The organism is Sphingomonas trueperi, assembly GCF_040545665.1.
GTDB classification, from domain to species: Bacteria; Pseudomonadota; Alphaproteobacteria; order Sphingomonadales; family Sphingomonadaceae; genus Sphingomonas; species Sphingomonas trueperi_B.
Genome location: NZ_JBEPMH010000004.1, coordinates 223,585 through 452,119 on the forward strand (window position 1 = coordinate 223,585; position 228,535 = coordinate 452,119).

General features: G+C 66.7%; 198 protein-coding genes, 2 tRNA genes and 3 pseudogenes (1 of these 203 cut by a window edge). 97 read left to right on the forward strand and 106 right to left on the reverse strand.

The features are described 5' to 3' along the window. The 5 genes from ABIC65_RS14485 to ABIC65_RS14505 form a co-directional block, all read right to left on the reverse strand. A protein-coding gene (locus ABIC65_RS14485) for an S-methyl-5'-thioadenosine phosphorylase (protein WP_354309675.1) crosses the window boundary here: on the reverse strand, positions 1–682 show its 5' portion. 185 nt of this gene lie to the left of the window's left edge; only the first 682 of its 867 coding nucleotides appear in the window; the start codon lies at positions 680–682; its stop codon lies off the left edge, out of view. Continuing rightward, entirely contained in the window at positions 679–2,097 is a 1,419-nt protein-coding gene (locus ABIC65_RS14490; RefSeq protein ID WP_354309676.1) for an amino acid permease, read from the reverse strand. The genes ABIC65_RS14485 and ABIC65_RS14490 overlap by 4 nt, the downstream gene beginning before the upstream one ends. Positions 2,098–2,490: 393 nt before the next feature. Further along, the gene (locus tag ABIC65_RS14495; protein ID WP_354309677.1) at positions 2,491–3,288 is read right to left on the reverse strand and encodes a hypothetical protein; all 798 of its coding nucleotides are present in this window, start codon (positions 3,286–3,288) and stop codon (positions 2,491–2,493) included. A 470-nt stretch (positions 3,289–3,758) separates the two neighbouring features. Further along, positions 3,759–4,583, reverse strand: coding sequence for a glutaminyl-peptide cyclotransferase (locus ABIC65_RS14500; protein ID WP_354309679.1), 825 nt, complete (start codon positions 4,581–4,583; stop codon positions 3,759–3,761). Positions 4,584–4,645: 62 nt separating this feature from the next. After that, positions 4,646–6,136 carry an ArnT family glycosyltransferase gene (locus ABIC65_RS14505; protein WP_354309680.1) on the reverse strand — a complete coding sequence of 497 codons (1,491 nt, stop codon included), beginning with the start codon at positions 6,134–6,136 and terminating at the stop codon, positions 4,646–4,648. A 281-nt stretch (positions 6,137–6,417) separates the two neighbouring features. Here ABIC65_RS14505 and ABIC65_RS14510 point away from each other — a divergent pair, with 281 nt between their 5' ends. Genes ABIC65_RS14510 through ABIC65_RS14530 form a run of 5 tightly spaced genes read left to right on the forward strand, consistent with a single transcriptional unit; the run spans position 6,418 to position 11,925 of the window. After that, entirely contained in the window at positions 6,418–7,281 is an 864-nt protein-coding gene (locus tag ABIC65_RS14510; protein ID WP_354309681.1) for a glycosyltransferase family 2 protein, read from the forward strand. Continuing rightward, complete coding sequence (locus ABIC65_RS14515) at positions 7,256–8,059, forward strand: ChbG/HpnK family deacetylase (RefSeq protein WP_354309682.1); 804 nt, start codon at positions 7,256–7,258, stop codon at positions 8,057–8,059. The genes ABIC65_RS14510 and ABIC65_RS14515 overlap by 26 nt, the downstream gene beginning before the upstream one ends. 24 nt (positions 8,060–8,083) lie before the next feature. Next, entirely contained in the window at positions 8,084–8,641 is a 558-nt protein-coding gene (locus ABIC65_RS14520) for an RNA polymerase sigma factor (protein WP_354309683.1), read from the forward strand. Then, positions 8,631–9,578 (forward strand): FecR family protein, encoded by a 948-nt coding sequence (locus tag ABIC65_RS14525; protein ID WP_354309684.1) that lies wholly within the window; start codon positions 8,631–8,633, stop codon positions 9,576–9,578. The genes ABIC65_RS14520 and ABIC65_RS14525 overlap by 11 nt, the downstream gene beginning before the upstream one ends. Next, a complete protein-coding gene (locus tag ABIC65_RS14530; protein WP_354309686.1) occupies positions 9,529–11,925 on the forward strand; it encodes a TonB-dependent receptor in 2,397 nt (798 codons plus the stop codon). The genes ABIC65_RS14525 and ABIC65_RS14530 overlap by 50 nt, the downstream gene beginning before the upstream one ends. On the opposite strand, the gene ABIC65_RS14535 is transcribed toward ABIC65_RS14530, so the two are convergent. Continuing rightward, positions 11,909–13,276, reverse strand: coding sequence for a sensor histidine kinase (locus ABIC65_RS14535; protein WP_354309688.1), 1,368 nt, complete (start codon positions 13,274–13,276; stop codon positions 11,909–11,911). The two genes, ABIC65_RS14530 and ABIC65_RS14535, sit on opposite strands and share 17 nt — an antisense overlap. Before the next feature lie 35 nt (positions 13,277–13,311). Next, complete coding sequence (locus ABIC65_RS14540; RefSeq protein WP_354309689.1) at positions 13,312–13,977, reverse strand: response regulator transcription factor; 666 nt, start codon at positions 13,975–13,977, stop codon at positions 13,312–13,314. A 112-nt stretch (positions 13,978–14,089) separates the two neighbouring features. Between ABIC65_RS14540 and ABIC65_RS14545 the strand changes: the two genes are divergently transcribed. Genes ABIC65_RS14545 through ABIC65_RS14555 form a run of 3 tightly spaced genes read left to right on the forward strand, consistent with a single transcriptional unit; the run spans position 14,090 to position 19,937 of the window. Next, a complete protein-coding gene (locus ABIC65_RS14545) occupies positions 14,090–15,334 on the forward strand; it encodes an efflux RND transporter periplasmic adaptor subunit (protein WP_354309691.1) in 1,245 nt (414 codons plus the stop codon). Beyond that, the gene (locus ABIC65_RS14550) at positions 15,331–18,501 is read left to right on the forward strand and encodes an efflux RND transporter permease subunit (protein WP_354309692.1); all 3,171 of its coding nucleotides are present in this window, start codon (positions 15,331–15,333) and stop codon (positions 18,499–18,501) included. Before ABIC65_RS14545 ends, ABIC65_RS14550 begins: the two co-directional genes overlap by 4 nt. Next, positions 18,501–19,937 (forward strand): efflux transporter outer membrane subunit, encoded by a 1,437-nt coding sequence (locus ABIC65_RS14555; RefSeq protein ID WP_354309693.1) that lies wholly within the window; start codon positions 18,501–18,503, stop codon positions 19,935–19,937. The genes ABIC65_RS14550 and ABIC65_RS14555 overlap by 1 nt, the downstream gene beginning before the upstream one ends. Positions 19,938–20,070: 133 nt before the next feature. On the opposite strand, the gene ABIC65_RS14560 is transcribed toward ABIC65_RS14555, so the two are convergent. Beyond that, positions 20,071–23,493: a glycosyl hydrolase 2 galactose-binding domain-containing protein gene (locus tag ABIC65_RS14560; RefSeq protein ID WP_354309695.1), complete on the reverse strand. Its 3,423-nt coding sequence runs from the start codon at positions 23,491–23,493 to the stop codon at positions 20,071–20,073. Between the two features lie 137 nt (positions 23,494–23,630). Here ABIC65_RS14560 and ABIC65_RS14565 point away from each other — a divergent pair, with 137 nt between their 5' ends. The 5 genes from ABIC65_RS14565 (at position 23,631) to ABIC65_RS14585 (ending at position 30,001) form a co-directional block, all read left to right on the forward strand. After that, the gene (locus ABIC65_RS14565) at positions 23,631–24,845 is read left to right on the forward strand and encodes an ROK family transcriptional regulator (RefSeq protein WP_354309696.1); all 1,215 of its coding nucleotides are present in this window, start codon (positions 23,631–23,633) and stop codon (positions 24,843–24,845) included. A gap of 183 nt (positions 24,846–25,028) precedes the next feature. Continuing rightward, a complete protein-coding gene (locus ABIC65_RS14570; protein ID WP_354309698.1) occupies positions 25,029–25,922 on the forward strand; it encodes an ROK family protein in 894 nt (297 codons plus the stop codon). An 83-nt stretch (positions 25,923–26,005) separates the two neighbouring features. Then, entirely contained in the window at positions 26,006–28,459 is a 2,454-nt protein-coding gene (locus ABIC65_RS14575; protein WP_354309699.1) for a glycoside hydrolase family 3 protein, read from the forward strand. Beyond that, positions 28,456–29,493, forward strand: coding sequence for an aldose epimerase family protein (locus ABIC65_RS14580; RefSeq protein ID WP_354309700.1), 1,038 nt, complete (start codon positions 28,456–28,458; stop codon positions 29,491–29,493). The genes ABIC65_RS14575 and ABIC65_RS14580 overlap by 4 nt, the downstream gene beginning before the upstream one ends. Before the next feature lie 154 nt (positions 29,494–29,647). Beyond that, positions 29,648–30,001 carry a hypothetical protein gene (locus ABIC65_RS14585; protein WP_354309701.1) on the forward strand — a complete coding sequence of 118 codons (354 nt, stop codon included), beginning with the start codon at positions 29,648–29,650 and terminating at the stop codon, positions 29,999–30,001. Between the two features lie 10 nt (positions 30,002–30,011). Here the strand turns inward: ABIC65_RS14585 and ABIC65_RS14590 are convergent, their stop codons facing one another. The 4 genes from ABIC65_RS14590 to ABIC65_RS14605 form a co-directional block, all read right to left on the reverse strand. Next, a complete protein-coding gene (locus ABIC65_RS14590; protein ID WP_185743012.1) occupies positions 30,012–30,167 on the reverse strand; it encodes a hypothetical protein in 156 nt (51 codons plus the stop codon). A gap of 160 nt (positions 30,168–30,327) precedes the next feature. Further along, positions 30,328–31,140 (reverse strand): hypothetical protein, encoded by an 813-nt coding sequence (locus ABIC65_RS14595; RefSeq protein ID WP_354309702.1) that lies wholly within the window; start codon positions 31,138–31,140, stop codon positions 30,328–30,330. Positions 31,141–31,289: 149 nt separating this feature from the next. Then, positions 31,290–32,108 (reverse strand): 2,3,4,5-tetrahydropyridine-2,6-dicarboxylate N-succinyltransferase, encoded by an 819-nt coding sequence (gene dapD / locus ABIC65_RS14600; protein ID WP_354309704.1) that lies wholly within the window; start codon positions 32,106–32,108, stop codon positions 31,290–31,292. A gap of 1 nt (position 32,109) precedes the next feature. Beyond that, entirely contained in the window at positions 32,110–32,772 is a 663-nt protein-coding gene (locus ABIC65_RS14605) for a pyrimidine 5'-nucleotidase (protein ID WP_354309705.1), read from the reverse strand. A 171-nt stretch (positions 32,773–32,943) separates the two neighbouring features. On the opposite strand from ABIC65_RS14605, the gene ABIC65_RS14610 reads away from it, so the two are divergent. The 3 genes from ABIC65_RS14610 (at position 32,944) to ABIC65_RS14620 (ending at position 37,853) form a co-directional block, all read left to right on the forward strand. Next, the gene (locus ABIC65_RS14610) at positions 32,944–35,274 is read left to right on the forward strand and encodes a S8 family peptidase (protein ID WP_354309706.1); all 2,331 of its coding nucleotides are present in this window, start codon (positions 32,944–32,946) and stop codon (positions 35,272–35,274) included. Positions 35,275–35,333: 59 nt separating this feature from the next. Then, positions 35,334–36,197 carry an aldose 1-epimerase family protein gene (locus ABIC65_RS14615; protein WP_354310024.1) on the forward strand — a complete coding sequence of 288 codons (864 nt, stop codon included), beginning with the start codon at positions 35,334–35,336 and terminating at the stop codon, positions 36,195–36,197. Positions 36,198–36,284: 87 nt separating this feature from the next. Further along, on the forward strand, positions 36,285–37,853 hold the full coding sequence (locus ABIC65_RS14620; RefSeq protein ID WP_354309708.1) for a peptide chain release factor 3: 1,569 nt from the start codon (positions 36,285–36,287) through the stop codon (positions 37,851–37,853). Between the two features lie 120 nt (positions 37,854–37,973). Here the strand turns inward: ABIC65_RS14620 and ABIC65_RS14625 are convergent, their stop codons facing one another. From ABIC65_RS14625 to ABIC65_RS14635, 3 genes are all read right to left on the reverse strand, one after another. Then, complete coding sequence (locus tag ABIC65_RS14625; protein WP_125975437.1) at positions 37,974–38,210, reverse strand: hypothetical protein; 237 nt, start codon at positions 38,208–38,210, stop codon at positions 37,974–37,976. 44 nt (positions 38,211–38,254) lie between these two features. Continuing rightward, complete coding sequence (locus tag ABIC65_RS14630) at positions 38,255–39,508, reverse strand: spinster family MFS transporter (protein WP_354309710.1); 1,254 nt, start codon at positions 39,506–39,508, stop codon at positions 38,255–38,257. Positions 39,509–39,704: 196 nt separating this feature from the next. Next, positions 39,705–42,038, reverse strand: coding sequence for a TonB-dependent receptor (locus ABIC65_RS14635; protein WP_354309711.1), 2,334 nt, complete (start codon positions 42,036–42,038; stop codon positions 39,705–39,707). Positions 42,039–42,151: 113 nt separating this feature from the next. Here ABIC65_RS14635 and ABIC65_RS14640 point away from each other — a divergent pair, with 113 nt between their 5' ends. Further along, a complete protein-coding gene (locus ABIC65_RS14640) occupies positions 42,152–42,820 on the forward strand; it encodes a TetR/AcrR family transcriptional regulator (RefSeq protein WP_354309712.1) in 669 nt (222 codons plus the stop codon). On the opposite strand, the gene ABIC65_RS14645 is transcribed toward ABIC65_RS14640, so the two are convergent. Together ABIC65_RS14645 and ABIC65_RS14650 are read right to left on the reverse strand one after the other, a co-directional pair. Further along, positions 42,795–43,322, reverse strand: coding sequence for a YceD family protein (locus tag ABIC65_RS14645; RefSeq protein ID WP_354309713.1), 528 nt, complete (start codon positions 43,320–43,322; stop codon positions 42,795–42,797). The genes ABIC65_RS14640 and ABIC65_RS14645 overlap by 26 nt on opposite strands. Continuing rightward, positions 43,319–43,831, reverse strand: a complete 513-nt coding sequence (locus tag ABIC65_RS14650) for a ubiquinol-cytochrome C chaperone family protein (protein WP_354309714.1) — start codon at positions 43,829–43,831, stop codon at positions 43,319–43,321. The genes ABIC65_RS14645 and ABIC65_RS14650 overlap by 4 nt, the downstream gene beginning before the upstream one ends. A 116-nt stretch (positions 43,832–43,947) precedes the next feature. Between ABIC65_RS14650 and ABIC65_RS14655 the strand changes: the two genes are divergently transcribed. The 7 genes from ABIC65_RS14655 (at position 43,948) to ABIC65_RS14685 (ending at position 51,228) form a co-directional block, all read left to right on the forward strand. Further along, positions 43,948–44,430: an outer membrane protein assembly factor BamE gene (locus ABIC65_RS14655; RefSeq protein WP_354309716.1), complete on the forward strand. Its 483-nt coding sequence runs from the start codon at positions 43,948–43,950 to the stop codon at positions 44,428–44,430. Between the two features lie 112 nt (positions 44,431–44,542). Next, complete coding sequence (locus ABIC65_RS14660) at positions 44,543–45,064, forward strand: RcnB family protein (RefSeq protein ID WP_354309717.1); 522 nt, start codon at positions 44,543–44,545, stop codon at positions 45,062–45,064. 274 nt (positions 45,065–45,338) lie between these two features. Then, a complete protein-coding gene (locus tag ABIC65_RS14665) occupies positions 45,339–46,724 on the forward strand; it encodes a glycosyl transferase family protein (RefSeq protein ID WP_354309718.1) in 1,386 nt (461 codons plus the stop codon). Next, entirely contained in the window at positions 46,721–47,740 is a 1,020-nt protein-coding gene (locus ABIC65_RS14670) for a hypothetical protein (RefSeq protein WP_354309719.1), read from the forward strand. Before ABIC65_RS14665 ends, ABIC65_RS14670 begins: the two co-directional genes overlap by 4 nt. A gap of 71 nt (positions 47,741–47,811) precedes the next feature. Next, on the forward strand, positions 47,812–48,726 hold the full coding sequence (locus ABIC65_RS14675; RefSeq protein ID WP_354309720.1) for a sulfite exporter TauE/SafE family protein: 915 nt from the start codon (positions 47,812–47,814) through the stop codon (positions 48,724–48,726). 38 nt (positions 48,727–48,764) lie between these two features. Further along, positions 48,765–49,487, forward strand: a complete 723-nt coding sequence (locus tag ABIC65_RS14680; RefSeq protein WP_354310026.1) for a TIGR02186 family protein — start codon at positions 48,765–48,767, stop codon at positions 49,485–49,487. A 64-nt stretch (positions 49,488–49,551) separates the two neighbouring features. Continuing rightward, positions 49,552–51,228, forward strand: coding sequence for an ATP-binding protein (locus ABIC65_RS14685; protein ID WP_354309721.1), 1,677 nt, complete (start codon positions 49,552–49,554; stop codon positions 51,226–51,228). A gap of 3 nt (positions 51,229–51,231) precedes the next feature. Here the strand turns inward: ABIC65_RS14685 and ABIC65_RS14690 are convergent, their stop codons facing one another. Next, positions 51,232–52,710 (reverse strand): M23 family metallopeptidase, encoded by a 1,479-nt coding sequence (locus tag ABIC65_RS14690; RefSeq protein WP_354309722.1) that lies wholly within the window; start codon positions 52,708–52,710, stop codon positions 51,232–51,234. Between the two features lie 236 nt (positions 52,711–52,946). Here ABIC65_RS14690 and ABIC65_RS14695 point away from each other — a divergent pair, with 236 nt between their 5' ends. The 5 genes from ABIC65_RS14695 to ABIC65_RS14715 all read left to right on the forward strand — a co-directional run bounded on the left by ABIC65_RS14695 (position 52,947) and on the right by ABIC65_RS14715 (position 57,768). After that, positions 52,947–55,424, forward strand: a complete 2,478-nt coding sequence (locus ABIC65_RS14695) for a helicase-related protein (RefSeq protein WP_354309723.1) — start codon at positions 52,947–52,949, stop codon at positions 55,422–55,424. Continuing rightward, positions 55,417–55,728: an RNA-binding S4 domain-containing protein gene (locus tag ABIC65_RS14700; RefSeq protein ID WP_354309725.1), complete on the forward strand. Its 312-nt coding sequence runs from the start codon at positions 55,417–55,419 to the stop codon at positions 55,726–55,728. The genes ABIC65_RS14695 and ABIC65_RS14700 overlap by 8 nt, the downstream gene beginning before the upstream one ends. Positions 55,729–55,795: 67 nt before the next feature. Then, positions 55,796–56,134, forward strand: a complete 339-nt coding sequence (gene fdxA / locus ABIC65_RS14705; RefSeq protein ID WP_354309727.1) for a ferredoxin FdxA — start codon at positions 55,796–55,798, stop codon at positions 56,132–56,134. Between the two features lie 259 nt (positions 56,135–56,393). Then, the gene (locus tag ABIC65_RS14710; RefSeq protein ID WP_066722729.1) at positions 56,394–56,927 is read left to right on the forward strand and encodes a CarD family transcriptional regulator; all 534 of its coding nucleotides are present in this window, start codon (positions 56,394–56,396) and stop codon (positions 56,925–56,927) included. A gap of 115 nt (positions 56,928–57,042) precedes the next feature. Continuing rightward, positions 57,043–57,768, forward strand: a complete 726-nt coding sequence (locus tag ABIC65_RS14715) for a head GIN domain-containing protein (RefSeq protein ID WP_354309729.1) — start codon at positions 57,043–57,045, stop codon at positions 57,766–57,768. Between the two features lie 69 nt (positions 57,769–57,837). Here the strand turns inward: ABIC65_RS14715 and pdeM are convergent, their stop codons facing one another. Together pdeM and ABIC65_RS14725 are read right to left on the reverse strand one after the other, a co-directional pair. After that, complete coding sequence (pdeM, locus tag ABIC65_RS14720; protein ID WP_354309731.1) at positions 57,838–58,500, reverse strand: ligase-associated DNA damage response endonuclease PdeM; 663 nt, start codon at positions 58,498–58,500, stop codon at positions 57,838–57,840. Between the two features lie 41 nt (positions 58,501–58,541). Further along, entirely contained in the window at positions 58,542–59,948 is a 1,407-nt protein-coding gene (locus ABIC65_RS14725; protein WP_354309733.1) for a M20/M25/M40 family metallo-hydrolase, read from the reverse strand. 127 nt (positions 59,949–60,075) lie between these two features. Between ABIC65_RS14725 and ABIC65_RS14730 the strand changes: the two are divergent. From ABIC65_RS14730 to ABIC65_RS14750, 6 genes and pseudogenes are all read left to right on the forward strand, one after another. Further along, positions 60,076–61,335 (forward strand): annotated as a pseudogene (locus ABIC65_RS14730) (esterase-like activity of phytase family protein); the annotation flags it as partial. Between the two features lie 90 nt (positions 61,336–61,425). Then, positions 61,426–61,530: pseudogene (locus ABIC65_RS22330) on the forward strand (PEPxxWA-CTERM sorting domain-containing protein); the annotation flags it as partial. 155 nt (positions 61,531–61,685) lie between these two features. Beyond that, entirely contained in the window at positions 61,686–61,976 is a 291-nt protein-coding gene (locus ABIC65_RS14735) for a hypothetical protein (RefSeq protein WP_354309736.1), read from the forward strand. A gap of 118 nt (positions 61,977–62,094) precedes the next feature. Further along, positions 62,095–63,681, forward strand: a complete 1,587-nt coding sequence (locus tag ABIC65_RS14740; protein ID WP_354309738.1) for a toll/interleukin-1 receptor domain-containing protein — start codon at positions 62,095–62,097, stop codon at positions 63,679–63,681. Between the two features lie 92 nt (positions 63,682–63,773). Beyond that, a complete protein-coding gene (locus tag ABIC65_RS14745; protein WP_354309740.1) occupies positions 63,774–64,259 on the forward strand; it encodes a nucleotide synthetase in 486 nt (161 codons plus the stop codon). A gap of 63 nt (positions 64,260–64,322) precedes the next feature. After that, on the forward strand, positions 64,323–65,909 hold the full coding sequence (locus ABIC65_RS14750; protein ID WP_354309741.1) for a TRAFs-binding domain-containing protein: 1,587 nt from the start codon (positions 64,323–64,325) through the stop codon (positions 65,907–65,909). Here the strand turns inward: ABIC65_RS14750 and ABIC65_RS14755 are convergent. Beyond that, positions 65,899–66,597, reverse strand: coding sequence for a Crp/Fnr family transcriptional regulator (locus ABIC65_RS14755; RefSeq protein WP_354309743.1), 699 nt, complete (start codon positions 66,595–66,597; stop codon positions 65,899–65,901). The genes ABIC65_RS14750 and ABIC65_RS14755 overlap by 11 nt on opposite strands. Before the next feature lie 87 nt (positions 66,598–66,684). Next, entirely contained in the window at positions 66,685–69,303 is a 2,619-nt protein-coding gene (locus ABIC65_RS14760; RefSeq protein WP_354309745.1) for a sensor histidine kinase KdpD, read from the reverse strand. 251 nt (positions 69,304–69,554) lie between these two features. On the opposite strand from ABIC65_RS14760, the gene kdpF reads away from it, so the two are divergent. From kdpF to ABIC65_RS14830, 14 genes are all read left to right on the forward strand, one after another. Beyond that, positions 69,555–69,644 carry a K(+)-transporting ATPase subunit F gene (kdpF, locus tag ABIC65_RS14765; protein ID WP_093295902.1) on the forward strand — a complete coding sequence of 30 codons (90 nt, stop codon included), beginning with the start codon at positions 69,555–69,557 and terminating at the stop codon, positions 69,642–69,644. Positions 69,645–69,654: 10 nt separating this feature from the next. After that, positions 69,655–71,358: a potassium-transporting ATPase subunit KdpA gene (kdpA, locus tag ABIC65_RS14770; protein ID WP_354309747.1), complete on the forward strand. Its 1,704-nt coding sequence runs from the start codon at positions 69,655–69,657 to the stop codon at positions 71,356–71,358. Positions 71,359–71,368: 10 nt separating this feature from the next. Then, on the forward strand, positions 71,369–73,387 hold the full coding sequence (gene kdpB, locus ABIC65_RS14775) for a potassium-transporting ATPase subunit KdpB (RefSeq protein WP_354309749.1): 2,019 nt from the start codon (positions 71,369–71,371) through the stop codon (positions 73,385–73,387). Between the two features lie 14 nt (positions 73,388–73,401). Beyond that, entirely contained in the window at positions 73,402–74,226 is an 825-nt protein-coding gene (locus ABIC65_RS14780) for a transporter (protein ID WP_354309751.1), read from the forward strand. 13 nt (positions 74,227–74,239) lie between these two features. After that, positions 74,240–74,812 (forward strand): potassium-transporting ATPase subunit KdpC, encoded by a 573-nt coding sequence (gene kdpC, locus ABIC65_RS14785; RefSeq protein ID WP_354309753.1) that lies wholly within the window; start codon positions 74,240–74,242, stop codon positions 74,810–74,812. A gap of 8 nt (positions 74,813–74,820) precedes the next feature. Next, positions 74,821–75,507: a response regulator gene (locus ABIC65_RS14790; protein ID WP_354309754.1), complete on the forward strand. Its 687-nt coding sequence runs from the start codon at positions 74,821–74,823 to the stop codon at positions 75,505–75,507. A gap of 418 nt (positions 75,508–75,925) precedes the next feature. After that, on the forward strand, positions 75,926–78,895 hold the full coding sequence (locus ABIC65_RS14795) for a TonB-dependent receptor (RefSeq protein WP_354309755.1): 2,970 nt from the start codon (positions 75,926–75,928) through the stop codon (positions 78,893–78,895). An 88-nt stretch (positions 78,896–78,983) separates the two neighbouring features. Continuing rightward, positions 78,984–80,042, forward strand: a complete 1,059-nt coding sequence (locus ABIC65_RS14800; RefSeq protein WP_354309756.1) for a glycoside hydrolase family 43 protein — start codon at positions 78,984–78,986, stop codon at positions 80,040–80,042. A 26-nt stretch (positions 80,043–80,068) separates the two neighbouring features. Next, positions 80,069–82,405 (forward strand): GH92 family glycosyl hydrolase, encoded by a 2,337-nt coding sequence (locus ABIC65_RS14805; RefSeq protein WP_354309757.1) that lies wholly within the window; start codon positions 80,069–80,071, stop codon positions 82,403–82,405. Further along, positions 82,402–83,859, forward strand: coding sequence for a glycoside hydrolase family 125 protein (locus tag ABIC65_RS14810; RefSeq protein WP_354309758.1), 1,458 nt, complete (start codon positions 82,402–82,404; stop codon positions 83,857–83,859). The genes ABIC65_RS14805 and ABIC65_RS14810 overlap by 4 nt, the downstream gene beginning before the upstream one ends. A 190-nt stretch (positions 83,860–84,049) precedes the next feature. Continuing rightward, positions 84,050–86,371, forward strand: coding sequence for a GH92 family glycosyl hydrolase (locus ABIC65_RS14815; RefSeq protein ID WP_354309759.1), 2,322 nt, complete (start codon positions 84,050–84,052; stop codon positions 86,369–86,371). Between the two features lie 316 nt (positions 86,372–86,687). Beyond that, positions 86,688–89,696, forward strand: a complete 3,009-nt coding sequence (locus ABIC65_RS14820) for a TonB-dependent receptor domain-containing protein (RefSeq protein WP_354309760.1) — start codon at positions 86,688–86,690, stop codon at positions 89,694–89,696. A gap of 505 nt (positions 89,697–90,201) precedes the next feature. Beyond that, positions 90,202–90,864, forward strand: a complete 663-nt coding sequence (locus ABIC65_RS14825; RefSeq protein ID WP_354309761.1) for a hypothetical protein — start codon at positions 90,202–90,204, stop codon at positions 90,862–90,864. 496 nt (positions 90,865–91,360) lie between these two features. After that, positions 91,361–92,650, forward strand: a complete 1,290-nt coding sequence (locus tag ABIC65_RS14830; protein ID WP_354309762.1) for a lipase family protein — start codon at positions 91,361–91,363, stop codon at positions 92,648–92,650. Positions 92,651–93,085: 435 nt separating this feature from the next. On the opposite strand, the gene ABIC65_RS14835 is transcribed toward ABIC65_RS14830, so the two are convergent. From ABIC65_RS14835 to ABIC65_RS14845, 3 genes are all read right to left on the reverse strand, one after another. Further along, positions 93,086–93,772: a glutathione S-transferase family protein gene (locus ABIC65_RS14835; protein ID WP_354309763.1), complete on the reverse strand. Its 687-nt coding sequence runs from the start codon at positions 93,770–93,772 to the stop codon at positions 93,086–93,088. Further along, a complete protein-coding gene (locus tag ABIC65_RS14840) occupies positions 93,769–94,437 on the reverse strand; it encodes a glutathione S-transferase family protein (protein WP_354309764.1) in 669 nt (222 codons plus the stop codon). Before ABIC65_RS14840 ends, ABIC65_RS14835 begins: the two co-directional genes overlap by 4 nt. An 89-nt stretch (positions 94,438–94,526) precedes the next feature. Next, positions 94,527–95,204 carry a peroxiredoxin-like family protein gene (locus ABIC65_RS14845; RefSeq protein ID WP_354309765.1) on the reverse strand — a complete coding sequence of 226 codons (678 nt, stop codon included), beginning with the start codon at positions 95,202–95,204 and terminating at the stop codon, positions 94,527–94,529. 104 nt (positions 95,205–95,308) lie between these two features. Between ABIC65_RS14845 and ABIC65_RS14850 the strand changes: the two genes are divergently transcribed. Then, entirely contained in the window at positions 95,309–96,205 is an 897-nt protein-coding gene (locus ABIC65_RS14850; protein ID WP_354309766.1) for a LysR family transcriptional regulator, read from the forward strand. Positions 96,206–96,552: 347 nt separating this feature from the next. On the opposite strand, the gene ABIC65_RS14855 is transcribed toward ABIC65_RS14850, so the two are convergent. Then, complete coding sequence (locus ABIC65_RS14855; protein WP_354309767.1) at positions 96,553–97,446, reverse strand: alpha/beta fold hydrolase; 894 nt, start codon at positions 97,444–97,446, stop codon at positions 96,553–96,555. Further along, on the reverse strand, positions 97,443–98,273 hold the full coding sequence (locus tag ABIC65_RS14860; protein ID WP_354309768.1) for an SDR family NAD(P)-dependent oxidoreductase: 831 nt from the start codon (positions 98,271–98,273) through the stop codon (positions 97,443–97,445). Before ABIC65_RS14860 ends, ABIC65_RS14855 begins: the two co-directional genes overlap by 4 nt. Before the next feature lie 156 nt (positions 98,274–98,429). Here ABIC65_RS14860 and ABIC65_RS14865 point away from each other — a divergent pair, with 156 nt between their 5' ends. Then, positions 98,430–98,699, forward strand: coding sequence for a winged helix-turn-helix transcriptional regulator (locus ABIC65_RS14865; RefSeq protein ID WP_354309769.1), 270 nt, complete (start codon positions 98,430–98,432; stop codon positions 98,697–98,699). A gap of 314 nt (positions 98,700–99,013) precedes the next feature. On the opposite strand, the gene ABIC65_RS14870 is transcribed toward ABIC65_RS14865, so the two are convergent. The 4 genes from ABIC65_RS14870 to ABIC65_RS14885 are packed head-to-tail and all read right to left on the reverse strand — an operon-like array spanning position 99,014 to position 101,759. Further along, positions 99,014–99,418 (reverse strand): VOC family protein, encoded by a 405-nt coding sequence (locus ABIC65_RS14870; protein WP_354309770.1) that lies wholly within the window; start codon positions 99,416–99,418, stop codon positions 99,014–99,016. Continuing rightward, the gene (locus ABIC65_RS14875) at positions 99,396–99,788 is read right to left on the reverse strand and encodes a gamma-glutamylcyclotransferase family protein (RefSeq protein ID WP_354309771.1); all 393 of its coding nucleotides are present in this window, start codon (positions 99,786–99,788) and stop codon (positions 99,396–99,398) included. The genes ABIC65_RS14870 and ABIC65_RS14875 overlap by 23 nt, the downstream gene beginning before the upstream one ends. After that, positions 99,785–100,498, reverse strand: a complete 714-nt coding sequence (locus ABIC65_RS14880) for an alpha/beta fold hydrolase (RefSeq protein ID WP_354309772.1) — start codon at positions 100,496–100,498, stop codon at positions 99,785–99,787. The genes ABIC65_RS14875 and ABIC65_RS14880 overlap by 4 nt, the downstream gene beginning before the upstream one ends. Further along, positions 100,491–101,759 carry an MFS transporter gene (locus tag ABIC65_RS14885; protein ID WP_354309773.1) on the reverse strand — a complete coding sequence of 423 codons (1,269 nt, stop codon included), beginning with the start codon at positions 101,757–101,759 and terminating at the stop codon, positions 100,491–100,493. The genes ABIC65_RS14880 and ABIC65_RS14885 overlap by 8 nt, the downstream gene beginning before the upstream one ends. Before the next feature lie 75 nt (positions 101,760–101,834). Between ABIC65_RS14885 and ABIC65_RS14890 the strand changes: the two genes are divergently transcribed. After that, complete coding sequence (locus ABIC65_RS14890; protein ID WP_354309774.1) at positions 101,835–102,734, forward strand: LysR substrate-binding domain-containing protein; 900 nt, start codon at positions 101,835–101,837, stop codon at positions 102,732–102,734. 264 nt (positions 102,735–102,998) lie between these two features. Here ABIC65_RS14890 and ABIC65_RS14895 read toward each other — a convergent pair whose 3' ends face one another. Beyond that, positions 102,999–103,664 carry an alpha/beta hydrolase gene (locus ABIC65_RS14895; RefSeq protein WP_354309775.1) on the reverse strand — a complete coding sequence of 222 codons (666 nt, stop codon included), beginning with the start codon at positions 103,662–103,664 and terminating at the stop codon, positions 102,999–103,001. Positions 103,665–103,831: 167 nt separating this feature from the next. On the opposite strand from ABIC65_RS14895, the gene ABIC65_RS14900 reads away from it, so the two are divergent. Next, positions 103,832–104,491: a hypothetical protein gene (locus ABIC65_RS14900; protein WP_354309776.1), complete on the forward strand. Its 660-nt coding sequence runs from the start codon at positions 103,832–103,834 to the stop codon at positions 104,489–104,491. A gap of 756 nt (positions 104,492–105,247) precedes the next feature. On the opposite strand, the gene ABIC65_RS14905 is transcribed toward ABIC65_RS14900, so the two are convergent. Further along, positions 105,248–106,366 (reverse strand): alkene reductase, encoded by a 1,119-nt coding sequence (locus tag ABIC65_RS14905; RefSeq protein WP_354309777.1) that lies wholly within the window; start codon positions 106,364–106,366, stop codon positions 105,248–105,250. A 90-nt stretch (positions 106,367–106,456) separates the two neighbouring features. Continuing rightward, complete coding sequence (locus ABIC65_RS14910) at positions 106,457–107,644, reverse strand: MFS transporter (RefSeq protein WP_354309778.1); 1,188 nt, start codon at positions 107,642–107,644, stop codon at positions 106,457–106,459. Between the two features lie 151 nt (positions 107,645–107,795). Here ABIC65_RS14910 and ABIC65_RS14915 point away from each other — a divergent pair, with 151 nt between their 5' ends. Next, entirely contained in the window at positions 107,796–108,713 is a 918-nt protein-coding gene (locus ABIC65_RS14915) for a LysR family transcriptional regulator (protein WP_354309779.1), read from the forward strand. A gap of 156 nt (positions 108,714–108,869) precedes the next feature. Here ABIC65_RS14915 and ABIC65_RS14920 read toward each other — a convergent pair whose 3' ends face one another. Genes ABIC65_RS14920 through ABIC65_RS14930 form a run of 3 tightly spaced genes read right to left on the reverse strand, consistent with a single transcriptional unit; the run spans position 108,870 to position 112,887 of the window. Then, entirely contained in the window at positions 108,870–111,113 is a 2,244-nt protein-coding gene (locus ABIC65_RS14920) for a xanthine dehydrogenase family protein molybdopterin-binding subunit (RefSeq protein ID WP_354309780.1), read from the reverse strand. Further along, on the reverse strand, positions 111,110–111,586 hold the full coding sequence (locus ABIC65_RS14925; RefSeq protein ID WP_354309781.1) for a (2Fe-2S)-binding protein: 477 nt from the start codon (positions 111,584–111,586) through the stop codon (positions 111,110–111,112). Before ABIC65_RS14925 ends, ABIC65_RS14920 begins: the two co-directional genes overlap by 4 nt. Next, entirely contained in the window at positions 111,583–112,887 is a 1,305-nt protein-coding gene (locus tag ABIC65_RS14930) for a cytochrome c (RefSeq protein WP_354309782.1), read from the reverse strand. Before ABIC65_RS14930 ends, ABIC65_RS14925 begins: the two co-directional genes overlap by 4 nt. A gap of 736 nt (positions 112,888–113,623) precedes the next feature. Between ABIC65_RS14930 and ABIC65_RS14935 the strand changes: the two genes are divergently transcribed. Beyond that, the gene (locus ABIC65_RS14935) at positions 113,624–114,913 is read left to right on the forward strand and encodes a tyrosine-type recombinase/integrase (RefSeq protein WP_354309783.1); all 1,290 of its coding nucleotides are present in this window, start codon (positions 113,624–113,626) and stop codon (positions 114,911–114,913) included. A 210-nt stretch (positions 114,914–115,123) separates the two neighbouring features. Beyond that, positions 115,124–115,915 carry an alpha/beta fold hydrolase gene (locus ABIC65_RS14940; protein WP_354309784.1) on the forward strand — a complete coding sequence of 264 codons (792 nt, stop codon included), beginning with the start codon at positions 115,124–115,126 and terminating at the stop codon, positions 115,913–115,915. Positions 115,916–115,931: 16 nt separating this feature from the next. On the opposite strand, the gene ABIC65_RS14945 is transcribed toward ABIC65_RS14940, so the two are convergent. After that, positions 115,932–116,531, reverse strand: coding sequence for a TetR/AcrR family transcriptional regulator (locus ABIC65_RS14945; protein ID WP_354309785.1), 600 nt, complete (start codon positions 116,529–116,531; stop codon positions 115,932–115,934). Positions 116,532–116,623: 92 nt separating this feature from the next. On the opposite strand from ABIC65_RS14945, the gene ABIC65_RS14950 reads away from it, so the two are divergent. Beyond that, positions 116,624–117,430 carry an oxidoreductase gene (locus ABIC65_RS14950; protein ID WP_354309786.1) on the forward strand — a complete coding sequence of 269 codons (807 nt, stop codon included), beginning with the start codon at positions 116,624–116,626 and terminating at the stop codon, positions 117,428–117,430. 58 nt (positions 117,431–117,488) lie between these two features. Here the strand turns inward: ABIC65_RS14950 and ABIC65_RS14955 are convergent, their stop codons facing one another. Both ABIC65_RS14955 and ABIC65_RS14960 read right to left on the reverse strand, forming a co-directional pair. Continuing rightward, positions 117,489–118,148: an HD domain-containing protein gene (locus ABIC65_RS14955; RefSeq protein ID WP_354309787.1), complete on the reverse strand. Its 660-nt coding sequence runs from the start codon at positions 118,146–118,148 to the stop codon at positions 117,489–117,491. Further along, a complete protein-coding gene (locus ABIC65_RS14960; RefSeq protein WP_354309788.1) occupies positions 118,145–119,617 on the reverse strand; it encodes a catalase in 1,473 nt (490 codons plus the stop codon). Before ABIC65_RS14960 ends, ABIC65_RS14955 begins: the two co-directional genes overlap by 4 nt. A gap of 232 nt (positions 119,618–119,849) precedes the next feature. Here ABIC65_RS14960 and ABIC65_RS14965 point away from each other — a divergent pair, with 232 nt between their 5' ends. Next, complete coding sequence (locus tag ABIC65_RS14965) at positions 119,850–120,851, forward strand: GlxA family transcriptional regulator (protein WP_354309789.1); 1,002 nt, start codon at positions 119,850–119,852, stop codon at positions 120,849–120,851. On the opposite strand, the gene ABIC65_RS14970 is transcribed toward ABIC65_RS14965, so the two are convergent. From ABIC65_RS14970 to ABIC65_RS14980, 3 genes are read right to left on the reverse strand one after another with little or no spacing between them, the layout of a single operon-like run. Continuing rightward, positions 120,775–121,047: a hypothetical protein gene (locus ABIC65_RS14970; protein ID WP_354309790.1), complete on the reverse strand. Its 273-nt coding sequence runs from the start codon at positions 121,045–121,047 to the stop codon at positions 120,775–120,777. The genes ABIC65_RS14965 and ABIC65_RS14970 overlap by 77 nt on opposite strands. 6 nt (positions 121,048–121,053) lie before the next feature. Beyond that, positions 121,054–122,031: an alpha/beta fold hydrolase gene (locus tag ABIC65_RS14975; RefSeq protein WP_354309791.1), complete on the reverse strand. Its 978-nt coding sequence runs from the start codon at positions 122,029–122,031 to the stop codon at positions 121,054–121,056. Positions 122,032–122,078: 47 nt separating this feature from the next. Further along, positions 122,079–122,765, reverse strand: a complete 687-nt coding sequence (locus tag ABIC65_RS14980; RefSeq protein ID WP_141988059.1) for a glutathione S-transferase family protein — start codon at positions 122,763–122,765, stop codon at positions 122,079–122,081. 89 nt (positions 122,766–122,854) lie between these two features. Between ABIC65_RS14980 and ABIC65_RS14985 the strand changes: the two genes are divergently transcribed. Beyond that, the gene (locus ABIC65_RS14985; protein WP_354309792.1) at positions 122,855–123,418 is read left to right on the forward strand and encodes a TetR/AcrR family transcriptional regulator; all 564 of its coding nucleotides are present in this window, start codon (positions 122,855–122,857) and stop codon (positions 123,416–123,418) included. 30 nt (positions 123,419–123,448) lie between these two features. On the opposite strand, the gene ABIC65_RS14990 is transcribed toward ABIC65_RS14985, so the two are convergent. From ABIC65_RS14990 to ABIC65_RS15010, 5 genes are read right to left on the reverse strand one after another with little or no spacing between them, the layout of a single operon-like run. Next, on the reverse strand, positions 123,449–124,081 hold the full coding sequence (locus ABIC65_RS14990; RefSeq protein WP_354309793.1) for a glutathione S-transferase family protein: 633 nt from the start codon (positions 124,079–124,081) through the stop codon (positions 123,449–123,451). A 1-nt stretch (position 124,082) separates the two neighbouring features. Then, entirely contained in the window at positions 124,083–124,817 is a 735-nt protein-coding gene (locus ABIC65_RS14995) for an SDR family NAD(P)-dependent oxidoreductase (RefSeq protein ID WP_354309794.1), read from the reverse strand. Positions 124,818–124,866: 49 nt separating this feature from the next. After that, positions 124,867–125,406, reverse strand: coding sequence for a nuclear transport factor 2 family protein (locus tag ABIC65_RS15000; RefSeq protein WP_354309795.1), 540 nt, complete (start codon positions 125,404–125,406; stop codon positions 124,867–124,869). A gap of 57 nt (positions 125,407–125,463) precedes the next feature. Further along, a complete protein-coding gene (locus ABIC65_RS15005) occupies positions 125,464–125,889 on the reverse strand; it encodes a MarR family winged helix-turn-helix transcriptional regulator (protein WP_354309796.1) in 426 nt (141 codons plus the stop codon). 39 nt (positions 125,890–125,928) lie between these two features. Then, the gene (locus ABIC65_RS15010; RefSeq protein WP_354309797.1) at positions 125,929–126,390 is read right to left on the reverse strand and encodes a DUF4126 family protein; all 462 of its coding nucleotides are present in this window, start codon (positions 126,388–126,390) and stop codon (positions 125,929–125,931) included. 109 nt (positions 126,391–126,499) lie between these two features. On the opposite strand from ABIC65_RS15010, the gene ABIC65_RS15015 reads away from it, so the two are divergent. Beyond that, positions 126,500–127,399, forward strand: a complete 900-nt coding sequence (locus ABIC65_RS15015; protein ID WP_354309798.1) for an AraC family transcriptional regulator — start codon at positions 126,500–126,502, stop codon at positions 127,397–127,399. Here ABIC65_RS15015 and ABIC65_RS15020 read toward each other — a convergent pair. Further along, on the reverse strand, positions 127,387–128,301 hold the full coding sequence (locus ABIC65_RS15020; RefSeq protein WP_354309799.1) for a LysR family transcriptional regulator: 915 nt from the start codon (positions 128,299–128,301) through the stop codon (positions 127,387–127,389). The two genes, ABIC65_RS15015 and ABIC65_RS15020, sit on opposite strands and share 13 nt — an antisense overlap. A gap of 122 nt (positions 128,302–128,423) precedes the next feature. Here ABIC65_RS15020 and ABIC65_RS15025 point away from each other — a divergent pair, with 122 nt between their 5' ends. After that, positions 128,424–129,971: a DHA2 family efflux MFS transporter permease subunit gene (locus ABIC65_RS15025; RefSeq protein ID WP_354309800.1), complete on the forward strand. Its 1,548-nt coding sequence runs from the start codon at positions 128,424–128,426 to the stop codon at positions 129,969–129,971. Between the two features lie 29 nt (positions 129,972–130,000). Here ABIC65_RS15025 and ABIC65_RS15030 read toward each other — a convergent pair whose 3' ends face one another. Together ABIC65_RS15030 and ABIC65_RS15035 are read right to left on the reverse strand one after the other, a co-directional pair. Continuing rightward, positions 130,001–131,077 (reverse strand): quinone oxidoreductase family protein, encoded by a 1,077-nt coding sequence (locus ABIC65_RS15030; protein ID WP_354309801.1) that lies wholly within the window; start codon positions 131,075–131,077, stop codon positions 130,001–130,003. A gap of 3 nt (positions 131,078–131,080) precedes the next feature. Further along, positions 131,081–132,541 (reverse strand): efflux transporter outer membrane subunit, encoded by a 1,461-nt coding sequence (locus ABIC65_RS15035; RefSeq protein WP_354309802.1) that lies wholly within the window; start codon positions 132,539–132,541, stop codon positions 131,081–131,083. 68 nt (positions 132,542–132,609) lie between these two features. Between ABIC65_RS15035 and ABIC65_RS15040 the strand changes: the two genes are divergently transcribed. The 5 genes from ABIC65_RS15040 to ABIC65_RS15060 all read left to right on the forward strand — a co-directional run bounded on the left by ABIC65_RS15040 (position 132,610) and on the right by ABIC65_RS15060 (position 139,681). Beyond that, entirely contained in the window at positions 132,610–133,224 is a 615-nt protein-coding gene (locus ABIC65_RS15040) for a TetR/AcrR family transcriptional regulator (RefSeq protein WP_354309803.1), read from the forward strand. A 175-nt stretch (positions 133,225–133,399) separates the two neighbouring features. After that, positions 133,400–134,371 carry an efflux RND transporter periplasmic adaptor subunit gene (locus tag ABIC65_RS15045; protein ID WP_354309804.1) on the forward strand — a complete coding sequence of 324 codons (972 nt, stop codon included), beginning with the start codon at positions 133,400–133,402 and terminating at the stop codon, positions 134,369–134,371. Next, the gene (locus tag ABIC65_RS15050) at positions 134,368–137,484 is read left to right on the forward strand and encodes an efflux RND transporter permease subunit (protein WP_354309805.1); all 3,117 of its coding nucleotides are present in this window, start codon (positions 134,368–134,370) and stop codon (positions 137,482–137,484) included. The genes ABIC65_RS15045 and ABIC65_RS15050 overlap by 4 nt, the downstream gene beginning before the upstream one ends. Before the next feature lie 35 nt (positions 137,485–137,519). After that, the gene (locus tag ABIC65_RS15055; RefSeq protein WP_436286735.1) at positions 137,520–138,707 is read left to right on the forward strand and encodes an acetyl-CoA C-acyltransferase; all 1,188 of its coding nucleotides are present in this window, start codon (positions 137,520–137,522) and stop codon (positions 138,705–138,707) included. Beyond that, entirely contained in the window at positions 138,704–139,681 is a 978-nt protein-coding gene (locus tag ABIC65_RS15060) for a retropepsin-like aspartic protease (protein ID WP_354309806.1), read from the forward strand. Before ABIC65_RS15055 ends, ABIC65_RS15060 begins: the two co-directional genes overlap by 4 nt. A 63-nt stretch (positions 139,682–139,744) precedes the next feature. On the opposite strand, the gene ABIC65_RS15065 is transcribed toward ABIC65_RS15060, so the two are convergent. From ABIC65_RS15065 to ABIC65_RS15085, 5 genes are all read right to left on the reverse strand, one after another. Beyond that, entirely contained in the window at positions 139,745–140,635 is an 891-nt protein-coding gene (locus ABIC65_RS15065) for an NmrA family NAD(P)-binding protein (protein ID WP_354309807.1), read from the reverse strand. Between the two features lie 29 nt (positions 140,636–140,664). Further along, positions 140,665–141,441, reverse strand: a complete 777-nt coding sequence (locus ABIC65_RS15070; protein ID WP_354309809.1) for an SDR family NAD(P)-dependent oxidoreductase — start codon at positions 141,439–141,441, stop codon at positions 140,665–140,667. 65 nt (positions 141,442–141,506) lie between these two features. Continuing rightward, the gene (locus tag ABIC65_RS15075) at positions 141,507–141,968 is read right to left on the reverse strand and encodes a hypothetical protein (protein WP_354309810.1); all 462 of its coding nucleotides are present in this window, start codon (positions 141,966–141,968) and stop codon (positions 141,507–141,509) included. A gap of 59 nt (positions 141,969–142,027) precedes the next feature. Beyond that, on the reverse strand, positions 142,028–142,738 hold the full coding sequence (locus ABIC65_RS15080; RefSeq protein WP_354309811.1) for a hypothetical protein: 711 nt from the start codon (positions 142,736–142,738) through the stop codon (positions 142,028–142,030). 26 nt (positions 142,739–142,764) lie between these two features. Continuing rightward, positions 142,765–143,253 (reverse strand): winged helix-turn-helix transcriptional regulator, encoded by a 489-nt coding sequence (locus tag ABIC65_RS15085; RefSeq protein ID WP_354309813.1) that lies wholly within the window; start codon positions 143,251–143,253, stop codon positions 142,765–142,767. 139 nt (positions 143,254–143,392) lie between these two features. On the opposite strand from ABIC65_RS15085, the gene ABIC65_RS15090 reads away from it, so the two are divergent. Then, positions 143,393–144,475: an NmrA family NAD(P)-binding protein gene (locus tag ABIC65_RS15090; protein WP_354309814.1), complete on the forward strand. Its 1,083-nt coding sequence runs from the start codon at positions 143,393–143,395 to the stop codon at positions 144,473–144,475. A 41-nt stretch (positions 144,476–144,516) separates the two neighbouring features. Here ABIC65_RS15090 and ABIC65_RS15095 read toward each other — a convergent pair whose 3' ends face one another. Continuing rightward, positions 144,517–145,341 carry a dienelactone hydrolase family protein gene (locus tag ABIC65_RS15095; RefSeq protein ID WP_354309816.1) on the reverse strand — a complete coding sequence of 275 codons (825 nt, stop codon included), beginning with the start codon at positions 145,339–145,341 and terminating at the stop codon, positions 144,517–144,519. Positions 145,342–145,474: 133 nt separating this feature from the next. On the opposite strand from ABIC65_RS15095, the gene ABIC65_RS15100 reads away from it, so the two are divergent. After that, positions 145,475–146,449, forward strand: coding sequence for a GlxA family transcriptional regulator (locus tag ABIC65_RS15100; RefSeq protein ID WP_354309817.1), 975 nt, complete (start codon positions 145,475–145,477; stop codon positions 146,447–146,449). A gap of 27 nt (positions 146,450–146,476) precedes the next feature. Here ABIC65_RS15100 and ABIC65_RS15105 read toward each other — a convergent pair whose 3' ends face one another. After that, positions 146,477–147,016 carry an ankyrin repeat domain-containing protein gene (locus ABIC65_RS15105; RefSeq protein ID WP_354310029.1) on the reverse strand — a complete coding sequence of 180 codons (540 nt, stop codon included), beginning with the start codon at positions 147,014–147,016 and terminating at the stop codon, positions 146,477–146,479. Between the two features lie 97 nt (positions 147,017–147,113). Continuing rightward, on the reverse strand, positions 147,114–148,655 hold the full coding sequence (locus ABIC65_RS15110) for a catalase (RefSeq protein ID WP_354309819.1): 1,542 nt from the start codon (positions 148,653–148,655) through the stop codon (positions 147,114–147,116). A gap of 918 nt (positions 148,656–149,573) precedes the next feature. On the opposite strand from ABIC65_RS15110, the gene ABIC65_RS15115 reads away from it, so the two are divergent. The 3 genes from ABIC65_RS15115 (at position 149,574) to ABIC65_RS15125 (ending at position 151,683) form a co-directional block, all read left to right on the forward strand. Beyond that, complete coding sequence (locus tag ABIC65_RS15115; protein ID WP_354309821.1) at positions 149,574–150,482, forward strand: ArdC family protein; 909 nt, start codon at positions 149,574–149,576, stop codon at positions 150,480–150,482. After that, positions 150,479–150,691 carry a sigma factor-like helix-turn-helix DNA-binding protein gene (locus ABIC65_RS15120; protein ID WP_354309823.1) on the forward strand — a complete coding sequence of 71 codons (213 nt, stop codon included), beginning with the start codon at positions 150,479–150,481 and terminating at the stop codon, positions 150,689–150,691. The genes ABIC65_RS15115 and ABIC65_RS15120 overlap by 4 nt, the downstream gene beginning before the upstream one ends. Positions 150,692–150,759: 68 nt before the next feature. After that, a complete protein-coding gene (locus ABIC65_RS15125) occupies positions 150,760–151,683 on the forward strand; it encodes a HEPN domain-containing protein (protein WP_354309824.1) in 924 nt (307 codons plus the stop codon). A 1-nt stretch (position 151,684) separates the two neighbouring features. Here the strand turns inward: ABIC65_RS15125 and ABIC65_RS15130 are convergent, their stop codons facing one another. Further along, the gene (locus ABIC65_RS15130; protein ID WP_354309826.1) at positions 151,685–151,993 is read right to left on the reverse strand and encodes a hypothetical protein; all 309 of its coding nucleotides are present in this window, start codon (positions 151,991–151,993) and stop codon (positions 151,685–151,687) included. A 298-nt stretch (positions 151,994–152,291) separates the two neighbouring features. Between ABIC65_RS15130 and rlxS the strand changes: the two genes are divergently transcribed. From rlxS to ABIC65_RS15145, 3 genes are all read left to right on the forward strand, one after another. Then, positions 152,292–154,319, forward strand: a complete 2,028-nt coding sequence (rlxS, locus tag ABIC65_RS15135; protein ID WP_354309828.1) for a relaxase/mobilization nuclease RlxS — start codon at positions 152,292–152,294, stop codon at positions 154,317–154,319. 75 nt (positions 154,320–154,394) lie between these two features. Next, on the forward strand, positions 154,395–154,820 hold the full coding sequence (locus tag ABIC65_RS15140) for a CopG family transcriptional regulator (RefSeq protein WP_116468266.1): 426 nt from the start codon (positions 154,395–154,397) through the stop codon (positions 154,818–154,820). An 11-nt stretch (positions 154,821–154,831) separates the two neighbouring features. Then, positions 154,832–155,251, forward strand: coding sequence for a helix-turn-helix domain-containing protein (locus ABIC65_RS15145; RefSeq protein ID WP_354309830.1), 420 nt, complete (start codon positions 154,832–154,834; stop codon positions 155,249–155,251). Positions 155,252–155,482: 231 nt separating this feature from the next. On the opposite strand, the gene ABIC65_RS15150 is transcribed toward ABIC65_RS15145, so the two are convergent. Continuing rightward, entirely contained in the window at positions 155,483–155,968 is a 486-nt protein-coding gene (locus ABIC65_RS15150; RefSeq protein WP_354309831.1) for a hypothetical protein, read from the reverse strand. Between the two features lie 123 nt (positions 155,969–156,091). Between ABIC65_RS15150 and ABIC65_RS15155 the strand changes: the two are divergent. Then, positions 156,092–156,858, forward strand: a pseudogene (locus ABIC65_RS15155) (IS5 family transposase). Between the two features lie 314 nt (positions 156,859–157,172). Here the strand turns inward: ABIC65_RS15155 and ABIC65_RS15160 are convergent. The 5 genes from ABIC65_RS15160 to ABIC65_RS15180 form a co-directional block, all read right to left on the reverse strand. After that, a complete protein-coding gene (locus tag ABIC65_RS15160; protein WP_354309832.1) occupies positions 157,173–158,084 on the reverse strand; it encodes a hypothetical protein in 912 nt (303 codons plus the stop codon). A 171-nt stretch (positions 158,085–158,255) separates the two neighbouring features. Further along, on the reverse strand, positions 158,256–160,148 hold the full coding sequence (locus tag ABIC65_RS15165; protein WP_354309834.1) for a hypothetical protein: 1,893 nt from the start codon (positions 160,146–160,148) through the stop codon (positions 158,256–158,258). Continuing rightward, positions 160,145–160,633: an ABC-three component system middle component 2 gene (locus ABIC65_RS15170; RefSeq protein WP_354309835.1), complete on the reverse strand. Its 489-nt coding sequence runs from the start codon at positions 160,631–160,633 to the stop codon at positions 160,145–160,147. Before ABIC65_RS15170 ends, ABIC65_RS15165 begins: the two co-directional genes overlap by 4 nt. Further along, a complete protein-coding gene (locus ABIC65_RS15175) occupies positions 160,624–161,637 on the reverse strand; it encodes an ABC-three component system protein (RefSeq protein WP_354309836.1) in 1,014 nt (337 codons plus the stop codon). Before ABIC65_RS15175 ends, ABIC65_RS15170 begins: the two co-directional genes overlap by 10 nt. A gap of 251 nt (positions 161,638–161,888) precedes the next feature. Continuing rightward, the gene (locus tag ABIC65_RS15180) at positions 161,889–162,344 is read right to left on the reverse strand and encodes a carboxymuconolactone decarboxylase family protein (protein ID WP_354309838.1); all 456 of its coding nucleotides are present in this window, start codon (positions 162,342–162,344) and stop codon (positions 161,889–161,891) included. A gap of 162 nt (positions 162,345–162,506) precedes the next feature. Here ABIC65_RS15180 and ABIC65_RS15185 point away from each other — a divergent pair, with 162 nt between their 5' ends. The 3 genes from ABIC65_RS15185 (at position 162,507) to ABIC65_RS15195 (ending at position 164,600) form a co-directional block, all read left to right on the forward strand. Then, positions 162,507–163,274, forward strand: coding sequence for an SDR family oxidoreductase (locus ABIC65_RS15185; RefSeq protein WP_354309839.1), 768 nt, complete (start codon positions 162,507–162,509; stop codon positions 163,272–163,274). Between the two features lie 65 nt (positions 163,275–163,339). Continuing rightward, positions 163,340–163,714 carry a hypothetical protein gene (locus ABIC65_RS15190; RefSeq protein ID WP_354310031.1) on the forward strand — a complete coding sequence of 125 codons (375 nt, stop codon included), beginning with the start codon at positions 163,340–163,342 and terminating at the stop codon, positions 163,712–163,714. Next, positions 163,701–164,600 carry a sigma-70 family RNA polymerase sigma factor gene (locus tag ABIC65_RS15195; RefSeq protein WP_354309840.1) on the forward strand — a complete coding sequence of 300 codons (900 nt, stop codon included), beginning with the start codon at positions 163,701–163,703 and terminating at the stop codon, positions 164,598–164,600. The genes ABIC65_RS15190 and ABIC65_RS15195 overlap by 14 nt, the downstream gene beginning before the upstream one ends. A 258-nt stretch (positions 164,601–164,858) precedes the next feature. Here ABIC65_RS15195 and ABIC65_RS15200 read toward each other — a convergent pair. The 8 genes from ABIC65_RS15200 to ABIC65_RS15235 all read right to left on the reverse strand — a co-directional run bounded on the left by ABIC65_RS15200 (position 164,859) and on the right by ABIC65_RS15235 (position 171,798). Further along, positions 164,859–164,930: transfer RNA gene (locus tag ABIC65_RS15200), tRNA-Glu, on the reverse strand. A gap of 131 nt (positions 164,931–165,061) precedes the next feature. Next, complete coding sequence (locus tag ABIC65_RS15205; protein ID WP_354309842.1) at positions 165,062–165,898, reverse strand: DMT family transporter; 837 nt, start codon at positions 165,896–165,898, stop codon at positions 165,062–165,064. A 38-nt stretch (positions 165,899–165,936) separates the two neighbouring features. Continuing rightward, the gene (locus ABIC65_RS15210) at positions 165,937–166,311 is read right to left on the reverse strand and encodes a VOC family protein (RefSeq protein WP_354309843.1); all 375 of its coding nucleotides are present in this window, start codon (positions 166,309–166,311) and stop codon (positions 165,937–165,939) included. Positions 166,312–166,431: 120 nt separating this feature from the next. Further along, positions 166,432–166,845: a VOC family protein gene (locus ABIC65_RS15215; RefSeq protein WP_254772415.1), complete on the reverse strand. Its 414-nt coding sequence runs from the start codon at positions 166,843–166,845 to the stop codon at positions 166,432–166,434. Positions 166,846–167,200: 355 nt separating this feature from the next. Next, positions 167,201–168,598 carry an efflux transporter outer membrane subunit gene (locus ABIC65_RS15220; protein WP_354309845.1) on the reverse strand — a complete coding sequence of 466 codons (1,398 nt, stop codon included), beginning with the start codon at positions 168,596–168,598 and terminating at the stop codon, positions 167,201–167,203. Then, a complete protein-coding gene (locus ABIC65_RS15225; protein WP_354309846.1) occupies positions 168,595–169,491 on the reverse strand; it encodes an efflux RND transporter periplasmic adaptor subunit in 897 nt (298 codons plus the stop codon). The genes ABIC65_RS15220 and ABIC65_RS15225 overlap by 4 nt, the downstream gene beginning before the upstream one ends. Before the next feature lie 13 nt (positions 169,492–169,504). After that, positions 169,505–169,702, reverse strand: a complete 198-nt coding sequence (locus ABIC65_RS15230) for a DUF1656 domain-containing protein (protein WP_093299801.1) — start codon at positions 169,700–169,702, stop codon at positions 169,505–169,507. Next, a complete protein-coding gene (locus tag ABIC65_RS15235; RefSeq protein ID WP_354309848.1) occupies positions 169,699–171,798 on the reverse strand; it encodes an FUSC family protein in 2,100 nt (699 codons plus the stop codon). The genes ABIC65_RS15230 and ABIC65_RS15235 overlap by 4 nt, the downstream gene beginning before the upstream one ends. A gap of 76 nt (positions 171,799–171,874) precedes the next feature. On the opposite strand from ABIC65_RS15235, the gene ABIC65_RS15240 reads away from it, so the two are divergent. Continuing rightward, positions 171,875–172,672, forward strand: a complete 798-nt coding sequence (locus tag ABIC65_RS15240) for an AraC family transcriptional regulator (protein ID WP_093299807.1) — start codon at positions 171,875–171,877, stop codon at positions 172,670–172,672. A gap of 138 nt (positions 172,673–172,810) precedes the next feature. On the opposite strand, the gene ABIC65_RS15245 is transcribed toward ABIC65_RS15240, so the two are convergent. The 4 genes from ABIC65_RS15245 to ABIC65_RS15260 all read right to left on the reverse strand — a co-directional run bounded on the left by ABIC65_RS15245 (position 172,811) and on the right by ABIC65_RS15260 (position 174,761). Further along, positions 172,811–172,887 (reverse strand) — tRNA-Arg (locus tag ABIC65_RS15245). A gap of 70 nt (positions 172,888–172,957) precedes the next feature. After that, a complete protein-coding gene (nth, locus tag ABIC65_RS15250) occupies positions 172,958–173,623 on the reverse strand; it encodes an endonuclease III (RefSeq protein WP_354309849.1) in 666 nt (221 codons plus the stop codon). Further along, positions 173,620–174,348, reverse strand: coding sequence for a 4-hydroxy-tetrahydrodipicolinate reductase (gene dapB, locus ABIC65_RS15255; protein ID WP_354309851.1), 729 nt, complete (start codon positions 174,346–174,348; stop codon positions 173,620–173,622). The genes nth and dapB overlap by 4 nt, the downstream gene beginning before the upstream one ends. 41 nt (positions 174,349–174,389) lie before the next feature. Next, the gene (locus tag ABIC65_RS15260; protein WP_354309853.1) at positions 174,390–174,761 is read right to left on the reverse strand and encodes a hypothetical protein; all 372 of its coding nucleotides are present in this window, start codon (positions 174,759–174,761) and stop codon (positions 174,390–174,392) included. A 76-nt stretch (positions 174,762–174,837) separates the two neighbouring features. Here ABIC65_RS15260 and ABIC65_RS15265 point away from each other — a divergent pair, with 76 nt between their 5' ends. The 3 genes from ABIC65_RS15265 to ABIC65_RS15275 all read left to right on the forward strand — a co-directional run bounded on the left by ABIC65_RS15265 (position 174,838) and on the right by ABIC65_RS15275 (position 176,971). Further along, positions 174,838–175,542, forward strand: coding sequence for an NAD-dependent deacylase (locus ABIC65_RS15265; RefSeq protein ID WP_354309855.1), 705 nt, complete (start codon positions 174,838–174,840; stop codon positions 175,540–175,542). A 94-nt stretch (positions 175,543–175,636) separates the two neighbouring features. Beyond that, the gene (locus ABIC65_RS15270; protein WP_354309856.1) at positions 175,637–176,431 is read left to right on the forward strand and encodes an SDR family oxidoreductase; all 795 of its coding nucleotides are present in this window, start codon (positions 175,637–175,639) and stop codon (positions 176,429–176,431) included. 66 nt (positions 176,432–176,497) lie between these two features. Further along, the gene (locus tag ABIC65_RS15275; RefSeq protein ID WP_354309858.1) at positions 176,498–176,971 is read left to right on the forward strand and encodes a YbjN domain-containing protein; all 474 of its coding nucleotides are present in this window, start codon (positions 176,498–176,500) and stop codon (positions 176,969–176,971) included. Positions 176,972–176,988: 17 nt separating this feature from the next. On the opposite strand, the gene ABIC65_RS15280 is transcribed toward ABIC65_RS15275, so the two are convergent. Then, the gene (locus tag ABIC65_RS15280; protein ID WP_354309859.1) at positions 176,989–178,689 is read right to left on the reverse strand and encodes a hypothetical protein; all 1,701 of its coding nucleotides are present in this window, start codon (positions 178,687–178,689) and stop codon (positions 176,989–176,991) included. Positions 178,690–178,956: 267 nt separating this feature from the next. Here ABIC65_RS15280 and ABIC65_RS15285 point away from each other — a divergent pair, with 267 nt between their 5' ends. Beyond that, on the forward strand, positions 178,957–180,831 hold the full coding sequence (locus ABIC65_RS15285) for an ABC-F family ATP-binding cassette domain-containing protein (protein WP_354309860.1): 1,875 nt from the start codon (positions 178,957–178,959) through the stop codon (positions 180,829–180,831). 142 nt (positions 180,832–180,973) lie between these two features. Here the strand turns inward: ABIC65_RS15285 and ABIC65_RS15290 are convergent, their stop codons facing one another. After that, on the reverse strand, positions 180,974–181,759 hold the full coding sequence (locus tag ABIC65_RS15290) for an SDR family NAD(P)-dependent oxidoreductase (RefSeq protein ID WP_354309861.1): 786 nt from the start codon (positions 181,757–181,759) through the stop codon (positions 180,974–180,976). Positions 181,760–181,858: 99 nt separating this feature from the next. Between ABIC65_RS15290 and ABIC65_RS15295 the strand changes: the two genes are divergently transcribed. From ABIC65_RS15295 to ABIC65_RS15310, 4 genes are all read left to right on the forward strand, one after another. After that, positions 181,859–182,746, forward strand: coding sequence for a LysR family transcriptional regulator (locus ABIC65_RS15295; RefSeq protein WP_354309863.1), 888 nt, complete (start codon positions 181,859–181,861; stop codon positions 182,744–182,746). A 66-nt stretch (positions 182,747–182,812) separates the two neighbouring features. Then, entirely contained in the window at positions 182,813–183,391 is a 579-nt protein-coding gene (locus ABIC65_RS15300; protein ID WP_354309865.1) for a 2OG-Fe(II) oxygenase, read from the forward strand. A gap of 61 nt (positions 183,392–183,452) precedes the next feature. After that, the gene (locus tag ABIC65_RS15305) at positions 183,453–185,039 is read left to right on the forward strand and encodes an MFS transporter (RefSeq protein WP_354309866.1); all 1,587 of its coding nucleotides are present in this window, start codon (positions 183,453–183,455) and stop codon (positions 185,037–185,039) included. Positions 185,040–185,049: 10 nt separating this feature from the next. Continuing rightward, entirely contained in the window at positions 185,050–186,075 is a 1,026-nt protein-coding gene (locus ABIC65_RS15310; protein ID WP_354309868.1) for an alanine racemase, read from the forward strand. A 51-nt stretch (positions 186,076–186,126) separates the two neighbouring features. Here the strand turns inward: ABIC65_RS15310 and ABIC65_RS15315 are convergent, their stop codons facing one another. The 3 genes from ABIC65_RS15315 to ABIC65_RS15325 form a co-directional block, all read right to left on the reverse strand. Beyond that, a complete protein-coding gene (locus ABIC65_RS15315) occupies positions 186,127–189,879 on the reverse strand; it encodes a TonB-dependent receptor domain-containing protein (protein WP_354309869.1) in 3,753 nt (1,250 codons plus the stop codon). Positions 189,880–190,289: 410 nt separating this feature from the next. Further along, positions 190,290–191,465 (reverse strand): acetyl-CoA C-acetyltransferase, encoded by a 1,176-nt coding sequence (locus tag ABIC65_RS15320; RefSeq protein WP_354309871.1) that lies wholly within the window; start codon positions 191,463–191,465, stop codon positions 190,290–190,292. Positions 191,466–191,492: 27 nt separating this feature from the next. Beyond that, a complete protein-coding gene (locus ABIC65_RS15325; protein ID WP_354309873.1) occupies positions 191,493–192,503 on the reverse strand; it encodes an alpha/beta fold hydrolase in 1,011 nt (336 codons plus the stop codon). Between the two features lie 71 nt (positions 192,504–192,574). Here ABIC65_RS15325 and phaR point away from each other — a divergent pair, with 71 nt between their 5' ends. After that, the gene (gene phaR, locus ABIC65_RS15330; protein ID WP_354309874.1) at positions 192,575–193,156 is read left to right on the forward strand and encodes a polyhydroxyalkanoate synthesis repressor PhaR; all 582 of its coding nucleotides are present in this window, start codon (positions 192,575–192,577) and stop codon (positions 193,154–193,156) included. Between the two features lie 400 nt (positions 193,157–193,556). Here phaR and ABIC65_RS15335 read toward each other — a convergent pair whose 3' ends face one another. Then, positions 193,557–194,366 (reverse strand): class I SAM-dependent methyltransferase, encoded by an 810-nt coding sequence (locus tag ABIC65_RS15335; protein WP_354309876.1) that lies wholly within the window; start codon positions 194,364–194,366, stop codon positions 193,557–193,559. Positions 194,367–194,417: 51 nt separating this feature from the next. Between ABIC65_RS15335 and ABIC65_RS15340 the strand changes: the two genes are divergently transcribed. Continuing rightward, positions 194,418–194,606 carry a hypothetical protein gene (locus ABIC65_RS15340; protein ID WP_354309877.1) on the forward strand — a complete coding sequence of 63 codons (189 nt, stop codon included), beginning with the start codon at positions 194,418–194,420 and terminating at the stop codon, positions 194,604–194,606. Positions 194,607–194,762: 156 nt separating this feature from the next. Here ABIC65_RS15340 and ABIC65_RS15345 read toward each other — a convergent pair whose 3' ends face one another. The 8 genes from ABIC65_RS15345 to ABIC65_RS15380 all read right to left on the reverse strand — a co-directional run bounded on the left by ABIC65_RS15345 (position 194,763) and on the right by ABIC65_RS15380 (position 204,085). After that, positions 194,763–196,316 carry a CpaF family protein gene (locus ABIC65_RS15345; RefSeq protein ID WP_354309878.1) on the reverse strand — a complete coding sequence of 518 codons (1,554 nt, stop codon included), beginning with the start codon at positions 196,314–196,316 and terminating at the stop codon, positions 194,763–194,765. 134 nt (positions 196,317–196,450) lie between these two features. Beyond that, the gene (locus ABIC65_RS15350; protein WP_354309879.1) at positions 196,451–196,702 is read right to left on the reverse strand and encodes an ATP synthase F1 subunit epsilon; all 252 of its coding nucleotides are present in this window, start codon (positions 196,700–196,702) and stop codon (positions 196,451–196,453) included. A gap of 153 nt (positions 196,703–196,855) precedes the next feature. Next, complete coding sequence (gene atpD / locus ABIC65_RS15355) at positions 196,856–198,328, reverse strand: F0F1 ATP synthase subunit beta (protein ID WP_354309881.1); 1,473 nt, start codon at positions 198,326–198,328, stop codon at positions 196,856–196,858. A gap of 27 nt (positions 198,329–198,355) precedes the next feature. Beyond that, positions 198,356–199,231: a F0F1 ATP synthase subunit gamma gene (locus ABIC65_RS15360; protein WP_354309883.1), complete on the reverse strand. Its 876-nt coding sequence runs from the start codon at positions 199,229–199,231 to the stop codon at positions 198,356–198,358. A gap of 14 nt (positions 199,232–199,245) precedes the next feature. Further along, positions 199,246–200,775 carry a F0F1 ATP synthase subunit alpha gene (gene atpA, locus ABIC65_RS15365; protein WP_354309885.1) on the reverse strand — a complete coding sequence of 510 codons (1,530 nt, stop codon included), beginning with the start codon at positions 200,773–200,775 and terminating at the stop codon, positions 199,246–199,248. Positions 200,776–200,786: 11 nt separating this feature from the next. Continuing rightward, a complete protein-coding gene (locus ABIC65_RS15370) occupies positions 200,787–201,341 on the reverse strand; it encodes a F0F1 ATP synthase subunit delta (protein WP_354309887.1) in 555 nt (184 codons plus the stop codon). A 235-nt stretch (positions 201,342–201,576) separates the two neighbouring features. Then, on the reverse strand, positions 201,577–202,287 hold the full coding sequence (locus tag ABIC65_RS15375; protein ID WP_354309889.1) for a PEPxxWA-CTERM sorting domain-containing protein: 711 nt from the start codon (positions 202,285–202,287) through the stop codon (positions 201,577–201,579). A gap of 295 nt (positions 202,288–202,582) precedes the next feature. Beyond that, positions 202,583–204,085, reverse strand: a complete 1,503-nt coding sequence (locus tag ABIC65_RS15380) for a DEAD/DEAH box helicase (RefSeq protein WP_354309891.1) — start codon at positions 204,083–204,085, stop codon at positions 202,583–202,585. Positions 204,086–204,379: 294 nt separating this feature from the next. Between ABIC65_RS15380 and ABIC65_RS15385 the strand changes: the two genes are divergently transcribed. Together ABIC65_RS15385 and ABIC65_RS15390 are read left to right on the forward strand one after the other, a co-directional pair. Further along, positions 204,380–204,757: a PilZ domain-containing protein gene (locus tag ABIC65_RS15385; RefSeq protein ID WP_354309893.1), complete on the forward strand. Its 378-nt coding sequence runs from the start codon at positions 204,380–204,382 to the stop codon at positions 204,755–204,757. A gap of 313 nt (positions 204,758–205,070) precedes the next feature. Further along, positions 205,071–205,460: a hypothetical protein gene (locus tag ABIC65_RS15390; RefSeq protein ID WP_354309895.1), complete on the forward strand. Its 390-nt coding sequence runs from the start codon at positions 205,071–205,073 to the stop codon at positions 205,458–205,460. Positions 205,461–205,597: 137 nt separating this feature from the next. Here ABIC65_RS15390 and ABIC65_RS15395 read toward each other — a convergent pair whose 3' ends face one another. After that, a complete protein-coding gene (locus ABIC65_RS15395; RefSeq protein WP_354309896.1) occupies positions 205,598–207,232 on the reverse strand; it encodes a glycoside hydrolase family 43 protein in 1,635 nt (544 codons plus the stop codon). After that, positions 207,229–208,479, reverse strand: a complete 1,251-nt coding sequence (locus ABIC65_RS15400) for an MFS transporter (protein WP_354309897.1) — start codon at positions 208,477–208,479, stop codon at positions 207,229–207,231. Before ABIC65_RS15400 ends, ABIC65_RS15395 begins: the two co-directional genes overlap by 4 nt. 138 nt (positions 208,480–208,617) lie before the next feature. Here ABIC65_RS15400 and ada point away from each other — a divergent pair, with 138 nt between their 5' ends. Next, on the forward strand, positions 208,618–209,661 hold the full coding sequence (ada, locus tag ABIC65_RS15405) for a bifunctional DNA-binding transcriptional regulator/O6-methylguanine-DNA methyltransferase Ada (protein WP_354309899.1): 1,044 nt from the start codon (positions 208,618–208,620) through the stop codon (positions 209,659–209,661). A 188-nt stretch (positions 209,662–209,849) separates the two neighbouring features. On the opposite strand, the gene ABIC65_RS15410 is transcribed toward ada, so the two are convergent. The 4 genes from ABIC65_RS15410 to ABIC65_RS15425 all read right to left on the reverse strand — a co-directional run bounded on the left by ABIC65_RS15410 (position 209,850) and on the right by ABIC65_RS15425 (position 216,774). After that, positions 209,850–211,400, reverse strand: coding sequence for a S1C family serine protease (locus ABIC65_RS15410; RefSeq protein WP_354309901.1), 1,551 nt, complete (start codon positions 211,398–211,400; stop codon positions 209,850–209,852). A 52-nt stretch (positions 211,401–211,452) separates the two neighbouring features. Next, complete coding sequence (locus tag ABIC65_RS15415) at positions 211,453–212,982, reverse strand: hypothetical protein (RefSeq protein ID WP_354309903.1); 1,530 nt, start codon at positions 212,980–212,982, stop codon at positions 211,453–211,455. A 52-nt stretch (positions 212,983–213,034) separates the two neighbouring features. Then, on the reverse strand, positions 213,035–214,525 hold the full coding sequence (locus tag ABIC65_RS15420; protein WP_354309904.1) for a hypothetical protein: 1,491 nt from the start codon (positions 214,523–214,525) through the stop codon (positions 213,035–213,037). Positions 214,526–214,608: 83 nt separating this feature from the next. Next, a complete protein-coding gene (locus ABIC65_RS15425) occupies positions 214,609–216,774 on the reverse strand; it encodes a primosomal protein N' (RefSeq protein ID WP_354309906.1) in 2,166 nt (721 codons plus the stop codon). Positions 216,775–216,851: 77 nt separating this feature from the next. Here ABIC65_RS15425 and ABIC65_RS15430 point away from each other — a divergent pair, with 77 nt between their 5' ends. From ABIC65_RS15430 to ABIC65_RS15445, 4 genes are all read left to right on the forward strand, one after another. Further along, positions 216,852–217,304 carry a hypothetical protein gene (locus ABIC65_RS15430; protein ID WP_064310662.1) on the forward strand — a complete coding sequence of 151 codons (453 nt, stop codon included), beginning with the start codon at positions 216,852–216,854 and terminating at the stop codon, positions 217,302–217,304. Positions 217,305–217,367: 63 nt separating this feature from the next. After that, a complete protein-coding gene (locus ABIC65_RS15435) occupies positions 217,368–217,784 on the forward strand; it encodes a hypothetical protein (RefSeq protein WP_354309908.1) in 417 nt (138 codons plus the stop codon). Between the two features lie 33 nt (positions 217,785–217,817). Beyond that, the gene (gene fsa / locus ABIC65_RS15440; RefSeq protein ID WP_333574194.1) at positions 217,818–218,471 is read left to right on the forward strand and encodes a fructose-6-phosphate aldolase; all 654 of its coding nucleotides are present in this window, start codon (positions 217,818–217,820) and stop codon (positions 218,469–218,471) included. A gap of 277 nt (positions 218,472–218,748) precedes the next feature. Beyond that, positions 218,749–219,642: a tyrosine recombinase XerC gene (locus ABIC65_RS15445; protein ID WP_354309910.1), complete on the forward strand. Its 894-nt coding sequence runs from the start codon at positions 218,749–218,751 to the stop codon at positions 219,640–219,642. A gap of 57 nt (positions 219,643–219,699) precedes the next feature. On the opposite strand, the gene ABIC65_RS15450 is transcribed toward ABIC65_RS15445, so the two are convergent. The 5 genes from ABIC65_RS15450 to ABIC65_RS15470 form a co-directional block, all read right to left on the reverse strand. Continuing rightward, positions 219,700–221,562, reverse strand: a complete 1,863-nt coding sequence (locus tag ABIC65_RS15450) for a glycoside hydrolase family 2 protein (protein ID WP_354309911.1) — start codon at positions 221,560–221,562, stop codon at positions 219,700–219,702. Between the two features lie 79 nt (positions 221,563–221,641). Further along, positions 221,642–222,754, reverse strand: coding sequence for a cell division protein ZapE (gene zapE / locus ABIC65_RS15455; protein WP_354309912.1), 1,113 nt, complete (start codon positions 222,752–222,754; stop codon positions 221,642–221,644). A gap of 85 nt (positions 222,755–222,839) precedes the next feature. After that, positions 222,840–223,622 carry a succinate dehydrogenase iron-sulfur subunit gene (locus ABIC65_RS15460; RefSeq protein WP_354309913.1) on the reverse strand — a complete coding sequence of 261 codons (783 nt, stop codon included), beginning with the start codon at positions 223,620–223,622 and terminating at the stop codon, positions 222,840–222,842. A 99-nt stretch (positions 223,623–223,721) separates the two neighbouring features. Beyond that, positions 223,722–224,297, reverse strand: coding sequence for an ATP-dependent Clp protease proteolytic subunit (locus tag ABIC65_RS15465; RefSeq protein ID WP_354309915.1), 576 nt, complete (start codon positions 224,295–224,297; stop codon positions 223,722–223,724). 184 nt (positions 224,298–224,481) lie between these two features. Then, complete coding sequence (locus tag ABIC65_RS15470) at positions 224,482–225,456, reverse strand: C13 family peptidase (protein WP_354309916.1); 975 nt, start codon at positions 225,454–225,456, stop codon at positions 224,482–224,484. 117 nt (positions 225,457–225,573) lie between these two features. On the opposite strand from ABIC65_RS15470, the gene ABIC65_RS15475 reads away from it, so the two are divergent. Next, the gene (locus tag ABIC65_RS15475; RefSeq protein WP_354309918.1) at positions 225,574–226,959 is read left to right on the forward strand and encodes a PQQ-dependent sugar dehydrogenase; all 1,386 of its coding nucleotides are present in this window, start codon (positions 225,574–225,576) and stop codon (positions 226,957–226,959) included. 12 nt (positions 226,960–226,971) lie between these two features. Here ABIC65_RS15475 and ABIC65_RS15480 read toward each other — a convergent pair whose 3' ends face one another. The 3 genes from ABIC65_RS15480 to ABIC65_RS15490 are packed head-to-tail and all read right to left on the reverse strand — an operon-like array spanning position 226,972 to position 228,526. After that, positions 226,972–227,277 (reverse strand): polyhydroxyalkanoic acid system family protein, encoded by a 306-nt coding sequence (locus tag ABIC65_RS15480; protein WP_354309920.1) that lies wholly within the window; start codon positions 227,275–227,277, stop codon positions 226,972–226,974. Further along, positions 227,274–227,690 (reverse strand): VOC family protein, encoded by a 417-nt coding sequence (locus tag ABIC65_RS15485; protein WP_354309921.1) that lies wholly within the window; start codon positions 227,688–227,690, stop codon positions 227,274–227,276. Before ABIC65_RS15485 ends, ABIC65_RS15480 begins: the two co-directional genes overlap by 4 nt. 38 nt (positions 227,691–227,728) lie before the next feature. Next, positions 227,729–228,526, reverse strand: coding sequence for an aspartyl/asparaginyl beta-hydroxylase domain-containing protein (locus ABIC65_RS15490; protein ID WP_354309923.1), 798 nt, complete (start codon positions 228,524–228,526; stop codon positions 227,729–227,731). Between the last annotated feature and the right edge of the window lie 9 nt (positions 228,527–228,535).

The following is a 228,535-nucleotide window of genomic DNA, read 5'->3' on the forward strand; positions in this document are numbered from 1 at the left end:
GGGCGATCACCTGCGCGACATCGACCGCCTCCTCGCCCTCGCGCCAGCAGTCATAATCGGTGACCATGCCGACCAGCGCATAGGGCAGCTCCGCCTCGCGGGCGAGCTTGGCCTCGGGCATCGCGGTCATCCCGATGATGTCGCAGCCCCAGCTGCGATACAGGTTGCTCTCGGCGCGGGTCGAGAATTGCGGGCCCTCCATCGCCAGATAGGTGCCGCCGACATGGGTGACCGCGCCCGCCGCCTGCGCCGCCTCGGCCGCCAGCGCGGAGAGGCGCGGGCAGACCGGATCGGCCATCGAGACGTGCGCGACCATGCCGCTGCCGAAGAAGCTGGGCGTACGGCCCTTGGTGCGATCGATGAACTGGTCGGCGATGGTGAAGGTGCCCGGCGCGCGTTCCTCGGCGAGCGAGCCGACCGAGGAGACGGCGAGCACGTCGGTGACGCCCAGCCGCTTGAGCACGTCGATATTGGCGCGCACGTTGAGGTCCGAGGGGCTGATGCGGTGGCCGCGGCCATGGCGCGGCAGGAACACCACCTTCACATGCCCGACATGGCCGACGAAGCAGGCGTCCGAGGGCTGGCCCCAGGGGCTCGCCACCTCCACCCATGCGCCGCCCTCGATGCCCTCGACATCGTAGAGGCCCGAACCGCCGATGATTCCGATCGTCCAACCGCTCATGCGTCACCCTTTGCTGCGTTGCGGCGGGCATAGGCGAAATAGACGACGAGACCCAAGAGGTTCCAGCAGCAGAACCATGCTTGCGTCTTGGTCGGCAGGCTGAGGAACAGGTAGCAGCAGCCGAAGATCGCGCCGAGGCCCACCACCCACGCCGCCGGGGTGCGGAACGGGCGGACGAGGTCGGGCGCGCGGCGACGCAGCACCAGCAGGCACAGGCCGACCGCGGCGAAGGCGGTGAGCGTGCCGGCATTGGCGAGCGCGGCGATCTCGTCGATCGGCAGGAACGCCGCGAACACGCTGACGATCGCGGCGGTGAACAGCGTGATCCGCACCGGCGAGCCGCGCCGCGAGACCTTGGCGAGCGCCTTGGGCAGCAGCCCGTCGCGCGCCATCACGAAGAAGATGCGGCTCTGGCCGAACAGGAAGCCGAGGATCACCGTCGGCAATGCGACGATCGCGCTGAGCGCGAGGAACTTGGCGACGCCGGGCTGGCCGATCTCGCGCAGGATCAGCGCCAGCGGCTCGGGGCTGTCGGCGAAGCGGGTATAATGGAGCGCGCCGACCGCGGTGAGCGCCACGATCATGTAGATGGCGACGCAGGCCACCATCGATCCGACGATGCCGATCGCGAGGTCGCGGCCGGGGTTCTTGGCCTCCTCGGCGGCGGTGGAGATCGCATCGAAGCCGTAGAAGGCGAAGAAGATGATCGCGGCCGCCGCCATCATCCCGCGCTCCACCCCGCCGCTGGCATGCTTGGCGAAGCCGAAGGGGGCGAACGGATCGAAATTGGCGGAATCGAAATAGGGCAGCGCGACCGCGACGAACACCGCGAGCGCGACCAGCTTCACCGCGACCAGGATCGCGTTGAGCGTCGCGCTTTCGCGCGTGCCGAGGATCAGCAGCCCGGCGACCAGCCAGACGACGAACAGCGCCGGCACGTTGACGCCCCAGGCCGCAACCTGACCGGCGACGATCTGCGGGCCGTGGGTCAGCTCCGGCGGCACGCCCATGCCGAGCAGGAAGGGCGTCGCATAGCCCGACCAGCCGACCGCGACGGTGGCGACCACCAGCGTATATTCGGCGAGCAGGCTCCAGCCGACCACCCAGGCGACGATCTCGCCGAGCGCGACATAGCTGTAGGTATAGGCGCTGCCCGAGGTGGGGATGGTCGTGGCGAGTTCGGCATAGGCGAGCGCGGCGCAGGCGCAGATCGCGCCGGCGACGACGAAGGAGAGGATCACGGCGGGCCCCGCCCGGTCCGCGCCGACGCCGATCAGGGTAAGGATGCCCGTGCCGACGATCGCGCCGACCCCCAGCGCCACCAGATGATACCAGCTCAGCGTGCGCGCCAGGCGATGCCCGTGCGGCTGGTCCTCCGCGGCGGTGATGGGTTTCAGACGGAACAGACTGGCCATGGATCCTCCCCGTTGTTCTTGGCGCGCCCGGTGATAGCGAGCCGGAGGGAGGGGGCAAGGGTGTGTCAGCCGGCCACCTTTTTCTATGCCCTAGACTCATAAACCGGATCGGCATGAATCGCCCAACTGCGGAGATTTAGCACGCCATCTGCCGCCTTTCATTGAGCGCACGAAACGTCGCTGCTCTGGTACTGGCGCGGCCCGTACGGGCCGAACTCTCGGGGATGATTTTTGCGCTTGGCCAGCCTATTCTATTGTCGGTCGCAGCGATATTCGAGAGGCTGTTTGTCTTTGACCGCGGGGGCTGGGGCTGCTTTGGCCCAGCGCTTGAATTGCGTGCGCCCCTTCAGTGTTAGCCACCCCAAAACAGCGAGGGTGAAGATTCGAATACCATTATGCATAGATGATTAGCGGCATATCGTTCACCTCGGCCAAGCAGAATGCCACGCGTTCTGCTCCAGAGTCCGTGATGTGAGGGTAAGGCGGATGTGTGAGCTCTAACGGCGTAGGCCAAATCCGGATTAGGCCCAATATCTCCCGCGCGATCTTCGGGTTCAAGGCGTATATTGGTAATGTCTTGAAAACCATGAACAATAACCGGCCGAATGAGAACGTCAGGGTCATCGTATCCGGTGAAGTCGGTCCTAGATCTGGCCTCAAAGTCATAGCCTTCAAGTGCCCAGAGCCTGTCACCCAGCGCGCATCAGCGTCTAACCGGCCGACCCACACGCTCCATCCATGCGGGGGCAGCTTGCGCTGATAAAACTGGTGTCGCTCCTCAGCAGTGACGCATTCCCTAAGCGCGTCGCCATGCACATAGGTCATTCCGAATAAGGTGGCCCAACGCGCAAGCGCTTCCCGATCCAATCCCGACAGATTTGGCCAGACGCCATCTTTCAGTTCAAGAAGCCTATCAGCAGCCTGATCATTAATGATCTGCATCCAGGTGTTGTTGCATTTTTCGCAAGGCCCATTGATTGAACGACCATAAATGGAACCGTTGCAGACCTTGTCTCTGACAACAATTATTTCGTTATCCTGGCCATATCGGACCGCGCGGTGTGTCCAAGTATCTTCGGTCTCTAGCAAATGTGGGCGGAACCGCTGCCCATAAATGTGCTCTTGTGAGTAAACGTTAACCCCGCAGTAGATGCACTTCGTTCGGAACTGGGTCTTAGCAGGCTTCGTCATGTCGGACCTCGCGCAGCCACGGAGATTGCCACCCAGATCGTGGCAAGTTAGTGCTAGCTCTTCAATTCTGTCCGCCCGCGCTCTGCTACTGACGATTGGCTCTCTTCCACCAGGGGCACTTGGTGGTCCCTACTACCACCGGTGGCACCTGCGGTGGTAGCAATCCGCCATGTACAACAGAGACGGGTTCCGCAGCCGCGCAAGAGAAAGTGGGGGAGATTAGCCGCTTCGCTTTGTCGACGGCGTGAGCATTTTGCATCTTATCTCAGCGGCAGCTCCCCACTACGCTCGGACATTCAGGTGCTCACGCAAGAGCGGACGTTTATGGGGGCCAAGACCTGGTAGTGCTCCCGCTTGCAAGAGCGCCAGGCGCGGGGGCGACGTGACGGTTCCTTCTGCAGCGCGTCGTCCGCTACCGGCACACACCGTCCCCTAACGCCGGGGCGAGGACTGAAAAGGGGAGGTGCCGCTTACTGCTGGCTGCAGCTCGTCAGCTTCGCCGCCTCGGACGACTTGGCGACGGCATCGCCTTCCTTGACCTGGTAGAGCTGCGGCCAGCGCTTGCCGGTGACGAACAGCCGCTTGGTCGGCGCATCATAGGCGATGCCGTTGGCGACATTGTCGGTGCCGCGATCCTTCGGCCCCAGGTCGCTGACGTCGAGGAAGCCGGTGACCTTGCCGCTGGTGGGATCGATCTTGGCGATCAGGTTGGTCTGCCAGATATTCGCATAGATCTGCCCGTCGACCCATTCGAGTTCGTTGAGATTGGCGACCGGGCAGCCATTGGCGGTCACCCGCAGCGTCGAGGTCACCTGCATCGAATTGGGATCGAGGAAGCGCAGCACCGGGGTGCCGTCGCTCATGATGATGTTCTTGTCGTTGCGGGTCAGGCTCCAGCCCTCGCCGGTATAGGCGAAGGTGCCGCGCGGCTCGAACGTGTCGAGGCCGTAGATGAAGCCGGTCTTGTCCTGCCAGGTCAGCTGGAACAGCTTGTCGCCCCAGGCGACGATGCCCTCGCCGAAATAGGGGGCGGGGAGCGCGGTTTCCTGCTGCACCTTGCCGGTGGCGGGATCGAGCTTGCGGATCACCGATTCGCCGATCTGGCCGGTGCTCTCGTACATCGCGCCCTTTTCGAAGAAGAGGCCTTCGGTGAAGGCGCTTGCGTCGTGCGGCAGCGTCGCGACGGCGACGGCGCGCACCACCGGGATGCCGCTCGGCTTGATCCGGGTGAAGGCGAAGGCGGCGCCTCCGACCAGCACGATCGCGGCCAAGACCACCAACAGGATGCGCTTCATCGGAACCCTCTTCGCTTCTACGTGCGCCCACCCAAGCCGAAGCGGGGCCGCCGTGTAAACCCCTAGCGCGCCAGATCGCGGCGGACATAGACGAGGAGATGGGTCTCCTCTCGGGGCGCGCGCAGTTCAAGGCGATAGTCGCGGGCGAGCAGCGGCGCCATCACCGCGAGGCTCTGCCGGTTCCAGGGCGCGAGCGGCGGGTCCATCGTCACCACCACGGGCGGGCGCGTCGCCATGATGCGGCGGACCTCGGCGGCCTCGTCGATCCCGGTCGCGCCCTGCTCGGCTTCGTAGGCGAGGGTCGACGGGAAGGCATAGGCGGTCGGCACGCAGGCATGGCCGAGCAGGTACAGCACCGAATCGCCGGCGAAGACATAGGGGCAGCCCTGATGGGCATGCGCGGCGACGATCCGTCCCGCGGCGCGGGCGGTGGCGCGGTCGTCGGGCTCGATCTGCCAGTGGAAGACGAACAGCATCGCGGCGGCGAGGGCGCTCGCGCCAAGCGCCACCCGGGATCGCCCGAGCGCAGGGGCGGCGACGATGACGAAGGGTACCAGCAGCGGCAGCGCGTAATGGTCGAAGAAGGCGCCGATCATTGCGAAGCCGATCAGCGCCGCACCCAGCCAGCCGAACGCCACCCGCAGCTCGGCGCGATGCTCCGCCGGCTGCCACCGCCAGCTGAGTGCCGCGCAGACGAGGAACGGCGAGAGTTGCGCGGTCGTTCCGGCCAGCCGATCAACGATCTTGGCCGCGGGATAACTGCGCCGCAGCGCCACCGATGCGAAGTTGGAGAACCAGAAGCTCGAGAACACCGCGGATCCCTGGGCATGATACCAGGCGACCGCACCGAGCGTCGGCGCCAGGCCCATCAGCGCCCATAGCATCGCTGCACCGCCGAGCAGCGGCAGCTTCGCCTCGGCGCGGTGCAGGTACCAGAGATGCGCCAGCCCGAAGAACGCGCCTTCCACCACCGGCGTATATTTGGTCTGGATCGCCAGTCCTGCGAGCAGGCAGGCGGCGGCGCCCTGCAGCACGATCCCCCGCCGGTGGCGCGTGTCCGCAAGGGCGGGCAGCCGCAGCGTCAGCCAGCCCGCCGCCGCCATGAACAGGTTGTAGAAGACCGGTGACTGACCGCCACGCCCGCTGAGATAGCCGAGCCACAGCAGATAGGCGCAGCCCGCCGCCGCCGCGCCCAGCGTCCGCGCACCCAGCCGCCGCGCCGAAAGCGCAATGAACCCGGCGGTAAGCGCGGCGAACACGGTCGCGGTCAGCTGATAGGCGAGGATGCCGTCGCCCGGCAGCAGCCGCATGCCGGCGAACAGCAGGAACAGTCCCAGCGGCTTGCGGTCCCAGAAATCGACATAGGGCAGCGCGCCGTGCAGCATCCGGTCGCCGACCAGCAGATAATATTGCTCGTCGACATGGATCACCGGATTGCCGAAATCGTGCAGCCGCAGCGCGAACGCGACGCCGGTGAACAGCAGCAGCGTCCATGCGATATGATGCCACGCGCTTGCCGGACGGGCGGTGCGAACTGGGGTCCAATGCTCCACGGGGCAGACCAACTAGTCGGCGAAGGCGTCCGCGTCATGCGCGAAATTTCTGCGTGCGATGGTGCGGAACCGCTTCGCCATATCGTCGCCGATCCCAGCCTTAACAGGTTCCAAATTTTTATCGCCGGAGCAGTGTGGATCGGTCGCGCAGGCGTCGTCTTTCGATCGGGTGGGGAGGAACTGGCCGAGCCAGGAACCGACCGGCGGCAAGCACTTGGCCGCCGTTATGGTTCTGCGGGCGGTCCCCTGCGCCCATTCGACTCGATGGGATGTTCGCAGCGATGTTTCTGGATCTTTCGAAGGACCCGTTCGACCGGCAGCCGCAAGGCCCGAACCTGCAATGGACCGTGCTGATCCCGTTCTTCAACGAGCGCGATTATCTACCGGCAACGATCGAGAGCCTTGCCCAGCAGACCACCAAGTGCACGCTGGTGCTGGTCGACAACGGCTCGACGGATGGTAGCGCCGAGGTGGCCGAGGCGTTCTGCCGGGCCTATAAGCTCGATTACCTGCTGATCACCGAACGCACGCCGGGCAAGGTTGCCGCGCTGCGCGCCGGGCTCGCCTGGGTGCGCACCCGCTGGGTCGCGACCTGCGATGCCGATACCGTCTATCCGCCGCACTATCTCGAGGCGGCGGAGGCGATCCTGTCGCGGCCCGGCCATGTTGTTGCGGGTGCCTATTTCATCGCACCCGAGATCAGCGATCCGGCGCGGGTGACCGAGGCGGCGCGGTTCCTCACGGCCGCGCGGCTGCTGCCACGGCAATGCCATGCCGGCGGTGCGGGCCAGGCCTTCTGCACGCGCAGCCTGCGCGCGGCCGGCGGCTTCGATGCGGCGCGCTGGAATTTCGTGCTCGAGGATCACGAGGTGATCCACCGCGTGATGCGTCAGGGCCGTATGGGCTATGGGGCGGATTTCTGGTGCACGCCGAGCCCGCGCGAGCGCGACCGCGATTCGATCCGCTGGACGCTGTTCGAAAGACTGCTCTATTCGGTCGCCGCGCCGATCGCGGGCGACTGGTTCTTCTACACATTCCTCTCGCGTCGGCTGCAGCGCCGCCGCCTGCTGAGCAATCGCATCCGCGAGCGCCAGTATCAGCATCTCGAAGGACCGGTGCTTGTCCCGTCTCATTCTCTGCTCTGACGATTTCGCCTATTCGCCGGCGATCAGCGCCGCGATCGTCACCCTCGCACAGGCCGGCAAGATCAACGCGATCAGCTGCATGGCGGTGATGCCCGGCTGGGCGGAGGATGCGCGGCTGCTGGCGGACCTGCCGGCGCATGTCGAGATCGGGCTGCACCTGACGCTGACCGAGGAAGCGCCGCGTACCGCGATGCCGCGTTTCGCGCCGGGCGGACGGATGCCGACGATCGACCCGCTCTCCCGTGTGGCGGGGCGCTGGGCGATACCGCTCGACGAAGTGGCGATGGAGGTTTCCGCACAGTTCGACGCCTTCTTCGCAGCAATGCGGCGGCCGCCCGACTTTGTCGACGGGCACCAGCACGCCCATGCGCTGCCGGGCATCCGCGATCTGGTGCTGGCGGAAACCGTCGCGCGCGCGCCGCATGCCTGGGTTCGCGATTGTACCGATAGCCCCTTGGCGATCCTGCGGCGCCCCTTCTCCGGGAAGGCGATCGGCAGCGCCTGGCACAGCCGGGGCCTGCGCAAGGCAGCTGCAGCGCTGGGGCTGCGCACCAATCACGGCTTTTCCGGCCATTATGACTTCCGAGGCGATTATGCCGCCCTGTTTCCGCGCTTCCTCCGCCGACCGGGGTCGATGCACCTCGTGATGTGCCATCCGGGAGCGGGCGAGCGTGCCGGCGACAGTATCGCCGCGGCACGCATTGTCGAAGCCAAGGCCTTGCACCGGCTGCCGATCGCCGACATGGCTGGTGCCGAGGGACTGGCGTTTCCTGCCTGACCCTCGCCGGGGGATCGAAGGGGCGTGGGCGACGACGGGCTGAAGGCGGTGTTCCTGGCGCAGCGGCCGATGCTGCTGCGCTTGCTTACCGCGCGCCTGAGCAATCGCGATGATGCCGAGGACGCGCTGCAGGACATGTGGCTGCGAATCGATCAACTGGCCGAGCAGCCGATTGCCCAGCCTGCCGCGTTCCTCTTCCGCGTCGCCGCCAACCTCGCCACCGATCGGCGCATCGCGGCTGGTCGCCGCGGCAGCCGCGACGCCGGCTGGATGGAGACCCAGCCCGGCGCCGAGGAAGTGCCCGATGCCGAGCGCACGCTGGTCGCGCGCAGCGAATGGCATGCGGTGGAGGAGACGATCGCCGAGATGCCGGAGCGGATGGCAACCGCCCTTCGCCTGTTTAGGCTCGAGCAGCGTCCGCAGCGTGCGATCGCAGAGCAACTGGGTATTACGGTGAGCGGCGTCGAGAAACTGCTGCAGCGCGCCTACAAGAAAATTCAGGAGCGGCTCGATTCCGGTGGTGCGGGTTCGCCCGGCGTGCGTCGTCTCGATAATGAAAGGGGTTCCGACCGTGCAGGTTGAGACGGAAGACGCAATCCAGACGGCGATTGCCTGGCAGCTGAAGCTGGCCGAGGCGGACGAGGCCGTGTGGGCGGCGTTCGTCGCCTGGCTGGAGGAAAGCCCTGCGCATGCGGCGGCCTATGATCGTGTCGCGGCGACCGACCGGCTGATCGCGGAGGCGCGCTTCCCCGAACCCGCCCCCATTGCGGAAAACGACAATCTGCCCGCGCCACGCCGCTGGCTCTGGTGGACGGGCGGTGCCGTGGCGGCGGCGGCCGTGGCGCTTGCGATCGTGCCGACGATTCAGCCGCGCGCGCAAACCTATCAGGTCGCCACCCGCGACGGCGAGCGCCGGACGGTAGCACTCGGTGACGGCACGAAGATCGAGCTGAGCGGGGGCACCCAGTTGACGCTCGACCGTGCCGATCCCCGCGTCGCGACGCTCGATCGCGGTGAGGCGCTGTTCCATGTTCGCCATGATTCCCGCACGGCGTTCACGCTCAAGGTGGGCCGAGTCGCGGTGCAGGATCTGGGTACCGTGTTCGACGTGACGCACGTCGGCGGGCGGATGAGCGTCGCCGTTTCGGAAGGATCGGTTGCGTTCGAGCCGGGCAGTGCGGCGGTGACGCTGCGCGCCGGGGACGCATTGTCCGCACGCGACGATGGCGGGGAGGTGACGCGGACCCGCGTCGCCCCGGCACTTGTGGGCGGCTGGCGCAGCGGGCGTCTGAGCTTTGCCGGCCAACCCTTGCACGAGGTTGCAGGGTCGCTGAAACGGCTTTACGGCACCGATATCGCCCTGCGGGGCACGCTGTCGGAAAGGCCGTTCACCGGTGTCGTTCAATTTTCGGGCGTCGCCGATCGCGATGTGCCGCGCCTTGCCGAATTGATCGGGGCGACGTGGCGTCGTGACGGGGGGCAGTGGATATTGGCGGAGCAGGGGGCGAGCGCCCCTTAGTCTCGCGCTCGCCCTGGCGCTGCCCGCCACGCCGGCGCTTGCCCAGCGCGGACCGATCAGCCTGCCCGCGACAACGCTCGACGTCGCCATCGGCCAGCTGGCCCGCGAGACCGGCGCGGATATCGTCAGCATCGATCCGAGCCTACGCTCGATCCGGACGCCGGCGATCCGCGGCGCGCGCGACCTGGAGGCGGCGCTTCGCCAGCTGCTGAAGAATACGGGCTATCGCGCGCGACGCCTTGCCGGGGGCGGCTATCGGATCGAACGGGGTGCGCTGCCGCCAGCGCGGGCGGTGCCGCCGGCACGGCCTCCCGCCGCGCCGTTGCCACCGCCGCCGGCCCCGGACCCCGATATTGTCGTTACCGCCAGCAAGCAGCGGATCACGCTGCTGCGCTATCCGGGCAGCCTGACCCAGGTCGCCGATCCGTCGGCGCTGCCGGGCGCCGCCGCCGGCACGCTGAGCGATGCCGCGCATCAGGTGCCGATCCTGCAGAGCACGCAGCTGGGCGCGGGTCGCAACAAGGTGTTCATCCGCGGTATCGCCGACAGCAGCTTCAACGGCAGCACCCAGGCGCCGACCAGCGTCTATCTCGACGACGTCCAGCTCAACTATTCGGGTCCCGAGCCGGGGCTGCGGCTGTACGACATGGCCAGCGTCGAGGTGCTAGAAGGGCCGCAGGGGACACTGTACGGCTCCGGTGCGATCGGCGGGGTCATCCGGCTGACCTCGAACGCGGTGAATCTGCGCGACATCGCCACCGCCGCCACCGCCGGCATCACCGCGACCGGCGGCGCGGAGCCGGGCTACGACCTCGCCGGCATGCTCAACCTGCCGCTGCGGCAGGACAAGGCTGGGGTGCGGCTGGTGGCCTATCATATTCGTGACGGGGGCTATCTGCGCGATCAGGATCGCAAGGTTCGCGACGTCAACCGCGCCAACACCAGTGGCGCACGTGTGGCGCTCCGTGTCGCGCCAGGAGAAGGCTGGCAGGTGGAGGCGAGCGGGGCCGGGCAGTGGATCGACGCCGCCGACGGGCAATATGCCGAGCGCATCGAGGGAACGCTGGCGCGGCGCACGCTGCTCGCGCAGCCTTTCGACAACCGCCTGTTGTTCGGGCGACTGGTGGTAAGCAAGGACTGGGACAGCGGCCTCCGCTTCGTCTCGGCGAGCGGGATTGCAGGCTTCGACACGCGCGAGATTTTCGATGCGACGGCGCGGAGCGCGCGCGGTGCCGTGCTGAGCCCGCGGACGATCTACCGCGCCAATCACGACAAGCAGCTGATCGGCCAGGAGGCGCGGCTGTCGCGCTCGCTGCCCAATGGCAATAGCTGGGTCGCCGGTTTCACGGTCGTCAGCGATCGCGACGTGCTGACCCGCAGCGTTGCCCAGGCGGGGCGAGACGTCAGCATTGTCGGCGTCACCAACGTCACCAACGCCTTCTCCGGGTTCGGCGAGGCCACCTTCGTGCTCACGCCCAGGCTGTCGGTGACGGCCGGCGGGCGCTATTCGAGCGCACGCACCGATGGCGACCCTTCGGCGCAGGCCCGCCCCTCGAACTTCGTGAAGGGACGCCTGACCCAGCGCTTCGATCCCACCGTCGCCGCCTCGTGGCAGCTGGCAACGGACCTTGCGCTGTTTGCCCGCTTCCAGACCGGCTACCGCACCGGCGGTCTCGCCGTCGCGCCGGGGATCGGCCGCGTGGCCGACTACAAGTCCGACGCGATCACCGTCGTCGAGGCAGGGCTGCGCAAGCTGCGCCGGGGGGCGACCGGTCTCGCCGCCTCGGGCAGCGTCTCCGCCGCCTCGTGGGAAAATGTGCAGGCGGATCTGATCACGCGACTGGGCCAGCCCTATACCGCCAATATCGGCAATGCGAAGATCGTCACGCTGGAGGGCAATCTCGATTGGGTGCCGGTGCGCGGGCTGCGCGCGCAGGCGTCGTTCCTGTTCACCGACAACCATGTCGAGGGGCCGATCGCGGACCTGTCCAAGCGCAACAACCGCCGCCTGCCGGAGACGCCGCCCTTCGCGGCGCATGCCGGCCTTTCCTATGCGTGGGAGGCATCGCGCGTGCGGCCGCGGATCGGGCTTTCGGCGGATTACACGGGGCGGTCGGTGCTTGGCACGGGCGACTTTCTCGATGTGAGCCAGGGGCGCTACTGGACCGCGGACGCCTTCGCCGCGCTGCGCATCGGCAAGGCGGAGCTGAGCGTCACGCTGAACAACCTCACCGATCGCCGCGCCAACCAGTTCGCGTTCGGCAACCCGTTCAGTCTGAACCTGCGCGATCAGCTGACGCCGCTGCGGCCGCGCAACCTCCGCATCGGGATCACGACGGGCTGGTGACCGCCGTCTCGGGGGCGAGCGGGAAGCGCAGCGAGACGCGCGTTCCTTCGCCCGGCCGGCTCTGCACGACCAGCCTGCCATTGTGCACGTCCATGATCCGGCGAACGATCGACAGGCCCAACCCCGCGCCGTCCGAGCGCTGATGATCGGCACGCCAATAGCGTTCGGTGGCATCCTGCGGGTTGGACGCGGCGATGCCCGGCCCGTCGTCGCCTACCATCAGCACCCCGTCGGGGGCGACCAGCACATCGATCGCGGTGCCCGCAGGCGTGTGGCGGCTGGCATTGGTGATGAGGTTGGCCAGTGCGAGTCCCGCCAGCACCCGGTTGCCGCGGATCGGCACCGGTGCAAGCGGCGCATCGAGCGCGATCGAGTCGCCGGCGGCGAAGATCTGCGGCGCGTGCAGCCCGATCGTTTCCTGCGCGAGCAGGCGGGCGTCGAAGGTTTCGAACCTGTCCTCGGCCGCGACTTCGAGTGCGGCGAGATCCTGCAGCTGGGCAACGACATGGCCGAGCCGATCGACCGAGTCGCGCAGCCGGGCGCGCAGGGCGGGATCCTCGACCGCCTCCAGCTCCACCCGGTACACGGTGAGCGGCGTGCGCAGCTCATGCGCGACATTGGCGACGAATTCGGACTGGTTGCGGAAGCTCGCCTGCAACCGCGCCAGCAGGTCGTTGGTGGCATGGGCGAGCGGCGCCACCTCCAGCGGCAAGCCGGCTTCCTCGATGCGGACGTCGAGATTGTGCGGGCCGATCGCCGCGGCCTGCTGCGAAGCATCGCGCACCGCAAAGAACAGCCAGGCTGTCAGCGCGCTGTTGATCAGCGGCAGCAGCAGCAGGATCGAGATCAGCACCGGATCATAGCGGCGGATGAAGCCATGGATGACGTCGTCGAGGATCGCGCCGGGACCGGTGCGGTCCTGGGTCACGATCACCCAGATGCGGTCGGTGCCGACCCGCACCGGCTGGCTGACGCCCACAAAGGCGCCTGCGCGGAACGGGACCCGCTCGGCAGCCCGTGGCGCGTTCCGCCAGGGCACGAGATCGGCATAGGGGCTTTCGGCGATCGTCCGGCCTGCGGCATCGGCGACGGCGAAGGCGCGGCCGTCATAGGGCGAGGCGTAGAGGCGGACCATCGCCGGATCGAGCCGGACGATCGGGCCGTTCGCGCCGCCGCGGATGCCAAGGGCGATCGCCCGCGCCTGCTCGGCGAGGATGCGCTGTTCGTAGCGGTGCGCCTCGGTGCGGAGGAACGAGGTGAGCAGCATCGGCAGCGCCACCGCGGCGATCGCGATCGCGCCCAGTTCGAGCAGCAGGATGCGGGCGATCAGCGAGCGCGGCCAGAATTTCATCGCGCCCGTCTATCGCAAGCCGGCGGCGGCGGCCATCAGGCCGCGATATCGCGCATCATGTAGCCGACGCCGCGGATCGTTTCGATGCGCAGCGTCGCGCCCGCGGCCTCCAGCTTGCGGCGCAGGCGATAGGCCTGCACCTCCAGCGCGTTGGACCCCACCGGTTCGGTAAGGCCGTACAGCTGGTCCTCGGCGAACTGCTTGCTGATCACCTGGCCGAAGCGACGCAGCAGCAGCGCGGCGAACTGTCGCTCGCGGGCGGTGAGGATGACGGGGGTCTCGCCCACCGTCAGGTCGCCCGAGACGGTGTCGAAGCGGACATTGCCGAAGCGCAGTTCCGCCCCCGCCAACGCGCCCTGGCGGCGAAGGACCGCGTGGAGGCGTGCGGTCAGTTCGTCGACGTCGAACGGCTTGACGACATAGTCGTCCGCGCCGGCATTCAGCCCCGCGATCCGCGCATCCAATGCGCTGCGGGCGGACACGGCGATCACGGGAATCGGGTCGTTCTGTGCGCGCAGGCTGCGGATCAGCGCGAGGCCGTCGCCGTCGGGCAATCCCAGGTCGAGCAGCAGCGCGGCATAGCGCGCGGCTGCCAGCATCTGGCGGCCATCGGCGAGGTTGGCGGCAACGTCGCTCTGCACGCCGCGTCGCTTCAACGCTTCGGTCAGCGCGTTGGCGAGCGGCTGGTCGTCCTCGATCATCAGCACCCGCACGATTTCATCTTCCCGTAAGCTTCCTGTCAGTCGGGTCCAATAATGGCGCGCTGCAGCATCGACCGCAACGGACGTGTGTCTGCTATATTGCACCCGAGAGGTGAAGCTGGTGACTGGACATAATTTGGAAAGCAACACCCTGCCGGCAGCGCGCCGCCTGACGATGCGCTCGCAGGGGTTGCTGGTGGGGGCGATCGTGGTCGCGGTGGTCGCGATCCTCGTGGTGGCGATGGTCGTAAAGGCCGCGCTGACCCCCAAGCCGGTCCCCGATACGCCGGTCCCGCCGGGCGCCTTCCGGCCGACGCAGCAGCAACTGGCGCAGATGCAGTTCGCCACCGTGCAGGGCGGCGCCAATGTCGAGCTGGTGCGCGCCAGCGGCTCGATCCAGGCCGACGGCGACCACAGCACGCCGATCGTCCTCCCCTTTTCCGGCCAGGTGCTGCAGGTGCTGGTCGAGCCCGGCCAGCGCGTCACGCGCGGCCAGCCGCTGCTCCGCATCGCCTCGCCCGAGCTGATCGACGCTCGCAACACCCTGCTCAGCGCTGGCGCGCAGCGGGCGAGCGCCGCCGAGGCGCTGCGCATCGCCCAGGGCAACGTCACCCGGCAGAAGGCGATTTACGAGACCGCCGGCGGCGCGATGAAGGACTATCTCCAGGCGCAAGCGGATTTCGTCGCCGCCCAGTCCGCCGCCCGCCAGGCCGAATCCGCCCAGCGCGCCGCGCAGGATCGGCTGGCCTTGTTCGGCAAGACCGAAGGCGTCGGCACCTCGGCCTATACCGTGTACCGCGCGCCAGTTTCCGGCATCATCGCCGATCGTAACGTCGCACCCGGCCAGTTCCTGAGCAGCGGCAATGCGACGCCGGTGATGACGATCACCGATCCCGCGCGCGTCTGGCTGGTCGCGCAGCTCGCCGAGAGCGAGGCGGCGAGCATCCGCGTCGGCGACCAGGTGGTCGTCACCACGCCGGCGCTCCCCGGCCGCGAATTCACCGCCACGGTCGACAACGTCGCCGCCGGCCTCGATCCGACGACGCACCGCCTGCCGGTGCGCGCGACGATCGCCAATCCGAACGGCGAGCTGAAGCCGCAGATGTTCGCGTCGTTCACGATCCGCCGTCCGGTCGATAGCGGCAAGGGCGTACTCGTGCCCGCCGTCGCCGTGATCCATGAAGGCGACACGACCCGCGTGTGGGTGAAGGCCAAGGACGGCCTGATCTACGGCCGCCCGGTGCAGATCGGCGAGACCGATGGCGGGCTCACGCGTGTGCTCAGCGGACTCGCGCCGGGCGACCGCATCGTCGCCAAGGGCGCGCTGTTCGTCAACGAGGCGGGTCTCGGCGAATGAACCGCCTCGTCGAAATGGCGCTGCGCCAGCGGATGCTGGTGCTCACCCTGCTGATCGGCATGATCGCGGCGGGGGTGCTCGGCTTCCTCAACCTCAACATCGAGGCCTATCCCGATCCGGTGCCGCCGATGGTGGAGCTGGTGACGCAGAGCGACGGCATCTCCGCCGAGGAGATGGAGCGCAACGTCACCACCCCGATTGAAGTGGCGATCGCCGGGCTGCCGCACCTCACCGCGGTGCGCTCGATCTCGCTGTTCGGCCTGTCCGACGTGAAGATCCAGTTCAGCTATGACGTGACGCACGAGCAGGCCCAGCAGATGGTGCTCGGCCGCCTGTCCCAGCTCGGCAATCTGCCCAACAACGCCCAGCCGCTGATCTCCCCCACCAGCCCGATCGGCGAAATCTATCGCTATCGCCTCACCGGCCCGAGCGGCTATTCGGTGATGGACCTCAAGACCATCCAGGACTGGGTGCTCCAGCGCCGCTTCAAGCGCATCCCGGGCGTGATCGACGTGACCGGCTGGGGCGGCAAGCTGCGCTCCTACGAAGTCCAGCTCGACCGCGACAAGCTGACCGCCCACGGCATCACCGTGCCGCAGGTGCTCAGCGCGATCGGCAAGAGCGACTCGAACGTCGGCGGGCAGACCGTCAATTTCGGCGAACAGGCGGCGATCGTTCGTGGCGTCGGCCTGATCCAGTCGGTCGACGCGATCAACAACGTGCTGGTCGGCACCGCCGGCACCACGCCGGTGCTGCTGCGCGACGTCGGCCAGGTGAAGATCGGCAACCTGCCGCGCCTGGGCGTGGCGGGCGAGGGCCAGGACGACGACATCGTCATGGGCATCGTGCTGATGCAGCGCGGCGCCCAGTCGCTGCCGACGATCAACCGCGTGAAGGCCGAGATCGAGGAGATCAACACCAGCGGCGTGCTGCCGCCGGGGGTGAAGATCGAGCGGATCTATGATCGCTCGGACCTGATCGGCGTCACCACCAAGACGGTGATGCACAATCTGCTCGAAGGCGTGCTGCTGATCTTCATCCTGCAGTGGCTGTTCCTGGGTGACCTGCGCAGCGCGCTGATCGTCGCGATCACCATTCCGTTCGCGCTGTCGGTCGCAGTGCTGATCCTGGTGATCCAGGGCGAATCGGCCAACCTGCTGTCGCTCGGCGCACTCGACTTCGGCCTCGTCGTCGATGCGGCGGTGATCATGGTGGAGGCGATCTACCGAAGGCTGGCGGACCGATCGACCGCGATTTCCGAAGGGCGGATCCATGCGACGCCCGCCAACCGCTTCTCGGCGATTCTGCACGCCTCCAGCGACGTCAGCCGCGGCATCTTCTTCGCGGCCGCGATCATCATCGCCAGCTTCCTGCCGCTGTTCACGCTGACCGGCGTGGAGGGCCATATCTTCGGCCCGATGGCCAAGACCTATGCCTATGCCATCGCCGGCGGTCTGCTGGCGGCGTTCACCGTCTCGCCGGTGCTCTCCGCGCTGCTGCTGCCGGACAACCTGAAGGAAGTGGATACCTGGGTGGTGCGGCAGATCCGGCGCGTGCTGGAGCCCGCCATCTCCTTCGCCATCGCCAATCGCGTGCTGACCTTCGCGCTGGCGGGGCTGCTGGTGCTGGGCTCGTTCGCGACGATCCGCGTGCTGGGCGTCGAGTTCCTGCCGCATCTGGAGGAGGGCAATCTCTACATACGCGCCAGCCTGCCGGCGTCGATCTCGCTCGAGGCGGGCGAGGATGCGGTGAACGGCATCCGCAAGATCATCGCCAGCTATCCCGAGGTCGACCGCGTCGTCTCTACGCATGGCCGGCCGGATGACGGCACCGACCCCACCGGCTTCTTCAACGCCGAATTCTACACGCCGCTCAAGCCCTTCGACAGCTGGCCGAGCGGGGTGACCAAGGAGAAGCTGACCGCCGAACTGCAGGCCAGGCTGCAGGCGAAATATCCGGGCGTCGAGTTCGAATTCTCGCAGTACATCCAGGACAATGTCGAAGAGGCGTCGTCGGGGGTGAAGAGCTCCAACTCGCTCAAGATCTATGGCAGCGACCTCGAAACGCTCGAATCGATCGCCAACCAGATCAAGGCGCAGATGGCGCAGGTAAAGGGGGTCGCCGATCTCGGCATCTCCGATTCGCTCGGCCAGCCGACGGTGCGCATCGACGTCGATCGCGCCGCCGCCGCCCGCTACGGGCTGACGCCGGACGACATCAATTCCACCGTCGCCGCGGCAGTGGGCGGCCAGTCGAGCGGCGACCTGTACGAGAAGTCGACCGACCGGCATTTCCCGATCGTCGTCCGGCTCGACGCCGCACAGCGCGACGACATCGAGTCGATCCGGCGCATCCAAATCGGCGCACCGTCGCCGACCGGCAACGGCATCATCCAGGTGCCGCTGTCCGAAGTGGCGACCGTCAAGCTCACCTCGGGCGCGTCGTTCATCTACCGCGAGCACCAGGAACGCTATGTCCCGATCAAGTTCAGCGTGCGCGGACGCGACCTGGGCAGCACGATCGGGGAAGCGCAGGCGCGCATCGCCAAGCATGTCCAGCTGCCCCCGGGCTATCATCTCGAATGGGCGGGCGAGCTCGGCAACCTGACCAATGCCGTCAACCGGCTGGAGGTGGTGGTGCCGATCAGCCTGGTGCTGATCCTGGTGCTGCTGTTCGCCAACTTCGGCTCGATCCGCGACACGCTGCTGGCGTTCAGCGTCATCCCGATGGCGATGGTGGGCGGGGTGCTCGCGCTGGCGCTGACGGGGACGGCGTTCAGCATCTCCGCCGCGATCGGCTTCGTCGCGCTGTTCGGCATCGCGGTGATGGACGGTATCCTGGTGGTCAGCACGTTCAACCAGAACGTCAACGAAGACATGGATCACACGACCGCGATGGCGGCGACGGTGAAGCACTCGCTGCGCCCGGTGATCATGACCTGCCTCGCCGCCGCGATCGGCCTGCTGCCTGCGGCGATGTCGACCGGCATCGGCAGCCAGGTGCAGAAGCCGCTGGCGCTGGTGGTGGTGGGCGGCATGACGCTCGCGCCACTCTTGATCCTGCTGGTGCTGCCGCCGCTGATCCTGAAGTTCTCGCGCCACCAGGGTGCGCATGGCCACACCGTCCGTCGCCACCATGTCGACGGCACCCCGACGGAGCAGGCATGATGCGCCGCACTTCCATGATCCCGCTCGTCCTGCTCGCCGGCTGCACGGTGGGCCCGCACGACCTGACCAACCCCGTGCCGACGCCGCCGGCGCAGGCGCCGGGAACGATCGCCCCGGTGAGCGGTGCCGCACAGCAGCTCGTCGCCGGCGCGGCGGTGGTGCCCAACTGGTGGCAGGGCTTCGGCAGCGCGCGGCTGGACGCGCTCGTTGCCCAGGCGCTTGCGCATAGCAACGATCTCGCCGCTGCCGAGGCCAATCTGCGCCAAGCGCAGGAACTGGCCAGGGCCGCCTCGGGCAGCACCGGGCCGCAGGTGGACGCCAACTATCAGGCGCAGCGCACGCGGATCTCGAAGGCGCTGTCCGGCCCGCTCGCCGACCAGAACGACTATCTCTACACGCTGCACACCGCGCAGCTGACCGTCGCCTATCCGCTCGACCTGTTCGGTGCAGGGCGCAACAAGGTCCGTTCGGCGCGCGCCGCGGCGGACGTGGCGGCGCACCGGCTGCATGCGGCGCAGGCCACCGCGGTCGCCAATCTGGTGCTCGCGGTGATCCAACATGCGGCGCTGCAGGCCCAGATCGAGGCGACGCAATCGGCGATCCGCGACAATCGCGACCTGGTCGACCTGCTCGAGAAGCGCCGCAAGCTCGGCGATATCGGCGAGGCGGACGTGGGCGCGCAGCAGACCGCGCTCGCCACGATCGAGGCGACGCTGCCACCGCTGCTCCGCCAGGCGCAGCACCAGGCGGGGCTGATCGCGACGCTGACCGGCCAGGCGCCGGGCACAGCCGGGGAGCTGCCGACGCTCGCCGAGCTGCAGCTGCCGGCCAGCCTGCCGATCGCGCTGCCGGCGGACATCGTCGCGGCCCGCCCGGACGTGCGCGCGGCCGAGGCGCAGGTGCGCGGTGCCGCCGCGGATGTCGGCTCGGCGATCGCGGCACGGCTGCCGTCGATCACGCTGAGCGGCAATGCCGGCGGGTCGGCGACCAAGTTCCTCGACATGTTCCAGGACGGCAACCCGTTCTTCTCGATCGTCGGCGGCATCACTCAGCCGATCTTCCATGCCGGCCAGCTCAAGCACCAGCAGCGTGCGGCGGAAGCGGCGCTGGAAGAAGCCAAGGCACAGTATCGCGCCACCGCGCTCCAGGCGTTCCTCGACGTCGACGATGCGATCGCCGGGCTGCGCACCGATGCCGAGGCACTGGACGCAGCCGCGCGCGCCGATGCGGCGGCAAGCCGAACGCTGGCAATGACGCGGCGGCAAGTCGAGCTCGGCGCGCTGGGCACGCTGCAGCTGCTCAATGCTTCGTCGGCGGCATCGCAGGCATCGGTACAACTGGTCCAGGCCAAGGGCGCGCGGCTGGCGGACAGCGTGGCGCTCTATCTGGCCTCGGGCAGCACGACGGCTGGCTTGCAGACTGCGGCCGGACGATAAAGCTTCGTCTAACCGCCGTCATTCCGGCGAAAGCCGGAATCCATTAGGGCCACCCTAGCGCCTCGTGCTGATCGCGAGAGGCGAATGGATCCCGGCTTTCGCCGGGATGACGGTTGGGGGGAAGCGCGCCGCGCTACTTCCCCGTCGCCGCTACATTGGCCGCGTTGACGTTCCACCCCCGCACCGCAAGATGCGCCGCGGCCATCACGCTCGCCGGGTAGCGGACGCTCAGCACGCGGTGCTGGCCGGGGAGCAGCGAGACGTAATTGTCGCTGTAGAAGGCCGGCAGGATGCGTTTGCCCTCGGCATCGACCAGCGTGAGCTTGGCGTTGAGCACCGGCACCGTGCTCTTGTTGGATACGGTGACCGCGATCACCTTGTCCTCGCTCTCCGTCTTGGGCGTGCTCGCCTGCACCTCCAGCGGCACCGAGGCGAGGCTTTCCAGCGCGCGATAGGCCGTGTCGTCGCGGCCGCGCCAGTAGAAGTTGCGCGAGAGCTGGGTGCCCTTGGCATCGCTCAGCGTCAGCTCGACGAGCAGCATCGGGCTCGCCGCATAGAGCCGGTCGAGCGGCACGTCGTCCAGCGTGGTCACCCGGTTGGCACGCGCATCCACCTTGTCGGTGCGGGCGAACAGCTGGACATTGTCGAGGCTGACGACGCGCGTCTTGGCGGTGAGTCCGCGCAGGTCGTCGCGCGTGGTGTTGAGCACCACCAGCTGGTTGTCCGGTAGGTTGAGCTGGATGTGCACCGGCTCGGCCGCGCTCTTGGCGCCGTAATAGGAGGCCTGGGTGTCGTAATCCCAGCTGTAGATCTGCCAGGTGTTGGACGGCCAGGCCGGGTGGGTCATCCACAAGAGGCGGCCGCTGTTCTTGGTCCAGAGATGGCCCAGGAAGCCCTCGAACATCGCCTTGTGCGTCTCGAGGTTCATCATCTGCGCCTTGCGCTCGAAATCCTCGAAGCTCAGCGGCTGGCCGAACATGCCGGTCAGCGCGGCCATGAAGGTCTTGGTGTCGCCGTTCCCGCCGAAATGCCAGTCGTGATAGGCGAGCGTGTCCGACAGCGGCCAGCGATCCTTGGCGGGCATCGTCGCTCCCACGGACTCGAGCGTCGAGAGCGACGGCGTGCCCGTCTCGACCGAGAAGCCGGTGGCGAGATCAGTGAAATAGCCCTCTGGCTTGCGGTAGTTATAGGGGCCCGAACCCTGCAGGTTCACCTCGTTCGAGCTGCCGGTGTACCAGCGCGTGCCATCGAGTTCGCGGATCAGCTTGTCCAGGCCCTCATTGAGCGTGGGGTACGGCACGCCCTCGTTGCGGCCGAACCAGACGACGATCGAGGGATGGTTGCGATAGCGCGCCACCACGTCGCGGGCGTTGGCCAGGAACAGCGCGGCATCGTCCGGCTCGACCTGGAAATTCTGCGTCGACTGCCAGAAATCGTTGAGCACCATCATGCCGTTCTCGTCGGCGAGCTGGTAGAATTCCTCTTCGTCGTTGTTGCCCATCCAGTTGCGGATGATGTTCATGTGCGCCTCGCGCTGGAGGCGGAAATAGGGGGCGAGCCGCTCCCGGCTGACCTGCTTCATCGCATCGTCCATGCCCCAGTTGCCGCCGCGCGCGGCGATCTTCACGCCGTTGACACGGAGCGCCAGATGCGGCTCGGGCAACGTCTCGTCGGGGATCGCGGTGACCGCCTTGGAGGTCTCGCCAGCGAGCGTGAGCGATTCGGCCCAGCCGGTGGGGCTGCGCTTGAGCGCCTCGTGGCGGACGTCGATCAGCTGCTGGCCGGCCAGGCCGCCATCGGTGGTCTGGACGTTCACCCGGCGGAGCTGGCCGAGATGGTCGAACAGCGACAGGTCGTAGCTCACCTCGCGGATGCCGAAGCGGAGCGCCTTGGTGTCGCTCGGCTGGCCGCTCGCGGCGAGGTCGATCTTCAGGTCGTGCAGCGCCGGGTCGCCATAGCCGTTCGGCCACCAGAGCTTCGGATTGCGCACGGTGAGCTGGCGGAATTCCGCGGGCGTGAAGCGCACTTCGCCCTGGCCCGGCTGGGCGGTGACGGTCTTCTCCACCGTCACGTCGTCGAACGCGGCGCGGATCGTCACCGGCTGGGCGGCGCTGCCACGATTCTCGAACGGCACGGTGATGTAGACATCGGCGCTGTCGATGCGCGGCAGCGGCAGGTCGGTCACGACATGCGGGTCGCCGATCTTGACGTCGCCGGTCGCGACCAGCTCCACGGGCCTCCAGATGCCGGTGTTGCGGTCGCGGATGCCGGGGATCCAGTCCCAGCCCTCGGTCGCGACGAAGGTCGGGCCGTCGATCGCGAGCTGGCCGCCATTCTCGCCGACGCCGGCCTTGATCGACTGTTCGTGCGGGATGCCCGGATGCGGCGGCGGCGACACGCGCACGGCGATCACGTTCTCGCCGGCGGCGGGCGCGATCTCGAACTGGCCGCGGATGAAGGCGCCGCGCGTCTCCCCCTGGCGCTGGCCGTTGACCCACACTTCCGAGGCATAGTTGATGCCGCCGAAGACGAGCGTCAGCCGCTTGCCCGCGGCCTCGGCGGGGACGGTGAAGCTGGTGCGATACCAATAGTCCTGCCGCGCCAGGCTTTCGGGAATCTTGAGGTTGTTCAGCCCGTAATAGGGATCGGGATAGACACCGCGATCGACCAGCGTGGTCAGCACCGTGCCGGGGACGGTCGCGGCATACCAGGTGCCTTCGGGCTTGCCGGGTTTGGACAGCGCGGCGCCGTCGGCGGGCACGCCGGGGACGGCGGCGAGCTGCCAGCCATTGATCTGCCAGCGCAAGGGGCCGGCGGGCGCAAGGCTCGGCAATGCCGGCACCGGCTTGGCGACAGCCGGTGTATAGGCGGTGTCGCTCTGCGGCAGCGTCCAGGGATCCTGCTGGCGCGTCATGCCGATATTGGCCGTCTTCTGCAGGTTCCAGCCCACGCCGACCTGCCACATCTGGACCAGTTCGAAGGTGGGCGGGGCGGCGGCCTCGCCCTGCACTTCGGTCGCGCCCAGCGCGACGCCGCGCAACTGCGCCTGGACCAGTGCGCCGCCGAAATGCGGCTGGCCCGGCGTGACCGGTGCAAGCGCGATCCGCGGCGCCACCGCAGAGCCGTTGAGCGCGCCTTCGCCGACCTGCTTGCCGTCGAGATAGAGCCGCACCCGGCCGCCCTCGATCACCGCGGCGACATGGCTCCAGCGGCCGGCGGCGAGCTTGGGCGTGCTGTTCACCGCCGTCCCGCTGCCGAAGAAATGCAGCGCGCCGTTGCGCAGCCCCAGGCATCGGCAGTCGCCCGCCGGATCGCCGAACGCGATCAGCGTCACCACGCCCTGGGGCACGACATCGGGCTTCACCCAGGCCGACAGCGTCACCGGCGCGCCCGAGCGCAGCAGCGCGTCCGCGCCGCTCAGCGGCCGATCGATGCCGATGCCGCCAGCGAGGAAGCTGGCGTTATACGGCCCGGCATTGTCCGGCTCTGCCGCCTGAACAACGGAGATGGCGAGCAGCCCGGCACCGCCCAGCATCGCACGGGTGAAACTGCGCATCGGATTTCTTCCCCCAAAACTGCACCAGGCACGCCAAGTCGGCGACCTGTTTTTATTCACCAAATTTCGCAATTCAACCGGCGAGAACGGTTCCATGCTTGCACCGTGGCCGCAAATCGACTGTTATCGCAATCAAGATGAGTAGCGGCCGCCCTCCAATCCGCCTTTCCGGGACCAATCTGGAACGCGCCGCGGATCATAACCAGCGCGTGACGCTCCATGCCATTCGCGCCAACGGTTCGCTGACCCGGGTCGATCTCGCCCGGATCACCGGCCTCACCGCGGCGGCGATCGCCAACATTACCAAGCGGCTGCTGGCGGACGGGCTGATCCAGGAGGCCGGGCGGCGCTTCGGCGGGCGTGGCCAGCCGCCGACCAACCTGATCATCAATCCCCAGGCCTGTTATTCGCTGGGGCTCAACATCGATCGCGACCATGTCACGCTGGTGCTGGTCGACTTCCTCGGCGAGACGGTCGCCCGCGCCGCGCGCGAGATCGACTTCGCGCTGCCCGAGCAGGTCGCCGAATTTTACCACGCCGAGGTGGAAGTGCTGATCGCCTCGGCAGGCGTCGACCCCGCGCGGATCGTCGGCCTGGGCGTCGCGACGCCCGACGATCTCGGCCTGATCGAGCTGCCCGGCAAGCCCGATGCCTATCGCCGCTGGGAACAGACCGATCTCGCGGAACTGCTCGCCTGGCCGCTGGACGTGCCGGTCTTCGTCGAGAACGACGCCGCCGCCGCCGCGATGGGCGAGCTGCAACTGGGGCTCGGGCTCCAGCATTCGAGCTTCTTCTATATCCTGATCTCCTCGGCGCTGGGCGGCGGCCTGGTGATCGACAGCAATTATTTCCGCGGGGCGACGGGCCGCAGCGGCGAGCTCGGCTTCCTCACCCACCGGGATCCTGACGGCGTGGTGCGGCAGATCCAGGCGCATGTCTCGCTCTCCGGCCTTGCCGCGCCGCTGGAGGCTGCGGGCTATTCCGTGCAGGACATGCTCACCTGCGACGGCGGAGACGCGACGCTCGAAGCGGTGGTCGATGCCTGGATCGAGGAAGCCGCGCGGCTGCTGGTCGGGCCGCTGCTCGCGGTCAACTGCCTGATCAACCCGGAGACGGTGCTGATCGGTGGCCGCCTCCCGCGCCGCCATGTCGACAGGCTGGCCGAACGCGCCAACGCGCTGCTGGCCGAGCAGGGCGGCGATGCCCCGGCGCTCGCGCCGATCGCCCGCGCGCAGCTTTCCGCCGACGCCCCTGCGGTCGGCGCGGCGATCCTGCCGTTCAGCTATTTCCTGCTGCCCAAGAGTAGCGCGCTGTGGAAAGACACCGCTGACAGCGCAAGCGCCACGGCTTGACCCTTCATTAAATCAACTGAATAACTTTAATCTTGTGCCCGGCGCCTGTGCGGGGCAGAGGAAGGGCCGCGCGCGTGGCGCGATGGTTCAGGAACAGACCGGCGTGCTGCCGGCCCGTTGGGGAGGAATGTCGGTGGCGATCGATCGCATGGGAAACCAGCCAGCGCGGGGCGTCCGCCGCTGATGTCGAGCGCAACGCTTCCCGTTGCCGGCATCGAGCTCGGCGGCACCAAGTGCATCCTCACCCTCGCCTATGGCCCCGACCGAATCCTCGCGCAGGAAACCGTGCCGACCGAAGCGCCGGACAAGACGCTCGCCGCCCTTGAGGCGGTGCTGGGCGGCTGGTGGGGGACGCCGGGCTTTGCCGCGCTCGGCATCGCCAGCTTCGGGCCGGTATGCCTCGACCCTGCCAACGCGCAGTTCGGTCACATCCTCACCACCTCCAAGCCCGGCTGGAGCGGCACCGATGTCGCGCGCCGCCTCGCAGCCCCCTTCGCGGTACCGATGGCGTTCGATACCGACGTCAACGGTGCGGCGCTCGCCGAGATGCGCTGGGGCGCCGGGCAGGGGCTGAACGACTTCGCCTATGTCACCGTGGGCACCGGCGTCGGCGTCGGCCTGGTGATCAACGGCAAGCCGACCCGCGGCATCGGGCATTGCGAGATGGGCCATATCCGCGTGCCGCGCCTGCCCACCGACACCGCGCCGAGCGGCTGCCCCTTCCATGACGACTGCATCGAGGGTCTCGCCTCGGGCACCGGCATCCGTGCGGCGCTGGGCGACCAGCCGGTCGACAGCGTCGGCGAGGACCATGTCGTGTGGGACCGCGTCGCCTCGGCGATCGCACTGCTCTGCCACACCATGGTCGCCACCGCCGGGCCGCAGCGGATCGCGATCGGCGGCGGCGTGATGCAGCGCCAGCCGCATCTGCTCGCCCGGATCGACCCGCTGCTGCGCGAGAGCATCGCCGGCTATCTGACGGTGCCGCCCGCACCGTACATTGTCTCCCCGGCGCTGGGGGACCAGGCCGGGCCCTTGGGGCCGATCGCGATGGCATTGCAGGCACAGGGCAACTAACCCCGGGCAAAGTTCGGCCGGCGCATGGACTTGGGCGCCGGTCCTGCGGTATCGCCTCCCCAACACCGTAAGGGGAGAGAGACATGTCCGCAGGCCTGAAGCTGCTATTGGCAACCACCATCCTCGCCGCCGCGCCCACGATCGCGCAGCAGGCGCCGACAGCGTTGTCCGGCGTCGCGCATCCTGACAAATGGCCCGCGGCCAAGAGCCAGGGGCTGATCGATCCCGCCACCGAGAAGTTCGTCACCGAGCTAATGGCGAAGATGACGCTGGAGGAGAAGGTCGGCCAGATGATCCAGGCCGATATCGGCAGCATCAAGCCCGAGGATCTGGCGATCTATCCGCTCGGCTCGATCCTCGCGGGCGGCAGCTCGCCGCCGCTCGGCGCGCCCGATCGCAGCCCCCGCGGACCGTGGCTGGCAACCGCGCAGGAGTTCCAGAAGGCCGCGCTCGCCCGCAAGGGCAGTCATGTCGCGATCCCGATCATGTTCGGCATCGACGCGGTGCACGGCAACAACAACATCGTCGGCGCGACACTCTTCCCGCACAATGTCGGGCTGGGCGCGATGCGCGACCCGGCGCTGATGGAGAAGATCGGCCGCGCGACCGCCGAGGAAACGAGCTCGGTCGGCATCGACTGGGCGTTCGGGCCGACGCTCGCCGTGCCGCGGGACGAGCGCTGGGGCCGCGCGTACGAAGGTTATTCGGAGGAGCCCGAGGTCGTCCGCAGCTATGCCGGCGCGATGATCCGCGGCCTGCAGGGCGCACCGGGCACCAAGGACAGGCTCCAGAAGGGCTATGTCGCGGCCTCGGCCAAGCATTTCCTTGGCGACGGCGGCACCTTCGGCGGGCAGGATCAGGGCGACACCCGCGTGTCCGAAGACGAACTGATCCGCATCCACAATGCCGGCTATCCGGGCGCGATCGATGCCGGCACGATGACCGTGATGGCGTCGTTCAGCAGCTGGAACGGCGTGAAGATGCACGGCAACAAGTCGCTGCTCACCGATGTGCTGAAGGGCCGCATGGGCTTTGACGGCTTCGTCGTCGGCGACTGGAACGGCCATGCCCAGGTGCCGGGCTGCACCCCCACCGATTGCGCCGCGACGTTCAACGCCGGGCTCGACATGGCGATGGCGCCGGACAGCTGGAAGGGGCTGTACGAATCGACCATCGCGCACGTGAAGGACGGCACGATCCCGATGGCGCGCGTCGACGATGCGGTGCGCCGCATCCTGCGCGTGAAGGTGCAGATGGGCCTGTTCAACACCGCGCGGCCCTATGAGAGCAAGGCCGAGCTGGTCGGCGCGGCCGCGCATCGCGCGATTGCCCGCGAGGCGGTGGCCAAGTCGCTGGTGCTGCTCAAGAACAGCGGCGTGCTGCCGGTCAAGGCGAGCGCCAACGTGCTGGTCGCCGGGCCAGGTGCCGATTCGATGGCGCAGCAGACCGGCGGCTGGACGCTCAGCTGGCAGGGCGACGGCAACCCGAACACCATGTTCCCCAACGGCGAGACGATCTTCGCGGGCATTCAGGCGGCGGTGAAGGCCGGCGGCGGCACCGCGACGCTGTCGGCAGACGGTAGCTTCACGAGCAAGCCCGACGTGGCGATCGTCGTGTTCGGCGAGGAGCCCTATGCGGAGATGCGCGGCGACGTGCGCACGCTGGAATTCCAGCCGGGCGACAAGCAGGCGCTGGCGTTGCTCAAGAAGTTCAAGGCGGCGGGCGTGCCGGTCGTCTCGGTGTTCCTGTCGGGCCGCCCGCTCTGGGTGAATCCGGAGCTCAACGCATCGGACGCGTTCGTCGCCGCCTGGCTGCCGGGGAGCGAGGGCGCGGGCGTGGCCGACGTGCTGATCGGCGACAAGGCCGGCAAGCCGCGCCGCGACTTCACCGGCACGCTCTCCTTCAGCTGGCCCAAGACCGCCGGCCAGTTCACGCTCAACCGTGGCGAGCCGGGCTATGACCCGCTCTTCGCCTTCGGCTACGGGCTCAGCTACGCCAAGCCGGGCACGGTGGGTGCGCTCAGCGAAGTCTCGGGCGTCGATGCGTCGCTGGCCAACACCAGCACCTTCTTCGCCAAGGGCGTCACCCCGGCGCCCTTCTCCTTCGCGACCGACAGCAAGATCACCCGCAAGACCGTCGACGGCCCGGCCACCCAGGAAGGCGCGCAGCAGCTCACCTGGCCTGCCGGTCCGGCGACACTGCGCATCGGCGGCAGTGACCTGGATCTCAGCCGCGAGACCAATGGCGACCTGTCGCTGCGGCTGGTCTACCGCGTCGATGCCGGCCCGACCGGTCCGGTGCGGCTGTCGATGGAAGGCGGCAAGAACACGGGAACGATCGATGCGACCAGCCTGTTCACCGGCAAGCGCGGCTGGCAGACGGTCAACGTGCTGCTGAAATGCTATCAGAAGAACGGAGTCGACGTGACCAAGGTAAACGCGCCGATCGTGCTGCAGGCGAACGGGCCCTTTACGCTCTCGCTGGCCGAGGCGAAGATCGTCTCCGATCCCAACAACTCGGTCTGCCCGGGCCAATGAGCGGGATCGAGGTCGTCGACATCGCGCGCGGGGCATTCCGCGCGCAGTTCCTCACCCTGGGCGCGACGCTCCACCGGCTGGAGGTGCCCGACCGACACGGCCGGGCGGACAATGTCGTGCTCGGCTATGCCGACCTCGAGGACTATCGCCGCCAGCCGCCGCGCTATTATGGCGCGGTGGCGGGGCGCTATGCCAATCGCATCGCGGGCGGGCGTTTCACGCTGGACGGCGAGACCTTCCAGCTGGCTACCAACGAGAACGGCAACAGCCTGCACTCGGGTCCCGATGGGTTCGACCGGCAGATCTGGACGGTGGAGGCGCGCAGCGACAGCGCGGTCACCTTCCGGCTCGACACGCCGCATGGCTGGAACGGCTTTCCCGGCGATCTGGTCGCGCGGGTGGAATATGCGCTGGAGGAAGACGGGCTGGCGGTGCGCTTCACCGCCACGGCGGACCGGGCGACGATCGTCAACCTTACCCAGCATGCCTATTTCAACCTCGCGGGCGAGGGCAGCGGGGCGACGGTGCTCGACCATCTGCTGCAGATCCCGGCGGGCGCGATCACGCCAGTGAACGAGGCGCTGATCCCGACCGGCGTGCTGGCCCCCGTGGAGGGCGGCGCATTCGACTTCCGCAGCCCCAAGCCGATCGGGCGCGAGATCGACGCGGCGGATGCGCAACTCGCGCTGGGGCAGGGCTACGACCATAATTTCGTGCTCGACGGTCCTGCGGGCTTCGAGCGCCGCATCGCGACGCTGTTCGATCCGGGCTCCGGTCGCGTGCTGGAGGTGCATTCCACCGAGCCGGGCGTGCAGTTCTATTCGGGCAACCATCTCGCCGATGGCGCGCCGGGGACCGGCGGCGGCGTGTATCCGACGCGCGGCGGGCTGTGCCTGGAGCCGCAGAAATTCCCCGACAGCCCCAACCAGCCGGGCTTCCCCTCGGCGCGGGTGGAGGCGGGGGAGATGTATCGCCACAGCATGGCGTTCCGGTTTCGGACGGCTGCGGATGCGGACGAGGCGTTCCCTCTCTAAGCCCCTCCTCCTTGGAGGAGGGGTTGGGGGTGGAGGGATTCCAGAACGTCTGTCTGTCTCGGTGAGACACTGCCCCACCCCAACCCCTCCCCTGAAGGGGAGGGGCTTAGCTAGTGCGGTTGCCCCCTCCGCACGTCCCCGATACAGCCCCCACATGGCAAAAGCGGATCGCCTCGAACGGCTCGACACCCGACGCATCGAACTCGAGGCGGAATATCGCGCCGCGCTGATCGAGGCGCTGGAGCGCACCGCGGCGGGCAAATGGGGGCTGTTCGACCACCAGAAGGACCGCCACGCCCGCGCCGCGATCCGCCCGACGCTCGATCACCTGGCCGAACTGGGCGAAGAGATCGACGCGGCGCGCGATCGGCTCGGCCTTCCGCCCTTCGCGCTCCAGCAGGAATTCCTCGCCGCACGCGGCCCGGTGGGGCCATCGGCGGTCGGCGAGCCCAAGCAGGCGCAGGCCTGGCTGGCGCGTCTCGCGGCGGAGGCGCCCGCGACGGACTGACGCCCGCGCCTTACTCGGTTTCTTCGAGCGCGGCCTCGGCGGCGGCGCGCGCCTCCTCTTCCTTCTTCTTCTTGCCCTGGTCGTAATGCCACTTGATGGCGAAGAACATGCCCGTGCCGAACACGGCGAGCTTGAACGTGCCCAGCAGAATCGGAACCCAAATCATCGCAACCACCTGATCTGCGCCGTGCGGCCATCCGCCGCGACGGTTGCCGCGGCGACGCTCTCGCACATATCAATAACACACAAAACCCATACGATGTGCTGTATGAATCCGTACAATTGCGGATCTAGGGTGGCGGCGTGCCGGCCGCAAGTATCGAGGGTCAGTCGGCGTCGCCGCCGTCGCCGCCGCCCGCACGCTGCGAATAGGTGATGCGGATCCGCACCCAGCTGCCGACCAGCAGCCGGCTGTTGACCCGCGGCGCCTTTACCCGGAACTGGAAGGCGGCTTGGCGCACCGCGCCGGCATAGCCCGAGCCGCGCGGGAATTCGCCGAGTTCCTGGCAATCGGTCACCTGGTAGCGCTCGATGGTGCGGCAGGCGACTTCGCCCCAGCCTTCCCGACCCAGCGCGCGCTGCGGCAGATAGGGGGAGAGCTGCGCGTTGGTGGGGCGGCGATACCAGTCGGCGGCATAGAGCGTCTCGCCATGCGGACCCGTGCCGGCGCGCGGCGTGTCGTCGGCGCCGCTGCCGCCGCCGACGTCGGCGCTCTGGGTGTTGCCCTGGTCGCCGGACTGGGCAGCCGGCGCCTTGGCGATGTCGGTCGCCGCATAGTCGCGGCGGCTCATCACGATGAAGCTCGGCGGACCGCTGGATACGGGCGGCACGACGGGGGGCGGGGGGAGCGCCGCGGTCGGCGTCTGCTGCTGTGCTTCCGCCTTTTCACCGGCGCGCTTGCGGGCCTTTTCGGGCGCCTTTGCGGCGTCCTTCTCGGCCGGCGCCTTGTCGCCTTCCGATGCCTCGATCCCGAACACGACGGTCTTGGGCTTTTCCTTCGGCTCGACATGCGGCGCCATCCACAGCAGCAGCAGCGCGATCAGCAGCTCGATCGCCAGCGCCAGCAGAATCGCAACGGTCCGGCCGCGCAGCGAAGCGCGCAGCCGGCGCACGGGCGAGGCGGACGTGGTGGACAGCATGGCGCGCAGGACACTCAGGAAGGGGCGAATCCGGGGAATCCGGGCTCGCCAAAGCGGTCGCTATACACCTTGACCGTGGCGGCGGGAGTGGGGCGAAAGCGTGTCGCCTTTCCGCATTCCCGCCGCCTTTGTAACGGTCCTTGCAACAATCAGTCGCGCAGCAGCTCGTTGATCCCGGTCTTGCTGCGGGTCTGGGCGTCAACCGTCTTGACGATCACCGCGCAATAGAGGCCGGGCTTGCCGTTCTCCGCGGGCAGCGTGCCGGGCACCACCACCGCATAGGGCGGCACTTCGCCGCGATAGACCTGGCCGGTCGCGCGATCGACGATCTTGGTCGACGCGCCGAGATACACGCCCATCGACAGCACCGCGCCCTCGCCGACGCGCACGCCCTCGGCCACTTCCGAGCGCGCGCCGATAAAGGCGCCGTCACCGATGATCACCGGGTCCGCCTGCAGCGGCTCGAGCACGCCGCCGATGCCGACGCCGCCGGAGAGGTGGACGTTCTTGCCGATCTGAGCGCAGCTGCCGACGGTGGTCCAGGTATCGACCATCGTGCCTTCGCCGACATAGGCGCCGATATTGACGAAGCTCGGCAACAGCACCGCACCCTTGGCGATGTGCGCGCCGTGGCGGACGATGCTGCCCGGTACCGCGCGGAAGCCGGCGTCGCGGAACGCGGCCTCGCCCCAGCCGGTGAACTTCGAGGGCACCTTGTCGAACCAGGCGGTGCCTTCGGGCCCGGGCACGACGACATTGTCGTTGAGGCGGAAGCTGAGCAGCACGGCCTTCTTCAGCCACTGGTTGACCTGCCAGCCGCCGGCCACCGGCTCGGCGACGCGAGCCTCGCCGCGGTCGAGCAGGTTCAGCGCTTCGGCGACGGCCTCGCGCACCGCGCCCTCAGTGGCGAAGCTCAGATTGGCGCGGTCTTCCCAGGCGGCGTCGATCGTCGCGGCGAGATCGGTCATGTCAGCTCTCCAAGATGCTGTGGAGCCAGGCTCCGAGATCGGTGATGGTGTAGTCGATGAAGCTGCGATCGGCGTCCGGCGCCTGTTCCGAGCCATTGTCGATCCAGACGGTGGTCATGCCGATCGCCTTGGCCGGCCCCAGATTGCGCGCCATGTCCTCGACGAACAGGGACTCGTGCGGGTCCAGGCCGTATGCCTCGCACAGGCCCTTGTACGCCGCGGGCTCGGGCTTGGGGCGGTAGCTGGTGGCGTGGATGTCGTGGATCGCCTCGAAGGTCTCGCCCAGGCCGAGCCGGTCGAGCACCTTCTGTGCATAGGGCGCGTCGCCGTTGGTGAAGATCAGCTTGCGGCCGGGAAGGCGCGCGAGCGCCTCGACCAGCGCCTCGTTCGTTTCCAGCACGCTCATGTCGACATCGTGGACATAATCCAGATAGTCGTGCGGATCGGTGCCGTGCTCCTCGATCAGGCCGTACAGCGTCGCGCCGTGCGCGTGGAAATAGGCCTTCTGCACCTTGTGCGCCTCTTCCGGCGAGCAATGGAGCAGGCGCTGGACATATTCCCCGATCCGCGCGTCGATCATCGCGAAAAGGTTGGCGCTCGCGGGATAGAGCGTGTTGTCCAGATCGAAGATCCAGGTGCGGACGTGCGAGAGCGAGGCGAGCATCGCCGGGGCGTGTAGGAGGTGCCCTCCGTCGTCGCAAGCGCCGAGCGCGCCGCGCGCCCTCGGAGCTTCCCCGGCGCCTGGGTAAACGCAAAAAAAACCACTCTGCGCGTAGGTGAAGACCCTCCTGATACGAGGGTTTTCGGTATGCGAGTGGCGTTGCGCGTAGGATGGATGCACACGGCTGCGCTCGGCGGGCTCGTGGCGCTGGGTGCGTGCAGCGGCGGCGGGGGCGGCGGCATTGGGAGCACGCCGGCACCTGCACCCGCACAGATCCCCGCACCGACGCCCACGCCGAGCCCGACGCCCACCCCGGTACCCACACCGACGCCGACGCCGGTGCCGACCGCCAATTACGACACGACCGAGTACCGCAACACGACGGGTGCCGTCTCGATGAACGCGTTGGTCGCCTACAACAAGGGCGCGACCGGCAACGGCATCAAGGTGGGGGTGATCGATTCGGGTATCGACATGCAGAGCCCCGAATTCGGCGATTGTTCTGGCGGCCTTGGCACCGGCAGCTGCCGCATTCTCGCCAGCTCGAGCGATCCCGGCGGCAATGGCTCGGTGGACGATGTCGGCGGGCACGGAACCGCGGTCGCCTTCACCATCGCCGGCCGGCGCAACGATGCGGGTACGCACGGCGTGGCGTTCGACGCCCAGCTCGTCGTCGAACGTGCGGACCAACCGGGCAGCTGCAACGGCACCGACACCGGCACCTGCAAATTCTCCGACAGCGCCATCGCCGCGGGGCTCGACCGCGCCCGGCAGGCAGGCGCACGCGTCGTCAACATCTCGCTCGGCGGCGATACGGCGTCGTCGACGCTTGCCTCGGCGATCGACCGCGCGACCGCGGCGGGGGTCATCGTGGTGATCTCCGCCGGCAATGACGGCGGCGCCAATCCGGATGCCTTCACCAGCGCGGCGACCAACGCGGCGATTTCGCGCGGGCTGGTGATCATCGCGGGTTCGGTGAATGCCAGCGACAAGATTTCCAGCTTCTCGAACCGCGCCGGTTCCTCCGCCGCCGTCTATCTGGCGGCGGTGGGCGAGGGCGTGCGCGCGCCCGATGCGAACAACACCGCCTATATCTGGTCCGGCACGTCCTTCTCGGCGCCGCAGATCACCGGCGCGATCGCGCTGCTCGCCCAAGCCTTTCCCAATCTTACCGGCAAGCAGATCGTCGACCTGCTCTACGCCACCGCGCGCGACGTGGGCGATGCCGGCGTCGATTCGATCTACGGCCGCGGCGTGCTCGATCTCACCCGCGCCTTCCAGCCGGTCGGCACCATGTCCGTGGCAGGGACGAGCGCGGTGATCTCACCGACGATCAACGGCACGCTCAGCGGGCCGATGGGCGATGCCAGCCAGGGCGCGCTCAGCATGGCGGCGCTCGATTCCTTCGGTCGCGCCTATACGACAACGATCAACCGCAGCTTCCAGCGGCAGAGCCTGTCGCGCAACCTGCCGGCGCTGATGGCGACGCGGGATCGCAGCTTCTCGGTCGGCGGCGATCAGATGCGCGTCGCCGTGTCGCTGGTGCCCTCCGTCGATTCGGTGCGGATCGAACGGCTCGGCATCACCAGCCGCGACGCGGGCGTGGCGCGGATGCTGGCGACGACGGTGAGCGGCCGGCTGGGCGCCAAGGCGCAGTTCGCCTTCGGCGCCTCGCAGACCGGCAATGTGCTGACCGCGCAGCTGGCGGGTCGCGACGACCCCGCCTTCCTGATCGCGCGCGATCCGCTGAGCAACGCCGGCTTCGATACCGATGTCGGCGGATCGGCGGCGCTGCGCCAGACGGTGGGGCGCTGGGGCGTGACCGTGGCGAGCGAAGTCGGTGACGTGCTCAGCCAGCGCGCCGGCGATGCCGCGGGGCTGCAGGCCCGCTGGCTGCGCTTCGGCTATGATCGCAGCACGATCGCCATCGACCGGCGGTTCGGCGGGCTCAACGCCAGCGTCGGCGTGACGCGCTTGTCCGAAGACAATACCGTGCTCGGCGCGCGCTTCAGCGCGGGGCTGGGCGCGGCGCGGGCGAACAGCCTGTTCACCGATCTGGGCGTGCGATGGGACCTCGGCCTGGGGCTCAGCCTCGGCGGATCGCTGCGCCAGGGCTGGACCAATGTGCGGCTGCGCGAAGGCATCCAGGGTTCGGGCGTGATCCGCACCAATGCCTGGGCGGCGGACATCGGCAAGGACGGGCTGTTCGGCAACGATTCGGTCGGCCTGCGGATCGCCCAGCCGCTGCGGGTGGCGCGCGGCGGCGGCATCGGCCTGACCCTGCCGCAGAGCTGGGACTATGACACGCTCAGCGTCACCAGCTGGAGCAGCGAACGGATCAACCTCGCCCCGGTCGGGCGCGAGATCGACTATGAATTCCGTTACCACTGGCGCTTCGCCGAGGGCGACGTGAGCAGCAACCTTTTCCTGCGGCGCCAGCCGGGCAACATCGCGGCGATGCCGAGCGACATCGGCGGCGCGGTGCGGCTGAGCTGGGGGTTCTGATGGCGCTTCCTTTGGCGGCGGCCCGCGGCTATCGCGGGTGCGCTGCCAGGGGAGACGACATGATCGAGATCGCCAGCGCGCGGCTGACCGCCGCGATCAACCCGCACGGGGCCGAGCTCTCGTCGCTGCGCGACCCCGCCGGGCGCGAGCTGATGACGGACGGCGATCCCGCCTTCTGGTCCGGCCGGGCGCCGCTGCTGTTCCCGATCGTCGGGCGGCTGGTGGGCGATCGCTACCGGCTGGACGGCAAGGACTACAGCCTGCCGCAGCACGGCTTCGCGCGACGCCGCGACTTCGCGCTGGTAGAGCAGGGCGCCGACCGCGCGACCTTCCGCCTGCAAGACGATGCCGAGACCCGCGCCGTCTATCCCTTCGCCTTTACCCTCGATGCAACCTATCGACTGGAAGAGACCACGCTGTGGATCGAGATCGCGGTCACCAACCGCGACACGCGCGACATGCCTGCCAGCTTCGGCTTCCATCCCGCTTTTGCTTGGCCGCTGCCTTATGGACGCGCGCGTGCCGACCACCGGATCCTGTTCGACGAGCCGGAATTCTCGTCGCTCCGCTACATCGGCGAGGGCGGAATCGCGCCGGACCGCCGGACCAGCCCGGTGGAGGGGCGGGCGCTGCCGCTCTCCGACGACCTGTTCACCGCCGACGCGTTGATCTGGGACCAGCTCGCCAGCCGCGGGCTGCTGTACGGCGCGGAAGATGGGCCGCAACTGCGCATCCGCTTCCCCGATACCGGCCTGCTCGGCATCTGGACCAAGCCCGGCGCCCGCTTCGTCTGCGTCGAGCCCTGGTGGGGCATCGCCGACCCGGCGGGGTTTGACGGCGAGATCTGGAACAAGCCGGGCATCCAGCGCCTGGCGCCGGGCGAGACCCGGCGCTTCGGCATGGACGTAACGCTGGTCGACTGAGGGAAGGGCACGCCCTACTCGCCGCTGGATAAAAATCCCGCCACCGACTAAGGCGTCGCGATTCTCCCTCCCGTTCGAAGCACCCGCATGTCCCCCTCCGATCGTCGTACGTTCGCCATCATCTCGCACCCGGACGCGGGCAAGACCACGCTCACCGAAAAGCTGCTGCTGTTCGGCGGAGCGATCCACCTCGCCGGCGAAGTGAAGGCGCGCGGGGCTGCGCGGCGTGCGCGCTCGGACTGGATGAAGATCGAGCAGCAGCGCGGCATCTCGGTCACCAGCTCGGTCATGACCTTCGAGCGCGACGGGATCACCTTCAACCTGCTCGACACGCCGGGCCACGAGGACTTCTCGGAAGATACCTACCGCACGCTGACCGCGGTGGACTCGGCGGTGATGGTGATCGACGTCGCCAAGGGCATCGAGAGCCAGACGCGCAAGCTGTTCGAGGTCTGTCGGCTGCGCAACGTGCCGATTATCACCTTCGTCAACAAGGTGGACCGCGAGGGCCGCGAGGTGTTCGCGACGCTGGACGAAGTGGCCGAGCTGCTCCAGCTCGACGTGGTGCCGATGACCTGGCCGGTGGGCATGGGCGGCACCTTCGAGGGCATTTTCGACCTCGCCACCAACCGCCTGCTGCTGCCGGAAGGCGACAGCCGCGAGTTCCATGGCAAGGTGATCCAGACGACGGGCGTCGACGACCCGCAGCTCGATGCGATCGTCTCGCCCGCCAATCTCGCCAAGCTGCGCGAGGATGTCGAGCTGGCGCAGGCCGGCTATGCCGAGTTCGATGGCGAGGCCTATCGCAACGGCGACATGACGCCGGTCTATTTCGGCTCGGCGCTGAAGGAGTTCGGCGTCGATTCGCTGATCGCCGCGATCGCCGAGTTCGCGCCGCCGCCGCACGCGCTGCCGGCCGAACCCGCGCCGGTCGAGCCGACGCGCGACGAGGTGACCGGCTTCGTGTTCAAGGTCCAGGCCAACATGGATCCCAACCACCGCGACCGCATCGCGTTCATGCGGCTGGTTTCGGGCACCTTCAAGCGCGGCATGAAGCTGACGCCGACCGGGCATGGCAAGCCGATCGCGATCCACTCGCCGATCCTGTTCTTCGCCCGCGAGCGCGAGCTGGCCGACGAGGCGTTCCCCGGCGACATCATCGGCATTCCCAACCATGGCACGCTACGGGTGGGCGACACGCTGTCCGAGCGGGCGGGGGTGCGCTTTACCGGGCTGCCCAATTTCGCGCCGGAAATCCTGCGCCGCGTCGCGCTCAAGGATCCGACCAAGACCAAGCAGTTGCGCAAGGCGCTGGATGATCTGTCGGAAGAGGGCGTGATCCAGGTCTTCTATCCGGAGATCGGATCGAACTGGATCATCGGCGTGGTCGGCCAGCTGCAGCTCGACGTGCTGCTCAGCCGGCTCGATGCGGAGTACAAGGTCGGCGCGGTGCTCGAGCCTTCGCCCTACGACACCGCACGCTGGGTCGCATCGGACGATGCCGCCGCGCTTAAGGAGTTCCTCGACCTCAACCGCGGCGCGCTCGCCAAGGATCGCGACGGCAATCCGGTGTTCCTGGCCAAGTCGGCCTGGGAAGTCGGCTATATCGCCGAGCGCTACAACAAGGTGACGTTCGCGGCGACGCGCGAGCGCTGAGCACGCGACAAGTCCCGGTCGTCATTCCGGCGAAAGCCGGAATCCATTGGGGTCGCCCGATCGGTTCAAGCCCCAGCGGAGTGTCGAATGGATCCCGGCTTTCGCCGGGATGACATTTGCTTACGCCGCCGCGCGCTGTTCGCGGCCGCGCTCGCCCAGCCCGCTGGCGATCCAGTCGCGGATGCGCTCGGCGCGGCCGAGATCGGCCTCGAACTTGGCAAGCAGTTCCTCGGCGCCGCTGGTGTCGGTGCCGGCGGCACGCATCATGGCGAGGACTTCCTGCTGGGCGGCAATGTGACGCTCGGCGAGCACCACATTCTTCTCGGCTTTGACGAGGTCGGTCGGGGTATAGCTCATGTGGTTATTATAGAAGTAACTTTGGGGAAGCGGGAATCGCGCCGCTATTCGACCCAGTCCGCCGCCAGCCGCCGGCTCGCCAGCGCCATCAGGATGCCGGCGACGAGGTAGAGGCCGAGACCCGCCGCGATCGCGTAGCGCAGGCCGTCGGCGGCGCCGTACGCAGGCGTCAGCTGCTTGGAGAGCAGGCCGATCACCCAGCTGCCCAGCCCCAGCCCGATCAGGTTGTTGATCAGCAGGAACGAGGCCGAGGCGGTCGCGCGCATCTGCGGTGGCACGAGGTGCTGGACGGCGGTGAGCACCGGCCCCAGCCAGACATAGACCAGCGCCTGCGGCACAAGGAACAGCAGGAACGCCGCCTGCCAGCTCTGCGCAAGCACGCCGGCCACGAACAGCGGCAGGCCGAGGACATAGCAGATGGCCGGTGCCAGCGCGTACCACTTGCGATCGCGCTGCCCGAGCCGGTCGCCCAGCCAGCCGCCGAGCAGGATGCCCGCCACGCCGCCGGTGAGCGCGAGCGCGCCGAAGAACTGGCCGACCTGCGCGAGGTCGAGCCGGAAGCTGCGCAGGATCAGGCTCGGCAGCCAGAACGCCACGCCATAGCCGCACATCGATCCCGCCGCCGCGCCGAAGGCGAGCAGCCAGAAGCTCGGCTTGGCAGCAAGGATGCCGAAGACGCGGGAGAGGGGCACCTGGTCCTTCGCCGGGGTCACGCGCGGGGGATCGCGGACCAGCAGCTTGAACGGCACCGCGATCGCCAGCCCGAGCAGCCCGACAACGAGGAAGGCAGTCCGCCACTCCACCGTCTGCGCGATATAGCCGCCGAGCAGCGCCCCGCCCGCGGAGCCCAGCGGGATTCCCAGCGAATAGATGGACAGCGCGCGCGATCGCCGGTCGGCCGGCCAGGCGTCGGCGATCAGCGCATAGCTGGGCGCCACCCCGCCTGCCTCGCCCACGCCGACGCCGAGACGGTACAGGAACATGCTCGTGAAATGCTGCGCCGTGCCGCACAGCGCGGTGAAGGCGCTCCAGATGCCGAGCGAGACGGCGATCACCCAGCTGCGGCTGGTGCGGTCTGCCAGCATCGCCAGCGGGATGGCGAGCGTGGAATAGAGCAGCGCGAAGGCGAAGCCGCCGAGCATGCCGAGCTGCCCGTCGTCGAGCCCCAGGTCCGCCTTCACCGGCTGGGCGAGGATCGAGAGGATCTGCCGGTCGAGGAAGTTGAAGATATAGACTAGCAGCAACATCGCGAGGACGACGCCGCGCGGGGTCGCGGGACGGGTGGGGTGCGGGGGCATGGTGGTTCCTTTGTGCGCTGGCTTCGGCGGTGGTGGTAGCCCTATCGCGAGTCCCCCTCACCCTTCCGCGCCTTCGGCGCTCCTTCCCTCTCCCACAAGGGGAGAGGGAGCGGGGTCGAAACTCCCTCTCCCCTTGTGGGAGAGGGAAGGGGCCCGCTGCCGAAGGCAGTGGGAAGGGTGAGGGGGATGTGCCCCCCTAGAACTTCACCGTCCCCGTCACGAACACCTGGCGCGGATTGCCGTAATAGCCGGTCAGCACGCCCTCGGTCCCCAGCGTCGGGACATACGCCCCCGCCGGCGTGCGCAGGAAGTCACCCGTGTCCGGGTTCTGCGCGAGGAAGTTGTAGCCCGAGACGATGTAGCGCTTGTCGAACAGGTTGCGGCCATGGACGCCGATCGAGAACATCTTGTTGATGTCCCAGTTGAGGTTCGCGTCGAACAGGGTGAAGCCCGGCTGGTCGAGCATGGGCGTGCGCAGCTCGAACTGCTGCGAGGCGCTGCGGTAGGAAGCGGTGAAGCTCGCCGCCACCTGGCCCTCGCTGCCGACCGGCACCGAATAGCCGATCGTGCCGCTCGCGGTCCAATCGGGGGTGTTCTGGATGCGGCGGCGGCTGGCGACGTCGATGCCGCGCGAATCGATGAAGCGCTGGTAGCGCGCATCGAGATAGCCGACCGACCAGTTGAGGGTAACCTGATCGCCCCGGGCGCCGAGGTCGCGCGCGGCGATCAGATTGCCTTCGAATTCCACACCGCGCATCCGCGCCTTGCCGGCATTGGTGGTGATGCCGATGAAGGTCTGCTGGCCGTTGATCGTCGTGCCGATCGAACCGGGCACCTGCACGTCGGTGTAATCGGCATGGAAGGCCGCGAGCGCGAAGGTCAGCCGGCGATCGAACAGCGCCGCCTTGTAGCCGAGCTCGTAGCTGCTCACCGTCTCGGGATCGAACGACATGAAGTCATAGACCTGGGCCGGCGTGCAGGTGGCGCCGCTGGGCGTGCGACAGGCGCTGGTCTGACCGCGCGGGTCGAAGCCGCCGCCCTTGAACCCCTTCGACCAGCTTGCGTAGAGCGTGTGATCCGCGCTCGGCTTGAAGCTGATCGAGGCGCGGGGCGTGAACTTCTTGAAATCGGCGCTGCCGCGGAAGTTGGAGGTGGTGGCGGCCAGCACGCCCGTGCCGCCGAAATAGGGCGAGCCGCCCCCCAGATAGGTCTGGCGCAGCACGCGCGACTGGCGCTGGTCCCAGGTGTAGCGCCCACCCGCCGAGATGCTGAACATCGGCGTGAGATCATAGGTGAAGTCGCCGAACACCGCGACGGTATCGGTGTTCACGTCGCCGAAGGTCAGCGCGGTCACGCCGCCGGGCAGGCGCACGTCGAACACGGTGCGCGCCTTGGCGTCGAGATAATAGACGCCGAGCAGACCCGAGAGCCCGCCGGTATCCACCAGCAGCTGCGCCTCCTGACTGAACTGCTTGTTGTTGTAGAAGGCGGGCACGTCGACCTGCACCGCCGGCAGCGCGTCGAAGTCGATCGGCGTCGCGCTGTCGTCCTTGCGATAGGCGGTGATCGAGCGGAAGGTCAGCCAGTCGGCCGGGCGAAGCTCGGCAAGGCCGGTGACGCCCCAGGCCTTCACGTCCTGGCGCGGGGTGACGAGGCCGCCCTGCGAATCGAACTTGTCGACCAGCACCGGGGTGCCGCTGACGATGCCGGGAATCAGCCGGTGGCCACCGCGGCTGTTGCTCTTGTCATGGGTATAGTCGCCCGAGACGCGGAAGAAGGCGCTGCTGCTCGGTTCGTACTCCACCGTGCCGCGCGCCGCCCACAGGTCCTTGTTGTAATTGTCCTGGCCGGTGGTGAGGTTGGTGCCGAAGCCACCCCGGCTCAGCCGCGCGCCCGCGGCGCTCACCTTCAACCCGGTGTCGCCGATCGGCGCGCTGGCGCTCACCACCAGATCGGCCTGGTTGTACGAGCCATAGCTGCCGCGCAGTTGGAGCGTCGGGTCGGCGCCGATCCGCTTGGTGACGTATTTCACCGCGCCGCCGATCGTGTTGCGGCCATAGAGCGTGCCCTGCGGCCCGCGCAGCACCTCGATCCGCTCGACGTCGTAGATGTCGAGCACCGCCGCCTGCGGGCGGTTGAGGTACACGTCGTCGAGATAGAGTCCCACGCCCGCCTCGAACCCGGCGACCGGGTCCTGCTGGCCGACGCCGCGAATGAAGGCCGACAGCGTGTTGTTGGTACCGCGCGATACTTCGAGCGAGACGTTCGGCGCGGACTGGGCGATGTCGGTGATGTCGAGCGCGCCCTGGGCACTCAGCTGCGCGCCGCTGATCGCAGTGACGGCGATCGGCACGTCGATCAGGCTTTCCGCGCGGCGGCGGGCGGTGACGATGATCTCGCCGTCCTGCTGTTGCTGCGCGGCCTCGGCGGTCTGGCCCGCGGCTTCGCTGTCCTGGGCGAAGGCGGGCGTGGCGGCGAGCAATGCGGCGCTCGCGAGCAGGACGATACGAACGGAATCGTGCCGTGACATGGTAATCCTCCCCTGGTGCAACCCATCTTTGAACGCGGGTTGTAAGCCGTTGCGCGAAGCTATACTGAAACCTGAACCGGGTTTCAACTTGGGATCTGAAGGGGAGGCGTAGCATGGCGGGCGAGCGTGGCATTCCGGCCACTTCCGTGCCGGAAGGCGGCGAAGCGGCGAGCGACGCCAAGGTGCCCCGCACCGAGCGCGGCCGCCGCACGCTGCGCGCGATCCTGGATGCTGCCGCGGCGGAGTTCGGCGAGAAGGGCTTCCACGAAGGCTCGATCAGCGGGATCACCCGGCGCGCCGGTGTCGCGCTGGGCAGCTTCTACACCTATTTCGATTCGAAGGACGCGGTGTTCCGCGCGCTCGTCCGCGACATGAGCGATCAGGTGCGCGAGCATGTCGGCCCGGCGCTGCGCGGCGCGCGCGACCAGATCGATGCGGAGCGCGCGGCGCTGCTCGCCTTCATCCGCTTCGCGCGGGAGCACAAGGAAATCTACCGGATCGTCGACGAGGCCGAGTTCGTCGATCCCGCCAGCTTCCGCCATCATTATGCGAGCACCGCCGACCGTATCGCCGCCCGCCTGCGCGCCGCCGCCGAGCGCGGCGAGGTGCGCAACGATGTCGGCGAGATCCACGCCTGGGCGATCATGGGGATGAACGTGTTCCTCGGCCTGCGCTACAGCGTGTGGGACGAAGGCACGCCGCCCGAGGCGATCGCCGAGGTGGTGGCGCAGCTGCTGGCGCGGGGGATCGGGACGGCTATTTCTTCGCGAGCAGATCCTTGAGCCCGGCGAGCGCCTTGGTCGGCCCTGCTTCCTCCTCGCTCTTCACCCCGGCTTCGCGCAGCACGTCGGCGGCGCGGGGGCTGCGCGGATAGGGATCGAGCTCGAGCGCCATCGTCTCGGCCGCGGCTTCGCCCAGGTCGATCGTACCACCGCTGTAGAACACGGTGTCGCACTCGTCCTCGGTCAGCTCCACCTCGTCCTCGCCGGTGGTGGTCGGTTCGGGGACGAAGCGGATCGCGAAATCCTGCTCCACCTTGGCGGGCAGCGGATCACCGGTGACGTCGCAGAGCTGGGTGAGCCGGGCCGACAGGTGCCCGCGCGCGACCACGCCCTGCGCATCGCGGCGCAAATGGTACACCGCCTCCAGCGTCTCGATTTCCTTGAGCCCGAAGCGCTTGCTGAGCGCGGCGCGCTCGGCCTCGTCGGCAGTGATCCGGACGTCGCTTTCGCCGGCGCCGATCTGGTCGAGCCGGTGGGGGCGGGCAAATTCTACATCGGTCATTCGGGAAGCTCTCCTGCGATCACACGCGCCAGCGGCAGTGCCGCCAGCGCATCGCGAAAGGCGCGCAGCCGCGCCTCGACATGGGTGAGGGCGGCGGGCGCGGGGGCCTCGCCGCGATAAAGGTTGCGGACCAGTGCCGGGCCGAGGTCGCCCTCCGCCAGCCCGCTGCGATAGGCGCCGAGCCGGCCGCCGAGCATGCCCATCATCCGCCCGACATGCTTGCCGACGATGATGTCGCCGATGCCGATCTCGCGCAGCTGGCCGTCCATGTCGTCGATGAAGCATTCGGCGACCGCGGTGCTGGTCGGGATCCCGGCGGGCGCTTCCTCCAGCCGCAGCAGCACGATGCACAGCACCGCCGCGATCATGTCGAACCGGCCGTCGACCGTGTCCGGCACCGCGCCGTCGGTGTACCAGTGCGGCGCGCGGCCGCGCGCGACGACGCCCGCATAGAGCTGCGGCGCGGTACCGCGATCGGGCTTGCCGAAGAGCCGCTGGAGCATTCGCATCGCCGTTGTTCGTGCCTTCCTTGGGTGCGACCTTGTTTGGCCGCATTTTGCCGCATATTGAGGCCTTCGGCCCGCGATGCAATCCGGGGGCCGCTCGTGTTTGCCTGGAGATCCTGATGTCGCTTCCCGTTCGCACGCTCGGCACCGCCGCGTTGTTGGTCGTGCTCGGCACCACCGCCTGTACGCCGGTGCGGACCCATCAGGGCTATGTCGTCGATCATGACCTGGTCGCCTCGGTGCAGCCGGGCATCGATACCCGCGATTCGGTGATGCAGACGCTGGGCCATCCCAGCTTCACCAGCCAGTTCAACGAAGGCGAGTGGTTCTACGTCTCGCGCGACAGCAGCAACTTCGCCTTCCGCAACCCGAAGGTGAAGAGCCAGACGACGCTGCGCATCCGCTTCGACCAGGCCGGCAACGTCACCTCGATCGACCAGACCGGCGTCGAGCTCGCCGCCTCGATCGATCCCTATGGCAAGACCACGCCGACCCTGGGTCGCCGCCGCAGCTTCTTCTCCGATCTGTTCGGCAATATCGGTACCGTCGGCGCGCCGGGTGCGGGCGGCGGCCCGGGCGGCGGCGGCAACACCGGCCCGTAATTGCTTTCTGGAGGCTGACCGGATCGTTCTCGCAACGTTCAGGCGTGCTTCTACATAGATCGTCCCCAAGCCGGCCTTCGGACCGGCGGGTTCGATCAGGATGGAGAAGCACATGAAGAAGCTCGTTCCCATCGCCCTGCTGACGGCGATCGCGGCGCCCGCGCTGCTGGTGCCGGCGAGCGCGATGGCGCAGTCGCGCGCCGAGCTGCGCGACGACCGCCGCGACATTCGCGATGCCCAGCACGACCTGCGCCGCGCGCAATGGTCGGGCGATCCGCGGCGCATCCACGAGGAACGCCGCGACCTGCGCGAGGCGCACCGCGAATATCGCGAAGACCTGCGCGACCGCGATCGTCGCTGGGCCGAGAATGACTGGCGCAGCTGGCGCGACCGCAACCGCGGCCTCTATGCCCGTGGCGAGTGGCGGGCGCCGTTCCGCTATTATCGCTTTCAGCCCGGCGCGCGGATCGGCACCGTCTATTACGGCCCGCGCTACGTGATCGGCGATCCCTGGCGCTATCACCTGCCGCGCCCGGGCTTCGGCCAGCAATGGGTGCGCCACTATAACGACGTACTGCTCGTCGATACGCGGCGCGGCAGCGTGATCCGCGTGGTCCCCGGCTTCTACTGGTAACAAAAAAACGGCCGCATCGATCCTGTCGATGCGGCCGGTTTCAGGTTGCGGGTTATCCAAGGGATCTGTTGCGCCAGCAGAACGTGGCGCACGCGCCAGGGTTCCCAGAAAAATACCGCCGGAATGGTGCAGTCCTTTTGAGCGAAAACGCGTGCGGCACGGAGATTTACGGCGTCGTTCCATCAGTTCATGAAACGTTCGGGTTGTCCTAGATGCATTTCCTCGCAACCATGCGGGTGTCCGATTCGGATGCATCGCCCGGGGGGGAATGCTGATGGCACTGAGTATCTTCGATGCTGCCACGCGCGAACTTACCCTATTCGCCGCGATTTTCCTCGCGATCGGCGGAGTAGACGATTTCATCGTCGACGTGCTTTTTCTAGGCGCTCTTGTCGGAAGACGTAAGGGAAGGCGGGCGTCTATTGACGAGCTTCCCGCGGCAGCGGCCGACTATCGCTTCGCTATATTCGTGCCGGCCTGGGATGAGTCGTCGGTGATCGCGCCGATGTTGCGGTCGATGCTCGGCCGATGGGGGAACGGCCCGTACCGCATCTATGTCGGCACCTACCCCAACGACCCGGCAACCATCGCGGCGGTGCTCTCGCTGGGCGCGGACGATTCGCGCGTGCGGCTTGTGGTCGGGGCCCGCCCGGGCCCGACGACCAAGGCGGATTGCCTGAACACGCTATGGGCGGCGCTGGCGCGGGACGAGGCCACCGAGGGGGAGGCCTTCACGGCGGTGGTGCTGCACGACGCGGAAGACGTGGTTCACCCGCAGGAGCTCGCCGTGTACGCTGGATGGATCGACCGCTACGGCGCCGTCCAGCTGCCCGTCGCACCGCTCTGCCAGCCGGGGTCGCGGCTGGTTTCCGGGCATTATCTCGACGAATTCGCCCAGTCGCATGGTGCGACGCTGCTGGTGCGGCAGATGCTGGGCGCAAGCCTGCCGCTCGCCGGGGTGGGGTGCGCGATCCGCTGCGACGTGCTGCGCCGGATCGCGGAGGCGCGAGGCATGCCCTTCGACGCGACGAGCCTCACCGAGGATTACGAGCTCGGCCTCAGCCTGCGCGCGCTGGGCACGCGTTGCGCCTTCGTGCGGGTGGCCGAACGCCCCGGTGGCCCCCCGGTGGCGATTCGCGCCTATTTCCCGGCGACCATATCGGCGGCGGTGCGGCAAAAGGCGCGCTGGATGGCCGGCATCGCGCTGGCCGGCTGGGACCGCACCGGCTGGGCGCGGCCCTGGGATCTCGGCGATCACTGGATGCGGATGCGCGATCGCCGGGTGACGCTGGCGATGCCGGTGCTCGCCATCGCCTATGCCGCGCTGGTCTGCTGGGGCCTTTCGGCGCTCTTGCATGCGGTGACCGGTGACGCTCCGCCTGCCCAGGATCCGCTGCTCGGGCAGCTGGTTGCGCTCAACCTGCTGCTGCTTTGCTGGCGGCTGGCGATGCGTACTGCGCTCGTCACGCATCTCCATGGCTGGCGCGAAGGGTGCTGGGCCGTGCCGCGGATGGTGGTGGGCAACTATATCGGGCTGCTTGCGGCGCGGCGGGCGCTGTGGATCTATGTCCGCCTGCTCGCCGGCGGTCCCCTGCGCTGGGACAAGACGGCGCACCAGTTCCCCAGCATGTCGTTCGACGCCCAATCGGCCGTTGCATGAACCGCGCGGGCCGCGGCCGGCCGCTGCGGTTCGTCGGGGTAGTGGGGCTGGGCTGGATCGGGCTGCGATGCGTGCTGCTGTGGCCGCCGGTGGCCGACACGCTTCCCATTGCCGCCCATCCGGTGCCGGGCCAGGCGGTCACGGCCGTCCGGACTTCGCCGCAGCCGATGGCCCGTCCGCCCGCCCGAGCAGCGCTGGTGCCATTGCCAAGGCGGCGCGCCTTGCCGGATCTTGCCCCGGAGGAACGTCGGCCGCGCCTGCCGATCCATACGCTCGATATCGTGCCTTCGCCGCAACGCTTCGAAACCCAGGGCGCGGGCGTGGCGTCGGTATGGGTGGGAGCGCAGGCCTTTCCCGGACAGCGACTGGACCCGCCGGTGCGCACCTCTCCGCAGCGGTGGAGCGGCAGCGCATGGCTTGCCTTGCGGCCCGGCCAGGGCATCGGCGCGGCGCCCGCGGCGGGGCAGCTCGGTGGCAGCCAATATGGCGTGCGCGTGGCGCGCGCGCTGGACCCGTACGGCAGGCTTGCGGCGGTCGGGCGGATCGCCGGGCCGCTGCGCGGGCAGGGTGCGGAAGTGGCGCTCGGGTTCGAGTGGCGACCGGCAGGTACGCCCGTGCGGATCGCGGTGGAGGAGCGGTTCGGCCTGGATGGCATCCATGGCGGCCCGGGGCTCGGCGCGGTTGTGGGACTCTATCGCGAGCGCGCGGCTTTCCGCCTCGAGGCCTATGGCCAGGCCGGCGCGATCCTCCGCGCGCGGCTGGAGCCTTATGCCGATGGCGCGCTGCGGCTGACCCGCGCGATCGCCAGCAGCCAGGGCACGGCGCTGTCCGTCGGCATCGGCAGCTGGGGCGCTGTGCAGCGCGGCGTACAGCGGCTCGATATCGGCCCCACGCTGGTCACCAGCGTGCCGATCGGCGAGTTGAAGACGCGTATCGCGCTGGACTGGCGGCAGCGGATCGCGGGCAACGCCCGGCCGGGCTCGGGCATCGCGCTCACCTTGGGCAGCGATTTCTGAGCCGGACGAACGGCCAAACCCCACCTTCTCCCTTTCGCAAGCCCGCACAAACCGGCTAGGCCTAGGGCCGCATGGATCTCTACCTTCCCATCGCCAATCTGTCGGTCAACGCGCTCGTGATCGTGGCGCTGGGGCTGGGCGTGGGCCTGCTCTCGGGCATGTTCGGGGTGGGCGGCGGGTTCCTCACCACGCCGCTGCTGATCTTCTACGGCATTCCGCCCACCGTCGCGGCCGCCTCGGCGGCGAGCCAGGTGACCGGCGCCAGCGTCTCCGGCGTCTTTGCCCATTTCCGCCGCAAGGGTGTGGATGTCCAGATGGGCGCGGTGCTGGTCACCGGGGGCATCCTGGGAAGCCTGCTCGGCGGCTGGCTGTTCAAATTGCTCCAGGCGAGCGGCCAGATCGACGTGGTGATCGGCGTGCTCTACGTCGTGCTGCTCGGATCGATCGGTGGACTGATGGGCAAGGAATCGGTCGGCGCGATCCGGGTGTCGCGCGGCGCGCGGCCGCCCAAGGCCCGCAAGCGGCGGCACCATCCGCTGGTCGCTTCGCTGCCCTTCCGCTGGCGATTCTACGCCTCGGGCCTCTACATCTCGCCGCTCGCCCCCCTGCTGCTCGGCGTGTTCGTGGGCGTCCTGACCATGCTGCTCGGCGTGGGCGGCGGGTTCATCCTGGTGCCGGCGATGCTCTACATCCTCGGCATGGGGACGCAGACGGTGGTCGGCACCTCGCTGTTCCAGACGCTGTTCACCACCGCGGTGGCGACGATGGTCCACGCGACCACCACCAAGGCGGTCGACATCGTGCTGGCGATCCTGCTGCTGCTGGGCTCGGTGGTGGGCGCACAGCTCGGCGCGCGCTTCGCCGCCAAGGCCAAGCCCGAATATCTGCGGCTGCTGCTCGCGGTGATCGTGCTGCTGGTCGCGGCGCGGATGCTGCTCGGCCTCGCCTGGCGGCCGGACGAGATCTATTCGGTGACCGCGGCGTGACGCGGGCGGGGGCGCTGGCGCTGCTCGCGCCCCTGCTGATGGCGCAGGCCAAGCCCGAACTGGTGCCCGACGTCTCGCAGCGCGACATCGAGATCGCCTACAGCTTCACCGGTGCCGAGCTGCTGCTGTTCGGCGCGATCCTCTATCCCGGCGGTCGTGCGCCGGGGCAGGGCGAGCGGCCCGCCGACATCGTCGTGGTGATCAAGGGGCCGACCGAATCGGTGGTGGTCCGCGAAAAGTCGAAGGTCGCCGGCATCTGGGTGAACGCCGCGCAGATGCGTTATCGCTCGGCGCCGAGCTTCTATGCGATGGCCTCGTCGCGGCCGATCCGACAGCTGGTCGACGAGCGTACGCGCGCGATCTACGAGCTGGGGCTGGACAGCCTGCAGCTCTCCCCCGCCTCGGGCGCCACCCCGCAGATCCAGCAGCGCTTCGACAGCGGCCTGGTCGATCTCAAGCGGCGCAGCGGCCTGTTCTACGAGGCGCCGGGCGCGGTGGAGATCACCGGCGGCGTGCTGTACCGCGCGCGGCTCACCATCCCGGCGCGCGTGCCGGTGGGGCGCTTCACCGCCGAGACTTTCCTGATCCGCGACGGCCGCGTGCTGGCGGCGGCGGTGCGGCCGATCGAGATTCGCAAATCAGGCTTCGAGCGCTTCGTCGCGACCAGCGCGGATCGCAACGCCATCGCCTATGGCCTGGTGGCGGTGGGCATGTCCTTCCTGTTCGGCTGGGGGGCGGGAGCGCTCTGGCGTCGCTTCTGAGCGCACACACTTAAAATTTACCCTGGCATGCGCATGCTGCCTCCGCCTTTTTGGGGGATGCACGATGGAAGGCCAGTTTCGCGTCGGTGGGTTCGAGGGAGAAGCGACGGGCGGCGGCGGCTTTTCCGCTGGACGCGTGCCCGGTGCGGTGCGCGCGATCGGCGCGGTGTTCGAGATCGCCGGCGCGTCGAGCCAGGTCCTGCTCGATCTTACCGAACTCGATGCGCTTGCCCGCAGCGACGATGCCGCGCTGGCCAATGCCGGGCAGGTCGGCGCGCAGGTCAAGATCCGCGTCGGCAACGCCTGGCTGATCGCCAGCATCCGCACCGCACGGCTTGATCCCTCGGGCGCGCGCGTCGCGGCGGCGATCGACTTTCTCGGCGAGGGCGATGAGGAGAAGCTTACCGGCAAGCTCTACCGCTTCCGCCGCGGCGTCACCCGCTATCCGACGCCCGGGGCCGAGGTATTCCCGGTCACCACCGCCGATCTCCGCCAGATCTATGCCGCCGACGATCGCGCGCATATCGAGATCGGCACCGTCTACCCGACCAAGGACATCCGCGCCGCGCTCTATGTCGATGCGATGCTCGGCAAGCATTTCGCGCTGCTCGGCTCGACCGGTACCGGCAAGTCGACCTCCGCCGCGCTGATCCTCCACCGCATCTGCGAGCTGGCGCCGCAGGGCCATGTCGTGATGATCGATCCGCACGGCGAATATGGCAGCGCCTTTCAGCATAATGGCGCGCTGTTCGACGTGTCGAACCTGCAGCTGCCCTATTGGCTGATGAACTTCGAGGAACATTGCGAGGTGTTCCTCACCAGCGAGGGCAGCGACCGGCAGGTGGATGCCGACATCCTTGCCAAATGCCTGCTCGTGGCGCGCGCGAAGAACCGGATCGGGCAGGAGATCGGCAAGCTCACCGTCGACGCGCCGGTGCCGTACCTTCTTTCGGACCTCACCAACGCGCTCACCCTCGAGATGGGCAAGATGGACAAGGCGACCGACACCGCGCCCTATCTCCGCCTCAAGAGCAAGATCGACGAGGTGAAGGGCGATCCGCGCTACGCCTTCATGTTCTCGGGCATGCTGGTGGCGGACACGATGGCGGCGTTCCTGTCGCGCATCTTCCGCCTGCCCGGTGACGGCAAGCCGATCTCGATCATCGACGTGTCGGGCGTGCCCAACGAGATCACGTCGGTGGTCGTCGCGGTGCTCAGCCGGATGGTGTTCGACTATGCGATCTGGTCGCGCGGCGAGGTGAAGCGGCCGGTGCTGCTCGTCTGCGAGGAGGCACACCGCTATGTACCCAACGAGCGCAACGCCGATGGCTCGTCGGTGGGGCGGATCCTCAGCCGCATCGCCAAGGAAGGGCGCAAATATGGCGTGTCGCTGGGGCTGATAACCCAGCGCCCGTCGGACCTGGCCGAGGGCGTACTCTCCCAGTGCGGCACGATCCTGTCGATGCGGCTCAACAACGAGCGCGACCAGGCCTTTGTCCGCGCGGCGATGCCGGAAGGCGCGCGGGGATTCCTCGATGCGATCCCGGCGCTGCGCAACCGCGAATGCATCGCGGTGGGCGAGGGCGTCGCGACGCCGGTGCGGCTGCTGTTCGACGATCTCGATCCCGCCAAGCGCCCGGCCTCGGATGACCCGCTATTCTCCGAGCTGTGGCGCGAGGTCGGCGGCGAGGAGGCGATGCTGGAGCGCACGATCCGCCGCTGGCGGTCGCAGGGGCGCTAGGGCTTACTCCGCCGCTTCCTTCTGGACGCCGTGGCCGACCGGCACTGCCATCAGGCCGTGCAGCTTCGCGCGGAACGCCCCCAGCGCACCGCCTGCGAGGCGCCGCACCGATGTGAACGACACCGCGCGCGGATTGACCGCCTGGCCGTTGCGCGTCGTCTCGAAATGGAGATGCGGGCCGGTCGACAGCCCCGAATTGCCGCTGCGGCCGATCTGCTGGCCCTTGCGCACCGACTGGCCGGGACGGACCATCACCTTGCTGAGATGCGCATAGCCGGTGGCGAAGCCGCCGCCATGGTCGATCCGCACCAGATTGCCATAGCCCGAGGCGCCGCCCGCCACGCGCACCACCCCGTCGACCGCGGCGAAGACCGGCGAGCCATAGGGGGCGGCGATGTCGATGCCCTTGTGCATCCGGGTGAAGCCGAGGATCGGGTGCATCCGCATGCCGAACGCCGAGGAGAAGCGGCCATTGACCGGCATCGTCATCATGCCGGTCTTGCTGCCGGTGCCGCTGGCGTCGAACCATTCGGTCTTGCCGTCGCTCTCCCAAGGGGCGAGCTGGACGCCGTTCGCGCAGCCGGTGACGCCGGCGTACATCAACTGGCCGTACTGGACCTCGCCGGTGGCGGCGCGCGCCTGGCCGAGAATCAGGTCGAACTTGCAGGCAGATCCCAGTTTCGACACCGATACACGGGATGCGAGCGTGCGCAGGAAGGTCTCCACCGCCTTGGCCGGCGCACCGGCCGCGCGGGCGGAGCGGTAGAGGCTTGATCCGATCAGCCCCTGCACGCGCAGCGGCGTGTGGTCGATCGCGATCGGGATGGATTTGATGGCGAGCGCGGCGCCGGTGCGGACCACTTCGATCCGGCGATCGAAGGCCGCGCGGAAGGCAAGCTTTTCGAGCGGACGGGGCTGCGACTTGTCGACGCGGCGGCCGAGCGTCATCTCCAGCACCGTGTTGCGCTGGATCTGGCCGAGCGGCATCGCGCCGGAGACGAGGCTGGCGACGATCCCGGCATCCGCCTCGCCCACGCCCGAGCGCTGCAATACACCGCGCAGCATCGTGCCGCTCGCGAGCCGTGCCTCATGCTCGATGACCGGGCGTTCGGGGGTATCGGTGAGCGGCTTGACCGGGCCGGTCGCGGCGACGTGGATGCCGGTGTGTGAACCCTTGGCGAGCGGCGCGATGGCTTGCGCCTGCTGCGCCTGTTCGGCTTCACCGGTCAGCGGCGCGGGGACGATGCCCGCGATGGGCCGGTCGAAACCGGGCGACAGCATCCAGGTGGCGGCGCACAGCGCAGCGCAGGTCGCGGCACCGCGGAACCAGGTTCGGGAGCCGATGTCGGCGCCGAGATCGGGCACCAGGTCGAGCGTCGCTAGCCGCTTGCCGATCCGTGCGGGGACGACGGCCGGGATCGCGCGCGCCAGGCCACCGCCGCCGCCGGCAAGGCCCGAGCCATGATCGTCGCGAAAGAACAAGCCGTGCTGCCCCTAAGACCCGATTGCGCGCGGCAAGAAGCGGCGCGTCCATCGAATCACTCTGGAATCACGGTCTTAAAGTCAAATTAAGTTTGCCACCCGGTGACACCGCACGCGCCGACCCGTGCAATGGGCGCGGCGAAATGGCCGAATCGGTCGCAACCGGCACGAAGTCGTGGAAAAGCGCGGCCAAGGAGTTGCCTAATCCGGCGCGCGCGCCGATCTTGGAAAACGACATGAGCCAGTTCGCGCGTTCCCCCGTCACGGCAGTGCTCGGGCCCACCAATACCGGCAAGACCCACCTCGCGGTCGAGCGGATGTGCGGCCATGCCAGCGGCATGATCGGCTTCCCGCTGCGTCTGCTGGCGCGCGAGGTGTATGATCGCGTCGTCGCCATGAAAGGGCCTACCGAGGTCGCGCTGATCACGGGTGAGGAAAAGATCCTGCCGCCCAAGGCGCGCTGGTTCTGCTGCACGGCGGAGAGCATGCCGCTGGAGCGCGAGACTGCGTTCGTCGCGCTCGACGAGGCGCAACTCGGCGCCGATCCGGAGCGCGGCCATGTCTTCACCGATCGGCTGCTGCGTGCGCGCGGCCGCGAGGAGACGATGATCCTCGGCTCGGACAGCCTGCGCCCGATGCTCAAGGCGCTGGTGCCCGAGGCGGAGATCGTCGGGCGGCCGCGCTTCTCGACGCTCAGCTATGCCGGCGCCAAGAAGCTTTCGCGCCTGCCGCGCCGCTCGGCGATCGTCGCCTTCTCGGCCGAGGAAGTCTATGCCGTGGCCGAGGCGCTGCGGCGCTTGCGCGGCGGCGCCGCGGTGGTGATGGGCGCGCTGAGCCCCCGCACCCGCAACGCCCAGGTCGCGATGTTCCAGGCGGGCGAGGTCGACTATCTGGTCGCCACCGATGCGATCGGCATGGGGCTCAACATGGACGTCCACCATGTCGCCTTCGCCTCGCTCCACAAGTTCGACGGCCGCCGTCAGCGCCGGCTGACCATCGCCGAGATGGCGCAGATTGCCGGCCGCGCCGGCCGCCACCAGAAGGACGGCACGTTCGGCGCGCTCCACGCGGAGGGGCCGAGCGCCTTCACCCCCGAGGAGGTTCTGGCGATCGAGGGGCACCAGGTGCCCAGGCTCGAGCATCTCTACTGGCGTGAGGGCGAGCCGGATTTCGACAGCATCGACGCGCTGATCGGCAGCCTCGAGCGCAAGCCCGAGGCGGAGGTGCTGCGCGCCGCGCCCCAGGCGACCGACCTTGCCGTGCTCAAGCGTCTGGCCGAGGAAAGCTGGGTGCGCGATCGGGTGCGGCATCCGCGGATGGTCGCGCGGCTCTGGGCGGCGTGCGGGCTGCCCGATTTCCGCAAGCTCGGCGTCGATCCGCATGCGCGCTTCGTGGGCCGGCTGTTCGGGCATTTGTCCGAAGGGCGCGGCCACGTGCCGCACCAGTGGTTCGCCGACGAGATCCAGCGGCTCGACAATATGGGCGGCGATGTCGAGACGCTTGCCGGGCGCATCGCCGCGGCGCGCAGCTGGGCCTATATCGCCCACCGCGCCGACTGGCTGGAGCAGCCCGCGCATTGGGCCGAGCGCACCCGCACGATCGAGGAGAAGCTGTCCGACGCGCTCCACGTCAGCCTCACCCAGCGCTTCGTCGACAAGCGCACCACGGTGCTGCTCCGCCAGATCGGCGCCGATGCCTCGAACCTGCCGGTGACGATCGGGCCCGAGGGCGAGGTGAGCGTCGAGGAGCATCCGCTCGGGACGCTGCAGGGATTCCGCTTCACCGTCGCCGCCGAGGCGCGCGCCGGGGACAAGCGCATGCTGCTCGCTGCGGCCGAGAAACGGCTGGCGGGCGAATATCGCCGGCGGGGCGCGGCGCTGGCCGAGGCGCCCGACGTGGAGCTGGCGCAGGTCGGCACTGCGATCCACTGGCGCGGGCACGAGGTCGCGCTGCTCAAGCCCGGCGCCAATCTGGTCCGGCCGCGCGTCCAGCTCGACCGCGCGCTCGACGTGCTCGATCCGCAGACCAAGAGCGCCGTGCAGGCGCGGCTGGAGCGCTGGTTCACCGAGCGGGTCGCCGCCGATCTGCCGGTGCTCGCTAGGCTCGACGCGATCACCCGCGAGGGAGCGGCGGGGGCACCCTTGCGTGCGCTGGCCAATGCGCTGCTGGAGCAGGGCGGGCTGCTGCCCCGGCGGGCCGCCGGCGCCATGCTCGAAGCGCTCGACGGCGCCGCGCGCCATCGCCTCCGCAAGATCGGCATGACCATCGGCACGCTGGACGTCTTCGCGCCCGCGCTGCTCAAGCCCCGCGCCGCTGCCCGCAGGCGTGCGCTGATGGGGCTGGAGCAGGGGCCGCCCGATGCCGCCGTGGTGCTGCCGCGCGACGCCAAGGGTGCGGATCTCGTCCATGGCTTCCGGGCGTTCGGCGCGCAGGCGGTGCGCGTCGACCTGGTCGAGCGCATCGCGCGGGCCGCGCACGATGCGCGCCAGGGCCGCAAGCCCTTCGCGCCCGATCCGGCGCTCGCCACCTCGATCGGCCTCAAGCCGGAGACGATCGCCCGGCTGATGGCGCAGCTCGGCTTCCGCACCGCGCGCGGCGATGGCGACGCCCCGCAGCGCTGGATCTGGCAGGGGCTGACCCCGCTCGCCAAGCCAAAGCCGGTGGTGGTGCCCGGCAATGCCTTCGCCGCGCTGGCGGCGCTCCGCAATGGCTGACCCGTCCGCGCACGGCCCGGCGATGCGGCTCGACCGTTTCCTATGGTATGTGCGGATCGTGAAGACGCGCAGCGCCGCGCAGGCCTTGTGCGAGAAGGGGCTGCTGCGGATCGACGGCCGCCGCGTGGAGCGTTCCGCTGCCTCGGTGCGGGTGGGCTCGATTCTCGCCTTCCCGATCCAGGGCAAGGTACGCGTGCTCCGCATCGAGGCGCTGCCGATCCGACGCGGTCCGCCGGGCGAGGCGCGACTATGCTACGAGGATCTCGTTACCGATCGGGACGTTCAGCCCCTGTCCGATGATTGACGTGTGCGCCGCACGCGCATAGCAGGGCCCCCGCATTGATCGTTCGCAACCAAGGACCGTTTCCCCAATGACCTATGTCGTCACCGACGCATGCATCCGGTGCAAGTACATGGACTGTGTCGAGGTCTGTCCGGTCGACTGTTTCTACGAGGGCGAGAACATGCTCGTCATCAATCCCAGCGAATGCATCGACTGCGGCGTGTGCGAGCCGGAATGCCCGGCCGAGGCGATCCTGCCCGATACCGAGAACGGCCTGGAAAAGTGGCTCGAGCTCAACCGCACCTATTCTGAGCAGTGGCCCAACATCACCACCAAGGGTGAAGCGCCCGCAGATGCCGATGCGATGAAGGGCGAGACCGACAAGTTCGACAAATATTTCTCGCCGAACCCCGGCTCGGGCGACTGAGGCGCCGGGGCGGCGTCCGTCGCCGCCCGCGATGGCCCCGAAATGGTGCAGGGCGCAGGGATTTATGCGCCTTTCGCATGACCTTTCACTGGTAATTTTATTACGAGCGTGTTAAATAGCGCCCGACGAAGGCAAGGACTCGCCTTCGCCCGGAGACGCTAGCGTATGCCCCGTGTTCCCTCGTCCGCCGCGCCCTGCGCGCTTGGGCGGGATCCGCAATCCAACCGGGGCCGGTAATTCACGAAAGGTTCCTCGCACCATGGCTGCCAAGGCGCTGTCCTTCGATGTCGGCGATTATGTCGTTTACCCCAAGCACGGCGTGGGCCGTGTGATCGAGCTGCAGAAGCAGGAAATTGCAGGCATGCAGCTCGAGCTTTACGTCCTGCGTTTCGAAAAAGAGAAAATGACGCTCCGCGTGCCGACCAACAAGGCCGAGAGCGTGGGCATGCGCAAGCTTTCCAGCGACAAGACGCTTCGCGAAGCGCTCGACACGCTGAAGGGCAAGCCCAAGGTCAAGCGTACCATGTGGTCGCGCCGCGCCCAGGAATATGAAGCCAAGATCAATTCGGGCGACCTCGTGTCGATCGCCGAAGTGGTCCGCGACCTGTTCCGTGCCGACGACCAGCCCGAGCAGAGCTATTCCGAGCGGCAGATCTTCGAAGGCGCGGCAAGCCGCCTCGCCCGCGAGCTGGCGGCGATGGAAGAGATCGACGAGCCGGCGGCACTGGAAAAGATCCTGGACATCCTGCGCAAGGCCGCAGCGATCCACAACAAGGACAAGGTTCCCGCCTGACGGCGAGGACCCGAAGGGTCGGATCGAAAGGGGGCGGAGCCACGGGCTCGCGCCCCCTTTTCGTTACGGCCGGATCGTGTATTATGGCTGCAACACACGATCCGGGAGGTTCCACATGCGTCCGTTGCTCGCCCTCGCCCTGCTGCCGCTCGCCACGGCGTGCCATGTCGGCTGGGACAACAACAAGGGCACCAAGGTGGAGGCAAGCGGCACCGGCACCAGCCGCAGCTTCGCCGCGCGCGACTTCACCGGGGTCGCGCTGAAGGGTTCGGACGACGTCGACGTGCGTACCGGTACCGCCTTTTCCGTCACGGCGGCGGGGGACCCTGCCGTGCTCGACCAGCTCGATATCCGGCTCGACGGGAAGACGCTCAATGTCGGCCGCAAGGGCAAGGCGGGCATGTTCTGGGACAAGGGTGGCTCGGCCAAGATCCATGTCGTCCTGCCGCGGCTGACCGAGGCCACGGTGGCAGGCTCGGGCACGATGCTGGTCGATCGCGCCGAAGGCAAGTTCGACGGCGTGGTCGCGGGCTCGGGCGACCTGAACCTCGCATCGGTGACGGCGCAGGAGGCATCCTTCTCGATCGCCGGTTCGGGGGATATCACGGTGGCGGGGCGCGCGGACAAGATGGACGTTTCGGTCGCCGGCTCGGGCGACCTCAAGGGGCAGCGATTCACGGCCGACACCGCCGACATTTCCATCGCGGGTTCGGGCAGCGTGCGCGCCAACGTGCCGGGCAACGCCTCGGTCTCGATCCTCGGCTCGGGCGATGTCGAGCTGCGCGGCGGCGCCAAGTGCGAGGTGAGCAAGATCGGCTCGGGCGAGGTGAAATGCTCGTGATGGATGCGGCCGCGTTCCTAGCCGTCCTGTCCGCCGAGCAGACTGCCTAGACGAGGCTCGGGCGACCCGTCACGCCGCCAGCGGGAACCGCAGCAGCTTGCGCTCCGTCGCCACCAGCGCCTCGGCGCCGGGGCCCACCGCGCGGACGATCTCCGGATGCCCCGCATCCAGTCCGCCGGTGAGCGCGCCGAAGGCCGGGAGGATCAGCTTGGTTCCGGTCGCCACGAAGCAGCGGCGGGCGACATGGCGCCCGCGCACCGTGAGCCGCAGCTTGGGGTGGAAGTGGCCGGACAGCTCCGGCCGCGGCTCGCCGGCCTCGGCCTCGTGGCGCAGCACCAGGCCGTCCACCTCGGCCTCCTCGTGCACCACGCCGCCGCAATGATCGACCAGCACCGAATCATGGTTGCCGGTGATCCAGTGCCAGGCGAGCCCGCCGGTCAGCGCGGTCAGCATCGCGCGGGCCTGCGCGGGAAGGCGCTCGCAGCCTTCGACGTCGTGGAAACTGTCGCCCAGGCACCACAATTCGATCGGCGCGACCCGCTCGACCAAAGCAGTCAGCGCCGAGAGTGTCGCCAGCGTGTCGTAGGGCGGCAGCATCTGGCCGCCGAGCGCGAACCAGCTCGCCTTTTCGAAATGCAGGTCCGCGACGAGCAGCGCCCGCCGCGCGGGCCAGTAGAGCGCGCCCTCGGGTAGCGCGCGAAAGTCATGGCCGGCGAACGAAAGGGGAACCATGGCTCTGCTATCCCGCTTCCGTTCGCCTTCGTCAATGCTGATCAGGCGGCGACCGTCGCGCGTTCGACTCGCACCGTCTCGCCCAGCGCGCCGAGGATGCGCACCCAGGAGCGGATGCCCTTGTGGAAGCTCTTCAGCTCGTACTTCTCGTTGGGCGAGTGGATATTGTCGTCGGGCAGCGCGAAGCCGACCATCACGCTGTCCATGCCCAGGATCGAGCGGATCGAGTTGACCACCGGGATCGAACCGCCGCAGCCGAGCAGCGCCGACGTGCCCCATTCGGCATCGAGCGCGCCCTGCGTCGCCGCGAGCGGGCCGCTGTCGCTCGCCAGGCTGATCGCGAAGCTGCCGGGCCCGCGGGTGACGAACTCGGCCGAGCAATCCGCGGGCAGGCGGCTGCGGACATGATGCTGGAAAGCTTCCCACACCTGGTCCGGATCCTGGGTGCCGACCAGCCGGAAGCTCACCTTTGCATGCGCTTCCGCCGGGATCACCGTCTTGAAGCCCTCGCCGGTATAGCCGCCCCACATGCCGTTGATCTCGGCAGTCGGACGCGACCACACCTGTTCGAGCACGGTCTTGCCCGCCTCCCCCGCGGGCACGCGCAGGCCGATCTCGCCGAGGAAGTCGGCGGCGTCGAAGCCGAGCTTGTTCCAGCTCTCCAGCACGGCCGGATCGGTATCCGGCACGCCGTCGTAGAAGCCGTCGAGCGCCACCCGGCCGTCGGCGTCCTTCATCTCGCCGAGGATGCCGGCGAGCAGCTGGAGCGGGTTGCGCGCCGCGCCGCCGTACAGCCCCGAGTGGAGGTCGCGCGAGGGCCCGCGCACCGTCACCTGGCCGGCGGCCATGCCGCGCAGCCCGATGGTGATGCCGGGGGTATCGCGGTCCCACATCAGCGTGTCGCAAATGAGCGCGAAGTCGGCCTTCAGCTCCTCGGCATGGGCGTGGAGAAACGGCTCCAGGCTGGTCGAGCCCGATTCTTCCTCGCCCTCGAACAGGATGGTGACGCGGCAGGGGAGGCGGCCCTCCGCTTCCTTCCAGGCACGGCATGCCTCGACGAAGGTGCGCAGCTGGCCCTTGTCGTCCGAGGCGCCGCGGCCGACGATCGTCTTCGATCCGTCCGCACGCGTGTCGATCCACGGATCGAACGGGTCGCGCGTCCACAGCGCGATCGGGTCGACCGGCTGGACGTCGTAATGGCCGTAGAACAGCACGTGCGGCCCGTCGCCGTCATGGTGCGCGACCACCATCGGGTGCCCCGGCGTATCGGCGACGCGCGCTGCGAAGCCGAGGTCCGCCAGCTCGGCGGCGAGCTGTTCGGCGCCGCGGCGGCAGTCGGCGGCATAGGCCGGATCGGTGGAGATGGAGGGCACGCGCATCAGCGCGGCGAGGCGCTCGACGCTGGAATCGAGCTGCGCATCGGCGATCGCAAGGACGGAGTCGGTCATGGACGCCCAGCTATGCCTCGCCGCGCCCGCCTGCAACCCCGGCAGAGGGGCAGCCTGTCTCGGAAGCGTCATGCGGCATGGTTAACAACACCTTGGCGCCGGTGGTGGCGCGTTCAGGGGGATTTCCATGCTTCGCAACACGGGTATCGCATTGGCGCTGTCGTGCGCCGTCATCGCTCCGGCCCAGGCCCAGCTGGTGCTGCTCGCGCAGGGCCAGCTGACCGGCAGCGCCGCCGGTACCGGCAAGGATCTGTCGGGTCTCGGCTACACGCTGGAGAACGGCGTGCCCGCCAATATCCTCGGCGGCATCGGCTCGGGGCTGAGCTATGCCGGCGGCAACACATTCCTCGCGGTGCCCGATCGCGGGCCCAACGCGACCGCGTATAACGCGCTGGTCGACGATACGACCTCGTACATCAGCCGCTTCCAGACGCTGAGCATGACGCTCACCGCCTCGGCCGGTGGCGCGCTGCCCTTCACGCTGACCCCGCAGCTGCAGAAGACGACCCTGCTCTACAGCCCGACCGCGCTCAATTACGGCAGCGGCGCCGGGCTCGGCACCAAGATCGACGGCACCCCGCTCGGCTCGGGTGCGCCGGTGGTGAACAGCGCGGGGCACTATTACTTCAGCGGCCGCTCCGACAATTACGGCGCGGGCAGCTCGGCCAACCCGGCCAATGGCCGCTTCGATCCCGAGGCGATCCGCGTCTCCAACGACGGCAAAAGCGTCTTCATCTCCGACGAATACGGCCCCTATGTCCGCCAGTTCGACCGCGCGACCGGCGCGCTGGTCAAGACCTTCACGCTGCCGACCAACCTCGACGTCGCCAACCTCTCGCCGCACGGCGATACCGAGATCGGCGGCAACACGGTCGGCCGCGTCGCCAACAAGGGCATGGAAGGCCTGGCGATCACCCCCGACGGCAAGACTTTGGTCGGCATCATGCAGGCGGCGCTGGAGCAGGATGCCGACAAGGCGGGCAAGCTGGTCCGCATCGTCACCATCGACATCGCGACGGGCGAGACGCACGAATATGGCTACAAGCTCACCAGCGGTTCGGGCGTGAGCGAGATCGTGGCGCTGAACGATCACCAGTTTCTGGTCGACGAGCGCGACGGCAAGGGCCTGGGCGACGGCTCCACCGCCAAGGTGAAGCAGCTGTTCCTGATCGACCTGGCCGGCGCCGCCGACATCACCAATCTCAGCGGCAAGGCGGCGCTGGACAAGGCAGTGGCCAAGTCCTCCACGCCCTTCCTCGATCTGGTGGCCGAGCTGGCCAAGCAGGGCGTCACCGGCGCCAACGTGCCCGCCAAGATCGAAGGCGTCAGCTTCGGGCAGGACGTGGCGTACAACGGCGGGACCTACCACACGCTGTACCTCGCCAACGACAACGACTTCGTCCCGGGCGTGGCGGGTGCCAACCAGTTCTACGTGTTCGGCTTCCAGGACAAGGACCTGCCGGGATACGTCGCCCAGTCGGTGGCGGCGGTGCCGGAGCCGGGCGTGTGGGCGATGCTGATCGCCGGGCTGGGGATGATCGGCGGCATGCTGCGGCGTCGCGGCAAGGCAGCGCTGGCGTGAGAGGGGCGGGTGCGGGGCTCTGGCGGGCCCCGCATCGGCTGGCGCGCATAAAAGTAACGTTTGCGCAACAAGCCTTTGTTTTGCGTGCTTGTGATGGATTTCCGACGCGCGTAGCAAGTTCGGCGTCCATCCGGACGCAAGGAAAGGGAAATAGGATGCGGAAGCTTGTTGTAACGATGGCGCTTGCTGCGGCCGCGCTCAGCACGCCGGCCCTCGCCAGCGAGGATGCGCAGCACCTCCGTGCCGAAGGCGGCACGAAGGTCGCGCTGTTTGGTATTGGTGCGTCGAAGTTCCTGCCCGACGTGGAGAATCAGGGCGGCCAACATCCGCCGAAGGTACTTCCGGACGGAACGGATTTTCTGCTCGACATGGATCTCTCGGATTACTTGCCCGATGTGGAAAACGATGGCGGTAACATTCCGGTGGAGCCGCCGAAGCCGAAGTAAGCGTGCGCTGGCGGACGGGTTGAGCATTGTTTGGTTGCAGCTTTTCCCGTCCGGCGGTTTCCAAGGGATTGCCGGTCTCCCGGTGCTCTGAGATAGTCGCGGTCGGGGAAGGGACCGCGTGACAACGACAGAATCGGGCGCGAGCGCGCGGTACGGCGCGTTCATCAGCTACAACCATGCCGATCGCGCCCGCGCGCGCTGGCTGCACCGCGCGCTGGAGCGCTATCGCATCCCCGCCAAGCTGGTCGGGCGCGCGGCCGCGTTCGGGCCGGTGCCGCGGCGGCTGGGGCGGATCTTTCGCGACCTCGACGAACTCTCCGCCGCCAGCGACCTCAGCGCCGAGGTACGCGCGGCGCTGGCCGACTCCGCCTGCCTGATCGTCGTCTGCACGCCGGCGGGCGCCGCCTCGCAATGGGTGGCGCGCGAGATCGCGCTGTTCCGCGAACTCCATCCCGATCGCCCGGTGCTCGCCGCTCTGTTCCAGGGCGAGCCCGCCGAGGCGCTGCCGCTGCCGCTCCGGCGCACCGCCGACGGCGCGGAGACCGAGCCGCTCGCCGCCGATTTCCGCGAAGGCAAGGACGGCAAGCGGCTGGCGCTGCTCAAGCTGGTCGCCGGCGCGGTGGGGGTGCCGCTCGACGCGCTGGTGCAGCGCGACGCGCAGGCGCGGGTGCGGCGCGTGACGGCCGTCACGGCACTGGCGATTCTTTTGCTGCTAGCCATGGCCGGATTGACGATCCTGGCAGTCCGGGCCCGCGGGGAGGCGGAGGCTCGGCGTGCCCAGGCGGAGGGGCTGGTTGAGTTCATGCTGACCGATCTGCGCGACCGGCTGAAGGAGGTCGGGCGACTGGACGTGCTCCGCGCGGCCAACGAGCGCGCCCTGCGCTATTATGGCGAGCAGGACCTGGCGACGCTACCGCCCGACATGCTCGCCCGCCGCGCCCGCGCGCTGATGACGATGGGCGAGGATGCGCTAGAGGCCAAGGATGTCGCCCGCGCGCGTACCGCTTTCGTCGAGGCGAATCGTGTGACCGGTGCACTCGTCGCGCGGTCGCCGAACGTCTACGACCTCGTCTTCGCGCACGCGCAGAGCGAATATTATCTCGGCCTGCTCCACTTCAATGCCGACGAACTTGCAACAGCGGAGTCGCATTTGGAGGCTTATGCGGTGCTTGCCCATCGGCTGAAGGTTATCAATTCCGCTGACCGGCGCACCGCAGAGGAAGTCGCCTATTCTGCGGGCAATCTTTGCGCGCTTCGGATGAAACAACGCGCAACGGCCCGAACGGTGCCGCTATGTGCTGAGGCTCTTCATGCCGCGGAGTTGCTGGCCCGACGTGAACCCGCTGTCGACCAGCGCTGGCGTGACGTGGCCAACTGGCAAGGCTGGCTCGCGGATGCGCAGCGCAATGCGGGCAACTTCGCTGCCAACTTGAAGCTGCGGCGAGAACAGGTCGCCTTGCTTGATCGGCTGGTGGCGAAGGATCCGCGCAATGCACGCAATCGACGGATACACATTTGGGCTGAGCGCGCGCTTGCCAAAGCGGAATCGCATGCTGGTAACCGCGCTGCTGCCGTTGCCAGAATGCGCGCTGCCATCGCTGAATTACGTAGAATGACGGGGTTGGATACAGAAAATCAAGAACTGCTGTCTAAGTTGGAGGAGATGCAGACTGAGTTGGTCGGCATGGAAAGGGGATCTTTATGATCGGTCAGTATCCGTTGTCAATATATCCGCCCTCTAACATCAAATTGGTCAAGCGTTTTCAGATTTATACGACTGGATCGGGTGGAGTTCCGATGCAGGATCTCCAGTTTCATATTTTGGGGTACGAAGAAGTCGACCGAATCGGCAATGGTAAGCCGGTAACGCCGGAAGAGGACTTTACACAGATTGTCCGCGACTTCGTGGTGGCTCCGCCGAATATCGAGCTGGGTGTTGCCGGAACGCTGACCCCGGCGCCGAACCAGCTGGACTTCGTTGTTCGCGAGCCCTGCTGTGTCATCCTAAAGCTAATCGGTGACTTTTGGGAATACACGCCGAACAGCCTGTATGTGAGCACCAAGCGCGAATTCCCGGACGGTAAGTATCGTCGCGCATTTCCGTTGCTGGACAATGAAGGCAGGATTGCTGCCGTCGGATTTTTCGTTGAGTACGTTGTTAATCCGCAGCATGCGCGGACGTGCGACGGGCTCAACCTCTATGTGGATTTCGTTCAGGGCAATCTGCGTCTGCCGACGATCATCGATCCAGGCATCGAGAATAAGGGCGATGGGCGCCCCTGATGTGGTCTGACGGCGATGCGGTAAGAGGAGGAGCATGCCCATAATGGGAACGAGTCGGACCGGATGATGTCGCGCGTGCTTGCCATCACCGCCCAGGCGCGCGCGGGTGCGCTCGATCGCGCCTGGCAGATGTTCCGCGAAGCGGGGTTCGACCGTGTCGCGGATGATCCGGCCGTTCTCAGCCTCAAGGGGCGCCTCCTCAAGGACGAGGCACTGCTGCTCGCCGGCGAGGCCCGGCGGCAGCATGCCCGCGAAGCCGCCGCCGCCTATAGCGCGGCGGCGCAGCTGTCGCCTGCCCCCTATCCCCTGATCAACGCGGCGACGCTCGCACTGATCGCCGGCGACACGGCGGGCAGCCGGGCGCTCGCCGCCGATGTCCAGGAATTGCTCCAGGCCGGCGTTGCCGACGAAACCCCCTATTGGCTGGGGGCGACCGAGGCAGAGGCGCTGCTGCTTGGCGGCGACCGCGACGCCGCCGAGACCGCGCTCGCCCGCGCGATCGGCGCGGCCCCCCTGGCATGGGAAGACCATGCCTCGACGCTGCGCCAGTTCGGCGTGATCCTCGCCGAGCAGGGCGCACCGGCGGCGTGGCTCGATGCCTATCGCCCCCCGCGCAGCCTCCATTTTGCCGGCCATATGCGCCTGCCCGAGGACGTGGCGGCGCTTTCCGATTCGATCGATGCGCTGCTGGAGCAGGAGCGGGTGGGCTTCGGCTATGGCGCGCTCGCCGCGGGCGCCGACCTGCTGATCGCCGAACGGCTGATCGCGCGCGGCGCCGAGCTGCACGTGGTGCTGCCCGGCGACGTCGCGGCGTTCGTCGATCGCTCGGTGCGCCCGCATGGCGAAGGCTGGGTAACGCGCTTCGAGGCGGCGCTGGCCGAGGCTGCCAGCGTCCAGGAAATGGGCGAGGCGAGCCCGGCGGCGTTCATGCCCTCGGTCCGGCTCGCCGATCTCGTCGCGATGGGGCGCGCGGCGATGCAGGCGGGGCTGCTCCAGTCCGAGGCGGTGCAACTGCTGCTCGGCCCCGCCTCGGTCGACGAGGTCGGCCAGAGCGCGCATGCCGGCGGGCTGTGGCGCAAGGCGGGGCGGCGCCAGCATCTGCTGCCGCTGCGCGCGCCCTCGGGCCCCCAGGGTGCCGATCGCACCGCGCCGCAGGTGATCTCGGTGCTCGCGGTCGACCTGCTCGGCGGCGAGGGCGAGGATTTCGTGGCACTCGACCGCGACGTCGCCGGGCGCTTGCCGGCGCTGCGCCAGGCGCTGTGCGCCACCCCGACGCTCGCCATCCGCTGGACCTCGCGGCGGCTGCTGATCGCGTTCGAGGGCACCAGCCAGGCGTACGGTGCGGCGGTGCGCCTGTCGGCGACGCTGGGCGCTAGCGGACCGTTCCGCCAGGCGCTGCACATCGGGCTCGCCACCTCGATCGACGATCCGGTGACCGGTGCGCCGGTGCTGCTCGGCGGCGCCTTCGACCTCGCCGAACGCCTGCTGGGGGTGACCACGGCCGGCGCCACCTTCGCCAGCGAAGCCTTCGCCGCCAGCCTCGCCGCCTGCGAGGCCGATGCGGGGCGGACGGAGCTGGTTGGGGAGATCGCGCTGGTCGGCCAGGCGCCGACGACCGTCTACGCGCTCAAACCGCGGTTCAGACGATAAGTGCTTCGAGCCGGGCGGGGGCGACGATCTCCAGCCCGTCCTCGTGCCGCTGGACGATGCCGCGGCGTTCGAGCGCGGAGACGGCGCGGGAGACGGTCTCGCGCGCCGTCTGCACGCGCAGCGCCAGGTCGGACAGCACCGGCAGAGGGCGGATCCAGCGCCCGTCCTGCGCGCGCGCCAGGCGCAGCAGCTCGGCATGGACGCGGCCATTGGCGGAAAGCGTCAGCCGGGCCGAGACCAGCTGGCTGAGCGCGCCGAACTGGCGCACCATCGTGCGGGCCAGCACGATGCCGACACAGGCATGGCGTTCGGCGAAGGCATAGAAGTCCGCGGTCGCGAAGCTGGCGATCTGGGTGGGCATGGTGGCGGTGCAGTCACTCGCCTGCTCGCGGCCGGGATCGACGCCGCCGAAGATGTCGCCGGGATGATGCTCGGCGATCTGGAGCACGCGGCCGTCCAGCGTCACCATCGCGGCGCGGACATGGCCTTCGAGCAGCACCAGCACCCGGCCCAGCATCTCGCCCTGGTGGACGACGGTGGCGCCCTGCGGGCAGCGACGGAGCATCGCCGCCCCGGCCAGTTCGGCCGCGACCGCTTCGCTGCACGCGAAGAGTTGGGCGAACCGCGTCGCCAGGTCGATCTCGCTTGCCCCCACGCCCTGCGTTTCGATGTAAAACTGTGTTGCCACCATGTTGGCTGGCGCGCGGCATGGCAAGTCCGATCCGGAGGCAGGGAGTCGGATTTGGATGTTTTATCCTATATTCGTGCCGTCGCTTCAGACCGGCTGGAGATCGACCGCGAACAGCGCGCCGCCGCCCTCCGCATCCATCGCCCGGATCGGCGCCGCCATCGCGCCGGCAAAGCCCTTGGCGATGGCGAGCCCGAGGCCGCTGCCGCCGGCCCGATCGCTGCCGGTGCCGCGCGCGAAGGTTTCGAAGATCGTCGCTTCCTCGCCGGGGGGGAGGCCGGGACCATGGTCGCGCACCGCGAGCCGCACCGCATCGGGGCGGCGCTCGCCGAGGATCTCGATGGGGCCGTCGCCGCCATGCACCGCGGCGTTGGAAAGCAGGTTGAGCAGGATGTGGTGGAGCAGCCGCGGATCGGCGCGGACGAGCGGCAGATCGGGCGGCACGCGCAGCACCAGCTCGCGGCCGGCCAGCACGTCGCGCAGGTCGTGCACCGCGGCAGCGGCGGCATCGGTGAGGTCGATCGGTTCGAGGCTGAGCGCCACCGCGCCGGCATCGATCCGCACCATGTCGATCAGGTTGTCGAGGAAGCGCCGCAGCCGCGCGACTTCGGCGCGCGCGATAGCGGTGGCGGGCTCGTCGGGATGGGCATGGGCGAGCGCATCCACCGCCGCCGCCACGGAAGTGAGCGGCGTGCGCAGGTCGTGGCCGATCGAGGAGAGCAACGCCGCGCGCAGCCGGTCGCGCTCGCGCAGCACCGAGACTTCGCGCACGTCCTGCTCCAGCCGCAGCCGCTCGTGCGCCAGTGCCGCCTGGCCGAGCAGGGTCGAGAGCAGCAGCGCGCGATCCGGCGTGATCGGCTCGCGGCCGTCGGGCGCGGCGAGGCCGATCACCGCGAGCACGCCCAGGCTGGTGCGCAAGGGGTGGAACTGCCAGTCGGCGGCGATCAGCGTGCCGGTGCCGACACCGCCGGCCTCGCCGCTGCTCCACGCCCATTCGGCCGCGGCATGGTCGACCGCGCCCATCGGGGCTGCGTCCTCGGGGCAGCTGGCGATCCGGACCAGCGCACCGTCGCGGCGGATCAGCAGCAGCACCGACACGTCGAGCAGCCGGGCGATCTCCTCGCAGACGACGCGGCTGGTGCTTTCGGTATCCGAGGCGCGGGCGAGCGCCTGGCCGAAAGCGGCGACGGCGGCATTCTCCTGCGCGCTGCGCGTGCCCAGCGTCGCCCGCGCACGCAGGCGGCCGGTGAGGTTGGCGGTGAACAGCGCGATGCCGGTCAACACGAAGAAGGTCAGCACGCTCTGCGGATCGCCGATGGTGAAGGTGTAGAGCGGCGGCAGGAAGAAGAAGTTGTAGGCGAGGCCCCCGATCATCGCGGTCGACACGCCCGGCCCGAAGCCCGAGCGGAAGGCGATCAGGATCACCGGCAGCAGGAACAGCAGGTCGGTGCCCCCCGCGCCGATCAGCGGCAGGGTGATCTTGCCGAGGAGCACGGTCAGCGCGACCGCGAGCATGCCGACCAGATGCTCCTGCCAGCGGCCGAGCGCGGGCAGGGCAGGGGCACGGCGCTCGCGCACGCGCTCCTCGGTAGAGGGCAGGACGTGCACCGCCACGCCCTGGCTGGCGAGCAGCATCGATTCGACGACCGAGCCGTGGCGCAGCTCGAACCACCAGCTGCGGCGCGAGCGGCCGATCACCAGCTGCGTCGCGCGCATGCCGGCGAGATGGGTGCGCAGCCCGTCGATCACGGTGGCGGCGGGCACGGTGGCGACGGTGGCGCCCAGGCTGCCGGCGAGTTGCAGCGTCTCGGCGACGCGGTGGCGCTGCTCGGGGCGGAAGCGTTCGGCCCGCGGCGTCTCGATGAACACCACCTGCCACGGCGCCTTCAGCGCATCGGCAAGCCGCTTGCCCGCGCGGACCAGCCCGTCGCCGCCGGGTAGTTCGCTCACCGCGACCAGCACGCGCTCCCCCGCGGCGAACGTGCCGGGCATCGCCAGTGCGTCGAGATGGTCGAGCATCGCACGGTCGACGCTGAGCGCGGCGCGGCGCAGCGCCATTTCGCGGAGTGCCGAGAGGTTCGCCTTGGAGAAGAAGTGCGCCAGCGCGCGGCTCGCCTCGGCGGGGACGTAGACCTTGCCCTCCTTCAGCCGGTCGATCAGCTCGTCGGGCGGCAGGTCGACCAGTTCGATCTCGGCATCGTCGAAGATCGCGTCGGGCACGGTCTCGCGCACCCGCACGCGGGTGACGCTCGCCACCACGTCGTTGAGGCTTTCGACATGCTGGACGTTGAGTGTGGTGTAGACATGGATGCCCGCGTCGCGCAGCTCCTCCACGTCCTGCCAGCGCTTGGGGTGGCGGCAGCCGGGGGCGTTGGTGTGGGCGAGTTCGTCGACCAGCACCAAGGCCGGACGGCGGGCGAGGATCGCGTCGAGATCCATCTCCTCCAGTCGGTGGCTCTGATGCTCCACCGCCTTGCGGGGAAGCACCTCGAAGGGGGCGACCAGCGCCTCGGTCTCGGCGCGGCCATGCGTCTCGACCACGCCGATGACGACGTCCTTCCCGTCGCGGAGCCGCTCGGCGCCTTCACGGAGCATCTCGAAGGTCTTGCCCACGCCCGGGGCCGCGCCGAGGAAGATCTTCAGCCGTCCGCGCGCCTCGCGCCGGGCTTCGCGCAGCAGCGCATCGGGATTGGGGCGGTCGTTCATCGCCGCCCTTGGTAGTGCGCCCGCCCGCCCGGCGCCACGGGCGTCCGCCCGACTATATGGAATCTTAATGCCGGGCCCCGGCATTCGCCGTCGAAGCTTAACGGCCACCAGACCTAGATCGCCCCCAAGGCCGCCACCCGGCGGCGCAAACAAGGGCCGACCCCATGTCCGACATTCTCTGGCTCGCCGCGCTCGGCGGGCTTTTCCTGCTTACGCTGGCCTTCGTCCAGCTGTGCGTGAAGGCCTGAGCGATGGGCCTGCACCTGATGCTCGCCGGCGCGACCGCACTCGCGCTTCTCCTCTACCTGGTCGCGGTGCTGCTGCGGCCCGAGCGTTTCTGAGGAGGGCCGCATGACACTCCAAGGCTGGGGCTTCATCGCCCTGTTCGTCGCCATCCTGGCGGCCGCCGCCAAGCCGATGGGCCTGTGGCTCTTCGCGCTCTACGAAGGCCGTCGCACCCCGCTCCACCGTGTGTTCGGCCCCGTCGAGCGCGGCATCTACCGCATCGGCGGCATCGACCCGAACGCCGAGCAGGGCTGGCGCACCTATGCGCTGCACCTGATCCTGTTCAATCTCGCGCTCGCGCTGCTCACCTATGCGGTGCTGCGCCTGCAGGCGGTGCTGCCGTGGAACCCGCGCGGCCTTGCCGGCATGGTCGCGGACGGCGCCTTCAACACTGCGATCAGCTTCGCCACCAACACCAACTGGCAGGGCTATGCGGGCGAATCGACGCTGTCCAACCTGTCACAGGCGCTGGGGCTGACGCTCCACAACTTCACGTCCGCTGCGACCGGCATCGCCATCGCCTTTGCGCTGTTCCGCGGTTTCGCCCGCAAGGAAGCGCGCGGCATCGGCAATTTCTGGGCCGATTTCACCCGCGTGACGCTGTACCTGCTGATCCCCGCCTGCCTCGTCTATGCGCTGTTCCTCGTCGCGAGCGGCGTGCCACAGACGCTGGCCAGCAGCGTCGACGCGACCACGCTGGAAGGCGCGCGCCAGACGATCGTGCTGGGCCCGGTGGCCAGCCAGGAAGCGATCAAGATGCTCGGCACCAACGGGGGCGGCTTCTTCAACGCCAATTCGGCGCACCCGTTCGAGAACCCGACCGCGCTGACCAACCTGGTGCAGATGCTGTCGATCTTCCTCGTCGGCGTCGGCCTCACCTGGACCTTCGGCAAGGCGGTGGGCGACACGCGCCAGGGCTGGGCGATCCTCGCCGCGATGGCGGTGCTGTTCCTCGGCGGCGTGGCGGTGACCTATGCGGCGGAGTCCGCCGGCAACCCGGCGCTGCACGCGATCCATGTCGCCGGTGCGAACATGGAGGGCAAGGAGACCCGCTTCGGCATCGTCGCCAGTTCGCTGTTCGCCGTAGTGACGACGGCAGCCTCGTGCGGCGCGGTCAATGCGATGCATGACAGCTTCACCGCGCTGGGCGGCCTGATCCCGCTGTTCAACATCCAGCTCGGCGAGATCGTCGTCGGCGGCGTCGGCGCCGGTATCTATGGCTTCCTGCTGTTCGCCATCCTCGCGGTGTTCGTCGCCGGGCTGATGGTGGGGCGCACGCCGGAATATGTCGGCAAGAAGATCGAGGCGCGCGAAGTGAAGCTGGCGGTACTCGCCGTTGCGGTGCTCCCGCTCTGCATCCTGGGCGGCGCTGCGCTCGCCTCGGTGCTGCCGGCCGGGCTGGCGGGCATCGCCAACAACGGCCCGCACGGCTTCTCGGAGATCCTCTACGCCTTCACCTCCGCGACCGGCAACAACGGCTCGGCCTTTGCGGGCCTCTCGGCGAACACGCCCTTCTACAACGCGATGCTCGGCATCGCGATGTGGCTCGGCCGCTTCTTCGTGATCGTGCCGGTGCTGGCGATCGCCGGCAGCCTCGCCGCCAAGAAGCAGGTGGCCGGCGGCGTCGGCGCCTTTCCGACCACGGGCGTGCTGTGGGTGGGGCTGCTCGTCGGCATCATCCTGATCCTGGGCGGGCTCACCTTCCTGCCGAGCCTGGCGCTGGGGCCGATCGCCGATCACGTCACGCTGCTCCGCGGCCAGCTCTTCTGAGGACACGACCATGTCTGCACCCAAGTCCATCTTCGCGGCCGAGCTGATCGGCCCGGCCATCGGGGACGCGTTCCGCAAGCTCGATCCGCGTGAGCTGATCCGCAACCCCATTCTGTTCACCACGGCCGTCGCGGCGCTGCTGCTCACCGTGCTGCTGGCACTCGGCGGCGAGCCGCTGCCGGTCGGGTTCCAGGTCCAGCTGATCGTCTGGCTGTGGCTCACCGTGCTGTTCGGCACCTTCGCCGAAGCGCTGGCCGAGGGCCGCGGCCGCGCCCAGGCGGCGTCGCTGCGCGCCACCAAGTCCGAGCTGGAGGCCAAGAAGCTCACCGGCGTCGGCGAGACCTGGCGCAAGGTCGAGGCGCACCTGCTCCAGCGCGACGACCTCGTGCTGGTCGAGACCGGCGACCTGATCCCGGCCGACGGCGAAGTCGTCGAGGGCGTCGCTTCGGTCAACGAGGCCGCGATCACCGGCGAAAGCGCGCCGGTGATCCGCGAGGCGGGCGGCGACCGCTCGGCGGTCACCGCCGGCACGCGCGTCATCTCGGACAAGATCATCATCCGCGTGACGCAGGATCCCGGCAAGGGCTTCCTCGACCGGATGATCGCGCTGGTCGAAGGCGCCGAGCGCCAGAAGACCCCGAACGAGATCGCGCTGACCATCCTGCTCGTCGGCCTGACGATCATCTTCCTGATCGCCGTGGGCACGATCCCGGCCTTCGCCACCTATGCCGGCGGGGCGATCCCGGTGGCGGTGCTGGCGGCGCTGCTGATCACGCTGATCCCGACGACCATCGCGGCTTTGCTCTCCGCGATCGGCATCGCGGGCATGGACCGGCTGGTGCGCTTCAACGTGCTCGCCAAGTCGGGCCGCGCGGTGGAGGCGGCGGGCGATGTCGACGTGCTGCTGCTCGACAAGACCGGCACGATCACCATCGGCGACCGCCAGGCGAGCGCCTTCCACCCGCTGACCGGCGTGGAAGAACGCACGCTGGCCGAGGCCGCGCTAACCGCCAGCCTCGCCGACGAGACGCCCGAGGGCCGCTCGATCGTGACGCTGGGCCGCGAGAAGTTCGCGTTCGACGCGAAGCTCGATGCCGACGCCGAAGTCATCCCCTTCACCGCGCAGACCCGCAGCTCGGGCGTGCGCCAGGGCGACACGGTGATCCTGAAGGGCGCAGTGGACTCGATCCTCAAGATGGATCCGGAGGCTGCCGGTGCCGCCGAGCTCAAGCGCATCACCGACGGCATCGCGCGCGGCGGCATGACTCCGCTGGCGGTGACCCGCAACGGTCGCCTGCTCGGCGCCGTGGCGCTGAAGGACGTGGTCAAGGCCGGCGTGCGCGAGCGTTTCGCCGAGCTGCGCCGGATGGGCATCCGCACGGTGATGATCACCGGCGACAACCCGCTCACCGCCGCCGCCATCGCGGCAGAAGCAGGCGTGGACGACTTCCTTGCGGAGGCCACCCCCGAGGACAAGCTCGCGCTGATCCGCCAGGAACAGCAGGGCGGCAAGCTGGTCGCGATGTGCGGCGACGGCACCAATGACGCACCGGCACTCGCCCAGGCCGATGTCGGCGTAGCGATGAACACCGGCACCCAGGCGGCGCGCGAGGCGGGCAACATGGTCGATCTCGACAGCGATCCGACCAAGCTCATCGAGATCGTCGGCCTCGGCAAGCAGCTGCTGATGACCCGCGGTGCGCTGACCACCTTCTCGGTCGCCAACGACGTCGCGAAGTATTTCGCGATCATCCCGGCGATGTTCGTCGCGCTCTATCCCGGTCTCGGCGTGCTCAACGTGATGGGCCTGTCGAGCCCGACCAGCGCGATCCTGTCGGCGGTGATCTTCAACGCGATCATCATCCCGTTCCTGGTGCCGCTGGCGCTCAAGGGCGTGACCTACAAGCCGATGGGGGCGGGGCAACTGCTTGCCCGCAATCTCGCCATCTACGGCCTGGGCGGCCTCGTCGCGCCGTTCATCGGCATCAAGCTCATCGATCTGGCCGTCGCCGGCCTCCACCTCGCCTGAGGATTTGAACCCAAATGTTCCGTACGTTTCTTTCGTTCGCGTCGCTCACCGTCGTTGCCGTTCCGGCCTTTGCCCAGGACAGCGTGCCTGCCGCCCCGGCGGCAGCACCCTCGGCACCGGCACTGTGCACCGACCGCCCCACCAAGTCGAACTTCGCCTGCACCGTGCCGCAGGGCATGGTCCAGCTGGAGACCGACATCGGCAACTGGACCCGCACCGACGCCGGCGACACCCGCGTCGACACGATCCTCTACACCAACCCTACGCTGAAATACGGTCTCACCGGCTCGACCGACATCGAGGCCAGCATCGCGCCCTATGCGACGGTGCGCACCCGCACCGCGGAGGGCACCCAGACGCTGCACGGCGTCGGCGACCTCACGCTGCGGCTGAAGCAGCGCCTCACCGATCCCGCGGGGCAGGTGCAGATCGCGCTGCTGCCCTTCGTGAAAATCCCGACCGCCAAGACGGGAATCGGCAACGGTCAGACCGAGGGCGGCGTGGCCGTGCCGGTCAACATTGCGCTGCCCAAGGGCTTCACGCTCACCTTCGGCCCCGAGGGCGACATCCTCGCCGACAGCGACGGCCATGGGCATCATGCGCAGCTGGTCGGCACCGCCAATCTCGGCAAGGCGGTCACCTCGAAGTTCACGCTGATCGGCGAGTTCTGGGTCGCACGGAATTTCGACCCGGCGGCTTATGTCACCCAGACCTCCGCCGACATCGCCGCGACCTATCTGCTGCGCCCGACGCTCCAGCTCGATCTCGGCGCCAATTTCGGCCTGAACCAGGCCACTCCCGATGCCCAGGTCTATCTGGGCGTCTCCACGCGCTTCTGAGGAGGATATCGCCATGCGTTCCGATCTCGTTTCCGGCCTTCGCCCCACGCTCCTCTTCACCCTGATCTTCGCCGCGTTGCTGGGGGTCGTCTATCCGCTGGTGGTGACCGGCGCCGGGCAGCTGCTGTTCCCGGCGCAGGCAAACGGCTCGCTGGTGCGCGACGATGCCGGCAAGCTGCGCGGCTCGATGCTGCTGGGGCAGAGCTTTGCGGGCGACCGCTATTTCCAGGGCCGTCCCTCCGCGGCAGGCAATGGCTATGACTCGCTCGCCTCGAGCGGCTCCAACCTGGGGCCGGCCTCCAAGAAGCTGGTCGACCGGGTGACCGCCGACCAGAAGCGCCTGGGTGCCGATGCCCCGGCCGACCTGCTCCAGGCCTCGGGCTCGGGCCTCGACCCCGAGATCAGCCCGGCGGCCGCGCGCTTCCAGGTCGCGCGCGTCGCCAAGGCGCGGGGCATCGCGCCGGACCGCGTCGCGCAGCTGGTGGAAGCCAACGTGCAGGGCCGCCTCCTTGGCATCATCGGCGAGCCGCGGGTCAACGTACTTGCGCTCAATCTCGCGCTCGACCGGCAGGGCGGCGCTCGCTAAGCGAAGCCATGGCGAGCGCAACCAAGGTCCTGATCGTCGAGGACGACAGCCATATCCGGCGGCTGCTGCGCGGGGCGCTGTCCCGCGCGGACCACCAGGTGATCGAGGCGGCGACGGCGCGCGAAGCCATCGCCGCCTTCGGCATCGACAAGCCGGACGCGGTGCTGCTCGACCTGGGTCTGCCCGATCGCGACGGCATCGAGCTGATCCAGCAGGCCAAGGCAGGCGGGGCGGCGGTGATCGTCGTCTCGGCCCGCACCGAGACCAGCGAGAAGGTCGCGGCGCTCGATCTCGGTGCCGACGATTACTGCACCAAGCCGTTCGATACCGAGGAGCTGCTCGCCCGCCTGCGCACCGCGCTGCGCCACCGGATTGCGAGTACCGCCGAGCGCGAGCAGCTGGTGGTGGGCGGCGTGGAGATCGACCTGCTCCATCGTCGCGTGCGCAAGGATGGGGAGGCGGTGCATCTGGCCCCCAAGGAATATGGCGTGCTGGCGCTGCTCGCGGCGCATCCCGATCGGGTGATCGCGCACGGCCAGTTGCTCCGCGACGTGTGGGGCCCGGCGCATGTCCAGCAGCTCGACTATCTGCGCATCGTCGTGCGCAACTTGCGCCAGAAGCTGGAGGCCGACCCCAGCCGGCCGCAGCTGATCCTCAACGAGCCCGGCGTGGGCTACCGGCTGGTGGTGGCCTAGGGCTCCTTCTTATCCTCCCCGCCAGGGGGAGGTGTCAGGCGAAGCCTGACGGAGGTGGAGGATGCCAGACCCTCTAGACCGGCGTGCTTCCTCCCCCTCCGTCGCCTGCGGCGCCATCTCCCCGTTGCGGGGAGGATCAGCGGGTCCTGCGCAAGCCTTCTACGTCCGCTGTTCACCGCTTCATGCGCCTAATGACAACGTTTGCACAACAAACACAGTTTGTTGCTGCCCGTTGCTGAAAAGCCACAAAAGCCCGCGCGCATTTAATTGACAATTTGTTTTTCTATTGCGAAACCCTCCGCAAGAACCGCGAACTCAGATCTGACAGCGCGGTCACAAACAACCGATCGGGCCTGGGGGTCATCGGGTGCAAAGAGGGAGAAGGATCGTGTCCTACGGCAATTTGTTTCGTACGTCGGTGTCTGCGCGCCAGCGGCTGCTGACCCAGCTGATGCTCGGCACCAGCCTGTGCGCCGCGCTGCCGGGAATGGCCTTCGCCCAGGCGGCGACGACGCAGCCGCAGGCCGGCAACACCTCCGCGCCGCAGAACGCCGCACCCGGCGACAGCGAAGGCGACATCGTCGTCACCGGCTACCGCGCCTCGATCGAGACCAGCCTGGCGCAGAAGCGCGACGCCAACGCGTTCGTCGACGTGATCACCGCCGAGGACGTCGGCAAGTTCCCCGACAAGAACGTGGCGGACGCGCTGCAGCGCGTGCCCGGCGTGGTGATCGAGCGCGACGGCGGCGAAGGCAGCCGGGTGAGCATCCGCGGCCTCAGCTCCGACCTGACGCTGACCGAACTCAACGGCAACTTCATCGCCTCGGCCGATTCCGGCGATCCCTCGCGCAGCTTCAACTATCTGCTGCTCCCCGCCAACCTGATCGGCAGCGTCGAGGTATTCAAGTCCTCGGAAGCGCGGCTCGACGAAGGCGGTGTCGGCGGCGTGATCATCAACCACACCCGGCGCCCGTTCGATCTCAAGCCCTGGTCGGGCAACGTCCAGGTCGAAGGCACCTATTCGGACGTCACCAAGAAGGTCGAGCCCAGCGTCTCGGGCCTGCTCTCCTGGCATAACGAGGACAAGACCATCGGCTTCCTGCTCGGTGCGACCTATCAGGTCCGCACCAACCGCACGCTGAGCGCCGCCACCGAAAGCTGGCACTGGTGGACGGACGAGAAGAACCCGAAGCAGGCCACCGACGTCAACGGCAAGACCTTCGCCAATGACGACGCCATCTCCTACTGGAACGACGGCGTGACCACCCAGGGTGGGACGCACTACAACGGCTATTGGGCGCCGCAGTCGGTCGACGAGACCGTGCTGATCGAGAAGCGCAAGCGGCTCGGCATCCAGGCCACCGCGCAGTGGCAGCCGTTCGAGGGCTTCAATCTCACCGCCAATTATTTCCGCTTCCAGCTCAACGGCGACAACGTCTCCAACCTCATCAAGATTCCCGAATGGGGCTATGGCGACTTCTTCACCGCCGGCCAGTTCGACAAGAGCGGCACGATCCTCACCTCGGCGACCTTCCAGGTGCCGCAGGACGGCACCGCCTGCCGCACCGGCAATACGCCGTGCACGATGGAAACCCCGGCGATGCAGAGCTATTATGCGCGCCAGAAGACCGTTTCCAACACCTATGACCTGCACGGCGACTTCACCCGCGACCGGCTGACCGTTTCGTTCGCCGGCGGCAAGACCCGCGCCACCGGCGGCCCCTCGTTCCAGTTCTACGCCCAGGCCAAGCCGCGGCTGGTGGTCGGCAACGGCCTCGCCAACCGCGTCAACGGCAATATGCTCAGCCAGTGGAGCTTCACCGACCAGTCGGTGGCGATGCAGTTCTCGCCCGAGTTGCAGCAGAACCTGATGAAGGGCATCTCGCAGGTCGATCTCGGCTCGACCGGCTCGGGCTACACCAACAGCGCGATCGAGCAGAAATATGCCCAGATCGACCTGACCCGCCGGTTCGACAGCTTCATCGACTCGATCCAGGTCGGTGCCAAGTGGCGCGAGGGCAAGGTGGAGCGGCAGACCGGGCGCTTCGAATGGTATTCGGATGCGGCGGGCACGCTGCGCTACCAGGATACCGCCGGTGCCGCGGTGACCCAGCCGGCCTTCTTCCAGAGCCAGCCGATCGGCAACATCGCGGGTGGCTTTTCGACGAGCGTATTCCCGGCATTCAACATGGACAACTACCTGGCCTATCTGAACAAGACCTATAACGGCCCGGTCCGCGTGCCCGAGCCGGAGAATCGCTACGACATCAAGGAGCGGATCTGGGCGGGCTATGCCCAGGCGAACTTCAAGGTGAACAACGTCCGCGGCAACCTCGGCCTGCGCGTGGTGAGCACCAAGCAGTCGGGTGTCTCCACCGACGTGATCTATTACGAGAATGATTACTGCCAGAACACCAACGGCAATCCGTTCGTCCCGCCGCCGGTCGGCCCGGACGGCAACTGCCTGGTGCTCCCGCAGGCGCAGCGCGAAGTGAAGGTGTTCAGCCCGAACGACGAGTCCAAGCGCTACACGGACTTCCTGCCGAGCTTCAACATTTCGTGGAACGTGACGCCCAACCTGCTGATCCGCGGTGCGGCATCGAAGGTGATCGCGCGTCCGGGCTATGGCGATCTCGCCGGCGCGCGCTCGCTGACCTTCAACTCGGACGCGTTTGTCTATGACCGCAAGCAGTTCGGCGCGCTGCCCGGCTGGTTCGGCAGCGGCGGCAATTTCAACCTGAAGCCGTTCAAGGCGTGGCAGTATGACGTCGGCGTGGAATGGTATTTCCACCGTGGCTCGGTGTTGGGCGGCACGCTGTTCCGCAAGGACGTGTCGGACTTCATCGTGCCGCTGGTGCTCGACATTCAGAGCAATGTCGCCGGCAACACCGTGACCGTGCAGCAATATTCCACCCAGGCGAACGGATCGAACGCCGTGTCGCAGGGCGTCGAGCTTTACGCGCAGCACACGCTGCCCTTCGGCCTCGGTGCGCAGGTGAACTTCACCTATAACGACACCTCGGTCGCGGAGATCACGCTGGACGGCAAGAAGGTGGGCGACTCCCCGCTGGTGGGCAGCTCGAAGACGCAGATCAATGGCTCGATCTTCTACGAGAACAGCAAGCTGCTGCTGCGCGCTTCGTATAATCGCCGCGGTACGCGGGTTGGTGGCATCCAGTCGGGCCTCAACGTCTATTCGGATCCGTATGAGCAGGTCGACCTCAACGCCTCGTACAGCTTCTTCGAGAACCTGCAGCTGACCGCCTCGGTGATCAACCTCACCAAGTCGGAGGAGCGGGCGCACCTGGGCAACGACACCGACGCCCGGTTCATCAGCAACCAATATACCGGCCGCCGCGCCTATCTGGGCCTCGCCTACAAATTCTGATCAAACCCCCCTCTGGTGGGGCGGCCCTGTGCCGCCCCGCCACCTTTTTTTCCGCTTTTCACGCTGCGGATCGGCCAAGGAGAGGCTCATGCGATCGAAGCTCCGCCGGGCGCTCGCCCTTCTCGCCCTGATGGCGCCGCTCGCCGCCTCCGCGTCCAACCCGATCGTGCGCGGCTGGTATGCCGACCCGGAGATCCGGGTGTTCGACGGGCAATATTGGATCTACCCCACCTATTCCGCGGATGACGGCGCGCCCGACCGCACCCGGCGTTTCACGCCCGCGCAGGAAGAGGCCCGCAAGCGCAAGACGGTGCGGCCGTCCTATGCCTACCAAACCTTCTTCAACGCCTTCTCCTCGCCCGATCTCCTCCACTGGACCAAGCACCCCCACGTCCTGGACGTGTCGCGGATTTCCTGGGCGGCCTATGCGATCTGGGCGCCCTCGGTGATCGAGGCGCAGGGGCGCTACTACATGTTCTTCTCGGCCAACGATATCCAGAGCGACAAGGAACACGGCGGCATCGGCCTCGCGGTCAGCGACAAGCCAGGCGGGCCCTTCCGCGACGCGCTCGGCAAGCCGCTGATCGGCGGATTCCATAACGGCGCGCAGCCGATCGACCCCTTCGTGTTCCGCGATACCGACGGGCAGGTCTATCTCTATTATGGCGGCTGGCGGCACTGCAACGTGGTGCGGCTGAGCAAGGACCTGCGCCGCGTGCTGCCCCATGCCGACGGTTCGACCTGGAAGGAGATCACCCCGCCGGGCTATGTCGAGGGCTCCTTCGTCATCAAGCGCAAGGGGGTCTATTATCTGATGTGGTCCGAAGGCGAATGGACGGGTTCGGACTACCGCGTCGCCTATGCGACCGGCCCCAGCCCGACGGGCCCGTTCACCCCGCGCGGCACCATCCTCCAGGAGGATCCGAAGATCGCGCGCGGGGCGGGGCACCATTCGGTGGTCAACGTGCCCGGCACCGATCGCTGGTACATCGCCTATCACCGCCGTCCGCTCGCCGACCAGCAGGGCGAGCACCGCGAACTCGCGATCGATCGCATGACCTTCAACCCGGACGGCTCCATCCAGCCAGTTCGGCTTACCAACGACGGCGTGGCGCCCGAACCGCTCCGCCGCACCCGCACCCATTGACGACGCGCCCAGCCAAAGGAACCCTCGTGCCCCTTTTCTCCGCCAAGCCGCTCCGCGCCGCCGCCTTCGCGCTCCTCGCCAGCGTCGCAACGCTGCCTGCCGTCGCGCAGCAATCCGATCGCAGCGAGGCCCTGGTCGATCTGGTGAACCCGCTGATGGGCACCGATTCCACCTATGAGCTGTCCTACGGCAACACCTATCCCGCGGTGGCCGTGCCCTGGGGGATGAACTTCTGGACCCCGGTTACCGGCAAGCCCGGCAGCGGCTGGGGCTATATGTACCATGACAACAAGATCAACGGCATCAAGCAGACCCACCAGCCCAGCCCCTGGATGAACGACTATGCCGCCTTCTCGCTGATGGCGGAGACGGGCCCGGTGCGGATTCGCGAGGCCGAGCGCGCCTCCTGGTACAGCCACAAGGCCGAGGAGAGCCACCCGTACAGCTACCGCGTCTACCTCGCCGATTACGACGTGACCGCGGAAGTGGCACCGACTGCACGCGCCGCGCAGTTCCGCTTCACCTTCCCCAAGGCCGATGACGCGCACATCGTGCTCGACGCCTTCGCCGGCGGATCCAGCGTCACGATCGATCGCGCGCGGCGGCGGATCAGCGGCTGGGTGCGCAACAACCATGGCGGCGTGCCGGGCAATTTCCGCAACTATTTCGTCGCCGAGTTCGACCACGACTTCGCGGTCACGCGCAGCTGGGACGACAATTGGCAGCTGACCGCCGCCGCGCAGCGCGAGGGCAACCATGTCGGTGCGGTGGTGAGCTTCGCCACCCGCGCTGGCGAGCAGGTCCATGTGAAGGTCGCCTCGTCCTTCATCAGCCCCGAACAGGCCGAGCGGAACCTCGCCAGCGAAATCGGCGGCGACGGCTTCGAGCAGACCAAGGCCAAGGCCAAGGCGGCGTGGGAGAAGGAGCTCGGCCGCGTCCGCGTGACCGATCCCAATCTCGACAATCGCCGCACCTTCTATTCGGCGCTCTACCGCATGCTGCAATTCCCGCGCATGTTCTACGAGATCGATGCCCAGGGGAAACAGGTCCATTACAGCCCCTATGACGGGCAGGTGCATCCCGGCCCGATGTACACCGACAACGGCTTCTGGGACACGTGGCGGGCGGTCTTCCCCTGGTTCGCGCTGATGTACCGCGAGCGCGATGCCGAGATCATGCAGGGCCTCGTGAACACCTACAAGGAGGGCGGCTGGCTGCCCGAATGGGCGAGCCCGGGATACCGCGACGTGATGATCGGCTCCAACTCGGCGAACCTGATCGCCGATGCGTATCTGAACGGCGTGCGCGGGTTCGATATCGAGCCGCTGTACGAGGCGATGGTCAAGAACGCGACGACCAGCCAGGGCCGCCCCAAGGACAAGAACGGCAATGTCGTCGGCGCGGTCGGGCGCGAGGGCGTCGAATATTACAACCAGTTCGGCTATGTGCCGTATGACGTCGGCATCAACGAGAATGCCGCGCGCACGCTGGAATATGCCACCGCCGACTTCTCGCTGTCGCGCCTCGCCGCGGCGCTGGGCAAGAAGGACGATGCCCGGCTCTATGCCGAGCGCGCGCAGAATTTCCGCAAGCTCTACGATCCCGAGAGCGGCTGGATGCGCGGCCGCAACAAGGACGGCTCATGGGAGACGCCGTTCAATCCGTACAAATGGGGCGACGCCTTCACCGAGGGCAATGCGCTGCATTACAGCTGGTCGGTGATGCAGGACGTGCAGGGCCTGATCGACCTGATGGGTGGCGATGCCAAGTTCGTCGACCGGCTGGACTCGGTATTCGCCACCGCGCCGATCTTCGACGACAGCTATTACGGCCAGGTGATCCACGAGATCCGCGAGATGCAGATCGTCGACATGGGCCAGTACGCCCATGGCAACCAGCCGATCCAGCACATGATCTATCTCTACGACTGGGCCGGCGCGCCCTGGAAGACGCAGGCCCATGTCCGCGACGTGATGCGCAAGCTGTATGCCGCGACGCCGGATGGCTATCCGGGCGACGAGGATAACGGCCAGACCTCGGCCTGGTACGTCTTCTCGGCGCTGGGCTTCTATCCGGTGACGCCGACCGTCGGCCAGTACGCGGTCGGCAGCCCGCTGTTCCGCAACGTCCGGCTCACCATGCCGGGCGGAAAGGTGCTGACGATCGAGGCGACCAACAACAGCGCCGAGAATGTCTACATCCAGTCCGCCACGCTCAACGGCCGTGCGTACACCAAGCCGTGGCTTACCCGCGAGGCGCTGCAGGCAGGGGGCACGCTGCGCTTCGTGATGGGGCCGACGCCGAACAAGGCCTGGGGTGCGCGCAAGGCCGATGCGCCCTTCTCGATGAGCGCGCCGAAATGAGCGCAGGGGAAAAGACGATGCAGTTCGATCGACGTTCGCTGATGGCCGGTGCCGCGGCGCTGGGTGCCGCCGCCGCATTGCCGGGTGCCGCGCGCGCCGCCACCGGCTTTGTCAGCAAGCGGCCGCCGGTCGCCAAGCGCCGCTTCGTCAGCAAGGCGGTGGAGGCGGAGATCGCGCGGGTGAGGGCGCGCATCGCCGATCCCGAACTCGCCTGGCTGTTCGAGAATTGCTACCCGAACACGCTCGACACCACGGTGGAGATCGGCACGCTCGACGGCCGGCCCGACACCTTCATCATCACCGGCGACATCAACGCGATGTGGCTGCGCGACAGCTCGGCGCAGGCGCAGACCTATGTCCATCTCGCCGGACAGGATCCGGCGCTGCGCCGGCTGTTCGTCGGGCTGATCCAGCGCCAGGCGCGCTGCATCCTCGTCGATCCCTATGCCAATGCGTTCGAGAAGGACCCCAAGGCCAAGTCGAGCCTCGAATGGTCGCAGGTCGACGTGACCGACATGAAGCCCGGCGTCGCCGAGCGGAAATGGGAGATCGATTCGCTCTGCTACACGATGCGGATCGCCCATGCCTATTGGACGCACACCCGCGACAAGACGCCGTTCGACGATCTCTGGTCGCAGGGCGCCAAGCTGGCAGTCGCCACCTTCCGGGTGCAGCAGCGCAAGCATGGGCCGGGGCCGTATCACTTCCAGCGCCAGGCGGTCGCGCCGACCGACAGCGTGCCGATGGGCGGCTATGGCGCACCGACGCGCAAGATCGGGCTGATCCACTCGATGTTCCGCCCCTCGGACGATGCCTGCGTCTATCCGTTCCTGATCCCGTCGAATCTCTTCGCGGTCTCGGCGCTGCGCAAGGTGGCGCAGCTGCATCGCGAGACGCGCGGCGACGAAGCCGCGGCGAAGGATGCGGAAGCGCTCGCCGACGAGGTCGAGAAGGCGCTGCACGAACACGCGCTGGTGCCGGACGGCAAGGGCGGCAAGGTCTGGGCCTATGAGATCGATGGCTTCGGCAACTGGATCTTCATGGACGATGCCAATGTCCCCAGCCTCTCGGGCCTGGCGATGATCGACGCCGCGCGCCGCGACGATCCCTTGTTCCGCCGCACCGCCGACCTCGCCTGGAGCGATCGCAACCCCTATTATTTCGAGGGCAAGGCCGCGAAGGGCATCGGGGGCCCGCACATCGGCCTCGACATGATCTGGCCGATGTCGATCATCACCCATGCGCTCAACAGCGACGACGATGCCGTGATCGCCCAGTGCCTCGCTTGGCTGAAGACCACGCATGGCGGCACCGGCTTCATGCACGAGAGCTTCAACAAGGACGATCCCGCCAAGTTCACCCGCGCCTGGTTCGCCTGGACCAACGGGCTGTTCGGCGACCTGATCCTCGACCTCGAGCGGCGGCGCCCCGCGCTGCTCGCCCGCACCTACTGATCGCGATGCATGGCTCGGTTGTGCCCGCCTCTCAAAGCACGTCATCCCGGCGAAAGCCGGGATCCAGTCGCCTCTCCGCTGCGGCAGGAGCCGGAACGCTGAGGGCAATGGATCCCGACTTTCGTCGGGATGACGGCGCTAGGCACATGCCATCCCACACCACTACACTTCTCATTCGGAGCCGATGACGATGACCATCGCCACACGCCGCCAACTGCTGCTGGGCAGCGGCACCGCCGCCATTGCCGCCGCGCTGCCGCGCACCGCCTGGTCCGCCGCCTTCGAGGCCGCGCGGCCCGATCTGTTCATCGGCACCGGCGGGCATGGCCATACCTTCCCCGGCCCGGCGCTGCCCTTCGGCATGGTCCAGCTCGGGCCGGATACCGACAACAGCCGCTGGGATGCCTGCTCCGGCTACCACAAGGACGATGCGACCCTCCTGGGCTTCTCGCATACGCACCTGTCCGGCACCGGCATCGGCGACATGCTTGACGTGCTGGTGGTGCCCAGCCGCGGGCCGCTCAAGCTCACGCCGGGCACGCTGGAAAAGCCCGAGGGCAGCTATCGCCAGCGTTATTCGGACGAGCATGCCGAGCCCGGCTATTATCGCGTCCGGCTCGAATCGGGCGTGCTCGCCGAGCTGACCGTCACAGAGCGCACCGGCCAGCACCGCTACACCTTCCCCAAGGGCGAGGGGCATATCCTGATCGATTTCGCCCATGCGATCATCGACAGCTGGGACAAGGGCACGCTGGTCGAGGACGCTTCGCTGGCGCTCTCGCCGGAGGGGCTGCTCACCGGCAGCCGCAAGGTCAATCGCTGGGCCAAGGGGCGGCACATCCACTTCGCGCTGCAGCTGTCGCGCAAGCCGAGCCGCGTGCAGTTCTTCGGCGACGACGACGCGCCCGCGCCCGCCGGCGCGACCGGGGTTACCGGCAAGCGGCTGAAGGTCGCCTTCTTCTTCGACGATGCGGGTGCCACGCCGATCGAGATCAAGACCGGCATCTCGGCGGTCGACGTCGCGGGCGCCAAGGCGGCGCTGGCGGCCGAAGCCCCCGGCTGGGCGTTCGACGCCACCCGCGCGGCGGCGGCGCGGACCTGGGCGCGCGAGCTGGGCAGCATCCGCGTCGAGGGCGGCACGCCCGAACACCGCACCATCATGGCGAGCGCGCTCTACCACGCCTCGCTGTCACCGACGCTCTTCACCGATCGCGACGGCCGCTATGTCGGGCTCGATCGGCAGGTCCACCAGGCGCCCGGCGACGCGCCCGCCTACAGCACCTATTCGCTGTGGGACACGTATCGCGCGCTGCACCCGCTGCTCACGCTGATCCGGCCGGACATGGCGGCGCGCTTCACCCAGGATCTCGTCCGCCAGACGCAGCAGAGCCCCTATGGCCCGCCGGTCTGGCCGCTCCAGGGCGTCGAGACCGCGTGCATGATCGGCTGGCATGCCGTGTCGGTGCTGGCGGAAGCGCGCAACAAGGGCATCCAGGCCGACTATGCCGCCGCCTGGCCGAAGATCCGCGCGCGCGCCTTCGATCGGACCTTCCCGGACATCGACAGCACGCTCGGCCGCGGCTTCTATTACGACCTCGGCTATGTGCCCGCCGACAAGATCTGGGAATCGGTCAGCCGCACCCAGGAATATGCCTATGACGACTGGGCGATGGCGGTGCTCGCCGAGGCGGCCGGCGCGCATGACGACGCGGCGGCGCTGCGCAAGCGCGCGCAGAACTATCGCAACGTGATCAGCACCGACATCGGCTTCGCGCGGCCGCGCTTTGCCGACGGTAGCTGGTGGAACGACTATGATCCGATCCAGCTGGGCCATAACCCCGACAAGCAGCGCGACTATACCGAGGCCAATGGCTGGCAGGCGACCTTCCTCAACCAGCACGACGTGTACGGTCTGATCGCGCTGTTCGGCGGCGACCAGAAGTTCGAGGCCAAGCTCGACGCGCTGTTCACCGCACCCTCGACGCTGCCCAAGAACGCGCCGCCGGACATCTCCGGCCTGGTCGGGCAATATGCGCATGGCAACGAGCCCAACCAGCACGTCGCCTATCTCTATGCCTATGCCGGGGCGCCGTGGAAGACGCAGGCGATGGTCCGCCGCCTGTGCAACGAGATGTACAAGGCCGATCCGGATGGCGTGATCGGCAATGACGATTGCGGCCAGACCAGCGCCTGGTTCATCCTCAGCGCGCTTGGCTTCTATCCGGTCGATCCGGTGAGTGGCGTCTATGTGTTCGGCTCGCCGCTGTTCGATCGCGCCGAGCTGCAGCTGGGCGGCGGGCGCACCCTGCGCATCCGCGCGGTCGGCAATGCTGCGGACCGGCCGTATGTCCAATCGGTAACCTGGAACGGCAAGCCCTGGAGCCGCAACTGGATCGGTCATGCCGATCTGGCACAAGGCGGGGAACTGGTCTTCACCATGGGCGCCAAGCCCTCCCGCTTTGGCGCCGACAAGGCGGATCGACCGCCCTCCTATGGCCGGCTTGCGCATTGACGACGAAACGGGGCGCCCGCTCGGCGCCCCGTAATCGTTTGCATGGAAACCAGGTTGTAACCTTTCGGCAACGCTCTGCGAAATATCGCAATCAAATTGCTTTTTTAGGTAACCTGGATGTTGCCCAGATGAAACCAGCATGACACCTTCTTGGAACCAAGACCGGTAAGGCAGCTTGGGGCCCCAGACGCGAACACCGCGCAGCCGCGCTCCCCGGAGCATGGCGGTCCCCGATCGGCCGGATGTCCCGGCGCCTTGGTCAGCAAGAGGGGACTTGTTCATGATGCTACGGGGAGTTTGGGCCAGCAGTTGTTGCGTGGCCGCGTTGATGGCGGTGCCTGCCGCCGCGCAGACCAATGACAATCCGCCGGTCTCGATCGGCGATCCGGTTGCCTCGGCCAAGCTGGCCGACGAACCGGATCAGGACGCAGCCGGCGGCCCGATCGTCGTCACCGGCACGCGCATCGTGCGGCTCAACAACCGTTCGGCCGCGCCGATCGTCACCACCACCGCGGCCGAGATCGCCGCGCAGGGCGCGACCACGATCGAGGAAGTGACCAACCGCCTGCCGCAGGTCCAGGTCAATTCCGAGCAGAATTTCAGCGACTCCGAAGGCCGCCAGCGCATCAAGCTGCGCAGCCTGGGCTATGAGCGCACGCTGATGCTGATCGACGGCATGCGCATCGGCCTGCCCAACTCGGTCGACGTCGGCATCATCCCCAACGCGCTGGTCGATCGCATCGACGTGCTCACCGGCGGCGCCTCGTCGGTCTACGGGTCGGACGCGGTCGCGGGCGTGGTCAACTTCGTGATGAAGAAGAACTTCACCGGCATCCGCATCGACGGCAACTACAGCTTCTTCAACCACAACAACCGCGCGAGCGCGGTGACCGAGGCGGCGCAGCGCGCCGGCTTCAACGCGCCGCTGGGCATGAAGAACGACGGCGGCCGCGCCGACGTCAGCATCGCCGCGGGCACCAACCTGTTCGACGGCAAGGTCAACATCTCGGCCTTCGCCGATTATCGCCAGTCGAGCCTGGTTCGCCTGCGCGACCGCTCGAACGCAGTCTGCGAAGTGATCACCAGCAGCCGCACCTCGCCGCTCGCCTGCTCGCGCGCCAGCTACACGCCGGCCGGCACGATCATCCCGGGCGGGGCCAGCGGTACGCAGTACGTTAACAACCCCAACGGCAATGGCACCTTCATCCCGATCAACAGCGGGGGCCCGGGCAGCTCGGCCAATCCGTATGACGACTGGGCGTTCCAGCGGCCGTTCCACCGCGTCAACGCGGGCGGCTTCCTGACCGCGCAGCTCGACGATCACGTTGAACTGTACAGCAATGTGCTGTGGTACCGCGACAAGTCGTACAACACCCAGCTCAACCGCGTCCTGTCCTACAGCGCCCTCGGCACCACGCCGTACCAGGTGAACTGCGACAACCCGTTCCTCTCGGCCTCGCAGGGGCAAACGCTGTGCGGCGCGAATGCGGGCGTTGCAGGGCAGTTCGCATCGCTCGACGTGCGCTACCGCTTCGACTCGCAGCCGCTGGTTCGCCAGGAATATATCAACGCCGGGTATCGCATCACCGCGGGCCTGCGCGGTCGGGTGCTGGACAATGTCTGGTCCTATGACGTCGCCGGCATGCTGTCGCGCGCCCAGCTCGACACGATCGACGAGCCTTTCGCCAGCGCGACCAAGGTCAACCGCTCGCTCAACGTGGTGAACGTCAACGGTCGCCCGACCTGCCGTTCGGTGATCGACGGCAGCGATCCCGCCTGCGTGCCGTTCAACGCCTTCGCCCCGTTCAACAATGATTCGGCGCTGAACAACTATCTGTACGGCGGCGCGACCGGCGGCATCGCCAAGCGCATTCCGCGCCTGCTGCAGTTCGTCGGCACGGTGAGCGGCGATCTGGGCAAGTACGGCGTCACCTCGCCCTTCGCCGAGCAGGGCATCGCGATCGCGGTTGGCGCCGAATATCGCGACGAGATGGATCGCACCGACTACAACGAGATCTTCCGTCAGAACAACAGCAGCGGCGACAACGTCCGCGCCACACAGAACATCCTGGAAGGCAACGTCGAAATCCAGGCGCCGCTGGTCGAGCACCAGTCCTGGACCAACCTGCTGCAGCTGAACGGCGGCTACCGCCTGTCCAAGTATAACCGCCTCGACGACAAGTTCGGTACGTGGAAGATCGAGGGCATCTGGTCGCCCATCGAGGACATCACCTTCCGCGCTTCGATCAACAAGTCGCAGGCGGCACCGGGCGTGGGTGCAGCGGCCAATGCGTCGAACATCTCGTACAACCGCGGCTTCTATGCGGATCCGTGCGCCCCGCAGGTCAATGCAGCGAACCCGAACGGCCCGCGCGTCGCGCCGTCCTGGTCGCCGCAGCAGTGCGCCCGCACCGGCCTGGCGACCAATCTGTACAACAGCGCGACGCTGATCTGTCCGGACGATCGCTGCACCGTCCGCGAAGGCGGCTTCGCGCTGCGCCCCGAAACCGCCTATGGCAAGACGTTCGGCGTGGTGCTCCGCCCGCGCTTCGTGCCGGGCCTCACGGTATCGGTCGATCGCTGGCTGATCGACCTTCAGGACCAGCTCGAGTTCTTCAACCCGCTCGACTGGATCAACGGCTGCCTCGCCACCGGCAACGACTATTATTGCCGCGGCATCAAGCGCAACGCCGACGGCACGCTGTCGAGCCCCACGAGCGGCAGCCCTGCGACCGGCTGGGTCTCGCGCGGTTCGACCAATGGCTACAAGTCCAAGTCGCACGGCTGGGACTTCCAGGGCCAGTACAATACCGGCCTGGGCAATGTCGGTTCGCTCGACATGAGCTTCAACGGCACGCTGATGACGCTGGTCGGCAGCCAGGGCGCGCCCGACATCACCCCGCGCGACTGCACCGGCTATTTCGATAGCGGCTGCGGCGAGAGCATGCCGACCTGGGCGCACCAGTTCCGCACCACCTGGACGGCGCCGAGCCGCGTCGCCAGCCTGTCGCTCAACTGGCGCCACCGCAGCGCCATGCCGCGGACGGTCTATGCGCCCGCCAGCACCGGCATCCCGGCGCTGCCGGAAGCCGACAAGCGCGATGCGTATCCCGGCATCAAGGCCTATGACTGGTTCGACCTGGCGCTGACCTTCGACGTCAACAAGCGCATGACCTTCCGTCTCGCCGCGAACAACATCTTCGATCGCGACCCGCCGATCGTGCCGGACAGCCGCAGCCGCATCGGCCTGCTGCGCGGCAACACGATCATGGGCTACGACCTGCTGGGCCGCCAGCTGGTTGCGGGCGTCTCGCTGCGCCTCTGACGCACGGGCTGCGTTCCCCCGGAACTTCGGTTCCGGGGGAATGTACGCAGCAGGGCTTCACCCTGCGACGGACGATTCCTTAAGGCAGATCCGGGCCAGACAGTGTGTAGCCCGCCGGCGCCGTTGGTCGAGATCCGGAGCCACCGCATCACCAGCCTCGTCGAGGTTAGGCGTGAACGTGTCGGCGGCGCGCCGTCGCCCCTCTGCGTCGCGGCTCCTTGACGAAGAAACGCGGGGCCTGGTGCTTCAATCGCTTTCGTTCGTAGATCCACCGCGCGAGCAGGCTCTCGCTCGCTTCGGACGGTAGAAGCGGGGCGGCGCCTTGGAATGCCGCGGTACTCGCCCGATTTCGTTGATCACGCGGTTGAAGGCAGGATTACGCGCCCGCTGGGCTGACCAATGTGCTTCAACATATCTACTGCGTCGTTAACCAACGTTGAAATTTTCAGCTTAGTTTTGTCGTTCAGCAATCATATAGCCACGTACCAAGATGAAGGAGTGTGTGGTGAAGATTGCGACTGTCATGCAAGTTGCGGTGTCGTTATTTTGCTCTGGTCCAGTTGTCGTGCCACCGGCGATGGCGCAGAGCTCCGGTCCTGTGGCAACTGCTGTGTCAGAAGATCGGAATATCGAAATATATGCGTATATCGCGCCTCGTGCGATTGCCGCAAGTCTAGGCAAGGGCGGTTCGACTTCCAGTTCTAGCGTCACAGCCTTGCTTCGTACCGGCATGATTCGCTCGATCTATCATGAGACGTCCTCCGCCAGCCGGGGAAGCGTGGGCCAAACCGGAACGTTCGAGCGTGAAGTTTCTATTACTTTAGACAAGCGCGGGAAGACGATCGATCGCAAGGTTGTTCCTGAACCTGTCGGTCTGATCACCACGTGGCAGCACGAAAAGCCTGGGCTCGCCGTCGATATCGCATATTACGCAGCTGGACCGACGACCAAAGCAGGAAAGGTCCGTCTCGGGAGCTACCTGCAAACCATCTCGAAAGGGGATAGGGTAAGGGTATTCGACCGGGCGTGTTTGTTCATCATGTCGCTGCCGCGGGATAACGCCTTCGGCGATGACGCGGTGGCAATTGTTATCGTCTCTCCGCACACGGTCGATCCATCGGCCGCTCTGGCCGGTGGAGAGGTGGTTGGCAGGTACGTCCGTCATTGACTCCGGTGCCGCAACGGGAGGTTGCCGCCATTTCGGGCTGACCGACGCGCGCCATTGGCCTCGATCGGCAGCCCGTTCGTATCGGCTGACCTGCCCCCTCCGTCGGCCCCGCAGGCATACCGAGAGTCCGCCGGTTTGAAATTCGTGCTGCGCCACCGGCAGAAGCGCGCCGGGCGTGACGCCTCAGCTTGCCATTCTCATCCTCGAGCTGCCGCAGCCGCCGGGCTTCAGACACCTCCAGAGCGCCGCGACTGCGGATGCCGTCTACGACCGGGCACTGGAGAAGTGGCGCGGCTGGGCGTGGGGCGCAAATCGCTGACAAGAGGACAGTGACCGGGAATGAGCGGGGCGGAATGCCGACGTCAGAAACAAGATCGTTGACATTGCCAGTCCAAATTGCGTTCCTGCCCCGAGCTTCGCAACATTGGCGAAGATTCGGGGCAGGAATGGCCGTCGCCGGTCAATATTCGCAGGGGGATATCTTATGGCGCTAACGGTGGCACAATCGGTCGCGACGATGGCTTTCGCCAGTTACGGGGCGAGCGGGATTACCGGAACCGCGGCAGAACTTACCGCCGATTTGAACGTATTTTTGAACGGCGGTGCCTCGCCGCTGGCACCCGCTCCTTGGAAAGGGTTCTTCCCGCAGTACAATCAGGCCGGGGCGCAGCAACTCGCCGGCGGCGACTGGTCGGTGGTGTGGGGGCCGGTCGTAATCCTGCCGCCCGGTACCGTGGGCACCGATACCGCCGCGAATTCGATGTACGTCGCCTACAGCCCGAGTAACGCGATGTACGTGGTCGCGATCGCCGGAACCGACTTCACCAGCGTGTACGACTGGCTGGAAGAGGATTTCTACGTCGATCCGCCGCTGGTGGCTTGGCCGCTGAGCGCGCAGGATATGTGCCAAGGAACGGTCACCGACCCATCGGCCGCGGGTATCTCGGTAGCGACCTGCACCGGGGTCACCAACCTGAAAAGCATGACCGGCAGCAGCGCTGCGGGGCCGGGGGCGATCAGCCTGTACGATTTCCTGACCAGCGGCGTGCCGGCCGGTACCCAGCAGAACAGCACGCTCGTCTTTACCGGGCACAGCCTGGCCGGTGCCCTGTCGCCGACGCTGGCGTTCGATTACAAGCTGAACGGCGGCGGATCGTGGGGGGCGATGCGGGTACTGGCGCTGGCCGGCCCGACGCCCGGCAACACCGCCTTCTCCAACGCCTTCGGGGCGGCGTTCCCGCAGGCGCAGTCGGACGATAGCAAGCTGCCGTGGAACACCAATTTCCGCAACACGCTGGATATCGTTCCGCACGCGTGGGACGACTTGTCTGCGTTCCTGCCGAAGGCCACCTTTGTTCCCCAACCCACCCGCTATCGCAGCAAGTGGGGCTTGCTCAGCGGTGGCATCTATTCGGCGGTGTGGAGCGGCATTCATTCCGCGATGAACGCGGTGCAAAACGCATCTTACACCCCGATCACCTATCAGGACGTCAACCCCGGCTACGGCCATTTCAATGCGACGGGCGACTGGGATCCGCAGGTGCCGTCGGGCAAGATCAACTCGCTTACGGAACTGGGTCCGTGGGTCGAGTGGGCGCACCACGACGGCTACGTATATTATTTCCAGCTGCCGCAGTTGGCGATGTTCCCGGCCAAGGCAACGCGGGCGGTGGCGAACGAGGAACGGATCGCGCGGCGGCGCCTGACAGCGCAGCTCTATCTGCTCAAGACCGCTGCGTATGCACCGGAGGTCGAAAAGCCAGCCGAGCCGGACGAAGCTGGCTAGTCGGGCCAGTCGCCCGTCGTCGCCATCCAGACGCTGACGGCAGCGGCGACATCTGTTGTGTCGTCCACGTGCCGCCGACGGTTCCCGACCAACTCAAGACCTTCAGCATCGTTGATGTAAGCGTCAGCTATCGCCAGAATCCGCCATTCAGGTCGCGCAAGCCGGCGGTCAGTTATGCGCCCCACTTCTTGTTATTTGAGCTCGCCGGGGTCGATCCCGGAAGCCGCCGTCCGTTGATGTGGCGCCCCAGCCGCCTCCACGCGCCGTCGGCACGGCGGCCAATGGCGGCCCGGGGTGCGGGCAGTGCGAGGCCGAAACAGCGATAAATGCGGGCGGTGTTCGCCTTTACCAAGGGATGGTGACTCGGGAGTGGATTGGCTCTGCCGAGCGATTGGTAGGCAGCGATCCCATCGCAGGCGCGCTGCCTGCCCGTGGTCAACTCCGCCAGTGCGGTGGATAAGCAGCGTCATATCCCCGCATTTTCTCCATCCGCGACAGCCACGCGCCCAGCGCTGGCAGACGCACACGCAGGTCTTCAAGGCCAAGCGCCATCTCGATGGCCTCCGGACGCGCCGCGACTCGTAGCAGCATCTGGATGTTCGGAAGCGCGACAATGTCCGCTGCGGTAATGTCGTCACCCGCCAGATACGGCGCGATGGACAGCGCCTGCTCCATCCAACCAAGCGCATCATATGCGCGCGCGGCAGACGCACGCATTGCTCCGGGATCGTCCTTCGCATATCCGCGCAACAGCGGGCGGACGATCTCAACATCCAACAGATCGCGCGTGTAGTTCTCGAACTCGCCCACGCGCTGCCAGATGCGGCCGTGCTCCTGCATCGTCTGGCCGAACAGCGGCACGGTGGGATGGGCACGATCCAGGAAGGCGATGATCGCCACCGATTCGTACAGCGCAGCGCTGCCCGTCTTCAGCACCGGCACCTTGCCGCGCGGATTGAGCTGGAGAAATGCGGGCACGCGCTCCGCCAACTGGGCGGTATCCATGCGGCGGGACGCATAGGGCACGTCCTTATATTCAAGCGCCAGTTGTACCCGCCAGGCATAGGGGCTGCCGCTGACCCAGAAGAGCTCGTGATCGATCGGCGCCCCTACCGCGCTCACAATTCTATCCCCGCACCGGCGAGCACACCATTGATTCGTTCATCAACCTCGCGCTTGGTCGCAGCCCAACCGGGTACCGTGTCGAGCAGGCGCTGCTGCCAGGCGACCAGATTGGGGAATTCGTTCAGCGGAATCTTTGTCCGCTCGTTCTGCGAGAATGGCCCGGCGATGTCGAAATCGGCCAAAGTCAGCCGGTCGCCGACGATATAGTCGTGCTTGGCGAGATGCGCGTCCAGGACGGCAGCCCCCGCACGGATCTTGTCGGCCGCCAGTTGGACGATGGTCTCGTCCGCGGGCAGGCCTATGAAACGCTTGCCGAGCACCTCATCGAAGGTGAGCGTCGCGAAGATCCGCCACTGCTCGCCCGACCAGAACATCCACTGGAGGATCTCGTATTTCTCACGGGTCGTTTTGCCGGCCAGATCGCTCCCCGCCTTCTCCGCGAGATAGAGGTTGATCGCCGCCGACTCGTAGAGGACGAAGTCGCCGTCTACCATCACGGGCGACAAGCCGTGCGGATTCAGCTGCAGGAACTCGGGCGTGTGGCTCTCGCCCTTGAAGAGATCGACGTTCACGATCTCAATGTCGATGCCCATGGCAGCAGCTGCTGCCGTGACGCGGCGCCGGCTGCCCGAACCGGGATCGCCGTAGATCTTGATTGCCATTGTTAGATCGTCCTTTGCATGGGGGAAATTAGGCTGGCCGGACCTAAAAGAGGGAGGGACGCGGCTGATCTAGCCTTGGAAGTCGAGGGTCAGGCTTGCGCGTCGGCGCGCAGGCGGTCGAGCACCGGCAACAGCTCGGACGGATCGGGACGCCGCGTGTAATCGGGATTGACCTCGGCATAGGCGATCGTGCCATCCATCCCGATCACGTAGCTCGCCGGCATCGGCAGCACCCAGGCCGCATCGTCGTTGATCGTCGGCAGATCGTTGCCGAAGGCCTTGTAGACCTCGATAAGGTCATCCGGCAGCGCGAAGCGCAGGCCGTAATCAGCGGCGACGGCAGCCCCGGCATCGCTGAGGATCGGAAAACCGAGCTTGTTGTCGCGCTGGGCCTTGCGGCTATTTGCCGGCGTCTGAGGAGAGATCGCGACGAGGCTCGCGCCGCGCGCTTCGATCTCCGGCCGGATTTCCTCGAGTGCCTGAAGGTCATAGTTGCAATAGGGGCACCAGACACCGCGATAGAAGGTCGCGATCAGCGGCCCTCGCGCCAGCAGCGCCCGCGAATTCACGGTGGCGCCCGCTGCATCCGCAAGCGTGAATTCGGGCGCCGTATCGCCGGCCTTCAAGGCGTAATCGGCCTGCTCGCTGTCGATCAACGACTGGGTGGCGCGCTGCATCGTGTCGAGCTGATCGCGGGTCGGCACCAACGGAAAGCGTCCGTTCTCAAAATCCTCCCGCATTGCGTCGAGCTTGTGCTGAAGCGTCATCGCCATTCTCCATATCGCGGTGGACCCACCGGAAGCTGGGAGGTAGGCGATGCGTGGAAGGACGTGTATCCATCCAATGTGGACAACATCTATTCGAAATTTGAATGAGTGATCGCTGGCAGGAAATGGCTGTGTTCGTCCGCGTGGCGGAGAGTGGCGGTCTCTCGCGCGCGGCGCGCGAGCTGAAGCTTTCGCAACCGTCGGTATCGCGTATTGTCGCTACGCTGGAAGCGCGGCTGGGCACGACCCTTCTGCTGCGCACCACCCGCAGCATCTCGCTGACCGAAGCCGGAGGCCTGTATCTGGAGCGCGCGCGATCCCTGCTCGCGGAAATGGAAGAGGCCGAGCAGGCCGTCCGGGGGGTGGACTCGCTACACGGCGTGATACGCTTGGCGATGCCGGTGCTCTATGGCACGCGCGCGGTCATTCCGGCGCTTGCGCCGTTCCTGGCCAGACATCCGGATCTCCGGGTTGAGATGATCATGAGCGATGCGCGCCAGAACCTCATCACCGACGGAGTCGATGTCGCCATCCGCCTGGGCGTCGGACCGCTGGACTACTCCACCTTCGGCGCCCGCAAACTTGCGCTGGTCGAGCGCCTGGTTGTCGCGGCCCCGGCCTATCTCTCGGCGCGTGGCGCGCCCGCCAATCCAGCTGAGCTCGCCCGGCACGATTGTATCGTCCAGCATGGCCTGTTTGGCCCCGAGAGCTGGCGCTTCACGCACAATCAGACGGTCACCTCCGTTAATGTACCCGCGAAGCTCTGGATCAACTCGGCACCGGGGATTCTGGCGGCCGCGGTAGCAGGGTTGGGCATCGCGCTGGCGACCCGCGTGATGGCCGGAGAGGAACTCCGCACCGGCCTGCTTACGGAGTTGCTCGAGCCCTATCGGCTTGATCCGGCCGAGGTCTACGCTATTTTTCCGGCAGGTCCGCGGCCGTCGGCGAAGGTCCGCGCGATTGTCGATCACCTCCGGGCGACGCTCGACGCGAAGCGGTGATCATCAACTAACACATCTCATAAAGGCTGATCCGGCGTGTACTTGGCTTCCTTATCAACCATCGTTTTTGGGAACCGCTAACACGGCAGGAAGCCGCCAGTCATCGCGTTAATTGCCTGACCGCAGCGCGCCTAATTGCAACCGCGGATTAGCGATCATGCGGAGACCAAATGAGCTACCACTTCCACCGCCTCTCACGCCGGAACTTGCCGGTCCGCAAACGGCACACAATCAGCCGTCGGGCGCGTCCATCCCTGACGTCCGCAATTCGGGCGGGCGCCGACAGCCAGCTTTCCTAATGGCGCATGCCCATGATCGGGCGATTCCCGGACCATCCGCTTACTGCGTCAGCCCTCGCTTACCGACATTTTGCGGACAGTTGTTACCGCCTCGAAAAATGCGCTTGGGTTTTCCTGAGGAAGGTTATGGCCCGAGGCGATCGTTCGATGTTCGTGCGGACCCGTGAACATCGCTGCCTGGTCTGCTGTCCCGCCTGGCTTGAGAGGATCGTCTTTGCCGTCCAACGTCACGGCCGGGACCGTGATCCTCGGCTTTTCCCGAAGGCGCGCCTCGAGACCCTCGTAGATTGGGTCCCCCGCCGCCAGACCAAAATTGAAACGATAGGAATGGATGACGACATCAACGAAGTCGGGATTGTCGAATGACTGCGCCGTTCGCTCGAATGTCGCGTCGTCGAAGTCCCAGTTCGGAGACCATTGTCGCCACAGGAGCCGGCAAAGATCGCGACGGTTCGCGGCGAGCCCCTCGCGGCCCCGCTCGGTCTGAAACAGGTGCTGATACCACAGCACCGACTCAAGAGCAGGCGGAAACGGATGGCGCATCCGCTTGACGTCGATTACGTCGTAACTGGCGAGCGACACGAGGCCCGTCACGCGGTCCGGCCAGAGAGCCGTCGCGACACAGGAAGCGAGGCCACCCCAGTCATAGCCCGCCAGGATCGCGCGTTCGATGGCCAGTGAATTCAACAAGCCAATCAGGTCCGAGCCCAGCGCCGCCTGCTGCCCGGAGCGCATGGTTTCGGCACGCCGGAACCGGGTCGGGCCGAAGCCTCGAAGATAGGGCATGATCACTCTCGCCCCGGCGGTCGCAAGGATCGGCGCGACGTATTCATAGGCTCGTATGTCATACGGAAAGCCGTGGGAAAGTATGACCGGCCAGCCGTCTGCGGAGCCGAGCTCCTCATAGGCAATGAGCAGGGTGTCGGTTTGCGCAAACTTCATGGTAGGCAGGTCCCAGGTGGAATTGACGAAAAGCCGCCATCGACGTGGAGATTGACGCCGGTGATATATCCAGCGAGCGGGCTTGCAAGGAAGGCAACCGTATCGGCAAGCTCGCTCAATTCTCCAACGCGGCCTAGCGGAACGGCGGCGAATAGTGGCAGCACGCCACGCTGGATGTCCTCCCAAGGCGCACCCTCAGCCGCGATCCCGCGCGCCGCTGCTACCGCCCTAAAGCCACCCTCAAGTTTGTCGCTTTTGATCGTTCCGGGTGAGATCGCATTGACCGTGACGCCATCGGCGGCCACCGCTTTCGCCATCGAGGCGGTCAGAGCGTTTATCGCTGCTTTCGCGGCGGAATAGTCCGGCCCCGTCATAGGGGGCATCGTTGCCGCGCCGCTAGAAATGTTGATCACGCGGCCCCAACGGGCCTGTCGCATGAAGGGCAAGATGCGCGTGCTGACGCGGACCGCAGCAAGGACGTTGCGGTCATACGTCGATGCCCAGCCGCCAGACGTGGTCGCCTCCCAATCGTTTTTCGGGCCGGAGCCACCAGCATTGTTGACCAGGATATCGATCGCGCCGACCGCCTCTCGCGCCTCGGCTACCAGCCGCTCAACCTCCTCTTCCTGCGTCAAATCCCCGAGCGCCGGATGGGCGCGCCCACCGCTTGCGACGATGGCGTTCACGACACGTTGAACCTGCTCTTGATCGCGTCCGTGGATGACGACCGCCGCACCCTCGCGCGCTAGCGCTAAAGCTATTGCTTCGCCGATCCCCTTGCTGCTGCCAGTCACCAGGGCCGTCTTGTGGTCGAGTTGCAGATCCATCGTCCAAAGCCCATCTTGCGTCGCTGAGGAGGAGCTAGGTCGATCGTGACGGCGAGTGAGACAAGTACGCACTTTAAGGTGCCTGTTACGCCTGAGCACCGGGCTGCCTGTCTCGGACCTGACGGCACCTCCGAGCATGTGATTCGCGTAATCCGGATGATCCAGGGTCGCTGGAAACTCCCAATTCTGTTTCGCCTGTTTGCTGACCCGAGCCTGCGGTCGTCGCAATTGATGCGCGACATGCCCGACATTTCGCAGAAAATGCTGACGCAGCATTTGCGGGAGCTAGAGACAGACCGCCTCATTGAGCGGATCGACTTCGAGGAAAAGCCGCTTCGTGTCGAATATCGGTTGTCGGAGAAGGGTCAAAAACTGATGCCGCTCTTATTCGAGGCCAGACGCTTTTCCGCTAGCCATCCCGAATAGCCATTCGCTGCATGGTTCGCGGTAGTTTCTGTCTTTGAAATGGCAGCAATGGCCAATTCTGTTCCTCAAGCCGGCGATCCCCTTTCGGCCAGTGTTGCTCATTTCGGCGCGAGTGTCGAAAGCACATCGGATGCCGTGCCGTTCAGGCGCTTCCACGGCCAGAGAGGATTCGGGATAGCCAATGTCGGCGTGTCCGCGACAAGCGCCTGCATCTTGGCATCCTGATCGGGACCGTCGCCCCGCATCGGCTTTCAGATCGGCGTGAGGATGGCGGCCGGGTGGATCGAGTTGTAACGTATCGGTCCCTCGGCCGGTCACTCGTACGACGACACCTCGACGAGGTTGCCGTCGGGATCGCGCACGTAGACCGAGCGGATGGGGCCCATCGCGCCCTTCTTGGTCACCGGGCCCTGCTCGATCGCCACGCCGCAGTTGCGGAAATGCTCGGCGACGGCGTCCGGCGCGACGCTGGTAAGAAAGCACAGGTCGTCGCTGCCGGGCTGGGGCGAACGGGCGGTGAACCATTCCTCCTGGCTCGCGTCGATCGGGCGCAGGTTGATCTTGTTGCGGCCGAAGGTGAGGGTGGTGCGGGGTGCCCCGCCCGACGGCGGCGTCGCGGTCTCACGCGTCATGCCGAGCACGCGCTCGTACCAGGCGGCGGAAGCCGCAACATCGGCAACGTTGAAGACGAGGTGATCAAACGCGTCCACCGACAGCATGGCATGCATCTCCCTGATCGGAACCGTTGTTCGCCGACACGTAGATGCCGGCCCATGTGACGCCGTCGCCGGTCGTTACTGCCACCGGCACGCGGCGATAGCCCTTGCCCTCGAACGCGTCGAGCCGCGGCCGATGGACGGGCAGGTCGGCCGAAGTGAACAGGTGGACCACCACTTGCGGCGCGGCCTCGTCGAGCACAATGGCGGGATAGCCGATCGCCGCATCCCAGCCCTCCTCGATCAGGTGGCCACGTACCTTGCCCTGCCGCCACGTCCCGTCGATACCGTTGAGCAGGTGCGCGTTGGGCCGGCCGGGCGCCAGCGTGCCGTAGGTCGCGAGACCTTGTTCCCAATCGTCGGGCCCGATCATCCGATCGGTCCTCCCGTGTCGAGCCAGGCGCGCAGCAACGCCGTCGTCTCCGCCGGCCGCTCCAGCGGCGGCAGGTGGCCACAATCTTCGAACAGGTGAAGGGTCGAGCCGGGGATCGCCGCGTGCATCGCCCGAGCATCCGCAGGCGGGGTCAGGAGGTCCTCGGCCCCGACCGCGACGAGAGTCGGCACGCGGATGCCGGGCAGCAGCGGCCGGCTGTCGGGCCGGTTCAGGATGGCGCGCTGCTGGCGCAGGAACGCGTCGCCACCAACCCGTGCCGCCATGGCGCGCACGGCCGCACCGACTGGGCCGGCCACCGCGTCGGGATGGATGAGCTGCGGCAGAATCCGGGTGGTTACGCCAACGAAGCGGCCAAACGCGAGCGAGGCCATCGCGGCACGGCGCTCGGCGCTCCGCTCCGCACTGTCGGGCGCGGCGCTGGTGTCGATCAGCGCGAGACGGGTGACACGCTCGGGTGCCTGGCGCAGAACCTCGAACGCGACGTAGCCACCCATCGACAGGGCCGCGAGCGCGAAGCGGGGCGGTGCCGAACGCAGCGCGCGCGCCGCCATCGCGGCCACGCTGTCGTCGAGCGTGAGGTCGGCGACTTGCGCCTCGGCGACGTCCGCCAGCGCCTCCACCTGCACGCGCCACAAGGCTGCGTCGCAGAGCAGACCGGGCAGGAGCAGCAGCGGCGCGCGCTCAGCCATGCCGCCGTTCCTTGACGGTGAGAGCCAGCGCCGTGCCCGCGAGCGCCATGCCGCCCGTGAGCGCGACGACCCCGCCCCAGCCGCCATGCTGCCAGAACCAGCCGCCGGCCGATCCGGTGACGCTCGACCCGACATAGTAGAACAGCAGGTAGAGCGACGAGGCATGGCCCTTGGCGGGGCCGGCGAGTTCGCCCACCCAGCCGCTGGCCACCGCGTGCGCGGCGAAGAAGCCGACCGTGACCAACAGGATGCCGAGCGCGATGACGAGCAGGGCGGACGGTAGCGTCATCACCGCACCCGCCGCCATTATCAGCAGCGATGCCGCGAGCGGCCCGCGCCGACCCCAGCGGTCGGACAGGTGCCCCGCCCAGGGCGCCACGACGATGCCGAAGACGTAGCTCAGGAAGATCAGGCTGATCGCGGTCTGCCCGAGCCCGAACGGCGCCGCCGACAGGCGGAAGCCCGCATAATTGAACAAGGTCACGAACACGCTGGTCAGCACGAAGCCAATCGCGAACAGCCGCCAAAGGTCGTGGTGGCGCAGGTGCCCGCCCCAGGTGCGCGCATGATCGCGGACGGCTAGGCCGCGCTGCACCGCGAACCGCTGCGACGCGGGCAGCAGCGCCGCGAAGCCGATTGCGGCGGCCAGCCCGAGAGCGCCGAGGAAGGCCATGGCGAGGCGCCACGATCCCCATTCGACGAGCAGCCCCATGCCGACGCGGCCCGCCATGCCCCCGAAGGCGGTGCCGGCGACGTAGAGCCCCATCGCCCTGCCGAGGTCGCGCGAATGCACTTCCTCCGCCAAATAGGCCATCGCCACCGCCGGCACACCGCCCAGCACCGCGCCCTCCAGCAGCCGCGCGAGCAGCAGCAGCGGCCAGCTGGGCGCCAGCGCCGCCCCGAGGTTGCACAGGGCGGCGAGCGCCATCGACGCGAACATCAGCCCGCGCCGTGGCAGCATCTGCGACACCGCACCGCTGATGAAGATGGCGACCGCGAGTGCGCCCGTGGTGAGCGACAGCGCCAGTGCGCTGACGCCGGGCGCGACATGATAGTCGCGCGCGAACTCGGGCAGCAGCGGCTGGACGCAATAAAGCAGCGAGAAGGTGGCGAAGCCCGCCAGGAACAGCGCGATGCTGGCCTTCCGATAAGATGAGGAGCCATGCTCCAGTCCCTCGGATACCGATGCTGGCTGCCGCGTCGTCCGCCGCGCCGGCGGAGCGGCCTGCGCCCGCGAGAGGATGGATGACGTGCCGATCATGCCGCCCATATCGTCTCGACCCGCAACGCTGTCCAATATATGGCGCTGCTCTTGTCCATTGGTTCTGGAGATACCGTGGAGCTACGCCACATCCGCTACTTCATCGCCGTCGCAGATGAAGCCAACTTCACGCGCGCCGCTGCCCGTGTCGGGATCGGACAGCCTCCGCTCAGCCAGCAGATCCGCGATCTGGAAGCGGAGGTCGGCACACCCCTGTTCCGGCGCCTTCCCCACGGTGCCCAGTTGACGGAGGCCGGACGGGCGTTCCGCTCGCAGATCGAGCGCATCCCCGGACAGGTGGCGGACGCGGTGCGGGCGGCGCAGCGCGCCGGCCGCGGCGAGATCGGCGCGCTCAAAGTCGGGTTCACCGGATCGGCGGCGATGAACCCGGTCGTCGTCAGGACGATCCGCGCGTTCCGCCACCGTCATCCCGACGTCGACCTGTCGCTGGCTGAAAGCAACAGCACGACGCTCACCGCCGGCCTGCACGACGGTAGCGTCGACGTCGCCTTCCTGCGCCCCGGCCCCGACCAGGCGTCGGCAGACCTGCGGGTCGTGCCGTTCGCCGACGAGCCGATGGTGGTCGCGCTGCCGACCGGCCATCCCGCGCTCGACGGGGACCATGGCGGGGCGGTCGCGCTGGCGACACTCCGCGATGACGCGTTCATCCTGACGCCGCGTGCGATCGGGCCGAGCCTGTTCGATACCGCGATCGGGGCCTGCGAGGCGGCGGGGTTCACGCCCCGGCTCGGCCAGCCTGCGCCGCAGATCGCATCGGTCCTGTCGCTGGTCGCGGCGGCCGAGGGCGTGTCCATCGTGCCGGCCTCGATGCGCCAGCTCGCGCTCGAAGGCGTCGCCTATCGCGAGATTGCCGACCTGCACCCGGCCGTCAGCCTTGCGATCGTCCACCGGAGCGAGAATCACGGCACGATCGTCCGCAACTTTATGGCCGTCGCACTGGCCGGCCAGCGCTGATCTGAAAATAGCTTTTGGCAGAGGCGAGTGCGTTGGCTCTGTTTTCAAGAAGCCTGAATTAGTCCCAGATTACCATCCCAGTCGGGACACTCGCGAATGGCAGCTCTGGCTGAACCCGCCGTTTGGCGAGGCCGCTACGGATGGCAGATTTGTCCCACTTGCGGCCGATCGAATGCCTGCGGTGAGACGGCAGCTTTCGGGTCGACGTGTAGGCAACCTGAGAGGTCGAATATCGGCCCAAGAACAGACCGAGTTATCCGCGCATCAGCTCAACAGGCGAGCGATGAACGCTGCAGCGGCGGCAAGCCCATCCTGATCCACCGAGTGCCCAAGGTCGCGAGAAACATGCGTGGTGACCTGAACCCCTGCAGCGTCCAGTGCCTCTGATGCCAGCTCCAACGACGGAAACGGCACCACGTCATCCGCCGTCCCGTGGATCAGCAGCACCGGAGGTCGATTGGTGATCTCAGCCTCCAGGCTTCCCGGATCCACGAGCATCCCCGAGATGCCGATGATCCCGGCGATCGGCTGCCGTCGCCGCAAGCCCACGTGTAGAGCCATCATTGCGCCTTGGCTGAAACCGACAATCAGCAGTCGGTCGTCTGCTAAACCATGGGATTCTAGTTCGCTTGAAAGGAACCGGTCCAGCGGAGGAGCCGCATCTGCAACACCCTTGGCCCGCTCCGCTGCCGAGAATGACTCAATCGGCCACCACTGATGGGCGTTCGCCATCCGCGGGATCAATGAAGGCGCGTCGGGAGCAACAAACGCTATGCCAGGCAGTGCGGGTTGGATCATCTTGGCGAGCGAGATCAAATCGTCGCCGTTCGACCCGTATCCGTGAAGGAGTACGACCAAGCCGGTTGCGTTGCCAACGGCGATAGGAGCAAGCCTGGGGCCATCGAGCAACGGGTGCAAGTGAGCTGTCATCGCTGAAATCTAGGCCGCCCAAGCCTGACTCGCCACCCCGGGTCACCCCTCTCACACCGATACGAACCGATTTCGGGTGATCAGGTCAGCGGAGGCAAAGCTAGGCGAGCAAAATAACATTACCCTCTAGCGAGATAGCCGAGTGCCTTAACAAATAACGTATTGATTTGGCGATCTTTGTGCTTTCCGCGATAGTCGGAGTCGTCAACAAGGGGGACTCGGCAATGCTTTCTCCACGGATTCTGCGGACGGTCATCACAAAGCGTTTCGATCCAAAGAAGGTGCGGATTGACCAGACCCGTAGTGCTGAGCTGATGCGCACGCGAGGTGCTCGCGTCGCCAAGGTTCTAGGCAAGACCACACCGTATGATCTGAAAACACCGTGGCTGACGCTGAGGCCGGATCGTCCGGCCGTTCCTGACAAGGGGTGGATTGAATACACCAGCCCAAGTTCAGTTGGCATGGGTCATTTCGATGATGGCGACTATATGTATGCCGCTTTCGATCTCATCTTTGAGAAGCAAGAAAGTGGCGGATACTCAATCGAGCGGCCGCAGTTAGCTATCAACCTCAAGAACCCACCATCGTCTCTAATGCTGGCGGAGATTGACGTCTTCACCTACGACTGGCCTTCGGGAGATCCAAAGTTTGAGCTCTACGCAAAAGAGCATCAGACGATCACAATCTCAGAGGGGCATCGCGAAACGGTGATGTTCCTGATGCAAGATTTCGCGTCCCTGCAATCAGCCTGGGCAGATGGGCCGGACTTCAAGGACAAGGATGGTAACTGGGCCTTCTTCGAGGCGCGCATCACGCCGATTGACTGAGGAAGCCCGCCCGCACTGCGGTGCATGACCGCGTCATCATCCGGTGGTGTCCGGGACGCGGTCGCGGGAGCTCCACACGGCCATCGAGCAAAGGCGGCCAAGTCTATGAGGAAGGTGGTGGCTGGCTCGCAGGCAAAAGCGGACCCAGTAGCGGGTAGAGTTCCTACGCAGTGGTGCGTTTGCTGAACATCGGGTTTTGGCGATTAACCTGCCGCTGAACCCGTCGCGCCGGAAAGACGGCTTCGTCCCACAAACGACCGGCAGCAGTCGACCAGATATGGTCGTTCCGATCTGTCACCGCGAATGTCTGGTTCTGTCAGGAGCTGTCGATGCAGATCTTCGATGCAGACCGTTAGGCAGCGTCCTCTTTCCCCCTTCTGCTGCTTTGGCAACTGCCACAAATGCGAACGTTTTGAGACTCAAGGCATCTCCGGATCCTCCGCGGGCACTGGCCAGCTTGTCGATTTTGCCATTGCCACGCTGGTCTGACGCGATGGTGCGCTGGAGTTCGCGCACGACGGGGTTCGGTGGCGTTGGGGCAAAGCTCATTTCCGGAGAACCATGGAGGACACCGCCCGCCACGCTTCGATGGCATCGATGTAGTTTTTCGGCGAATGCCGTTTGCTCGGAGCAGTTGGCTGGCGGAGGCGATCAGGGGTAAATCCCTGAACCGGGGTCTGCCGTGGGTGGGGCAGCGCGGTACGCGAGGATTGGCGCGGCGGCCGGTCATATGTCGGTTCCGGACGCCGCAAGGGGTCATGCAGCGGCGGGCAGGGCTGGATAGTCGACATAACCGTGCGCATCGCCGCCGAAGAAGCTGGCCGGATCGGGGGCGTTGAGCGGGGCGCCCAACGCGAAGCGGCGCGGCAGATCCGGATTGGCGATGAACAGCTTGCCGAAGGCGATGGCGTCGCCGCGCCCCTCGGCGAGCGCGCGGATGGCGCTGGCCTTGTCATAGCCGCCGGCGAGCAGCAGCTTGCCCGGATAAAGTGCCCGCATCAGCCGGATGATCGCGTTCCATCGGGGATCATAGGCGGTGTCGGTCTCGACGCCGAGCGTGGTCGGTTCGACGAGGTGGAGATAGGCGAGACCGCGCGGGCCGAGCGCGCGCGCGATGTGGCCGAAGGTCTGTTCGGGCGTATCGTCGCCCATGCCGATGAACCGGCCCATTGGGGTCAGCCGTACGCCCACCCGATCGGCGCCCACCGCGCCCGCGACCGCATCCACCACCTCGAGCAGAAAGCGGGTGCGGTTCTCGATCGAGCCGCCATAGGCGTCCGTGCGACGGTTGCTGTTGCTGTTGATGAACTGGTCGATCAGATAGCCGTTGGCGGCGTGGATCTCCACGCCGTCCATGCCGGCGGCGATCGCATTGCGCGCGGCTTGCGCATAGTCGGCCACGATCGCGCGGATGCCGTCGAGGTCGAGCGCCTGCGGGCGCGGGATGTCCGCCCAGGCGCCGTTCCCGTCGGCGTCGATGATGAAGGTCTTGCCTGGCACGTCCATCACGCTCGGCGCGACCGGCGCGGCGCCGCCCGGCTGGAACACCGGGTGCGAGACGCGGCCGACATGCCAGAGCTGCATCACGATCCGCCCGCCTTCGGCATGCACCGCATCGGCGACCTTGCGCCAGCCGGCGACCTGCGCCGCGCTGTGGATGCCCGGCGTCCAGGCATAGCCCTGGCCCTGCTGCGAGATCTGCGTAGCCTCGGTGATGATCATCCCGGCGCCGGCGCGCTGGCGGTAATAGTCGACGTTCATGTCGGTCGGTACGTTGCCCGCGCCGGCGCGCGAGCGGGTGAGCGGGGCCATCACGATGCGGTTGGGGAGGTCGATCCGGCCGAACGTGACCGGCGAGAAGAGCGTGGGGTGCATGATCCGGTTCCTTGACGTGAGAGAGGGGCAAGGGGGTGCCCACGCCGTTCGCCGAGGGGGGAGGGGGCGAACGGCGTGGGCGTGCAGCGCTCAGGCGGCCTTGCGGCGGCCGGCGAGCTGCAGGGCGGAAGCGACAAGGGCGAGAGCGATGCCGAGCGCCGAGACCGCGGTCCAGCCGCCGGCGTTCCAGGCCGCGGTGGAGGCAGCCGCACCGCCGGCCCCGCCCAGGAACATCGATCCCATGAAGATCGTGTTCAGCCGGGAGCGGGCTTCGGGGCGAAGCGCGTAGACGATGTGCTGGTTGGAGACGAGCACGCTCTGCACCGCGAAGTCGAGCAGGATGCAGCCGATCACCAGCCCGGCCACCGCATGCCACACGCCGAACACGATCCACGAGACCACGGTGAGCAGCGTGCCGGCGAGGATCACCTGGTGCGGCCCGCGCTTGTCCGCATAGCGGCCGGCGATGGGCGCGGCGAGGATGCCGATCGCACCGACGATGCCGAAGAGCCCGGCAATCTCTGAGCCCAGGCCGAAGCGGGGCGTCTGCAGGTAGAGCGCGAGGATCGACCAGAAGGCGGTGAACGCACCGAACAACAGCGCCTGGGTCATGGCGGCTAGGCGCAGCGCGCCGAACTCGCCCCACAGGTGCACCAGCGAGCGGAGCAGGCTGGCATAGCTATGGTCGCTCGCCGGCTTGCTGTGCGGCAGCGTCACCGCCATCAGCAGCGCAGCACCCAGCGCGAGCGGCACGCCCAGCCAGAACATCGCGCGCCAGCCTTCGTGCGCGGCGACGAAGCCGGCCAGCGTGCGGCTGAGCAGGATGCCGCAGAGCACCCCCGACATCACCGTGCCGACGGTCGCGTCGCGCTTCTCGGGCGAGGAGAGCTGCGCCGCGAAGGGTACGATCTGCTGCGCCACGGTCGCCGAGGCGCCGAGCAGCAGCGAGGCGACCAGCAGCATCGCGGAGGAGGGAGCGAGCGCGGCGCCGACCAGTCCGGCCGCGAGTACCAGGAACTGGATCACGATCAGCCGCCGCCGTTCGACCAGGTCGCCCAGCGGCACCAGCGCGAACAGGCCCAGCGCATAGCCGAGCTGGGTGGCGGTGGGGACGAGGCCGGTCAGCGCGCCGGGCATCTCGCCTTCGAGGATCCCGAGCATCGGCTGGTTGTAATAGATGTTGGCGACGGCGAGGCCCGCCGCCACCGCCATGGCGAAGTTCAGCCCGCGGCCGAGTACGGGTGCGATCGTGCCGGCAGGATGCGTGGTGGCATGCATGCGATGGTCCTCACAAAATGCTTGCCGGCGCTGGCGCGAGGTCGGTGTTCGGGCTGCCATGTCGGCGGTTTCGATGCGGCGGATATGGCATTGCAACGGATATGGCGGTACTCATCTGATCGGTTAGGGCAGTATAACACAAGGTGATGTAATGGACCTCGCCGAGCTGGCGATCTTCGTGGAGGCGGTGCAGGCCGGCAGCATCGCCGGGGCGGCACGTCGGCTTGGGATCGGCGCGATGGCGGCGTCGCGCGGGCTGGCGGCGCTGGAGCAGGAGGTCGGCGCGCGGCTGGTCCATCGCACGACCCGTTCGCTTTCGCCCACCACCGCCGGGGAGGCGTTCCTGCCCCATGCCCGGGCCATGCTGGAGGCGCAGGCGAACGGCATCGCCGCGGTGCGCCCGAACGAGGCCGGGCTGACGGGCATGCTGCGGATCACCGCATCGGCCGCCTTCGGCCGCAAGGTGGTGGCACCGATGATCCCCGGCTTCATGCACGCGCATCCGGCGCTGCAGGTCGAGCTGCTGATGACCGACGAGCAGGTGGATATCGTCGCGCGCGGCATCGACGTGGCGGTGCGGATCGCCAAGCTGCGCGACAACCATCTCGTCGCCCGCAAGCTGGCCGACAATCCCCGCCGCCTGGTGGCGTCGCCCGCCTATCTGGCGGAGCGGGGAACGCCGCAGCGCATCGAGGAACTGGCGGCGCATCAATGCCTGCTGCCGACCAACATGACGCACTGGGAATTCGCGCAGGGCGGCAAGCGGGTCCGGCAGCGGGTGGGCGGTGCGTTCAGCGCCAACTCGATCGAGGCGATCCACCAGGCATGCCTGGGAGGGCTCGGGATCGCCAATCTGTCGAGCTGGGACGTGGATCCGGCGATTCGCAGCGGCGCGCTGGTCGAGGTCGAACTGGCGGACGGCGTGCCCGATCCGCTCGCCATCTGGGCGGTCTATCCCACCGCGCAGCTGGTGCCCGCCAAGGTGCGTGCGTTCATCGACGCGCTGGACCGGGCGCTGGGGAAGGTGCTGGTGACCAACGAAGCGCCAACTGGCCAGAAAGGCGGCTGAATCGAAGAGCATGGGCGGCCCTCCCCGGCTAGCAGGACGCGCCTCGCCATAGAGATTGCCGATGATCCCCATCCGCTCGTGCGCGCCGCAGCACGGCGATGATCGACGGCACGCTGCACGGCGTCCGAACCGCGCGGACCTCGATCCCCCGGTTCTTCAACCTGCCAGCCCGATTGCGGCCTTCACCACCTCCGGCGTGAGCGGCATGTCGCGCAGCCGCGCGCCGGTCGCGTCGGCGATCGCGTTGGCGAGTGCGGCGCTTGTGGGCCCCTGCGCGGTTTCGCCCGCGCCGAGGAAGGGGGCACCCGGCCGGTCCATCACGTGCACCGCGACCGTGCCCGGCACCTCCTCGAAGCGCAGGATCGGATAACTGCCCCAGTCGAAGCTGGTGCGGCGGGTGGCGTCGTAGGTCACCGCCTCGCGCTTCGCCCAGCTCAGCGACTGGAGGATGCCGCCTTCCACCTGGTTGCGGATGCCGTCAGGCGAGGCGGGCTGGCCGGCATCGACCGCCGCCTGCACCCGGTGGACGGTGACCGCGCCGGTCTCGCGCTCGACCTCGATCTCCATCGCGATCGCGCAATAGGCGCCGATATTCTTGTAGCGGGCAAAGGCCATGCCGCAGCCGCGCCGGCCGTCGCCGCGCGGACGCCTGGCCCAGTCGAAGCGGTTGGTCGCCTCGATCATCACCGCTCGCGCGCGTTCGTCCTGCATATGGGCGAGGCGGAAGGCGAGCGGATCGACGCCGCCGGCCAGTGCCAGCTCGTCGAGCACGCTCTCGATCGTGAACACGTTGAGATGCGCGCCGAGCGAGCGCAGCGCCGAGACGCGCAGCGGCATCTCCGGCACGAAATGGTAGCGCACGTCCATGTTGGGAAAGACGTAGAGCGGGTTGGCGTTCCGGTCGCCATCGCCTTCGGGCATCGGGATCGGCTTGGGTTCGGGTGCCGGGAAGCCGGGGCTGATCTCCTGCGCCACGGCATACCCCCCGGCGCCGACCGGGCGGTTGTTGTGGGAGTTGCTCCAAACTTCATAGTTCCAGTGCGCGATCCGCTTGTCCGGGCCGATCGCCGCCTCGACGCGGGTGACCATGCCGCAGCCGCACGGCTCCCAGCCGAATTCCTGCTCGCGCATCCATTGCAGCCGGATCGGGCGGCCGGGCAGCGCCATCGCGATCAGCCCGGCCTCGGCGGTGACGTCGTCGGCGCCGTTCTGGCCGTAGCAGCCGGCCGAGGGGGTGTGGATGCAGCGCACCTTCTCCGGCGGCAGGCCGACCAGCTCGGCGACCGCGCGGTGCATGTCGAACACGCCCTGGCTGTGCGACCAGAGCGTCAGCTCGCCTCCCTTGGCCAGCGCCACCGCGCAGGAAGGGCCGATCGAGCCATGGCTGTACCAGGGCCGGCTGTAGCTGCCGCGCACGGTTTTCCACACGGGCTTCGCGCCGTCGTGCGTGTCGAGCACCTGGATCTCGCGGGTGGGCAGCTTCTGCAGCCTGTGCGGGCCATCGTCTACCGGCAGCGGGGGCTTGTCGCGGACATAGTCGCTGTCCTGCGCGACGCGCATCGCCTGGATGGCCTGCCATTCCCTTTCGGCGACGACTGCGGCGAAGCGGCCATTCTCGATCACCGCGACCACGCCCGGCATCTTGCGGGCGCGATCGAGCTGCGGTTTGGCGAGGCGGGTGCCGTAGCTGGGGCCCCGCACGACGCGCGCGTGGAGCATGCCGGGCAGGCGCAGATCCTGCACATAGGCCGCCCCACCGGTGAGCTTGGCCGGGATGTCGATGCGCGGCAGGTCGTGCCCCAGCGTGCGATAGTTGCGGGGATCGCGGCGCGGGGCGTTGGGGATCGCCTCGACGTGCAGCGACAGCTCCGCCGCCAGCGCGCCATAGCCCAGGCTGCGGCCATCGGGCGCGATCACCTGCGCCTTGCCGTTCGTCGATAGCGTGTCGGCCGCTTCACCCCAGCGCTTCGCCGCGGCCCGGGTGAGCAGCATCCGCACATTGGCGCAGGCATTGGCGATGGCGGTGCCGCCGTCCTGCATCGAGTGACTGCCGGCGGTGAGCCCCTCGTCGGGGGTACGGGCGGTGTCCGCCGTGACGAGGTCGATCGTGGTCGGCGGCACGTCCAGCTCTTCCGCTGCGACCTGGCGCAGCGCGGTGCGGATGCCCTGGCCCAGCTCGGCCTTGCCCGAGAAGACGGTGATCTTTCCATCGGAGGCGATGTGCACCCAGCTGTCGAGCACCGGGTTGCTCTTCAGGCTGCCGGGCAGGTCGGGCCGGCGCGGTGGTGGCGCGGCCCCGCCTTCGCCGCCGCCGGCGAGCTGGGCGAGGCCATGCCCCGCCAGGGAGAACGCGACGAGCAGGCCGCCGCCGGCGAGCAACTGGCGCCGATCGATGCTCATGCGGCGGCTCCATCGTTGGGGATGCCGGCGACGCGACGGATCGCGCGAAGGATGCGCATGTGCGTGCCGCAGCGGCAGAGATTGGTCTGCATGTGCGCGCGGATCTTCGCTTCGTCCGGGTGCGGATCGGCGTCGAGCAGGGCTTGCGCGCGCAGGAGCATGCCGGCGATGCAATAGCCGCACTGGGCTGCCTGCTCGTCGCGGAATGCCTGTTGGAGCGCGCTCATCCGATCCACGGTGCCGAGCCCTTCCACCGTTCGCACCGGCCGGTCGCCTACTGCCGAGACCGGGGTCACGCACGAGAACACCGCCTTGCCGTCCAGCTGCACGGTGCAGGCGCCGCATTGGCCAAGCCCGCAGCCATATTTGGCGCCGTTGAGGCCGAGATCGTCGCGCAGCACGTAGAGCAGGGGCGTCTCGGGGCTGGCGTCCACCTGGTGGCGGGCGCCGTTCACGGTGATCGAGAGCGTCATGGCTGGGCGCCTTCCTTGCGGGCCTTGGCGACGGCGGCGGGGAGCTTCCGCCAATCCGGCCGGTCGGTGTAGCGGGCGCGGAGATAGCCCAGCACCGCGGCGATCTGCTGGTCGGTCAGCGCGTCGGCGAAGCCGGGCATCTTTGGGCCGCGACCGGCGACCGGCGGCTCGATACCCTGCAGCACCGCCTGGGCGGCGCTGGTCGGCTCGGTGTCGCGGAGCACGGTGGCGAGCGACAGCAGCGGCCGTCCCTGGCCCATCATCGGCGCGCCGGGGCCGTGGCAGCCGGCACAGGCACCGGCGAACAGCACCGCGCCATCGGGGAAGCGGCGGGCGGCGGCGTCGGCATTATCTGGGAGCGGCGCGGCCGGAGCGCTCGGCGCGCCACCCATCTTCGAGACGATATAGGCGGCGATGGCGCGCACCTCGCCTTCGGGCACTTGCGCGAGGCTTTCAACGACCGGGCCCATGGGACCGGCCGCGGCACTGTGATCGGGCGAGATGCCGGTGCGCAGATAGGTGACCAGCGCTTCCTGGGTCCAGCGGCGCGCGGCGGGATTGGCGGCGTTGAGCGGCGGCGCGCGCCAGCCTTCGGCGATGCCGCCCGCATAGACCTGGGAGCGGATCTCGCCGCCGGCGAGATTGCGCGGCGTGTGGCAGCCGCCGCAATGGCCGAGGCCCTCGACGAGATAGGCGCCGCGATTCCACTCGGCGGAGCGTGCCGGGTCCATCGGCGTCTCGCCGTGGTGAAGGAACAGCAGCTTCCATCCGGCGAGGAGCGGCCGGAAGCCGAGCGGGAAGATCAGCCGGTTGGCGGGCGCCGCTTCGTGCACCGGGCGCCGCGTCATCAGGAAGGCGTAGAGCGCGTCCAGGTCCGCATCGCGGACATGGGTGAAATGCTCGTAGGGCAGGGCGGGATAGAGGTGCGTGCCGGTGCGGCTGACGCCGTCCTTCATCGCCCGCCGAAACGCGGCGGCGGACCAGCGGCCGATCCCGGTCTCTGGATCCGGCGTGAGATTGTCCGAATAGAGGGTGCCGAACGGCGTCGCCAGCGGGCGGCCCCCGGCAAGCGGGCGGCCCGCGTCGCGGGTATGGCAGACCGCGCAGTCGCCCAGCTTCGCCAGCACCGCGCCGCGCGCGACCTGTTCGGAGGTGAAGCTGCGAGCCGGCGGTGGCGCGATGGGCGCAATCGCCGGCCGCCAGCTGAGGGCCAGCGCGATTAGCGCGCCGGCGAGGCCGAGAAGCAGGAGAGCGAGCAGCCATCGCGCGTTGCCGCGGACCCGCTTCAGGAGGAAGACCATGAACGCTGTTCCCGATGGCCGATGCTACCCATGCCGCATGGTCTGCCTTTCAGGCTTTGCGGCTTCTTGTGCGCTGGTGCCACGGATTGAACAAACCACACATAATGCCGCGCACCCTCCCCTGGCGGGCCAACTGAGTGCTGGTGGACTATGTAGAGCATTAGCTAAGAGGGCGCGGAGTAGGCGGTCACGGCTGACTAGTAGCGTGCCGGACTCACAATGTCCGGACGAAGGTCGCGCTGCCAAGCGGTCTCGCGCCGGCTAAGAGGCAGGTCTTGGCGACAGCTGCCGTTAGACACGTGCCGGGGGAACGGCAGGAATGTCCCACTTTCGGCCCTTGCGCTTCTGTGATGATTCCCGCTGCCGGCGTCCGAAGGGCGGCTTGCCAGCTTATATTTCTTCGCCTCTCATCCACTCTTCCTGGCGATGCTGAGAGCGTTCAAAGCGGCAACCGCTCGGATTCGGACCGAGGCGTGCGCCCGCAGCCGCAGGAGTCCGGAGAGATATATTTGACAAGTTTGCTGCTGATCTAGCTAAGCCATTGATAAATGGCGCACCCGACAGGATTCGAACCTGTGGCCTCTGCCTTCGGAGGGACAAATTCAGGTATTTTGACGTCCATGACCATCCAAATACATCCATGTATATCAATATGTTAACGAAGTAAGTGCGCGCTTGTGCAGAGCGATCCGGAGGCGTATATTTGACGTATATTTGACAAGTTTTCAGGTCCAACATGCCGAAAAACCTGAGAGAAACGCCAATCACCACTCGAGCATCGCGGGCGAATTTGACGCCGGGTGTACACTGGCGCCTGCTCGATCCGGACACGCATCTTGGCTACCGCAAGGCGAAGCGGGGCGGGCGATGGCTGGTACGCAGCTACGAAGGGGATGGTGCGTATCGGCAGCAGACCATCGGCACAGCCGATGATGTGATTACCGAGGGGACGCTCACGTTCGAAGGTGCTTGCAAGGCGGCACGCGAGGCTGTCGCGAGCGGTCGCCGCGCTGCTGCGGCTGAAGCGGCTGGCCCCGCCATAACCGTGCGGGCTGCGGTGAAGAGCTACATCGTTCGGCAGAACGCACGGGCCAGTGTGCGCGCTGGACGAACGGTGCGGTCGACTGCCGACACCCGCCTCACAAAGCACGTCTTGTGCAACGATGCTCTTTGCAACGTGCCCTTGCACGCGCTGACGGAAGAGATGCTGCGGGGTTGGCGCGAGGCGCTCACCAGCGGGAAAGCAAGTTCCCGGACGCGCTTAGCGGCCGATCTGAAGGCAGCGCTGAATGCGGCCGCCTTGGAAGGGCGTCGCGGGCTTCCGGCCGATCTTCCCCTAACCATCAAGAATGGACTGAAAGCACCCTGCGCCGAGGCAGTCGAGCCGGCGGAGATTGTCGCTCGGGACAGTCAAATCCTAAGCGATCAAGAGGTGCGTTGGATCATTGAGGCCGCCCGACAAATCGACAATGAGCGGGATTGGGACGGCGACCTCCTGCGAATGGTCATTATCTTGGCCGCCACGGGCGCCCGATTTAGTCAGGTGCAACGCCTTGCGGTGCAAGACTTGCAGATCATCGCATCACGCATCATGATGCCGTCAAGTGCCAAGGGGCGCAAGAAGAGCGCACGCTACGTTCCGATTCCAGTTGGAAAGGACGTAATTGAGATGTTGCAGCCCGCTATCGATGGGCGGGACAAAACTGCCCATCTGGTGGAACGCTGGCATCATCGCCAAAAAGGGCCTGGCAGATGGGTTCGCGAGGGACGTCGACCGTGGCGGGCCTCCCACGAGATCACCAAGGTGTTCAGGCTCGTCGCCGAACGTGCTGGCCTTCCTGGGTATGGACCCTACAGTCTCCGTCACTCGTCAATCGTCCGCCACTTGCGCTTGTGCAGTCCCATCCGACTTGTTGCCGCTCTGCACGACACCAGTGTCGAGATGATCGAGAAGCACTACAGCTTTTGGATTGCGGACGGCTTGGAGGAGATCGCGGCACGTGCCGTAGTTCCACTTGTCCGATAAGTGTCAGCCAACGTCCGGGAACGCATAATGGTTGGCTACCTGATCCATGGGCGGGCACCTCGCTAATCGCCGTAAGACTTAGCTGCCATCGCTCGCTGCTCTCGCGCATTTGCAGGTATGCAGACGTCTGGGCAAATATACTGGATTTGCAATCATGGGGTGCACTGCGCAAACGCACTAGCTTTCGGTCTCGACAACGGAGACCCTCATATGAAAATAACGTCGACCCTGCTCGCCATATGCACCGCTCTAGCCAGCCTGCCCGCGATAGCGCGACCCGAGCCAAAGCCCGACGTTGTGCTCGTGCACGGAGCATTCGAGACTGCCGCCATCTGGAATGGCGTGGAGGTGGCGCTGCGACACGACGGCTATTGCGTGCTTTCCGTAGATCTGCCCGGCAGGCCAGGCAGCCCGGAGCACTCTGACGCCGTTAGTTTGGATGTCTATCGACGCGTAGTGCTGGAGGCGATCAACAAGGCTCGTCGCCCCGTCATCCTCGTCGGGCACAGCTTCGGAGGGATAATTATCTCGAGCGTTGCAGACGCGGCGCCAGAGAAGGTCCGCACCTTGGTCTATGTGGCGGCTCTACTGCCGCGCGACGGCGACTCGCTGCTCTCGCTGGCGACGGCCGATCCGGGCTCGCAAGTTGCGCCGCACTTGATCGTCGACAAGGCGAACGGCATCGCCTCAATCGCGGAGGATGCTCGCGGCGAACTGTTTGCTAATGATGCCGATGCGGGTGTCCAGGCGGTGGTTGCGAAGGCGGTCGTGCCAGAGCCGCTGGCGCCGCTGGCTGAGCCGATCCACCTTTCCGGCAGGCTCGCCGGTGTCGACAAGGTCTATGTCCACACCGCTCGCGATCAGGTCGTAAGCCCTGCAGGACAGGCGGCAATGGTGGCTGCGACGCCGGTGCGCAAGGAAGTGTCCCTCGATACGGGGCATACGCCTTTCGTCACCAACCCGGCCGCGCTCGTTGCAGCGATCGAGCAGGCGACGATGTGAGCCCCTTGGCCCGGCGCTATTCGCCGGGCCCTTCGTCATTCTGACGCGCCGGGCTCGCCAGCCCGACAGCCGCCTCCCTGGCTGCGGCTAGGATCTCTTCAGAAAGCGCGGGATCGTCTACGGCTCTAGCGAGCTGGAGGCAGCCTATCAGCATCCCGAAGGTGGCAATTGCCCGGCTACGGGCCCCCTTGTCGTCTGCGGAGCGGCACGCAGGCGTGAGCTGATCGATCAACGTGCGGAGCTGCGCGGTATAGCCCTCGCGCACCGGCCCCGGCTGGCGTGCGATCTCCGCGACAAGCGCCGCGTTAGCGCAGCCTTGCCCCGGCGCGTCGCGGTGCGCTGGCGACAAATAGGCGTCGATCAGCGCAGGAAGTAGGTTGGACCCGGCATCGGATGACAGCGCCGACCGCTGCTGATCGAGCGCCGCGTCGAGGGCGTGGCTGACCAAATCCTCCTTCGATTGGAAGTGCGCATAGAAGGCACCTACGGTCAGCCCGGCTTCGGCCATGATGCCAGCCAGGCCCGTGGCAGCGATTCCCTGGTCGCGGAACTGCCGCCCGGCGGCCGCCACTATCCGCTCCCGCGAGGCGGCTTTCTCAAGCGACGATCGTCGCATGCGCGTGCTCCTTCTTCAGCATTGTATTATGGCCATACTATAATATGATGATCATACTATAAACGAGTCGAGCAGGAGGCAAGAGGCTGTATATGCAGGAGAATGACAGGGTTGCGCTGGTAACGGGTGCATCGACCGGGATCGGGCTGGCGACCGCGAAGCTGCTCGCCGCGTGCGGCTACCGCGTGTTTGGCACCAGCCGGCGTCCGCGCGAGAATATCGATAGGGTGACTATGCTCGCCTGCGACGTGACCGACACCGCGTCGGTGGAGGCGGCCGTTGCCGCAGCCTCGCAGGCCGGCCCTATCCGCCTTCTCGTTAACAACGCGGGAGTGGGGCTGCTTGGCGGCCTTGAAGAATCGTCGATCGCGCAGGCGGAAGATTTGTTTGCGGTCAACTTGTTCGCGGTCATTCGCGCAGTGAAGGCGGTGCTGCCGCAGATGCGGGCGCAGGGAGAGGGCAGGATCCTAAACATCAGTTCTGTGCTGGGCTTCTTGCCGGCGCCCTATTCGGCGCTGTACGCAGCGTCCAAGCACGCGCTCGAGGGGTTGTCGGAATCGCTGGATCACGAGCTTCGCGGCTTCGGTATTCGGGTCAGCCTGATCGAGCCTGCTTATACCCAGACTGCGTTCGAAGCGAACCTCGTCGTGCCGGACACACCGCTGGATGCCTATGCTGAGGCCCGCGCTAATGCTCAGGCGCTGATGCGGGATGTGATGGTACAGGCGGATCCGCCCGAGCTTGTTGCAGCGGCGGTGTTGAAAGCGGCGACTGCGCGGGCGCCCCGGCATCGTTATACGGTGGGCAAGGTCGCTCGCCAGGTCAGCCTGCTTCGCCGCTTCGTGCCCGAAGGCGCCTTCGACAAAAGCTTTCGCAAGCAGATGCGGCTCCCGGCCTGAAAAAAGGTGGATCGGCGGCCGAGGGATCGGCCGTCGATCCAAAGTCTTCAGGAGACGATCAGCCTGCCCAGCGGGAGCCGCGGATCACCGAGCAGAAATTGCCGCGGTGGAAATGCGGCTCCTTGTCCGCGATGACATCCGCCTTGACGTTGCCGAAGGTCGTGTCCGGCTTGTGGCGGATGCCTTCGTAGAACGCCTGGAGAATGTCTTCCTTGAAATGCGCCGTGCGCGGAAAGGCGGCAACTACCGCGTCGCGCGTGGCATCGTCATAGTCGTCATAGGTCAGGCCGAGCACGTCCATTTCCACACCGGCAGTCGTCAGCGCGACCACCGGATGCATGAAGGCGGGGATGCCGGGCGTGGTGTGCAGCGCAATGGCGGTCCATACCAGGTTGACCTCGCCCGCATCGACGCCATGCCCAAGCAGGAAGTCCTGCGCGGCATTTGCGCCGTCCACCTCGAAACGCAGATCGGGGCTGCTGTGCGAGGGCATCAGGCCGATGTCGTGGAACATCGCAGCTGCATAGAGCAGTTCGCGATCCACGCTCAGTTCGCGCTGGAGCCCGGCAAGCGCGCCGAAGAAGAAGACGCGGCTGGAATGGTTGAACAACAGCTCGCTTTCGGTGTCGCGCACGAACGCGGTGATCGCGCGGCCCAGGCGGGAATCTGGCACCACGATTCCGTGGATTGCGGCGCTGTGGCGCAGGGTGTCGGTCATGCGGGGTTCTCCGGTGTGGGGGCGGCCAAGGCGGGGAGGCCGAGGGCGGCGGCGACGCCGGCGCCATAGGCGGGATCTGCGCGCGTGCAGTTGTCGACGTGGCGTTGCTTGATGTGCGGCGCCGCGTCGCCCATCGCGCGTGCGGTGTTGTCGAAGAGCACTTGCTGCTGGGCCGGCGTCATCTTGCGGAACAGATTGCCTGGCTGCTCCCAGTGATCATCATCGACCCGGTGGTCCCAATGGGCGGCGGCACCGTCCACCGGCAGCGGCGGTTCGTCGAAGTCGGGTTGGTTGGCCCACAGGCCGCTGCTGTTGGGGTGATAGGGCGTGGTCGCGCCCAGATTGCCGTCGGTCCGCATCGCGCCGTCGCGGTGATAGACGTGCACCGGACATTTCGGCGCATTGACCGGGATATGGGCGAAGTTGACGCCCAGCCGGTAGCGCTGTGCATCTGAATAGGAGAAGAGCCGCGCCTGCAGCATCTTGTCCGGCGAGAAGCCGATGCCCGGCACGACGTTTGCCGGTGAGAAGGCGGATTGTTCGACTTCGGCGAAATAGTTCTCCTGGTTCCGGTTCAGCTCCAGCACGCCCACTTCGATCAGCGGGAACTCCGCCTTGGGCCATACCTTGGTCAGGTCGAACGGATTGTGCCGGTGCAGCTGGGCCTGCGCTTCGGTCATTACCTGGATGAACAGGGTCCAACGGGGATAGTCGCCGGTCTCGATCGCAGTGAACAGGTCGCGACCATGGCTTTCGCGGTCGTTCTTGACGATCTCGCCGGCCTCGGCGTCGGTGAGGTTTGCGATGCCCTGTTGGGTCCGGAAGTGGAACTTCACCCACACGCGCTCGCGCGCGGCGTTGATCATCGAGTAGGTGTGGCTGCCGAAGCCGTGCATATGACGGAAGCTCTTCGGCACGCCACGCTCCGACATCACGATCGTAACCTGGTGCAGCGCTTCGGGCAGCAGCGTCCAGAAGTCCCAATTGTTGTCCGCCGAGCGCAGCCCGGTGCGGGGATCGCGCTTGATGGCGTGGTTGAGGTCGGGGAAGCGCAGCGGATCGCGGAAGAAGAAGACCGGCGTGTTGTTGCCCACTAGGTCCCAGTTGCCCTGGTCGGTATAGAACTTCACCGCGAAGCCGCGAATGTCCCGTTCCGCATCTGCGGCGCCACGCTCGCCGGCAACCGACGAGAAGCGCAGGAACAGATCCGTCTTCTTGCCGACCTCCGAGAAGATCGCCGCCTTGGTGTAGCGCGTGATGTCGTGCGTGACCGTGAAATGGCCATACGCCCCCCAACCTTTCGCATGCATCCGGCGTTCCGGAATCACTTCGCGATCGAAATGGGCGAGCTTTTCGAGCAGCCACACGTCCTGCAGCAGCGCAGGGCCGCGGGGGCCCGCGGTGAGGATGTTGGTGTTGTCTGCCACCGGCGCGCCGGCAGCGGTGGTGAAATGCCTGTCGTCAGCCATCGGATAGGCTCCTGTGGAAGCGCGCCTGGGGCGCGGCGGCGGACCGCTCCGCCGGAAGATCGGGTGTCGGCACGGGCGATTGCGGGGTGGACAACCCGTGTCGACCCCGCGGTTTTCGCAAGATGCGGGTCTGGCAGCAATCACGCGCTTGCTGGAAATTCTGCCAATGCTGTGTGATATGATGCCGCGCGGTTCGGATAGGCGATCACGGTGATCGGAAGGGGAGGATAGCGTGGCGAAGCGGCAGATCGCGGTGCTGATTCAGGATGGAGTGCAGGCGCTCGACGTCGCTGGGCCGCTCGATGTCTTCGCCGAAGCAAACGGCTTTCTTGCCCGATCCGAGTACTATGACGGCCTGCTCGTAGCGCCGTCGCATGCGCCGGTGCGCGCTTCGAACGGCATGGCGCTGATGCCGCATCTTTCGCTGGGGGAGGCGGAGCGGCGGTTCCACACCGTGCTGGTGGCGGGCGGGCCTACGCTGCCGGACGCAGCAGCAGATCCGATGGTGTCGGGGTGGCTACAAAGCTGCGGGGCGCGCGCCGAGCGCTATGGATCGGTTTGCACAGGCGCTTTCGCGCTTGGCCATGCCGGGTTGCTCGACGGTCGGACCGTGACGACGCATTGGCAGAATGCGGCTTTGCTCGCCGCGCGCTTCCCGAAGGCGCGGGTCGAGCCTGACCGCATCTTCGCCCGCGATGGGGCGCTGATTACTTCGGCGGGCGTCACGGCGGGGATCGACATGGCGTTGGCGCTGGTCAGCGAGGACCATGGCGAGGCACTGGCACTAGCCTGCGCGAAGCGGCTGGTTGTCGTAGCGCAGCGTCAGGGCGGCCAATCCCAATTCAGCCCATTGCTCACCGCCCGCATCGATGCGGACTCGCCCGTCGGCAAGGTGCAGGACTATGTCCTCGGGCACTTGGACGAGCCGCTCCACGTAAAGCGCTTGGCGGAAATAGGCGGCACCAGCCCGCGCAGCATCGCACGGCTGTTCGTCGCGGAGCTGGGGGTGACCCCACATGACTTCGTTGAAAGCGTGCGGATCGATCAGGCGCGTAAGCTCCTGGAGATGACCGACCGGCCGCTCAAGGCCATTGCATTCGACTGCGGCTTTGCCAGCACCGAACAGATGCGGGGAGCGTTTCAGCGCAGGGTGGGCCTTAACCCCGCGCGCTACCGGGAAAGTTTCCGCGGTCACCGGCAGGCGGATTCATCCGCCGGACGAGTTCGCCGGTAGCGGTGACCAGATAGGTCGCGCTGTCGACGAGCAACAGTGGCTCGCCCGTCGACAATCGCCACGCCCGCGCGCCCAGCAAGCGGCGCGGTCCGCGCGGCGTGTCCACGCTGTCGACAAGACGATAGGCGATGACGGTCAGCCAGGTGCCGTCATCGCCTATCGCAGTGAAGCGGTCGAGTTCCTCCTCGATCGCCATCACGCCTCAGCGCTGGAGAAAAGCGAGCAGGTCGGCGTTGAGGCGCTCCTTGTCGATGTGCAGCAGGCCGTGCGACCCGCCCTTGTAGACCAGCAACTGCGCATGCGGCACCAGTTGCGCCGTCAGCTTGCCCGAAATTTCAATGGGTACGATCTGGTCATCATCGCCGTGCACGACGAGGGTGGGCACGGTGATCTTGGGGAGATCTGCGCGGAAGTCGGTCTCGGAGAAGGCGCCGAGCGCGTGATAGGCCGCCTGGATGCCGGTGGCCTGCCCTTGCCGCCAGTAATTCTCGCGCAACCCGTCGGAAGGCTTCGCGCCCGGCCGGTTGAAGCTGTAATAGGGGATCGTCACGTCGCGGTTCCATTGCGCGCGATTCTCCAGCACCGCTGCGCGGAACGTGTCGAACAGGGCCTTGGGCGCACCGTTGGGGTTGTCGGCCGTCTTCAACAGGAACGGCGTGACGGCCGCGACGAAGGCGGCGCGGGCGATGCGCCCCTCGCCGTGGCGGCCGATATAGCGCGCTACCTCTCCGCCACCCATCGAGTGACCGATCAGCGTTACCGCGCGGAGGTCGAGCGCTTCGATCAGCGTGGCAAGATCGTCGGCGAAGGTATCATAGTCATAGCCATGGGACGGCTGGCTGGAACGCCCGAAGCCGCGACGATCATATGCCACAACGCGGAAACCGCGCGCTGCCAGGAAGAACATCTGGTCTTCCCACGCATCCGACGAGAGCGGATAGCCGTGGCAGAAGACTACAGCGGGACCCTTGCCCCAGTCCTTGTAGTAGAGCTCGGTCCCGTCCGAGAGGCGGAGCGTGCTGGCGGTACGGTTGATCACACGCGTACTTCCCGGGAAGCGGGGATCGGCCGCCACCGGGGTCGCGGCCTGACTGGAGGCGGCAAAGCCGATCGCGGCAGCGCCGCCGGTGCCAGCGGCCAGGAAGGAACGGCGGCTACCGTCAAAAAAGGCATTGGACATGCGTGGTCTCCTCTAGCGGGCGGAGCATGGGCTCGGCCCGCGATGGATCAAAAGCCGAGACGGCGGAGGTCTTCGGCCTCGAAGGCCTGGCCGCTGCGGTTGGCGACGTACGGAAGCGCCGAGACGCGGCTGCGCCAGTCGGCGAGCGCGGTCAGGTCCTGGGGCGCGCTGATGCCGGCGGCATCGGCGAACATCAGTCCCGCGAGCAGCGTGGCATCGGCCATCGAGAAGCCGTCCCCGGCAACGAACGGCCGCGTTGCGAGAACGCCATCAAAATAACGCATGCCCGCAAAGGCACGATCGCGTTCACGCTCGCCCCAGGCGGTACGGCCCTCCCAGTCGAGGCTCTTGTGCGGCTGCAGCGCGGCGCCGAGTCCAGGCGTGGCATAATGGAAATAGTGGCCGACGGCCTCGCTCACCTCGGCTTCTGCACGGCGCTGCATCATGTGGATCATCGCCTTCTCGCGCGGCGTGCGGCCGGTCAGCAGCGGCGCGCCGTCAAGATTGTCGAGATACTCGGTGATTGCGGTGACTTCGGAAATGAACGTGCCGTCGTCGAGCTCGAGCACCGGCAGGACGCCCGACGGGTTCTTCGCGAGAAAGTCGGGCTGCTTGTGGCCAGCGCCGATCAGGTCGACGGGAACGAATTCGATCTGATCCTCAAGGCCCTTCGCAGCGACAACGATGCGGACCCGGGCGGGATTGGGGAAGCCGGAACGGTCATAGATTCGCATGTGAGTGTACTCCCTATCTATCGATAGGTAGGCAATGGGCGTTGTTGTCGGCGGAGTCAATGTCTATCTATCAGTCGATAGGGAGATTGATGATGTCCGATACGAGACAGGCGATTCTGGCAGCGGCCCGCTCTGCGGTGCAGGCGCGCGGCTATAACGCCTTGAGCTTCCGCGAAATCGGCAAGGAAATCGGTGTGAAAAGCGCCAGCATTCACTACCATTTCCCGACAAAGGGCGATCTCGGAGCAGAGCTCGCCCGCGATTATACCGCGCAGGGCAAAGCCTATCTGGACGAGCTGTCGGCTTGCGACTCGGCTGTCGGCTGCTTCGACGGATATCTGGCGATTTTCCGTAAGGCGCTGGAAGACGACAATCGGATGTGCCTGTGCGGCATCATGGCGGCGGAGCAGCATGATTTGCCGGAGCAAGTGCGTGTCGAAGTGTCGCGGTTCACCGACATGAACGTCGCGTGGCTGGAGTCTCGATTGGAAAGCCTGCTGCCGGAGTTGCGTGCGGATGCCCGGCTTGACCGGGCAATTGCGATTTTCGCGGCTATCGAAGGCGCGCAACTTGTCGCGCGCGGACGAAGCGACGCCACGATGTACGACCGGGCGATCCAGTCGTACCGCGCAAGTCGTCTCATTCCAGCGTAAAAGGTGATGGTGAGGGCTTCAGCCCAGCCATCAGTCCCAGGCGCCCATCCCTCGTAGAACGGCCGTCCTGGTCCCCATCCGCTGGTACCAAGCAACGAAGTTGGCAAATTTCCCGAGATCCAGCACCGTGCGGTAGGAGCCTGCGATGGTGAATGCAGCAATGTCGGCAAGCGTCACGTTGTCGCCGGCCATGTAGCCACCCGGTGCCGGGAACGCATTGGCTGCCGCGAGGGCCATTACCGCAACCCCGTCGAGATGATCTGCCGCGTCGTCGTCACCAAGCTGACGCGCACGGAACGCCGCGTGGCTGGGTCCGATTACGTCCGTGACGAAGTAAAAGAAGCGTTCCAGCGCCAGCGCATGTCGTGCAGGATCCTCCGGCAACAGCAGCCCGGAAGTGGTACGGGCAAGGTGCAGCAGGATGGCGTTTGATTGTGAGATCGTGAGCGTCTCGGGCCCACGTCGATCGATCAACGTCGGAACCTTGCCGGCGGGATTCAACCGGAGGTGGGACGGAGAACGCTGCTCCCCGTCCCGAAGGTTCAGCCGCCGGACTGCATAGGCTAGCCCCGCCTCCTCCATTGCGATTGCCACCCTGAGGCAGTTGCCGGTGCGGGCGCCGATCAGCTCAAGGGCGGGCGGCTGCGGGGCAGTCTGCGGCATTTCAGGGCAAAACCGTGGAGATATAGGCCTGCAGGCCCTTGGGATCAGACGCGAACATCGCCGCCGGCCCCTTGGTCGGTTCTCCCGGGAAGACGTCGTCGAGACCTTCGGCCAGCGCATCAAGCGTTTCGGTAGCCACTTCCGCGGGCGTGACCTTGGCGTCGGAGGACCAAGCGCCCATCGCGGTGTCGACCTGCACGGGCATGCTCGCAACCACAGCGATTGACTGGTCGGCGAGTTCGGCACGCAGGCTGCGCGTCAGTGCCAGTGCGGCGGATTTGGATGCGGAGTAGGTGCCCATCTTTGGCATGGTGACCAGCGACAGGAACGACAGGATGTTGATAACGGCGGCCTCGTTGGCCTGCTTCAGCACGGGCAGGAACGCGCGGGACAGTGCAAGTGGCGCGAAATAGTTCACTTCCATCTCGCGGCGCGCGGCGGCATCGGCGCCTTCGGAGAGCACGCCGGTCATTTCGCAGACGCCGGCATTGTTGACGAGCAGCCGTACGTCGCTCGCGGTGCGAGCTGCCGTCTCGATCTGCGCCGGATCGGTGAGGTCCAGAAGGACGGGCACGACCTTGCCGCCGCCTTCGGCAACGAGCTGGGCGAGTTGTTCGTGCGAACGCCCGGCGACATAGACTTTTGCCGCTCCGCGGCGGAGCAGTTCCGCGACGAGTGCGCGACCGATGCCGCCGTTGGCGCCCGTGACGAAGGCGACAGTATCTTGGATGTTCATTGTGGATCTCCGATCGTAAACTTGGGGGATCAAGCGAGACGCCGTAGCGTCAAGGCTTGGGCAGATACGGTGCGACCGCCGCGGCTGAAGTATCCACCGGCGTCAGCATCATGTTGGTGGTGGAGCCGCCGATGTAGCGCTCAGCGATCTTCCAGCCTTTCTCGGTCTTCTCCAATCGATCGAGCATCGGCGAGTAGAGCCACAGCGCGGGCAGCAATTCGCTCTCCTGCACCTGTCCGTCGCCGAGCTTGGGTGCATCCTCCAGGGTCGCATAGCGGACCAACAGGTTCTGGTAGCGCACCGCCACCAGTCCGCTCTCTTCGACATCGACGATGTGATTGGAGGCGTGCCGACTGACGCCCGGAATGAGATAGGGGTATACCTCGCTAAGGAAGTGCCGGATCTCCGCTTCCCCGTGCAGCGAACCGTGGAAATGATATACCCGGGCGTCGCTCGTGAAGGCGGCGATCGCGCCTTCAAGGTCCCACGTCTCGAACAGCCAGTTGACGCGGTTCACATAATCGATGGCGTCAGCGCGGACTTCAGGAGCGACGACGCTGCTGGCTTGAATCTTCGGAAAGAAGCCCATTCAAAATTCCCAAAATAGTGTGTAATTGCACATCATGAGGTATAAGACAGGTGCGTCTTATCGTTCGAATCCAATTTCCAGGATCAGGTCACGAAGCTGCGCTGCGCGGTTCGGACCGACGCTTCTCTCGAATGCCTGTTGCGCAGCCTCCCAAAGCGGGGCCGCAAGATGCAGCCGCGCGGTGCCAGCGTCTGTTAGGGCGAGCGCGTTGGCACGCTGTCCCTCCACCGGGCGCCGTTCGATCAGGCGCGCCTTTTCCAATGGGCCGAGCGCGCGCATCAACGTCGTGCGTTCCATCACCATTTCTTCGGCGAGATCCGCGATGGTGATCGACTCACGCGCACTGATCACCGCAAGGATCGAGTATTGCGACGCAGAAAGACCGGATGATGCGAGATGCTGGTCGTACAGCCGTGTCAGGCCGCGCGCGCTACGACGCGCAGCGAAGTTGTGGCAGAGGTCGGGTCCGAAACCGCTCGTCATGGTCGAAAGATATGTGTGCAATTGCACTGTTCAAGGGGGTCACCAGAAATTTGTGACAATCAGCGCACTGCCGATCAGCGCCACCAGGTCCTCGACCAATGCCGCAGGCCGGTCGGCACGGAAGCCACGAGCAAGCGCAGCGCGGGCGGCGCGCCCGGCCAACGTGCCGATCACCGCTCCAAACAGACCGCAAACGAGCCCGGCTACAAGGCTTCCCTGTGCTGCGCCCAATGCTGCGCCGCTGAGGCTGCCCGTCACGATCCGTGCGCCGAACTGTGGCGGTACCGTGCGGGCAGGGGTGGTCGGGCGCTTGTCGGAAATGAGTTCTGCGACTGCCGCGATCGAGAGAACGATCGCGGCCCAGATAGATGCGAGAAACGCCAAAGGCGTGCCGGTGAGATCAATCGCGCCGGAATAGGCAGCCCAGCTGACGGCGGCAGGTGCCATCATCGCGCGCAGCCCGGCTACGACCCCGAGCAGGAAAGGAGGAATTATCAACATCGAAAAGGTCCTTGCGCTTCATTTGCTTTGAAGAAAGAGGGGCAGTCTGCGCGACCCGCGCACATCGACTGGGGGCGTATCGCCGTGACACCGCTCGTCCGTTTCGAATATGCGTAGGCCGTTTGAAGAAGCCCATGACGGTGCATCCGCAGATCTTGCCCGATCGTCTGCGGACGCGCGCAGCACCGATCTTCTGTCGGAACTATTGTCGCCGCTGCGGATGCGCGGTGAATCCATTGCGGCCTCCAGTCTGGAGGCCGGCGCGGTAAAGCAGGTTGCAGCCGGTGCCTCATCCTTCCATTTGGTGGCCCAGGGACGCGTCACCCTGAGCCTCGACGCGACCTTCCACGAAGCGACCGCAGGCGATCTGATCATGGTGCCGCTGGGCAATGCCCATGCCATCGCCGCGATCGAGGATACCCGGCTGGTGACCGGCACCTTCCGCTTCGACGATCGAACGCAGGAATCGATCTTCCGCACGTTGCCGCCCTTCATCCGCATCGCTCGGGATCATGGCGGCAATGCCGCCTGGCTCGAGCCGCTCGTCCACTTCCTGCTGGCCGAGGCGACAGCACCAGGGCCGGGCGCGGCCATCATGATCTCTCGATTGATTGACGTGCTAGTGGTGCGGACGCTGCGCTCCTGGGCGGCAGCACTGCCGGAAGGCGCAAACGGGTGGATCGGCGGCCTAGCGGACCCGCGGATCGAGCGTGCGCTCAGTGCCATCCATGCTGATCCGCATCGCCCTTGGACGCTCGAGCAGCTTGCTGCCGCGGCGGCGATGTCGCGATCGGCGTTCGCCGCACGGTTTCTCGCCTGTACCGGTGAGCCGCCGCTTCGCTACCTGAAAAACTGGCGGCTGCACCTGGCGCGCGACCTGCTGCGGATTGAGGGCGCTCGGGTGAACGTGGTGGCCCGCACCATCGGTTATGATTCCGATGCGGCATTCAGCCGGGCATACAAAGCGCGTTTCGGAGTCCCGCCGAGCGGAGCGCGTCAGGAGCCCTGAACAGTGTTTGCTTCTAGTGGCGCCTGGAATCGATTCTCGGCCTCCAGGCGGCGAAGCGCGTCGGCGAGACCAGCGACGACGGCCATATTCCTTCCGCGGAGGGAAGATAACAGCACCGGAGAAAAAATGCCTGGCAGCGGCAGATAGACGATGCCTTGCGAGTGCATTCGTCGCGCAAGCGCGGGTACAACGGCGACGCCGGCGCCGCCGGCCACAAGCGCCAACGCCGCCCCGGGTTCGGTGACCGTGAGTGTCCTTCCGACCCGCACGCCCAATGCGCGCAGGGCTTTGGCGATGTGTTCGTCACGCCGGGCTTTGCGTGTCTCAATCTGGATTAGAACATCCTCCTCTGGCTCGCGGCCGGTCGGTGCAAGCAGCAGGCGGTGACCCTCAGGCACCGCCAGGACGAACGCCTCCTCCCGGAGCTGTATCTGTTCGATCGCAGGGTCCTGGCTGGGCTCGTCTCCCACGGTCAGGTCCAGCTCGTTGCGTCGTAAGCGGGCTTCCAGTTCCTCAATAGGGTGAACCGAAAGACTCACCTCCAGATCGGGATGCGCGCGGCGGAGATAGGCGATGCCATCAGGCATCCTGCCGTGCAGCAGCCATGGCGTCGCGCCGATGCGGAACGGGCTGCAGCCATCAACGGGGAGAGCGGCGACATCCTGTTCCAGCCGCCGGATGCTGCCCAGAATTTCTTCGGCGCGCGTAGCCACCAGAGCGCCGGCCGGCGTGAGAGACATGCCGCGCGCCTCGCGGTTCAGCAACTGGGCGCCCAGTTCCGCCTCGAGTGCAGCGATCTGTCGGCCGAAGGGCGGCTGCGCGATATGCACCTCCCGCGCGGCGCGCGTGAAGTTCAGATGGCGCGCAGCGGCGAGGAAATAGCGGAGCTGCCGTAATTCCATCAGTGCTCTACCCAACAAGTTGCGGCCAGAACCGCGAAGGTTTTGGACGAAGTGGAAGGCTCTGCGTACGTCTGGTGTCACCGACCAATCAGGTCGCCACTCCCGAACCCTTCCGAGGAACAATGGATACCGAGACCAAGACGCAGGGCGCGGCTGGGACCCTGGCGGGCTCTGCGCTTGCCGTCACCGCCGTGGCATTGGCGCTGGGCACCTTCATGCAGGTGCTCGACGGTTCGATTGCCAATGTCTCGCTTCCCACCATCGTCGGCAATCTGGGCCATTCGACCGATGATGGGACCTGGATCATCACCTCGTTCGCCGTCGCCAATGCGGTGATGGTGCCGCTGACCGGATGGTTCACCCAGCGCTACGGGGTGGTGCGCACCTTCGTGACCTCGGTGGTCCTGTTCACGATGGCGTCCTTTTTGTGCGGCGTCGCCTGGGACCTGCCTTCGCTGATCCTGTTCAGAGTGCTGCAGGGCGGGGTTTCCGGGCCAATGATCCCCGGTAGCCAGGCGCTGCTGATCTCGGTCTTCCCGCCCCAGCGGCGCGGCCTTGCGCTGTCGATCTGGTCGGCGACGACCCTGTCCGCGCCAGCGCTGGGGCCAGTGCTCGGCGGCTATATCTCGGACAACTACTTCTGGGGCTGGATCTTCCTGATCAACGTGCCGTTCGGCATCGCTACTGCGTTTATCACCCGCCGAAACCTGGCCGGGATGGCCGAAAACACCCGCAAGCTGAAGGTCGATACGGTCGGCCTGGCGCTGCTTGCCTTCTGGGTGTTCAGTTTGCAGATCGTGCTCGACCTCGGCAAGAACCGTGACTGGTTCGAGGACCCGCTCGTCACCGCGTTCGCGATCTGCGCGATGATCGGCTTCGCGCTGTGGATCATCTGGGAATTGACCGACGCGCACCCCGCCGTCGACCTTCGCCTCTTCCGCAGCCGCAATTTCGCGCTGGGTTCGCTGTCGATCTGCCTTGGCTATGCGCTGTTGTTCGCCAATAACCTGCTGCTGCCGCTTCTGCTGCAGGAGCATTTGCGCTACACCGCCACCTGGGCGGGACTGGTCGCAGCACCGAGCGGCGTGCTGGCGGTGCTGGCCACGCCTTTCGCCGGGCGGTTGCGGCTCGACCCGAGGTTGGGCGCCAGCCTGTCCTTTCTTTGCTTCGGCTGCTCCTTCCTGATGCGTGCGAACTACACGCCGGATGCCGACTTTCTCTCGCTCGCGCTGCCGCTCTTCGTGCAGGGCGTAGCGACAGCGCTGTTTTTCGTGCCGCTGCTGACCATCTCGCTGGACGGCATCCCGCCGGAAAAGCTCGCCTCGGCGAGCGGCCTGTCCAACTTCGCGCGGATCACCGCCGGCAGCTTTGCAGCCTCGCTGGTCACGACCTTCTGGGATCGCCGCGAAGCGCTTCACCAGACGGCGCTGGTGGAGGCGATCTCGACGCAGGGAGCGGGATGGCCCGGCGACCAGCTCGATCTCGGCGCGCGGGGTGTCTCGCACGCGCAGAGCATTGGGCTGTTCTACCAGGAAGTCATCAAGCAGGCTTATCTGCTCTCTGCCACTGACATTTTCTGGGTGTGCGGCTGGGTTTCGTTCGCACTCATAGCGATCTTGTGGTTCTGCAAGCGCCCGGCACCCAGCGACCATGTCGTGGCGGCGGACTGAGCGTCCGCGCCACGAACGCAGGGCAGGGCTCATTGCCCTGCGCTGTGCCCAAGCTGCACTGCGATCTTGCCGACTGGCGCAGTCCCCGCCTTCAGTTCCGCGAGGCCGCGGCTGATCGTCTCGGTTGTTCCCGGCAGCGTGGCGCCGATGTGCGGCGTGACCCGCCCAAGCGCGGTCCAGCGCGCGAGATCGCGCATGCCGGCTTCAAGTGGCGCGAAATGCTGAGCCCTGTCGGACGCCGGCGTGCTGAAAAAGCTGAGCACATTGGCATTGAGTAGTGTCGCTTCCCGCGCCGCGAGGATGTCCGCGACTGGGCTCTTCGTTTCGCTGGTGCGGGTCGTACGGCCCGGGCCGACGCCCAGCACGGACCAAGCACCGCCGCGGCGGACCAGCCCGGCGGTTTCGACAAAGCCGATCTCGCTATAGGTCGCGTCAAACACAAAATCGACACCCTGTCCGGCGGTAAGACCCGCAACCTCGCGGGGGATATCCTGTAACTGACGATCCAGCACGATATCGGCGCCCGACTTTTCCGCCAGCGTGCGCGAGTCTGCTCGGCCGGCGCTGCTGATCACCAGCGGCACATCGAACACCTTCTTGGCGATCTGCACGGCCAGGTGCCCGACACCGCCACCGCCACCCGGAATATAGATCGACTGCACGCCCGCAAGATGCTCCGTAAGCGCCAGGTGCGCGGCGAGAAAACAGGCCGGCAGCGTGCCTGCTGCTGCGAAGCTGAGCGCACTCGGCTTGCGTACGGTAAGAGCGGCGCGGGCGATGGCATAGCCCGCACCGCCTTCCGCCCAGCCGCCATCGCCGTCGCAATCGGCCATTGCTACCACCGGATCGCCAACTTCGAAGGTCTCGACGCCAGGCCCCACCGCCGCGACATACCCGGCTAGATCGAAGCCGAGGGGCACTGGCGCTGCGCGGCCCATGAAGTTGAGTTCGGCGAGCTTGTACTCCAGCGGGTTGAGCGAAGAGGCCAGCACCTGCACGAGGACTTCGCCGGCACCGGGCACGGGGATCGGGTGATCGAAGGCGACGAGTGGTAGTCCGGCGCGCGCCTCCGTATAGCCGATCGCGCGAAAGCTGGTGCTTGCCAAGATTCAGATCCTTCCGTCCGTAGGCCCAAGAATTTCCCAGCCGCCGCCGAGCGCGCGGTAGGTGGCGATGGCGGCACGGGCCGCCTCAGTCTGCGCCTGGGCGCGGGCATCCCGTGTGCCAAGCAGGCGGCTGTCGGCATCGAGCACTTCGATCAGGCTGACGACGCCGCCCTTGTAGGCGGCGAAGGATGCGTCCCGCGCACGCGCAAGAGCGCGCTCGCCGCCAGCCAGCGTCTCCTGCTGCTGCGATCGCTGGGTCAGTGCGGACAGTGCGTTCTCGACATCCTCGGAGGCGCGCAGCACGCTCAGCCGATAGAAGGCCAGCGCCTCGGCGTTCTGCCCGCGCGCAATCTTTATCTCCGCATCGACGCGGCCGAAGTCGAAAAGCCGCCAGCGCAGGCCCGCTACGCCCTGCGCCTGAAAGGCGCCGCCGGTGAACAATGTGCTCGTGGTGGTGGTCGCAGTGCCGATTAGGCCGCCGATGGAAAGCTTCGGGAAATACTCGGCGATCGCGCTGCCGATCCGGGCATTGGATGCGGCGAGGTGGCGCTCGGCCGCAATCAGGTCCGGCCGTCGCCGTAGAAGATCGGCCGGCGTGCCGATGTCCCCAAGCGCGGGAACGGAGGGGATCGGTTGGACCTCCGCCAATTCCTGCCTGCATGTCCCTGGCTGCTGGCCGAGCAGGATATCGAGCGCGTTCAGTGCCATGTCGCGCGCATTTTCGAGCACCGGCACGATGGCCTCGATCTGGGCAAGCGCGCCTTCGGCCTGGCGCAGCTGCAGTTCGGCGGCGACACCCTTGGCGTATTGCAGCGCGACGGTCTGTACAAGCCGTCTTTGCGTTTCGACCTGATCGCGCGCGATCGCCAGGCGCGCCTGCAGCCCGCGAATAGTCACATACGTATCTGCCGTCTGCGCCGCGATGCTCAGCCGGGCAGCGGCTACGCCCGCGCGCGATGCCTGATAATCGGCGACCGCTGCCTCGCGACCGCGCCGCAGGCCGCCGAACAGGTCCAGTTCCCACCCGGCATTCGCATTCAGTTCGTACGTCTCCAGATCCCGGCCAGCGCCGGCAACCTGGGTGACGATACGCCCTGTCGGCGTATCGGTAGAAAGATGCGCGGTGGTCGCCTGCCCGGAGACTGTGCCGGAGGGCAGCAGCGCGGCCGTCGCCTGCTGAAGGCCAGCTCGGGCTTGTCGAACGCGCGCCAATGCCTGCGCTATGTCGAGATTTTGGGCTTCCGCCCGGACGACGAAGGTGGTGAGCATGGGATCACCAAAGGCGTTCCACCAGTCGGCACGAGGCGCAGCGGCACCATCCGGCACCTGCGTGCTTACAAAGGCGGGCGGCGCGGCCAAGTCTGGCTTTTTGTAGTTCGGGCCGACGGCGCAAGCGGAGAGGAGCGCGCAGAGCGCTAGGCTTCTCGACGGGAGGGAGAGGGTTCGCATGTCGTCCTCGGTCAATGGTTGTGACCAAATTCCATTATAGACACTCGTTGTCAAGCTGGACAGGCTGTCCTATCAGCCTTCGCATGAGCGATGTGGAACCCCAGGCGTCCGATAGGACGGAAAACGCGGCGCGCCTGCGCCAGCAGATCATTGCCGCGGCGGGCGAGCATTTCAGCCGCTATGGCTATGACAAGACCACGGTGTCCGACCTTGCTCGTGAAATCGGGTTCTCCAAGGCCTATATCTACAAGTTCTTTGGCTCCAAGCAGGCGATTGGCGAGGCAATCTGCTGGAATTTCCTATCAATCATTCTCGATGCGGTTGATTCCGCTCTCGCTGATGCGCCTAGTGCCACGGAAAAGATGCGTCGCCTTATAGGTGTCGTTGCTAATCAAGGGGTGCGGCTATTCTTTGAAGATCGCAAGCTGTACGAGATAGCGTCCTATTCCTCTGCGGAGAAATGGCAGACAACGGTTCGCTATGGGGACGGACTACGGGCGCGGCTGGAGACCATCCTTCAGGAAGGACGAGCAGCCGGCGAATTCGAGCGCAAGACGCCGGCGGACGAGGTGTGTCGCGCGATCCTGCGTGTGGTGCAGCCGTTCACCAACCCGCTGATTCTCCAATATGGTCTGGACGACGCGGCCGAGGCGGCCACGGAGGTGTCCGCTCTTATCTTGCGCAGTCTGGCGCCGTAGGTAACTGATGACTAGTGACGCCTTGACATATTAGTCACTACCGCGCAGATGGGAGCCGATCCAGGAGGCTCCCGTGTCGCAAACCCTTTCGCCTGTCGCTCTTCCCCTTCTAGTCCTTCTCTCCCTTTCAGCTTGTGACGCGGAGGCGCCGGATCCGCGGGCCGGGCCGCCACTGGTGCGGGTCGCGCAGGCCGGTAATGCGGCGGAAGGAACTGCCACGTTCACCGGCGTGATAACGGCGCGGGTGCAGAGCGACCTCGGCTTTCGCGTGGCGGGCAAGGTGGTGCAGCGTCTTGTCGACACGGGGCAGTTGGTGCGGCGGGGCCAGCCGCTGATGCGGCTTGATCCTGCCGATTTGGTGCTGGCCACGAATGCCCGTCAGGGTACTGTCGCCGCAGCACAAGCCAAGGCTGCGCAGACGGCCGCCGATGAGCGGCGGTACCGTGACCTCGTTTCGGCCGGTGCCGTGTCCGCCTCCGCGTATGATCAGGCCAAGGCGGCGGCCGATTCTGCCCGTGCGGAGCTGCGCGCGGCACAAGCGCTGGCGCGGGTCGCAACCAACGAAGCCGAGTATGCGGTCCTGCGCGCCGACGCGGACGGCGTCGTGGTGCAGACACTGGCCGAACCGGGCGCGGTGGTTGCCGCTGGCCAGCCGGTCGTTAAGCTCGCACATGCTGGGCCACGCGAGGCGTTGGTGGCTTTGCCCGAGACGGTGCGCCCAGCGATTGGATCGGCGGCGAGGGCCCAGCTTTTCCGGACGGGACAACAGGCCGAAGCCCGCCTGCGCGAGCTTTCGAACGCGGCCGACCCGGCAACCCGCACCTATTCCGCGCGCTACGTGCTGAGCGGCGACGCTGCCCGCGCCCCGCTGGGGGCGACCGTTTCCGTCGCGATATCGTCGCCGCAAGCGCTGCACGGTGTTCAGGTGCCGATCGCTGCGGTGTTCGATCGCGGGCAGGGGCCGGGCCTGTGGATCCTAGACAGCTCCTCACGCCAAGTGCACTGGCGGCCGGTTCGTATAGCGGCGATCGGTGAGGAGACCGCGACGGTCGCAGAGGGTCTGCGGTCTGCCGATCGGTTCGTCGCCCTTGGTGCGCATCTGCTGCACGAGGGCCAGACCGTGCGTGTTGGAGCGACCGCACAGTGAGCGGCTTCAACCTTTCCGCGATTGCGGTCCGGGAACGCGCGGTGACGCTGTTCCTGATTGTCGCCATTTCGCTCGCCGGCATCTTTGCCTTTGTCAATCTTGGCCGTGCCGAGGATCCCAACTTCACCGTCAAAGTGATGACCTTCGTCACCGTCTGGCCCGGTGCGACCGCGCAGGAGATGCAGGAGCAGGTGGCCGAGCCGCTGGAGAAGCGGATGCAGGAACTCACCTGGTACGATCGCACCGAGACCTTCACCCGGCCCGGGCTGGCCTTCACCACATTGACGCTCCGCGACATGACGCCGCCGGCCCAGGTGCAGAGCGAATTCTATCAAGCGCGCAAGAAGCTGCAGGACGAGACTTCCCGATTACCGCGCGGGGTGTTGGCGCCGATCGTCAACGACGAATATGGGGATGTCACCTTCGCACTCTATGCGCTGAAGGCCCATGGCGAGCCGCAGCGGCTGTTGGTTCGAGAGGCCGAGCGCATCCGCCAGCGACTACTGCACGTGCCGGGCGTGAAAAAGGTAAACATCATCGGGGAACGGCCCGAGCGGATCTTCGTCGAGTTCTCCTACGCGCGTCTCGCCAACCTCGGCATCAGCCCGCGGGACATTTTCGCGGCGCTGAACAACCAGAATCTCGTGACGCCGGCGGGATCGATCGACAGCAAGGGGCCGCAGGTGTTGGTGCGCTTGGACGGAGCGTTCGACGATCTCCAGAAGATCAAGGACACGCCCATCACCGCCGCGGGCAGGACGCTCAAGCTCTCGGACGTCGCCGAGGTTCGGCGCGGCTATGAGGATCCTGCCACCTTCCTGATCCGCAATCAGGGCGAGCCATCGCTGCTGCTCGGCGTCGTGATGCGCGAGCGGTATAATGGCCTGGATCTCGGACGAGACCTTGCCAAGGAAGCGAAATCGGTCGCTGCGGAGACCCCGCTCGGCATGTCGTTCACCAAGGTGAGCGATCAGGCGGTGAACATCCAGGAAGCGTACGGCGAGTTCATGCTGAAATTCTTCGTCGCGCTCGTCGTGGTGATCGTGGTCAGCCTGGTGAGCCTGGGCTGGCGCGTCGGCATCGTCGTCGCGCTGGCGGTGCCGCTCACGCTTGCGGCGGTGTTCGTGATCATGCTGGCCACAGGCCGCGACTTCGACCGGATCACGCTCGGTGCGCTGATCCTCTCGCTTGGCCTCTTGGTCGACGACGCGATCATCATCATCGAAGCGATGGTAGTGAAGATGGAGGAGGGGGTCGACCGTATCCGCGCCGCCACCTGGGCATGGGGACATACTGCCGCGCCCATGCTCGCCGGCACCTTGCTTACGGCGATCGGGCTGATGCCGGTGGGCTTCGCCAAGTCGAGCGCAGGTGAATATGCCGGCAACATCTTCTGGGTGGTGATGTTCGCGCTGCTCACGTCCTGGGTCGTTGCGGTGGTGTTCACACCGTATATGGGCGTTAAGCTCCTGCCGCAGATCGGCCGCGTCGCGGGTGGCCACGCCGCCATCTACGGCACGCCGCGCTATCGACGTGTCCGTCGACTGATCGCGGGCGCCGTGCGCCGGCGCAAGACGGTGCTGGCGGTGGTGATCGCCCTTCTGATCGGCGCATTCGTGCTGATGGGATCGGTCAAGCAGCAGTTCTTTCCTATCTCCGATCGACCCGAAGTGCTGATCGAAGTGCAGATGCCCGAGGGATCGAGCATCGAGGCGACCAACGCTGCCACCGCCAAGGTCGAGGCTTGGCTGCGCAGGCAGCCCGAGGCGAAGATCGTCACCAGCTATGTCGGGCAGGGTGCGCCGCGCTTCTACCTGGCGATGGCGCCCGAGCTTCCCGATCCCTCCTTCGCGAAAATCGTCGTGCTGACCCCGAACGAGAAGACGCGCGAGGCGCTCAAGCTGCGCGTGCGACAGGCAGCGGCTGACGGGCTGGTGCCCGAGGCGCGTATCCGCGCCACCCAGCTCGTTTTCGGCCCCTATTCGCCGTTCCCCGTCGCCTTCCGGGTCATGGGCCCCGACGCAGAGAAGGTTCGCGGTATCGCCGAACAGGTACGCGCCGTGATGCTTGCCAATGCTTCGATGCGGCAGGTCAACACCGACTGGGGGGAGCGCGTGCCGACCGTGCATCTGGTGCTAGATCAGGATCGCCTCCAGGCGATTGGCCTGAGCAGTCATGATGCTGCAGAGCAGCTGCAGTTCCTGCTGACTGGGGCGTCGGTAACCCAGATCCGCGAAGACATACGCGCCGTTGACGTCGTCGCGCGCAGCGAGGGGCCGGACCGGCTCGATCCCGCACGGCTCCATGGGTTTACGTTCACCGGCAGTGCCGGCCAGCGCATCCCGCTCGACCAGATCGGCCGACTGGAAGTCCGCATGGAAGAGCCGATCCTCCGCCGTCGAGACCGTTTCACCACCATCACCGTGCGCGGCGACATCGACGAGCGGTTCCAGCCGCCGGAAATCTCGACTCAGATCGCCAAGGCTCTTGCGCCGGTAAGCGCCAAGCTGCCGGCAGGGTACAAGATCGAGACGGCCGCTGCGATCGAGGAGGCCGGCAAGGCCAACAAGGCGCTGGCGGCAGTCTTTCCGATCATGCTGGTGCTGATGATGATTGTGATCATCGTCCAGGTCCGCTCGCTGTCGGCGATGGCGATGGTGCTGCTCACCGCACCGCTCGCGCTAGTGGGGGTGGTGCCCACGTTGCTGCTGTTCCATCAGCCGTTCGGCTTCAACGCCATCCTAGGCCTGATCGGGCTCGCCGGGATCATCATGCGAAACACGCTGATCCTGGTGGGGCAGATCCATCAGAACGAGGCTGAAGGACTAGATCCGTATCACGCTGTAGTGGAGGCTACCGTCCAGCGTGCGCGCCCAGTGATCTTGACCGCGCTGGCGGCGGTGCTGGCGTTCATTCCGCTTACCCAGTCGGTGTTCTGGGGCTCGCTGGCCTTCACCCTGATCGGCGGCACGATCGGTGGCACGGCGCTGACGCTGGTGTTCTTGCCGGCTCTCTACGCGCTTTGGTTCCGCATCCAGCCCCTACTTGACCGCGACCCGGGTGAGCCGCCGGAGCACCACGAGCCCGCGACCCACGACATCGTAGTGGCGTGACCATTCTCCCATCCTCCGTTCCCCAGGAGATCAGCGTGAGCGACCAAGACTCCATTGTCATTGTTGGCGCGGCTCGGACGCCGCTCGGTAGGTTTCAAGGCGACCTCGCGGCGGTTCCCGCGGCCGAACTGGGCGCAGTTGCCATCCGCGCGGCGCTGGAGCGATCTGGCGTCGCTGTCGATCGCCCGCAGGAAGTGCTAATGGGGTGTGTACTCCCCGCGGGCCAAGGCCAGGCGCCCGCCCGTCAGGCGGCGAAGCGCGCAGGACTGCCGGACGCGATCGGCGCGACCACTGTCAACAAGGTGTGCGGTTCGGGCATGAAGGCGGCGATGCTGGCGCACGACCTGTTGGTCGCCGGTTCCGCTGATCTAATCGTCGCCGGCGGCATGGAGTCGATGTCTGGCGCGCCGTATCTTCTGGCCAAGGCGCGTACCGGCTATCGCGTCGGCCACGATCGCGTGCTCGATCACATGATGCTCGACGGGCTGGAAGATGCCTATGAGCCCGGTCGGCCCATGGGAGATTTCGGCGAGGTGGCGGCGGAAGCATATGGCTTCGATCGCGCGGCGCAGGATGCCTATGCGGTGGAGACGCTTACGCGCGCTCGCGCGGCCATCGCCAACGGGCAGTTCGCAGCGGAGATCTCGCCGGTGACGGTGCCGACCAGGGCCGGCGCGCTGACGATCGACACCGACGAACATCCACTGAAGGTTTCCCCCGATCGCATTCCCACGCTGCGGCCGGCATTCCGCCCGGATGGAACGATCACCGCCGCCAGCGCCTCCGCCAATGCAGATGGTGCAGCCGCGCTAGTGCTCACCCGCCGATCGATGGCGGAGCGTGAAGGGTTGCCGATCCGCGCGATCCTTCGTGGCCATGCCACGCACAGCCAGGATCCCGCATGGTACACGACCGCGCCTGCGCCAGCGGTGCGCAAGCTGCTGAAAAAGCTGGAATGGAGTTTGGCGGACGTGGACCTGATGGAGGTCAATGAAGCCTTCGCGGTGGTGGCGATGGTTGCGGCCAGGGAACTCGAATTTCCGCTGGAGCGGCTGAACGTCAACGGCGGCGCCTGCGCGCTGGGACATCCGATCGGCGCGACCGGCGCCAGGCTGTTGGTGACGCTGCTTCACGCGCTGGAAGCCCGCGATGGCAAGCGCGGCGTCGCGACGCTGTGCATCGGCGGGGGTGAGGCCACCGCGGTGGCGATAGAGCGGCCGTGAAGGTCGCCGCCGGAAGAACAGGAGTGTCGGACGTGAAATTTGCCATTACCGCCTTGTGTGGCTTTACACTGGCTGCAGGCGCGATCGAGCCTGCGCTGTCCAAGACCAGCTATGTGCCGTTCGTTATCCGGCAGGTGTCGGGTAAACGCCCCTTCGTCCAGGCGAAGCTGAACGGCGTTCCACTGCTGCTGATGGTGCATTCAAATGCCGATTTCTTCGTGATGACCACGCATGCGAATGCGGCGCGGGCCGGATTGAAGGACCTCAAGAGCGTGGGACATTATGGCATTGTCGCGCATGGCAAGGTCAGTGCATTGGGGCGCGCCGAAACGACTTTGGGATCGTTGCGCGTAGGCGCTGTCGAGAACAAGGATGTGGCGCTCTCGGTCTTCGAGACGCCGCAGAAGCCGGTGATGCAGGGGATGTTAGGAGTGCAGTGGTTGCGCGCCAACCACGTGATCGTCGATTACGCGCAGCGGCGGCTCGGCTTCGCCGAAACCGACGCGGATGCGGCGCAACTCGGGGAGGAGCTTCGCGGGCGCGGCTATATCGCGTTGCGGATGACCTGGCACGCGGAGCGCCGCAACTACACCGTCGACGGTACGACGGCGGGCGCAGCAGACCCGGTGCTCGTGTCGACCGTGTCGGAGAATATCATCGGTCTGCCGATTGCGCAGCGGCTCGACCTGCCCCTGGTCGATCGGGGCGAAACAGCGGGCGGGCCGGCTGGATCGGTGCAGTCGAGCTTTACTTCGTCCCGCGCAGTGCCGCTGTGCATGGAAGGACATCGTTGGCCGGTAGGCGGTGCCGTGATCTATGATCAGGCGATCTATGCGGGCAAGCCGGGCATCCCCGCCAACGTTCCCGCGTCCATCACGCTGGGTGCGGACTTCATGCTCCAGAACGGCGCCGTGATCGACTATGCGTCCGGTACCCTCTATGTCCGTCCGAGCGCGGCCGGCGGCACGTGCTGATTGTGCTGCATTAGTTTGAGTGTGGGAGGCGGGCACTCGCCTCCCACGCGTACATCGCCGCGATCAGGCTGAGGCGGGACGCTCGAAAGCGGTCCGATGCAGGTCGATGAAGGCCTGGACGGTCATCGGCGGCGTGCCCGTGACCGTCGCAATTGCCGTGTCCGCGCCAGCGAAGATTCCGTTCTGATAATCGACAGCGATCGCGCAAAAATGCTGGATGAGGAATGCCGGCAGCCCTGCCTGCTCGAGCCGCGCGCGATAGGCGTCGATCGAGGAGGGAGCATAGCGGACTTCCCGCCCGAGCGCCTCGCTGATCGCTCCGGCGATCTGCGCCTGCGACAGTTCGATCGGGCCGTGCAGAGTGTAGGTGCTGCCCAGATGCGGCTGCGGATCCGCGAGCACCGCTGCGATGAAACGTGCCTGGTCCTCCGCCGCGATCGGTGCATGTCGTCCGTCGCCATAGGGTAGGTCGATCTCGCCGCGCTCAACGATGCTCGCCTTGGCGTGGCGGTAGAGAAACCACTGCGCAAAGAAGGTGGGTCGCAAGTGTACGACCGGCACGCCCGCGCGATCGAACAGCCGCTCGGCGATCCAGTGATCGCGCGCCGCATGACTCTTCGAATCCTCGCGCGCGGAGATCTGCGACATGTTGACAATCACTTCCAGGCCGGCGCGAAGCGCGGCATCGGCAAAATAGGCTGTCGCCTGTATCAGGCCGGGGCGGACCGGGTAGCAGAAATAGGCAGCGCGCGCGCCGTCGACTGCGCGCAGCACGTCGTCGTGCTCCAGCAGATCGCCGACGACCACTTCTGCGCCCGCCGCGCGAAGTCGCGCGGCGCGATCGTCGTCCTTGTGTGCCAATGCACGTACCGCAAGGCCGCGCGCGAGCAATCGATCTACCGTATAGCGACCGGTCTCACCGGTCGCTCCGGTCACGAGAATGGGCTGAGACATGGGGGATTCCTTATCGGGGAAGAGGAAGATTACAGGCTGTCGACCACGCCGCCGTCGACGCGGAGGGCTGCCCCGGTCGTGGCCGATGCTTGTGGCGACGCGGCAAAGACGACCATGTTGGCGACCTCTTCAGGCGTGGCAGGCCTGCGCAGGATCGAACTGGGACGGTGCGTGGTGACGAAGTCGACACCTACCTCCTCGAAGCTCTTGCCAGAGGCGGTTACGGCCTCCTGCAGCATCGCCGCCGCGCCTTCCGTGAACGTCGGGCCGGGCAGGACCGAGTTGACGGTGACGCCGCTACCCGCCATCCGCTTGGCGAGCCCGCGTGCAAGAGCTACGTCCGCAGTCTTGCTGACACCATAGTGCAGCATCTCCACCGGTAGGTTGAAGGCGGATTCGGATGCGAGGAAGATGACTCGCCCCCAACCGCGATCCGCCATGCCGGGCAGATAGGCGCGCGACAGTCGCATTCCGGCCATCACGTTCACCTGCCAGTGCAGGTCCCACATTGCATCGTCCGCGTCGAAGAAGTCCGCCGGCTGGTAGATGCCGGCATTGTTGACGAGGATGTCGATACGCGGCTCGGCAGCGATGAGCGCGGCGCAGCCTTCTGCCGAACCGATGTCGGCCGCAAGGCCACGCGCGGATCCGCTCAACTTCGCCGCTGCTGCTTGCGTCTTCTGCTCGGTGCGACCGTTGACGATCACTTCGGCCCCGGCGGCGTGAAGTCCTTGCGCGATCGCGAAGCCGATGCCTTCGGTGGATCCCGTCACCAGCGCCGTCTTGCCGTTAAGATCAATTTTCACGCGTGAGTCTCCTTAGAAGTGTGTAATTGCACATATCGGTGCAAGATATTGATGTTTTATAGGTTTCAGCCCGCCGGGATGGCGATGTCGGACGCGATTTTCCAGATTCCGCGCTTCCGGACCCAATCCAGGATCAGGAGGAATGGCCGCGGTTTGCCGCTCTGGCCTGCATAGGCGACACGGATCGACACCGGTGCGTAGAGTTGCGCAACGCCATGCCCAAGGCGTGTGACACGCGGCGACGCGCGCTCGGCAATGGCGAAGCCGCCGGCATGCCAAAGCGCGCTGATCTGCGTAGTCGCCTCCTCGCCCCAAAAGCCGCCCCAGTTGTCGGCCGCACCAGGCGGCGTCTTGCCGACGAACAGCGTGTCCTCGGAGTCGCGGAACAGCGCGCGGGTGGCGGGCAGGTCCTGCGCATTTTCGGCCTTCAACAAAGCATCGAAGCGGCAAAGGATCGCATGCTCGAGAGCAGACGGGTGTTTCGTCCCTGCGGCCGCTGCCGGCGGCGGGGCGAGGCTCAGCGTCATCAGCAGGAGCGCAAGCGACCGTTGCAGGCGGAGGCGGCGATTTGGGGAGATCGCCGACATTACTCGAACCGCATGTCGGTGATATCGATGGAGACGAGCAGCGGATCATGCACGGCCTGCCAGTCGTCGTCGGCGGCGAAGACGCGGCGTTGCGTTGGAACCAAAATCCCATCGAAGCTCCGGTAGGCGTGCGCATAGTTGACGCCGCGCGCGCCGCCCAGAATGTCCACTGTATAGTCGTGGCGGCGGATCAGCCCGTCGGGGCCGAACCGGGTGATCTGGGTCCGCGTGTGGCTGACGAGCGTGTCGGGGAAGGTGACCTGCAGGCTGCGCCACGTCTCCCCTGCCTCAACCCATGGCGCGATTTCTTCCACGATCATGCCCGGATAGGCATAGAGGAACGGTTGCGTCAGATAGGTCCACAGAGCCTCGCCGGTGAAGAAGGTGGCGTGCAGCCTATCCCAAGGTGTCTCCAAAGTCTGTCCGGCAAAGGCTGTGGCAGGATCGTCGCGAGATTCCAGCACCGCACCATGCCGATCCTCGGTCCAGACGCGCGACGGCGTGAAGAAGAGGCGCTCCCCGTCGTCCACAGCGAAGGAGAGGTGCTGTGCGGCGCGGTCGGCGATGATTTCGCGGTCGGTCACAAAGCCCGGCCGTTTGATGTCCCACAGCGCCCCGCCGGTCGTCAGTCTGGCAGAGATCGAGCGGATCGCCTGCCACCTCTCCCATCCGCCATGAGCGTCGATGGCGCGTTTCAACAAGTCGATCATGTTCGCGTGTTCCTTTGGACAAGAGCTCAATCGGGGAGGCGCTCGCTTCGCCGGGCCCGCTCCGCCTCGCCACGGGCGAGCCGCCATTGCATGTGGGCGTCGCTCCCGGGACCTGCCTCAAGCGCGATTGCGCCGGAGGAGGGGCTGGCACCGGATTCCATGTCTACCAGTTCCAGCTTCAGGCGACGGCGGGTCTGCGCATCGACGATGTGCAAGGGGGCTTCTTCGTGCTGCGCGTGGCGCCACTTGTCGCCGATCTGCACCATCGCCTGCAGCAGCAAGCTGAGATCGCGACCCTTCTCGGTCGGCAGATATTCGCGTCGGACCGGGCGAACCTGATATTCCCGCCGTTCGACGAGGCCGGATCGTTCCAGCTGCTTCAGTCGATCGGACAATGTGGCGTTGGTCGCGCCTGTCGAGTGGCGCAGGTCCTCGTAGCGCGTGAGCCCCAGCAGCAGGTCGCGCATGACGAGCGCTCCCCAGCGATCCCCTAGTGCGCCCATCACCTCGGCCATCGAGCAGGCCATTCCCTCAAAGCTCTTTGATCGCATCTCTTCGTTCTCACCCCGGCAGAGCCGATAAACTCTTATCAAAGGAGTTATAGACTCTGATTATGAGAGCTACTACGGAAAGGCAAGCGCAGGAGATTGGGAAATGGCTGGAATTTCTCGGATATTCGTTATTGGTGCGACGGGAGCGCAGGGCATGTCCGTTGTGCGCGGGCTGATTTCGAACGGCGGCTACAACGTCGTCGCACTCACGCGCGATAGCAGCGCGCCGCGCGCCCAAGCGCTGCGGGACATGGGTGATGTCGCGTTGCTGGAAGGCAGCTTCGCCGATGAGGACACCCTTCGAGAGGGGTTTCGTGCTTGCGATGGGGCGTTCGTTAACATCGACGGCTTCAATGCCGGCGAGCGGACGGAGATGTACTGGGCGATCCGAAGCTACGAGATTGCATTGGAGGAAGGCGTCAAGTTTCTTGTCTATGGGAACTTGGACTACGGCCTGAAGAAATCGGGGTACAGATCGATGTTCCGCACCGGTCATTATGACGGCAAGGGGCGCATCGGCGACTGGATCCTCGCACAGAATGGGGTGAACGCTGACCGCATGGGTGCCGCGCTGTTTACCACCGGACCCTATATGGAGATGGCGTTCTCCGCGCAGACCCCGATGACGCCCCGGGTTGAAGACGGCGTGCTGACCTGGCGCGTGCCGCTGGGGACCGGCGCCGTGGTCCATGTCGCGCTGGAAGATTGCGGCCACTATGTGCGCTGGCTGTTCGATCACTCGGAGCGTGCCAACGGCATGAACCTCGAAGTTGCGATCGAGCATGTTCGCTATGCCGATCTCGCCGCAGCCTTCGAACGCGTGACTGGCCACCCCGCACGGTTCGTGGACACCAGCCTCGATGCCTATTTCGCACCACTGGCCGCCGTCGCAGACCTGCCAGCTGGCTATAACGCAGACCCCGCAGACAAGAGCACGATGAGCTTCCGCGACAACTTCACCGGCTTCTGGAACCTCTGGAAGCACGACATCATCACCCGCGACTATGCGCTGCTCGACGAGATACATCCGACGCGGATCCGCAGTGCGGAGGACTGGCTGCAGCGCTGGGAACAGCGGGCTGCCATCGAAGGTTCGGAAACGCTGTGGGAAAGGCTGCAACCCGCAACATTACCCCAGCGCACCATTCTCAAGCTAAGCGAAGATCGGCGCCGCGGCAGGCTGTGAAGACTGCACCACCCCGGCGGCAATCATTCCGTGGTCGATCGTCAACGCACCCCGAGCAAACGGTGCGCAAAGAAGCGAAGGATTTCATCTCGAGCGGCTATCGTCGGCTGCCCCTCCGCGTCGATCAGGTGAACGGTCACGACGTTGTGGGGCGTCTGCACTACCTTCTCGAAGAACTCGGGGACGTCGCGATTGGCGGCGCTGTCGGGGAGAACCCGGCCGATGAAGCGCTTCCCGAGCGCCCTATCATAGGCTGCGAACCGCTCCGCCTTGCAGAAGCGGTCGCCGTCGAACCGATAGGCGAGAACCGAAAGGTCTTCATGGTCCAAGCGTTCGCGGATCGCTTCGAGCTCTTCCGGTGCGATCTGCAACCCGGCGTCATCGTCGAGCGGGAGCGCGGGCTGGGACAGGACCGGGGCCAACATTGCCGGCTCCAGCATCATGCTGAGCGCGAAATTGCCCGAGAAGCACATGCCGATCGCACCCACGCCAGGGCCGCCGCATTCTTCATGCGCCGTCCGCGCCAGGGCACGAAGCCACTGCGTCACCGGCGCCGATCCTCCCGATCCGAACGCCCGGAATTCAGCGCTGATGCACACCCGCTTGAAGATCGCCTGGCCGACCTCCAGGTCGACCGGCTCGCCGTCTCGCCCGTACAGCGAGGGCATGTAAACGGTGAACCCCGCGTCGCGCGTCCAGCGCGCGAACCGCGCGACGTGCGGGCTGATCCCGGGCACTTCCGGAATGACGATCACCGCCGGCCCAGTGCCGGAGACATGCACCGTCTTGGTCGTATCAAGTTCGGTGATTTTCCTGGCCTCGAAATCCTCGAGCGGATCATAGGCGTCGAGCGGTCTCTTCTTCATGATTCCATCGCTTTCCCGGTTGGGTCAACCGCCGCGGGATCGATCGCGACCTCGGTGGGCACGCGCGCAGTGGACTGCAGTGTGCTCGGTTTAACGAGGGCCATTCCGGCCATTTTGCGGGCGCGATCGGCCGATGGTTGATGTTACCATCCTGGCGCTTCCGGGCGCATTCGCATCAGGCGTGGCTGCTGCGCTCGACATTATGGCGACGGCAGCCCGGCTGGCTCCGTCCTGCGGCTGCGGGCCGATCCGGTGGAACGTCGTCTCGTCACACCCGATGGTCACGTTGAGCAACGGCGTGAAGATCGAAGCGACGGCGCTGGCGCAGAGCGACCAGACCTCGGACCATTCCATCTGGTTCGTTGCGGGCCTTGAGACTGACAGTGTGGAGTCTGCTGCGGCACGCATGTCGGAACCGGATGCGGTCACGGCCGCCGAGGCGATACACCTGCATGGCGCGCGTGGCGGAACGGTGGCGTGCGCGTGCTCCGCCGTTCTGCTGTTGGAAAGGGCCGGACTGCTTCGGGGCAGACGCGCGACGACGACTTGGTGGTTGGGAGAGTATCTCCAGAGACTGCAGCCGGATTGCGTGGTCGACGTCGAACAGACCGTGATCGTTGATGGCAATATCGTGACCGCGGGAGCAGCGTTCGCCCATCTCGACCTCATGCTGCATCTTCTGCGGACGCACTTCCCCCCCGCATTGGCAAAGGCCGTTGCCAAGGCCATGATCCTGGACGGGCGGCAACTTGAAGCGCCTCGCCCGGCCGTGCGGGCATCGGCGGGAAGGCTGGATCTCGTCAGCAAGGTGGCTGCATCCTTTGAGGCAGCACTACCCGACCCACCGACGATTACCCAACTCGCGGCCGAGCTCGGTATGTCCGGTCGGACACTTTCCCGACGAATAAAGCGTGAGACCGGCGGGAATGTCTCTGCAATTTTGCAGAGCGTGCGCCTCCATCGCGCTCGCCAGCTACTTCAGGACAGAGGGTTGTCGATCGAGCAGGTCGCAGCCGAGCTGGGCTATGCCGACGCCACGTCATTGCGACGAATGATGCGAAAGCTGGCGCACGCGACGCCGGGGCAATTCAGGCCGAGGCTTGCCTGAACTGCCCTGCGCGGTGCGGCGATCGGCTCAATGTTCCAGTTTGGCCGCTAAGGTGTCATTGCCCTGCGCTCGGGCGACAGACGCTGCGGTCCTTCCTTCCATATCGAAAATGTCCGTTTTGGCGCCGGCGGTCAGCAAAAGGTCGACCTGCGCCTTGCGGTTGAACATCGCTGCCATCATGAGCGCCGTCTGTCCCTGCTTGTTGCGGGCATTAACCGCACAGCCAGTGGAGAGCAGCCTTGCTGCGAGCGCGTCCAAGCCCTTGAAGGCAACGCCCATTTGCGCGGTATTGCCCTGGGTCGCGTCGGGCTTGCAGGGGTCTGCCTTGGCCTTTAGCAAGGCCTCTACCGTGTCCGCATTTCCGTCATATGCAGCGAGGATCAGCGCCGTATAGCCTCGCGGATCATATGCATTCACATCGGCGCCCGCGGCAACCAGCGCGGGGATGAGATCGGTACGGCCGAGCCGAGCCGCATCAAACAGCAGCTCCTGCGCTCGCGCGCTTGTCAGCGAGGTTTGCGCTGCCTGCCCATTCGCGGCTGCGGGCAAGGGGGCGACCACGGCCATGGACATCGCAATGGTCAACAAAGATCGAAACATCTCAAAATCCTAGTGTCGTGGACCCCGGCACCGCAGAGGGCGCCGGGGCTTTGCCGCTTCTGCGTTACTGCTGGTTCGGGAACTGCTCGGGGTGCACCGCCATCGTCTGGCGAACGTCCTCCACAGTCACGTTCACTGCCTTGGCGAGGCGCGTTCCATAGTCCGCATCTGCGGCATAAAAGTGCCCAACCATCAGTCGACGAACCTCGGGACTGTTCACCCGTCCAAGGTCGGACGCCAGATTCTTGACCAGGTGTTCCTTCTCGACAGCGCTCAACGTGCGGTAAAGCGCACCGGCCTGTCGGAAATTATCCAATTTGCTGATGACGCGGATTTGCGCAGTGGGGCCGACCGGGTATTCAGCCGCCTTGTACCGCGCATCGGCGCGCGGCGTGGGCTTAGTGAGCGAGGGCTCATAATTGATGTCGTCATTACGGCCGCTCGCAGCCATGAACCCGTCCTGATTGTTGTTTGCTACAGCGGCGAGTGGACGGTTCACGGGAAGCTGCGCGAAGTTGACGCCCAGACGGTACCGCTGGGTATCCGCATAGGCGAACAATCGGCCTTGCAGCATCCGATCAGGTGAGGCTTCTACGCCGGGTATCAGGTTTGACGGGGCGAAGGCAGACTCCTCGCTATATTCAAAATAGTTATCCGGCACCTTGTTAAGCGTCATCGTGCCGAGCTTCACTTCCGGCACATCTTCCCAGATCTTGCTGTCGTCAAAAGCGTCGTAGGTGAGCTGGCCAACCCTCTCCGCCGGCATCAACTGGACGTATAGGTCCCAGCTCGGGAAATTGCCGGCCCGGATCTGGTCGTAAAGATCGCGCGTCGCGTAGTCGGCATCGGCGGCACGCGTCTGTTCGAGGGTCATGCCCTTCAGGCCCTGCCGGCTCTTCCAGTGAAACTTCGCGAACACCTGCTTGCCTTGCGCGTTGACGAGACGAAACGCGTGAACACCATAGCCGTCCATCATGCGATAGTTGATCGGCATCCCGAACGTGTCCGTGTACAGCCAGGTCAGAACGTGCGTTGATTCTGGGACATTGGCGAAAAAGTCGAACGCGCGGTTTGGGTCCTGGATGTTCGTGACCGGCGACGGCTTATTCGCGTGCACGAAGTCGGGAAACTTTATGGCGTCCCGGATGAAGAAGACGGGGAAATTGATCCCGACAATGTCCCAGTTGCCCTGGTCGCTGTAGAACTTGACAGCGAAGCCCCGGGGATCACGGGCTGCTTCGGGAGAGCCGCGATACGGCATAACCGTGGAGAAGCGAACGAAGACGGGGGTTTGCTTTCCGGCAGCGGAAAAGACGGTGTTTTCTGAGTAGGCTGAAAAATTTCCGTCAGACACGAACACTCCCTGTGCGCCAGTGCCTCGCGCGTGAACTACGCGTTCAGGAATTCGCTCGCGGTCGAATCGTTGTAATTTCTCAATAAGTCTTGCGTCTTCCAGCAGCACTGGACCGTCCTCGCCGACAGTCTGACTGTTTTGATTGTCTCCCACTGGCGCACCGGTATCTCGGGTTAATGTGGTCTGGGCGTACGCGGCGGGAGTTAGCCCGGCGAGCGCCGCCACCATACCAAGGATACGTTTATGCTTCATGTTCGCTCCCTTAGCTCCATTGAGGTTGGGGCGGCGTTATGCTGAGCAGAAGGATTACAGAAATTGACGTCTTTGATCATCGTGATCGAAACTAATCGCTTTCAAGTTCTGCGGGGTAAAGCGAGCCAATTTCATAGTGTTAGGTTGCTGCACGCGCATCCTTTCACTGTTAATGAAAGAGCAGTTAGCGGTAATCGATAATTGTCGTTTGGCGTTGCGACAGGAATGTGACGCCGATCGCAGTGACCTCTGGCTCGAGCGAAACGGACTGGCATTTCTCTTTGAGCTCCCCTCGTCCAATCGCAAAAACCGCTAAATGCGAGGGTGGCGATCGTCAGGGTAGGTGCGCCTCTTGAACGACGGGCGGAATAGGGAGTCAGCGCTGGGCGTGTGACGCCCGATATGATGCGTTCGCATGCCGCTGTGCGGTCCCAAGTTGGCTGGCCGCCTTGTTATCGTGGACGCGAGCGCCGATCCTGCGGATCGGCTACCGGCAGGTGCCGGCAGCGGAACGCTGGTACAGTGCGCGCGCTGTGTTCGTGCCCGCGTGGCACACTTGCCCGGGCGGGAGGCACGGGCGGCGGCTGGCGCACGCACGCCGCCCGCGCGGGCCCGCCCGGTTGCAAGGGTGCGGTTCTTGTCCGGGCGCGATGACGCCCGGCAGCGCGGTCGCGCTGACAGGATGGTCGCCGCGCCGGGCGCAGCGGCGTTGGTGCGCCAGCACGCGGACAGGGCAGGGGGAGCGTCGCTTCCCTGTAGTCCTGCCGCGGCATGCCGCAAGCCGGGCGGTGCCCGGCTCCTCCACGGTGTTTCGGCCCTTCGGGTGCGGCCTGCCACCCTCGGCAGGACTGTCGGTTCGCTCCTGCCGCTCCCCCGCCCTTCCGGCGCCGGTTGCGGTGTTTTGGAAGGAGCAGGATCATGGGTGTTGGACGCGAGAGCCGGGCGAGCCTCTATGCCGAGGTGACGGGACGGGTGATTGCCGAGCTGGAACAGGGACGGCTGCCCTGGGTGCAGCCTTGGGATGCTGCGGCGTGTGGCTGTGCGATGCCGGCCAATGCGGTGACCGGGCGGCGCTATTCGGGGATCAATGTACTAATCCTATGGGCGGCGGTGATCGAGGGGCGGTATGCCTCGCAGCGCTGGCTGACCTTTCGGCAGGCGCAGGCGGCAGGTGGGAGCGTGCGGCGCGGCGAGCGGGGCACGACGATCTGCTATGCGGATCGCTTCACCCCGAAGGACGAGGCCGAGCGGGCGCGGGATGAGGACCGCGAGGCGCGGCAGCTGGCGTTCCTGAAGCGGTTCACCGTGTTCAACGTCGACCAATGCGAGGGGCTGCCCGAGCGGCTGACGGTGGTGGAGCACGCCGAACCGGTGGCCGAGGCGGACCGCATTCCCGCCGCGCATGCACTGATGGAAGCATGTGGGGCAGATATCCGGGTCGGGGGCGGTGAGGCCTATTACAGCCCGGGCGGCGACTATGTCGCGGTGCCGCCGCAGCTCGTTTTCTACAACCGGATCAATTGGTATCGCACCGTGCTGCACGAGCTGGGGCACTGGACCGGGCATTGTTCGCGGCTGGATCGTGACCAGTCGGGGGCGTTCGGCAGCGCTTCCTATGCGCGCGAGGAGTTGGTTGCCGAGATGGCCAGCGCGTTCACCTGCGCATCGCTGGCGATCCGGCCGACAGTGCGGCATGCCGATTATATTGGCAGCTGGTTGGCCGTGCTGCGGCAGGACGAAAAGGCGATCTTTCGGGCGGCGAGCGCGGCCAGCAAGGCGGCTGATTACCTGCTTGGGTTCACGTCGGATGAGGAGGCGGAGCAATGATGCGCTGGCTTCGACTGCGGCGGATGCGCCGCGCATTTCGTGCCCTGCCCGAACGGGATCGGGCGATCTTCGGATCGGTGCGGTTTGATGATTGCAACTACGTCGAGGCGGCCGAAAGGCATGGCTGCACGGTACGGGAGGTTGAGCAGGCCATTGCCCGTGTGATCCTTGCCCTGGATCGTGCCGAACGCGGCAAAGGGCCGCGATGAAGGCGGCACCTCGCCCGCTACCTGCGGGCGAGGTGTACGCCGCCGCATCAGCGCGTTAGGATCGATCCATGAGGACCGGCCTCGATCATTTGCCGCCAGCCAAGCAGCGCGAGCTGGAGCGTGTCGTTCAAATCCTGTTCCAGGAATTTGGCGACGCGACCGCTGTTGCGACATCGGACTGGAAGAAGCAGGGGCGCATCCTAAAGGTAATTCTCTACGGCAGCTATGCGCGCGGCGGATGGATCGACGAGCCACATACCGCCAAAGGCTATCAGTCGGACTTCGACTTGCTGGTGATCGTCAACAACGACAAGCTCACCGATCGCGCCCAGTTTTGGACCACCGCCGACGACCGGCTCAATCGTGAATTGGCGATTACCAAAACGCTGCGCACGCCGGTCAACTTCATCGTTCATACTCTGCAGGAGGTGAATGACGGCCTCGCGCACGGCCGCTATTTCTTCATGGATGTCGCCCGCGACGGCATCGCGTTGTACCAGAGCGACGATACCGAATTACATCAGCCCAAGCCTAAGACGCCGAAGCAGGCGTTGGCCATGGCGCAGGAGTATTTCGGAGAATGGTTTCCAACAGCAGCCGGGTTCAAACGGAATGCTGGGTACGCTGAGCGTGATGGCGACCTAAAGCTGGCCGCTTTCTTGCTGCACCAGACGGCTGAACGCCTCTACCACTGCGTGCTTCTGGTCTGCACTTTCTACACCCCCCACGTGCATAATCTGGGCTTCCTCCGCACCCAGGCGGAGCGCATCGACCCGCGTCTGGTCGATGCCTGGCCGCGTGACCAGCGCACCGATCGTGCCCGCTTCGAGAAGCTGAAAGAGGCCTATGTGAAGGCGCGCTATTCGAAGCACTACCGCATCAGCGAGGAAGAACTGGCGTGGCTCGGCGAGCGTGTCGAGGCACTTGGTCAGGCGGTGCAGGTGATCTGCGAAGAGCGGATCGCAGTATTGGAACGCAGCGCCGCCGCCTGATCTAGGCGGCGATTTTCCCGGCGTCCGCGAACGACAATTCGCGCTGCAACTGTGGCGCTTCGCTGCGTTCGGCGCAGCGCATGTCGCGGGCGATCGCGACGCTGATCCACTCGATTTTCCACGCCAGATCGAGCACGTCGCCGTGCTCCGCGCGGCTGATTGTAGCGATTCCGGCGCCGTCGACGTCGACCGAAAATCGGCACTCGTCGGCCCAATTATCGAAGCGTCCCTGCACCAGCGTGCCGTCCGAAATCGCGATGCCAAAGCCCTCATCTAGCGCCCGCGCGGACAGGCAAATCTCGTCCTCCACGTCACCGGAAAGCTTCAGCCGGCCATTCTCCAGTGGTTCGATTCTGATCGACATATCGGGCCCATTCCTGGCGACTCGGAAAGGCTGCGATAGTAGAACATAGAGGGAACACATGAAAGGCTGGCGGGGACCGGCGGGGGGATAGAAGGGATGGCAAGATAAAAGCGGTGCCTCCAAGCGGCCCCGGAAGTGGCGTCTGCACGTCGTCTTTGATGGAGGCATGCCGATGGCGGTGCCTCCATCTGGAAGGCGCGGCTGCCGGAACGCCAGCGTTTCTGCGGCTTTCCGGCTCCCCCGAATGGAGGCCCTTGAAGGGCTGCGCTGGCGCACCCTCATCTGGCGCTTTGCAGCATGGGACAGCGTCATGGCCGAGGATCCATTCGAGCTATGGTTGGGGCGGGTCGGCGCGGATCGCCCGTTCGCGCACCAGCTTCGCAAAGCCACCAATCTCGCTGGCGGCGCAGCACGATCTTCGGCTGCGCGCGCCCGGCATTTCGATGGCAGCAGGATCGGTCGCGGATCGGGCGTCGGTCGGGTGCTCGGGGCATCCGATCGTTTTGCCGGAATTCGTGCGCGCCGCGTCGTCGTGAAGGCCCGCTTCGTGAAGCTGGCCGGGAAGGGGGTAAAGGGCGCTGCCGCGCACCTTCGCTATCTGCAGCGCGATGGCACCACCCGGAACGGTGAGCGCGGCACGCTCTATGCTGCTGATCACGACGTTGCTGACGGCAAGGCATTCCTCGAACGCGGCGCCGATGACCGGCACCAGTTCCGCTTCATCGTCGCGCCCGAAGACGGTGCGCAGTACGAAGATCTGAAGCCGCTGGTGCGGCGCTGGATGGCGCAGGTTGAACAGGACCTCGGCACGAAGCTCGACTGGGTTGCCGTCGACCATTTCAACACCGGGCATCCGCACACCCATGTGCTGGTGCGCGGTGTCGACGATCGTGGTCGGGACCTGATCATCGCTCGGGAATATATCAGCCGCGGGCTTGCCGCGCGGGCAGTGGAGTTGGTCAATCTCGATCTCGGGCCGCGGACCGATCGCGAGATTTTCGAGGGGCGTCAGCGGGAGATCGGCCAGGAGCGGTTCACCAGCATTGATCGTAGGTTGCTGGCTGGGCGCGAGGCCGACGGCCTGGTGTCGTCCCGGCATGGTGACAGCATCGAGCAGGGGCTGCGCGCGGCGCGCCTCGGCAAGCTCGCGCGGATGGGATTAGTGACCGACGAGGGAAATGGGCGCTACCGGCTCGCCGACGATCTGGAAGCGACGCTGCGGGCCATGGGCCGGCGCGGCGACATCATTGCGACCATGCATGCGCAGATGAAAGGGCATGCGCCTGAGGTGCATCCGCAGGACTATGCGATCTACGAGCAAGCCGAGGGCAAGCCGCTCATCGGCCGCGTCGTGGCGACCGGACTGGCGGACGAGCATCGCGACCGCCATTACCTGATCGTGGCAGCGACCGACGGGCGCAGCCACTATGTCGACCTGGGCAATCGGTCGCTCTCGGAATCGAGCGATCGCCCTGAAATTGTGCGGGTGTCGCCGGTCATCGCTGGCATCCGCGATGTCGATCGAATGGTTGCCGAGGTCGCCGCCGCGAACAACGGCATCTACAGCGTCGACCGGCACCTGCGCCATGACGCCAGTGCAAGCCAGCGTTTCGCCGAAGCCCATGTCCGGCGGCTGGAAGCGCTGCGACGGGGAGGGGGCGAGGTCGAGCGCATGCCGGACGGCAGCTGGAAGATCGGCGCCGATCATCTCGACAAGGTCCTGGCCTTCGAGCGAAGGGCGGCTGCGGCACGGCCCGTTGAGATCGAAGCGCTTGCCGAGCGCCCGGTCCTGGAGCTGGTTCGCCACGACGGCGTGACCTGGCTCGACGAGCAGCAGGTCGCGAAAGAACCGGAAGTGCTGGGCGGCGGCTTCGGCGCGCAGGTGCGACAGGCATTGGTGCTTCGCCGCCAGTGGCTAATCGAAGAGGACCTCGCCTGGCGCGACGGCGATACCGTCCGCTTCCGCGCCAATCTGCTGACCGAGCTGCGGCGTCGCGAACTGCGGCAGGTGGCGGGGCAGCTCTCGAAAGAGATGGGGCTTGGCTATACCGAGCATCGCGGCGGCGCGATTGAGGGTACCTATCGCAAGGCGGTGCAGGTCGGCGCCGCGAAATATGCGGTGATCGAGAAATCGCGAGAATTCACGCTGGTGCCCTGGCGGCCGGTGCTGGAAAAGCAGATCGGTCGAACCGTTTCCGGCATCGATCGCGGCGGTGCGATCAGCTGGACATTTGGGCGCCGGCGTTCGGGTCCGGAGATCGGCGGGTTCTGAGAGTCCCCAAAGAGGTACCGGGATTCACCAGCGAGGCCCTGTAACGGAAGTGGGAAGAGGCGGAATCTGCACGGCATGCAGACCCGCAAGACCCGCCACCAATTCTACCTTCCCGACGAACTGTCGGCGAAGCTCGACGCGATGGCTGCGCAGCCGGGATCGTCGAAGACCGCGATCCTGACCGACGCGCTGACCGCATGGTTTGATCGCCGTGCGGGCCATGAACTCGACCAGCGCTTCGGTGCGCGGCTCGACCGTCAGAACCGCGCCGCCGACCGGATGGAGCAGAAGCTCGACTATCTGACCGAAGCCCTCGGGCTCTTCGTCCGCCACCAGCTTACCCTCACGGCGCACCAGCCGGCCTTTGATACCGAGACGCAGCGTCTCGGCCGGCTTCGCTACGACGCCTTCGTCGAGCTCGTCGGTCGAGCAATCGCCCGGGGCGACACGAATAACCGCATCGCCAACCGTCAATCCCCAGAACTGGGGAGGGACAGATGAAGGAGCGTCCCATGCGTCCTACGCTGAGCAAGCCGAACACCGACCTGTCGCCCATCACGCTGCGGATTGCTGATGCCTGCCGCATCACCGGCATCGGCCGGTCGAAGTTCTACGAGTTGATCAAGGCCGGCGAGATCGGGGTGATCAAGGTAGGCGCGATCACGCTCGTGCCGATGACCAGCATCGACGCGTTGCTTCAGCGTGGCGGCCCCACCGCGGGCGACGGCGCCCGGCCCCCCTTAGCCGAGGTGATGCACCCGTTTCTGGCCAATGCCATTTTGACGGCGAGCCTTGCCTCGACCCCCGAGGCGGTTCGATGCGATCTATCATCGGCGGACGAGGGGAGGCGGGGAAAAGCTGAAGACCTTGTTGTTGAGCGTATGATTTCGGCCCTCTATGATCGAGACGACCAGCTCGACGTGGTTCGTTGATCCCATCTTATGTCGTTCTGCTGTCCTAGCTTTGGCTGGGGTCTGAGCTTTGGGGTCTTGCTAAAAGTGGCCTGCGTGACAGTCTGAATTTGGGACAAACCTGCCCTTCACGAAAGCGACAGCGAACGACCAATTACGGGCGAAACCGCCTTTCGGACGGCAATGGATCGCAACTGAAGCGATTGCGATCGTGGGACCTTTTATATGATATGCTAATTTGTAGTGATGCCGTTAGAAGCCGCGTACAGCACGCCCTTTTCTTAAAGCGTCCAAGCTAGGATGAAAATAAAGTGGAATATCTTTCATAGATGCAAGTACGGGATATCTTCTTACATAAATATCAATTGCGCGATTTGCGACTCGAAGAGCCGATTGCCTGACCAGGTCTGGCAGAAACCGTGACTCCTCGTTGGGGGATTTGATCAAATTCACTCTTCCAATCGGTTTTCCGTCGATCTGCGGAGAAAACGTCATTTGAGAGTTCATGATACTAACGTCAGCCGCGGGGAAGTTTAAATAAGATAAATATACATTGAGATTGAAATATTCGAATTCGATTTCGGTCCGATGAAATCCGGAAATTGCTGTAGGCGGGCAAAATTTACCGGTCACTACGATTGAGTATATAATAGACGCTTTATAATCTCGCGAGAGACTTGCAATTTCAACTAAGTTCCCTTTTTTGTTTTTTATCTCAACCAATGATCGTTCGTTCATTATCGGGCATAAATAAGTGCAAACTCTCGCAATAAGATTGGGCAAGTCTGAGTCCACTAGGGCTGGGACCCATAAACAGGATTCCCTTGGCGCGAGAGATGTGATTCACCCTGCACATTGATTGTGGAGGGTAACTTGCCGGGAGAGTTCTGGCTGAGCGACGAGCAGTGGGAGCGGCTACGGCCGCTGCTGCCGAACAAGCCGAGAGGCGTGCCGCGGGTTGACGACCGTCGCGTGATCAGCGGCATCGTCCATGTGCTGCAGGCGGGCTGCCGCTGGAAAGATGCGTCAAGCGCCTACGGTCCCTACAAGACGCTATACAATCGGCATAAGCGTTGGTCGGAAAAGGGCGTGTGGCAGGCAGTGTTCGAAGCTCTCGCCGCTGCCGGTGGACCACCAGCCGAGGTCCTGATCGACAGCACGCATGTGAAGGCCCATCGGTCGGCAGCCGGCGGAAAAGGGGGGCGCACGCCCAGGCGATCGGCATCAGCCGCGGTGGGCGCAACACCAAGATCCACGCCATCGCCGACGCCCAAGGCAAGCCGCTCGCCTTCCGCCTGACGCCAGGTCAGGCCGCGGACTGTCGGGCAGCCGAGGCGTTGCTGAATGGCCTGCCGGCCCGCTGCATCGTCCATGCCGACCGCGCCTATGACACCAACCGCATCCGCAACCTGATCGAGCAACAGAGGGCTATCCCCAACATTCCGCCCAAGGCCAATCGGCGCTGGAAAAGCTGCTTCAGCCGCAGCCTCTACAAGGGGCGCAATGCCATCGAGCGCATGTTCTGCCGCCTCAAGGACTGCCGACGCCTCGCCACGCGATATGACCGCACCGCCACCGTCTTCCTCGGCAGCATCCATCTTGCCGCCAGCGTCATGTGGTTTTTGTGAGTCCCGGCCCTAGGAGCTTCGAACGGAATTTTTCACTATTTAGCACGACTTGATAAGTTATAGTTATTCCATCTCGTCCAATCGAAGGATGGACGGAAAATTTTCTCTGGGAGGCTGAACCCGTCCCGCGGAACAATTTTTTTGTTTGAAAGTCTTCGGAAAACCCCTCGTGGCTATCCTCCGTGGTGATGTAAACCGCCAATGTGCCATCGCTATTTTCTCTAACTGAAAACAAAGAAAATAGGTCACCGTTTTGCCTTAGGCAAAATCTATACATCGGCCGTACAAGATCCTTCATAGAAAAACCCTTTTATTCAGAGAAGGTCTAGCAGCAAGCTGGTATCGCTATCCGGATCGAAGCCTTCATCGTCGCCGCTGGACCAAGCGCCAAAGAAGTCCTCGACTAAGCCCTCCGTTGCGATCCCGACGAGCGCAACCGGCCTCTTATACTTGCGATAGAAATAGCCGACGCGCTGATAATCGTCATCGTCGATAAAATCCTCTCCCGCGGTTTCGTATCTAACTGTGTGCCAGATGTCATCGACCTGCGGGATCGAGAACGGACCGAGCGCCTTCTTGAGAATCTCCCCTTCGAGACAAGCGAGATTTAACTGCGCAAGCTCGGCAAATAATCGCGCAATGTCGATTGCGACGTCGAGATCGACAAGGTTCGCGCCGAACAGCGATAGGCCGGTCGCTGGGAATCTGTATGAGAAGAGATCGCGCTGCTCTTTCGCGACGCGGAGTATCGGGCCGCACCGCTCTTTCTCATCCGAGCTCAAGCGCTTCAGCTTGTCGGTTGCGACGTTGAGGATCTTGCTGTGTGTCATCTCGATCGTTGTTAGCCCCTGCCATGGCACGCATGGCAGGGTGAAGATGAAAGCACGGCAGCAATTTAACATCAAATAGTAACTGAGATATGGCCTGACCGACTGGAGATTGTGGTCACGGGCATAAAGAGCCGTGTTGGCCAGCAGGGTAGAGGACAAGACAAGCTTCAACGCGAGATAGCTTCGGATGAACCATTCAGCGTTGCACTCATCATTAAAGGAGGTTGCGATTGGAGCCGCCAGCGTGCGAGTCCGCTTTATATATTGTCGGATATCGGCATCACCGAACTTGGAAAGTTCCTGATAGCGATATTCGAAGTCGGATCCCGCCAAGCGAGCGATATCAGCAGCGCTGAGTTCGGTGGCGGTGGTCATCTCCGGCTGGTCCTTGATCATGTTGTTGGAAGGTGTCGGATGCGCCTGCCGTCTCTGCGCATGGTACCAGCAGTCTGGTAGGATCGATCCGGCAGTAGCCCAGAATAGAAAGCGCTGAGTTGCCACCCCGTGCAGCATGGCGACGATACCGAATCGTTGCTACGCGCATACCAGCTTAATGTTGCGATTGGTTCAGAGGTCAAATTGCGGCTGCTCGAATAGGCCGACACGGCCGAGCGCGGAGTTTCTTGTGAATTGATAGTTCGCGTAGGGGGCGACGACTTCCTGATCAGACTTGTGATTTTCGATGATGATGAACTGCGCGCGGTCTTTGAGGCTGTCGAGATGCTTGTAGAAATGGCGCGCCACGTCTGCTCCGCGCAGGGCGATCTCATCATCTTCGAGTGCGCCATAAGGCGATTCTTCTTCCGCCGGCCGAAACGCGACCAACGGTGAATCCAGTATCACGAAACCTGGGTGCGGGCGGTGGTGCTCCAGACAATAGACCAGCACCCCGACCTTGAAGGCGGCGTGCAGCAGCGCGCGCACGCCGGCACCGTTGTCGCGCCGCCGCTTGCCATCGACAACGATATCCTGATCATCCTTGGCAAAATGTAAGGCGTCGCCGCCGGGGTAATTCCAGGCTGTCAGCACGCTCTGGATCGATTTCGAGAGATCATGCGCCTCGCTTTGGGTTAGGTCGAGGTTTACGTCGATGCCGTCGGCCCGCTGGCGCACCCGGACAGATTCGCTACGCAGCCGTCCAATCCGGGCTTCGAGCGCCGCGAGATTGTTGCGGTTCTCGAGATCGCCCTCGAGCCTGCGCACCCGTCCATTCGCGGCACTAATGGATCGACGAGCATCCAGTTCGCGCTGTCGGGCGTCGTCACGATCCTCGGCCTTCTCGGCGCGAAGAGCGAGAGCGCCATCGAGCAGATTTTGTGTGGCGGTGAGCTCGTGCTGGGCCGCGCCGATGACTCCATCCAACTCAAACGCTTCAGCGCTGATCTTCGCGATTTCGGCGGCTACCGCGCGGCGCTGCTCCTCGACATGGGCTAGCCCATGATCGTGGGTCTGATGCTCCGGCTCGGCTCCGCACAGCGGACAATTTACGCCGGCGAAGCGCTGGAGGAGGAAGCTGCCCTCCTCCAATCCCTGTAGCCGTTCAATGTCGGACCCGTAGATCGATCCGAGCTCCTCGAACCGGACGATAAGAAGCCTGAGCTCGGAAATGCGGCTGTTAAGAGTCTGGATCTCGCCATCCATCTCGCGGAGCGATGCATAAAGGCCGTCCAGTTCCTCCTGGCGACCGGACAGGACGGTGAGCGCTTGCTCGCTCTCTTCTTCCGCGAGCGCGAGATCAGAACGGATCTGCTCACTATCGACGGTCTCATCGATCAACTGGCGCAGGTCGTCAGCCATTTGCGACAGGAGTTCGATCTTGCCGTCGCGCGCCGCCTTGAGCTCATCGGCCGATCGGACGGGCTCGATCGAGGCGCCATCCACGCCGGTCAGAACGAACTTGATCAGGCCTTTGTCTTCAGAGGTGATCGTCGTGTTGTGCGCGAGCAAAATGCTGCGCTCGTCAATCATCCTCGTCTCGTCAACGAGCAGATATCGCATCAGCAATCGCAGCGAGAACGGGCCTTTCTGGGCGCGCTCATTCTTGAGTAGCTGCGCGTCGCGGAAGCCGACTTCGCCGAGCAGCATCCGCGAGACATTGGGCCCATTAACATGCTTGCGCGATAGCGTCTCGAACCCATCGGCGCTCGCGCCGAAATCGAGCTGGTGACCTTCAGCCTTATAGATGTCGCCGCCGAGAGCCGAGCAGCGCAGGGATATCTTCCGTGCACCGGGCAGCGTCAGCCAGAGGAGGTAGTTATCGTAGCCCTTGCCCTCGGGCGGCAACGTCGGCTTGTCCCCGCCAAGCACATAGTCGATTGACTTGCGGACGAACGACTTCCCGCTGTTGGAAGCGCCCCAGATGATATTCACGCCATCATGGAACGGAAGCACGGTCGGCTTGCGCTCAGGGCCGGTGAAGATCAGCGCGTCAATCCGGATTCGCTTGCGATCGTTGGTCATCGCGCGCGCCCTCCGATCATCTCCTGCGACCATCGGTCGATTTTGGACCTGAGATCGCGCAGAAAGGTAGCCTCGCCGCGGTCGCGTGCCTGTGTGGCGAGCCAATTGGCGGCGGCAACCAGTTTCCGATTATAGTCGGTGCTCAGCAGATCGAGCATGGCGGCGGCGGCCTCGTGGGTATGGAATAGAATGCCGGACGCGGTTGGAATCTGCTCGATGAGCGACGAGCGCATCATCAGCGCAACGCCCTGCTCGATGAGATGGCGGCGCACGAAATATTCCCCACCGCGAGCGCTGATGTCGGGATGGATGCTCTCCGGGCCGCCGGCATCCGCGGTGTGGACGAGGAAATAGTCCAGCAGCGAAATGGTCGCGATATCGAATTGCGCCGGCTCGAACGCCTCCAGGATGATGACCGCGCGAAGTCCTGCTTCGAGTGGCGTATTGAACAGCGCCGGGCCGACATCAGCTGCCATCATGCCCATGGCATCGTGCCGATATTCGCGAGGTGATGACAAACCCCCTGCCTGACCGCCGCCGTGACGCGATTGTGGCGGCCCAAAGCCCCCGTGATCGGAGCGGTCGCAGCAACGGTCATCACATCGGTCAGTCGGCTGTACAGCGGTGCCCCATCCATCGCGTGATAGCGGTCGATCACTGTCGCGTGTACATCCTCATCGACGGCATCGATCTGTGCCGCCGGAAGATTGTCGCGGAAATGACGGCGAAATCCGTTGCGCTCGAGATAGCGCCGTCGTGCAAGGATCATCTGCGGACCAAATTTCGCGTCCGCTGCGACGTGGTCATGATCTGCAAAGGCGATCCCGCTCGCCTGGGTGAAGACGGTGACGAGCTGACCGACGTAAGGCCGCTCCTCGTCCGAAAGCTCGGCGGGCACATCGCAGTCCCTCAACCGTGGAGCTTCGCCGGGATCGATATCGACATGCTCATGCAGAACCGCGCGCATATGCGGCTGCTCGACCAGCTCGCTGGCCTTCCAGAGCTCGACCTTGCTGAAGTCATAGGCCCTGACCGCCGCCTCTATCTCGGGGGTGAGCGGGCAATCCGTCTTGGAGATCCGCTTGAGGCAGTAATCGTTCCAAGTCTTCACCAGAAAATCCGCAACCAGCGACGGCCTGTCGATCAACTTCTTGACAGGGCGAACGGCGGAATTCGGGGACACGAAGATATATCGCGTCGGCACAGTGAACTCGCCCGCGCAGGCATAATGAAAAATCTTGCCGAGCTCGACCGCGAATTCCCCGGATCCGAGCGGATCCTTCAGATGCTTGCACTGATAATTGTGCCACGCGCCATCGTATCTTTGCGCCGACAGAAACCCCACGGCATCCCGGCCCATATCGGCAGACGCGGTCGGACGCTCGAAACCGTGATAATCGCCCCGGAGCCGGGCGAGCCACTTCTTCACCAAGTCCTCAAGCTCGCTGTCGGTCAGGTTCAGGATCACCCGATCCTCGTTGAACGCCATAATTCCCTCTGCCTGACGGACTTGTGCAGGTTCGATCCTAGCGGTTCGTTATCCGCTTTGCGGCCGCTATGGCAACATGAGGATGTGCCGCTCAAGCGGGAGGCGCAGGGCGTGCTGTAATTGGATTGCCGAATCGCATGCGGATGACCAATTCCTGCGGGAGCAGACGTTCATGCGCTTGCCGCGGAATGTCTTGAACTGGTCGTGTGCCGTCGAAAGGGAAAGCAAGGTATGCTTCCCCTTTTGCGGGCCTATGGCTTGGCGGCCACCGGAAGGCGGAAGGGCGCGCCGAGACGATTGAACGCGTTCATTGCTGCGATAGCAAGCGTGAGATCGACCAAGTCCTTCTCGACGAATGTGGCGGCAGCGGCGGCGTAGGCTTCGTCCGAAGCATGGGTCGTGCTGACATTGGTCACTTCCTCCGCCCAAGCCAACGCTGCTCGATACTGGTCAGAAAACAGATGCGGCACCTCCGCCCAGACGGGGATCAGCGCGACCTTGTCGATCGCCATGGTCTTGAGCAGATCGCGCGTGTGCATATCGATGCAATGGGCGCAGCCGTTGATCTGCGACACACGCAGAAAGACCAGATGGATCAGCTCTTCGGGAAGACCCGTTCTCGTTGTCACATAACGGTGGATACCGAACAGAGCCCTGGCGCCTTCAGGCGCGACTTCGGACCAGTTCAATCGCTTCATTTCGGCCATGTTGCTTTCCTTGTCACCGCGCCGACCATCGGCACTCGGTGGCTTGACGAGAGACACAATCGCATCGTGACATTATCCCGAACATTTTTTCGAGTTTGTGGTCACCCATGTCACACTGGCCTTGTCCACCTCGTCAGGCAGGCAGGTACTTGCATGGGAGATATGGAGATGAAGATTGTTGTCATCGGCGGAACCGGACTGATCGGCCGGCCCCTTGTCGAACTGCTGCGAGCCAAGGGCCATGAAGCAGTCGCCGCATCGCCCAGCACCGGCGTTGATGCCCAAGCCGGCACAGGCCTAGCTCCGGCGCTGACAGATGCTGCGGTGCTAGTTGATGTCAGCAATGCTCCTTCGTTCGAGGATGCGGCCGCTCTCGCCTTCTTTCGCGGTACCACGGCGAACCTGCTGGAAGCGGCCCGCGACGCCGCGGTGCGCCACTTCGTCGCGCTCTCGGTCGTCGGCACCGATCGCCTTCAAGCTTCGGGCTATTTTCGTGCCAAGCTGGCGCAGGAGCAGCTGATCGCCGCTGGCGGCGTTCCCTACACGATCGTGCGGGCCACCCAGTTCTTCGAATTTCTGTCAACCATCGCGGACGGCTATACGCAGGGCGACGCCGTGCACTTGCCGGGCATCGCGCTCCAGCCGGTTGCTGCCGCCGACATCTCGGCCCTGCTTGCCGAGATAGCCACGGCTGATCCTGCAGATGGCATCATCGAAGCCGCGGGACCCGAGCGCGCGCCGCTTGCGGAATTCACCGCCAGCTGGCTTGGCGCGCGAGATGATCCGCGCCGGATTGTCGTCACCGACGATCGCAACTATTTCGGCGCCGCCGCCAACGACCACACGCTGGTACCTGGAGAGGACGCGCGGATCGCGCCTACGCGTTTTGATGCGTGGCTCGCCGCTCAGTCGCAGGGACAGGCGGCATGAACAGGCGCCATCCTATCGCGCTGGCCTTAGCGCTCGGTCTCGGGGCCATAGCCAATGGCTTGTTCATGCTGATCTCGCCCGCCAACTGGTACTTCGCGGTCCCGGGCGTCACCACCACCGGCCCGTTCAACCAGCACTTCCTTCGCGATATCGGACTGGTCTTCCTTCTGATCGGTATCGCGATGCTGACCGGTGCCGCACGGTCGGCGGCACGCGTCACGCTGTGGTCCCTAGCTGCGCTCTGGCTTGGGGGCCACGCGCTGTTCCATTTCTGGGAGGTGGCGGTGGGCATCTGCGGCACGGGCGCGCTGGTTCAGGATTTTCCTGCGGTGACACTTCCGGCTATACTGACGGCCGCTCTCGCCCTGTGGGCGTGGCGCGATGCGGCAGGCGGCAGTCACCGATCGCATCCGGTGGAGGACTCTCGTGCCGCCCAGTGACAGACGCCTCGCTGATTTCGAGGCCGAGCGGCCAAGACTGCTGCGTCTTGGCTATCGGATGCTCGGATCAGTCAGCGAGGCAGAGGATGTCGTTCAGGAGGCCTGGCTGCGATGGGCGGCAAGGGCGGAGAGCGTTGACACGCCGGCGGCCTATCTAACCCGCGTTGTCACGCGTCTCTGCCTCGACCAGCTAAAGTCCGCCCGTGCGCGCCGGGAGACCTACGTCGGCGCATGGCTTCCCGACCCGCTGATGGGCACGACAGAGGCGGAGGAAACGATCGCCGATGACGTGACGCTCACTCTGATGCTCGCCATGGAGCGCCTGTCCCCGCTGGAGCGTGCCGCCTTCCTGCTTCACGACGTGTTCGACATGGCGCTGACCGAGGTCGCGACGACATTGGGGCGCGAGCCTGCAACCGTCCGGCAGCTTGCCTCGCGTGCGCGCAAACACGTGCAGCATGCGCGGCCACGTTTTACCGTACAGGCGGCGGAGGCTGATCGGATCGCGCGAGCCTTCTTTGCTGCTGCCCGCGACGGTGACACGGTCGCATTGTCAGCACTGCTGGCGCGCGACGTCGAGATCCATTCCGATGGCGGCGGCAAGGTCATCGCTTTCCGCAATGTGGTGCGCGGAATCGACCGAGCGCTTCGCCTGTTCGCCGGGTTGCGTCGCAAGTACACGTCAGCGCCGACGCTGCTACGCACCGCGACCATTAACGGCCTGCCCGGCTACATCAGTATCGATCGTGGCGACGTGCTCCAGACCACTGCGCTCGATGTACGCGATGGCCGCATCATGGGGATCTATATAGTTCGTAATCCCGACAAGCTCCGCCATCTGGCGGCAGCTTTCGGCACAGGCGGTCATCCACAGCACGGCCACTGAAGGTCGTGAATTGGTCGCCACGTGCCGGGAGCGATGCGCCCACGATGGTGGTCGGCGGATATCCCGGAGGAAGGTGGAAAGGCTGAGTCTGGGGTGCGAATCAGACACTCGCCAGAGTCCCGCCAGCCGCGGATATCGACGCTGTGGGGCCCTAGAACAATCCGTGAAGTCCGCCGATTTCCAGCTATGGTTTTGCAGTAAATTTGCAGTAAATTGCACTTTCGTGCAGCCATTCAGCAGTCAAGCCTCTGAAAAGGCTGGTGACCCCTACGGGACTCGAACCCGTGTTTTCGCCGTGAGAGGGCGCTTTCTCAGCACGGGTTAGAAGCCTTTGTTGGAAAGTTTGCGCGGCAGCTCTCATGATGCAGATGGCAATTGCCAATATTCTCGAAAGGAACCAGGTTCGAGAATGGCGGGCAGCACGATTTTGTACGATCGGCTCAATCCAATCGTATGTGTCGTCAACCCGCATGGCCGATCAGAACCGCGCCTGTTGCAACTACCAGGCAGGCCGTAATCCGATAGCAGCTCAGGCGTTCGCAAAGGAAGATGCGTCCAATCACGGCGGCGAAGACGACGCTTGTCTCGCGCAGCGCCGACACTGGTCCCATCGCGCCACGAGCCATGGCGAAGATGACGATGCCGTACGCCAGAAGCGAGGCAAGCCCACCACCAGCCGCTACCAGCATCTCCTGTCGCCCGCGCACGAGGGTGCGGGCATCGCGCAGCATGATGTAGCTCGCTGGCGCGAGCAGGCCCCACGACAGGCACATCCATACGGTGTAGCCCAGCGGTGCGCCTGACAACCGGACGCCCAGCCCGTCGGTCACGCTGTAGGCGCCGATGAAGCAGCCGGTTCCTAGCGCGAAGAGCAAGGTTTTTCGCCCGATGGCTCGGCCTTGGAAGGCCAGTGCGACGATCCCGCCCGATACCAGCAGCACGCCCGTCAGGCTGAGTACGTCGGGCAGCTCGCGCGCGAAGATTGCCGCGCCGAGCGAAACCAAAAGCGGCGAGGCTCCGCGCGCGATCGGGTAGGTCTGCCCGAGATCACCTTCCCGGTAGGTCCGTACAAGGAAGAGGTTGTATCCGGTATGGAGCAGCGCTGACAAGGCAACACAGCCCCAACTCGCCCTTGCGGGAACCGGTAAGAAGGGGGCCATCAGGGCACAGGCAACCGCGATGGCGATGCACATGACCGTCATCGACCAGAGCCGGTCGCCGCCTCCGCGCAGAAGGGCGTTCCAGCTCGCATGGAGGACCGCAGCGACCAGGACGATCAGGCTGATACCGATGGACATGAGGGTCCTCGGCTAGCCGCATAGCCAAGCGCCGCGCATTACCGCGTCGCTTTCGTTCGCGCGGTGAGCTTGTTGCCGTCAGGATCCCGGAGATAGGCAACAAAGACACCGTTCGGGCGCTCGCACGGTGGCGTTTCTATGGAGGTGCCACCATGCGCGGTGGCGGCCTCGTGCCATGCGCGGACATGGTCCGCGCTCAGGGCGGCAATGCCGATCGTTCCGCCATTGGCCGCCGTCGCCGGGTGGCCGTCGATCGGTCGGGTGATCATCAATCTTCCACCGTCGTGTTCGTAGATGAGCCGGCCTCTCTCGTCCTTCTCGCCCGATTTGCCGCCCAGCGCCGCAAAAGTTGCGTCATAGAAGGCTCTGGATCGTGCCAGGTCGTTGCTACCGATCATGATGTGCGTGAACATATGTTTTCCCAAGATTGGCTTTGAAAACAGGGAATTATCGGTGGCTTTTTCGCTGCTTCGTCCGAGCTGCGTCAAGGGCGAGAATGGTCGGCGGATAGCTCCGCCGACCCAGGAGGGACCTTATTGCCGGCTATCCTGATAGGCTTCTTCGGGACGGACCCGGCTAAGCGTCGTCACTTCGATGAAGTAGCCGCCTTTTGCCCGGAAATAGAAGCACCAAGCGCCGTGCGCATCGCGCGGCGCCTGCGTTTTCCATCCGTCCCCGCGCAAGCGGGCATGCATGGCATCCACAGCATCGCGGGTCTCTTGAATGAAGCCTATATGCAGTATGTTGAGCTGTTTGGGGTAGTCGAAGCCGTCGAGCTTGTTTTCGAAGTGATTGATGATCAACACCAGCCCGTCGTCATCCTGCAAGATCGCCATCTTTGTGCCGCGCACAACGAGCGTGCGCAGGCCGAAATACTGCTCGAACATCGCTCGATCAGCTTCGACATCATCGCTGTATAGGTTGAGGTGGTTCAGCTTCATGGTCATGCCTTTCCGTTGGTTAGACGGACACGAGCCGATCGCGATCAGACAACGACGACCGGCCACGCACGAGGTGAACCCTCGCTGTGTCCGGCCATGGCCAAGAGCGGCGTGACCCGCTCAAGCTTGACTGTCTCCCGGGAGACCGCAGGTTGTCACCATACCTGCATCGCTGTCTTTTTAGGCGCGTTGCAATTTAGAGGGCTTAGTCTGAGCGTCAAGCCGGAGACGGGTCTTGCGCTAAGCAACCTCCGGCCAGGTTGCCGACGCTTCCGAGGTTTAGGCGATCCGAGCCGGGGGGCACTTCCCAAGATATGGCATCGAGCAAACATGGCGTTACACATACATGCCCCCAAAGATGTCATTCTTCCCACCCGCCTCCCAGCGCGAGGAAGAGATCGATCTGTCGATCGACGACACTGGCGCGGGCGCGGGACAAACTTGCCTGGGCATCGGCGTACCCGGCCTGTGCGTTCAGGACGTCGAGGAAGGGCGTGCGGCCGAACCGCTGGAGCCTGTCGGCATCACGGCTGGCACGAAATGCGGCGTCTGCCGCTCGTTCCAGATCCCGCAGCCGGTCCGTCGCCCGGGCATATGCCGATAGCGCCGTCTCGGTCTGTTGCAGCGCGAACAGCACGGCGCCATCGAAGCCCGCCAGCGCAGCGTCTGCATCGGCACCGGCCTGGTCGATCCGGGCACGGACCGCTTTCCTGTTCGGGAACGACCACGACACGAGCGGGCCGAGGCTGAACCCGAACGAAGTCGATCCCAAAGCGCGACCTATCGAAGCAGCCGTGCCTGCCGATCCGCCGATGCTGACCCTCGGGTAGAGCTCGGCCTCGGCGATGCCGATGCCCGCAGTGGTCGCCGCGAGCACGCGCTCGGCCCCTCGCACGTCCGGGCGACGCCGGAGCAGCATCGCACCGTCCCCGACCGGGATCGGCCGCGCAAGCGCCGGGATCGTGGCGCAGGCCTCGAGTTCGCGTGGATAGTCGGAAGGCGTCCGGCCCATCAGCGCGGCCAGTTCGAACAACGCGGCCTTTCGGTCGGCAAGGATGTCCGGGAGGGCTGCCTCACTGGCGAAGGCGGCGGCGCGTGCCCGGTCGATGTCGAAGCGCGTCCCGCGTCCCCGGCGCGCCGTGCGCACCGCCACTGCCAAGGTCGCGCGCTGGATCGCGGCGATGTGCTGCGCCGCTGCTAAGGCCACGCCATCGGTGCAGACCCGTGCATAATTCCGGGCAATGGCTGCCGCGACCACGACGCGCACCTGATCGCGCGCCGCCACCGCCACTTCTGTTTGCGCCGAAGCAGCCTCGATCCCGCGCCGGATGCCGCCCGCGAGATCGAGCGGGTAGCTGGCATCGAAGCCGAGCGCGTAGCTGAACGGCGCCGGCAGGGAGGCAGTAGGGCCGCCAATCCGACCGCCCGATGCCTGGCCGCTCAGGCCGGTGGTTATGGTCCGCTCGGCGGCGGCTTCGCGAAAGATTGCGCTCGCGCGGCGGAGATTTGCATCGGCAGCGCGCAGATCAGTGTTGGCGGCCAGCGCCTCCTCGACATAGCCGTCGAGCCGGGGATCGCCGTAGAGCCGCCACCAGCGCGGCGGCAACGCGGCCTGCGACACGCTCCTATCATTGATTCCCAGAAACGGTGCCGCCGCTTCGGGTCGGTTGACGATCGAGGCCTGGGGAATGCGATAGTCCGGCCCGGCGACACAGCCGGCGAGGAGCAGGGCGGGGAGGGTGGTGACGACGCGCTTCACGACCGCCGCCCTCCTGCCGGCGCGGCGAGGGCGGGAAGGAGCTCCACGGTCGCCGTTCGCCCCGCGATCAGGCGGGTGCCGGCAGGCACCCGGTCGATATGCACGCGAACGGGAATGCGCTGGGCAAGCCGAACCCAGGAGAAAGTTGGTGCGACCTTCGGCAGCAGATTGCCTGTATTGTCGCGCTGATCGTCGGCGATCGCGGCGGCGATGCTCTCAACATGCCCAGCGATCTCGCCATCCTCTCCCATCAATCGGACGCGCGCACGGTCGCCGATCGCCACCCGGTGCAGCTTGGTCTCTTCGAAATAGCCCTCGACCCGCAACGAGGCCGTGTCGACCAACGCCATCGCCTGCGCGCCCGCGGCAAGATAGTCGCCGGGGTGGATGTCTAGGTTGGTGACGATGCCCGCCACGGTGGCGCGGATTTCGGTCCGCTCGATATCGACCTTGGCGACATTGCGGTCGGCGATGGCGCGGGTCAGCGCGGCCTCCGAAGTCCGGACCCTGGCGGCGCTCTGTTCGCGCGCCTCGGTCGCGACGAGGTCGCCCAACGCGACGTCGCGGCGCGCCTCCTTGCGCGCCTGTTCGAGCTGCGCCCGCGCCTCTGCAATGGCGGCGTCCGCGCGCTCGATTGTCGCGGCAAGACGCGGCCGGTCGAGCACTATCAGGAGTTGCCCGGGCCGGACGGTCTGGTTGTCGCGAACCGTTACCTGCGTCACCAGCCCGCCGACGTCGGTCGAGACGCGAACGACATCTGCGCGGATGCGGCCGTCGCGCGTCCAGGGCGTCTGTTGGTGCCGGTCCCAGAGTTGCCAGCCGACCAGCGCGGCAATAGCGACGACGGCAAGCGTGATGCCGTAGCGCGCGAGGACGGAGAGAATGGACTTCATAACAAGGATCCGGTCACAGGGTGGCCCGCAGGAGCAGGCCGTAGAGGAGGAGGAACACGGCGATCTCGGTGAGCGCCGGCCAGGCGAGGCGGCGCGACAGGCCGGTGACGGCGAAGAGCCGCAGCAGGAGTATTGTCGCGATCAGGGCGAGGCAGGCGAGCGCCAGCAGTCCCGGTACCAGGACGCCGGCAATGTCGAGGTCGCGGATCATGCCGCGCGCTTCGGATCGGTTGCGGCTGCGGCAGTTAGCGCAAAGCGGAGGTCGAGCAGCGGATCGAGCAGCCGCCACCTGCCTTCGTCCGCGTCGGCCGCGACACGCGCGATCAGCGTTTTGAGGCGCTGGTCCAATGCAGCGAGCGCGTCGGCATTGCCATCGCGCCCGTCTGCTACGCTCTCGGCGAGCGCCCCGAGCAGTTGCCGCGCCTGCTGGTCGATGGCGCCGACCGCAGGGTCCAGCGCGCGACGCAGCCCGGCGACCGCATGCCCGATGCGGAGATGGCGCAGCATCGCGTCGAGCGTGTCGGTGCGCGAGCGCCTCGACGCGGCAAGCCGCGGCAGGAGGAGGGCGGTGCGGTCGACCATCAGGCTCGTCCAGCCCGCCTCGGCTGGGCCATGGCCGCGCGCGCGCCGGGCGACGTCGCGGCGGCTCAGCCGCAGCAGGCGATCGATCGCCGCATCGGCAGGCAAGGTCTGGAGCAGGGTCATGCTTGCCGCCCCGAACGCGGTTGCCACGAACAACGCCACGCTGCCGTTGAGCGCATCGGCAAAATCGCCGCTATACTGTGCACCCAGCCCGGAGAGGATCGGGATCGTTAGCGTGATGCCCAGCGCCATATAGGCCGTGGCCGGCCGCGCCTGCAGCGATCCGCCCCAGAGGAAGGCGGGGGCGAGCACGGCGACCAGCGTTGGGAAATCCGTGACGCGCGGCAGGATGACGAAGCTGAAGGCTAGGCTCAGTATCACGCCGTAGAGCGAGCCCAGCATGTATTTGCGCACATTGGGCGCAGGCGCGTCGACATTGCCGAAGAGCGCGCAGGTAACGCCGAGCACCGATACCGCCAGCCCGCCGTCCGGCCAGGCCGACCAGATCCAGAACAAGCAGCCGGTCAGGATGCCGAGGGTCGCGCCGGTTGCAGCACGTGCGGCCATAAGCGGGTCGCGGTGATGGACATAGCCCGTTGCTGACATGCCACTGAACCGCAGTGTGCAATTTCGGGCCGGACGGGTGTTCGCGAACTCGCGCCCCAGCAGGTCACCCTCGTGGAGCAGCCCGACCAGTTCGGCGAGGTGGCCGGCGAGATTGCCGGTCTGCAGCCGTCCCTCTTGCGCCGGTTCGGCATAGGCCTCTGCTCGTAGCTGATGCGCGCGGTCGATCAGATGGCGGGCGGTGGCGTCCGACTCCGGCGAGGGCGCAGCGTCGATCCACTGGTCGATGGCGTGCAGCAGCGCCGCCAGCGCTTCGTCGTTGTGCATCGCTGCCAGCCGGGCCTCGATCTCCGTCGCCAGCGGGAGCAGCCGCGCCAGCCGATCGTGGAGGTGCCGCAGCGTCGCACGGCGTGGGCGGGCGATCGCCGGGTCGTAGGGGAGATGCATTGCCAGCCCGTTCAGGGCGAGCAGATCGAGCGCCAGCCGGTGGCGGTCGGCCTGCTGTCGCGGGTCCGTTTCGCCGCGCAGTAGGTCGCCGGCCAAACGCCGTGCATGGCGCAATGTCGCTGTTACCTTGGCCACGAGCTGGCCGGTCATTGGCCGGGGCAGCAGGAAGCGGTGGATCAGCACAGCACAGAGAATGCCAAGCCCGATTTCCTGCACGCGGACCAGCGCGGTGTCGAAGATCGCGTCCGGTTCGGCGACGCCGGGAAAGCCGATCAGGCTGGCGGTATAGCCGGCCAGCACGAAGGCATAGGCGCGCGGCGTGCGGTCGAGCAGCGACAGGAACAGGCAGAAGCCGATCCAGCCGGCCAGCACCAGGCTGCAAATGATGGGCTCGGCGACAAAGGTAGGAAGGATCACCACCGTCGCCGCAGCGCCGATCAGCGTGCCCACCATGCGGTAGACGCCGCGGCTGAGCGACGCACCGGCCGAGCCTTGCGACACCAGATAGGCCGTGATGATTGCCCAGGACGGGCGGGGAAGCCCGATGCGCAGGGCGATATAATAGGCCAGCATCGCCGCCGCGAAGGTCTTGGCGGAGAACAGCAGCGCCTCCGCATCGGCGCGCAGCGCCGGCGCGCGCAGGAACGTGCCGATCGGCGGCAGCGTCAGTCGCGGCCCGACCCAACCATAAGTGTAAAACAGCCAGATACCCATCGGCTTGTTGATAACGATTCTTAGATCGTTATAAATTCGGTATCCTGACAATCAGTCCCTGAATTCGGTCAATCGCATGCTGTCCCCGCAACCCGCCATCGCCGCCTTCGATCCTGACGCGACCGACCGGCCTGCGATTGCCCGCAATCTCGATTTCGCGGACTATGCCGCAGAGGTGCCCGCGCATGTGCACCGCAAGGGGCAGATGATCCTGGCGCTGCATGGTGCGGTCACTTGCACCGCGGACGACCAGCTCTGGATCGTACCGCCGAACTGCGGAGTCTGGATTCCGGGGGGCACGCCCCACAGTGCCCGCGCCACGCTCAACGCGCGGCTGAGCTATCTGTTCGTCGAACCGGGGGTGGCAAGCCTGCCGGACCATTGCTGCGCGTTGTCGATATCCCCGATGATCCGCGCGATGATCGATCGACTGACCGAGGAAGGCGCCAGCTATCCGCCGGACGGCCATGCCGCACGGCTGGCGCGCGTGCTGCTCGATGAATTGGCCGAGATGCCGCACGAACGGTTCAATCTGCCGGTTTCGACCAACCCGAAAATCCGGGCCATTGCCGATGCGCTAACGTCCAACCCGTCGGACCGCGCTACACAGGCGGAATGGGCGAAGCGCGTGGCGTTGGGCGAACGGTCATTGTCACGGCTTATGATCCGCGAAACCGGTCTCACCTTCGGTCGCTGGCGCCAACAGCTGCATCTGATCATCGCGCTTCGGGAGCTGGCAGGAGGGGCATCCGTGCAAGGCGTGGCTGCGGATCTGGGCTATGAGTCCGTCAACGCGTTCATCACCATGTTCCAGAAGGCGTTGGGCAGTACGCCCGCGCGCTTCTTCGCCGGAAGGCGGCAGAATCGGGCTTAATCTTCAAGATCGCGGAGCGGACCAAAATTCTGGCGGGAGGATAGGTCGGACGTGCGCCTTCAGCCACTTGCGTCCGCACGTGCATATTTGACGTATATTTGACAAGTTTGCTGCTGATCCAGCTAAGCCATTGAAAATTGGCGCACCCGACAGGATTCGAACCTGTGGCCTCTGCCTTCGGAGGGCAGCGCTCTATCCAGCTGAGCTACGGGTGCCTGGAAAGCGGCGACTAGCAAAGCCTTTCGCCGAACGCCAGCCCGTTTCGGCAGGCCGCTGCGCAAAAGCTCAGGCCGGCGCGACGGCCTTCTTCGCCTTGGGAGCGGGCGTCTTCGGCTTGAACGCGCAGAGCTCGGCCACCGGGCAGCGCCAGCATTCGGGCGTGCGCGCCTTGCAGATGTAGCGGCCGTGGAGGATCAGCCAGTGGTGCGCGTGCAGCCGGAAGGGGTGGGGGACGACCTTCTCCAGCTTGAGTTCCACCGCCAGCGGCGTCTTGCCCGGCGCCAGTCCGGTGCGGTTGCAGACGCGGAACAGATGGGTGTCGACCGCGAAGGTCTCCTGCCCGAAGGCGACGTTCATCACCACATTGGCGGTCTTGCGGCCGACGCCGGGCAGCTGCTCCAGCGCGTCGCGATCGGCGGGGACCTCACCGCCATGGTCGCGGAGCAGCGCCTCCGAAAGCGCGATGACGTTCTTGGCCTTGGTGTTGAACAGGCCGATCGTCTTGATATGGTCCTTCAGCCCCGCCTCGCCGAGCGCGACCATCTTCTCGGGCGTGTCGACCTGCGCGAACAATGCGCGCGTTGCCTTGTTGACGCCGGCATCGGTCGCCTGGGCGGAGAGCACCACGGCGACGAGCAGCGTATAGGTGTTGACCGATTCGAGTTCGGTCTCGGGGTGCGGATTGTCCGCCGCCAGCCGCGCGAAGAACTCGACGACCTGCGCCTTCTTCACACGCCGAGCACCTCGGCCATGGTGTAGCGACCGGCGTCGCGCCCGGGCAGCCACAGCGCCGCACGGATCGCGCCCTTGGCGAAGATCGCGCGATCGTCGGCGCGGTGGGTGAGCTCGATCCGCTCGCCGTCGCTGGCGAAGACCACCGTATGGTCGCCGATCACCGACCCGCCGCGCAGGCTGGCCATGCCGATCGTGCCGGCGGCGCGCGGGCCGGTGAGGCCGGCGCGGTCGCTCACCCCGGCTTCGGACAGCGTGGTGCCCATCGCCTCGGCGGCGGCGGCGCCCAGCATCAGCGCGGTGCCCGAGGGGGCATCGGCCTTGTTGCGGTGGTGCATCTCGACGATCTCGATGTCCCAGTCCGCTCCGAGCCGTGCGGCCGCCTCCTGCACCAATCGCGAGAGCAGGCCGATGCCGAGCGAGGTGTTGCCGGTCTGCAGCACGGCGATCTCCGCCGCGGCGGCGTCGATCATCCGGTGGTGGCGCTCGGCGAGGCCGGTGGTGCCGACCACGATCGGCGTGCGCGCGGCACGCGCAGCGGCGAGGTTCGCCTCCAGCGCGGCGGGGGCCGAAAAGTCGACCAGCACATCGGCCTTGCGCGCAAGCTCGGCGGGATCGTCGCCCACGTCCGCGCCGCCTGCGAGGCGGGCGCCGAAATCGGGAAGGGCGGCGGCGATCGCCTGGCCCATCCGCCCCATGCTGCCGTAGATGCCGATGCTGGTCATGCTGCGGGCTGTTGCACGATCCCGGCTCGAAACGACAGATGCTATTTTTGCGGATCGTCCGGCTTTTTCTTCTTGGCCCCCAACGGAATCCGCAGGGTCACGAAGGCGGCGGGGACCGAGGCGATGCCGGCGCTTTGCTGCTGCGCCTCGGCGCGCACCTCGCCGCCGCCGGGGAGGCGGAAGCTGGGATCGAGCGCGCGGCGCTGGGGCGGCGCCGCGAGTTGCGGGCCGATGCGGTAGCGATCGGGTTCGTCGCGCTTGCAGACGACGATCTCGTTGGGATCGGTGGGGACCACGCAGCGCTGCTGGGTGAGCGGGCGCGAGACGATGCCGGTGCCGTCGTCGTCGCCGGCGGGGCCGCGTGCCTGTTGCGGCAGCAGGATCGCGAGGAGGGCGAAGGCGAGCAGGGCCATGGATTTGTCTCCGATCCTTGAGCGATCAGAGAAACCGGACTTTGCGGCGCCGGCATGGCGGGCCTAGGGTCGCAGCATGGCCAGTATCCGCAATCTCGTGATTCTCACCGGCGCCGGCGTCTCCGCCGAGAGCGGCATCGCGACCTTTCGCGGCCCGGGCGGGCTGTGGGAGGGGCACCGCGTCGAGGATGTCTGCACGCCCGAGGCGCTGGCGCGCGACCCGGCCCTGGTCCACCGTTTCTACGATCTGCGGCGCGCCGCGCTTGAGACGGTCGAGCCCAATGCTGCGCACCATGCGCTGGCGCGGCTCGACGCGGCATGGTCAGGCCAATTGCTGATCGTGACGCAGAATGTCGACGACCTGCACGAGCGCGCGGGGGCGACGCGGCTGCTCCATATGCATGGCGAGCTGCGCTCGGCGCTGTGCGCGGCCTGCGGCGTGCGCGAGCGCTGGGAGGAGGCGCTCCCGCCCGAGAGCGAATGCCCGAACTGCGGCATGCTCGCGCTGCGGCCCGACATCGTCTTCTTCGGCGAAATGCCGTACGAGATGGAACGCATTGAGGCGGCGATTGCCGACGCGGACCTGTTCGTCTCGATCGGCACCTCGGGCGCGGTCTATCCGGCGGCGGGGTTCGTCCAGACCGCGCGGCACCATGGCGCGGCGACGCTCGAGATGAACCTGGAGCCCTCCGGCGGCAGCCACTGGTTCGAGGAGAGCCGGATGGGGCCGGCGGGCACGCTGGTCCCGGCCTGGGTCGACGAACTGCTCGCCACGGCCTGAGGCCCGCAACATCGCGCTGGCATTGCGCAGCATCCTGCGGAAGGATGGCGCCAAGGTGTCGCGACAGGCGCCAGCGATCAGGGAGAGGCGGGCGATGCCCCAGCAGGCGATCTTCATTACCGGCGGCGCGTCGGGCATCGGGCGGGCGGTGGCGGTGCTATTCGCGCAGCGCGGCTGGCGCGTCGGGTTGGCCGACGTCAACGCGGCGGGGCTGGCGGAGACGCTGGCGATGCTCCCGGCGGGCAGTGCCACGACCCACCAGCTCGACGTACGCGACCGCGACCAATGGGTAGTGGCGCTTGCCGATTTCGCGGCTGCGAGCGGCGGGCGGATGGACGTGCTGTTTGCCAATGCCGGGATCGGCACCAGCGGGCCCTTCGCCACCACGCCGCCGGCCGAGCTGGAGCGCTGCGTCGCGATCAACCTGCTCGGCGTGGTCCACGGTGCGCATGCCGGCTTCGAGCTGCTCGCCGCGACGCCGGGATCGGTGATGCTGATCACCAGCTCGGCGGCGGGGATCTACGGCACCTCGGGTGCGGCGATCTATTCGGCGACCAAGTTCGCGGTGCGCGGGCTGGCCGAGGCGCTGGACGGCGAATGGGCCTCGGCCGGGGTGAAGGTGCGCACGCTGATGCCCTCGTTCATCGACACGCCGCTGCTCGACCAGCCGGCGGGCGGCTCCAACCAGCATATCCGCGAGAATGTGCGCCGCGCCGGGCTGGAGATCACGCCGGTTGGCGAGGTTGCCGAGGCCGCCTGGGCGGCGGTGCACAGGACCGTGCTCCACACTCGCGTCGGCAAGACGGCGCGCAAGCTGTGGTTCGCGGCGCGCTGGATGCCGGGCGCGCTGCGCAAACAGGCACAGCGCAGCCGGCTCGGGCGCCGCTAGGCTTGGCAGGCGCGCCGGGTTCGCGATACGGGCAACGCTCGCGTACCAATGGCAAGGGGAAAGCAGATGAAGACGGGGGTGCTGATCGGGCTGGGCCTGCTGGCAACGGTGCCGGCACAGGCGCAGGTGAAGTCCACGGATCCGCAATCGGTGGTCAAGGCGCTGCAGGATGCCGGCTACAAGGCCGAGCTGTCCAAGGACAGCGACGGTGACCCGATCATCCGCAGCGGCGCGCAGGGCTATAAATACACCATCTTCTTCATGAGCTGCGACAAGGGCCGCAACTGCGGCGACCTCCAGTTCTACGCCGGCTGGACCGACAAGCTGACGCCCGAGCGCGCCAATGCCTGGACGCAGAAGCATCGCTTCGCCCGCGTCTATTCGGACGACAAGGGCGAGGCGGCGATCGAGTACGACCTGAACTTCGAGGACCAGCCGATGACCACCGCGCTGTTCCGCAAGAACCTGGAGCTATGGGACTCGCTGGTCGGCAGCTTCGTCGACTATATCAACGAACCGGACGAGACCCAGAAGAAGTAGGACACGGGACGGGCGGTTCAGAACAGCCCGTCATCGTCCTGCAGACCGTTGCTCGACCCGCCCGAGCCCGGCAGCGCGAACCGGCCATTCATCTCGCGTTCGCGCGCCATGGTGTAGCTGCGGGCCATGCCGTCGAGCTGGCCTGAAAGTGCTGCGGCGACATCGCCCTGCGGCGCCGCGCAGGGGCTGCCGAACAGTTTCAACTGGAGCACCGCGCTGCGCAGCATATCGCCGAAGGCGGCTTCGCAATCGACGTTCTTGGTGCTGCTCTCGAGGATGCGGTGCACCGCCGCGGCATCTTCGCCCAGCCCGGCCAAGCCCTCGCGCACGCGCACGGCGCCTTCATGGATGCAGGCGAGCGATTCGGTGAGCGCCGCGGCGGGGTCGGCGCCTTCCTCGGCCCGCGGATCGCGTAGCGCCGTCACTGCGGCGACCATCGCCTCCACCGACTGGCGGATCTCGCCCGAAATCGTCGCCAGCGTCGTCGCGAAGCCGCGGATCTCCGAGGCGACCATCGCCAGTGCCTTGCCTTCGTCACCGAGGCGGTGGCAGCGCAGATCGGTGTTCCACGCCATCAGGTGCACGTCCTCGTTCACCCGGTGCGCCACGCGCAGCCGCTCGGCGAGGCGCTCGGCGCTGTCCGAGGTCGAGCCGCCCAGCGCCTGTGCCTTGGCATCGGCGTCGCGCAGCCGCGCGGTGACCTGCGCCACATCGGCGATGCTCTTTTCCAGCGCGGCGAGGAACACGCCGCCATCGTCGCGCCGTTCGCGATCGCCCTCGGCCTTGATCTCCAGCAGCTGCGCCGCGCTCGGCGCGATGCCGTGCAGGCTTTCGGCGAGCCGCTGCGACTCGCGGTGGAAGGCCTCGACCGTGTCCGAAGTCTGGGCGGCGAACAGCGCGACCATATGGCCGATGACCGAGATCGCCGCGGCGGGATCGGCGCGGTCGCGATAGGCGATCAGCGCACGGATACCGGCGGCGATATGCTCCAGCCGCTGGCGCGTGATGTCGCCGATCTGCATCGCGTCGATCGCGGTCGCCACCTGGCCGTGGATCTCGCGCGCGACGACGGCAATGCGCGCAGCGCGGGCGGCATCGGCCGCCTGGTGGCGCTGCAGCGCCTCGGCATCCTCGGCGAGCTTGCGCGGCACGTGCGGGATCACCTTGGCGCATTCGGCGGCCAGCTGGCGATCGACTTCGATCAGCGCCGGGATGCTGGCGGTGAGCCGCTCGATCTCGGTACCGATGCCGCCGATCTCGATCTCGCCCACGTCGAGCCGGACGTTCATCGTGTCGGCGAAATCGGCAAAGCCGTTGCGGCCCGCCGCCGCCACCTTGATGTTGAGCCCGCAGATCCGCAGGAAATCGAGCGTCCGCTTGATCTGCGCGATGTGGTGCGCGAGCGGCCGTGCGCCGGCGGCGATCCGTTCCAGCCCGGCCTGCCGCGTCGCCTGCACCGCGGGCAGCCGTTCCAGCCGTTCGGCGGTGGTCCGCATGTTCCGCACGGCCGCTTCGGCGGCATCGCGGCCCAGCGCATGGGTGATGCTCTCCAGTGCGGCGATCAGCCGCTCGCCGATCGCATGCGCCTGCGCCAGCGCCTCGCCTGCGGAGACGAAGCGCGAATCGAGATTGCCGGCGACCTGGCGCAACGTCGCCTCGATCTCCGCCAGCGACAGCTCCGATTCGGGATTGGGATCAGGAATGGGCGCGGCGTACATGGCCGTCTCCTTGGCATGCGGTCCTGGGGCCGGGGCGAGGACGGATCCAGCGCTGGTACTGCGGACAAGGGCTGCTCCGTCGGGCATCGGCATCCGCGCGGGCGGCGTGCCCGTGCAGCATCCGACGCAAGGATCGTCGGTCCGGCGACTAGCAGTCCGAATTCTTAGGACCGCTTAACGCGTCGGCGGGATGCGCCGAAGAATGCGCGGGACAGGCTCTGCTGCTGCTGGCCCTTTGGCTGCGCATCGGCTAGGCGGTGCGCAATCATGCTCAATCTGACCGACATCACGGTGCGCCTGGGTGGCCGCACGATCATCGACGGCGCCACCGCCAAGCTGCCGCCGCGCGGGCGCATCGGCCTGATCGGCCGCAACGGCGCCGGCAAGTCGACGCTGGTGAAGGTGATCGCCAGCCAGCTCGAACCCGATGGCGGCAGCGTCGACATGCCGCGCGGCGCCAAGCTCGGCTATATCGCGCAGGAAGCGCCGGGCGGCACGGCCACGCCGTTCGAGACGGTGCTCGCCGCCGACATCGAGCGCGCCGCGCTGCTCGAGGAGAGCGAGACCAGCCACGATCCCGATCGCATCGGCGAGATCCACGAGCGGCTGATCGCGATCGACGCGCATGCCGCCCCCTCCCGCGCCGCGCGCATCCTGGTCGGCCTCGGCTTCGACGAGGACATGCAGCACCGCGAGCTGGAGAGCTTCTCGGGCGGCTGGCGGATGCGCGTGGCGCTGGCCAGCCTGCTCTTCTCGCAGCCCGACCTGCTGCTGCTCGACGAGCCTTCGAACCACCTCGATCTCGAAGCGGTGCTGTGGCTGGAGGACTTCCTCAAATCCTATCCCGCGACGATCCTGCTCGTCAGCCATGAGCGCGACTTCCTCAACAACGTCGTCGATCACATCCTGCATCTGGAGCGCGGCAAGCTGACGCTCTATCCCGGCGGCTATGACGCGTTCGAGCGCCAGCGCGCCGAGCGCCAGGCCCAGCTCGCCGCCGCGCGCGTCAAGCAGCAGGCCGAGCGCGAGAAGCTGCAGGACTATATCGCCCGCAACTCGGCGCGCGCCTCCACCGCCAAGCAGGCGCAGAGCCGGCAGAAGGCGCTGGCCAAGATGCAGCCGATCGCCGAGCTGGTCGACGATCCCTCGCTCAGCTTCGACTTCCCCAATCCCGACGAGCTGCGCCCGCCGCTGATCACGCTCGACATGGCCAGCGTCGGCTATGGTGACACGCCGATCCTGCAGCGGCTCAACCTGCGCATCGATCCCGACGATCGCATCGCGCTGCTCGGTCGCAACGGCAACGGCAAGACGACGCTGGCCCGGCTGCTCGCCGCGCAGCTGACGCCGATGGACGGCGCGATCAACAGCAGCGGCAAGATGAAGGTGGGCTATTTCACCCAGTATCAGGTGGAGGAGCTCGACCGCGACGATACGCCGCTGCAGCACATGACGCGCAACATGGCGGGCGCGAGCCCCGGCGCGGTGCGCGCGCAGCTCGGCCGCTTCGGCTTCTCGGGCGACAAGGCGACGACCAAGGTCGGCAAGCTTTCGGGCGGCGAGCGCGCGCGCCTCGCGCTGGCGCTGATCACCCGCGACGCGCCCCATCTGCTGATCCTCGACGAGCCGACCAACCACTTGGACGTCGACGCGCGCGAGGCGCTGATCCAGGCGCTCAACGGCTATTCGGGCACCGTCGTCGTGGTCAGCCACGATCGCCACATGCTGGAGATGACGGCGGACCGGCTGGTGCTGGTCGACCAGGGTACCGCGAAGGAATTCGACGGCAGTCTGGACGATTACATCGCCTTCGTGCTCTCGAAGGATTCGGGCGGCGGCGGCAAGGGTGGTGCGTCGAAGGCCGATCGCAAGGAAGCCCGCCGCGCCGCTGCCGAGGCGCGCGAGAAGGGCACCGCGCTGCGCAAGGCGGCCAAGGCGGCGGAGACCGAACTTGCCAAGCTCCAGGCGCAGCTTTCGGCGCTGGAAAAGGCGATGTTCGATCCGGCCAATGCCGATGCCGCGCTCACCAAGCTGACCATGACCGACCTGATGAAGCGCCGCGCCGAGGTAAGCGCGCAGATCGAGACGGCGGAGCTGACCTGGATGGAAGCCAGCGAGGCGCTGGAGGGTCTCGGGGGCTAACCAAAGATCCTCCCCGGAACGGGGAGGGGGACCATGCGCAGCATGGTGGAGGGGGATCGCAGCGAGTGAATCCGGTGGGGAGGCCCCCCTCCACCACCGCCTTCGGCGGCGGTCCCCCTCCCCGTTCCGGGGAGGATCTAGATCACGCGATCGTGGGCACGATTCCGCCTTCCACCCGAATCGCGGCACCATTGGTGATCGCCCCCAGCGGGCTGGCGAGCAGCGCCACCTGCGCGGCGATTTCCTCGGCCTCGATCAGCCGGCGGATCAGCGAGAGCGGGCGCAGCTTGGCGAAGAATTCGGCCTCGCGCTCGGCCTCGGGCGCGTCTTTGTTGTCGACCACCGACCGGATGAACTCGACAATGCCTTCCGAGCGCGTCGGCCCCGGCAGCACCGAATTGACCGTCACGCCCGTGCCGCGGGTCTGCTCGGCGAGGCCGCGCGCGATCGCGAGCTGGGCGGTCTTGGTCATGCCGTAGTGGATCATCTCGCTGGGGATCACGAGCCCGCTCTCGCTGGCGATGAACAGCACCCGGCCCCAGTCGCGCCCCAGCATCCGCGGGAAATAATGGCGGGCGAGCCGCGCGCCGCTGACCACGTTCACCTCGAACAGATGGTGCCAGTCTGCGTCGCTGATCTCGGTGAACGGCTTGGCTTCGTAGATGCCGAGATTGTTGACGAGGATGTCGGTATCCGGAACCGCGGCGATCAGCGTCGCCGCGCCTTCCGCCGTGGCGGGGTCGGCGAGCACGGGGTTGACGGTGCCGAGCCTGGCGATGCGCGCGGCGGCCTCGTCAAGCTTGGCCTGGCTGCGGCCGGTGATCGTCACCGCCACGCCTTCCTGGGCGAGCCGTTCGGCGATGGCGAGGCCGATGCCGGCGGTGGAGCCGGTGACGAGGGCGGTCTTGCCGGTGAGCTGCAGATCCATGGGGGGTATCTCCTTCCAGTGTCGCAACGGAAGGTAGGCGCCGCCCGCATTGCTGAGTAGATTGCCGGTCAGCATCACAGAAGTGCATCGGAATCACGGATGGACAATCGGCTCGGCGAGATGGAGATGTTCCTGGCGGTGGCGGCCGAGGGCAGCCTTGCGGGTGCCGCCAAGGCGCTGCGCATCACCCCCTCTGCCGTCAGCCGCGGCATGGCGCGGCTGGAAGCGCGGCTCGGCGTCCAACTCGCCACGCGCACGACCCGCGCTCTGGCGCTGACGCCGGAAGGCCAGGCCTATCATGCCCGCGTCGCCGGGCTGATGGCGGAGATCGACGCGATCGAGCACAGCTTCGAGCGCGACCAGGTCCCGCGCGGACCACTGCGGGTCAACGCCTCGGTGCCGCTGGGCATGCAGTTCCTGATCCCGATCCTGCCCGCCTATCTGCGCGCGCATCCGGGGGTGACGGTGGACCTCACCCTGTCCGACGCGCTGGTCGAGCTGGTCGAGGAGCGGGCCGATGTCGCGATCCGCGTGGGGCCGTTGCGCGATACCGGCATCAAGGCGGCGAAGCTCGGCCGCAGCACGATGGCGGTGGTAGCCAGCCCCGACTATCTCGCCGGCTGCGGCACGCCCCGGCACCCGAATGACCTCGATCGCCACACCTGCCTGCGCTTCAACTTCCGCCGCTCGATCGACAGCTGGCCGTTCCGCATCGACGGAACCGTTGTCCAGCGGACGATGGACGGGCCGTTCCTCGCCAATTCGGGCGAGGCGGTGCGGCTGATGGCGCTGGCCGGCGGCGGCATCGCGCGGATGGGGCGCTTCCATGTCGCCGCCGATCTCGCGGCCGGACGGCTGGTCGAGCTGCTCGCGGCGTTCAACCCCGGCGACGGCGAGGACATCCACGCCCTGTTCGTCGGCCATGACCGGCTGGCACTGCGGGTGCGCTCCTTCGTCGACTTCCTCAAGGCGGAGCTGGTCCTCTAACCCGCCGTTAACCTTGTTCCGCTAGCCCGAAGCGGCCCCGCCGGGCGTGGTGCAAGGACCGGCCAGTTGAACGACATTCGCGTACTCGACAATTTCCTCGGCGACGAACGGCGCCAGCGCGTCTGGGACTATCTCGACCAGCCGGGCTGGGCGCATGGCGCCTATTCCTCGGGTGCGCCTGATGCGCCGCGCTATTTCTACAAGCATTTCGCCGGCTATCAGAAGAGCGCGCAGGAGGATCGCGATCCCAAGGCGATCGGCAACGAGTTGCAGGCCGCCGCACCGTTGATCGCCGAGGTGTGGGAGGCGCTGCTGCAAAAGCCGCTGCGCGCCCAGCGGCTGTCGCGCTGCTATGCCAACCGCATGCCGGCGGGCGTCGGCGGCGGCGTGCATCTCGATTCGGACTGCAAGGACCACCTTACCGCGATCTATTATCCGCAAGGCGAGTGGAATGCCGACCAGGGCGGCGAGACGCTGTTCTTCAATCGCAGCGGCAGCGAAGTGGTGAAGGCGGTGGTGCCCAAGCCCGATCGGCTGGTGATCTTCCCCGGCACCATCCCGCACGCCGCGCGCCCGATCTACGCGGTCGCGCCCGAGGCTGCGCGGATCACGCTGATGTTCAAGACGCTGGGCCGCCGCGCCTGACAGATTGCTCCCCCGTGCGACTCCTGTAGAAGCACAGCGAGACAAGTGGGGGACATACAGGATGGCCGACGAGGTTTGCGAACCCAGCGCCAGCGAGATGCGGATGGTGATCGGCGCGTCGTCGCTGGGTACCGTGTTCGAATGGTATGATTTCTTCATCTGGGGCACGCTGACTGCCACCGGCATCCTCGGCCGCACCTTCTTCCCTTCGGGCAATGAGAATCTCGCGACGTTGCTCTCCTGGGCGACCTTCGCGATCGGCTTCGGCTTCCGCCCGCTCGGCGCGGTCGTGTTCGGCTATCTCGGCGACAAGATGGGGCGCAAATACACCTTCCTCGTCACCATCACGGTGATGGGGTTGGCCACCGCCGGCATCGGCCTGATTCCCGGCTATCGCGAGATCGGGGCGACCGCGCCCATCGTCATCCTCGTGCTGCGCATCGCACAGGGGCTGGCACTGGGCGGCGAATATGGCGGCGCGGCGATCTTCGTCGCCGAGCATTCGCCCGAGGGCCGCGCCGGCTTCCACACGAGCTTCATCCAGGCCAGCGTGGTGGGCGGGTTCATCCTCAGCCTCGCGGTGGTGCTGCTGTTCCGCTTTGCCGCCGCCGGCGTGTGGGAAAGCTGGGGATGGCGGCTGCCCTTCCTCTTCTCGCTGGTGCTGCTCGCCATCTCCTTGTGGATGCGCTTCCGCCTGTCCGAAAGCCCCGTGTTCCGCGCGATGAAGGAAGCGGGCGAGACCGCGGGCAATCCCTTCGTCGAGAGCTTTACCTATCCGGGCAACAAGAAGCGGCTGCTCGTCGCGTTGTTCGGCATCGCCGGCGGGCTGACCGTGGTGTGGTACACCGCGATGTTCTCGGTCCTCGCCTTCCTCTCGGGCCCGATGCGGCTCGACCAGACCGCGGCGCAGCTGATCACCGGTGCGGGCGCGGTGATCGGCGTGGGTTTCTTCATCTTCTTCGGCAAGCTTTCCGACCGGGTGGGGCGCAAGCCGCCGATCGTGATCGGCTATGCGCTGACGTTGGTGCTGCTCTTCCCCTGCTTCTACGTGATCGGCAGCGCCGCCAATCCCGGCCTCGCCAAGGCATCGAAGCGGGAGCCGGTGATCGTCGCCGGGCCGCGCTGCGCCTATGACCCCTTCGCCACCACCCAGGCGGACGAGTGCTGGCGGATGCTCGACCATCTTTCGCGGCTGGGAGTCAGCTACAAGACCGCCGAGGCGCCCACGGTGGTCGTCACCATCGGCGGCCAGGTCGTCGAAAGCAACAACCCCAAGGCAGTGAAGGCCGCGCTCGAAGATGCCGGCTATCGCTTCGATCGCATCGTGCCCGAGCCGATCGACATCGCGATGATCCTGGTGGCGATGACGGTGCTGATGGCGCTGTGCGGCGCCACCTATGGCCCGGTGGCGGCGCTGCTCAGCGAGATGTTCCCCAGCCGCATCCGCTATTCGTCGATGTCGATCCCCTATCATATCGGCACCGGCTATTTCGGCGGGTTCCTGCCCTTCATCAGCCACTACATCGTCGCACGCACCGGCAACCCCTATGCGGGGCTGTGGTACACCTTCGCGGTGGTGGCGATGGCGCTGGTGGTAACGGCGATGGGATTGCGCGAGACGGTGGCGCTTCGCGCAGCGCGGCGCTAACCGACGGGGGATGACCGACTCCCCCCTTCGCCTCCGCCTCGACGCCGCCGCCCTCGCTGCCAACTGGACGCTGCTTGCGCGCCTGAGTGGTGCGGCGGCGTGCGGCGCGGCGGTGAAGGCGAACGGCTATGGGCTGGGCGCGCGCGGCGTGGTCGAACGGCTGGCGGCGGCGGGCTGCCGCGATGTCTTCGTTGCCACCTGGGCCGAGGCGCGGGACATCGCCGATCTGGGCGTACCGGTATCGGTGCTGCACGGCGTTCGCGCCGAGGATTTGGCCGATCGCCCGGCCAATGTGCGGCCGGTGCTGGCGAGCGCCGAGCAGGTCCGGCGCTGGCGCGACGCGGGCGGGGGCGGGTGCGACGTGATGGTCGATACCGGCATGAACCGGCTGGGCGTGTCGCCGCAGGCGGTGGCGGACGGGCTGCTCGACGGGCTGGCGATCGACACGCTGATGAGCCACCTCGTCTCCGCCGACGAGGACGTGCCGCTCAACGCCCGTCAGCGCGACACGTTCGCGGCGCTCGCCGGGCGCACCGATGCGCGCCGGATGAGCCTTGCCAATAGCTCCGGCATCGCCTTGGGGCCGGACTATCATTTCGATCTCACCCGACCCGGCATCGCACTTTACGGCGGCCGCCAGCGCGAGGCGCATGCCGGTATCGCGCAGGTGGTCACGCCCGAGGCGCAGGTCCTCCAGCGCCGGCGGGTGCCGGCCGGCGAGACGATCGGCTACAACGCCACCTACACCGCGCCGCACGACATCGACGTCGCGATCCTCAACCTCGGTTATGCCGACGGCTATCTGCGCTGCTTCTCGAACAAGGGACGCGCGCACGCCGGAGACGCGGTGCTGCCGGTGGTGGGCCGCGTCTCGATGGACCTCACCGCCATCTGCGTCGATGCCGCGCCCGATCTCGCCGAGGGCGACTGGGTGGCGATCGACTATGCGCTGCCCGAGACCGCAGCGCTGAGCGGGCTGTCGCAGTACGAGCTGCTCACCGGGCTGGGCGCGCGGTTCGATCGGGTCTGGGCATAAGAAAAGGGCCGCCCGTCGCCGGGCGGCCCTCCCGATACATCGGTTGCCCGATCAGAAGTTGGCGGTGGCCGACAACTGGAAGCGGCGGCCGATCTGGTCGTAATAATCGGCGAACTCGTAGCCGAGCTGGCCGACCGAGGTCTGGTCGAGAATGTTCGACACGGTTGCCTGGATGCGGAAGCTCTTGTTCACCGACGCGCCCACCGCAATGCTGACGTCGTTGACCGGCGAGTAGCGATAATAGGGATATTGCTCGGTGGTGGCGACGAGGCCGCTGACGAAGATGTTCGTCGCGGATTCGCGATACCAGGCGACCTGCCCGAACAGGTTCTTGTGATCGTAGCGGACCCGCGCGGTGGTCTTGAGCTTCGGCCGCGAACGGCTGCCGGCGCTCGCGATCGTGTCGTCGAACTTGCCCGACGCCGAGCTGTCATAGGTGATCAGGTAATAGCCGTTCGCGTACAGCGTCAGCTTGTCGGACCCGAAGTTCACCGAATAGTCGAGCGATGCGTTGATCGCCTTCACCTTGATCCCGCCCAGGTTCAGGAAGCCGGCTCGATAGCCGTTCTGGATCTGGAAGGCACTGTCGCGCGAGAATTGCGAGCAGGTGTTCAGGCCCACCGACCCCGTGGTGTCCGGATAGGTGGGGCTGTCATAGCAGGTCTGCAGGATCTGGCCCAGGCCGACCGGCACGATGGTATCGTCGACGCGGACGTCGAGATAGTCGGCCGAGAGGTTGAGACCCCGGATCCAGCGCGGCCGCAGCGCCACGCCCGCAATCCAGCTGGTGCCCTTTTCCGCGCGCAGGTTCGGTGCGCCCGTATAGGTTCCCTGCAGGCCGGCGCCGGCCGGCGTGAAGCTGGACAGGAAGCTGGTCGCCGACGCCGTATCGGTGGCGTTGCCGTTGGCGATCACCGCCGCGATGCAGTTCGCGCGCCGGTTCTTCGGGAAGGAGCCCGAATCGATGTTGGCCTGGCTGCAATAGTCGGTCGGCGTGCTGAACACCGGCTGGCCGCCTAGGAACAGTTCGACGATCGACGGCTGGCGTACCGACTTGGTGTAGTTGCCGCGGAAGGTGATGTCGCGGATCGGCGCCCAAAGGCCGCCCAGCGAGTAGATCGAGTTCCACTTGCCGCTGGCGCGCGGCGTGACCACCTGCCCGGCAAGGCTGCGATAGGTCTGCGCCTGGCCATTCTGCTTGGTGAAGCGACCGCCCGGCGTGAAGGTCAGATCGCCCAGGAACGGCAGGAACTCGCTGCTGGTGAGCGGAACCGAGAGCTCGCCGCCGAACTCATAGGTCTTGGTGAACGCGTCGGTATTGGCCGAAGGCGCCGAACGCGAGCGGCCGAGGCGGTTGAGCTCGTTGGTGCTGAACGCCAGATGCTCTCGGCGATATTCGCCGGCGATGTTGAACGCCAGTTCGCCGGCCGGCAGGTTGAACAGCCCACCGCCGAGATTGGCGTTCAGATAGGTCTGCTCGGAAAGGTTGCGGAACAGCGACGGGCTGGTCACGTAATCCTTCGATTCCTGCGACATCTGGTTGTAGCCGAACGGATTGAGCGGCTTGCAACTGTTGATCATGTCCTGCGTGATCGTCGGCGTGACGAGCACCTCGGTGGGCAGGCCATCGCTTCCCGTCACGCGGGTGATGTTCTCCGCCGTGCCGATCGGCGTCTTGCCGAGATACTGGCTCGGGAAGACCTGCGCGCGGCACAGGATCTTGCCGTTCGCCGTGCCGGTGGTCGCCAGGCCCTGATCGACCGCGTCGAGCGCCAGCTGATATTCGACATCCGCGATGCCGTAGCTGCGGGTGTTCTGCTTGGAATTGCCGTAGGTCCCGGAGACTTCGGCGTTCCAGGCGCGGCCCAGCAGTTCGAACTTGGCCTTCAGGCCGCCCGAGACGCGATAGGTCTCCTGTCGGTTGGTATAGGGATTGGCCCCGAAGATATCCTGGTTCTGCCGCGTCACCAGGAAATTGCCCTGGTTGGTCGCCGTCGGAGTGATGCCGACCGAGTTCAGCACGGCCCGGTTCGCCGTCGACAGGAACGGGTTGTTGTAGTTCACCATCAGCGCGGCGTTTTCCTGGGTGTTGGTCAGGAAGTTCTGCGCGCCGGAGATGTTGCCGAGCGACCGGTTGAGAACATTGGCGTACATGTTCTCGGTCCACACGGTCAGCGAGTCGTTGATCTTGAAGTTGGCGTTGCCGTTGAAGACATAGCGATCCTGCTGCGTCCGCAGCACGGTGTTTTCCAGGCTGCGGCGGAAACCGCCATCGCCGCCCGCCGCCGAGCCGATCGTGATCGGCATCGCGCCGCTGATCGGGCCGGAGAAGGTGTACGGGCGCAGCACGCCGGCGTCGGTGAACTCCAGCGGCACCGCGACGAACGGCAGTACCTGGTTCACCGGCACCTGCACGGTGGCCCCGTTCACCTTGACGTTCACCAGCGACGTGTCGGTATTGGCGACCCGCGGCACGTCCGGCGCGAAGGTCCCGACGAAGTAGTTGAGGTTGACGTTCGGGTTGGCCGCCAGAAATTCGCGCGCCGTGAAGCGGTTCGCCTGCAGCAGATTGACCGCAATAGCGGACTGCTGGGTTTGGGTGGCGCCCGTGGGTGCGGTGACGCCGTACGCTGCAAGGATCTGCGGCACCAGCGCGGCGGTCACCGTCGTGGGCGCGAAGGTCGCGAAGGGAACGTTGCTGATCGCGCTGGCACGGCCGTTCAGCCCGTTGCCCGAAATCAGCGCCGCGCCGGGCGTGCCCTGGATCAACTGGCCGCTGGTCACCCAATAGCCGTTGTTGCTGGTGCTGATCGTCGTGCGCGCGCCCTTGGCGTCGGTGGCGTTGATCGCGAAGCCGACCGGGGCGAGGCCGTTCTGGAAGGTGATGTAGTTGCTGGTCCGCAGAGTCGCGCCGCTGCCCGAGGTGATCGGGGCGTACGGCGTGTAAAAGCTGGTGCTGTTGACGTTCAGCACCGTGCCCGGATTGCTGAGCGTCTGGGTGACCAGTCCGAAACCGTATAGCGACGAGGGCTGGCCGTCGTCCGACGCGCGCAGGAACGCGCCGTTATTCGCCCCCGTCACGTCGATGATCGCGGTGCCGGTGAAGTTCGGATTGCGGACGCCGCCGTTGAACGGGTTGGTATAGGATCCCGGGCGCACGTTGCGGAAGTTGCGCGCGACCGCCTGCAGGCCGTCGTTGCGGCTATATTCGCCGGAGATCGTCACATTGGCGCGATTGTCGAGGAAGTTCCAGCCGGCGAGTCCGCTCAGCTGATACTGTGCGGCATCGCCCCTGGTCGACGCGCCGCCGCGGGCATTGAGGCGATAGCCCTGATAATCCGTCTTGAGGATGTAGTTCACCACGCCCGCAACCGCGTCGGCGCCGTAGACGGCAGCGCCCCCGGCCGTGACGATGTCGATCTTGTCGACCAGCGAGGAGGGGATCGTGTTCACGTCCACCTGGCTGCCGGTCTCGTTGCCGGCAACGAACAGCGACGCCGAGTTGCCGGAGACGAAGCGGCGGCCGTTGACCAGCGTCAGCGTGCGGGCGGTGCCGAGATCGAGCAGGTCGACGAAGGCGGCACCCAGGCTGGCCGTCTGGCCGCCATTGTTGCCGTTGAGCGGGCTTGCGCCGGCGCCGACCAGCGGGATGTCCTGCAATGCTTCGAGCACGTTGGTGAAGCCGCGCGTGTCGATCGTGTCGGCGCGAATCTGCACGCCCGGCAGTGCACCCTCATATTCCGGCCGCGCGATGCGCGATCCGGTGACCACGATCGTGTCTTGATCTTCCGCCGGAATGTTCACGCGTCCACCGCGGAGTGCGCCGGGCGGAGTCTGCGCGGCATCGGAGGCCGCCGTCTGCGCAGAGGATACAAGCGGAAACAAAAGCGAAATGCCGACAAGTGCGCTTGCGCCGAGCCAACGGGAATGTCTCATGATTTTGCCCCACCAGGCGGGATGCCCGATGATACAAACTGACCCCATCACGTAGTATTGTTACAAGACGCCCGCTGTAGCTTAACGCAAAATGAATGATGACGTTGCAAAAATGTTACACTCTCTGCAACAATGTTTCTACGCGATGAAGGGTTGGGATAAGAAACGAATATTGGACGAGGCAAAAGCTGCCCCAAATTCGCGCATCGTTGAAAAATCATACAAAAAAGGGGCCAGGAAAGCTCCCGACCCCTTCTTGGAATGTGTCCAGGTGCGACTCAGTCGCGCTCGACGCACATCGCGATGCCCATGCCGCCGCCGATGCACAACGTCGCCAGGCCCTTCTTGGCGTCGCGCTTACCCATCTCGTGGAGCAGGGTGGTGAGGATGCGCGCGCCCGAGGCGCCGATCGGGTGGCCGATCGCGATCGCGCCGCCGTTCACGTTCACCTTGTCGGCATCCCAGCCGAGTTCCTTGCCGACCGACAGCGCCTGTGCGGCGAAGGCCTCGTTCGCCTCGATCAGGTCGAGGTCGCCGATCGTCCAGCCGGCCTTTTCCAGCGCCTTGCGGCTCGCGGTGACCGGGCCGATGCCCATGACCGACGGATCGACGCCGGTGCTCGCCCAGCTGCGGATGGTGGCGAGGATCGGGGCGCCGCGCTTCTCGGCCTCCTCGCGGCTCATCAGCACCAGCGCCGCGGCGCCGTCGTTGAGGCCCGAAGCGTTGGCGGCGGTGACGGTGCCGTCCTTCTTGAAGGCGGGGCGCAGACCGGCGACGCTGTCCACCGTCGCGCCGGCGCGGATATATTCGTCGTCGGCGACGATCGTCTCGCCCTTGCGGGTCTTCACCGTCACCGGCGCGATCTCGTCCTTGAAGCGGCCGTCGGCGCGGGCCTTCTCGGCGAGGTTCTGCGAGCGCACCGCGAATTCGTCCTGCTCGCCGCGGGTCACCTGATACTGTTCGGCCAGGTTCTCGGCGGTGATGCCCATGTGATAGCCGTTGAACACGTCGGTCAGGCCGTCCTTGATCATCGTGTCGACCAGGCTCAGGTCCCCCATCTTGGTGCCGGGGCGCAGCGACTGGGCATGGGTGCTCATCGACATCGATTCCTGGCCGCCCGCGACGATGATCGACGCGTCGCCGTTGCGGATCGACTGGAAGCCGAGCGCCACCGCGCGCAGCCCCGAGCCGCAGACCTGCTGCACGCTCCACGCCGGCACTTCCTTGGGCACGCCGGCATGCATCGATGCCTGGCGGGCGGGGTTCTGCCCCTGCGCGGCGGTAAGCACCTGGCCGAGAATGACTTCGGAGACTTCCTCGCCCTTCACGCCGGCTTCGGCAAGGGCGGCCTCGATCGCGACGCGGCCGAGCTCGTGTGCGGGGGTTGCGGCGAAGGCACCGAGAAAGCTGCCCACCGGGGTACGTTTGGCGGCAGTGATCACGACGTCGGTCATGCTGGTCTCCTGGGGTGTGTTTGCTCGCTATCTAGTGCGGGGAAGCGCGGTTAACCAGTGAGCAAGCGGCTCCCACACCGCCTTTCGCGCACGGCCGCCGACGATCATCCCGACATGCCCCAGCGTCATCTCGCGCACCTCGCCCAGCCGCGCGGCGCTGGCGGCGGGGACGATGCGATCGGTGGTGGAGATCAGCGAGAGGGCGGGGATGGCCAGCGTCTCCGGCCGCGCGGTGATGCCCGCCACCTGCCAGCGGCCGGTGCCGGGCAGGTCGCCGGAGAGGAAGTCGTCGAACAGCTGGCGCCCGGCCCCGAAGCTGAGCGGCGCGCCGGCATTGGCCCAGTCCTCAAGCACGACGAAGGCACGCGCCTCCGGATCGCGCGGGCGGAGGCGGCCGAAGCGCTCGTACTTCAGGATCGTGCGGCGCGGGTCGAGCTGCCAGAAGCCGGCCTGGAGCACCTCCATCGGCACCACGCCCAGCCGTTCGCAGGTGGGATAGGCCCCGTCCCACAGCGCCGCGAACCGCTCCAGCGCGGCGCCATAGCCCGCGAAGTGCCAGGGCGCGGCGATGGTGACGAGGCCGGCGGTCTCGATCGCCTGCGCCGCCGCGATCGCCATGGTGCCGCCCAGGCAATAGCCGGCGAGCACCGGCGGCCGCCGCAACTGGCGCAGCAAAGGGAGCAGCAATTGCTCGACATGGCCGTTGACGTCGAGCTGGGCTTCCTCGGGTGCGGGGCTGCCCCAGTCGACCAGCAGCGGTCGCACGCCCTGCCGCGAAAGCCAGCGCAGCAGCGAATTGCCGCGGGCGAGATCGAGCACCACCGGCGGGTTGATCAGCGAGGGTACGAACACGACGGGCCGGCCATGCCCGCCATAATCGCGCAGCACGGCGCGGCCGGCGCGCGCGACGATCGGCTTTTCAGGGCGCGGGGCGGGACGGGGCGCGTGCTGATAGGCGGCCAGTCCCGCGAGAGCGGCGGCGCGTCTTTCGGGCGATGCTGCCGTTTCGTTGCGCAGCAATGCAAGAAAAAGCGGCAAAGGGCGCGGTCCGTGTTGCGGCGCGTCAGAAACTGTAGTTAGGTGCGCATCTGTCACGCGCGGGGTTCCCCATGAAGAAAGCTGCACCTGGAAGCGGTCCGGTCATTATCAAGAAATACGCGAACCGCCGACTCTACAACACCGAGACCTCGTCCTACATCACGCTCGAGCATCTCGCAGCGATGACGCGCGAAGGCCGCGACTTCAAGGTCGTCGACGCCAAGACCGAGGAGGACATCACCCATAACGTCCTCACCCAGATCATCATGGAGGAGGAAGCGCGCGGCCAGACGATGCTGCCGGTGAACTTCCTGCGCCAGCTGATTTCGCTGTACGGCGATTCGATGCAGGCGATGGTGCCGGGCTATCTGGAAGCGTCGATGGACAGCTTCCGCCGCAACCAGGAACAGTTCAAGTCGGCGGTCGAGGGCGCCTTCGCCAACTCGCCCTTCGCGGAGATCGCCAAGCGCAACATGGCGATGTTCGAAGCCGCGGCGAGCGCCTTCCAGCCGGGCGGCGCGGTGAATTCGACGCCGGGTGCCGCGCCCACGGCCGCGCCGGCGGCCCCCGAGGCGACCAGCGACGGCGACGTCTCGTCGCTCAAGGCCGAGCTGGCCCGGCTGCAGGAAAAGATCGAGAAGCTGGGGAAGTAACGCTCCCGATGCGGTAAGCCATATCCTCCCCCGCGAGGGGGAGGGGTATCGCATTTGGCGTCTCGGGACGGGGACGCACTCAAAAATGATCGTCATCCCGGCGAAAGCCGGGATCCATTCGCGCCGAATTGGCGGTTCTTTCCCCAAGCGTAGAGGGCAATGGATCCCGGCTTTCGCCGGGATGACAGCGTACCTCGGTCAAATGCGATAGCCCTGCCCTGGCGGGGGAGGATAGGCTTTTCGCGATTGGCTGGCGGGCGCGCGTGCAACTTCTGGGCGGGGTGCCGCCGCTATCCCCGCGTGCGAAAGATCGAGGGCATCGGGAACTAAGGCCACGCCACGCCCGCAAAGGCCGTTTCCTCCCCCTGGCGGGGGAGGATAGGCTTGTATTTACCGAACCCTACGGCTTGCGGAACTTGAGCGTCATGCGGTCGCTCTCGCCGATCGCGGTGTATTTCGCGCGGTTCTGGTCCTTGAGCGCATAGGTGGGCGGCAGCGTCCACACGCCGTTCGGCCAGTCGGCGGTGTCGGCCTTGTTGGCATTGACCTCGGACGCGCCGACGAACTTGAAGCCCGCTGCCTCGGCCAGACGCCGAACGGTCGACACCTTCAGATAGCCGCTCTTGGTCTCGCGCTCGTCGCTGGCGCTCTCCGGCAGGCGATGGTCCTCGATGCCGAGCGTGCCGCCCTTTTTGAGCATCGCGAACATCTGCTTGAACGCCTCGGGAGAATAGTCCTTCCCGTCCTGGCCGCCCATCCGCCAGTTATGAACGTTGCGGAAGGTGAGCACCACGTCCGCCGTGCCGTTGGGCACCTTGGCCTGGCCGGCGGCGGCGGGGAAGGCGACGACGCGGATCGGGCCGTAGAGCGCGGCGTCCTTCGCCTTCAGCGCCTCGATGCCCTTGGCGTTGCCGCTGGGCACCGCCGCGTAGAGCGTGCCCTTGCCCCTGGTGAGCGGAGCGAGGATCTCGGTATACCAGCCGCCGCTCGGCCAGATCTCGACCACCGTGTCGCCGGGCTTCACGCCGAAAAAGGCGAGCGTGTCGGCGGGGTGGCGATATTTGTCGCGGGCGGTATTGGCGGGGGTGCGGCTGGGGGCAGCCACGGCGGCGTCGATCGCCTGGCGCAGCGAGGCGGGTTGCTGCGCAGCAACGCTGGCGACGGCGGCGAGGGTGGTGACGGCGGCGACGGCGACAAGACGATGGCGCATAAGCGATGGCTCCCTGCTATCGGTGCGCGACTGTGACGCAACGGGATGACGATGCAACTAGAATTCTGGATCGGCGCCGGGGTTGCGCTGCTGGTCGCGATCATCGCCGGTGTGGCCGAACATCGCCGGCGCAAGCGGCGGAACCTGGAGCGGGTCGGCTGGGTGCCGTGGATGGCGATCCAGATGGCCGGGCTGTTCGCCGCGCTGGTGCTGGTGAGTGTCGCGCTGCACGCGGGGTGAGGCTGTGACGATCCTCCCCTGTAAGGGGAGGTGGCGCGCGTAGCGCGACGGAGGGGTGTCAGCGCTGGAGGCTCAGCCCGCCAGCCCAGCCGGGACACCCCTCCACCACCGCCTTCGGCGGCGGTCCCCCTCCCCCTCCGGGGGAGGATCTTAGATTTACAAACACGCCTCCAGCAGCGCCTGGTCGAAGCCGAACTGCTTGGCCTTGTCGAGCGTGTACGGCCGCAGACCCATCGAGCGGTATTCGCCGATGATCTTCCCGTCGGTGCCCTCGTCGAGATATTCGAACTTGAACAGCTCTTGCGTCACGATCACCGGGCCTTCCATGCCGATCACCTCGGTGACGTTGGTCACCCGGCGGCTGCCGTCGCGCAAGCGCTTCACCTGGATGATCAGGTCCACCGAATCGGCGATCTGGCGGCTGATCGCTTCCTTGGGCACCTTGATGTCCGACATCATCACCATGTTCTCCATGCGCGCCAGTGCCTCGCGCGGGCTGTTCGAGTGGAGGGTGCACATCGAACCGTCATGCCCGGTGTTCATCGCGGCGAGCATGTCGAAACACTCGGCGCCGCGGATTTCGCCCAGGATGATCCGGTCCGGCCGCATGCGCAGCGCGTTCTTGACCAGGTCGCGGATCGAGATCTCGCCCTGGCCTTCCAGGTTCGCCGGCCGCGTCTCCAGCGGCAGCCAGTGCGGCTGCTGCAGGCGGAGCTCTGCGGCGTCCTCGATGGTCAGCACGCGTTCGCCCGGGTCGATCATCTTGGAGATCGCGTTGAGCATCGTCGTCTTGCCCGAGCCGGTGCCGCCCGAGATGACGATGTTGAACCGGCTGGCCCCTGCGATCTTGAGCGCGGTCGCCATCTTCTCGGACATCGATCCGCCCTTGGCCATCATGTCGAGCGTGATCGGCTTGGCGGAAAACTTGCGGATCGAGATGGCGGTGCCGCGCAAGCTCAGCGGCGGCACGATCACGTTGACGCGGCTGCCGTCCTTGAGGCGCGCGTCGGCGAGCGGGGTGGTCTGGTCGACGCGGCGACCGACCGAGTTGCAGATCCGCTGGGCGATCTGGAACAGATGCTCCTCGTCGCGGAACTGGATGTTGGCGAGCTCGAGCTTGCCCTTGCGCTCGACATAGGTCTGCTCGGGGCCGTTGACCATGATGTCGGTGATCGCCGAGTCGGCGAGCAGCTCCTCGAGCGGCCCAAGCCCCAGCAGCTCGTCGACCAGCACCTTTTCCAGCGCGAACTGCTCGCGGCGGTTGAGGGTCAGCTTCAGCTCGGCGAGCACCTCGCCGATGATCGGGCGGAACTCCTCGGCCAGCTCGTCCTTGCTCAGCGTCGCGGCGGCCTCGGGATCGACACGCTCGAGCAGGCGCGGCAGCACCTGTTCCTTGATGCGGTGGATCGAGGCCTCGAAGCCCTCGTTGCGTGAGCTGCCCTGCTCGGCCGGCGCGGCCTGGCGATCGGCAAGGCGCTGCATCGCGTCGGCACTGGCGGCGCTGGGCCCGAGCGGGTCGCGCTCCAGCATCGGGTCGGCGAAGTGCTGGCCGGGCAGGGGCACCGAATCGAGCGGCGGGAACTGCTCGCCGCCGAGCGGCAGGGGCTCCGCACGCTGGAAGCCGCCGCCCTGCATCGGCCGCGCCACGCCGAAGGCCGGACGCCCCCCGCTCCCGCCTCCAATGCCGCCACGACGCCCGAACGCGCTCATCGAACTTCAGTCCTCCAGGAAGCCACGGGGACTAAAGGAGAAGCCTTGCGATTTGGCTAACTATGCGCCGGGCCCCAAACGCAAACAGCCCCGCTCGCGCGGGGCTGTCTGGCGGCCAGCGGCGGATGCCGGGCTTATTCGGCGCGTTCGGCCAGCACGGTCAGGCCGCGCTCGTTGACCTCGGCGAAGCCGCCCTCGACGCGGATCAGCTCGGGCGTGGTGGAGCCTGCCTTGTAGAGCTCGATATTGCCGTCGCGGATCGTCGACATGATCGGCGCATGGCCTTCGAGCACGCCGAAATCGCCCTCGCTGCCGGGGACGACGACCATATGGACCTTTTCCGAGCGGACGAGACGTTCCGGGGTGACGAGTTCGAAGTGCAGCATCTCGGTTCTTCCTAAGCCCCTCCCCTTTAGGGGAGGGGTTGGGGTGGGGGACACCGCCCCCGACGTCGGTATTCGCTGGGGTTACAGGACGCTCGCTTGCGCTCGCGCCCCACCCCAACCCCTCCCCTGAAGGGGAGGGGCTAGTCGTAGTTCTTACGCCTCGTCGGCGAGCTTCTTGGCCTTGGCGATCGCATCCTCGATGCCGCCGACCATGTAGAAGGCCGCTTCCGGCAGATGGTCATACTCGCCGTCGACCACCGCCTTGAACGAGCGCACCGTGTCTTCCAGCTGCACGAAGGCGCCCGGAATGCCGGTGAACACCTCGGCGACGTGGAAGGGCTGGCTGAGGAAGCGCTGGATCTTGCGGGCGCGGGCGACGGTCAGCTTATCCTCTTCGGAAAGCTCGTCCATGCCCAGGATCGCGATGATGTCCTGCAGCGACTTGTACTTCTGCAGGATGGCCTGCACCGCACGTGCCGTCTCGTAATGCTCCTGGCCGACGACGCGCGGCTCGAGCACGCGGCTGGTCGAGTCGAGCGGATCCACCGCCGGGTAGATGCCCAGCTCGGAGATGGCGCGGTTGAGCACGGTCGTCGCGTCCAGGTGGGCGAACGAGGTTGCCGGCGCCGGATCGGTAAGATCGTCGGCGGGCACGTACACGGCCTGCACCGAGGTGATCGAACCCTTGTTGGTGGAGGTGATGCGCTCCTGCAGCGCGCCCATGTCGGTCGACAGGGTCGGCTGATAGCCCACCGCCGACGGAATGCGGCCGAGCAGTGCCGACACTTCCGCGCCCGCCTGGGTGAAGCGGAAGATGTTGTCGACGAAGAACAGCACGTCCTGGCCTTCGACATCGCGGAAATATTCGGCGATCGTCAGGCCCGAGAGCGCGACGCGGGCACGGGCGCCCGGCGGCTCGTTCATCTGGCCATAAACGAGGGCGACCTTCGAGCCTTCCGAGATGGCGTTGCCGTCGGCGTCCTTGGCGATGACGCCGGCGTCGAGGAACTCGTGATAGAGATCGTTGCCCTCACGGGTACGCTCGCCCACGCCCGCGAACACCGAGGTGCCGCCATGGCCCTTCGCGATGTTGTTGATCAGCTCCTGGATGAGCACGGTCTTGCCCACGCCGGCGCCGCCGAACAGGCCGATCTTGCCGCCCTTTGCGTAGGGCGCGAGCAGGTCGATCACCTTGATGCCGGTGACGAGGATCGCGCTGTCGGTCGACTGGTCGATGAACTCGGGGGCCTTGGCGTGGATCGGCGCCTTGAGATCGGTGCCGACCGGGCCGCGCTCGTCGATCGGCTCGCCGACGACGTTGAGGATGCGGCCGAGCGTCGCCGGGCCCACCGGAACCTGGATCTGGCTGCCGGTGTCGGTCACGGTCTGGCCGCGGGTCAGTCCCTCGGTCGAGTCCATCGCGATGGTGCGGACGGTGTTCTCGCCCAGGTGCTGCGCGACTTCCAGAACCAGGCGCTGGCCGTTGTTCTGGGTCTCCAGCGCCGAAAGGATCGCGGGCAGGTTGTTGTCGAACGTCACGTCGACGACCGCGCCGATCACCTGGCTGATGCGGCCGACATTGTTGGTGCCCGTGGCGGGGCTGGTGTCTACAGCGGCGGTTGCCATTGTTGCTTTCCTTGCTTCGTGCAGCTTTTAGAGCGCTTCCGCGCCCGAAATGATTTCCACCAGCTCGGTCGTGATCGCGGCCTGGCGGGAACGGTTATACTGGATCGTCAGCTTGCTGATCAGGTCGCCGGCGTTGCGCGTGGCATTGTCCATCGCGGTCATCGACGCGCCCTGCTCGCTGGCCTGGTTCTCCAGCAGCGCCTTGAAGATCTGTACCGTCAGGTTGCGCGGCAGCAGATCGGCAAGGATCGTCTCTTCGTCGGGCTCATATTCCACCGCGGCACCCGAGCTGGCGACCGTGGTCTCGGGAACCGAGACCGGGATCAGCTGCTGCTCGGTCGGCTCCTGCGCCAGTGCCGAGCGGAAGTGCGAGTAGAACAGGGTCGCGACGTCGAACTCGCCCGCGAAGAAGCGGTCGGTCACGTCCTTGGCAATGGCGCGCGCCTCGTCATAGCCCGGGGTACGCACCGCGGTGGTGTCGTACTGGCCGACGATCATGCCGGGGAAGGTGCGGGCGATCACCGCGCGGCCCTTGCGGCCCACGAGGTAGAACTTCACCGTCTTGCCTTCGGCGATCAGCGTGCGCGCCTTGAGGATCGCAGCCTTGACGATGTTGGCGTTGAACGCACCCGACAGGCCCTTGTCGCCATTGGCGACGATGAGGAGCTGCGTGTCCGCCTTGCCGGTGCTGGCGAGGAGGCGGGGGGCGTTGTCGCTGGCCCCGACCTTGCTCGCCAGGCTGGCGACCACGCCCTCGAGGCGCTGGGCATAGGGACGCGCGGCTTCTGCGGCGGCTTGCGCCTTCCGCAGCTTCGCCGCCGCGACCATCTGCTTGGCCTTGGTGATCTTCTGGGTCGACTTGACCGAGGCGATCCGGCCCTTGAGTTCCTTGAGGCTGGCCATCCGGCGGCGGTCCCTTAGGCGAAGGTCTTGGTGAAGGCGTCGAGCACGGCCTTCACCTTGTCTCGCGTGCCGTTCTCGAACGCCTTGGTGTCGCGGATTTCCGCGAGCACTTCGGCGTGCTGCGAACGGAAGTGCGCGAGCATCGCAGCTTCGAAGCGGACCACGTCCTTCACCGCGACCTGGTCGAGATAGCCGTTGGTGCCGGCGAAGATCGAGATGGTCTGCTCCTCGAAGGGCAGCGGGCTGAACTGGGGCTGCTTGAGCAGCTCGGTCAGGCGTGCACCGCGGTTGAGCAGCTTCTGGGTCGAGGCATCGAGGTCCGAACCGAACTGCGCGAAGGCGGCCATTTCGCGATACTGGGCGAGCTCGAGCTTGATCGAGCCCGACACCTTCTTCATCGCCTTGGTCTGCGCGGCAGAACCCACGCGCGACACCGACAGACCCACGTTGATGGCCGGACGGATGCCCTGGTAGAACAGGTTGGTCTCGAGGAAGATCTGGCCGTCGGTGATCGAGATCACGTTGGTCGGGATATAGGCCGACACGTCGCCCGCCTGGGTCTCGATGATCGGCAGCGCGGTCAGCGAGCCGTTGCCGTTGGCGTCGTTCATCTTCGCGGCGCGCTCGAGCAGGCGGCTGTGGAGATAGAAGACGTCGCCCGGATAGGCTTCGCGGCCCGGCGGACGGCGGAGCAGCAGCGACATCTGACGATAGGCGACGGCCTGCTTCGAAAGATCGTCATACACGATCACGGCGTGCATGCCGTTGTCGCGGAAGAACTCGCCCATCGCGCAGCCGGTGTACGGTGCGAGGAACTGCAGCGGGGCCGGCTCCGACGCGGTCGCGGCGACGACGATCGAGTACTCCATCGCGCCATTCTCTTCGAGCTGGCGGACGATCTGCGCGACGGTCGAGCGCTTCTGGCCGACGGCGACATAGATGCAGTAGAGCTTCTTGCCTTCGTCGCCAGAGCTGTTCGGGCCCTTCTGGTTGATGAAGGTGTCGATCGCGACGGCGGTCTTGCCGGTCTGGCGGTCGCCGATGATCAGCTCGCGCTGGCCACGGCCGATCGGCACCAGCGCGTCGATCGCCTTGAGGCCGGTCTGCACGGGCTCGTGCACCGACTTGCGCGGGATGATGCCCGGGGCCTTCACTTCGACGCGGCGACGCTCGGTATATTCGATCGGGCCCTTGCCATCGATCGGGTTGCCCAGGCCGTCGACGACGCGGCCGAGCAGGCCCTTGCCGACGGGGACGTCCACGATCGTGCCGGTGCGCTTGACGGTGTCGCCTTCCTTGATCTCGGCGTCCGAGCCGAAGATCACGACGCCGACATTGTCGGCCTCGAGGTTGAGCGCCATGCCCTGCACGCCATTGGCGAATTCGACCATCTCACCGGCCTGGACATTGTCCAGCCCGTGGATGCGCGCGATGCCGTCGCCGACGGACAGCACCTGGCCGATTTCCGAAACCTGCGCTTCGGTGCCGAAATTGGCGATCTGGTCCTTGATGACCTTCGAGATTTCTGCGGCGCGGATATCCATCTTCTTAGCCTTCAGCCTTTCATCGCGTGCGCGAGGGAGTTCAGTCGGGTCTTGATCGACGAATCGATCATCTGGCTGCCGATCTTCACGACCAGGCCGCCGAGCAGCGAGGGGTCTACCGACAGGTCGACCGAGACCTCGCGGCCGATACGGGTACGCAGCTGCTGCTTGAGCGCGTCGACCTGCTCGGCATCGAGCGGGTGTGCCGAGGTCACTTCCGCGGTCGTCTCGCCGCGGTGGCTGGTCGCCAGCAAGCGGAACATGCGGATGATCGCCGGCAGCTGCGCCAGACGGCGGTTCTCGGCGAGCACGCCGAGGAACTTGGTCGTCGTCGCATCCAGCGCCATCACGCCGGCCGCCGCAGCGACGGCCTTGCCGGCGTCCTTGCGGCCGATCAGCGGGCTGGTGGTCAGCGCCTTGAACTCGGGCGACTCGTCGAGCGCCGCCCGCACGGTCGCAAGGCTCGCTTCGACGGCCTCGATGGCCTTGGCGTCACGTGCCAGCTCGAACAGCGCGGTTGCGTAGCGTCCGCTTAGGCTGGCCTGAATACCGCCGGAATTCTCCACGCGATTCGTTTCCTCTCGGAGGGTCGGAAGTGACCCCATGCACAAAAGGGGGGCGACGCAAACTGCGCCCCCGATGGGTTGCCGGGCTGCTAGCATCGCGCTTGGCCGTATGCAACCCGAGTCGCCGAAACGTCACACGCTCGTTTCATGTTTGGGTTGCGCGGTGTCTGGAAACGCCCAAGAAAAAGGGCAGGCGGTGTGCGCGCCTGCCCTGAAATCATGGGATTAGCCGGTGTCAGGCGACTCGCGGCGCCGCCGCACGCTTGCGCCGGAACATGCCGCCGACCAGTGCGAAGCCGCCGATCATCGTCGCCCAGCTGGCGGGCTCCGGCACCGCGCTCAGGAACACCTGGCTCTGCTGGTCCTTGGAGAAGAGCAGCTGCAGCTTGTGCCCGGCGATCGCGGTCCAGCCGCCGGTGGTGATCTGGGTCAGGTAGCTGTTGGCCAGCGCGCGGGCATCGTCGCTGTTGCCGCCGACGGTGTAGAACTGGCCGCTGGTGGTGTCGTAGCTGCCGCTATTCTCTTCAAGGATTTCCCACACCGCGAGCTGGGTGGCGGCGGAGATGGTCTTGCGGGCGAGCAGGTCGCTCTCGCCGTTCAGCAGCACGTCCGAATGGGTGAGCAGGGTGAGCAGCTGCTGCTGGCGGGTGACGTCGCCGAGCACGGCGGAGATGCCGGTGCGCTCGAAGCTGCCGGTGCCGATCGCGGTGAAGGCGTCGGCGCAATAGGTGAGGAACTCCACCGTCTTGCCGTTCTCGGTGCCGGTGAAGCGGAAGCGGCTCATGCCCGGCCAGTTGCCGACGAAGCCGGTGGGGGTGTAGATCATCTGGTCCGCGGCGAGATAGCCGGGATCGTCGTCATAGCCGGTGATCACCACCGTCGCATGGGCGGCTGCCGGCACCACCGCGCCGAGCGCCAGGGCTGCGGCCATCAGGGCATTGCGCATCGTCTTCTGTTCCCACCTGTTGTGGGGACCAGCGCTAGCGGGCGCGCAGGGGGCGGGGCTAGCTTATTGAATTTGGTGAATGACCGGCTTTGGCACAGCCGTGCCGGAGTGGGACGGACCTAGATCCTCCCCGGAACGGGGAGGGGGACCATTTGCGCGAGCAAATGGTGGAGGGGCCGCCGCGGCACGCGGCGGTTATCCCCTTCCTCAGAACGCGAAAGACCGCGCCTTTCGGCGCGGCCCCTCCACCATGCTGCGCATGGTCCCCCTCCCCGTTCCGGGGAGGAGTTGAGTATCAGCGCGCGCGGCCCTGACCGCCGCCGCCCTGGCCGCGATTGCCGCCGGGGCGACCCTGGCCGCTGCCGGCCGGACGCGCGTTGAACTTGCGCTTGGGCGCACCCGGGCCGCGACCGGCACCGGCGCCTGCACCGGCATGGCCGGCACCTTCGGCGCGACGCGGCTGGTCGCTGCGCGGACCACCCTCGGCACGACGCGGCTCGCCGCTACGCGGCGCATCGCTGCGCGGACCGCCACGGCCACGACCGCCCGGCTGGCCGTCGCCACGACGACCCGAGGCATGCTGCATCGCGCGGCCGTTGCGGCCGTTCTGCTCGTCGCGGCTCGCCGGCATCGGCGAGCGGGTCGACTTGATCTTGTCGGCCTCGGCCATGAAGTTCTCCGGCAGCGGCTGCACGGTGAGCTTCTGGCGGGTCAGGCGCTCGATGTCCTTCAGGTACGGACGCTCGTCATCGGCGCAGTAGCTGATCGCGATGCCGTCGGCACCGGCGCGCGCGGTGCGGCCGATGCGGTGGACATACTGCTCCGGCACGTTGGGCAGCTCGAAGTTGAACACATGGCTCACCCCCGACACGTCGATGCCGCGCGCGGCGATGTCGGTCGCCACCATCAGCTTGACCTTGCCCGAGCGGAACTCGCCGAGCGCACGCTCGCGCTGCGGCTGGCTCTTGTTGCCGTGGATCGCGTTGGCGGCGATGCCGTTGCCCGCGAGCAGCCGCACGACGCGGTCGGCACCATGCTTGGTGCGGGTGAAGATCAGCGCGCGGTCGATCTCCGGGTTGCGCAGCTGCATCGTCAGCAGCGCCTGCTTCTCGGCCTGCGTCACATAGGTGACGAACTGCTCGACGCGCTCCGCGGTGGTGGCGACCGGGGTCACCTTCACTTCGACCGGATTGTGGATGAACTGGCTGGCCAGCTCGCGGATCGTCTTCGGCATGGTCGCCGAGAAGAACAGCGACTGGCGCTTCGACGGCAGCTCCTTCACGATGCGGCGCAGCGCATGGATGAAGCCCAGGTCGAGCATCTGGTCGGCTTCGTCGAGCACGAGGATCTCGATGCCCAGCAGGATCAGGAAATGCTGGTCGAGCAGGTCGACGAGGCGGCCCGGGGTGGCGACGAGGATGTCGACGCCGCGGGCGAGGTCGGTCTTGTTCTTGTGGACCGAGGTGCCGCCGAACACGGTGGCGATGCGCAGGCCGGTGCCGCTGGCATAATGCTTGGCGTTGTCGGCGATCTGGGCGGCGAGCTCACGCGTCGGCGCGAGGACGAGCATGCGGCAGCCGCGCGGCTGCGGACGCTTGGCGCTGGCGATCAGGCGATCGATCGAGGGCAGCATGAACGCCGCGGTCTTGCCGGTGCCGGTCTGCGCGATGCCGAGCAGATCGCGGCCTTCGAGCAGCGCGGGGATCGACTGCGCCTGGATCGGCGTCGCGTCGGTATAGCCCTTGGCGGCGAGCGCAGCCAGGACGGTCTCGGAAAGGCCGAGTTCTTTGAATTGCATGGTAGTACCTTATAGATGCGGCCGGCGCGCACGCATCTTCAAAGGGCGCACGCGAAGGCGGGGTCAACAAGTGACGCCCCGCGTGATTTGGGAAGCCGATAAGCGACGAAGCAGAGCCTAGCGGAGCAGGTCCCCGACAGGGGCGCGCCGCCGATCACGCTGCATATAAATGCCTCGTCGTGGTTTCGCATATGGCAGCGATGTTGCGCCGCGTCAAGAAGCAGCGGCGCGTTGGTCAGGCGTTAACCCCGTTTGTCGTAGAGCCGGTGCCCTGGGGCAAGGGAACAGGCACGAGTGCTCGTCGCGCGACTGGAAGTTTGGGGAAGCATGGACGCGCGCGGCGCGGTGCGCTTCCTGGTGAATCGGGAAACCACCGTGCGCGGCATGGACGGCCGCCCGTTCGACGCGGTGGTCGAGAATTTCTCGCGCACCGGCTTCCTGTTCAAGGCCGATGTCGAACTGCCCGAGGGGACGCTGATCTGGATCGGCATGTCCGGCGCCGGCGCGCGCGAGGCGCGAGTGGTATGGCGCGAGGACAACCGCCACGGCTGCGAATTCCTGATGCCGCTCAGCCAGCGCGACCTGCAGCATGCGTTCCGCAGCCGGGAAAGCATGGTGGAGGATCTGGAGGCGCGGCTGCGGCGGGCGAGCATGTTGCGGGAAGGGGAGTAGGCCCTCCAAATCCTCCCCTGCCAAAGCAGGGGAGGGGGACCATGGGCGTCAGCCCATGGTGGAGGGGCCGCCGCGCCAGCGGCGGAAGTCCGACCTCCCGGCCTTTACCGCGCCTCGCGGCGCGGCCCCTCCACCACCGCCTTCGGCGGCGGTCCCCCTCCCCCGTTGGGGGAGGATCTGGAAGTGCGGCTGCGACGGGGGAGCATGTTACGGGAGGGGAGTAGGGCCGCTCGTTGTTCCCGGTTGAGCGGCGATATTGCGGCGAAGCTCGCGGCCCAGTAGCGGGCGCCATGCTTCTGCGTTATCGGCCAGCGTGCTTAAGATGCTCGCGGCCGCAATTTTGGTGATAGCATGGAGCTTCCCTGCGTCGGCGCTTTGCATTTATCACGGTGTGGACAATGCAAAAACTACTATCGCTCAGGAGTTTACGGACTCCCGATGGGTTGTACGTGCGCATGTTGTTTCAGTTGATTATCATTGGTCCGATGAAGATGAGTCATGGGCACTTTACCGGCTCAAGATCATGAAATCCTACAAGGGGCAGCTGCGAATGCGGTTCGCCTTCTTTACAGAGCGGAACAGCGGCGGCTTTTATATGGATGGGGACGGTGGCGGACCCGATCTCGATAGGGATTATCTACTGTTTCTGACGCCACGACCCTTCCCCAGGTCTGACCCGCCCGCCGCTAAGGGTGCCTTGTAGATCAACTATAACTGCGGCCAATCGAAAGTCTGGAGCGAGGTTACAGCCAGCGAAGCTGCAGAGCTTGCAATGCTTTCTCGGCATCGTTGATCGGCCGCTTTTCCCCGGGCCAGCCAACAGGCTATACGCTTACGAACTTAGCCCTCCGTCGGATCCACCACGAACGCCCGCTCGCGATACGCGAACCAGTCGAAATCCGCCGCCATCCCCGTGCCGCCCATGTCCTGGCAGGCCATGCCGATGAACGCGCCGGTGAAGTTGGGCAGGCCCGGCGCGCTTGCCTCGTCGGAGAGGATCGAGGCGTCGAACAATTCGGGGAGCCAGTACCAGGACTCCGAGCCCGCCATCCGGTAGCCGAAGCGCAGCCGCTCATAATCCACCTCGCAGCGGAGCTCCACTGGTCCCGCCGGCAGCGGGATCGGCGCGGTGAAGGCGTCGCCCTGGGGGGCATCGGGCAGCGCTGTCATCACGCGGAGATGGCGGCCCATTTCCTCGTCATGGCTGACATGCAGGTAGTGGAACTTGGTGCTGTTGTAATAGACGACCAGCCCCGCCGCCTGCTGGAAGTCCTGCGGCTCGAAGTCGAGCACGCAGCGGGTCGAGGTGCAGAAGGCCTGGAGCCGCCGCGCGACCAGCGCCTGGGTGAAGACGCTGCCGATCGTCTCGCGCCCGAACAGGCGGAGATGGCCGGGCCGCGCGGTGAGGCTGAAGATCCGGTCTGGCTCGGGGGTGCGCAGCCATTGCAGGTCGATCGGCAGCGTGGCCGAGTCGAACTCGTGCCGCTCCTCGGTCTGGCGCCCCGGCGAGGGCGTGTTGCTCAGCGCCGGCACTTCCAGCTCGGGCAGGCCGCGGCCGTCGCGGGTGTAGAGCCAGCCGTCCTCGCCCCAGCGCATCGGCTGGATCGCGGTCTCGCGGCCGAGCACGCAGCGCCCGCGATTCGGCAGCGGGCGCCCGCACAGATAGGCGAGCCAGGGCTCCCCGTCCGCCGTATGGACCAGATCGGCATGGCCCGCGCGCGCCAGCACCGCATCGGGGCGGGTGCGGCTGGAGAGAATGTACGTATCCGGGTGCAGCTCGTACGGCCCGGTGATCGCCCGCGACCGCGCCATGGTGACGGCATGGTTCCAGCCCGTGCCGCCCTCGGCGGTTAGCAGATAGTAGAACTCGCCGCGGCGATAGAGGTGGGGCGCCTCGGTCAGCCCCAGCGCGGTGCCGGGGAAGATGTTGGTGCGCGTCCCCACCAGCTTCTCCGTCGCCGGATCATATTCCTGCAGCACGATGCCCGCGAAGCGGTTGCGGCCGGGGCGATGGTCCCACAGCTGGTTCACCACCCATTTGCGGCCGTCCTCGTCATGGAACATCGAGGGGTCGAACCCGCTCGAATTGAGGTGGATCGGATCGGACCAGGTGCCGTCGATCGTGTCGCAGGTGACGAGATAGTTGTGGAAGTCGCGCAGCGACGCGCCCGAGGCACCGCCCATCGTCGTGCGGCCATAGCGCTTCACATCGGTGTAGAGCAGGTGGAAGCGGGTGCCGTCATGCGTCAGGCACGGCGCCCACACGCCGCAGCTGTCCGGATCGCCGCGCATGTCGAGCTGCGCGGCGCGCACTAGCGGCCGCGCGACCAGCGTCCAGTTGGCGAGGTCGCGGCTGTGGTGAATCTGCACGCCGGGGAACCACTCGAAGGTCGAGGTCGCGATGTAATAATCGTCGCCGACGCGGCAGATCGACGGATCGGGGTTGAAGCCGGGAAGGATCGGATTGCGGATCATCGGGGCGCCTTGACGAGGGTCCAGAGAAGAAGGGCGGCGACGAGGTCGAGCAGCCCGAGGGCGATGAAGAAGGGGCCATAGCCGAGCGAGGCGACCAGCCCGCCGATCAGCAGCGAGAAGATGAGGATGCTGCTGTTGGCGAAGGTGCCGGCCAGGCCCGCGACGGTGCCGAGCTCGTTGCGCGGGAACAGGTCGCTGGCCATAGTGATGACGGTGACCGAGAGGGTCTGGTGCGCGAAGCCGCCGAGGCAGAGCAGCGCCACCGCCAGCCAGGCGCTCTCGACGCTGGCGACGAACACCATGCCGGTCATCAGCAGCGCGCCGACGGTGAAGGTCCAGCGCCGCGCGTTGATCAGGCTGATGCCGCGCCGCTGGAGGAACAGCGCCAGCGCGGGCCCGAACATGCAGCCCAGGTCGGCGGCGATGAACGGCAGGAAGGCGGAAACCGCGATCTCGCCCAGGTTGAAGCCGCGCACCTTCACCAGATAGAGCGGCATCCAGAAGGTCAGCGTCCCCCAGGTCGGGTCGGCAAGGAAGCGCGGCAGCGCGATGCCCCAGAAGTTGCGCTGGGCGAGCAGGCGTAGCGGCGAGGGACGCTCGGCGCGTTCCTGGATATGCGCTTCCTGGCCGCTGAGGATCAGGTCGCGCTCCTGCTTCGAGAGGCTCGGATGCGTCTGCGGGGTGCGATAATTGGCGAGCCACAGCAGCGCCCAGAGCAATGCCAGCACGCCGGTGACGACGAAGGCCGCGCGCCAGTTCCACAAGGCGATCGATCCCGCGACCAGCGGCGCTGCAAGTGCCGCGCCGGCCGAGGCGCCGAGATTGTAGATGCCGCCGGCAAAGCCGCGCTCGCGCGCCGGAAACCACTCCGAGACGACCTTGAGCCCCCCGGTGTGCGACGTCCCCTCGGCAAAGCCCAGCATGCCCCGCAGCGCGAACAGCCATTGCCAGCTGAACGCCAGGCCGTGCGCCATGCTCAGCAGCCCCCAGCCGGCCGCGAACAGCGCCATGCCCGAGCGCAGGCCCACCACGTCAAGGATATAGCCCACCACCGGCTGCAGCATGATGCCGCCCTGGAAGGCCGCGGTGATGTAGGAATATTGCTGCTCGTCGATGTGGAGGTCGACCATGAAGCTCGGCGCGGCAACCGCCAGCGTGCTCCGCGTCAGATAGTTGAGCATCGTGCCCAGCATGACGATGCCGATGATCCACCAGCGCAGCGCGCTCGTGCGGTGCCAGAAGGACATGCACTCTCCAAACTTCCGCGCCGACACGCGTGTTAACGTTAACGTTGCCAGCAAAGCGCGCCGACTGCAAGAGCCGGGGCGGCTTTGCGCGCAAGCGGCGGGATGCCGCAACTACGCCAATGGGCGTATAGCGATGGCATGACCGAAGCTGCTGCCCTCGACGATGCCCGCTGGAACGCCTTCGCCGCGCGCGACCGGGCGCAAGACGGCCGCTTCGTCGTCGCGGTGACGACGACCGGAATCTACTGCAAGCCGAGCTGTCCCGCGCGGCGGCCGCGGCCGGAAAATGTTCGCTTCTTCGATGCCGGTGCGGATGCGGCGGCGGCGGGGTTCCGGGCATGCCTGCGCTGCAAGCCCGACGAAGCCGCCCGCGACGCCATCGCGGTCGCGCGTGCCACCGCCCTGCTCGATGCGGCGGAGGAGACGATCGGGTTGGAGGCGCTGGCGGCGGCGGTCGGCTATGCGCCGCATCATTTCAACCGGCTGTTCAAGCGCGCGACCGGCGTGACCCCCGCCGCTTATGCACGCGGCTTGCGGGCACGGCGGGCGGCCGTCGCACTCGACGAGGAGGACAGCGTGACCCAGGCCATTTATGCCGCCGGCTATTCGGCCCCCAGCCGCTTCTATGCCGAGGCGGGCGCGCGGCTCGGCATGGTGCCGAGCGCGTGGCGGGCCGGCGGGGCGGGGGTGACGATCCGCTGGACGCTCGCGGACACCAGCCTCGGCCCGCTGCTGATCGCCGCGACGGACAAGGGCCTGTGCCGCATCGCCTTCGACGAGGATGCCGACATGCTCGCCCGCCGCTTCCCTGCCGCGACGGTGGAGCCCGGCGACGCGGACTTCGCCGCGCTCGCGGCGCACGTGGTGGCGCTGGTCGAGGATCCCAACCGCCAGCGCGACCTGCCGCTCGACGTGCAGGGCACCGCCTTCCAGGAAGCCGTGTGGCAGGCGCTGCGGACGATTCCGCCCGGCGAGACGCGCAGCTATGCCGAACTCGCGGCGATGGCGGGAAAGCCCGCGGCCGTTCGCGCGGCGGGGACGGCGTGCGGGGCGAACCCGGTCGCGCTCGCCATCCCCTGCCACCGCGCCCAGCGTGGCGACGGCAGCATGGGCGGCTATGCCTATGGTCTGGAGCGCAAGCGCGCCCTGCGCCGCCGTGAGGGCGTGCGCGAGCGGAAATAGCTTTGGAGATCCTACCCTGCGCAGCAGGGGAGGGGGACCGCCGCCGAAGGCGGTGGTGGAGGGGCCGCGCCGCCAGGCGCGGGGCTCGCTTCCAGCGCGGGACACCGCCGCGTGCCGCGGCGGCCCCTCCACCCCGCCGCTGCGCGGCGCGGTCCCCCTCCCCGCGCTTCGCCCGGGGAGGAATTACGTCACTCCGCCCCGCCCGGCGCGCAGTGATAGACCAGCTTCTCGTTATACGCCGGCGGCAGCGTCGCGCGCATCAGCTGCTGGAGGCTCGCGAGGCTGGCGCGCTTGGCCTGGTCGGCGGTGCACTGGGCGACCGGCACCACCGGCTTGACGTCGCGCACCTTCTGCATGTCGGCCGCCGACAGGAAATAGCGCGTGTCGACGAGCGTGCCGCTGTCCGGATCGAACTCGCGCACCGTCACCGTCTGCTCGTCCGCAGGGACGAGCACGCGCTGCCAGCGGCGGCCGGATTCGGCATATTGGGTGCCGCCGTCGAAGCAGCCGTCGGGCCCGACATTCAGCTTCACGGCTTCGCCGGGAGAGACCGTGATGCGGCTGCGATCGGGCTGGAGCGTGCAGACCAGCGGGCCTTCCGCCGCATCCGCCGGCAGCTTGGCCTCGGCAATCTGGTTGCCGTCGCCCGGCGCGGCGATGCTCGCCTCGTCGAAGCTCGGCCGCAGCACGAACAGCGCGACCGCGCCGAGCAGCAGCGCGCCGCCGCCCACCGCGGTCCAGATGCCCGGCCGCTGCCGGTCGCGCGAGAGCAGCAGCCCCGCCGCGCCCAGCGCCAGCGCGCCGAACACCAGCAGCACCGCGGCGCCCGCCATATAGGTCTCGCGCGCCGACTCGTTGGCCGCGCGCGCCTTGTCGATCGCCGCCTCGCGGGCGCGCGCCGCGGCGGATTCGGCTTGGGCGTTGCGGTTGGCGATATCGGCGCGGTCCTTCTCCTCTGCCGCCTTGTCGAGCGCGTTGCGCTGCTCGACGCTGATGCACGGCGCCGCGATCGAGACGAAGGGCTGCTTGGCCTGGGTGAGGAAGGCGGTCAGTTCGGGATAGGCGATGGCGAAGGCGAAGGTCGAATCGCCTTCCTCGCTGTTGGTGATCGCCGAGTTGACGCCGAGCACGCGGCCGCACGCGTCGAGCAGCGGACCGCCCGAATTGCCGCGGGCGATGTTGGCGGTGTGGAGCAGCACCGAAATGCCCTCCAGCGTCCGCGTGCCGGCAAAGCCGCCCTGCGAGCGCACCGGCGATTGCGGGGTGATGAAGTCGGCGGCCGAGCGCGCCGTGGCCACGTCGACATTGCCGGGATAGCCGAGCGCGATCAGCGTCTCGCCATCGGTCACCGCGCCGCTGGACAGCGCCAGCGTCGGCAGCTTGGCGCCGCTGAACTCGATCAGCGCCAGGTCGCGCTTGGTGTCGATCGCGATCAGCTTGCCCTGGAACGACTTGCTGCCCTCGGACGGCACCACGCCGATCACCACGTTGCCGGGATAGCGCGAGGCCAGCTCGACGACATGCGCGTTGGTGACGACCCGGTTGGGCGCGACCGCAAAGCCGCTGCCATGGCCGAAGCCGACCACCTCGTCATCGGCCACCGCGATGGTGACGATCCGCACCACGCCGCGCCCCGCCGCCGAGATGTCGTCGGCATGCGCCGGCACACTCCAGGCGAGCAGCATCGCCACCAGCATGATCACCTGCCGCATGCGCGGAAACACCCCGGTTCTAGCCATGGCCCGCGCTTTCGGCGAAAAGCGCCGCCGGTTCAAGCGGGGCCACCCCGTATCAATGCGACTTCTTGTCGCCCTCGTGCTGCTTCGCCTTTTCCTCCGCCGCTTCGTAGACCTTGATCGCGGCTTCCGCCCCCTGCTTGTCGAGCGCCTCCAGGATCGCGCGTGCCGGGGTGTCGGCCCCCGCGTGCGGTCCAAAGGCGATCCGCTCGAAGGCGACACGTGCGGCGGGGACATTGCCTTGCCGCAGCAGCACAGCCCCGGCTTCGGCGCGGACGTCGTCGTCATAGGGGGCGAGGAGATAGGCCTTGAGCATCCCGTTCTGGGCAGCATCGCTCGGCTTCTGCCCTTCGACGAGGAAGCTGTGATAATAGAGGATTAGAGGCTCGGGATATTCTGTATCCAGCCGGTTGGCCTTGATGAACCAGCTGCGGATTGTGCGCCACTGCCCGGGATCGGTGACCTTTGCCGCCTTGGCGCGTTCCATCTGCGCCATTCCCTTGTAGAGCATGGCATGAATGGAAGCCGGGTCTGCTGCCAGCGCGCGATCGGCCGCAGCTTCTGCGGCGTCATAGTCCTTCGCGTCATATTCGGCTTCGGCCAGTTCGTCCTGCGCGGCGGCATCGTTGGGATAGGCGGCTGCCGCTGCGCGGGCCCAGGCGACGACCGTGCGCGCGCGCTTTTCGTCGACTCCCGCTTCCGACCAGAACCGCGCCTTCATCGACGCCGCCTCGCCTGGCGTGAGCTTGCGAATGCCGATCTCGCCGATCTGAACCTTGTTCTCTTCGATTCTAATGGTGGGCAGCGCGCTTCGCATGCCCCAGGCGTTGAGCTTGCCGTCGAGCCGGTCGATCGGGGCGAACGCCTGGTTGGCCTCGTCGACGGATTTTCCCGCATTGATCGCGGCGATATATTGCAGCAGTTCCTTCACATGGCCGCCCAGGAACGCATAATGGGTCAGCAGCCATCCCCGACCGTACAAGGTCTGGGTGTCGAGCTCCTTGTCGCCGGGATCCAGTCGCAGCAGGCGCTCCGCAGGCACCGCCGCGACGCGGCCAATGCCGAAGGATCGATATTCCGGTGCCTTGCCGATGATCAGCGTGCCGTCGCGATAGAAGGCGGTGCCGAAGAATTCGGCGAACCCTTCCGAGAACCATTTCGGGAACACGACGCTGGGCCAGCTCGAATACATGAAGCTGTGGCTGTACTCGTGCTGCAGGATCGTCTGCGAATCCAGCGTCGTATCCGCTTGGTCACTACCCGGCACGAACGCCACCGGGCCCCGGGCCTGCGCATTGTAGAAGCCCGCCACGTCCGACTGATGCGCCAGCGCCTGAACGTCGGCGCTGCTGGCGGTGAGGAAAATCCGCACGCGCATCCGCGGGCTCAGCGGTGCATCAGGCGTGCCGGTGAGAAAGCGCAACGACTGGTCGAACCGCTCGAGACGCTTTGTATAGGCGCGCAGCTTTTCCGGATCCTCGTTGGCATAGACGAGAAAGTGCTTCGACGAACCCTCATACCAGTCGGCATGGGCGACAGCAGGCGCCAACAGCAGCAGCGCAGAGACCAGCGTACGAATCATCATTCCCCCCAAAAATGACAAGCAACAGTGTCTAAACCGACAGGACGCGGACGCGTCAGGATTTCGGCGTTGATGCCAAGGCCCTGATCTGCGCGTCAATCCTATCGATCATTCGGGAAGCCGCCGCGCCGGCGCCGGAGGCATGCGGATCATAGGTGAGCACCAGCAGCATCGCTCGCGCCTCGGTGAGCTTGTTCTCGCCGATCAGCATGCCCGCGACCTGCATGCGCAGTCCCCGATCCTGCGGCGCCAGCGCATAGGCGTGCAGCAGCCCCTTCCGCGCGGCCTCGGGGGGCCATTGGCGGCGATCGGCATAGCTGCGGTAGAGCAGGATCAGCGGCCGGGGATCCTCGGGGTCGAGCCGGCCGGCACGCTCGATCGTGCGGCGAATCTCGGCCCAGCCCTCCGCCGTGTCGTTCTTCGCCGCCTCGGCGATCGCCATCTGTGCCAACGCGCGAGAGCAATACGCCTCGACCAGCTTCGGGTCCGCGGCGATGGCGCGGTCGGCAGCTGCGAGCGCGGCGGTGTAGTCGCCGGCGTCATACGCGGCCTCCGCCAGCACGCGCTGGACCTCGGGATCGTCGGCGAAACGCGCGGCGATCGCCTTCGCGTCGGCAAAGATGCCCGGGGCAGTCTTCTCGTCGACGCCGGCGTCCATGCGGATGCGCACCGGCAGGATCGCGGCCTCGCCCGGCCGCAGCGGACGGATGGTCACGGGCGGGACGGCGAGGTTTTCCGCCCGGATGCGGAAGCCGCTGATCCTCGGCTGCCGGAGAAAGCGTTCCAGCTCCTTGTTCAGCGCATCCAGGTCGCCGAACGCGGCCGCCGCTGCCTCGGGCGACTTTCGCTGCTTGGTGATCGCATCGAGATAGGCGCTCAACTGGCCTTTGCGGCTGGGCTCGAAGCTCAGATAATGGACTAGCGCCCAGCCCCGTCCATAGAGCGCATCGCGCTGATCGGCGCGCAGCCTGCCCGCCGCGCCCGCCAGGATCTGCTGGATCGGCAGCGGATGGCCGGCCTGCAATCCGTGGGCGCGATAAAGCGGCGCGGCGCCGAACTGCAGGTTTCCGTCGCGATCGAAGCTGGCGGTCGCATGAAACTCGGCCCAGCCTTCGGAAACCCAGGACGGGAAGGCGGCATCCGGCCAGGTGGTGGCCATGAAATGATGGGCATATTCATGCTGCAGCACCTGCTGCGAGCCGAGCGCGAGCGGTCCGTCTTCGGACAAGCCGCCCGCCACGAACGCCACCGAGGCACCGGCGCGGGGAATGTAGAATCCGGCGACCTTGGGGGTTCCGGCAAGCGCCGCCAGCCGATCCTTGTTTCCGACGAAATAGACCGTCAGCCGCCCCGCCTTGCCCAGCGAAGGTTCCAGGATCCCGCGCGAGACGCGCAGCGCCTTATCGAACTTCTCCAGCCGCTCTCCAGTACGGCGCAGCGCGGCTTCGGAGGCATTGGCATAGACGATGAAATGCGCGGTTTCGGCCACGTGCCAGTCGGCATGGGCTGGCCGTGCTGCGAGAGTCGCCAGGAAGAACGCCAGCAAGGCCAAGCACCGCATACACGGTTCCCCGTCGCCCCCCAGCCAGCAGGATATCGTGCGGCGGAGCGATGGCAAATCGAATCGGATCAGACGAAGCTGTAGGGATCCACGTCGACCGCCACGCGCACCCGCGGGCTCCAGCTGAGACCTCCGAGCCAGTCGCGGATCACGTCCTGCACGTCGAAGCTGCGCTTGGCGTGGACGAGCAGGCGGAAGCGGTGCCGCCCGCGCAGCATCGCCAGCGGCGCAGGCGCGGGGCCGTAGACGTGCATCTCGGCCAGCGCGGGCGCCGAGCGGCCGATCATCCGTGCGGTTTCCTCCGCCGCGGCCTTGTCCTCCGAGGAGACGATGATCGCGGCATAGCGGCCGAAGGGGGGCGCATCGGCATCGCGGCGTGCCTCGGTCTCGGCGGCGTAGAAGGCCTCGGCATCGCCGGAGACGAGCGCGCGCATCACCTGCGCCTCGGGCGCGTGGGTCTGGATGAACACCGTGCCCGGCTTCTCGCCGCGGCCGGCGCGGCCCGAGACCTGCATGATCTGCTGGAAGGTGCGCTCGGACGCGCGCAAATCGCCGCCGTCCAGGCCCAGATCGGCATCGACCACGCCGACCAGCGTAAGGTTGGGGAAGTGATAGCCCTTGGTGACCAGCTGGGTGCCCACGACGATGTCGATCGCGCCATGCTCCATCCGCGACACGAACTCGGCCGCCTTGGCCGGCGACCACAGCGTGTCCGAGGTGACGATGGCGGTGCGCGCCTCGGGCCACAGCGCCGCCACCTCGTCGGCGATGCGCTCCACGCCGGGGCCGCAGGCGACCAGCGTGTCGTCGGACTTGCACTCGGGGCACATGCTCGGCGTCGGCATGGTGTGGCCGCAATGGTGGCACGACAGGCGGTGGAGCAGCCGGTGCTCGACCATCCAGGCGGTGCAGTTCGGGCATTGGAAGCGGTGGCCGCAGTGGCGGCACAGCGTCAGCGGGGCATAGCCGCGCCGGTTGAGGAACAGCAGCGACTGTTCGCCGCGCTTCAGCGTCTCCTCGATCGCCGCGACCAGCCGGGGGGCCAGCCAGCGGCCGCGCTCGGGCGGCTCGCGGATCAGGTCGATCGCCTCGATCCTGGGCATCTGCGCCGCACCATAGCGGCCGGGCAGCTTGAGCTCGGCATAGCGGCCGACCTCCACCTGGTGCCGCGTCTCGATCGCAGGGGTGGCCGAGGCAAGAACCACCGGGCAGCGCTCGAACATGCCGCGCATCACCGCCACGTCGCGGGCGTGATAGTGGACGCCCTCTTCCTGCTTGAAGCTGGTCTCGTGCGCCTCGTCGACCACGATCAGGCCGAGCTTGGGATAGGGCAGGAACAGCGCCGAGCGCGCCCCCACCGTGACCATCGCCTCGCCGCTGGCAATCGCGCGCCAGGCACGGCGGCGCTCGGAGCTGCGCAGGCCCGAATGCCAGGCCACCGGCTCGCAGCCGAAGCGGCGGGCGAAGCGGGTGAGAAAGGGCTCGGTCAGCGCGATTTCGGGGAGCAGCACCAATGTCTGCTTGCCCGCCTCGATCGCAGCGGCGACGGCCTCGAAATAGACTTCGGTCTTGCCCGATCCGGTCACGCCGTCGAGCAGGAAGGGCTGGAAGGCGGCGGTCTCCACTGCGGTGCGCAAGCCCCCGGCCACCGCCGCCTGGGCGGGGTTTAGCTCGGGGGGCGCGAAATCCGGATCGGGCAGCGGGTAGGGGGCCTGGGTGTCGACCGTCACCGCCTCGATCGCGCCGGTCTTCACCAGCCCGCGAATCACGGCATCGGACACCTCGGCGATGGCGGCGAGCTCGCGGACCAGCCCCTGGCGCTCGCCGATCCGCTCCAGGGCCTGGGCGCGCTGCGGGGTCAGGCGGTCGGGGACCGCGCCGGTCGCGCGATATTCGGTGATCGTTGGCGCTGCCTCGAATGCGGCCGAGGTGCGCAGCGTCATCGCCAGCACCGAGGAGGGCGGGGCGAGATAATAGTCCGCGGTCCACTCGATCAGGCGCCGGACGGGGGCGGGGATCGGCGGCGCGTCGGCGACGGCGAGGATCGCACGAAGCCGATTGTCGCCGATCTCCTCGGTCGGCAGCCGCTCGGGCTCCCACACGACGCCGGCGAACTGGCGCGGGCCGATCGGCACGATGACGATGCTGCCGGGCTCGACCGTCATGCCGTGGGGCACGCGATAGTCGAGCGGCCCCAGAGCCGGATGGAGGACGAGAATGCGCGCGCGGGACATGATCGGCCCCTCATATGGGCATTTTCGGCGGAACGGGAATCCCGTATCGCCGGTTCGTCGTCCAAGGAGACCCGCCGATGCTGTTGCTCGCCCTGCTGCTCGCCCAGACTGCGCCCGCCCAGGCGACCACCGCGTGCAAGGCGCCCGACGCCAGCCTGCCGGTCGCGCTCGCCGGCTGGAGCACCCCCGGCGACGAGCTGGTGGCGGACAAGGCAGTGTCACTGGCGACGGTCGACGCATCGACGCTCAAGGGCCTGCCCAAGGGCGCCAAGCCGGGGCGGGCGGCGACGATCGAATTCCGCATCGCCAAGGCCGGCACCTATGGCATCGCGCTCGACCAGCCGGGCTGGATCGACGTGGTGCCGGGGGCGGCGGGCGGCGCGGCGCTGAAGTCGGTGGCGCACGGGCATGGGCCGGATTGCTCGACGATCCGCAAGATCGTGCGTTTCGAGCTGGCGCCGGGCACCTACCGCGCCTTCGCCAGCGGCCTAGCGCAGACCAAGGCGAAGATGATGCTGGTGCCGAACTGAATCGGCTTGTTCTCGGGGTGGAACGAATATAGAACAGCGACTCGCTGAACAAGGGAGTCGGCGATGCTGATATTCGTAGCTGGAATGATGTTGACGGTGCCGCAATGCACCGAGCTTCCGCGATCCTTGTCTGGCTGGGAACGCAGCGCCGACGGGCTCGATACCCGCCATGCGACGACGATTGCCGCGAAGAACGGCGCGGCGGAAACCCAGGTGACCATCCGCAAGGCCGGCACCTTCGGCATCGCGGCGGACCAGCCCGGCTGGATCGACGTGGCCAAGGGCAGCGGCCGTCCCTTGCGCATGGCCTCCCGCGCGCCGGGTGTCACCTGCGCAAAGATCGAAAAGATCGTCTATTACCGCCTCGAACCCGGCACCTACCGCGTCACCATCGGCAAGCTGCAGAAGCCGCAGGTGAAGCTGATGCTGGTCTACGGCAACCCTTCGCAGGGGTTTGCCCGGCGCGGCCGTGTCGGCTAGGCGGGCGGCAACACTCCATTGGAAGGTTCTGCCATGAAGTTCTTCGCCGACACCGCCATCATCGACGACATCCGCGACCTGGCCGATGCCGGGCTGCTAGACGGCGTCACCACCAACCCGTCGCTGATCGCCAAGTCGGGCCGCAACTTCCTCGAAGTGGTGGCGGAGATCTGCGGGATCGTCGAAGGCCCGGTCTCGGCCGAGGTCGTCGCGCTCGATTTCGAGGGCATGATGCGCGAGGCGGAAATCGTGCGGAAGATCGCCGACAATGTCGCGGTCAAGCTGCCGCTGACGATCGACGGCCTCAAGGCGTGCAAGGCGCTGACCGACGACGGCACGATGGTCAACGTGACGCTCTGCTTCTCGGCCAACCAGGCGCTGCTGGCGGCCAAGGCGGGCGCGACCTTCATCTCGCCCTTCGTCGGACGGCATGACGATATCGGCTTCGACGGCATGGACCTGATCGAAGACATCCGCCTGATCTACGACAATTATGATTTCGGCACCGAGATCCTGGTCGCCAGCGTGCGTCACCCGATCCATGTGCTCCAGGCCGCCAAGATCGGCGCCGACGTGATGACGGCCCCGCCGGCGGTGATCAAGCAGCTGGTCAAGCACCCGCTGACCGACAAGGGCATCGAATCGTTCATGGCCGACTGGGCCAAGACCGGCCAGACGATCGGCTGAGTCCGGGTTGAAGCGTAAACTCCCCTCCCGCTTGCGGGAGGGGTTGAGGGAGGGACTGGCGTGGAAGTTTCGGACTCCGCTGCGGGCTTCCCGTCGGCCGGATGAGCAATGCAACGGCGTCCGTTCAGGTCCCTTGTCATCCCCGCGAAGGCGGGGATCCGTTGGCGGTGATGCAGCGGTCCTGTCCCCCGGCGCACAGGCGAATGGGTTCCCGCCTTCGCGGGAATGACGACGGTCTCTCTGGGCGGCTCCAGTCCAATGCGGGGGCGCCGCACCCATGACCGACCTCCCCCTTCCGCGCCGGTTCGCCGAGCATCTCGGCCGCGACCGACGGCGCTCGGTGCACACGATCCGCGCCTATGAGGCGACCGCCATCCGCCTGCTCGGCTTTCTGCAGGGCCATTGGGGCGGTCCGGTCGCGCAGGAGGCGCTCGCCAAGGTCGGCGCCGCAGACCTCCGCGCCTATCTCGCCCACCGCCGCGGCGAGGGGCTGTCCAACGCCTCGGCCGCGCGCGAGCTTTCCGCCGTTCGCGCCTTCCTGAAGTTTGCCGGGGGCGACGATGCCCAGCTGCCCCGCTTGCGCGGGCCCAAGGTGAAGAAGGGCCTGCCGCGCCCGATTGCGCCGCACGAGGCGGTGGCGCTCGCCGAATGGGCGTCGGACGAAGCCAGCGAGCCCTGGATCGCCGCGCGCGACTGGGCGGTGCTGCTGCTGCTCTACGGCGCGGGCCTGCGCATCGGCGAGGCGGTCGCGCTGACCGGTGCGGCACTCCCGCTCGGCGCCACGCTGCGCGTCACCGGCAAGCGCGACAAGACGCGCGACGTGCCGCTGCTGCCGGAAGTCCGTACTGCGATCGAGGCTTATGTCGAGGTGTGCCCCTGGGGCACCGCGCGCGACCTGCCGCTGTTCCGCGGCGCCAAGGGCGGGCCGCTGCCGCCGGGGGCGATCCGCAAGGCGGTGCGCTCGGCGCGGACGAGCCTGGGGCTGTCCGACCGCACCACCCCGCACGCGCTGCGTCACAGTTTCGCGACGCATCTGCTGGGGCGGGGTGCGGACCTGCGATCGCTGCAGGAGCTGCTCGGCCATGCCAGCCTCAGTTCGACCCAGGTCTATACCGGGGTGGATGCGGCGCATCTGCTCGACGTCTACCGCGCCGCGCACCCGCGCGCCTGATCGTGGAGAGGTGGCAGGAAGGCCGGGGCAGGTCCTGCCCGCCCCAGCCCTGCCAAATCAGCGCTTGGCCGAGTCGGCCGCCTCGCGCTTGGCATAGTCGCCGGCGAGCACGTCGAAGGCGAGCTTGTGCTGGCCGGTCTCGGAGATCAGCCCCTTGCGGTTCCAGCCCTGCTGATAGATCGGGTGCTGGCGCCGCGGCGAGCGGAAGTCCTTGAGGATCCAGGGGCTCATGCCGCGCAGGAACGGCACCTTGGCGGCCATGGCGAGCGTCGCGCGGTAATAGGCCGCCTGATATTCCTCGCTATACTTGTGCGGGCTGGCGACCGGATCGTGATAGCCGGCGCGCGCATCCGCCCCGAATTCGGAGAAGATCAGCGGCTTGTTCGCGGGCCCGCGCCATTCCTGGCTGGCGAGGTCCTCGAGCGCGTCGTCGGTGTACCAGCCGTTATACGTATTGATCGCCATGACATCGAGGTCCGCCGCGAGCGGATCGTCGATCTTCATGATCTTGTTGCCCTCGCGCCCGCTCAGCAGCGCGGCCGTGACCAGGCGGCTCGAATCGAGACTGCGGACATCGGCGATCATCGTGCGCAGGAAGGCGTTGCGCGCATCGTTGGTCGGCGTTTCGTTGGCGACGCTCCACAGCACGATCGACGAACGGTTGCGGTCGCGGTGGATGTTTTCGGACAGAATGCGGCGGGCGTCGGCCAGCGTATCCGGGTTGTTCCAGTTGACCAGCCAGTAGAGCGGGATCTCGCTCCACACGAGCAGGCCCATCTCGTCGGCGAGGCGGGTGGTCAGCTCGCTGTGCGGATAGTGCGCCAGCCGCACGAAATTGCCGTGCAGGCCGTATTTGATCTCGCTGAGCAGCGCGCGGGCGGCGGCCGGGGTCATCGCGCGCACGGGGTTCTCGCCCAGCTCTTCCTCGTGCATCGAGATGCCGCGCAGGAAGATCGGCTTGCCGTTGAGCAGGATGTCGGTGCCCTTCACCGCGATGGTGCGGAAGCCCATGCGATCGGCGAAGTGATCGGCGCCGGCATCGATGCTGATGTCGTAGAGCTTCGGGTTTTCGGGCGACCAGCGGACGAGATTGCGCGGCACCGGCAGCGTCGCTTCCCACTTGCCCTCGCCATCGGTCTTGCCGTCGAGCGTTGCGCCGAGCGTCGGGATGCGGAACTTGACGGCGGTGTTGGCCGCCTTCGGCCCTTCGAGCTTCACCGAGACGGCGATATGGCTGCCGTCCGGCGTCAGGCGAACGAACGCGTCGTCGACATAGGTGTCGGGCACCGTGACGAGGGTGATGCTGCGGGTGATGCCGCCATAGGTCTCCCAGTCGGTCACCGGCGGTGGCACGTCGTTCGCGGTGCGCACCGAATCGACGCCGATGGTAATCTGGTTGCGGCCCGGCCGCAGCAGCTTGGTCACCTCGAAGGCGAAGGGGGTATAGCCGCCGCGATGCTCGCCCAGCGGCTTGCCGTTGAGATAGACATAGGAGCGATATTCGGCCGCGCCGATGCGCAGGAACACGCGGTTGCCGGGCTTGGGCGCGGTCGCAGGGAACTCGCGCTGGTACCACACCAGCCCCTGGTAGAGCCGCATCTCGGGCGAATGGCCGATCCACGAGCCGGGCAGGCTCACCACCGGCGACTGCTGCATGTCCTGTTCGAAGAAGGTACGCGGCTTGGCCTGCATCACGTCGGCAGCGATCACGTCGGCGGCGCGGTTGGTGCGCGCGTTCGGCGGCTCGCCGTGGAAGCCGGCAAGGCCGTCGCGATACGGATCGATCGACCAGTGCCACGGGCCGTCGAGGCTCTGCTGCTGGCGAAGGTCCGCTGCGACGAGCACGGGCTGTGCCCAGGCCGAGGATATTCCGAGAACCGCGAGCCCCATGGCCGCGAGCAGGCGCAAAGGCCGCATCATTGTCTCCCTGTTCCTCCGGGAAATCCCGGAGCCCAAGGGCATTTTAGAAGCGCGGAGTTGGACTTACAACGTGGTCTGATCAATCCGCTCCATGGCCCTTGGCGAGATAGTCGTCCGATTGCATCTCGAGCAGGCGAGAAACGGTCCGGTCGAACTCGAACCGCCCGTCGCCGCTCTCGTAGAGATGCTCGGGAACGGCGTCGGCAGCGGCGAGCAGCTTGACCTTGTGCTCGTACAGCGCGTCGACCAGCGTGACGAAGCGCGCCGCCTCGTTGCGGTTCTCCGGGCCCAGCTTGGGGATGCCGACGAGGATGACCGTGTGGAAGCGCCGCGCGATGGCGAGATAGTCGGGCGCCCCGCGCGCCTCGGCGCACAGCCGTTTGAACGAGAAGACCGCGACGCCCTTCACGCATTTCGGCACCAGGATCTCGCGCCCGCCTGGGATCGGCACTCGGCAGGTGGGCACGCGGGCGCGGTCCTCCACCGGATAGTCGGTGAGGCGGAAAAAGGCGGCGGAGAGCGTGGCGGTCGCCTCCGGACCATTGGGCACCAGCCAGGTATCGACGCTGCCTAGCCGGTCGCGCCGGTAGTCGACCGGACCGTTGAGCGCGAGCACGTCCATCCGCTCTTCGATCAGGTCGATGAAGGGCAGGAACAGCTGGCGGTTGAGCCCGTCCTTGTAGAGGTCCTTGGGCGGGCGGTTGGACGTCGCGACCACGGTCAGCCCATGCGCCATCATCGCGGTGAACAGCCGCGAGAGGATCATCGCGTCGGGCGGGTTGTTGACCACCAGCTCGTCGAAGGCGAGCAGCCGCGTGTCGCTGGCCAGCGCATCGGCGACGGCGACCACCGGATCGGCGGTATTCTTCTGCCGCTCGACGTTGAGCCGCTCGTGCACCTCGAGCATGAATTCGTGGAAATGCACGCGGCGCTTGCGGCGGATGTCGAGACTGTCGAAGAACAGGTCCATCAGCATCGACTTGCCGCGGCCGACACCGCCCCACAGGTACAGGCCCCGCGGTACCGCCGGCTTGCGGCCGGTGAGCTTCCACAACACGCTGCCCTTGCGCGGCGCCGCCTGGAGCTCCCCGGCCAGTGCGTCGAGCCGCGCGGCGGCGGCCTCCTGCTCGCGATCGGGGCGTAGCTCGCCGGCGGAGACGAGGGCGCGGTAACGATCGAGGACGCGGGTCATGGGGCAGGTCTACCAACGAAAACGAGCTGCCGGGCCGGAAGGGCCAGGCAGCTCGGTGTCTCTCAAATTCGTGAAGAAAGGGCGTTCAGAGCACGCGCTCTGCGGCCAGTTTCTTCACTTCGGCGATCGCCTTGGCCGGGTTCAGACCCTTGGGGCAGGCGTTCGCGCAGTTCATGATCGTGTGGCAGCGATACAGGCGGAACGGATCCTCGAGCTGGTCGAGCCGCTCGCCGGTCATCTCGTCGCGCGAGTCGGCCAGCCAGCGATAGGCCTGGAGCAGGATCGCCGGGCCCAGGAACTTGTCGCTGTTCCACCAGTAGCTCGGGCACGAGGTCGAGCAGCAGGCGCACAGGATGCACTCGTACAGGCCGTCGAGCTTCTCGCGGTCCTGCGGGCTCTGCAGCCGCTCCTTGCCCGAAGGCGTGGTGGTGACGGTCTGCAGCCACGGCTTGATCGAGGCATACTGCGCATAGAAATGCGTGAAATCGGGGACGAGGTCCTTGATCACGTCCATGTGCGGCAGCGGGGTGATCTGCACCTCGCCCTTGATGTCCTCGATCGCAGTGGTGCAGGCGAGGCCGTTCTTGCCGCCGATGTTCATCGAGCAGGAGCCGCAAATGCCCTCGCGGCACGAGCGGCGGAAGGTCAGCGACGAATCCTGTTCGCCCTTGATCTTGATCAGCGCATCGAGAACCATCGGGCCGCAATCGTCGAGATCCACCTCGAACGTGTCGTAGCGGGGGTTCTCGCCCGAATCCGGATCGTAGCGGTAGATCTTGAACTTCTTCACCCGGGTGGCTTCGGGGCTTGCCTTGTGCTCCTGGCCCTTGGTGATACGGCTGTTCTTGGGCAGGCGGAATTCGGCCATTCCTGAAACTTCCTCTTTCGCTTCGGCGCGACGCGTCGGTTTTGCGGCGCGGGCTATGCCTTTCGCGGGCGCAGCGCAAGTGTCCTTTGGGCTGGGCCCTCAGATCACGTCGAGCACAAGCCCCAGATCGCGGGCCTCTTCGGCCTCGATATACCAGTTATAGGGCGCGCGGCGGCGGAGCTCCTCGAAATCGACCCGCGAGCCGGCGACAAGGGCGCGGAAGCCCTCTTCCTCGATTGCGATCGAATGCTCGATCTCGGCGAGCTTGGCCTTGAGGATCGCCGGCAGCGCACGCAGCGGGCCGGACAGGTCGATGCTGGAATGCATCTGCCGCTCGTGCAGCATCAGCCGCGTGCCGCGGGTGAGGAAGCGCTTGTCGACCGGGAAGCCTGCCATGAAGGTGGCGCCCGCCGAATAGACCGCGACTTTGCCGAGGAACAGCAGCTCGCGGCCGGTGGCTTCGCGCAGCAGCCGGAGCTCGTCGGCCATTAGCCGCGCGACTTCTGGGTCGCCGCCCAGGGTGGAGAGAGTGACTACCAGCGGGCCGTCGCTCGGCGCGGCGAGCAGCTGGTCGCGGAAGTTTTGGTACATCGAATCGTCCACCGTGCCCTGCAGCCGCACTTGCGGGGTGGCGAGCAGCGGGTAACGCTGGAGCGGGCTCTCGGAATCGGACATGCGCGGCCAACCGACGAGGGGCGGGGGAGTTCCCGGGCCTCAGATCCTCCCCTGCAAGGGGAGGTGGCGCGCGGAGCGCGACGGAGGGGGGGCGACGCTGATGGGAGAGGCCGACGCACCAGCGCGGACACCCCTCCGTCAGGCCTTCGGCGTGCCACCTCCCCTTCCAGGGGAGGATCGGAGGCTAGGGCTTCAGCGCATCTGTCGCCGGCGCGCCCACCGGTGCCGTGGCAGCCTGCGGCATCCGCGCTTCCAGCGGCGCCAGCCACCCGCTTACGCCGTCGCCGATCGTCACCTGCGGCATGGATGGATCGAGCCGCCCTGCGCGTTCCCAGCCGATGATCGTCTTGCGTGCTTCCGCCGCAGCATCGGCGAGCGGCTGGGGCTTGCGCAGCGCGTGGTTGACCAGCGCGTCGCCGAAGAAGGTCCAGTCATTCTCGGCCCGGCAGCCGAACGACGAGCGCGTCGCCGAGGCGGCGGTGAGGATCGCGGTAGTGTCGCTCATCAGCCGCTTGACGAAGGCGCCGGAATAGCAGGCGGAGATCAGCAGCAGCCGGTTGCGGATGCCGAGCCCGACGAGCAGCGCGGCAAGCCGTGCGGGTGGCAGCACGCCGAAGCCTTGATCTCCGTCATGATAGGCGATGCCGGCATCGGGGGCGCCATGCGCGGTGACGTAGAGGACCAGCACGTCCTGGTTGCGGTCCATCAGCTCGGCCACGCGGGCGAGCGCCAAACTCAGGGCGGTAAGACTGCCAGTGGGAAGGGTGGCGCCGCCGCGGCCGTCCGGGCCCGCCAGTACCAGCGCGCGGCCATCGGCATCGTAGCGGCGGGTGAGGACGCGGCCGCTCTCGCGCGCCTCGCGGGCGAATACCGGATCGCTGTCGAGCGCGACGCTCAGCACATAGGCGTCGACCACGCCCTTGCGTTCGGGCTCAAGGGCGGCGAGCGCCGTGTTCAGTCGCCGCTGGTCCACGAGCATCGCCCGGGGATCACGCCCGCGCTGGAGTTCCGGGCCGCTTTCCATCCCGTCGATGCCGTCGTCCCCGGAAACGAGCCCGGGCCATTCGGTGCGATGCTCGGGCGGCTGTTGCTGCGCGAAGGCGGGAACGGCGGCGGAGAAGGCCAAGAGCAGGGCAAGCGCACGCAACCAGAACCGCATTCGGGCCGATCCCCCCGGAACAGGTGAGCCGACACTCTTGCCTGGCGCAAAGCGAAGTCAAGCGCCGCCCGCAGAATCGCATTGGAATCGATCGCGCTGCCCCCTATCGCTGGCGTCATGCTCAAGCGCCTCCTGATCGCCTTCGCCCTTCTGATCGTCGCCGGCGGTGCCGCCTGGTACTGGCTCAGCCGCCCGGACATCGCCACGCTCCCCGAGATCGCCGTCACCGGCCGCGCGCCGGAAATTACCGAACCGCGCTATCAGAACATCCCCACGGTGGGCGTCGCGAAGGCGGTCGGCTGGCCGGCGGGTGCCACGCCCAAGGCTGCGGCCGGCCTGAAGGTACAGGCCTTTGCCGACAAGCTCGATCATCCGCGCTGGCTGTACCAACTGCCCAATGGCGATATCCTGGTGGCCGAGAGCAATTCGCCGCCACGCGACAAGGGCGGGATCACCGGCTGGGTGATGGGCATCCTCATGAACAAGGCCGGCGCCGGCGGTGCCTCGGCTAATCGCATCACGCTGCTGCGCGACAGCAATGGCGATGGCGTGGCGGATATGCGCACCGTGTTCCTCACCGGGCTCAACTCGCCGAGCGGGATGACGCTGGCCAACGGATCGCTTTACGTCGCCAATACCGATTCGCTGGTCCGCTACCCCTATCTGGAGGGGCAGACCAAGATCGCCGCCAAGCCCGAGAAGATCCTGTCGCTGCCCGGCGGCGGCAATCACTGGGCACGCAACGTGGTCGCCTCGCTCGACGGGAAAAGCCTTTATGTGAGCGTCGGATCGTCGTCGAACATCGCCGAGGACGGGCTGGAGGCCGAAGGCCCGATCTACAGCGCCGGCAGCCCGGGCCAGATGGCCGCGGCCGCCGCGCAGCCGACCAATCGGGCGGTGATCCTCGAGGTCGATCCCGCTACAAAGACCAGCCGCATCTTCGCCTGGGGTATCCGCAACGCCAACGGCATGGCGTTCGAACCCAAGACGCAGGCGCTGTGGGCAGTGGTCAACGAACGCGACATGCTCGGTTCGGACATGCCGCCAGACTATATGAGCCGCGTCGATCTCGGCGCCTTCTTCGGCTGGCCCTGGCAATATTGGGGCGGATATGAGGACAAGCGGGTCGAGCCGGGCCGACCGGACCTGCGCGAATATGTCCGCCGCCCGGATTTCGCGCTGGGCGCGCACACCGCGCCGCTGGGGCTGACCTTCGCCGATGGTGCGCGGCTGGGCAATGCCTATGCCAATGGCGCATTCGTCGGCCTGCACGGTTCGTGGAACCGCCAGCCGCCGTCTGGCTACAAGGTCGTGTTCGTGCCGTTCGGCGACAATGGCTTCCCGGCTAAGGATGCCAAGCTGCAGGACGTGCTGACCGGCTTCCTCAACGCCAAGGGCGAGACGCAGGGCCGGCCGGTCGCGGTGATCACCGGCGCGGGCGGCGCGCTGCTGGTGGCGGACGATGTCGGCAACACGATCTGGCGGGTTAGCGCAGGGCGCTGACCCGCGCAGCCCTCAGGCGAGTAGCCGGGGGCCTTCCTTCGCCAGCATTTCGCGGACCTTGCCCGCGAACAGCGCGAGCATGCCAGGCAGCGCGATCTCGGCATGGACCTGCGCATCCTGCACATCGAGCCGGCTGACCACCTGCTGGCCCATCGCGGCGACGGTGAAGTGGAGGCTGTCGCCTTCCCAACGATGCTCGACGGTGGCGCCGCCGGGAATCTTGTCGGCAAGCCGCCCGATCTTCGAATCGATGCGGGCGCGGGCGCCTTCGCGGCCGAGCTGATGCGGAATGTCGACGCTGATCGTCTGCGGGGTCATTTTGCGAATACCATGGCGTCATCGGCGAACGCCTTGAATTCCAGCGCGTTCCCGCTGGGATCGCGGAAGAACATCGTCGCCTGTTCGCCCACCTGGCCCTGGAAGCGGATATGCGGCGCGATGCCGAAGACGATGCCGGCCTCCTGCAGCTTGGCAGCGAGCGCGTGCCAGTCGTCCATCGTCAGCACCACGCCGAAATGCGGCACGGGGACGTCATGGCCATCCACCGGATTGGTGGTGGCGACAGGCTTCGCGGCGGGGTCGAGATGCGCGACGATCTGGTGGCCGAAGAGATCGAAGTCGATCCATTGCTCGGACGAGCGGCCCTCGGGGCAGCCTAGAAGCGCGCCATAGAAGCCGCGCGCGGCGGCAAGGTCGTGGACCGGGAAGGCGAGGTGGAAAGGGCGTGGCATGGGCTTGGCTTAGCCGCCCGCAACTCCCCCGACAACGCTCAGACGTCGGCCGCGATCTCGCCGCGATGCCAGCGGCACAGATTTGCCCGCGCCTCCTGCACGAAGGCCGACCGGCGCAGCACCCCCAGCAGCGTGTCGGCGATCCAGCGGCCGGGATTGCGCAGCGGGCGACGGAACTGGATCAGCAGCACGATGCGGGTATGCGCGCTGTCGTTCCATACCTCGTGATCATAGGTATCATCGAACACCAGCGTCTCGCCCTCGGCCCAGCGGACGGTGCGGGTGCCGATCCGCATGCGGACGTCGCCGTCGCGCGGCACGACCAGCCCCAGATGGCAGGTGATCAGCCCCTTGGTGACGCCGCGATGCGCCGGGATGTGGGTGCCGGGCGCGAGGATCGAGAACATCGCGCTGTTGAGGCCGGGCACCTGCCCGATCAGCCGCGAGGTATGCGGGCAGCGCGCGAGGTTCTCGTCGACGCGGTAGCCATAGCCGCACAGGAACAGGCTGCGCCATTTGCCGAGCGGCGCGATCGCGCGGTGATCGGGGGAAATGGCCGCGAGCGACGGTGCGCCTGGTTGGGTGCCGATCGCCGCAATCGCCTCGTCGCGGATCGCTTCCCAGTCGGCCCGCAACGCCGCGGTCCAGGGAAAGGCGCGCATGTCGAGTACCGGCGTGTTGGGCACCAGCGAGGAGGCGGCGATCAGCCGATCGAAGGTGCCGCGCAGATGCTTCCCCCAGCGCAGCAGCAACGGGCGGGGGCGCGGGTAAGAATCGGCGCGCAGGACGCTGTCGCCCGTCTGCCCGATCGGCGCCTCGCTGGTGGCAATGTCCACGCGCAACTT

Bases quoted from the DNA above. Each gene is read 5' to 3' on its own strand.
- ABIC65_RS14490 (WP_354309676.1), bottom strand. From the start codon at position 2,097: ATGGCCAGTCTGTTCCGTCTGAAACCCATCACCGCCGCGGAGGACCAG.
- ABIC65_RS14495 (WP_354309677.1), bottom strand. From the start codon at position 3,288: ATGACGAAGCCTGCTAAGACCCAGTTCCGAACGAAGTGCATCTACTGC.
- ABIC65_RS14500 (WP_354309679.1), bottom strand. From the start codon at position 4,583: ATGAAGCGCATCCTGTTGGTGGTCTTGGCCGCGATCGTGCTGGTCGGA.
- ABIC65_RS14510 (WP_354309681.1), top strand. From the start codon at position 6,418: ATGTTTCTGGATCTTTCGAAGGACCCGTTCGACCGGCAGCCGCAAGGC.
- ABIC65_RS14535 (WP_354309688.1), bottom strand. From the start codon at position 13,276: ATGAAATTCTGGCCGCGCTCGCTGATCGCCCGCATCCTGCTGCTCGAA.
- ABIC65_RS14540 (WP_354309689.1), bottom strand. From the start codon at position 13,977: ATGATCGAGGACGACCAGCCGCTCGCCAACGCGCTGACCGAAGCGTTG.
- ABIC65_RS14550 (WP_354309692.1), top strand. From the start codon at position 15,331: ATGAACCGCCTCGTCGAAATGGCGCTGCGCCAGCGGATGCTGGTGCTC.
- ABIC65_RS14555 (WP_354309693.1), top strand. From the start codon at position 18,501: ATGCGCCGCACTTCCATGATCCCGCTCGTCCTGCTCGCCGGCTGCACG.
- ABIC65_RS14560 (WP_354309695.1), bottom strand. From the start codon at position 23,493: ATGCGCAGTTTCACCCGTGCGATGCTGGGCGGTGCCGGGCTGCTCGCC.
- ABIC65_RS14565 (WP_354309696.1), top strand. From the start codon at position 23,631: ATGAGTAGCGGCCGCCCTCCAATCCGCCTTTCCGGGACCAATCTGGAA.
- ABIC65_RS14570 (WP_354309698.1), top strand. From the start codon at position 25,029: ATGTCGAGCGCAACGCTTCCCGTTGCCGGCATCGAGCTCGGCGGCACC.
- ABIC65_RS14575 (WP_354309699.1), top strand. From the start codon at position 26,006: ATGTCCGCAGGCCTGAAGCTGCTATTGGCAACCACCATCCTCGCCGCC.
- ABIC65_RS14580 (WP_354309700.1), top strand. From the start codon at position 28,456: ATGAGCGGGATCGAGGTCGTCGACATCGCGCGCGGGGCATTCCGCGCG.
- ABIC65_RS14585 (WP_354309701.1), top strand. From the start codon at position 29,648: ATGGCAAAAGCGGATCGCCTCGAACGGCTCGACACCCGACGCATCGAA.
- ABIC65_RS14590 (WP_185743012.1), bottom strand. From the start codon at position 30,167: ATGATTTGGGTTCCGATTCTGCTGGGCACGTTCAAGCTCGCCGTGTTC.
- ABIC65_RS14595 (WP_354309702.1), bottom strand. From the start codon at position 31,140: ATGCTGTCCACCACGTCCGCCTCGCCCGTGCGCCGGCTGCGCGCTTCG.
- dapD (WP_354309704.1), bottom strand. From the start codon at position 32,108: ATGACCGATCTCGCCGCGACGATCGACGCCGCCTGGGAAGACCGCGCC.
- ABIC65_RS14605 (WP_354309705.1), bottom strand. From the start codon at position 32,772: ATGCTCGCCTCGCTCTCGCACGTCCGCACCTGGATCTTCGATCTGGAC.
- ABIC65_RS14610 (WP_354309706.1), top strand. From the start codon at position 32,944: ATGCACACGGCTGCGCTCGGCGGGCTCGTGGCGCTGGGTGCGTGCAGC.
- ABIC65_RS14615 (WP_354310024.1), top strand. From the start codon at position 35,334: ATGATCGAGATCGCCAGCGCGCGGCTGACCGCCGCGATCAACCCGCAC.
- ABIC65_RS14620 (WP_354309708.1), top strand. From the start codon at position 36,285: ATGTCCCCCTCCGATCGTCGTACGTTCGCCATCATCTCGCACCCGGAC.
- ABIC65_RS14625 (WP_125975437.1), bottom strand. From the start codon at position 38,210: ATGAGCTATACCCCGACCGACCTCGTCAAAGCCGAGAAGAATGTGGTG.
- ABIC65_RS14630 (WP_354309710.1), bottom strand. From the start codon at position 39,508: ATGCCCCCGCACCCCACCCGTCCCGCGACCCCGCGCGGCGTCGTCCTC.
- ABIC65_RS14635 (WP_354309711.1), bottom strand. From the start codon at position 42,038: ATGTCACGGCACGATTCCGTTCGTATCGTCCTGCTCGCGAGCGCCGCA.
- ABIC65_RS14640 (WP_354309712.1), top strand. From the start codon at position 42,152: ATGGCGGGCGAGCGTGGCATTCCGGCCACTTCCGTGCCGGAAGGCGGC.
- ABIC65_RS14645 (WP_354309713.1), bottom strand. From the start codon at position 43,322: ATGACCGATGTAGAATTTGCCCGCCCCCACCGGCTCGACCAGATCGGC.
- ABIC65_RS14650 (WP_354309714.1), bottom strand. From the start codon at position 43,831: ATGCGAATGCTCCAGCGGCTCTTCGGCAAGCCCGATCGCGGTACCGCG.
- ABIC65_RS14655 (WP_354309716.1), top strand. From the start codon at position 43,948: ATGTCGCTTCCCGTTCGCACGCTCGGCACCGCCGCGTTGTTGGTCGTG.
- ABIC65_RS14660 (WP_354309717.1), top strand. From the start codon at position 44,543: ATGAAGAAGCTCGTTCCCATCGCCCTGCTGACGGCGATCGCGGCGCCC.
- ABIC65_RS14665 (WP_354309718.1), top strand. From the start codon at position 45,339: ATGGCACTGAGTATCTTCGATGCTGCCACGCGCGAACTTACCCTATTC.
- ABIC65_RS14670 (WP_354309719.1), top strand. From the start codon at position 46,721: ATGAACCGCGCGGGCCGCGGCCGGCCGCTGCGGTTCGTCGGGGTAGTG.
- ABIC65_RS14675 (WP_354309720.1), top strand. From the start codon at position 47,812: ATGGATCTCTACCTTCCCATCGCCAATCTGTCGGTCAACGCGCTCGTG.
- ABIC65_RS14680 (WP_354310026.1), top strand. From the start codon at position 48,765: ATGGCGCAGGCCAAGCCCGAACTGGTGCCCGACGTCTCGCAGCGCGAC.
- ABIC65_RS14685 (WP_354309721.1), top strand. From the start codon at position 49,552: ATGGAAGGCCAGTTTCGCGTCGGTGGGTTCGAGGGAGAAGCGACGGGC.
- ABIC65_RS14695 (WP_354309723.1), top strand. From the start codon at position 52,947: ATGAGCCAGTTCGCGCGTTCCCCCGTCACGGCAGTGCTCGGGCCCACC.
- ABIC65_RS14700 (WP_354309725.1), top strand. From the start codon at position 55,417: ATGGCTGACCCGTCCGCGCACGGCCCGGCGATGCGGCTCGACCGTTTC.
- fdxA (WP_354309727.1), top strand. From the start codon at position 55,796: ATGACCTATGTCGTCACCGACGCATGCATCCGGTGCAAGTACATGGAC.
- ABIC65_RS14710 (WP_066722729.1), top strand. From the start codon at position 56,394: ATGGCTGCCAAGGCGCTGTCCTTCGATGTCGGCGATTATGTCGTTTAC.
- ABIC65_RS14715 (WP_354309729.1), top strand. From the start codon at position 57,043: ATGCGTCCGTTGCTCGCCCTCGCCCTGCTGCCGCTCGCCACGGCGTGC.
- pdeM (WP_354309731.1), bottom strand. From the start codon at position 58,500: ATGGTTCCCCTTTCGTTCGCCGGCCATGACTTTCGCGCGCTACCCGAG.
- ABIC65_RS14725 (WP_354309733.1), bottom strand. From the start codon at position 59,948: ATGACCGACTCCGTCCTTGCGATCGCCGATGCGCAGCTCGATTCCAGC.
- ABIC65_RS14735 (WP_354309736.1), top strand. From the start codon at position 61,686: ATGCGGAAGCTTGTTGTAACGATGGCGCTTGCTGCGGCCGCGCTCAGC.
- ABIC65_RS14745 (WP_354309740.1), top strand. From the start codon at position 63,774: ATGCAGGATCTCCAGTTTCATATTTTGGGGTACGAAGAAGTCGACCGA.
- ABIC65_RS14750 (WP_354309741.1), top strand. From the start codon at position 64,323: ATGATGTCGCGCGTGCTTGCCATCACCGCCCAGGCGCGCGCGGGTGCG.
- ABIC65_RS14760 (WP_354309745.1), bottom strand. From the start codon at position 69,303: ATGAACGACCGCCCCAATCCCGATGCGCTGCTGCGCGAAGCCCGGCGC.
- kdpF (WP_093295902.1), top strand. From the start codon at position 69,555: ATGGGCCTGCACCTGATGCTCGCCGGCGCGACCGCACTCGCGCTTCTC.
- kdpA (WP_354309747.1), top strand. From the start codon at position 69,655: ATGACACTCCAAGGCTGGGGCTTCATCGCCCTGTTCGTCGCCATCCTG.
- kdpB (WP_354309749.1), top strand. From the start codon at position 71,369: ATGTCTGCACCCAAGTCCATCTTCGCGGCCGAGCTGATCGGCCCGGCC.
- ABIC65_RS14780 (WP_354309751.1), top strand. From the start codon at position 73,402: ATGTTCCGTACGTTTCTTTCGTTCGCGTCGCTCACCGTCGTTGCCGTT.
- kdpC (WP_354309753.1), top strand. From the start codon at position 74,240: ATGCGTTCCGATCTCGTTTCCGGCCTTCGCCCCACGCTCCTCTTCACC.
- ABIC65_RS14790 (WP_354309754.1), top strand. From the start codon at position 74,821: ATGGCGAGCGCAACCAAGGTCCTGATCGTCGAGGACGACAGCCATATC.
- ABIC65_RS14800 (WP_354309756.1), top strand. From the start codon at position 78,984: ATGCGATCGAAGCTCCGCCGGGCGCTCGCCCTTCTCGCCCTGATGGCG.
- ABIC65_RS14810 (WP_354309758.1), top strand. From the start codon at position 82,402: ATGAGCGCAGGGGAAAAGACGATGCAGTTCGATCGACGTTCGCTGATG.
- ABIC65_RS14815 (WP_354309759.1), top strand. From the start codon at position 84,050: ATGACCATCGCCACACGCCGCCAACTGCTGCTGGGCAGCGGCACCGCC.
- ABIC65_RS14840 (WP_354309764.1), bottom strand. From the start codon at position 94,437: ATGGCAATCAAGATCTACGGCGATCCCGGTTCGGGCAGCCGGCGCCGC.
- ABIC65_RS14845 (WP_354309765.1), bottom strand. From the start codon at position 95,204: ATGACGCTTCAGCACAAGCTCGACGCAATGCGGGAGGATTTTGAGAAC.
- ABIC65_RS14850 (WP_354309766.1), top strand. From the start codon at position 95,309: ATGAGTGATCGCTGGCAGGAAATGGCTGTGTTCGTCCGCGTGGCGGAG.
- ABIC65_RS14855 (WP_354309767.1), bottom strand. From the start codon at position 97,446: ATGAAGTTTGCGCAAACCGACACCCTGCTCATTGCCTATGAGGAGCTC.
- ABIC65_RS14860 (WP_354309768.1), bottom strand. From the start codon at position 98,273: ATGGATCTGCAACTCGACCACAAGACGGCCCTGGTGACTGGCAGCAGC.
- ABIC65_RS14865 (WP_354309769.1), top strand. From the start codon at position 98,430: ATGATCCAGGGTCGCTGGAAACTCCCAATTCTGTTTCGCCTGTTTGCT.
- ABIC65_RS14870 (WP_354309770.1), bottom strand. From the start codon at position 99,418: ATGCTGTCGGTGGACGCGTTTGATCACCTCGTCTTCAACGTTGCCGAT.
- ABIC65_RS14875 (WP_354309771.1), bottom strand. From the start codon at position 99,788: ATGATCGGGCCCGACGATTGGGAACAAGGTCTCGCGACCTACGGCACG.
- ABIC65_RS14880 (WP_354309772.1), bottom strand. From the start codon at position 100,498: ATGGCTGAGCGCGCGCCGCTGCTGCTCCTGCCCGGTCTGCTCTGCGAC.
- ABIC65_RS14885 (WP_354309773.1), bottom strand. From the start codon at position 101,759: ATGATCGGCACGTCATCCATCCTCTCGCGGGCGCAGGCCGCTCCGCCG.
- ABIC65_RS14895 (WP_354309775.1), bottom strand. From the start codon at position 103,664: ATGACAGCTCACTTGCACCCGTTGCTCGATGGCCCCAGGCTTGCTCCT.
- ABIC65_RS14905 (WP_354309777.1), bottom strand. From the start codon at position 106,366: ATGCACCCCACGCTCTTCTCGCCGGTCACGTTCGGCCGGATCGACCTC.
- ABIC65_RS14910 (WP_354309778.1), bottom strand. From the start codon at position 107,644: ATGCATGCCACCACGCATCCTGCCGGCACGATCGCACCCGTACTCGGC.
- ABIC65_RS14915 (WP_354309779.1), top strand. From the start codon at position 107,796: ATGGACCTCGCCGAGCTGGCGATCTTCGTGGAGGCGGTGCAGGCCGGC.
- ABIC65_RS14920 (WP_354309780.1), bottom strand. From the start codon at position 111,113: ATGAGCATCGATCGGCGCCAGTTGCTCGCCGGCGGCGGCCTGCTCGTC.
- ABIC65_RS14925 (WP_354309781.1), bottom strand. From the start codon at position 111,586: ATGACGCTCTCGATCACCGTGAACGGCGCCCGCCACCAGGTGGACGCC.
- ABIC65_RS14930 (WP_354309782.1), bottom strand. From the start codon at position 112,887: ATGGTCTTCCTCCTGAAGCGGGTCCGCGGCAACGCGCGATGGCTGCTC.
- ABIC65_RS14935 (WP_354309783.1), top strand. From the start codon at position 113,624: ATGCCGAAAAACCTGAGAGAAACGCCAATCACCACTCGAGCATCGCGG.
- ABIC65_RS14940 (WP_354309784.1), top strand. From the start codon at position 115,124: ATGAAAATAACGTCGACCCTGCTCGCCATATGCACCGCTCTAGCCAGC.
- ABIC65_RS14945 (WP_354309785.1), bottom strand. From the start codon at position 116,531: ATGCGACGATCGTCGCTTGAGAAAGCCGCCTCGCGGGAGCGGATAGTG.
- ABIC65_RS14950 (WP_354309786.1), top strand. From the start codon at position 116,624: ATGCAGGAGAATGACAGGGTTGCGCTGGTAACGGGTGCATCGACCGGG.
- ABIC65_RS14955 (WP_354309787.1), bottom strand. From the start codon at position 118,148: ATGACCGACACCCTGCGCCACAGCGCCGCAATCCACGGAATCGTGGTG.
- ABIC65_RS14960 (WP_354309788.1), bottom strand. From the start codon at position 119,617: ATGGCTGACGACAGGCATTTCACCACCGCTGCCGGCGCGCCGGTGGCA.
- ABIC65_RS14970 (WP_354309790.1), bottom strand. From the start codon at position 121,047: ATGGCGATCGAGGAGGAACTCGACCGCTTCACTGCGATAGGCGATGAC.
- ABIC65_RS14975 (WP_354309791.1), bottom strand. From the start codon at position 122,031: ATGTCCAATGCCTTTTTTGACGGTAGCCGCCGTTCCTTCCTGGCCGCT.
- ABIC65_RS14980 (WP_141988059.1), bottom strand. From the start codon at position 122,765: ATGCGAATCTATGACCGTTCCGGCTTCCCCAATCCCGCCCGGGTCCGC.
- ABIC65_RS14985 (WP_354309792.1), top strand. From the start codon at position 122,855: ATGATGTCCGATACGAGACAGGCGATTCTGGCAGCGGCCCGCTCTGCG.
- ABIC65_RS14990 (WP_354309793.1), bottom strand. From the start codon at position 124,081: ATGCCGCAGACTGCCCCGCAGCCGCCCGCCCTTGAGCTGATCGGCGCC.
- ABIC65_RS14995 (WP_354309794.1), bottom strand. From the start codon at position 124,817: ATGAACATCCAAGATACTGTCGCCTTCGTCACGGGCGCCAACGGCGGC.
- ABIC65_RS15000 (WP_354309795.1), bottom strand. From the start codon at position 125,406: ATGGGCTTCTTTCCGAAGATTCAAGCCAGCAGCGTCGTCGCTCCTGAA.
- ABIC65_RS15005 (WP_354309796.1), bottom strand. From the start codon at position 125,889: ATGACGAGCGGTTTCGGACCCGACCTCTGCCACAACTTCGCTGCGCGT.
- ABIC65_RS15010 (WP_354309797.1), bottom strand. From the start codon at position 126,390: ATGTTGATAATTCCTCCTTTCCTGCTCGGGGTCGTAGCCGGGCTGCGC.
- ABIC65_RS15015 (WP_354309798.1), top strand. From the start codon at position 126,500: ATGCGTAGGCCGTTTGAAGAAGCCCATGACGGTGCATCCGCAGATCTT.
- ABIC65_RS15020 (WP_354309799.1), bottom strand. From the start codon at position 128,301: ATGGAATTACGGCAGCTCCGCTATTTCCTCGCCGCTGCGCGCCATCTG.
- ABIC65_RS15025 (WP_354309800.1), top strand. From the start codon at position 128,424: ATGGATACCGAGACCAAGACGCAGGGCGCGGCTGGGACCCTGGCGGGC.
- ABIC65_RS15040 (WP_354309803.1), top strand. From the start codon at position 132,610: ATGAGCGATGTGGAACCCCAGGCGTCCGATAGGACGGAAAACGCGGCG.
- ABIC65_RS15065 (WP_354309807.1), bottom strand. From the start codon at position 140,635: ATGTCTCAGCCCATTCTCGTGACCGGAGCGACCGGTGAGACCGGTCGC.
- ABIC65_RS15075 (WP_354309810.1), bottom strand. From the start codon at position 141,968: ATGACGCTGAGCCTCGCCCCGCCGCCGGCAGCGGCCGCAGGGACGAAA.
- ABIC65_RS15080 (WP_354309811.1), bottom strand. From the start codon at position 142,738: ATGATCGACTTGTTGAAACGCGCCATCGACGCTCATGGCGGATGGGAG.
- ABIC65_RS15085 (WP_354309813.1), bottom strand. From the start codon at position 143,253: ATGGCCGAGGTGATGGGCGCACTAGGGGATCGCTGGGGAGCGCTCGTC.
- ABIC65_RS15090 (WP_354309814.1), top strand. From the start codon at position 143,393: ATGGCTGGAATTTCTCGGATATTCGTTATTGGTGCGACGGGAGCGCAG.
- ABIC65_RS15095 (WP_354309816.1), bottom strand. From the start codon at position 145,341: ATGAAGAAGAGACCGCTCGACGCCTATGATCCGCTCGAGGATTTCGAG.
- ABIC65_RS15100 (WP_354309817.1), top strand. From the start codon at position 145,475: ATGGTTGATGTTACCATCCTGGCGCTTCCGGGCGCATTCGCATCAGGC.
- ABIC65_RS15105 (WP_354310029.1), bottom strand. From the start codon at position 147,016: ATGGCCGTGGTCGCCCCCTTGCCCGCAGCCGCGAATGGGCAGGCAGCG.
- ABIC65_RS15110 (WP_354309819.1), bottom strand. From the start codon at position 148,655: ATGAAGCATAAACGTATCCTTGGTATGGTGGCGGCGCTCGCCGGGCTA.
- ABIC65_RS15115 (WP_354309821.1), top strand. From the start codon at position 149,574: ATGGGTGTTGGACGCGAGAGCCGGGCGAGCCTCTATGCCGAGGTGACG.
- ABIC65_RS15120 (WP_354309823.1), top strand. From the start codon at position 150,479: ATGATGCGCTGGCTTCGACTGCGGCGGATGCGCCGCGCATTTCGTGCC.
- ABIC65_RS15125 (WP_354309824.1), top strand. From the start codon at position 150,760: ATGAGGACCGGCCTCGATCATTTGCCGCCAGCCAAGCAGCGCGAGCTG.
- rlxS (WP_354309828.1), top strand. From the start codon at position 152,292: ATGGAGGCCCTTGAAGGGCTGCGCTGGCGCACCCTCATCTGGCGCTTT.
- ABIC65_RS15140 (WP_116468266.1), top strand. From the start codon at position 154,395: ATGCAGACCCGCAAGACCCGCCACCAATTCTACCTTCCCGACGAACTG.
- ABIC65_RS15145 (WP_354309830.1), top strand. From the start codon at position 154,832: ATGCGTCCTACGCTGAGCAAGCCGAACACCGACCTGTCGCCCATCACG.
- ABIC65_RS15150 (WP_354309831.1), bottom strand. From the start codon at position 155,968: ATGAACGAACGATCATTGGTTGAGATAAAAAACAAAAAAGGGAACTTA.
- ABIC65_RS15160 (WP_354309832.1), bottom strand. From the start codon at position 158,084: ATGATCAAGGACCAGCCGGAGATGACCACCGCCACCGAACTCAGCGCT.
- ABIC65_RS15165 (WP_354309834.1), bottom strand. From the start codon at position 160,148: ATGACCAACGATCGCAAGCGAATCCGGATTGACGCGCTGATCTTCACC.
- ABIC65_RS15170 (WP_354309835.1), bottom strand. From the start codon at position 160,633: ATGGGCATGATGGCAGCTGATGTCGGCCCGGCGCTGTTCAATACGCCA.
- ABIC65_RS15175 (WP_354309836.1), bottom strand. From the start codon at position 161,637: ATGGCGTTCAACGAGGATCGGGTGATCCTGAACCTGACCGACAGCGAG.
- ABIC65_RS15180 (WP_354309838.1), bottom strand. From the start codon at position 162,344: ATGGCCGAAATGAAGCGATTGAACTGGTCCGAAGTCGCGCCTGAAGGC.
- ABIC65_RS15185 (WP_354309839.1), top strand. From the start codon at position 162,507: ATGGAGATGAAGATTGTTGTCATCGGCGGAACCGGACTGATCGGCCGG.
- ABIC65_RS15190 (WP_354310031.1), top strand. From the start codon at position 163,340: ATGCTGATCTCGCCCGCCAACTGGTACTTCGCGGTCCCGGGCGTCACC.
- ABIC65_RS15205 (WP_354309842.1), bottom strand. From the start codon at position 165,898: ATGTCCATCGGTATCAGCCTGATCGTCCTGGTCGCTGCGGTCCTCCAT.
- ABIC65_RS15210 (WP_354309843.1), bottom strand. From the start codon at position 166,311: ATGTTCACGCACATCATGATCGGTAGCAACGACCTGGCACGATCCAGA.
- ABIC65_RS15215 (WP_254772415.1), bottom strand. From the start codon at position 166,845: ATGACCATGAAGCTGAACCACCTCAACCTATACAGCGATGATGTCGAA.
- ABIC65_RS15225 (WP_354309846.1), bottom strand. From the start codon at position 169,491: ATGAAGTCCATTCTCTCCGTCCTCGCGCGCTACGGCATCACGCTTGCC.
- ABIC65_RS15230 (WP_093299801.1), bottom strand. From the start codon at position 169,702: ATGATCCGCGACCTCGACATTGCCGGCGTCCTGGTACCGGGACTGCTG.
- ABIC65_RS15235 (WP_354309848.1), bottom strand. From the start codon at position 171,798: ATGGGTATCTGGCTGTTTTACACTTATGGTTGGGTCGGGCCGCGACTG.
- ABIC65_RS15240 (WP_093299807.1), top strand. From the start codon at position 171,875: ATGCTGTCCCCGCAACCCGCCATCGCCGCCTTCGATCCTGACGCGACC.
- dapB (WP_354309851.1), bottom strand. From the start codon at position 174,348: ATGACCAGCATCGGCATCTACGGCAGCATGGGGCGGATGGGCCAGGCG.
- ABIC65_RS15260 (WP_354309853.1), bottom strand. From the start codon at position 174,761: ATGGCCCTGCTCGCCTTCGCCCTCCTCGCGATCCTGCTGCCGCAACAG.
- ABIC65_RS15265 (WP_354309855.1), top strand. From the start codon at position 174,838: ATGGCCAGTATCCGCAATCTCGTGATTCTCACCGGCGCCGGCGTCTCC.
- ABIC65_RS15270 (WP_354309856.1), top strand. From the start codon at position 175,637: ATGCCCCAGCAGGCGATCTTCATTACCGGCGGCGCGTCGGGCATCGGG.
- ABIC65_RS15275 (WP_354309858.1), top strand. From the start codon at position 176,498: ATGAAGACGGGGGTGCTGATCGGGCTGGGCCTGCTGGCAACGGTGCCG.
- ABIC65_RS15280 (WP_354309859.1), bottom strand. From the start codon at position 178,689: ATGTACGCCGCGCCCATTCCTGATCCCAATCCCGAATCGGAGCTGTCG.
- ABIC65_RS15285 (WP_354309860.1), top strand. From the start codon at position 178,957: ATGCTCAATCTGACCGACATCACGGTGCGCCTGGGTGGCCGCACGATC.
- ABIC65_RS15290 (WP_354309861.1), bottom strand. From the start codon at position 181,759: ATGGATCTGCAGCTCACCGGCAAGACCGCCCTCGTCACCGGCTCCACC.
- ABIC65_RS15295 (WP_354309863.1), top strand. From the start codon at position 181,859: ATGGACAATCGGCTCGGCGAGATGGAGATGTTCCTGGCGGTGGCGGCC.
- ABIC65_RS15305 (WP_354309866.1), top strand. From the start codon at position 183,453: ATGGCCGACGAGGTTTGCGAACCCAGCGCCAGCGAGATGCGGATGGTG.
- ABIC65_RS15310 (WP_354309868.1), top strand. From the start codon at position 185,050: ATGACCGACTCCCCCCTTCGCCTCCGCCTCGACGCCGCCGCCCTCGCT.
- ABIC65_RS15320 (WP_354309871.1), bottom strand. From the start codon at position 191,465: ATGACCGACGTCGTGATCACTGCCGCCAAACGTACCCCGGTGGGCAGC.
- phaR (WP_354309874.1), top strand. From the start codon at position 192,575: ATGAAGAAAGCTGCACCTGGAAGCGGTCCGGTCATTATCAAGAAATAC.
- ABIC65_RS15335 (WP_354309876.1), bottom strand. From the start codon at position 194,366: ATGCGCCATCGTCTTGTCGCCGTCGCCGCCGTCACCACCCTCGCCGCC.
- ABIC65_RS15340 (WP_354309877.1), top strand. From the start codon at position 194,418: ATGCAACTAGAATTCTGGATCGGCGCCGGGGTTGCGCTGCTGGTCGCG.
- ABIC65_RS15345 (WP_354309878.1), bottom strand. From the start codon at position 196,316: ATGAGCGCGTTCGGGCGTCGTGGCGGCATTGGAGGCGGGAGCGGGGGG.
- ABIC65_RS15350 (WP_354309879.1), bottom strand. From the start codon at position 196,702: ATGCTGCACTTCGAACTCGTCACCCCGGAACGTCTCGTCCGCTCGGAA.
- atpD (WP_354309881.1), bottom strand. From the start codon at position 198,328: ATGGCAACCGCCGCTGTAGACACCAGCCCCGCCACGGGCACCAACAAT.
- ABIC65_RS15360 (WP_354309883.1), bottom strand. From the start codon at position 199,231: ATGGCCAGCCTCAAGGAACTCAAGGGCCGGATCGCCTCGGTCAAGTCG.
- atpA (WP_354309885.1), bottom strand. From the start codon at position 200,775: ATGGATATCCGCGCCGCAGAAATCTCGAAGGTCATCAAGGACCAGATC.
- ABIC65_RS15375 (WP_354309889.1), bottom strand. From the start codon at position 202,287: ATGCGCAATGCCCTGATGGCCGCAGCCCTGGCGCTCGGCGCGGTGGTG.
- ABIC65_RS15380 (WP_354309891.1), bottom strand. From the start codon at position 204,085: ATGCAATTCAAAGAACTCGGCCTTTCCGAGACCGTCCTGGCTGCGCTC.
- ABIC65_RS15395 (WP_354309896.1), bottom strand. From the start codon at position 207,232: ATGATCCGCAATCCGATCCTTCCCGGCTTCAACCCCGATCCGTCGATC.
- ABIC65_RS15400 (WP_354309897.1), bottom strand. From the start codon at position 208,479: ATGTCCTTCTGGCACCGCACGAGCGCGCTGCGCTGGTGGATCATCGGC.
- ada (WP_354309899.1), top strand. From the start codon at position 208,618: ATGACCGAAGCTGCTGCCCTCGACGATGCCCGCTGGAACGCCTTCGCC.
- ABIC65_RS15410 (WP_354309901.1), bottom strand. From the start codon at position 211,400: ATGGCTAGAACCGGGGTGTTTCCGCGCATGCGGCAGGTGATCATGCTG.
- ABIC65_RS15415 (WP_354309903.1), bottom strand. From the start codon at position 212,982: ATGATGATTCGTACGCTGGTCTCTGCGCTGCTGCTGTTGGCGCCTGCT.
- ABIC65_RS15425 (WP_354309906.1), bottom strand. From the start codon at position 216,774: ATGTCCCGCGCGCGCATTCTCGTCCTCCATCCGGCTCTGGGGCCGCTC.
- ABIC65_RS15430 (WP_064310662.1), top strand. From the start codon at position 216,852: ATGCTGTTGCTCGCCCTGCTGCTCGCCCAGACTGCGCCCGCCCAGGCG.
- ABIC65_RS15435 (WP_354309908.1), top strand. From the start codon at position 217,368: ATGCTGATATTCGTAGCTGGAATGATGTTGACGGTGCCGCAATGCACC.
- fsa (WP_333574194.1), top strand. From the start codon at position 217,818: ATGAAGTTCTTCGCCGACACCGCCATCATCGACGACATCCGCGACCTG.
- ABIC65_RS15445 (WP_354309910.1), top strand. From the start codon at position 218,749: ATGACCGACCTCCCCCTTCCGCGCCGGTTCGCCGAGCATCTCGGCCGC.
- ABIC65_RS15450 (WP_354309911.1), bottom strand. From the start codon at position 221,562: ATGATGCGGCCTTTGCGCCTGCTCGCGGCCATGGGGCTCGCGGTTCTC.
- zapE (WP_354309912.1), bottom strand. From the start codon at position 222,754: ATGACCCGCGTCCTCGATCGTTACCGCGCCCTCGTCTCCGCCGGCGAG.
- ABIC65_RS15460 (WP_354309913.1), bottom strand. From the start codon at position 223,622: ATGGCCGAATTCCGCCTGCCCAAGAACAGCCGTATCACCAAGGGCCAG.
- ABIC65_RS15465 (WP_354309915.1), bottom strand. From the start codon at position 224,297: ATGTCCGATTCCGAGAGCCCGCTCCAGCGTTACCCGCTGCTCGCCACC.
- ABIC65_RS15470 (WP_354309916.1), bottom strand. From the start codon at position 225,456: ATGCGGTTCTGGTTGCGTGCGCTTGCCCTGCTCTTGGCCTTCTCCGCC.
- ABIC65_RS15475 (WP_354309918.1), top strand. From the start codon at position 225,574: ATGCTCAAGCGCCTCCTGATCGCCTTCGCCCTTCTGATCGTCGCCGGC.
- ABIC65_RS15480 (WP_354309920.1), bottom strand. From the start codon at position 227,277: ATGACCCCGCAGACGATCAGCGTCGACATTCCGCATCAGCTCGGCCGC.
- ABIC65_RS15485 (WP_354309921.1), bottom strand. From the start codon at position 227,690: ATGCCACGCCCTTTCCACCTCGCCTTCCCGGTCCACGACCTTGCCGCC.